This window comes from Nonomuraea sp. B10E15, assembly GCF_039871615.1.
Lineage (GTDB): Bacteria > Actinomycetota > Actinomycetes > Streptosporangiales > Streptosporangiaceae > Nonomuraea.
The window spans coordinates 340562-568261 of the sequence record NZ_JBDPMB010000001.1 but is presented as its reverse complement, the minus strand read 5'-3'; the positions used below and the strand labels follow the sequence as shown (position 1 = coordinate 568261).

General features: G+C 70.4%; 209 protein-coding genes, 1 tRNA gene and 1 pseudogene (2 of these 211 only partly in view). 120 read left to right on the top strand and 91 right to left on the bottom strand.

Translation table 11 applies throughout. The features are described 5' to 3' along the window. The 3 genes in view from ABGB14_RS02660 to ABGB14_RS02650 are tightly spaced (each overlapping or abutting the next) and all read left to right on the top strand, a layout consistent with a single transcriptional unit that may run on beyond the window. Positions 1 to 1395: the 3' portion of an amidohydrolase family protein gene (locus ABGB14_RS02660; protein ID WP_347641888.1), read on the top strand. It extends 78 nt beyond the left edge of the window; 1395 of the gene's 1473 nt are visible here — the last part of the coding sequence; its start codon lies off the left edge, out of view; it ends in the stop codon at positions 1393 to 1395. Beyond that, positions 1392 to 2372, top strand: coding sequence for a threonine/serine dehydratase (locus ABGB14_RS02655; protein WP_347641887.1), 981 nt, complete (start codon positions 1392 to 1394; stop codon positions 2370 to 2372). The genes ABGB14_RS02660 and ABGB14_RS02655 overlap by 4 nt, the downstream gene beginning before the upstream one ends. Continuing rightward, a complete protein-coding gene (locus ABGB14_RS02650; RefSeq protein ID WP_347641886.1) occupies positions 2362 to 2712 on the top strand; it encodes a RidA family protein in 351 nt (116 codons plus the stop codon). The genes ABGB14_RS02655 and ABGB14_RS02650 overlap by 11 nt, the downstream gene beginning before the upstream one ends. A 23-nt stretch (positions 2713 to 2735) precedes the next feature. Here ABGB14_RS02650 and asnB read toward each other — a convergent pair whose 3' ends face one another. Then, positions 2736 to 4268, bottom strand: a complete 1533-nt coding sequence (gene asnB / locus ABGB14_RS02645; protein WP_347641885.1) for an asparagine synthase (glutamine-hydrolyzing) — start codon at positions 4266 to 4268, stop codon at positions 2736 to 2738. Between the two features lie 630 nt (positions 4269 to 4898). Here asnB and ABGB14_RS02640 point away from each other — a divergent pair. Then, positions 4899 to 6557, top strand: coding sequence for a hypothetical protein (locus tag ABGB14_RS02640; RefSeq protein WP_347641884.1), 1659 nt, complete (start codon positions 4899 to 4901; stop codon positions 6555 to 6557). On the opposite strand, the gene ABGB14_RS02635 is transcribed toward ABGB14_RS02640, so the two are convergent. The 3 genes from ABGB14_RS02635 to ABGB14_RS02625 all read right to left on the bottom strand — a co-directional run bounded on the left by ABGB14_RS02635 (position 6539) and on the right by ABGB14_RS02625 (position 9123). Then, positions 6539 to 7375 (bottom strand): ABC transporter permease, encoded by an 837-nt coding sequence (locus ABGB14_RS02635; protein ID WP_347641883.1) that lies wholly within the window; start codon positions 7373 to 7375, stop codon positions 6539 to 6541. The genes ABGB14_RS02640 and ABGB14_RS02635 overlap by 19 nt on opposite strands. Continuing rightward, positions 7372 to 8373, bottom strand: a complete 1002-nt coding sequence (locus ABGB14_RS02630; protein WP_347641882.1) for an ATP-binding cassette domain-containing protein — start codon at positions 8371 to 8373, stop codon at positions 7372 to 7374. The genes ABGB14_RS02635 and ABGB14_RS02630 overlap by 4 nt, the downstream gene beginning before the upstream one ends. 81 nt (positions 8374 to 8454) lie before the next feature. Then, positions 8455 to 9123 carry a nucleoside monophosphate kinase gene (locus ABGB14_RS02625; RefSeq protein WP_347641881.1) on the bottom strand — a complete coding sequence of 223 codons (669 nt, stop codon included), beginning with the start codon at positions 9121 to 9123 and terminating at the stop codon, positions 8455 to 8457. Between the two features lie 185 nt (positions 9124 to 9308). Between ABGB14_RS02625 and ABGB14_RS02620 the strand changes: the two genes are divergently transcribed. The 8 genes from ABGB14_RS02620 to ABGB14_RS02585 all read left to right on the top strand — a co-directional run bounded on the left by ABGB14_RS02620 (position 9309) and on the right by ABGB14_RS02585 (position 19276). After that, positions 9309 to 10568, top strand: coding sequence for a C39 family peptidase (locus ABGB14_RS02620; protein WP_347641880.1), 1260 nt, complete (start codon positions 9309 to 9311; stop codon positions 10566 to 10568). A gap of 179 nt (positions 10569 to 10747) precedes the next feature. Further along, entirely contained in the window at positions 10748 to 11893 is a 1146-nt protein-coding gene (locus tag ABGB14_RS02615; protein WP_347641879.1) for a hypothetical protein, read from the top strand. Continuing rightward, on the top strand, positions 11851 to 15261 hold the full coding sequence (locus tag ABGB14_RS02610) for a WD40 repeat domain-containing protein (RefSeq protein WP_347641878.1): 3411 nt from the start codon (positions 11851 to 11853) through the stop codon (positions 15259 to 15261). Before ABGB14_RS02615 ends, ABGB14_RS02610 begins: the two co-directional genes overlap by 43 nt. A 92-nt stretch (positions 15262 to 15353) precedes the next feature. Further along, positions 15354 to 16229 (top strand): helix-turn-helix transcriptional regulator, encoded by an 876-nt coding sequence (locus tag ABGB14_RS02605; protein ID WP_347641877.1) that lies wholly within the window; start codon positions 15354 to 15356, stop codon positions 16227 to 16229. 238 nt (positions 16230 to 16467) lie between these two features. Next, a complete protein-coding gene (locus tag ABGB14_RS02600; RefSeq protein ID WP_347641876.1) occupies positions 16468 to 17313 on the top strand; it encodes an oxidoreductase in 846 nt (281 codons plus the stop codon). Positions 17314 to 17361: 48 nt separating this feature from the next. Continuing rightward, positions 17362 to 18093: an SDR family oxidoreductase gene (locus ABGB14_RS02595; protein ID WP_347641875.1), complete on the top strand. Its 732-nt coding sequence runs from the start codon at positions 17362 to 17364 to the stop codon at positions 18091 to 18093. Positions 18094 to 18172: 79 nt separating this feature from the next. Next, positions 18173 to 18400 carry a zeta toxin family protein gene (locus ABGB14_RS02590; protein WP_347641874.1) on the top strand — a complete coding sequence of 76 codons (228 nt, stop codon included), beginning with the start codon at positions 18173 to 18175 and terminating at the stop codon, positions 18398 to 18400. 123 nt (positions 18401 to 18523) lie between these two features. Beyond that, positions 18524 to 19276 (top strand): intradiol ring-cleavage dioxygenase, encoded by a 753-nt coding sequence (locus ABGB14_RS02585; RefSeq protein ID WP_347641873.1) that lies wholly within the window; start codon positions 18524 to 18526, stop codon positions 19274 to 19276. On the opposite strand, the gene ABGB14_RS02580 is transcribed toward ABGB14_RS02585, so the two are convergent. Beyond that, entirely contained in the window at positions 19273 to 21261 is a 1989-nt protein-coding gene (locus tag ABGB14_RS02580; protein WP_347641872.1) for a translation factor GTPase family protein, read from the bottom strand. The two genes, ABGB14_RS02585 and ABGB14_RS02580, sit on opposite strands and share 4 nt — an antisense overlap. A gap of 190 nt (positions 21262 to 21451) precedes the next feature. On the opposite strand from ABGB14_RS02580, the gene ABGB14_RS02575 reads away from it, so the two are divergent. Both ABGB14_RS02575 and ABGB14_RS02570 read left to right on the top strand, forming a co-directional pair. Beyond that, entirely contained in the window at positions 21452 to 22039 is a 588-nt protein-coding gene (locus ABGB14_RS02575; RefSeq protein WP_347641871.1) for a TetR family transcriptional regulator, read from the top strand. Next, complete coding sequence (locus ABGB14_RS02570; protein WP_347641870.1) at positions 22036 to 23211, top strand: FAD-dependent monooxygenase; 1176 nt, start codon at positions 22036 to 22038, stop codon at positions 23209 to 23211. The genes ABGB14_RS02575 and ABGB14_RS02570 overlap by 4 nt, the downstream gene beginning before the upstream one ends. Positions 23212 to 23274: 63 nt before the next feature. On the opposite strand, the gene ABGB14_RS02565 is transcribed toward ABGB14_RS02570, so the two are convergent. From ABGB14_RS02565 to ABGB14_RS02550, 4 genes are all read right to left on the bottom strand, one after another. Next, positions 23275 to 23418, bottom strand: a complete 144-nt coding sequence (locus ABGB14_RS02565; RefSeq protein ID WP_347641869.1) for a hypothetical protein — start codon at positions 23416 to 23418, stop codon at positions 23275 to 23277. 14 nt (positions 23419 to 23432) lie between these two features. Further along, on the bottom strand, positions 23433 to 25964 hold the full coding sequence (locus ABGB14_RS02560; protein ID WP_347641868.1) for a PEP/pyruvate-binding domain-containing protein: 2532 nt from the start codon (positions 25962 to 25964) through the stop codon (positions 23433 to 23435). Further along, entirely contained in the window at positions 25961 to 26695 is a 735-nt protein-coding gene (locus ABGB14_RS02555) for a TetR/AcrR family transcriptional regulator (RefSeq protein ID WP_347641867.1), read from the bottom strand. Before ABGB14_RS02555 ends, ABGB14_RS02560 begins: the two co-directional genes overlap by 4 nt. Before the next feature lie 71 nt (positions 26696 to 26766). Beyond that, positions 26767 to 31701 carry a tetratricopeptide repeat protein gene (locus ABGB14_RS02550; RefSeq protein ID WP_347641866.1) on the bottom strand — a complete coding sequence of 1645 codons (4935 nt, stop codon included), beginning with the start codon at positions 31699 to 31701 and terminating at the stop codon, positions 26767 to 26769. A gap of 122 nt (positions 31702 to 31823) precedes the next feature. Here ABGB14_RS02550 and ABGB14_RS02545 point away from each other — a divergent pair, with 122 nt between their 5' ends. From ABGB14_RS02545 to ABGB14_RS02535, 3 genes are all read left to right on the top strand, one after another. After that, entirely contained in the window at positions 31824 to 32369 is a 546-nt protein-coding gene (locus ABGB14_RS02545) for a hypothetical protein (protein ID WP_347641865.1), read from the top strand. Positions 32370 to 32423: 54 nt separating this feature from the next. Then, complete coding sequence (locus ABGB14_RS02540) at positions 32424 to 32807, top strand: hypothetical protein (protein WP_347641864.1); 384 nt, start codon at positions 32424 to 32426, stop codon at positions 32805 to 32807. 79 nt (positions 32808 to 32886) lie between these two features. Continuing rightward, complete coding sequence (locus ABGB14_RS02535; RefSeq protein ID WP_347641863.1) at positions 32887 to 33558, top strand: DUF6766 family protein; 672 nt, start codon at positions 32887 to 32889, stop codon at positions 33556 to 33558. On the opposite strand, the gene ABGB14_RS02530 is transcribed toward ABGB14_RS02535, so the two are convergent. Continuing rightward, positions 33483 to 34331 carry a pyridoxal-phosphate dependent enzyme gene (locus ABGB14_RS02530; protein ID WP_347641862.1) on the bottom strand — a complete coding sequence of 283 codons (849 nt, stop codon included), beginning with the start codon at positions 34329 to 34331 and terminating at the stop codon, positions 33483 to 33485. The genes ABGB14_RS02535 and ABGB14_RS02530 overlap by 76 nt on opposite strands. A 43-nt stretch (positions 34332 to 34374) precedes the next feature. Here ABGB14_RS02530 and galK point away from each other — a divergent pair, with 43 nt between their 5' ends. Beyond that, a complete protein-coding gene (gene galK / locus ABGB14_RS02525) occupies positions 34375 to 35484 on the top strand; it encodes a galactokinase (RefSeq protein ID WP_347641861.1) in 1110 nt (369 codons plus the stop codon). A gap of 83 nt (positions 35485 to 35567) precedes the next feature. Here the strand turns inward: galK and ABGB14_RS02520 are convergent, their stop codons facing one another. After that, complete coding sequence (locus ABGB14_RS02520; protein WP_347641860.1) at positions 35568 to 36341, bottom strand: enoyl-CoA hydratase-related protein; 774 nt, start codon at positions 36339 to 36341, stop codon at positions 35568 to 35570. 39 nt (positions 36342 to 36380) lie between these two features. Then, positions 36381 to 37520 carry a nitric oxide synthase oxygenase gene (locus tag ABGB14_RS02515; protein WP_347641859.1) on the bottom strand — a complete coding sequence of 380 codons (1140 nt, stop codon included), beginning with the start codon at positions 37518 to 37520 and terminating at the stop codon, positions 36381 to 36383. Positions 37521 to 37954: 434 nt separating this feature from the next. Here ABGB14_RS02515 and ABGB14_RS02510 point away from each other — a divergent pair, with 434 nt between their 5' ends. From ABGB14_RS02510 to ABGB14_RS02495, 4 genes are all read left to right on the top strand, one after another. Further along, entirely contained in the window at positions 37955 to 38266 is a 312-nt protein-coding gene (locus tag ABGB14_RS02510; protein ID WP_347641858.1) for a hypothetical protein, read from the top strand. Continuing rightward, positions 38263 to 39534 (top strand): hypothetical protein, encoded by a 1272-nt coding sequence (locus tag ABGB14_RS02505; RefSeq protein WP_347641857.1) that lies wholly within the window; start codon positions 38263 to 38265, stop codon positions 39532 to 39534. The genes ABGB14_RS02510 and ABGB14_RS02505 overlap by 4 nt, the downstream gene beginning before the upstream one ends. Next, complete coding sequence (locus ABGB14_RS02500) at positions 39531 to 39881, top strand: hypothetical protein (RefSeq protein WP_347641856.1); 351 nt, start codon at positions 39531 to 39533, stop codon at positions 39879 to 39881. Before ABGB14_RS02505 ends, ABGB14_RS02500 begins: the two co-directional genes overlap by 4 nt. A 461-nt stretch (positions 39882 to 40342) precedes the next feature. Continuing rightward, a complete protein-coding gene (locus tag ABGB14_RS02495) occupies positions 40343 to 40840 on the top strand; it encodes a hypothetical protein (protein WP_347641855.1) in 498 nt (165 codons plus the stop codon). An 823-nt stretch (positions 40841 to 41663) separates the two neighbouring features. Here ABGB14_RS02495 and ABGB14_RS02490 read toward each other — a convergent pair. Next, positions 41664 to 41735, bottom strand: a tRNA-Asn gene (locus ABGB14_RS02490). Between the two features lie 125 nt (positions 41736 to 41860). On the opposite strand from ABGB14_RS02490, the gene ABGB14_RS02485 reads away from it, so the two are divergent. Next, entirely contained in the window at positions 41861 to 42175 is a 315-nt protein-coding gene (locus ABGB14_RS02485; protein ID WP_347641854.1) for a YtxH domain-containing protein, read from the top strand. A 27-nt stretch (positions 42176 to 42202) separates the two neighbouring features. On the opposite strand, the gene ABGB14_RS02480 is transcribed toward ABGB14_RS02485, so the two are convergent. The 3 genes from ABGB14_RS02480 to ABGB14_RS02470 are packed head-to-tail and all read right to left on the bottom strand — an operon-like array spanning position 42203 to position 44163. After that, positions 42203 to 42676 (bottom strand): hypothetical protein, encoded by a 474-nt coding sequence (locus ABGB14_RS02480; protein ID WP_347641853.1) that lies wholly within the window; start codon positions 42674 to 42676, stop codon positions 42203 to 42205. Beyond that, complete coding sequence (locus ABGB14_RS02475) at positions 42673 to 43947, bottom strand: hypothetical protein (protein ID WP_347641852.1); 1275 nt, start codon at positions 43945 to 43947, stop codon at positions 42673 to 42675. Before ABGB14_RS02475 ends, ABGB14_RS02480 begins: the two co-directional genes overlap by 4 nt. A 57-nt stretch (positions 43948 to 44004) precedes the next feature. Next, positions 44005 to 44163: a hypothetical protein gene (locus ABGB14_RS02470; RefSeq protein WP_347620031.1), complete on the bottom strand. Its 159-nt coding sequence runs from the start codon at positions 44161 to 44163 to the stop codon at positions 44005 to 44007. 180 nt (positions 44164 to 44343) lie between these two features. Here ABGB14_RS02470 and ABGB14_RS02465 point away from each other — a divergent pair, with 180 nt between their 5' ends. After that, positions 44344 to 45507 (top strand): hypothetical protein, encoded by a 1164-nt coding sequence (locus ABGB14_RS02465; protein WP_347641851.1) that lies wholly within the window; start codon positions 44344 to 44346, stop codon positions 45505 to 45507. Positions 45508 to 45553: 46 nt separating this feature from the next. Here the strand turns inward: ABGB14_RS02465 and ABGB14_RS02460 are convergent, their stop codons facing one another. After that, complete coding sequence (locus ABGB14_RS02460; RefSeq protein WP_347641850.1) at positions 45554 to 45751, bottom strand: hypothetical protein; 198 nt, start codon at positions 45749 to 45751, stop codon at positions 45554 to 45556. Between ABGB14_RS02460 and ABGB14_RS02455 the strand changes: the two genes are divergently transcribed. Genes ABGB14_RS02455 through ABGB14_RS02430 form a run of 6 tightly spaced genes read left to right on the top strand, consistent with a single transcriptional unit; the run spans position 45738 to position 52646 of the window. Further along, positions 45738 to 47678 (top strand): tetratricopeptide repeat protein, encoded by a 1941-nt coding sequence (locus ABGB14_RS02455; RefSeq protein WP_347641849.1) that lies wholly within the window; start codon positions 45738 to 45740, stop codon positions 47676 to 47678. The genes ABGB14_RS02460 and ABGB14_RS02455 overlap by 14 nt on opposite strands. After that, the gene (locus ABGB14_RS02450; protein ID WP_347641848.1) at positions 47675 to 48532 is read left to right on the top strand and encodes a protein phosphatase 2C domain-containing protein; all 858 of its coding nucleotides are present in this window, start codon (positions 47675 to 47677) and stop codon (positions 48530 to 48532) included. The genes ABGB14_RS02455 and ABGB14_RS02450 overlap by 4 nt, the downstream gene beginning before the upstream one ends. Then, on the top strand, positions 48525 to 49814 hold the full coding sequence (locus tag ABGB14_RS02445) for a VWA domain-containing protein (RefSeq protein ID WP_347641847.1): 1290 nt from the start codon (positions 48525 to 48527) through the stop codon (positions 49812 to 49814). The genes ABGB14_RS02450 and ABGB14_RS02445 overlap by 8 nt, the downstream gene beginning before the upstream one ends. After that, a complete protein-coding gene (locus tag ABGB14_RS02440; protein ID WP_347641846.1) occupies positions 49814 to 50485 on the top strand; it encodes an FHA domain-containing protein in 672 nt (223 codons plus the stop codon). Before ABGB14_RS02445 ends, ABGB14_RS02440 begins: the two co-directional genes overlap by 1 nt. Further along, positions 50482 to 51843, top strand: coding sequence for a hypothetical protein (locus ABGB14_RS02435; RefSeq protein ID WP_347641845.1), 1362 nt, complete (start codon positions 50482 to 50484; stop codon positions 51841 to 51843). Before ABGB14_RS02440 ends, ABGB14_RS02435 begins: the two co-directional genes overlap by 4 nt. Beyond that, positions 51840 to 52646 carry a transporter substrate-binding domain-containing protein gene (locus tag ABGB14_RS02430; RefSeq protein ID WP_347641844.1) on the top strand — a complete coding sequence of 269 codons (807 nt, stop codon included), beginning with the start codon at positions 51840 to 51842 and terminating at the stop codon, positions 52644 to 52646. Before ABGB14_RS02435 ends, ABGB14_RS02430 begins: the two co-directional genes overlap by 4 nt. Before the next feature lie 64 nt (positions 52647 to 52710). Here the strand turns inward: ABGB14_RS02430 and rpoD are convergent, their stop codons facing one another. Beyond that, positions 52711 to 53847, bottom strand: coding sequence for an RNA polymerase sigma factor RpoD (gene rpoD, locus ABGB14_RS02425; protein WP_132337254.1), 1137 nt, complete (start codon positions 53845 to 53847; stop codon positions 52711 to 52713). A 380-nt stretch (positions 53848 to 54227) separates the two neighbouring features. Beyond that, on the bottom strand, positions 54228 to 57029 hold the full coding sequence (gene dnaG / locus ABGB14_RS02420; RefSeq protein WP_347641843.1) for a DNA primase: 2802 nt from the start codon (positions 57027 to 57029) through the stop codon (positions 54228 to 54230). 182 nt (positions 57030 to 57211) lie between these two features. Between dnaG and ABGB14_RS02415 the strand changes: the two genes are divergently transcribed. Continuing rightward, positions 57212 to 58114, top strand: a complete 903-nt coding sequence (locus tag ABGB14_RS02415) for a M23 family metallopeptidase (RefSeq protein WP_347641842.1) — start codon at positions 57212 to 57214, stop codon at positions 58112 to 58114. Here ABGB14_RS02415 and ABGB14_RS02410 read toward each other — a convergent pair. Together ABGB14_RS02410 and ABGB14_RS02405 are read right to left on the bottom strand one after the other, a co-directional pair. Beyond that, complete coding sequence (locus ABGB14_RS02410; protein ID WP_347641841.1) at positions 58104 to 59261, bottom strand: FAD-dependent oxidoreductase; 1158 nt, start codon at positions 59259 to 59261, stop codon at positions 58104 to 58106. The two genes, ABGB14_RS02415 and ABGB14_RS02410, sit on opposite strands and share 11 nt — an antisense overlap. Before the next feature lie 77 nt (positions 59262 to 59338). After that, on the bottom strand, positions 59339 to 60559 hold the full coding sequence (locus ABGB14_RS02405; protein ID WP_347641840.1) for a deoxyguanosinetriphosphate triphosphohydrolase: 1221 nt from the start codon (positions 60557 to 60559) through the stop codon (positions 59339 to 59341). An 80-nt stretch (positions 60560 to 60639) separates the two neighbouring features. Here ABGB14_RS02405 and ABGB14_RS02400 point away from each other — a divergent pair, with 80 nt between their 5' ends. From ABGB14_RS02400 to ABGB14_RS02390, 3 genes are all read left to right on the top strand, one after another. Then, a complete protein-coding gene (locus ABGB14_RS02400) occupies positions 60640 to 62697 on the top strand; it encodes a M48 family metalloprotease (RefSeq protein WP_347641839.1) in 2058 nt (685 codons plus the stop codon). A 92-nt stretch (positions 62698 to 62789) separates the two neighbouring features. Further along, positions 62790 to 63803, top strand: coding sequence for a sigma-70 family RNA polymerase sigma factor (locus ABGB14_RS02395; RefSeq protein ID WP_347641838.1), 1014 nt, complete (start codon positions 62790 to 62792; stop codon positions 63801 to 63803). Positions 63804 to 63864: 61 nt separating this feature from the next. Next, positions 63865 to 64680, top strand: coding sequence for an SgcJ/EcaC family oxidoreductase (locus ABGB14_RS02390; protein WP_347641837.1), 816 nt, complete (start codon positions 63865 to 63867; stop codon positions 64678 to 64680). Positions 64681 to 64808: 128 nt separating this feature from the next. Here ABGB14_RS02390 and ABGB14_RS02385 read toward each other — a convergent pair whose 3' ends face one another. Beyond that, positions 64809 to 65537, bottom strand: coding sequence for a phosphotransferase (locus tag ABGB14_RS02385; protein WP_347641836.1), 729 nt, complete (start codon positions 65535 to 65537; stop codon positions 64809 to 64811). A 337-nt stretch (positions 65538 to 65874) separates the two neighbouring features. Here ABGB14_RS02385 and ABGB14_RS02380 point away from each other — a divergent pair, with 337 nt between their 5' ends. Then, complete coding sequence (locus tag ABGB14_RS02380) at positions 65875 to 66327, top strand: DUF4874 domain-containing protein (protein WP_347641835.1); 453 nt, start codon at positions 65875 to 65877, stop codon at positions 66325 to 66327. Here the strand turns inward: ABGB14_RS02380 and ABGB14_RS02375 are convergent. Then, the gene (locus ABGB14_RS02375) at positions 66296 to 66724 is read right to left on the bottom strand and encodes a nuclear transport factor 2 family protein (RefSeq protein ID WP_347641834.1); all 429 of its coding nucleotides are present in this window, start codon (positions 66722 to 66724) and stop codon (positions 66296 to 66298) included. The genes ABGB14_RS02380 and ABGB14_RS02375 overlap by 32 nt on opposite strands. Positions 66725 to 66997: 273 nt before the next feature. On the opposite strand from ABGB14_RS02375, the gene ABGB14_RS02370 reads away from it, so the two are divergent. The 4 genes from ABGB14_RS02370 to ABGB14_RS02355 all read left to right on the top strand — a co-directional run bounded on the left by ABGB14_RS02370 (position 66998) and on the right by ABGB14_RS02355 (position 69479). Next, positions 66998 to 67882 carry a sulfotransferase gene (locus tag ABGB14_RS02370; protein WP_347641833.1) on the top strand — a complete coding sequence of 295 codons (885 nt, stop codon included), beginning with the start codon at positions 66998 to 67000 and terminating at the stop codon, positions 67880 to 67882. A 52-nt stretch (positions 67883 to 67934) separates the two neighbouring features. After that, a complete protein-coding gene (locus tag ABGB14_RS02365; protein ID WP_347641832.1) occupies positions 67935 to 68501 on the top strand; it encodes a GNAT family protein in 567 nt (188 codons plus the stop codon). 65 nt (positions 68502 to 68566) lie between these two features. Continuing rightward, positions 68567 to 68965 (top strand): hypothetical protein, encoded by a 399-nt coding sequence (locus tag ABGB14_RS02360; protein WP_347641831.1) that lies wholly within the window; start codon positions 68567 to 68569, stop codon positions 68963 to 68965. A gap of 94 nt (positions 68966 to 69059) precedes the next feature. Then, a complete protein-coding gene (locus ABGB14_RS02355) occupies positions 69060 to 69479 on the top strand; it encodes an ester cyclase (RefSeq protein WP_347641830.1) in 420 nt (139 codons plus the stop codon). Here the strand turns inward: ABGB14_RS02355 and ABGB14_RS02350 are convergent. The 4 genes from ABGB14_RS02350 to ABGB14_RS02335 form a co-directional block, all read right to left on the bottom strand. Continuing rightward, positions 69476 to 70954 carry a condensation domain-containing protein gene (locus ABGB14_RS02350; RefSeq protein WP_347641829.1) on the bottom strand — a complete coding sequence of 493 codons (1479 nt, stop codon included), beginning with the start codon at positions 70952 to 70954 and terminating at the stop codon, positions 69476 to 69478. The genes ABGB14_RS02355 and ABGB14_RS02350 overlap by 4 nt on opposite strands. Positions 70955 to 71141: 187 nt before the next feature. Beyond that, positions 71142 to 71954: an ABC-2 family transporter protein gene (locus tag ABGB14_RS02345; RefSeq protein ID WP_347641828.1), complete on the bottom strand. Its 813-nt coding sequence runs from the start codon at positions 71952 to 71954 to the stop codon at positions 71142 to 71144. Continuing rightward, positions 71951 to 72712, bottom strand: a complete 762-nt coding sequence (locus ABGB14_RS02340; RefSeq protein ID WP_347641827.1) for an ABC-2 family transporter protein — start codon at positions 72710 to 72712, stop codon at positions 71951 to 71953. The genes ABGB14_RS02345 and ABGB14_RS02340 overlap by 4 nt, the downstream gene beginning before the upstream one ends. Positions 72713 to 72751: 39 nt before the next feature. Continuing rightward, positions 72752 to 73732: an ATP-binding cassette domain-containing protein gene (locus tag ABGB14_RS02335; RefSeq protein ID WP_347641826.1), complete on the bottom strand. Its 981-nt coding sequence runs from the start codon at positions 73730 to 73732 to the stop codon at positions 72752 to 72754. Between the two features lie 440 nt (positions 73733 to 74172). On the opposite strand from ABGB14_RS02335, the gene ABGB14_RS02330 reads away from it, so the two are divergent. The 6 genes from ABGB14_RS02330 (at position 74173) to ABGB14_RS02305 (ending at position 81965) form a co-directional block, all read left to right on the top strand. Then, positions 74173 to 75120: a PHP domain-containing protein gene (locus ABGB14_RS02330; RefSeq protein ID WP_347641825.1), complete on the top strand. Its 948-nt coding sequence runs from the start codon at positions 74173 to 74175 to the stop codon at positions 75118 to 75120. Beyond that, entirely contained in the window at positions 75117 to 76772 is a 1656-nt protein-coding gene (locus tag ABGB14_RS02325) for a carbamoyltransferase N-terminal domain-containing protein (RefSeq protein ID WP_347641824.1), read from the top strand. Before ABGB14_RS02330 ends, ABGB14_RS02325 begins: the two co-directional genes overlap by 4 nt. Continuing rightward, positions 76747 to 77973: a PLP-dependent aminotransferase family protein gene (locus tag ABGB14_RS02320; RefSeq protein WP_347641823.1), complete on the top strand. Its 1227-nt coding sequence runs from the start codon at positions 76747 to 76749 to the stop codon at positions 77971 to 77973. Before ABGB14_RS02325 ends, ABGB14_RS02320 begins: the two co-directional genes overlap by 26 nt. 322 nt (positions 77974 to 78295) lie before the next feature. Beyond that, positions 78296 to 79435, top strand: coding sequence for a radical SAM protein (locus ABGB14_RS02315; protein WP_347641822.1), 1140 nt, complete (start codon positions 78296 to 78298; stop codon positions 79433 to 79435). Further along, positions 79432 to 80499: a Gfo/Idh/MocA family oxidoreductase gene (locus ABGB14_RS02310; RefSeq protein WP_347641821.1), complete on the top strand. Its 1068-nt coding sequence runs from the start codon at positions 79432 to 79434 to the stop codon at positions 80497 to 80499. The genes ABGB14_RS02315 and ABGB14_RS02310 overlap by 4 nt, the downstream gene beginning before the upstream one ends. Before the next feature lie 119 nt (positions 80500 to 80618). Continuing rightward, positions 80619 to 81965 carry an HAD-IA family hydrolase gene (locus tag ABGB14_RS02305; RefSeq protein ID WP_347641820.1) on the top strand — a complete coding sequence of 449 codons (1347 nt, stop codon included), beginning with the start codon at positions 80619 to 80621 and terminating at the stop codon, positions 81963 to 81965. A 57-nt stretch (positions 81966 to 82022) separates the two neighbouring features. Here ABGB14_RS02305 and ABGB14_RS02300 read toward each other — a convergent pair whose 3' ends face one another. After that, positions 82023 to 82865, bottom strand: a complete 843-nt coding sequence (locus tag ABGB14_RS02300; RefSeq protein ID WP_347641819.1) for an LLM class flavin-dependent oxidoreductase — start codon at positions 82863 to 82865, stop codon at positions 82023 to 82025. A gap of 86 nt (positions 82866 to 82951) precedes the next feature. Between ABGB14_RS02300 and ABGB14_RS02295 the strand changes: the two genes are divergently transcribed. Continuing rightward, on the top strand, positions 82952 to 83830 hold the full coding sequence (locus tag ABGB14_RS02295; RefSeq protein ID WP_347641818.1) for a sugar phosphate isomerase/epimerase family protein: 879 nt from the start codon (positions 82952 to 82954) through the stop codon (positions 83828 to 83830). Further along, entirely contained in the window at positions 83713 to 85059 is a 1347-nt protein-coding gene (gene tyrS / locus ABGB14_RS02290; RefSeq protein ID WP_347641817.1) for a tyrosine--tRNA ligase, read from the top strand. Before ABGB14_RS02295 ends, tyrS begins: the two co-directional genes overlap by 118 nt. On the opposite strand, the gene ABGB14_RS02285 is transcribed toward tyrS, so the two are convergent. Then, positions 85004 to 86059: an aminotransferase class I/II-fold pyridoxal phosphate-dependent enzyme gene (locus tag ABGB14_RS02285; protein ID WP_347641816.1), complete on the bottom strand. Its 1056-nt coding sequence runs from the start codon at positions 86057 to 86059 to the stop codon at positions 85004 to 85006. The genes tyrS and ABGB14_RS02285 overlap by 56 nt on opposite strands. 5 nt (positions 86060 to 86064) lie before the next feature. Next, positions 86065 to 87411: a nucleotidyltransferase family protein gene (locus tag ABGB14_RS02280; protein WP_347641815.1), complete on the bottom strand. Its 1347-nt coding sequence runs from the start codon at positions 87409 to 87411 to the stop codon at positions 86065 to 86067. A 35-nt stretch (positions 87412 to 87446) separates the two neighbouring features. On the opposite strand from ABGB14_RS02280, the gene ABGB14_RS02275 reads away from it, so the two are divergent. After that, a complete protein-coding gene (locus tag ABGB14_RS02275; RefSeq protein WP_347641814.1) occupies positions 87447 to 88139 on the top strand; it encodes a nucleoside monophosphate kinase in 693 nt (230 codons plus the stop codon). 52 nt (positions 88140 to 88191) lie between these two features. On the opposite strand, the gene ABGB14_RS02270 is transcribed toward ABGB14_RS02275, so the two are convergent. Together ABGB14_RS02270 and ABGB14_RS02265 are read right to left on the bottom strand one after the other, a co-directional pair. Continuing rightward, positions 88192 to 89463, bottom strand: coding sequence for a hypothetical protein (locus ABGB14_RS02270; protein ID WP_347641813.1), 1272 nt, complete (start codon positions 89461 to 89463; stop codon positions 88192 to 88194). A gap of 120 nt (positions 89464 to 89583) precedes the next feature. Further along, positions 89584 to 89874, bottom strand: coding sequence for an acyl carrier protein (locus ABGB14_RS02265; RefSeq protein ID WP_347641812.1), 291 nt, complete (start codon positions 89872 to 89874; stop codon positions 89584 to 89586). A 392-nt stretch (positions 89875 to 90266) separates the two neighbouring features. On the opposite strand from ABGB14_RS02265, the gene ABGB14_RS02260 reads away from it, so the two are divergent. Then, positions 90267 to 91700: a condensation domain-containing protein gene (locus tag ABGB14_RS02260; protein ID WP_347641811.1), complete on the top strand. Its 1434-nt coding sequence runs from the start codon at positions 90267 to 90269 to the stop codon at positions 91698 to 91700. A gap of 99 nt (positions 91701 to 91799) precedes the next feature. On the opposite strand, the gene gltX is transcribed toward ABGB14_RS02260, so the two are convergent. Continuing rightward, positions 91800 to 93215, bottom strand: coding sequence for a glutamate--tRNA ligase (gltX, locus tag ABGB14_RS02255; RefSeq protein ID WP_347641810.1), 1416 nt, complete (start codon positions 93213 to 93215; stop codon positions 91800 to 91802). Between the two features lie 288 nt (positions 93216 to 93503). On the opposite strand from gltX, the gene ABGB14_RS02250 reads away from it, so the two are divergent. The 6 genes from ABGB14_RS02250 to ABGB14_RS02225 all read left to right on the top strand — a co-directional run bounded on the left by ABGB14_RS02250 (position 93504) and on the right by ABGB14_RS02225 (position 99841). After that, positions 93504 to 94361: an LLM class flavin-dependent oxidoreductase gene (locus tag ABGB14_RS02250; protein ID WP_347641809.1), complete on the top strand. Its 858-nt coding sequence runs from the start codon at positions 93504 to 93506 to the stop codon at positions 94359 to 94361. Continuing rightward, positions 94358 to 95020, top strand: a complete 663-nt coding sequence (locus ABGB14_RS02245) for a nucleoside monophosphate kinase (protein ID WP_347641808.1) — start codon at positions 94358 to 94360, stop codon at positions 95018 to 95020. Before ABGB14_RS02250 ends, ABGB14_RS02245 begins: the two co-directional genes overlap by 4 nt. A 320-nt stretch (positions 95021 to 95340) precedes the next feature. Beyond that, positions 95341 to 96546 carry a phytanoyl-CoA dioxygenase family protein gene (locus tag ABGB14_RS02240; protein ID WP_347641807.1) on the top strand — a complete coding sequence of 402 codons (1206 nt, stop codon included), beginning with the start codon at positions 95341 to 95343 and terminating at the stop codon, positions 96544 to 96546. Positions 96547 to 96624: 78 nt separating this feature from the next. After that, on the top strand, positions 96625 to 97641 hold the full coding sequence (locus ABGB14_RS02235) for a hypothetical protein (protein ID WP_347641806.1): 1017 nt from the start codon (positions 96625 to 96627) through the stop codon (positions 97639 to 97641). Next, positions 97631 to 98194, top strand: coding sequence for a hypothetical protein (locus tag ABGB14_RS02230; protein WP_347641805.1), 564 nt, complete (start codon positions 97631 to 97633; stop codon positions 98192 to 98194). Before ABGB14_RS02235 ends, ABGB14_RS02230 begins: the two co-directional genes overlap by 11 nt. Positions 98195 to 98266: 72 nt before the next feature. After that, positions 98267 to 99841, top strand: coding sequence for a class I SAM-dependent methyltransferase (locus tag ABGB14_RS02225; RefSeq protein WP_347641804.1), 1575 nt, complete (start codon positions 98267 to 98269; stop codon positions 99839 to 99841). 83 nt (positions 99842 to 99924) lie between these two features. On the opposite strand, the gene ABGB14_RS02220 is transcribed toward ABGB14_RS02225, so the two are convergent. Beyond that, the gene (locus ABGB14_RS02220) at positions 99925 to 100530 is read right to left on the bottom strand and encodes a hypothetical protein (RefSeq protein WP_347641803.1); all 606 of its coding nucleotides are present in this window, start codon (positions 100528 to 100530) and stop codon (positions 99925 to 99927) included. Positions 100531 to 100730: 200 nt separating this feature from the next. Between ABGB14_RS02220 and ABGB14_RS02215 the strand changes: the two genes are divergently transcribed. Then, entirely contained in the window at positions 100731 to 101420 is a 690-nt protein-coding gene (locus ABGB14_RS02215; protein WP_347641802.1) for a hypothetical protein, read from the top strand. Positions 101421 to 101470: 50 nt separating this feature from the next. Here ABGB14_RS02215 and ABGB14_RS02210 read toward each other — a convergent pair whose 3' ends face one another. The 4 genes from ABGB14_RS02210 to ABGB14_RS02195 are packed head-to-tail and all read right to left on the bottom strand — an operon-like array spanning position 101471 to position 105417. Then, positions 101471 to 102778 (bottom strand): M20/M25/M40 family metallo-hydrolase, encoded by a 1308-nt coding sequence (locus ABGB14_RS02210; protein ID WP_347641801.1) that lies wholly within the window; start codon positions 102776 to 102778, stop codon positions 101471 to 101473. After that, the gene (locus ABGB14_RS02205; protein ID WP_347641800.1) at positions 102775 to 103533 is read right to left on the bottom strand and encodes a hypothetical protein; all 759 of its coding nucleotides are present in this window, start codon (positions 103531 to 103533) and stop codon (positions 102775 to 102777) included. The genes ABGB14_RS02210 and ABGB14_RS02205 overlap by 4 nt, the downstream gene beginning before the upstream one ends. Then, complete coding sequence (locus ABGB14_RS02200; protein WP_347641799.1) at positions 103514 to 104434, bottom strand: PfkB family carbohydrate kinase; 921 nt, start codon at positions 104432 to 104434, stop codon at positions 103514 to 103516. Before ABGB14_RS02200 ends, ABGB14_RS02205 begins: the two co-directional genes overlap by 20 nt. Next, a complete protein-coding gene (locus ABGB14_RS02195) occupies positions 104431 to 105417 on the bottom strand; it encodes a Gfo/Idh/MocA family oxidoreductase (RefSeq protein WP_347641798.1) in 987 nt (328 codons plus the stop codon). The genes ABGB14_RS02200 and ABGB14_RS02195 overlap by 4 nt, the downstream gene beginning before the upstream one ends. 1385 nt (positions 105418 to 106802) lie before the next feature. On the opposite strand from ABGB14_RS02195, the gene ABGB14_RS02190 reads away from it, so the two are divergent. After that, complete coding sequence (locus ABGB14_RS02190) at positions 106803 to 107783, top strand: ParB N-terminal domain-containing protein (protein ID WP_347641797.1); 981 nt, start codon at positions 106803 to 106805, stop codon at positions 107781 to 107783. 38 nt (positions 107784 to 107821) lie between these two features. Here ABGB14_RS02190 and ppdK read toward each other — a convergent pair whose 3' ends face one another. The 8 genes from ppdK to ABGB14_RS02150 all read right to left on the bottom strand — a co-directional run bounded on the left by ppdK (position 107822) and on the right by ABGB14_RS02150 (position 116598). Beyond that, the gene (gene ppdK / locus ABGB14_RS02185) at positions 107822 to 110458 is read right to left on the bottom strand and encodes a pyruvate, phosphate dikinase (protein WP_347641796.1); all 2637 of its coding nucleotides are present in this window, start codon (positions 110456 to 110458) and stop codon (positions 107822 to 107824) included. Positions 110459 to 110752: 294 nt separating this feature from the next. Next, positions 110753 to 111922 (bottom strand): HAMP domain-containing sensor histidine kinase, encoded by a 1170-nt coding sequence (locus tag ABGB14_RS02180; protein ID WP_347641795.1) that lies wholly within the window; start codon positions 111920 to 111922, stop codon positions 110753 to 110755. Then, on the bottom strand, positions 111919 to 112581 hold the full coding sequence (locus ABGB14_RS02175) for a response regulator transcription factor (protein WP_347641794.1): 663 nt from the start codon (positions 112579 to 112581) through the stop codon (positions 111919 to 111921). The genes ABGB14_RS02180 and ABGB14_RS02175 overlap by 4 nt, the downstream gene beginning before the upstream one ends. A 10-nt stretch (positions 112582 to 112591) precedes the next feature. Continuing rightward, a complete protein-coding gene (locus ABGB14_RS02170) occupies positions 112592 to 113530 on the bottom strand; it encodes a trypsin-like peptidase domain-containing protein (protein WP_347641793.1) in 939 nt (312 codons plus the stop codon). A gap of 5 nt (positions 113531 to 113535) precedes the next feature. Then, on the bottom strand, positions 113536 to 114477 hold the full coding sequence (locus ABGB14_RS02165) for a VWA domain-containing protein (protein WP_347641792.1): 942 nt from the start codon (positions 114475 to 114477) through the stop codon (positions 113536 to 113538). Beyond that, positions 114474 to 115448: a DUF58 domain-containing protein gene (locus ABGB14_RS02160; RefSeq protein WP_347641791.1), complete on the bottom strand. Its 975-nt coding sequence runs from the start codon at positions 115446 to 115448 to the stop codon at positions 114474 to 114476. The genes ABGB14_RS02165 and ABGB14_RS02160 overlap by 4 nt, the downstream gene beginning before the upstream one ends. Further along, on the bottom strand, positions 115445 to 116455 hold the full coding sequence (locus ABGB14_RS02155; protein WP_347641790.1) for an AAA family ATPase: 1011 nt from the start codon (positions 116453 to 116455) through the stop codon (positions 115445 to 115447). The genes ABGB14_RS02160 and ABGB14_RS02155 overlap by 4 nt, the downstream gene beginning before the upstream one ends. Beyond that, positions 116452 to 116598, bottom strand: coding sequence for a hypothetical protein (locus ABGB14_RS02150; RefSeq protein WP_347641789.1), 147 nt, complete (start codon positions 116596 to 116598; stop codon positions 116452 to 116454). Before ABGB14_RS02150 ends, ABGB14_RS02155 begins: the two co-directional genes overlap by 4 nt. A 201-nt stretch (positions 116599 to 116799) precedes the next feature. Here ABGB14_RS02150 and ABGB14_RS02145 point away from each other — a divergent pair, with 201 nt between their 5' ends. After that, positions 116800 to 117477, top strand: a complete 678-nt coding sequence (locus tag ABGB14_RS02145) for a DUF4143 domain-containing protein (protein ID WP_347643113.1) — start codon at positions 116800 to 116802, stop codon at positions 117475 to 117477. 115 nt (positions 117478 to 117592) lie between these two features. Here the strand turns inward: ABGB14_RS02145 and ABGB14_RS02140 are convergent, their stop codons facing one another. Together ABGB14_RS02140 and ABGB14_RS02135 are read right to left on the bottom strand one after the other, a co-directional pair. After that, a complete protein-coding gene (locus ABGB14_RS02140; protein WP_347641788.1) occupies positions 117593 to 118978 on the bottom strand; it encodes a glycine--tRNA ligase in 1386 nt (461 codons plus the stop codon). A 93-nt stretch (positions 118979 to 119071) separates the two neighbouring features. Then, positions 119072 to 119359: an antibiotic biosynthesis monooxygenase gene (locus tag ABGB14_RS02135; protein ID WP_347620091.1), complete on the bottom strand. Its 288-nt coding sequence runs from the start codon at positions 119357 to 119359 to the stop codon at positions 119072 to 119074. Positions 119360 to 119421: 62 nt separating this feature from the next. Here ABGB14_RS02135 and ABGB14_RS02130 point away from each other — a divergent pair, with 62 nt between their 5' ends. Then, entirely contained in the window at positions 119422 to 119862 is a 441-nt protein-coding gene (locus tag ABGB14_RS02130) for a DUF6703 family protein (protein ID WP_347641787.1), read from the top strand. Between the two features lie 46 nt (positions 119863 to 119908). Here the strand turns inward: ABGB14_RS02130 and ABGB14_RS02125 are convergent, their stop codons facing one another. From ABGB14_RS02125 to sucC, 6 genes are read right to left on the bottom strand one after another with little or no spacing between them, the layout of a single operon-like run. Beyond that, positions 119909 to 121438 carry an aldehyde dehydrogenase family protein gene (locus tag ABGB14_RS02125; RefSeq protein ID WP_347641786.1) on the bottom strand — a complete coding sequence of 510 codons (1530 nt, stop codon included), beginning with the start codon at positions 121436 to 121438 and terminating at the stop codon, positions 119909 to 119911. 11 nt (positions 121439 to 121449) lie between these two features. Continuing rightward, the gene (gcl, locus tag ABGB14_RS02120) at positions 121450 to 123153 is read right to left on the bottom strand and encodes a glyoxylate carboligase (RefSeq protein WP_347641785.1); all 1704 of its coding nucleotides are present in this window, start codon (positions 123151 to 123153) and stop codon (positions 121450 to 121452) included. A 14-nt stretch (positions 123154 to 123167) separates the two neighbouring features. Then, the gene (locus tag ABGB14_RS02115; protein WP_347641784.1) at positions 123168 to 124028 is read right to left on the bottom strand and encodes an NAD(P)-dependent oxidoreductase; all 861 of its coding nucleotides are present in this window, start codon (positions 124026 to 124028) and stop codon (positions 123168 to 123170) included. Continuing rightward, positions 124025 to 124789: a TIM barrel protein gene (locus ABGB14_RS02110; protein ID WP_347641783.1), complete on the bottom strand. Its 765-nt coding sequence runs from the start codon at positions 124787 to 124789 to the stop codon at positions 124025 to 124027. The genes ABGB14_RS02115 and ABGB14_RS02110 overlap by 4 nt, the downstream gene beginning before the upstream one ends. Further along, the gene (gene sucD / locus ABGB14_RS02105; protein ID WP_347641782.1) at positions 124786 to 125670 is read right to left on the bottom strand and encodes a succinate--CoA ligase subunit alpha; all 885 of its coding nucleotides are present in this window, start codon (positions 125668 to 125670) and stop codon (positions 124786 to 124788) included. The genes ABGB14_RS02110 and sucD overlap by 4 nt, the downstream gene beginning before the upstream one ends. Further along, positions 125670 to 126800 carry an ADP-forming succinate--CoA ligase subunit beta gene (gene sucC, locus ABGB14_RS02100; protein ID WP_347641781.1) on the bottom strand — a complete coding sequence of 377 codons (1131 nt, stop codon included), beginning with the start codon at positions 126798 to 126800 and terminating at the stop codon, positions 125670 to 125672. The genes sucD and sucC overlap by 1 nt, the downstream gene beginning before the upstream one ends. Before the next feature lie 89 nt (positions 126801 to 126889). Here sucC and ABGB14_RS02095 point away from each other — a divergent pair, with 89 nt between their 5' ends. The 4 genes from ABGB14_RS02095 (at position 126890) to ABGB14_RS02080 (ending at position 131381) form a co-directional block, all read left to right on the top strand. Continuing rightward, positions 126890 to 128203 (top strand): hypothetical protein, encoded by a 1314-nt coding sequence (locus tag ABGB14_RS02095; RefSeq protein ID WP_347641780.1) that lies wholly within the window; start codon positions 126890 to 126892, stop codon positions 128201 to 128203. Between the two features lie 86 nt (positions 128204 to 128289). Further along, the gene (locus ABGB14_RS02090) at positions 128290 to 129033 is read left to right on the top strand and encodes a GntR family transcriptional regulator (protein WP_347641779.1); all 744 of its coding nucleotides are present in this window, start codon (positions 128290 to 128292) and stop codon (positions 129031 to 129033) included. 232 nt (positions 129034 to 129265) lie between these two features. After that, positions 129266 to 129442, top strand: a complete 177-nt coding sequence (locus ABGB14_RS02085) for a hypothetical protein (protein WP_347641778.1) — start codon at positions 129266 to 129268, stop codon at positions 129440 to 129442. 634 nt (positions 129443 to 130076) lie between these two features. Further along, positions 130077 to 131381 carry an SGNH/GDSL hydrolase family protein gene (locus ABGB14_RS02080; protein ID WP_347641777.1) on the top strand — a complete coding sequence of 435 codons (1305 nt, stop codon included), beginning with the start codon at positions 130077 to 130079 and terminating at the stop codon, positions 131379 to 131381. 72 nt (positions 131382 to 131453) lie between these two features. On the opposite strand, the gene ABGB14_RS02075 is transcribed toward ABGB14_RS02080, so the two are convergent. Beyond that, complete coding sequence (locus ABGB14_RS02075; protein WP_347641776.1) at positions 131454 to 132353, bottom strand: LysR family transcriptional regulator; 900 nt, start codon at positions 132351 to 132353, stop codon at positions 131454 to 131456. A 101-nt stretch (positions 132354 to 132454) separates the two neighbouring features. On the opposite strand from ABGB14_RS02075, the gene ABGB14_RS02070 reads away from it, so the two are divergent. The 6 genes from ABGB14_RS02070 (at position 132455) to ABGB14_RS02045 (ending at position 137936) form a co-directional block, all read left to right on the top strand. Then, positions 132455 to 132880 carry a hypothetical protein gene (locus ABGB14_RS02070; RefSeq protein WP_347641775.1) on the top strand — a complete coding sequence of 142 codons (426 nt, stop codon included), beginning with the start codon at positions 132455 to 132457 and terminating at the stop codon, positions 132878 to 132880. A gap of 29 nt (positions 132881 to 132909) precedes the next feature. Continuing rightward, positions 132910 to 134247, top strand: coding sequence for an MFS transporter (locus ABGB14_RS02065; RefSeq protein WP_347641774.1), 1338 nt, complete (start codon positions 132910 to 132912; stop codon positions 134245 to 134247). Positions 134248 to 134331: 84 nt separating this feature from the next. After that, positions 134332 to 135186, top strand: a complete 855-nt coding sequence (locus ABGB14_RS02060) for an alpha/beta hydrolase (RefSeq protein ID WP_347641773.1) — start codon at positions 134332 to 134334, stop codon at positions 135184 to 135186. A gap of 34 nt (positions 135187 to 135220) precedes the next feature. Continuing rightward, positions 135221 to 136279 carry an SDR family oxidoreductase gene (locus ABGB14_RS02055; RefSeq protein ID WP_347641772.1) on the top strand — a complete coding sequence of 353 codons (1059 nt, stop codon included), beginning with the start codon at positions 135221 to 135223 and terminating at the stop codon, positions 136277 to 136279. Positions 136280 to 136415: 136 nt separating this feature from the next. After that, the gene (locus ABGB14_RS02050) at positions 136416 to 137036 is read left to right on the top strand and encodes a TetR/AcrR family transcriptional regulator (RefSeq protein WP_347641771.1); all 621 of its coding nucleotides are present in this window, start codon (positions 136416 to 136418) and stop codon (positions 137034 to 137036) included. Between the two features lie 111 nt (positions 137037 to 137147). Further along, complete coding sequence (locus ABGB14_RS02045; protein ID WP_347641770.1) at positions 137148 to 137936, top strand: SDR family oxidoreductase; 789 nt, start codon at positions 137148 to 137150, stop codon at positions 137934 to 137936. Positions 137937 to 138073: 137 nt separating this feature from the next. Here ABGB14_RS02045 and ABGB14_RS02040 read toward each other — a convergent pair whose 3' ends face one another. The 7 genes from ABGB14_RS02040 to ABGB14_RS02010 form a co-directional block, all read right to left on the bottom strand. Next, positions 138074 to 139048 carry a TerC family protein gene (locus ABGB14_RS02040; RefSeq protein WP_347641769.1) on the bottom strand — a complete coding sequence of 325 codons (975 nt, stop codon included), beginning with the start codon at positions 139046 to 139048 and terminating at the stop codon, positions 138074 to 138076. After that, entirely contained in the window at positions 139045 to 139536 is a 492-nt protein-coding gene (locus ABGB14_RS02035; RefSeq protein ID WP_347641768.1) for a hypothetical protein, read from the bottom strand. Before ABGB14_RS02035 ends, ABGB14_RS02040 begins: the two co-directional genes overlap by 4 nt. Continuing rightward, a complete protein-coding gene (locus tag ABGB14_RS02030; protein WP_347641767.1) occupies positions 139536 to 141029 on the bottom strand; it encodes an Nramp family divalent metal transporter in 1494 nt (497 codons plus the stop codon). The genes ABGB14_RS02035 and ABGB14_RS02030 overlap by 1 nt, the downstream gene beginning before the upstream one ends. A 76-nt stretch (positions 141030 to 141105) precedes the next feature. Then, complete coding sequence (locus ABGB14_RS02025; protein WP_347643112.1) at positions 141106 to 143253, bottom strand: acetate--CoA ligase family protein; 2148 nt, start codon at positions 143251 to 143253, stop codon at positions 141106 to 141108. 57 nt (positions 143254 to 143310) lie between these two features. Beyond that, complete coding sequence (gene frc / locus ABGB14_RS02020) at positions 143311 to 144534, bottom strand: formyl-CoA transferase (protein WP_347641766.1); 1224 nt, start codon at positions 144532 to 144534, stop codon at positions 143311 to 143313. 12 nt (positions 144535 to 144546) lie between these two features. Further along, the gene (locus ABGB14_RS02015) at positions 144547 to 146217 is read right to left on the bottom strand and encodes a thiamine pyrophosphate-binding protein (RefSeq protein ID WP_347641765.1); all 1671 of its coding nucleotides are present in this window, start codon (positions 146215 to 146217) and stop codon (positions 144547 to 144549) included. Positions 146218 to 146306: 89 nt separating this feature from the next. After that, entirely contained in the window at positions 146307 to 147578 is a 1272-nt protein-coding gene (locus ABGB14_RS02010) for a molybdopterin-binding protein (RefSeq protein ID WP_347641764.1), read from the bottom strand. 258 nt (positions 147579 to 147836) lie between these two features. Between ABGB14_RS02010 and ABGB14_RS02005 the strand changes: the two genes are divergently transcribed. From ABGB14_RS02005 to ABGB14_RS01965, 9 genes are all read left to right on the top strand, one after another. Further along, entirely contained in the window at positions 147837 to 148814 is a 978-nt protein-coding gene (locus ABGB14_RS02005) for a 2-dehydropantoate 2-reductase (protein ID WP_347641763.1), read from the top strand. Between the two features lie 37 nt (positions 148815 to 148851). After that, a complete protein-coding gene (locus ABGB14_RS02000) occupies positions 148852 to 150753 on the top strand; it encodes a molybdopterin-dependent oxidoreductase (RefSeq protein WP_347641762.1) in 1902 nt (633 codons plus the stop codon). Between the two features lie 4 nt (positions 150754 to 150757). Next, on the top strand, positions 150758 to 152563 hold the full coding sequence (locus ABGB14_RS01995) for an NAD(P)H-dependent oxidoreductase subunit E (protein ID WP_347641761.1): 1806 nt from the start codon (positions 150758 to 150760) through the stop codon (positions 152561 to 152563). Continuing rightward, positions 152560 to 153402: a 2Fe-2S iron-sulfur cluster-binding protein gene (locus ABGB14_RS01990; RefSeq protein WP_347641760.1), complete on the top strand. Its 843-nt coding sequence runs from the start codon at positions 152560 to 152562 to the stop codon at positions 153400 to 153402. The genes ABGB14_RS01995 and ABGB14_RS01990 overlap by 4 nt, the downstream gene beginning before the upstream one ends. Continuing rightward, complete coding sequence (gene fdhD, locus ABGB14_RS01985; protein ID WP_347641759.1) at positions 153395 to 154228, top strand: formate dehydrogenase accessory sulfurtransferase FdhD; 834 nt, start codon at positions 153395 to 153397, stop codon at positions 154226 to 154228. The genes ABGB14_RS01990 and fdhD overlap by 8 nt, the downstream gene beginning before the upstream one ends. Positions 154229 to 154674: 446 nt before the next feature. Continuing rightward, positions 154675 to 155565 (top strand): metal ABC transporter substrate-binding protein, encoded by an 891-nt coding sequence (locus tag ABGB14_RS01980; protein ID WP_347641758.1) that lies wholly within the window; start codon positions 154675 to 154677, stop codon positions 155563 to 155565. Further along, the gene (locus tag ABGB14_RS01975; RefSeq protein ID WP_347641757.1) at positions 155562 to 156344 is read left to right on the top strand and encodes a metal ABC transporter ATP-binding protein; all 783 of its coding nucleotides are present in this window, start codon (positions 155562 to 155564) and stop codon (positions 156342 to 156344) included. Before ABGB14_RS01980 ends, ABGB14_RS01975 begins: the two co-directional genes overlap by 4 nt. Continuing rightward, positions 156344 to 157216 carry a metal ABC transporter permease gene (locus tag ABGB14_RS01970; protein WP_347643111.1) on the top strand — a complete coding sequence of 291 codons (873 nt, stop codon included), beginning with the start codon at positions 156344 to 156346 and terminating at the stop codon, positions 157214 to 157216. Before ABGB14_RS01975 ends, ABGB14_RS01970 begins: the two co-directional genes overlap by 1 nt. Then, positions 157213 to 157602, top strand: a complete 390-nt coding sequence (locus ABGB14_RS01965) for a transcriptional repressor (protein WP_347641756.1) — start codon at positions 157213 to 157215, stop codon at positions 157600 to 157602. The genes ABGB14_RS01970 and ABGB14_RS01965 overlap by 4 nt, the downstream gene beginning before the upstream one ends. Here the strand turns inward: ABGB14_RS01965 and ABGB14_RS01960 are convergent. Continuing rightward, the gene (locus tag ABGB14_RS01960) at positions 157542 to 158459 is read right to left on the bottom strand and encodes a DMT family transporter (protein WP_347641755.1); all 918 of its coding nucleotides are present in this window, start codon (positions 158457 to 158459) and stop codon (positions 157542 to 157544) included. The genes ABGB14_RS01965 and ABGB14_RS01960 overlap by 61 nt on opposite strands. A 71-nt stretch (positions 158460 to 158530) precedes the next feature. On the opposite strand from ABGB14_RS01960, the gene ABGB14_RS01955 reads away from it, so the two are divergent. Continuing rightward, on the top strand, positions 158531 to 159079 hold the full coding sequence (locus ABGB14_RS01955; protein ID WP_347641754.1) for a CGNR zinc finger domain-containing protein: 549 nt from the start codon (positions 158531 to 158533) through the stop codon (positions 159077 to 159079). Between the two features lie 4 nt (positions 159080 to 159083). Here the strand turns inward: ABGB14_RS01955 and ABGB14_RS01950 are convergent, their stop codons facing one another. Next, the gene (locus ABGB14_RS01950; protein ID WP_347620120.1) at positions 159084 to 159857 is read right to left on the bottom strand and encodes an isoprenyl transferase; all 774 of its coding nucleotides are present in this window, start codon (positions 159855 to 159857) and stop codon (positions 159084 to 159086) included. Then, a complete protein-coding gene (gene recO, locus ABGB14_RS01945) occupies positions 159854 to 160588 on the bottom strand; it encodes a DNA repair protein RecO (protein WP_347641753.1) in 735 nt (244 codons plus the stop codon). Before recO ends, ABGB14_RS01950 begins: the two co-directional genes overlap by 4 nt. A gap of 150 nt (positions 160589 to 160738) precedes the next feature. Between recO and ABGB14_RS01940 the strand changes: the two genes are divergently transcribed. From ABGB14_RS01940 to ABGB14_RS01930, 3 genes are all read left to right on the top strand, one after another. After that, on the top strand, positions 160739 to 162307 hold the full coding sequence (locus ABGB14_RS01940) for a CDP-alcohol phosphatidyltransferase family protein (RefSeq protein ID WP_347641752.1): 1569 nt from the start codon (positions 160739 to 160741) through the stop codon (positions 162305 to 162307). Continuing rightward, on the top strand, positions 162304 to 163026 hold the full coding sequence (locus ABGB14_RS01935) for a DUF5941 domain-containing protein (RefSeq protein ID WP_347641751.1): 723 nt from the start codon (positions 162304 to 162306) through the stop codon (positions 163024 to 163026). Before ABGB14_RS01940 ends, ABGB14_RS01935 begins: the two co-directional genes overlap by 4 nt. A 240-nt stretch (positions 163027 to 163266) precedes the next feature. Continuing rightward, positions 163267 to 164670, top strand: a complete 1404-nt coding sequence (locus tag ABGB14_RS01930; protein WP_347641750.1) for a glycoside hydrolase family 16 protein — start codon at positions 163267 to 163269, stop codon at positions 164668 to 164670. Between the two features lie 118 nt (positions 164671 to 164788). On the opposite strand, the gene ABGB14_RS01925 is transcribed toward ABGB14_RS01930, so the two are convergent. Further along, positions 164789 to 167140: a GH1 family beta-glucosidase gene (locus ABGB14_RS01925; protein ID WP_347641749.1), complete on the bottom strand. Its 2352-nt coding sequence runs from the start codon at positions 167138 to 167140 to the stop codon at positions 164789 to 164791. A gap of 91 nt (positions 167141 to 167231) precedes the next feature. On the opposite strand from ABGB14_RS01925, the gene ABGB14_RS01920 reads away from it, so the two are divergent. From ABGB14_RS01920 to rocD, 3 genes are all read left to right on the top strand, one after another. Further along, positions 167232 to 167717 carry an Lrp/AsnC family transcriptional regulator gene (locus ABGB14_RS01920; protein ID WP_347641748.1) on the top strand — a complete coding sequence of 162 codons (486 nt, stop codon included), beginning with the start codon at positions 167232 to 167234 and terminating at the stop codon, positions 167715 to 167717. A gap of 124 nt (positions 167718 to 167841) precedes the next feature. After that, a complete protein-coding gene (gene ddaH / locus ABGB14_RS01915; RefSeq protein WP_347641747.1) occupies positions 167842 to 168639 on the top strand; it encodes a dimethylargininase in 798 nt (265 codons plus the stop codon). Positions 168640 to 168641: 2 nt separating this feature from the next. Further along, on the top strand, positions 168642 to 169856 hold the full coding sequence (gene rocD / locus ABGB14_RS01910; protein WP_347641746.1) for an ornithine--oxo-acid transaminase: 1215 nt from the start codon (positions 168642 to 168644) through the stop codon (positions 169854 to 169856). A 4-nt stretch (positions 169857 to 169860) separates the two neighbouring features. Here rocD and ABGB14_RS01905 read toward each other — a convergent pair whose 3' ends face one another. After that, positions 169861 to 171414 carry an alkaline phosphatase D family protein gene (locus ABGB14_RS01905; RefSeq protein WP_347641745.1) on the bottom strand — a complete coding sequence of 518 codons (1554 nt, stop codon included), beginning with the start codon at positions 171412 to 171414 and terminating at the stop codon, positions 169861 to 169863. A 217-nt stretch (positions 171415 to 171631) separates the two neighbouring features. Between ABGB14_RS01905 and ABGB14_RS01900 the strand changes: the two genes are divergently transcribed. Beyond that, on the top strand, positions 171632 to 172909 hold the full coding sequence (locus tag ABGB14_RS01900) for a Glu/Leu/Phe/Val dehydrogenase (protein ID WP_347641744.1): 1278 nt from the start codon (positions 171632 to 171634) through the stop codon (positions 172907 to 172909). Positions 172910 to 173167: 258 nt separating this feature from the next. Here ABGB14_RS01900 and ABGB14_RS01895 read toward each other — a convergent pair whose 3' ends face one another. Further along, positions 173168 to 173614, bottom strand: coding sequence for a MarR family transcriptional regulator (locus tag ABGB14_RS01895; RefSeq protein ID WP_347641743.1), 447 nt, complete (start codon positions 173612 to 173614; stop codon positions 173168 to 173170). Positions 173615 to 173663: 49 nt separating this feature from the next. On the opposite strand from ABGB14_RS01895, the gene ABGB14_RS01890 reads away from it, so the two are divergent. The 4 genes from ABGB14_RS01890 to ABGB14_RS01875 all read left to right on the top strand — a co-directional run bounded on the left by ABGB14_RS01890 (position 173664) and on the right by ABGB14_RS01875 (position 178134). Next, on the top strand, positions 173664 to 174743 hold the full coding sequence (locus ABGB14_RS01890) for a substrate-binding domain-containing protein (protein WP_347641742.1): 1080 nt from the start codon (positions 173664 to 173666) through the stop codon (positions 174741 to 174743). An 86-nt stretch (positions 174744 to 174829) separates the two neighbouring features. Then, entirely contained in the window at positions 174830 to 176197 is a 1368-nt protein-coding gene (locus ABGB14_RS01885; RefSeq protein ID WP_347641741.1) for an APC family permease, read from the top strand. After that, the gene (locus ABGB14_RS01880) at positions 176194 to 177201 is read left to right on the top strand and encodes an acetamidase/formamidase family protein (protein WP_347641740.1); all 1008 of its coding nucleotides are present in this window, start codon (positions 176194 to 176196) and stop codon (positions 177199 to 177201) included. The genes ABGB14_RS01885 and ABGB14_RS01880 overlap by 4 nt, the downstream gene beginning before the upstream one ends. A gap of 105 nt (positions 177202 to 177306) precedes the next feature. Continuing rightward, on the top strand, positions 177307 to 178134 hold the full coding sequence (locus ABGB14_RS01875) for a hypothetical protein (protein ID WP_347641739.1): 828 nt from the start codon (positions 177307 to 177309) through the stop codon (positions 178132 to 178134). A 72-nt stretch (positions 178135 to 178206) separates the two neighbouring features. Here the strand turns inward: ABGB14_RS01875 and ABGB14_RS01870 are convergent, their stop codons facing one another. Genes ABGB14_RS01870 through ABGB14_RS01860 form a run of 3 tightly spaced genes read right to left on the bottom strand, consistent with a single transcriptional unit; the run spans position 178207 to position 180358 of the window. Then, on the bottom strand, positions 178207 to 179094 hold the full coding sequence (locus ABGB14_RS01870) for a Gfo/Idh/MocA family oxidoreductase (protein WP_347641738.1): 888 nt from the start codon (positions 179092 to 179094) through the stop codon (positions 178207 to 178209). Continuing rightward, positions 179091 to 180002 carry an NAD-dependent epimerase/dehydratase family protein gene (locus tag ABGB14_RS01865; protein WP_347641737.1) on the bottom strand — a complete coding sequence of 304 codons (912 nt, stop codon included), beginning with the start codon at positions 180000 to 180002 and terminating at the stop codon, positions 179091 to 179093. The genes ABGB14_RS01870 and ABGB14_RS01865 overlap by 4 nt, the downstream gene beginning before the upstream one ends. 2 nt (positions 180003 to 180004) lie before the next feature. Next, the gene (locus ABGB14_RS01860) at positions 180005 to 180358 is read right to left on the bottom strand and encodes a YrdB family protein (protein ID WP_347641736.1); all 354 of its coding nucleotides are present in this window, start codon (positions 180356 to 180358) and stop codon (positions 180005 to 180007) included. Positions 180359 to 180472: 114 nt separating this feature from the next. Between ABGB14_RS01860 and ABGB14_RS01855 the strand changes: the two genes are divergently transcribed. Genes ABGB14_RS01855 through ABGB14_RS01845 form a run of 3 tightly spaced genes read left to right on the top strand, consistent with a single transcriptional unit; the run spans position 180473 to position 182400 of the window. After that, entirely contained in the window at positions 180473 to 181165 is a 693-nt protein-coding gene (locus ABGB14_RS01855) for a TetR/AcrR family transcriptional regulator (RefSeq protein WP_347641735.1), read from the top strand. A 24-nt stretch (positions 181166 to 181189) separates the two neighbouring features. Beyond that, the gene (locus ABGB14_RS01850) at positions 181190 to 181519 is read left to right on the top strand and encodes a helix-turn-helix transcriptional regulator (protein WP_347641734.1); all 330 of its coding nucleotides are present in this window, start codon (positions 181190 to 181192) and stop codon (positions 181517 to 181519) included. Further along, complete coding sequence (locus ABGB14_RS01845; protein ID WP_347641733.1) at positions 181516 to 182400, top strand: hypothetical protein; 885 nt, start codon at positions 181516 to 181518, stop codon at positions 182398 to 182400. Before ABGB14_RS01850 ends, ABGB14_RS01845 begins: the two co-directional genes overlap by 4 nt. A gap of 21 nt (positions 182401 to 182421) precedes the next feature. On the opposite strand, the gene ABGB14_RS01840 is transcribed toward ABGB14_RS01845, so the two are convergent. The 3 genes from ABGB14_RS01840 to ABGB14_RS01830 all read right to left on the bottom strand — a co-directional run bounded on the left by ABGB14_RS01840 (position 182422) and on the right by ABGB14_RS01830 (position 186989). After that, on the bottom strand, positions 182422 to 183021 hold the full coding sequence (locus tag ABGB14_RS01840) for a TetR/AcrR family transcriptional regulator (protein WP_347641732.1): 600 nt from the start codon (positions 183019 to 183021) through the stop codon (positions 182422 to 182424). 1 nt (position 183022) lies between these two features. After that, positions 183023 to 185386, bottom strand: coding sequence for a PEP/pyruvate-binding domain-containing protein (locus ABGB14_RS01835; RefSeq protein WP_347641731.1), 2364 nt, complete (start codon positions 185384 to 185386; stop codon positions 183023 to 183025). A 202-nt stretch (positions 185387 to 185588) separates the two neighbouring features. After that, positions 185589 to 186989: an MDR family MFS transporter gene (locus tag ABGB14_RS01830; RefSeq protein WP_347641730.1), complete on the bottom strand. Its 1401-nt coding sequence runs from the start codon at positions 186987 to 186989 to the stop codon at positions 185589 to 185591. Positions 186990 to 187115: 126 nt separating this feature from the next. On the opposite strand from ABGB14_RS01830, the gene ABGB14_RS01825 reads away from it, so the two are divergent. After that, on the top strand, positions 187116 to 187601 hold the full coding sequence (locus ABGB14_RS01825; RefSeq protein ID WP_347643110.1) for a Uma2 family endonuclease: 486 nt from the start codon (positions 187116 to 187118) through the stop codon (positions 187599 to 187601). Positions 187602 to 187656: 55 nt separating this feature from the next. On the opposite strand, the gene ABGB14_RS01820 is transcribed toward ABGB14_RS01825, so the two are convergent. Then, a complete protein-coding gene (locus tag ABGB14_RS01820; RefSeq protein WP_347641729.1) occupies positions 187657 to 188073 on the bottom strand; it encodes an ATP-binding protein in 417 nt (138 codons plus the stop codon). 395 nt (positions 188074 to 188468) lie between these two features. Here ABGB14_RS01820 and ABGB14_RS01815 point away from each other — a divergent pair, with 395 nt between their 5' ends. The 5 genes from ABGB14_RS01815 (at position 188469) to ABGB14_RS01795 (ending at position 192595) form a co-directional block, all read left to right on the top strand. Then, the gene (locus ABGB14_RS01815; protein ID WP_347641728.1) at positions 188469 to 188681 is read left to right on the top strand and encodes a DUF397 domain-containing protein; all 213 of its coding nucleotides are present in this window, start codon (positions 188469 to 188471) and stop codon (positions 188679 to 188681) included. Between the two features lie 182 nt (positions 188682 to 188863). Then, positions 188864 to 189118 (top strand): hypothetical protein, encoded by a 255-nt coding sequence (locus ABGB14_RS01810; RefSeq protein ID WP_347641727.1) that lies wholly within the window; start codon positions 188864 to 188866, stop codon positions 189116 to 189118. 446 nt (positions 189119 to 189564) lie between these two features. Further along, positions 189565 to 189807: a hypothetical protein gene (locus ABGB14_RS01805; protein WP_347641726.1), complete on the top strand. Its 243-nt coding sequence runs from the start codon at positions 189565 to 189567 to the stop codon at positions 189805 to 189807. Further along, positions 189804 to 191993 (top strand): hypothetical protein, encoded by a 2190-nt coding sequence (locus ABGB14_RS01800; protein WP_347641725.1) that lies wholly within the window; start codon positions 189804 to 189806, stop codon positions 191991 to 191993. The genes ABGB14_RS01805 and ABGB14_RS01800 overlap by 4 nt, the downstream gene beginning before the upstream one ends. Positions 191994 to 192082: 89 nt before the next feature. Further along, entirely contained in the window at positions 192083 to 192595 is a 513-nt protein-coding gene (locus tag ABGB14_RS01795; RefSeq protein ID WP_347641724.1) for a hypothetical protein, read from the top strand. A 130-nt stretch (positions 192596 to 192725) separates the two neighbouring features. On the opposite strand, the gene leuA is transcribed toward ABGB14_RS01795, so the two are convergent. Both leuA and ddaH (ABGB14_RS01785) read right to left on the bottom strand, forming a co-directional pair. Continuing rightward, a complete protein-coding gene (gene leuA, locus ABGB14_RS01790; RefSeq protein WP_347641723.1) occupies positions 192726 to 194429 on the bottom strand; it encodes a 2-isopropylmalate synthase in 1704 nt (567 codons plus the stop codon). Between the two features lie 220 nt (positions 194430 to 194649). After that, positions 194650 to 195396 (bottom strand): dimethylargininase, encoded by a 747-nt coding sequence (gene ddaH, locus ABGB14_RS01785; RefSeq protein ID WP_347641722.1) that lies wholly within the window; start codon positions 195394 to 195396, stop codon positions 194650 to 194652. A gap of 38 nt (positions 195397 to 195434) precedes the next feature. Between ddaH (ABGB14_RS01785) and ABGB14_RS01780 the strand changes: the two genes are divergently transcribed. The 5 genes from ABGB14_RS01780 (at position 195435) to ABGB14_RS01760 (ending at position 202459) form a co-directional block, all read left to right on the top strand. Next, positions 195435 to 195680 carry a DUF2630 family protein gene (locus tag ABGB14_RS01780; RefSeq protein WP_347641721.1) on the top strand — a complete coding sequence of 82 codons (246 nt, stop codon included), beginning with the start codon at positions 195435 to 195437 and terminating at the stop codon, positions 195678 to 195680. A 51-nt stretch (positions 195681 to 195731) separates the two neighbouring features. Further along, positions 195732 to 196712: a GNAT family N-acetyltransferase gene (locus tag ABGB14_RS01775; RefSeq protein ID WP_347641720.1), complete on the top strand. Its 981-nt coding sequence runs from the start codon at positions 195732 to 195734 to the stop codon at positions 196710 to 196712. A gap of 44 nt (positions 196713 to 196756) precedes the next feature. After that, positions 196757 to 199054, top strand: coding sequence for a glycoside hydrolase family 6 protein (locus tag ABGB14_RS01770; RefSeq protein WP_347641719.1), 2298 nt, complete (start codon positions 196757 to 196759; stop codon positions 199052 to 199054). A gap of 50 nt (positions 199055 to 199104) precedes the next feature. After that, a complete protein-coding gene (locus ABGB14_RS01765) occupies positions 199105 to 199824 on the top strand; it encodes a Mut7-C RNAse domain-containing protein (RefSeq protein ID WP_347641718.1) in 720 nt (239 codons plus the stop codon). Positions 199825 to 199885: 61 nt separating this feature from the next. After that, a complete protein-coding gene (locus ABGB14_RS01760; protein WP_347641717.1) occupies positions 199886 to 202459 on the top strand; it encodes a BTAD domain-containing putative transcriptional regulator in 2574 nt (857 codons plus the stop codon). Positions 202460 to 202704: 245 nt separating this feature from the next. Here the strand turns inward: ABGB14_RS01760 and ABGB14_RS01755 are convergent. Then, positions 202705 to 202884, bottom strand: a pseudogene (locus ABGB14_RS01755) (ATP-binding cassette domain-containing protein); the annotation flags it as partial. A 232-nt stretch (positions 202885 to 203116) separates the two neighbouring features. Here ABGB14_RS01755 and ABGB14_RS01750 point away from each other — a divergent pair. From ABGB14_RS01750 to ABGB14_RS01710, 9 genes are read left to right on the top strand one after another with little or no spacing between them, the layout of a single operon-like run. Next, positions 203117 to 203419: an urease subunit gamma gene (locus tag ABGB14_RS01750; protein WP_347641716.1), complete on the top strand. Its 303-nt coding sequence runs from the start codon at positions 203117 to 203119 to the stop codon at positions 203417 to 203419. Beyond that, positions 203416 to 203727 carry an urease subunit beta gene (locus ABGB14_RS01745; protein ID WP_347641714.1) on the top strand — a complete coding sequence of 104 codons (312 nt, stop codon included), beginning with the start codon at positions 203416 to 203418 and terminating at the stop codon, positions 203725 to 203727. Before ABGB14_RS01750 ends, ABGB14_RS01745 begins: the two co-directional genes overlap by 4 nt. Further along, complete coding sequence (locus ABGB14_RS01740) at positions 203720 to 205429, top strand: urease subunit alpha (RefSeq protein ID WP_347641712.1); 1710 nt, start codon at positions 203720 to 203722, stop codon at positions 205427 to 205429. Before ABGB14_RS01745 ends, ABGB14_RS01740 begins: the two co-directional genes overlap by 8 nt. Beyond that, positions 205429 to 206250 (top strand): urease accessory UreF family protein, encoded by an 822-nt coding sequence (locus ABGB14_RS01735; RefSeq protein ID WP_347641711.1) that lies wholly within the window; start codon positions 205429 to 205431, stop codon positions 206248 to 206250. The genes ABGB14_RS01740 and ABGB14_RS01735 overlap by 1 nt, the downstream gene beginning before the upstream one ends. Positions 206251 to 206265: 15 nt before the next feature. Then, on the top strand, positions 206266 to 206940 hold the full coding sequence (gene ureG / locus ABGB14_RS01730) for an urease accessory protein UreG (RefSeq protein ID WP_347641710.1): 675 nt from the start codon (positions 206266 to 206268) through the stop codon (positions 206938 to 206940). Next, positions 206940 to 207734: an urease accessory protein UreD gene (locus ABGB14_RS01725; RefSeq protein WP_347641709.1), complete on the top strand. Its 795-nt coding sequence runs from the start codon at positions 206940 to 206942 to the stop codon at positions 207732 to 207734. The genes ureG and ABGB14_RS01725 overlap by 1 nt, the downstream gene beginning before the upstream one ends. 42 nt (positions 207735 to 207776) lie before the next feature. Continuing rightward, complete coding sequence (locus ABGB14_RS01720) at positions 207777 to 208283, top strand: hypothetical protein (protein ID WP_347641708.1); 507 nt, start codon at positions 207777 to 207779, stop codon at positions 208281 to 208283. A gap of 50 nt (positions 208284 to 208333) precedes the next feature. Next, positions 208334 to 209158: a cyclase family protein gene (locus ABGB14_RS01715; protein WP_347641707.1), complete on the top strand. Its 825-nt coding sequence runs from the start codon at positions 208334 to 208336 to the stop codon at positions 209156 to 209158. Continuing rightward, the gene (locus ABGB14_RS01710) at positions 209155 to 210609 is read left to right on the top strand and encodes an MmgE/PrpD family protein (RefSeq protein WP_347641706.1); all 1455 of its coding nucleotides are present in this window, start codon (positions 209155 to 209157) and stop codon (positions 210607 to 210609) included. Before ABGB14_RS01715 ends, ABGB14_RS01710 begins: the two co-directional genes overlap by 4 nt. Positions 210610 to 210642: 33 nt before the next feature. Here ABGB14_RS01710 and era read toward each other — a convergent pair whose 3' ends face one another. The 8 genes from era to ABGB14_RS01670 all read right to left on the bottom strand — a co-directional run bounded on the left by era (position 210643) and on the right by ABGB14_RS01670 (position 216690). Further along, entirely contained in the window at positions 210643 to 211551 is a 909-nt protein-coding gene (gene era / locus ABGB14_RS01705; protein ID WP_347641705.1) for a GTPase Era, read from the bottom strand. Positions 211552 to 211569: 18 nt separating this feature from the next. Next, positions 211570 to 212046: an NUDIX domain-containing protein gene (locus ABGB14_RS01700; RefSeq protein ID WP_347641704.1), complete on the bottom strand. Its 477-nt coding sequence runs from the start codon at positions 212044 to 212046 to the stop codon at positions 211570 to 211572. A gap of 1 nt (position 212047) precedes the next feature. Continuing rightward, positions 212048 to 212365 (bottom strand): cytidine deaminase, encoded by a 318-nt coding sequence (locus ABGB14_RS01695; RefSeq protein WP_347641703.1) that lies wholly within the window; start codon positions 212363 to 212365, stop codon positions 212048 to 212050. A 101-nt stretch (positions 212366 to 212466) separates the two neighbouring features. Continuing rightward, on the bottom strand, positions 212467 to 213102 hold the full coding sequence (locus ABGB14_RS01690) for a hypothetical protein (RefSeq protein ID WP_347641702.1): 636 nt from the start codon (positions 213100 to 213102) through the stop codon (positions 212467 to 212469). A gap of 312 nt (positions 213103 to 213414) precedes the next feature. Continuing rightward, positions 213415 to 214710 (bottom strand): hemolysin family protein, encoded by a 1296-nt coding sequence (locus ABGB14_RS01685; protein WP_347641701.1) that lies wholly within the window; start codon positions 214708 to 214710, stop codon positions 213415 to 213417. Next, positions 214707 to 215183: an rRNA maturation RNase YbeY gene (gene ybeY / locus ABGB14_RS01680; RefSeq protein WP_347641700.1), complete on the bottom strand. Its 477-nt coding sequence runs from the start codon at positions 215181 to 215183 to the stop codon at positions 214707 to 214709. The genes ABGB14_RS01685 and ybeY overlap by 4 nt, the downstream gene beginning before the upstream one ends. Then, positions 215173 to 216228, bottom strand: a complete 1056-nt coding sequence (locus tag ABGB14_RS01675) for a PhoH family protein (RefSeq protein WP_347641699.1) — start codon at positions 216226 to 216228, stop codon at positions 215173 to 215175. Before ABGB14_RS01675 ends, ybeY begins: the two co-directional genes overlap by 11 nt. Before the next feature lie 117 nt (positions 216229 to 216345). Beyond that, positions 216346 to 216690 carry a histidine triad nucleotide-binding protein gene (locus ABGB14_RS01670; protein ID WP_132517572.1) on the bottom strand — a complete coding sequence of 115 codons (345 nt, stop codon included), beginning with the start codon at positions 216688 to 216690 and terminating at the stop codon, positions 216346 to 216348. A 281-nt stretch (positions 216691 to 216971) separates the two neighbouring features. On the opposite strand from ABGB14_RS01670, the gene ABGB14_RS01665 reads away from it, so the two are divergent. Beyond that, complete coding sequence (locus ABGB14_RS01665; protein WP_049573205.1) at positions 216972 to 217484, top strand: SigE family RNA polymerase sigma factor; 513 nt, start codon at positions 216972 to 216974, stop codon at positions 217482 to 217484. Continuing rightward, positions 217481 to 218128 (top strand): hypothetical protein, encoded by a 648-nt coding sequence (locus ABGB14_RS01660; protein WP_347641698.1) that lies wholly within the window; start codon positions 217481 to 217483, stop codon positions 218126 to 218128. The genes ABGB14_RS01665 and ABGB14_RS01660 overlap by 4 nt, the downstream gene beginning before the upstream one ends. Before the next feature lie 15 nt (positions 218129 to 218143). On the opposite strand, the gene ABGB14_RS01655 is transcribed toward ABGB14_RS01660, so the two are convergent. The 3 genes from ABGB14_RS01655 to hrcA are packed head-to-tail and all read right to left on the bottom strand — an operon-like array spanning position 218144 to position 221041. Further along, positions 218144 to 218869: a 16S rRNA (uracil(1498)-N(3))-methyltransferase gene (locus ABGB14_RS01655; protein ID WP_347641697.1), complete on the bottom strand. Its 726-nt coding sequence runs from the start codon at positions 218867 to 218869 to the stop codon at positions 218144 to 218146. Between the two features lies 1 nt (position 218870). Continuing rightward, positions 218871 to 220016 carry a molecular chaperone DnaJ gene (dnaJ, locus tag ABGB14_RS01650; protein WP_347641696.1) on the bottom strand — a complete coding sequence of 382 codons (1146 nt, stop codon included), beginning with the start codon at positions 220014 to 220016 and terminating at the stop codon, positions 218871 to 218873. Positions 220017 to 220027: 11 nt separating this feature from the next. After that, the gene (gene hrcA, locus ABGB14_RS01645) at positions 220028 to 221041 is read right to left on the bottom strand and encodes a heat-inducible transcriptional repressor HrcA (protein WP_347641695.1); all 1014 of its coding nucleotides are present in this window, start codon (positions 221039 to 221041) and stop codon (positions 220028 to 220030) included. Positions 221042 to 221199: 158 nt separating this feature from the next. Between hrcA and ABGB14_RS01640 the strand changes: the two genes are divergently transcribed. Both ABGB14_RS01640 and ABGB14_RS01635 read left to right on the top strand, forming a co-directional pair. Continuing rightward, positions 221200 to 222195 carry a hypothetical protein gene (locus ABGB14_RS01640; protein ID WP_347641694.1) on the top strand — a complete coding sequence of 332 codons (996 nt, stop codon included), beginning with the start codon at positions 221200 to 221202 and terminating at the stop codon, positions 222193 to 222195. Between the two features lie 17 nt (positions 222196 to 222212). Further along, positions 222213 to 223019, top strand: a complete 807-nt coding sequence (locus ABGB14_RS01635; RefSeq protein WP_347641693.1) for a DUF3097 domain-containing protein — start codon at positions 222213 to 222215, stop codon at positions 223017 to 223019. 14 nt (positions 223020 to 223033) lie between these two features. On the opposite strand, the gene ABGB14_RS01630 is transcribed toward ABGB14_RS01635, so the two are convergent. Then, positions 223034 to 224233, bottom strand: coding sequence for an RNA-guided endonuclease TnpB family protein (locus ABGB14_RS01630; RefSeq protein WP_347641692.1), 1200 nt, complete (start codon positions 224231 to 224233; stop codon positions 223034 to 223036). 143 nt (positions 224234 to 224376) lie between these two features. Between ABGB14_RS01630 and ABGB14_RS01625 the strand changes: the two genes are divergently transcribed. Next, complete coding sequence (locus ABGB14_RS01625) at positions 224377 to 225279, top strand: DUF4870 domain-containing protein (RefSeq protein WP_347641691.1); 903 nt, start codon at positions 224377 to 224379, stop codon at positions 225277 to 225279. Here ABGB14_RS01625 and hemW read toward each other — a convergent pair. Beyond that, positions 225276 to 226496, bottom strand: coding sequence for a radical SAM family heme chaperone HemW (hemW, locus tag ABGB14_RS01620; protein WP_347641690.1), 1221 nt, complete (start codon positions 226494 to 226496; stop codon positions 225276 to 225278). The two genes, ABGB14_RS01625 and hemW, sit on opposite strands and share 4 nt — an antisense overlap. A 298-nt stretch (positions 226497 to 226794) precedes the next feature. Between hemW and ABGB14_RS01615 the strand changes: the two genes are divergently transcribed. After that, positions 226795 to 227481 carry a transcriptional regulator gene (locus tag ABGB14_RS01615; protein WP_347641689.1) on the top strand — a complete coding sequence of 229 codons (687 nt, stop codon included), beginning with the start codon at positions 226795 to 226797 and terminating at the stop codon, positions 227479 to 227481. After that, positions 227478 to 227700: the 5' portion of a pyruvate, phosphate dikinase gene (locus ABGB14_RS01610; protein WP_347641688.1), read on the top strand. 1433 nt of this gene lie beyond the right edge of the window; 223 of the gene's 1656 nt are visible here — the first part of the coding sequence; it begins with the start codon at positions 227478 to 227480; the stop codon falls past the right edge of the window. Before ABGB14_RS01615 ends, ABGB14_RS01610 begins: the two co-directional genes overlap by 4 nt.

Genomic DNA, 227700 nt, shown 5'->3' with positions numbered 1-227700 from the left:
ACGGGCGACAAGATCACGTCAGTGTCCGAGGTGCCGGTGCCCGCCCGGCGCGAACTCGACGTGTCCGGCCGCGTGCTCGCGCCCGGCTTCATCGACCTGCACAGCCATGCGCAGACCGTGGGCTCGTTGCGGATGCAGGCCCTGGACGGGGTGACCACGGCCCTGGAGCTGGAGTCGGGCGCGGCACCGGTACGGACGGCGTACCGGCGGGCGAGCGACGAGGGCCGCCCCGTCAACTTCGGCTACTCCGCCTCCTGGGCCATGGCGAGGATGAAGGTGTTCGACGGCGCCGAGCCGGACGGCGGGTGGGAGAGCTTCGCCGCCCTGTGCGCGGGCCCGCACTGGCGCGACCGGGCCACCGCCGCCCAGCTCGACCTGACGCTGGCCGAGCTGGAAGCGCAGTTGCACGAAGGCGCGCTGGGCATCGGGGTGCTGCTGGGCTACGCCCCTCAGACCGGGCGGATGGAGTACGTTCGCGTCGCGCGCCTGGCCGAGCGCTACGACGTGCCGACGTTCACCCATGCCAGGTTCAAGAACCCGGACGACCCGGGAACCGCGCTGGAGGGGATCGCCGAGGTGGTCGCCGCGGCGGCGGGCACGGGTGCGCACATGCATCTGTGCCACATCAACAGCACCTCGTTGCGCGCGATCGACGAGATCGGCGCGGTGGTCGCCGGGGCGCGCCGGCACGGGCTGAAGGTGTCCACCGAGGCATACCCCTACGGCGCGGGGATGACCACCATCGGCGTGCCGTTCCTGTATCCGGAGAATCTGCCCAGGCTCGGCATCACGCCGAGCGATCTCGTCGTCGCCGCCACCGGCGAGCGGCCGAAGGACGCCGAGCGCCTGCGCGAGATCCAGCGCACCGACCCGGGCGCGATGGCCGTCATCCACTACCTGAACGAGGACGACCCGGCGGACTGGTCGGTGCTGGAGCGCGCGCTGCTGCTGCCCGACACCGCGGTCGCCTCCGACGCGATCCCGTTCGCGGCCCCCGACGGCCGGCTGATCACCGACACGTGGCCGTTGCCGCCCGGAGCGGCCGGTCACCCGCGCACGAGCGGGACGTTCTCCCGGTTCCTCGCGACGATGGTGCGGGGCACCGGCCACCTGTCGCTGCTTGAGGCGGTACGGCGCTGCACCCTGCAGCCCGCCGAGGTGCTGTCCTCGGTGGCGCCGCAGTTCCGGCGCAAGGGCCGGGTGCAGGCGGGCGCGGATGCCGACCTCGTGGTGTTCGACCTCGACGGGGTGTCCGACCGGTCGACCTACGCCGAGCCCGGGCGCCCCTCGACCGGTGTCGACCATCTGCTCGTCGGCGGCGAGTTCGTCGTGCGCGACGGCGAGCTGCTGCCGGACGCGATGCCCGGCAAGGCTGTGAAGGGAAGGCTGGCATGACAGGGCCGGTGACGCTGGCGGACATCCGCGCCGCCGCCGAACGGATCTCCGACACGGCGGTGCGCACCCCGCTGGTGCCGTTCGCCCCGGCGGTTCCAGGACGGCCGCTGTGGATCAAGCCGGAGTCGTTGCAGCCGACGGCGGCCTTCAAGCTGCGCGGCGCCTACAACAAGATCAAGCAGTCGCTGTCCGAGGCCCGCGAGCGGGGCGTGGTGGCGCACTCCAGCGGCAACCACGCGCGCTCCGTGGCCTGGCTGGCGCAGCGGCTCGAGCTGCGCGCGGTGATCGTGATGCCGGACACCGCGCCCCCGAACAAGGTCGACGCGGTACGGGCGCTGGGCGCCGAGGTCGTGCTGGTGCCGCCGAGCGAGCGCGACACCCATGGGTTCGTGCTCGCCGAGAAGTACGGTTACCTGCCGGTGCCGCCGTTCGACGATCCGGCGGTCGTGGCCGGCCAGGGCACGGTGGGCCTGGAGATCATGGAGGACCTTCCCGGCGCTGACGTGGTGCTGGTGCCGGTCAGCGGGGGCGGGCTGGCCGCCGGGGTGGCGACCGCCGTCAAGGCGCTGCGGCCGGAAACCCTGGTGGTCGGCGTGGAACCGGACCTGGCCTCGGATGCGGCGCAGAGCCTGCGCGAGGGCCGGCGCGTCGCGTGGGAACCCGAGCGGACGTACCGGACCGTGGCCGACGGCCTGCGTACCACCGGCCTCGGCGTGGTGCCGTGGGAGCAGATCCGCCGCCATCTGGACGAGATCGTGACCGTCAGCGAGGAGCAGATCCTGGACGCCGTACGGCGCCTGGCGGTGGACGCCAGGCTCGTCGCCGAACCCAGCGGCGCGGTGACCTTCGCCGCCTACCTCGCCGGGCACACGACCGGCAGGCACGTGGCCATCCTCAGCGGCGGTTCGGTGAATCCCGAGCTGCTCGCGCGCGTACTGACCAGGCCCGACCGCCAGGAGGCTCCTCATGACCGCTGATCCGAACCACCCGTACAGCCCGGCCACGGTCGCCTGCGGGCTGGTCTTCGTCTCCGGCTCGCTGCCGCTGCGGGAGGACGGCACCGTGGTGGCCGGCGGCCGGGCGGCGCTGGACGCGGCCGCGGACACCATGCGGCGGCGGATGGCCACGGTGGGGGCACGGGTGGAGGACGTGGTGAAGCTGACCTATTTCGTCACCGACATGGCCCTGCGCGACGTGGCCAACCAGCAGTTCCTCGACCTCTGGCCCGAGCCGAGGCCCGCCCGCACCGTCGTCGGGGTGTCCGAACTGCCCTACGGCAGCCAGGTGGAGATCGACGCGGTGGCGAAGGCGCCCTGACCGGCGCTCACGCCATGGCCGGTTCAGGCGGTGGCGAAGCGGGTGAGCACCGCCTCGGGACGGACGAGGGGCAGCGCCCGCCGGAACATCCGGTAGTAGGCCAGTTCCTCCTTGGTCCGCAGCTCGATGCCGGACTCCTGGACCGCCGCGGCCAGCTCGCCGTCGCCCACGCGCCCCTCGAAGTGCGGCGTCAGCAGGTCCTTGGCGCCGCTGCCGGTGCCGAACTGCACCTTGCGCCGCCACAGCAGCCGTTCGGGCAGCCAACCGGTGAACGCGCGGCGCAGGTGTCCCTTCTCCATGCCGCCGGGCTCCAGCGACTTGAGCTCGGGCGGCAGGGACATGGCGTGCGCGATGACGTCCGCGTCGAGGAAGGGGACACGGGCCTCCAGGCCGTGCGCCATCGTGACGCGGTCGCAGCGCTGGAGGTTGAGCCCGTGCAACTGGCCGAGGGTGCGCTCCAGCTCGGCCTCCAGCCGGCCGGGCGCCGCGTGGCCGCGGTGGTAGTAGTCGTAGCCGGCGAACAGCTCGTCGGCCCCTTCCCCGGTCAGCACCGCCTTGACGTGCCGGGAGGCCAGCTCGGACAGGAACCAGTTGGGTACGGCGCTGCGGATCAGGCTGGCGTCGAACGACTCCACCGAGGTCACCACCCGGTCCACGACGGAGACGGCCCGGTCGGCGTCGAGAAGGGTCTCGTGGTGCTCGGTGCCGAGGAACTCCGCCACCTCGCGGGCCGCCAGCAGGTCGGGCGAGCCGGGGGTCCCGACGGCGAACGTCTTCAGCCGTTCGCCCTTCGAGCCGTACTCGGCGGCGGCGACGGCCGCGACGATGCTGGAGTCGAGGCCGCCCGAGAGGAACACGCCGACGTCCACGTCCGCCATCAGGTGCCGGACGATCGAGCCGGCCAGCACCTCGCGGGTGGCCGACTCGGCGTCGGCGGCGGGGACGCCGTCCCACCGGCGCGTGCGGCCCCGTGGCACGGCCCCGGCGAAGCGCACCAGGCCGGTCTCCGGCGTCCAGTGACACCCGGGCGGGAACGCCTCGGCGGCGGCCTGCGCCTCGGGCGGGATGGCCCGCAGCTCGGAGGCGAAGTGCACGCGGCCGGCGGTACGCGCCCAGTACAGCGGCTTGATGCCGAGCGGGTCCCGGGCGGCGACGAACCGGCCGTCGGGCGCGGCGGCGCACAAGGCCCACATCCCCTGGAGGCGCTCCAGCGCGTCCGGCCCGTGCATCCGCAGCAGCACGAGCGCCGGCTCGCTGTCGGAGGCGGTGGCGAACCACTCCTGCCCGAGGCTCTTGCGGAGGTCGGTGTGGTTGTAGATCTCCCCGTTGCAGACCAGCGACCAGCCGTCCGGCGCGGCCATCGGCTGCCTTCCCCCCGCGAGGTCGACGATGGACAGCCGGGTGTGCCCTAGCCACGCCCGCTCGCCGACGAGCCGGTCGTCGATGTCGTCCGGGCCGCGGTGCGTGATGCGGGAGAGCATCCATTCGCCCGCGGCGCGGGTATGGAGGGGGTCGGTTCCGGTCTGTTCGCTGTAGAGAGCCGCGATGCCACACATAACATTCGAACGTAGTCCCGGCCGGCCGTCATCGACAAACCCTCGCGCGAGGAGCTCCCCCGGCCCGGCTTCCGTAAGCTGAGGGTGTGTCCCCCGCACTGATCCTGCTCGACGGCGTCCGCTGGCGGGGTGCCCGCGTGGTCGGTGATCGCGCGCACACCCTGCTGGCCGTGCTCGCCCTGCACGGGCGGGCAGGGGCCAGTGACGAGCGCCTGGTCGAGGAGTTGTGGCCCGACGAGGCGCCGGCCAACCCGACGAAGGCCCTGCAGGTGGTCGTCTCGCGGACCAGGGCGGCGACCCGCGCCGACGTCGTGGTGCGGGTCCGGCGCGGTTACCGGCTCGGGCTGGCCGCCGACCAGGTGGACGCGCTGCTGCTCGGCACGCTGGTGGAGCAGGCACGGGCCGCGCTGGCCCAGGACGACATGGCGCTCGCGGTCCGCCGCGCGGAGGAGGCCATGAGTCTGGCGGCCGGCGGCGTGGACGGCGCCACGGGCGCGGTGGGAGCGCCGCCTGGCGGACCGGTTCGCCCTGCTGCGTGGCGGGAACCGTACGGCCCCCGACCGGCACCGGACGCTGCTCGCGGTCATCGACTGGTCGTGGAACCTGCTGGGCGAGCAGGAACGGCGCGCGTTGCGGTGGTTGTCGCTCTTCGGCGACGGCTTCACGCTGGCCGCGGCGGAGCACGTCCTCGGCCAGGACGCCCTGGGCGCCGTGGACGCGCTGACCCAGCAGTCGATGCTGAGCGTCCGCGAGACGGCGTACGGCCTGCGCTACCGGATGCTGGAGACCGTCAGGGAGTTCGGGCGGATGCGGCTCAAAGAGGCCGGCGAGGAGGCGTCCGCACGGGCGGCGCAACTGGCCTGGGCGACGGCATACTCCGAGGAACACGCCTCCGCCCTGTTCGGCCCGGCGCAGTTCGCGGCGGCGGACGCGTTGCGGGCCGAGGAGAGCAACCTCGCCGATCTGCTCAGGAGGGCCCTCGGCGAGCCCGATCCCGCCACGGCGGTCCGGTTGCTGGTCGGCGCCGGTGCGCTGTGGTCGATCCGCGGCGATCACGTCAGGATCCTCGTGCACCTGGACGCGATCACCGACGTGGTCGGCGGCTGGGCGCCGCCGCCGGACCTCGTCGAGGCGACCAGGGTCGCCGTTCTGATCACGCTGATGAACTCCATGATCATCACCGACCGCCGCGGCGACCCGCTGCGCGACCTCCTGCGCAGGCTGCCCGCCAGCGACGCGACCGATCCCCGCGTGGCGGCGATGGCAGCGGTGGTGCTGGCGAGCGCCGACGGCGACGACGTACGCCCCCGGCTGGAGGAGTTGCGCGGGAGCGCCGACCGTGACGTGGCCCTGGCGGCGGCGCAGGCGAGCGTGCACGTCCTGGAGAACGCGGGGGACCTGACCGGGGCGACCGAGGCCGCGGAACAGACCCTGGCGATGCTCCACGACGACGAAGGCCCGTGGATCGCCGCGACCATGCATGCCGTGCTGGCTCACCTGGCCACGCACCTCGGCGACCACCGGCGGGCTGTCGGGCACGCGCGCACCGCCATCCCGGCGCTGAGCCGGCTGGGCGCCGTCGACGACGAGACCCAGCTCCGCGCGGTGCTGCTGACCTCGGCGCTGGCCGACGGCGAGGTCGGCGCCGCGGAGGCCGAGCTCGCCAGGATCGTCCGGATCAACGACAACGAGGCGGTGCTGGGCGGGGTCGCGCTCGTGTCGCTGTGCGCGGCCGAGCTCGCCCTCGCCCGGGGCGAGACGGCCGCCGCGCTCGCGGAATACCGCCGGGCCGTCCAGCGGGCGCGCGACCTGCGGCCGCCCGGGGTGCCGCGCACGGACACCACTCCTTGGACGATCGTCGCGGAATCGGTCGCCCTGACGGCGTACGCGTACCACGCCGGGCCGGACGACGTCCGCTACGGCGAGGAGCTGTTCGCCGCCGTGCGGGGCCACGACCCGCTGGCCGGGTCCTCCCCCGTGCTCGACTTCCCGCTGTGCGGCTCGATGCTCTTCGCGCTCGGCGCGTGGGGGCTGCTGCGGGAGGTGACGTCCCCCCGCGACGCGATCAGGCTGCTGGTGCTGGCCGAGCGTTTCTCGTTCAACAGCGGCATGCCGACCATGGCCTTCGAGCGGATCGAGCCGCACGCGGAGCGGGCCGCGCCGGGCGTGATCGCCGCCGTGCGGGCCGGATACGGCGGCCGGCGCGGCTCCGACCTGCTCGACGAGGCCCGCAGGCAGGTCGAGCAGGTGTCCGGCCGCGACGGCGGCGGTCACATGTGCCGCTTGTAGCTCCGCACCGACAACGGCGCGAAGATCGCGATGACGATCAGGCAGGCCAGGAGCGTCCAGGCCACCTCTCCGCTGACCAGGGCGCTGTTGGCGAGGTCGCGGGCGGCCGTGACCAGGTGGGAGACCGGGTTGACCCGGACGAACGCGGCCAGCCAGCCGGGCAGGGTCTCGACGGGGACGAACGCGTTCGACAGGAACGTCAGCGGGAACAAGATCATCATGGAGATGCCCTGCACGGCCTGGGCGCTCCTCGCGATCGTGCCGATCCACGTGAACACCCACGCCAGCGACCAGCCCGTGAAGATCGCCAGCAGGATCGCGGCGAGCACGCCGCCCGCGCCGCCGCCCGGACGGTAGCCCATCACCAGGCCCATGCCGAAGGTCAGCGTGGCCGCGATCGTGTAGCGCAGGAGGTCGGCCACCATCGGCCCGGCGAGCGGCGCGATCCGGGCGATCGGCAGCGACTTGAACCGGTCGAAGACGCCCTTCTCCATGTCCTCGCGCAGTTGCGTGCCGGTGGCCATGCACGTCGTCAGCACGGTCTGGGCGAGGATGCCGGGGATCATGAGGGGGAGGTAGCTTCCCACGTCGCCGGAGATGGCGCCGCCGAAGATGTAGGCGAACATCGCGGTGAACAGGATGGGCTGCAGCGCCACGTCGAAGAACTGCTCCGGGTTGCGCACCATCTTCTTGAGCGCCCGCCACGCCATCGTCATGGTCTGGCCGATCGTCTCCCCCATGGTGACGCGCCGCCGGGCGGCCGCCACGCGGTCGGCGGCGCGGACCATCTCGTGGGCGGGAGCCAGCGTGGTGGTCATCGGGTCTCCTCCGTTCCGTGGCCGGTGAGGGCGAGGAACACCTCGTCCAGGCTGGGCTTGGCCACGCTCACCGAGGAGATCGACACCCCCGCGGTACGCAGCGCGATCAGCACGTCGCCGGCCAGGTCGGCCTGGCCGAGTGCGACGTTGAGGCGGCCCCGCTCCGGGCTGAGCACCGGATCGGAGCCGAGGACGCGCCGCACCACCTCCACGGCGGCGGGCACCTCGTCCGGCTCGGCGAGCAGCAGCTGGAGTGCGGAGTCGCCCACCGCGCTCTTCAACTCGTCGGGAGTGCCCTCGGCGACCTTGCGGCCGTGGTCGATGACGGCGACGCGATCGGCCAGCTGGTCGGCCTCGTCCAGATACTGCGTGGTCAGCAGCACCGTGCACCCTTGGGCGACCAAACCGCGGATGGTGTCCCACATCTGGCCGCGCGTACGCGGATCCAGCCCCGTGGTCGGCTCGTCGAGGAAGATCAGCGGTGGCCTGGTGATCAGGCTGGCCGCCAGGTCGAGGCGCCGGCGCATGCCGCCGGAGAACTGCGCGATGGCCTTGTCGGCGGCCTCCTCCAAGCCGAAGCGTTCCAGCAGTTCGGCGGCGACGCGCCGGGCGCGTGGCGCCGCGACGCCCTGCAGGCGGCTGAACAGCCAGAGATTCTCGCGGGCCGTCAGGTTCTCGTCGACCGACGCGTACTGTCCGGTGACGCCGATCAGCTGGCGGATCACGTGCGGGTTGCCGCCCACGTCGACGCCGAAGATCTCGGCGCGGCCCGCGTCGATCGTCAGCAGGGTGGCCAGCATCCGGAGCATGGTGGTCTTGCCGGCGCCGTTCGGGCCGAGGACGCCGAAGATCTCACCGGCGCGTACGTGCAGGTCGATCCCGTCGACGGCACGGTGCTCGCCAAACGCCTTGACCAGCCCTTCCGTGCGTACGGCCGGTTCCGTGCCCCCGCCGGGGGCCGGGCCGCCGCCGGTGCGGCCGAGTTCTGTGATGCTCATGGCCTCACTCTGGGCGGCGGCGGTTTCACGGCGCCCTCGACCGGGTTTCACCGGTTGCGGGAGGACCCTCCGGGAGTGCGGTCAGGCGGTCTCACCGGGGCGGGACGGTGTGTGGGGCGGGAGGCCGAGGCTGGCGCGGATGGCCTGCTGGACCGTGGTCTTGCCGGCGCGGGCGTCGACCGTCATGACGTACTCCTTGCGCCGGAACAGCTCCAGCACCGGATCGATCTTGGTGTGGTAGTCGCGCAGCCGTCTGGCCAGGGCGTCGGGGGTGTCGTCGGTCCGGGTGACGAGTTCCCCGCCGCACACGTCGCACCGCCCCTCGGTCGAGGGCCGGTGCGCGATCAGGTTGTAGTCCATCCCGCAGCGCGAGCACAGCCGCCGGGCGAGGACGCGCCGGCGTACCTCCTCGTCCGGCAGGTCGAGATGGATCACACCGTCGATGTCGTAACTCTCCAGGAAGAACTCCGCCTGGCGGCGGTTGCGCGGGAATCCGTCGATGATGAACCCGTAATTCCAGTCGTGCAGATGGAGCCGGTCGCTGACGACGTCCTCCACCAGGTCGTCCCCCACCAGTTCCCCCGCCGCGACGAGGCGGCGCACCTGGGCGCCGAGCTTGGTGTGGTTCTTGACGTGCCAGCGGAAGATGTCGCCCACGCTGATGTGCACCAGGTCGAGGTCGCCGGCGAGCAGGGCGCTCTGGGTGCCCTTGCCGCTCCCCTGCACGCCCATGATCACATATTTCCGCATGTCACACTTCCCGGGGGTCATTTCTTATCTCTTGCGCATCGTCACCATCCCAACTGTATTCATGCGGACCGGGCCGGGAATTCCCGTCATGAACGAGGGATGGCGATACGTAGATTTCCCGATGCTTTACGGACCGGTTGCGCCTATTGTCAGCAAGATCGAGCGCCTTCGGAGAAGGTGGGTCCATGCGTACGCTGCCCGTGTTCCTGTCGTTGTTGTCAGGCCTGCTCATGACCGCGACGTCCGCCGCTCCGGCAGGCGCGGCGGCGAGGCCGGCGAAGGTCGTCCCCGACGTCGTCTTCCAGCGGGCCGACTTCGCCACCGGCACGCCCGAGGGCACCGCGGCGGGCGACGGGCTGACGTTCGGCTCGGCCGCGGGCACCGTCTCCTACACCGACGCGCTCGGCACCAGGACCTGGGAGTACACGCGCTGGACGGGCCCCGAGCGGGCCGTCGGGTTCCCCGCCACCGAACTGATCGCCTCCTGGACGGCGGTCGTCCCGGCGGGCTCGTGGATGCAGGTCGAGACCCGCGCCAGGAACGCCGAGGGCCTCACGAAGTGGTATTCGCTGGGCAGGTGGGCGTACGCGGACGGCGACATCCGCCGCACGTCGGTGCGCGGGCAGGGCGACGACGACGCGTCGGTGGCCGTGGACACCCTGGTCGCGGCCGCGGGCAAACCCGTGACCGCCTACCAGCTGCGGCTGACCCTCTACCGCGCGCCCGGCTCCTCGGCGACGCCGCGGGTGCGCACGTCCGGCGTCATGGCCTCCAACGTGCCCGACCGCGCGACGGTGCCGGTCAGCCCCGGCGGCGGCGCGTGGGGCACCGAGCTGGACGTGCCGCGCCGCTCCCAGAACGTGCACCAGGGCCACTACCCGGAGTGGGACGGCGGCGGCGAGGCATGGTGCAGCCCGACCTCGACCACCATGGTCCTCGGCTACTGGGACAGGTGGCCCAGCGCCCAGGACACCTCCTGGGTCGACCCCTCCGATCCCGACCCCGAGGTCGACTACGCCGCCCGCCACACCTACGACCACGCGTACGAGGGCGCGGGCAACTGGCCGTTCAACACCGCCTACGCGGGGCGGTACGGGATGGACGGGTTCGTCACCCGGCTGCGCTCGCTGACCGAGCTGGAACTCCTGATCAAGGCGGGCATCCCGGTCGTCACCTCGCAGTCGTTCAAGGCGAGCGAGCTGCCCGGTGCCGGCTACGGCACCAACGGTCACCTCATGGCGATCGTCGGCTTCACCTCCGGCGGCGACGTGATCGCCAACGACCCGGCCTCCTCCTCCAACTCCGCCGTACGCCGCGTCTATCCGCGCGCGAACTTCGAGAACGTGTGGCTCCGCGGTTCGAGCAGCGGCGGCGTGGCGTACGTCATCCACCCGCCCGGCCACACCCTGCCCGCCACGACTCCCGGGCTGCCCGCCAACTGGTGACGACCGACTCGACGGCGGGCGGAGACCTGCGTACCCTGTCACCCGGGGAAGGCGGGCCAGCCCGTTCGATTCCCTGCGTACAACGCCGATCGGGGGGTCGTCCGGTGAGCTGATGTCGCTGCGCACGGCGCCCTCGACGCCCGTGCCTGACCCATCTCCCCAATGCCGTGGAGCGCCGGATGACCGAGGACGATGCTGCGACGCTCGAGAAGACCCGGCTGGTGTGGCCTCCACGGCGAAGCGGGCCTTCCCTGCTGCTGGCGGACGAAGGCGCCCGCGTGCTGGTCGCGGGCACGGGCGCGCACCGCGCGCCGTCGCGGCTGCCGCAGGTGCCCGCCGTGCCGCCGACCGTCAACGACGTCGCCCAGTGCCTGGTGGAGCGGGCGGGCCTGGCCGCGTCCGGCCTGAACGTGCTGCTCGACCCGGCGACGCCGGCCGCGCTGGGCGAGGCGCTCGATCGGGCGGCGCGCGAGGCCACGTCCGTGCTGATGTTCCACTACGTCGGCCACGTCGTGTCCGGGCCTGACGACGAGCCGCACCTGGCTACGCAGGCCACCGTCGACCTCGGCGACGGGGTGCCCGGCTACCAGGCGCTCCCCTGGTCCGCGGTGCGCGACATCCTGGCGTCCTCGCGGGCCGGGCTGACCGTCGTGGTCCTCGACTGCTGCTTCACCGGCGCCGGCCGGCCCGTGCCGGCCACGGCGATGGAGAAGGTGATCGACGCGTCCTGGCCGGGCGCTCACGTGCTCGCGTCGTCCGCGAAGGACGAGAACTCGTGGGCGCTGCCCGGCGTCCGCCACACGGCGCTCAGCGGGGCGCTGCTGCGGCTGCTGAACGAGGGGGACCCCGCGGGACCTCACGACTTAACCCTCGACCACGTCCATCACCACCTGGCCCGCGTGCTCCCCGAAGGAGGGTTCCCCCGCCCGCGCAGCCAGGCCGCCGGCCGGCCGGCCACCCTGGCCGAACACCCGCCGCTCGCGCCCAACCCCGCCCAGACGAGCCGCCGCCCCCAGGCGGGCCCGCCGATCGCCTCGCCGGGCGACCTGTCCAGCCCCTACCGCGGCCTGGTCCCCTACACGGCCGAGCAGGCCGAGCTGTTCTTCGGCCGGGAGAGCGCGACGAGGTCCCTGGCCACGCGGGTGCGGCAGGCCCTGCGGGAGGACCCTCCGCCCGTCGTCGTCGGCTCGCAGGCGTTCGAGGCCGGCGGGCCGCTCATCGTCACCGGCGCCTCGGGCTGCGGGACGTCGTCGCGTGCTCGCGGGCCGGGCTGGTGCCCGCCGTGCGGCGCGACCTCGGTGACGAGCTGTCGTGCCTCGTGCTGACCCCCGGCGCGGAGCCGACGGCGGCGCTGGCGCGCGAGCTGGCGGCGCTGGGCGGCAGCGCGCCCGACCGGCTGCGCGCGGCCATCGATTCCGATCCGGGCGCGGCGCGGCGGGCGCTCACGGGCGTCAGGGGACGCACGCTGCTGGTGGTCGACCAGTTCGAGGAGCTGTTCATCGCCTGCACCGACGAGCGGGCCCGGCGCCGGTTCGTCGAGGCGCTCTCCGGGCTGTCCAGGAACGTGGCCGTCGTGCTCGCCGTGCGCGCCGACTTCTTCGGGCGCTGCGCGGCCTACCCCGGCCTCCTGGAGGCCATGAAGCGGCCCGAGATCGTCTCGCCCATGACCGGGGCCGAACTGCGCGCGGTGATCGAACAGCCCGCCCTGCGCTCCGGCCTCTCGCTCGAGCCCGGGCTCACCGACCTGCTGCTGGAGGATCTCCAGGCGAACGCCGACGCGCTCGAACGGTCGGGCGGCCCGCTGCCGCTGCTCTCCCACGCCCTGCTGGCCACCTGGCAGCGGCGTTCCGGCGGCACGCTCACCATGGCCGGCTACCGGTCGGCCGGCGGCGTCACGGGGGCGCTGGCGTCGAGCGCCGAGGACACCCTGCGAGGGCTCGGCGCGGAGTTCGAGCCGATGGCGCGCGACCTGCTGATCCGGCTGGTCCAGGTGGACGACCAGATCGGCGGTACGAAACGCCGGGTCGCGCTCGCCGAACTGCTGCCGGGCAACCCGTCGGTGGCCGGGCAGGTGCTGGCCGAGTTCGTCCGCACCCGGCTCGTCACCGTGCAGAACGACGAGGCGGAGATCACCCACGAGGCGCTCATCCGAGCCTGGCCCAGGCTCGGCGGCTGGATCGACGCCGGCCGCGCCGGGCTGCTCGTCCAGCGCCGCCTGACCGAGGACGCCCGGCTCTGGCAGCAGCAGGAGCAGGACCCCGCCTACCTGTACGACGCGGGCCGTCTCGCGGCCGCGCTGGCGGCGGTGGGCGGCCGCCCCGCCTCCCACGGCGACGTGCCAGGTCCTGCGGGCACCGGCGGCGCCGCGCCCCCCGGCCCGGCGCCCGCCGAGGACGTGATCGCCCGGACGGAGCGGGAGTTCCTCGACGCGTCGGAGCGGCGGCAGAACCGCCGCGTGCAGATCGCCCGCGGGGTGATCGCCGCCCTCTCTGTGCTCCTGCTCGTGGCCGCGGTCGGCGCCGTGGTGGCGCTGGTGCAGCGAGGCCAGGCGAGCAGCCGGGCCACGACGGCGGCCACGCAGCGCGACCAGGCCCTGTCGCGCCAGGTCGCCGCGACCGCCGGCCGCATGCCCGACACGTCGCTCGCGGCGCAGCTCGCGCTCAGCGCCTTCCAGGTCTCGCCCACGGCGGAGGCCCGCGGGGCGCTGCTGAGCACGCTCTCGCGCCCGATCGGCGCGCGGCTCGTCGGGCACACCGCGCCCGTCGAGCGGGTGGTCTACCGCCCCGACGGCCGGGTGGCCGCGACCGCGTCCAGTGACCAGACCGCCCGGCTCTGGAACGTCGCCGACCCCCTCCGCCCGAAGGCTCTGGGCGTTGTGCAGGGCCACACGGGCGGCGTGGAGGCGGTGGCGTTCAGCACGGACGGGAAGATCCTCGCCACCGGGTCCGCCGACAAGACCGCCCGGCTGTGGGACGTCTCCGGCACCGCCAGGCCCGGAGCCATGGCCACGCTCAAGGGGCACAAGGAGCGCGTGCTCTCCGTGGCGTTCAGCCCCAAGGGCAGCATCATGGCCACCGCGTCCGCCGACCGGACCGTCCTGCTGTGGGATCTCGCCGACCCGCGCAAGCCCAAGCGGGTCGCCGTGCTGCAGCAGAGCTCCGACATCTCCGAGGTGGCCTTCAGCCCCGACGGCAGCCTGATCGCCGTGACGTCGTCCACCGGCGGCGTCGCGCTGCTCGACGTGCGCACCCCCGCCAAGCCGACCAGCCTGGCGACCCTGCCCGCGCAGGACGGCGCGGTCAGGAGCGTGGCGTTCTCCTCCGACGGCGTCTACCTCGCCACCGGCTCCGACACCGGCAAGGTGCACGTGTGGAACGTCACCGCCACCAAGCTCGTCGGCACGGCGAGCGGGCACGGCTCGGCGGTCGGTGACGTGGCGTTCAGCCCCGACGGCAAGATCCTGGCCAGCTCCTCCACCGACGGCACCGCCCGCGTGTGGGATCTGTCCAGCCCGAGCTCGCCGCAGGCCGTCGCCACGCTGGCGGGCGCCGGCGGCACGGTCACCGGCGTGGCGTTCAGCCCGAACGGCCAGAACCTCGCCACCTCCGGCGTGGACGGCACGACCCGCCTGTGGAACGTCGCCAACGCCGCCCGTGTCTCGCCGCGCGCCAGGCTCACCGGCCACACGTCCGCCGTCGGCGGGCTGGCCATGTCGAAGGACGGCGACACCCTCGCCACCGTCTCCGACGACGAGAGCGTGAAGTTGTGGAACGTCTCCGACCCCGCGGTGTCCACGCCGCTGTCGACGCTGTCGGGTCACACCGCCGCCGTCGTCGCGGCCTCGTTCGCCCCTGACGGCAAGCACCTGCTCACGGCCTCGCTCGACAGGACCGCGCGGTTGTGGGACGTCTCCGAGCCCGCCACGCCCAAGCTCGTGGCCACGCTCAAGGGGCACACGGACGGCGTGCGGTCGGCGGCGTACAGCCCTGACGGCAAGAAGGTCGTGACGGCGGGCAAGGACGGCAAGCTCTACCTGTGGGACGTGTCCACGCCCGCCGCCCCCAAGCGGGTGGCGGCGCCGGGCGTGGCCGACGAGATGCTCGACACGGTGGCGTTCCGGCCGGACAGCCGCGTCATCGCGACCGGCTCGCGCTCCTCCCACCTGCGGCTGTGGGACGTGTCCACGCCCGCCGAGCCGCGCCGGCTGGCCGACGTCCCCGCCCACACCGGCGGCGTGCTCGACGTTCGGTTCAGCCCGGACGGCAAGACGCTCGCGACGACGGCCACCGACGGCACGACCCGTCTCTGGGACGTCGCTCAGCCTGAACGGCCGCGACGGTTGTCGATCCTGCCCGGGCACTCCGCCGACGTGACCGCCGCCGCGTTCGCCGCGAACGGGAGGACGCTCGCCACGGCGTCACGCGACGACACCATCCGGGTGTGGAACGTCGCCGACCGCGCCCGGCCGGTGTTGTGGGCGGTGCTCACGGGGTCGGGCTCGGTCAACGACGTCGAGTTCGGCCCGGAGGGCACGGTTCTGGCGGGCACCTCCGGCGTCGCGGCCCAGCTGTGGGGGCTGGACGTGGAGCAGGCGCGGGCGAACGTCTGCGAGACCTCGGGGATGACGATCACCAAGGCCGAGTGGGCCCACTACCTTCCCGGCATCCCGTACAAAACACCCTGCGCGGCCTGACCCGCTGCCGCTCACCCCTGAAGGGATCCTGGGAGTAGCCCACCCACCCTCCGGGCTCCTGCTCGGGCGGCTCCTGTCCTAGCCTCGAAGGTATGAACAGGGACAACCTGCTCGGCCAGTTCCTGCGAGCCCGCCGCGAGCTGCTCCAGCCGGAGGATCTGGGCCTGCCGCCGGGCACGCGCCGCCGGGTGGCGGGGCTGCGCCGCGACGAGGTGGCCCAGCTGGCGGGCGTGAGCACCGACTATTACGTACGGCTGGAGCAGGGCCGCGAGCGCCACCCGTCCGCGCAGGTGGTCGACGCGCTGGCCCGCGCCCTCGCCCTGGAGGAGGACGCGGCCGCCCACCTGCTCCGGCTGGCCGGTGCGTCCACCGGGCGGCGGCGGGCGGCTCCCGGACGCGAGCAGGTCAGCCCGTACCTGCTGCGCATGATGCGGGCCTGGCCGCACACGCCGGCGGTCGTGCTGGGCCCCCGCCTGACCGTGCTGGCGGGCAACGCCCTGGGCAAGGCCCTGTTCGCCGGCCACGCCCACAGCGACGACCTGGTGCGGCTGGTGTTCCTCGACGAGGACGCGCGGGACTTCTATCCCGACTGGGACCGGGTGGCCGTCAACACCGTCGCCGGGCTGCGCGCGGCGGCCGGCACCGACCCCGACGACCCGCGGCTGATCGAGGTGGTGGGCGAGCTGTCGCTCAGGAGCGAGGCCTTCCGCACGTTGTGGGCCCGCCACGACATCCGCCAGAAGACCCACGAGACCAAGCGGTTCCGGCACCCGCTGGTGGGCGAGCTGACGCTCCACTACGAGTCGCTGACCGTGAACGGCGCCCCCGGCCAGCAACTGGTCGTCTACCAGGCCGACCCGGGCAGCCCTTCCGAGGAGGCACTGGCCCTGCTGGGCAGCCTGACGGCCGAGCAGGAGGTACGGCGCCCGGCGCACGCCGCCGAACGACCGCCCGCCACCGAGGACTGATCCCCCACACCAGCCACGCGCCCGCCCCGATGGCCGGCGCGCCGATTTGTCATGCCAGAAAACGCCCGACAACACCCACACCGACCACGCCGACCACGCCCGCACACGACCGACAAGCACCGGCCACCGGCCACCGGTTACGACCACGCCCACTGACACGCCCGCTCACACGCACGACGACCACGCACGACGACCACCACGTGAACACGTGGAACACCACTCTGGAGTGACTCCTCGTATGACCACCAATGACACGCCCGTCTGGTTCATCACCGGCTGCTCCACCGGTCTCGGCCGGGCGCTGGCCGACGCCGTCCTGGCGGGCGGCGGGCGCGCGGCCGTCACCGCCCGCGACCCGGCGCAGGTCGCGGACCTGGCCGCGCGCCACGGAGACCGGGCCCTGGCTCTGCCGCTCGACGTCACCGACCAGGACCAGATCAAGGAGGCCGTCACCCGGGCGGAGTCCGTCTTCGGCCGCATCGACGTCCTGGTCAACAACGCCGGGTACGGCTATCTGGCCGCCGTCGAGGAGGGCGAGGACGACGAGGTCCGCGCGCTGTTCGACACGAACGTCTTCGGCCTGCTCGACGTCACCAAGGCCGTGCTCCCCGGCATGCGCGCCCGCCGCGCCGGCCACGTCGTGAACGTCTCCTCGCTCGGCGGGCTGGCGGCCTTCGGCGCGACCGGCTACTACCACGCCACCAAGTTCGCCGTGGAGGGAGTGTCGGAGTCGCTGGCCGCGGAGGTGGCTCCCCTGGGCATCAAGGTCACGATCGTGGAGCCCGGCGCCTTCCGTACCAACTGGTCCGGCCCTTCCATGCGCCAGTCCCCCGTGCGGATCGACGACTACGCGCAGACGGCGGGCGCGCGCCGCGCCGCCACGCTGGCGACCTACGGCAAACAGCCCGGCGACCCCGAGCGGGCGGCTCAGGCGATCATCGCCGCGGTCGGAGCCGATGCGCCGCCGCTCCGCCTGTTGCTGGGCAGGGCGGCGTACGACGTGGCCTCGGCCCGGCTGGACACCCTCAGAACCGGCTTCGACACCTGGCGTGACCTCACGCTCAGCGCCGACTTCCCGGCGTAGGGCGGCAGCCCGGAACCAGCCGGCGTACCGAAACGAAGGAACGATGACATGACCACCACTGAGAAGATCGTCCTGATCACCGGTGCCAGCAGCGGCATCGGCCAGGCCACCGCGCTGCGGCTGGCAGCCGACGGGAACCACGTCGTCATCGGCGCCCGCCGCACGGACCGTCTCGATGAGCTCGCCGGCCGGATCGAGGAGGCCGGCGGCACGGTCGACGTGCGGCGCCTCGACGTGACCGACCGCGAGGACGTCGCCGCGTTCACCGACGCCGCCGCCGAACGGCACGGCCGGATCGACGTGATCGTGAACAACGCGGGCGTGATGCCGCTGTCCCGGCTCGACTCCCTGCTGGTGGAGGAGTGGAACCGGATGATCGACGTGAACGTGCGCGGCCTGCTGCACGGCATCGCCGCCGCGCTCCCGCACTTCCAGCGCCAGGGCGGCGGCCATTTCGTCACCGTCGCCTCCATCGGCGCCCACCAGGTGGTGCCGACGGGCGCGGTCTACTGCGCCACGAAGTACGCCGCCTGGGCGATCACCGAGGGCCTGCGCCTGGAGCTCGACCCGAGCATCCGCGTCACCACCGTCTCGCCAGGCGTGGTGGAGTCCGAGCTCGCGGACACCATCACCGAGGCCGGCGCCCGGGAGGCGATGCGCACCTACCGGGCGGACTCCATCCCGCCCTCCGCGATCGCCGACGCCATCGCGTACGCGGTCGGCCAGCCGCCGGAGGTGGACGTCAACGAGCTGATCATCCGCCCGGCACGGCAGCGCTGACCGGCAGCGCTGACCGGCAGCGCTGACTGGCAGCGCTGACTGGCAGGGGGGCGCGGCCCGCGTGGGAGGCTGGTGGATCGTGTTCACTTCCGAGGCGTCTGCGCACCAGCCCGCCGCCCGCCGCCTGGTCCTCGTCGCGGGGCAGGAGGGCGCGGGCAAGACCACGATCATCCGCGCGCTGCTGCCGCACACGCCGTACGGGGCTCGGGTCGACGGCGAGGACCTGGGCCAGGTCAATCCATGCCACTACGACGAGGCGTTCTGGCACCTGCTCCGGTCCAACGTCGCGGTCCTCGTCCGCAATTGAGGCGCCGTAAAGGATCGGTCGGCGTGCAGGCGAGAACGCCTGGTCACCGCCGCGCCTTCGGGGGATTTCCGTCGTTCCGTGAGAAGTTCGTGCCAGGGGACGGAACGCCCAGAAGGAACTCAAATGCGACACGATCATGAGGGCCGGCGGGTCAGCCGGCGGCGGCTGATCGCCGGTGTCAGCTCGCTCGGGCTCGGCGGCCTGCTGTCGGCCTCCGGTGCCAGGGCCGGCACGGTCAACACGGATCTCTCCTCGCTGCTCGCCGACGCCGGCACGTGCACGCTGACGCCCAGCGCGACGCAGGGACCCTTCTACTTCGACGCCGGAAAGATCCGCAGCGACATCCGCGAGGGCAAGCCGGGCGTGCGGCTGCGGCTGGGCATCAGGATCCAGGACAGCGCGACGTGCCGGCCGGTGCGCGACGCCGTGGTGGAGATCTGGCACTGCGACGCCGCCGGTCTGTACTCGGGGGCCGAGCACGAGTCGAAGAGCGGCAGCCTCGGCATGCCGCTCATGACCGATATGACGCCCACGGACGACAAGCGTTACCTGCGGGGCGCCCAGGTCACCAACTCCGACGGCATCGTGCAGTTCACCACGATCTGGCCGGGCTGGTACCCCGGCCGCACCGTGCACATCCACGTCATGGTCCACGTCAGCGACCGGCGCGTTCTGTGCACGCAGCTGATGTTCGACGAGTCGCTCAACGCCGCGGTCCTGGCGAGGCCCCCGTACTCCGCGAACCCCGGGCGCGACACGGTCAACGAGAAGGACGAGGACTACCGCGACGGCATGCTCATGACGGTCGTGGAGGACGGCGACGGCTACCTGGGCGCGATCGCCCTGTCGGCCGACCCCGGCCGGGACGGCCGCTAGACCCGCCGGACGACGCGCAGCAGGTATTCCCTCCTGTTGAGCGGGTTGTGATCGGTGCGCGGGCGCTCGGGAACCGGCCCGCGTACGGGCTGGTAGCGGTCGAAGTCGCACTCCAGCACGCCCTCGCCCCGCGTCAGCCCCGGCAGCTGCTGCTCCAGGGCGTGCACCCCGGCCACCGGGATGTCGCCCGCCAGCATGCCGGGGAACTGGGCGCGCGGCACGGCGCCCAGCCGGGCCAGCACGGGCAGCACCTGACCGGCGGTGTCCGCGGGCAGGTCGATGCGGAAGCTCTGCATCGGCTCCTCCACCATGGTGCCGGCCTGCGCCAGCGCGCTCATCAGGACCAGCGGCGTCAGGTTGCGGAAGTCTCCCGCGGTGCTCGACATGCTCTTGTCGAACCCTCCTCCCATGTGGCTCTGCCTGGCCCAGTAGCCGGTGTGGGTCAGCGTGACCACGCAGTCGACGACCTGCCAGCCGTGCAGGCCCTCACGGAGCGTCTCGTGCACGGTCTCCTCGATCGTCTTCATGAACGCGTACGGCAGCGAGCCCAGCTCCACCTCCAGCCGGAACTCCACCCCGCCGCCGCGCGGGCCCCGCTCGACGCGCAGCCCGACGGTGGCGAGGAACGGGTTGGGATCCTTGGCGATCACCTCGACCGCGGCTCCCGTGCCGATCGGCCGCTCGACGCAGATCGTGGTCGTCTCACGGAAGGCGACGTCGATGCCGTAGTCGTCGCGCAGCGTGGCCTCGATGACCTCCTTCTGCACCTCGCCGTAGAGGGAGACCGACACCTCCTGGCGCACGTCGTCCTGGCGCAGGGAGATCAGCGGGTCCTGCTCGGCGAGCTGGGCGAGGGCCACGTGGAGCGCGCCACGGTCGCCGGGCCGGACCGGCGTCACCACCGACTCCAGCGCCGGCGGCGGGAAATGGCCCTGCGCCTCGGCCTTGCGCGGCAGGCCGATCGTGTCGCCGATGCGGACGTCGGCCAGGCCCCACAACCGGGCGATGCGGCCCGCGCCCACCCCGGGGCCCGGCGCCGCGCCGCCCCGGTCGAAGACGCTGATCGCGGTGACCTTCCCCTCGCGGGGCGCGCCGGGCTCCCCCTCACGGGCGAAGCTCAGCCGGTCGCGGGTGCGGATCGTGCCGGAGAACATGCGCACGTAGGCGATCTTCTCCCCCGCCGGGCCGCGTTCGACCTTGAAGACCGTACCGGACAGCGGGCCCCCGAGATCGCCCTCGGCGGCCGGGAGCAGCTCCTCGATGCCGGCGATCAGCGCGTCGACGCCGGCGCCGGTGATCGCCGAGCCCGAGAACACCGGGTGCGCCAGCGCCTCCCCCGTCTGGGCGGCGAGCTCGGCGCGGAGCCTTGCGTACGAGACGGAGCTCTCGTCGTGCACGTACGCGGCCAGCAGCGCCTCGCTCTGGTCCGCGAGCACGTCGAGCAGACGGCCGGCGAAGGCGGGCTCGTCGCCGAACGGCGTGAAGGACGCGCGGGCCGTGCCGTGACCGGCGGCCGAACCCATGGAGACGACGGCCGGGCAGAGCTTCTCGGCGAGCTCGCCCAGCACCCGGCCGGAGTCCGCGCCCCGGCGGTCGATCTTGTTGATGAAGATCAGCGTGGGGATGCCCAGCCGGCGCAGCGTGCGCATGAGCACGCGGGTCTGCGGCTGCACGCCCTCCACGGCCGAGACGACCAGGACCGCGCCGTCGAGCACGCTCAGCACGCGCTCCACCTCGGCGATGAAGTCGGGGTGGCCGGGCGTGTCGATGAGGTTGACCGTGGTGTCTCCGACGACGAACGAGACCACCGCGGACTTGATCGTGATGCCGCGCTGCCGCTCCAGGGCCAGGGAGTCGGTCTGGGTGTTTCCGTCATCGACGCGGCCGGGCTCGTCGATGACGCCGGCGGCGTGCAGCAGCCGCTCGGTCAGGCTGGTCTTACCGGCGTCTACGTGCGCGAGGATCCCGAGATTGAGGATGGGCACCGAACGTCATGTCCTTCACTGAGATGGGGCTTCCTTCCTGGGTGGACATGACAGGTGCTCGCATGGTGGTGCTCCTTCTGATCGTTGGGCTGAGGTCAGCACACCAGAGCCGCGACCGGCTGGCAAACGAATTTTTCGTACGCTATGATTTGGGCACATGCCCAAGTCAAACGTCCAGAAAGCACGGAAGATGCCCCCAACCTCCGCGGTACGCGGCAGAGCCACCCGGCAGCGGCTGCTCGACGCGGCCGTCAGCCTCGTGCCCGAGGTGGGGTGGGGCGGCGTCACCACCCGGCTGGTCGCCGAGCGGGCCGGGGTGGCGCCCGGCGTCGTCCACTACCACTTCGCCTCCGTGACCGACCTGCTCGTCGAGGCCGGGATCGCCTTCACCGGAGGGCTGCTCGACAGCCTCGCCGACGAGCTCTGCGCCCGCCCCCGCATCGGCGAGGGCGTCGACTGGCTGCTGGGTGAGCTGTCGCGCTACGGCGGCACGGATCCCGCCTCCCTGCTGGTCGTGGAGATGTTCCTGGCCTCGACACGGCTGCCCGAGCTGCGCGGGCGGCTGGGCGGGCAGATAGCCGCGTTCCGCTCCCACGTCGCGGCGTGGCTGGCGGAGTCGGGCTACCAGGGCGACGCGACGACCGCGGCCGCGATGCTGGCCGCGGCGCTCGACGGCGTCGTCCTCCACCGTTCGCTCGACCCGGACCTCGACGTGGCGGCGATGGCAGTGCCGCTGCGGACCATGCTGGGCATCCCGCCCGGAGAGGAGACGACGTGAAAGCCCTCATCTGCGGGGCCGGCATCGCCGGGGTGACGCTGGCCTGGCACCTCGAACGCGTCGGCTGGGAGGTGGAGCTGGTCGAGCGCGCGGCGGCGTTCCGCGACGGCGGCTACATGATCGACTTCTACGGTCCCGGCCAGCAGGTCGCCCGGCGGATGGGGCTGATGCCCCGGCTGCTCGACGTCCGCCACCCGGTGCGTGAGATCCGCTACGTCGACCGGCACGGCCGCCGGACCAGCGGCCTGACGTTGCCCTCCGGCCTGGACGACGTGCTGAGCCTGCTCCGCGGCGACCTGGCGCGGGCGATCTCCGCCGAGGTGCGCGCACCCATCACGTACGGCACCAGCGTCGAGTCGTTCGACCAGCACGCCGACGGCGTGTCGGTGCGGCTGACGGACGGCACGTCACGTGCGGCCGACCTGCTCGTGGGGGCCGACGGCGCCCGTTCACGGGTGCGCGAGCTCGCCTTCGGCGACGTGGCGCCGCGTTTCCTCGGTCACCACGTGGCCGCCTTCACCCTCCGGGACGCGCGGCTCAGCGCGCAGATCGGCACGCGCTACCAGATGCTCACCGAGCCCGGTGTGATGGCCGGCGCGTACGCGCTGGGCGACGACCGGCTGTCCCTGCTGTTCCTGCGCCGCGACCCCGACCCGGCGCTGCCGGAGGACCCCGCGGCGGCGCTGCGCCGCGGTTTCGGTGAACGCGGCTGGATCCTGCCGGACGTGCTGGCCCGCTGTCCCGGCCCGCCCGAGCTCTACTACGACCTGGTGACGCAGGTCGAGATGGAGCGCTGGCACGAGGGGCGGGTCGTGCTCGTGGGCGACGCCTGCCAGGCGGTGTCGCTGTTCGCCGGGCAGGGGGCGTCGATGGCCATGGCCGGGGCGTGGGTCCTGGTCGACGAGCTCACCGCGGGCGGCGACCTGCCCGGCGCGCTCGGCCGCTACCAGGAGCGCATGGCGCCGGGCATCGCCGAGGTCCAGGACTCAGGGCGGCGGTTCATCGCGTGGATGGCCCCGTCGCACCGGTGGCGGATCGCCGTACGCGACCTGATGCTCCGGCTGGCCGCCCTGCCGGGAGCCGGTCGCCTGTTCGTCAACTCGCTCAGTCCGGGCGGCCACCGCCTGATCAGCGGCCGCTCGCACGTCCTCGAAAGCGTGCGTGAGGACTGACCCGTCCTCACGCACGACGTGCTTCTGCCGCGCGCGACGCCGGCCGCCGCGCTCGGGACACCTTCACGCCGCGGAGCCGGCCTCGTCCTCCTCGCCCCTGTCGCCGTGCCGCCGCCCGGCCCGGTCGAGTTCCTGCTTGGCGATCCTGAAGCGGGCGCAGCGCGCTTCCAGCTCGCGTTCGTCGTCTGCGTTCGGTTGGTCGATCATGTCGAACGACGTGATCACACCTCACCCGCGGAAGCGCCCGCCTTGGCGGAGTCTTGTGACTCCAGCGACTCGACCGTGCCCCGCTCGCCGTCGACCCTGATGCGGTCGCCGTCGCGCAGCCGCATGGTGGCGTTGCCGGTGCCGACCACGGCCGGGATGCCGAGCTCGCGGGCGACGATCGAGGCGTGCGACAGCGGCGCCCCCAGGTCGGTCACCACGGCGGCGGCCCGCGGGAACATCGGCGTCCAGCCGACGTTCGTCAGCGTCGTGACCAGGATCTCGCCCGGCTTGAGCCGCTCGCTCTCCTCGGGACCCGAGAGCACGCGGGCGACGCCCTCGACCACGCCGGGCGCGCCGGGGAAGCCGGTCACGGTGTCGCTCACCGTGACGGAGGACCCGCGCGCGTCGTGGAGGTCGGCCCGGCGGCCGGGGTCGGCGGCCCAGCGCACCGGGTCGAAGTGGCCGACGATCAGCGCCGGGTAGGGCGGCAGCGCGGCGTACCGCTCGTAGGTGGCCCGCCGCACGGGCACCCGCTCCAGCGCCGCCTGGTCGCCGCGCAGGAGGGCGAGCAGCTCCTCCAGGTACAGGAAGAACACGTCGTCGCCGTGTCCGGTCAACTCCCCCGCGCGTACGGCGAAGGCCCGCAGCACCCAGAAGGCCCTGATGTTCTCGGAACGGGTCGACTCGCGGTCGCGCACCACGGCGCTCCACCGCTGGACCCGGGCGCGCATCCCGGCCTCCTTGCGGGGATAACGCTCGGCGAACCGCGCCCACGCCTCCTCCCTGGCCCTGGCCTGCCGGGTGAGCAGCGCCTCCGTGTCGTCCCGCAGGTCGCCCAGTCCCGCGAGCTGGGCGTCGATCCAGCCGGGGTCCTCGCCGGGGCGCGGAATCGACACCTCGAACTCGTGGGCTCCGCGGTGGCCGTACGTGCGGGCGAACTCGGCTCTGGTGATCTCTCCTCTGGCCAGTCTGGACAACCCCATCACCGGGCCCAGGCTGGCCAGCTCGCCGTCGCTGTTGACCCCGGTCAGCATGGCTTCCGCGTCGAGCTCGCCCATCAGCCGGCGCAGGCGGTCGCGGGTGAAGACCAGGGTCGTGCCGCCCTGGCGGCCGGCCGCCTCCAGCATGCTGCAGGCGGTGACCGTGTGCTCGCGGATCCCCGCGTCCCACAGGGCGGCCAGCTCGGCGGCGGAGCCGGTGGCGGCGATCCTCTCCCGCAGGTCCTCGCAGCGCTGCTGGGAGGTGGCCAGGAACGCGTGCATGCCCTTGAGGTTCTTCCGCACGCGGCGGCGGATGCGCACGGCCATGGGCAGCACGCGCTTGAGGATCTCCCACCGGGAGACCTCCACCAGCGGCACGTCGAGGCCGGGCGGGACCTTGCCGAAGACCTGCTCGACCGCGCTGAGCCGGCTCTTCATGCCGAGAGCCGTGGCGATGGAGTGGACGACGCTCAGGTTCATGTAGAAGCGGCCGCCGATGTTGCCGACCAGGTCGAAGCCGGGCAGGGTCGAGGCGGACATCGCCTCGGCGATGAACAGCCGCACGAACGACCACGTCAGCGGCGTCATCACATCAGGGATGGCCTCGCCCAGGTTGCCGCCGGTCCACAGGTAGTCGCCCTTGAGGCTGTCGTTCCACTCCTCGACCTCGGAGGCGATGCCGGTGATCGGGCGGGCCTGCACGATGGCGAACGCGCCGTCGCGCGAGGCCCACTCGACGTCCATCGGCGTGCCGTAGAGCGCCTGGATCCGCGCGCCGATCCCGGCCAGCTCCACGGCCCGCGCGTCGTCGAGCACGGCAGCGCCGCGCAGGTCGCCGGGCACGGGCCGCTCCTCGGTGCCCGTGGTGGTGCGGACGGTCATCACCGTCTTGTCGGCGGTGCGCGACTGGACGACCGCTCCGCCGGACACCACCACCGTGTCGGGGGTGACCTGCCCGCCGACGACCGCCTCGCCCAGCCCCCACGAGGCGTTGATCACGATCTCGCCGCGGGCGCCGGTGACCGGGTTGGCGGTGAACATGACGCCGGCCGCGTCCGCGTCGACCAGCTCCTGCACCACCACGGCCAGTGCCACGTCGTCGTGGGGGACGCCGTTCTGGTCGCGGTAGGCGATGGCTCGCGGGTTCCACAGCGAGGCCCAGCAGCGCTTGACCGCGTCGAGCAGGGCGTCGCCCCTGATGTTGAGGTAGGTGTCCTGCTGCCCGGCGAACGACATGCCGGGCAGGTCCTCGGCCGTGGCCGAGGAGCGTACGGCGACGGGCACGTCGCCGCCGAGCGCCGCGTACGCGTGGCGGATCTCCTCGGCGATCCCGGCGGGCATGTCGTGCTCGGCGAACATGCGGGCGATCACGGCGGGGTCGGCCGAGGACGCCCTGAGGATCTCGTCGCGGAAGTCCGCCACGAACGCGCGGTAGGCGTCGGTCGTGACGTGGAACCCGCCGGGGACGGGCAGCCCGGCCCTGGCCAGCCGGGCCAGTGAGGAGCCCTTGCCACCTGCGGTCGCCAGGTCGGCGGCGGCGTCGTCGAGGGGGATCACTGCCTTCATCGCACGCTCCCTGCGGTGCTGGAGTAGTCGTTCATCGAGGCCGCCAGCTTCGTCTGCGCGATCTCCGTGACGGCGTCGAGGTAGTCGAGCGTGGCCCGTGCCACGGCGTCCGCGTCGTCGCCGGAGAGCGGGCGGCCGGTGCTCATGGTGCGCTCGATGGTGTCGGCCACGAGGGCCGCGACTTTGTCGTGGGAGGGCCGGGTGACCCCTTGCACGCCCTCGGGCATGAACAGGAACCCGTAAAGGATGGCGCCGGCCACCATGGCGTGGTCGCCCGGTTCCTCGCGCACGGCGCCGCGCTTGATCAGCTCGGCCAGGTAGGAGCCCAGAGCCGGGAGCAGCTCCTGCGCGCTCGTGCCGCGCAGCTTCTGGCGGGTCAGCTTGCCGAGCATCTCGAAGTCCTCGCCCAGCAGCGCGTGGAGCAGGGGCCGGCGCAGCAGCTCGCGGGCGAACGCGCCGTAGAGCGCGCTGAGCGTGGCGGGCCCGCCGCGGCGCACGCCGTCCAGCATGAGCACCCGCTCGCGGCGCAGCAGCGCCGTGAACAGCTCGTCGCGGGTCTTCCAGTGCAGGTAGATGGTGCCCTTGGCGACGCCGGCGTGCTTGGCCACGTCGTCGATCGTGGTCTTGTCGTAGCCCCACCGCAAAACCAGCTCGGTTGCGGCGTCGAGGATCCGGTGCGCCCGCTCGCGCTGGCGCGCCGGATCCTGTGGCGGTCGTCCTGGCTTGACCATGCATCTCACCCCGTTTGTTTGACTAGATGAGATTAAACGGTCATTAAATTATGCGCAAGCTCGTGCCGCAGTCAGCCGATCTTCGCGAGCAGCGCCTCGGCCTCGGTGGCGAACGACGCGTCGCCGGTGTCCACCGCCCTGCGCAACATCCGCCTGGCCTGCTCCAGGTCGCCCCGCTCGTACCGGATCTCGCCCAGCCGGCAGGCCGCCTCGGCCACCAGGTCCGGCTGCTCGGTCAGGCCCAGGGTCTGCTCGTAGTACCGCAGCGCCCCGTCACGGTCCCCCAGCCAGTAGCAGAGCTCGCCGAGATGCGCGGCGGCCAGCCCCGACTCGGAGTCGCCCGCGTCGATGACCCGCTGGTACCAGGTGAGCGCCTCGCCGAAGTCCCGCTCGCGCTTGGCCAGCGCGCCCAGGTACATGGCCGCCACGGCGCCGTGGTGCCCGTCTCCGGCGTCGACGGCCCTGCGGTACCACTCGCGCGCCCGCGTCCCGTCCTCGTCGTGGTAGGTCCGCCCGATCCCGATCATGGCTCGCACGGCCCGGTCGGCGTCGCCGGCGTCGACCACCCGGCGGTAGACCTCGCGGCCCTCGTCGACCTCGCCCGCCTCGACCAGCGCCTGGGCGAACGTGGTGAGCACGGTCGGGTCCCCGCCCTCCGCCGCCTCCCGCAGCGTGTGCAGCGACTGCTCGGTGTCGCCCTGGTCGCTCTGCAGCATGCCGAGCAGGCTGGCGAACACGCCTCTCGCCGGGCTGTCGGCGTCGCCCGCCTGGCGCTCGGTCAGGTCGTAGAGGGCCTCGGAGTCGCCCTCCGCGTCGAGCAGCTCGAGCAGCCTGCCGCCGGCCACGAAGCGCACGTCGGGGTTGTCGTGCTCGTGCAACCGCTCGTAGATCGCGCGGGCCTCGTCCGTACACCCGAGCTCGGCCAGCCGCTCGGCCACCCGCAGGTCGGTGAAGGGCCCGGCGCCGTCCAGCTCGTAGTACCCGCGTACGGCCTCCGGGTCCTCGCAGCGGTCGCCCAGCCCGCGGGCCGCCTCGGCGGCGCTCTCCCCCATGAGCGCGAGCACCTGCATGGCCAGCGGGTGATCGCCGCTCCCGCAGGCCTGATGGGCGAGGGTTTCGAGGTTGTTCATAGCGGTCCCGGCCAGGTCGGTGCCGGTGCCCGCGGCCACCTCGAACGCCCGCGCGGCGGCGAGATCGTCGCCCTCCTCGTGCAGCCAGACGCCGAGCTGCACGCCGCCCCTGGCCATCGCGTCCGGGTCGCCGGACTCGACGGCCAGCCGGACCTCGCGGGCCGCCCCTTCCGCGTCGCCCAGCTCGCGCAGCGCCCTGGCCAGGTCCACCCGCATGCTCGACGTGGTGGCGGGGAAGCCGGCGTCGACGCCCATGCCGTAGGCGCGCGCCGCGGCCTCCATGTCGCCCCTGGCCTTGCAGGCGTCTCCGCGCGTCCAGTAGGCCATGGCGACGGTCTCCGGGTCGCCGGTGGCCACGGCCTGCTCGGCCTCCCGCTCCAGGGCGTCGTGGTCCTGCTCCTGGAGCAGATGGACGAGCAGGTGGCGGCGGCATTCGAGATCGCCTGCCGCCGCCCCCTCGGCCAGCGCCGCGCGCACGCCGCCGGCGTCGCCCTGCTCGCCCAGCAGGTCGGCCAGGACCAGGGCGGTGGCGGGCAGCGCGGCCCTGGCCGCCTCCACGGCTCCATCGAGGTCGCCGCGGCGCCGGCGTACGACCGCGATGTCGCGCCAGGCCGTCGCGGCCGTCTCCGCCCGCTCGGTGGCCGGCAGTAAGCTCAGCTCGGCCCGGCAGTGATGGCCCTCGTTCGCGAGGACGGCGCCGAGGTCGATCCTGGCCTCCGCCGCGAGCGCCGGCTCGCCCAGCTCGGCCACCAGCTGGTAGAACGGGCCCGCCACGCCGTCGTCCATGCCCCGCGCGCTGGACATGACCTCCCGCAGGGCCTCCTGCAGGCCGGCCGGGTCCGTGCCGGCCAGCAGGTCGCGGACGCCGGGCAGGTCCTCGGCGTCGAGCGCGAGCAGCAACCCGGCCGCCGGCTCCGAGCCGGTCTGCTCCGCCAGCGCCGCCAGCGCGCCCTGCCGGTCGCCCTCCGCCGCCAGCACCCAGGGCAGCTCCTCGGGGGTGGCCCGGCCGAGGAGGTGGCGGGAGACGGCGGCGGCGTACGCGTCGTCCTCCTGTGCGGCGGCCCGCTCCAGGGCGAAGCGCGCGGACTCGCTGTCACCGGCCGCCATGAGGCAGCGGCCCGCCTCCAGCATGGTCCGCGGCTCCGAGGCCGGGTCCATGGCCGCCGCCCGCTCGAACGCCGCCCGCGCGGACTCCAGATCGCCGGTCCTGGCCAGCAGCGTGCCGCGCAGCCGTTCCGACTCCCCGGTCACCTCGGGCGGCGCGGCCGTCATGGCCGCGAGCGCGCCCTCCGCGTCGCCGTGGTCGAGCAGGAACCGGGCGAGGCGCAGCGACGCGTCCCCGCCCAGCGCCGCGGCCAGCCGCTCGCCGGCCTCGTCCACGCGCCCGCAGGCCACCAGCGCCTCGCCGAGCCCCAGGGCCACCGGGGCCCGCAGGCCCTCGTCGCCGGTCTCCGGCACCCCGGCGAAGGCCTCGGCGGCCTCGGCGTGCTCGCCGAGCTCCATCAGCGTCCGTCCCGCGGAGTGCAGCGCCACCGCGGTCAGGTGGTCGTCGCCGCCGGCAGCGGCCTGCCGCCACGCGTCGACGGCGCCGCGCTTGTCACCGGAGTCGCCACGCAGGGCGCCCAGGTAGCAGCCGGCCCGCTGCCGCAGGTCCGGATCCCCCGCCGCGACCAGCAGGGAGAGCGCCCGGTCGGCGGCGCCGGCCTGGCGGGTGCGCTGCCAGGCGTGCGCGCACTCCATCGCGAGCGCGCCGGCCATCCCCTGCGCGTCTCCCGAGGGGAACGCCGCCGCGGCGGCCTCGAAGTCCTGGCCGAGCAGCGCGTGCCCGAACCTGCTGACCTCGTCGGAGCCCAGCGCGAAGGCCGCGCGGGCGGCGTCGAGGTCGTCGAGCCTGATCCTGGTGTACCCCAGCAGCAGCGCGCTGCGCTCCCCCTCCCCCTGGGCGATCAACCGCTCGTGCAGGCGGCAGGCGGCCAGCAGGTCGCCCTGCTTCTCGTACAGGCCCGCCAGGTCGGCGGCGGCCTCCAGGCGCAGGCCCCGGTGCTCCGCCGCCGTGGCCCGCTCGTACGCGGCCCGCGCCAGGAGCGGGTCGTCCCCGGCGACGAGCCCGCCCAGCGCGTACGCCACCCAGGCCGCCAGCGCGGGATGGCCGTCCGACCAGGCCCGGCGCAGCAGCGCGGCCGCCTCGTCCGTGTCCGGCAGCACGTCCTTGCTGATCAGGGCGGTGTACGACAACGCCAGCGGGTCGCCGGAGCCCACCGCCCGCTCGAACAGCTCGGCCGCGCGGGACAGGTCGAACCCGATGGAGACCAGCACCTGGGCGAACACGGCGGTCCCGATCGCGGCCACGGCGGGGTCCGGGTGGTCCATGGTCGCGCGGTAGCGGGCCAGCCCCTCCTCCCTGCCCAGCCGCTGGTGGTCGAGCATCGCCGCGAGCACGGGGTGCGGCTCCTCGCCCGGCTCCCTCAGCAGGTGCAGCAGGAACGTCGCGCTGAACCCCTGGAGCAGGTCATAGCTCTCGGCCACGTACGCCAGCAGCTCGTCGGCCTGCTCCCGGTCGCCCTCGCCCAGCTCCAGCTCGGCCAGCGCCACCATGGCCCGCAGCGACTGCGCCGGCGCCTCCGAGTCGGCGGCCCTGCGCAGCAGCCGTCTGGCCTCGGCCAGGTCGCCGTCGCGCAGCCGGGCGAGACCGTTGTCGGTGTCCTGCAGCGCCTGCTCCTCGACGGGGTCGGGCAGCGGCTGCTGCATGGCGTCGTGGTCGAGCAGCAGCCCGGCCTTGTACGCGGCGTCGGCGTCGGCGTGCCCGGCCGCGAACGCCGTCAGCTCCATGATCTCGTCGTGGGCGCCGGGGTGCTGTTCGAGCAGGATGCCGAGCAGGGTGACGCTGACCGATGCCCACTCGCTCTCGCCGGCCTCCAGCACCGCCCGCAGCGCGGCCAGCGCCTCGGGCACCTCACCCGCCTCGGTGTGCATCTGGGCCAGGCACGCCTGGGCCTCGACGGCGTGCTCGCGCTGGCCGCTGGCGATCACCCTGTGGAAGATCACCTTGGTCTCGTCCTCGTCGCCGAGCTGCGCGGTCACCTTGGCCAGCTCGATCAGCGACGGCAACCGGATGTCGGGCCTGGGGTCCTCGGCGGCCACCCGGTAGGCGTCCGCGGAGTCGGCGTACTCGCCGAGGTCCACCAGGACGGCTCCGAGCAGCTTGTGCGCCATGGCCAGGTGGTCGGGGTGCCCGACGGCGATGGCGTGCTCGCACACCTCGCGGGCGGCGTCGAACTCCTCCGCCTCGGCGTACAGCTGGTAGAGCCGGAACGCCGACAGCGACACGATCTCGGGGTCGCCGCAGGTCAGCAGCGCCTGGTAGTCGTCCTCGCCGTCGGCCGCCTCGTACAGGTCGTGGGCCGAGGCGGGATCCTGCTCGAACTCCGGCAGTTCGAGCCGCGCGGCCAGCTCGGCCACGGCGGGGCTGTCACACCTGCGGGCACGTTCGAGCGCCTCCTGGGCGCCCTGGGCGTCGCCCAGCTGGGTGCACACCAGGACCATGGCCGTCTCGGCGAGCGCGGCCACCTCGAAGTCGGCGCCGTCGGAGGCGATCGTCAGCACGCGGTGGGCCGCCGGCCACTCCTTGGCGTTGACCAGCATCATGCCCATGGCCATGGCCGAGCGCTGCCCGAACACCGGATCCCCCGACTGGATCACCGATCGGTGCGCCGCCTCGGCGCCGTCCAGGTCTCCCTGCTCCTGCAGCACCCCCGCCAGCAGGTGGGACGCCTCCGGGTCACCCGTGGCCGCGACCTGCCTGAACAGCGCGGCGGCCTCGTCGAGATCTCCCGCCTCCCAGTGCTTCATGGCCGCGTCGAGCTGTTCTGACGCCATCGTCTCTCCAAGGTCATCCAATAATGTGAAAAAGCTACACATACGCCACGCTTGGTCACAGCCATTCCGGGATCTCGGAGCCGACGCACCGAGATGTGGAGCCGCACCGTAGCGTGGTGCCCATGGGCAACGCGTTCTGGATCGACCAGGAGTTCGACAGGGACCGTGACGGGCGCTATGCCGTACACGTGCGCAAGAACCTCGAGGAGTTCGACTGGGGTGACATCGCGCCCGTCAGGTTCGCGTGCGCGGCCTGGCGGCTGGCCACGCCGCCGTCGCTGACCCCCGGCTACGTACGGTGGGACCGCCGCGTCCTCGAGGCGACCTGCCACCGCAACACCTGGGACGGCACCCTCTACGCCCGCGTCAGGGTCGTCTCGCCGCTGCCGGAGGAGCTGACCCGGTCGCGGGCCTGGTGGCGCGACCGGGGATGGCTGGGCTGGCAGGAGACCTTCGGCCAGTACGTCGAGCCGACCCAGCAGGATCTCGCCAGGATCCCGTTCCTGCGGGCCACGCTGCTGGTCGAGGCGCCGGTGCCGCTCGACGACCTGCCGCCGGAGCCCGAGGGCCCGCACGACGAGGTCGAGCAGAGCGCCCACCGGGCGGTGGTGGTCCTGGTCCGCGAGCTCAACGCTCTGGTGTCGCCGGTGCTCGACCAGCTGGGCTGACGGGCGACCAGCCGCTCCGGCATGCCCGGCGTACGGACGGGTAGCAGGAGGCGCATGAGGTTCCCGTTCGCCGTGCCTGCGCTGGCCGTCCTCGCCGTCGCCGGCTGCTCCGTGGACACCGCCTCCCCCGCGCGGGCCGCGGAGCGTTTCCACGCCGCGATCGCCGGGCGGCAAGAGGCGAGCGCGTGCTCCATGCTCGCCCGCAGGACGGCCGAGAAGCTGCCCGGCCCCGGCCAGACCTGCGCCGACGCGCTGCGCGAGGTGCGGCTGGGCCCCGGCGGCCGGCCCACCGCGGTGAGCGTGTGGGGCGAGGAGGCCCAGGTGCGCCTGACCGGCGACACGGTCTTCCTGCACCGGTTCAGCGACGGCTGGCGGGTGAGGGCCGCGGGCTGCCGGCCGGTTCGCGACCTTCCCTACGAGTGCGAGGTGGAGGACTGATGCGAGTGATGTTCGCGCTCACCACGCTCGTCATCGTCGCGGGGCTGGCGTGGTTCTTCGCGATCGGATGGTCGCGGCTGTGAGGCGGTTCAGGGACAACGCCCTCTCCGTGACGTTCCTCGTCCTGTTCGTGCTGGCGGTGTGCGGGCAGGCCGTGGCGGGGCTGCTCGACTACAACGACCGGCAGATGGCCGCGGGCGCGGAGCCGGTCTCGCTGCCGGACTACGTGGCCTCGTCGTCCTTCGCGGTCGACGTGGCCGAGAACTGGCAGTCGGAGTACCTGCAGTTCTTCCTGTTCATCGTGGTGACCGTCTGGCTCGTCCAGCGCGGCTCGCCCGAGTCGAAGGAGCCGGGCGAGGAGGGGGCGGAGTCCGACGAGCAGCAGCGGATCGGCCGCTACGCCGAGGCCGGCTCGCCCGCCTGGGCGCGGGCCAGAGGGCTGCGGTTGTGGCTGTTCAGCAACTCGCTGGGGCTGGTGATGGGCGCCGTCTTCCTGCTGTCGTGGCTGGCCCAGTCGGTGGCCGGGCAGGCGGCCTACAACGCCGACCGGCTGACCGACCTGCGCGATCCGGTCTCGTGGAGCGCGTACGTCACCTCGCCGGAGTTCTGGAACCGGAGCCTGCAGAACTGGCAGTCGGAACTGCTCGCCGTGCTGTCGATGGTGGTGCTCTCGATCTATCTGCGGCAGCGCGGCTCGCCCGAGTCGAAGCCGGTCGGGGCGCCGCACGCCTCGACCGGGGTGGAGGGCTGACCGGTGACCACGGCGACGACGCGGGTGCCGGGCTCGAAGGCGCCCTGGCGGGCGAGGTCGAAGATGCCGTAGAGCATTTTCGCCACGTAGATCCGTTCGACTCGATATTTCGTGATGAATCGCTCTAGGGTCGGGGTCGACTTGGCGTATCCGCCGAAGTGGTAGTCCAGGTTGATCTCCCAGTTCGGCCACGTACGGCCGTACGCCTCCCGCTGCAACCTGGCCACCTCACCGGCGAGGAACCCCGCCCCCTTGAGCACCGCGAACCCGATCGCCCGCTTCCCCTCGGGCAGCCCCGCCGAGATCCCGGCCAGGGTGCCCCCGGTGCCGACCGGGCAGCAGATGACGTCGTAGTCGCCGGCGATCTCCCCCGGCAGCTCCGCGCACCCGCGCACGGCCGCGGCGTTGCTCCCGCCCTCCGGCAGGATCACCACGTCGTCACCCCACCGCTCCCGCAGCCGGGCCTGCACCTCGTCGGTGTGCTTGAGCCGGTAGGAGGCCCGGTCGAGGTAGGCGAGCGTCATGCCGCAGGCGGCGGCGTGCGCGAGTGCCGGGTTGAGCGGCCGGTGCTCCTCGCCCCTGATGACGCCGATCGTCTCGATCCCGTGCCGCCGGCCGGCCTCGGCGACGGCCCTGATGTGGTTGGAGTAGGGGCCGCCGAACGTCAGCAGCCGGGAGCGCCCCAGGTTGTACTTCAGCTTGCGCGGTTTGTTGTCGTCGTGCGCCAGGAACACCCGGACCTGGCCGAGCCCTGGGTCCAGGAGTTCCTCCATGGCGCTAGTCTACGGTCGGGCCTATGTTGAGGAGTGTTCGATAATGCGCGTTGTTGAAGCTTTTCGTGCCGCCTACGGCGCGTCCCCCGAAACCGTCTGGCACGCGCCCGGGCGGGTCAACCTGATCGGCGAGCACACCGACTACAACGACGGCTTCGTCCTGCCCTTCGCGGTGCCGTGGGGCGTCACCGCGGCGATCACACCGCGCGCCGACGCGACCATCCGCCTGCTGTCACTCCAGGCCGACGGCGGCCCCCTCACCCTGGCCGGCCACGAGGAGTCGACGGGCTGGACCCGCTACGTCGTGGGCGTCCTCGCCATGCTCGGCGACCGCGTCTCCGGCGCGGACATCGCGATCGACGGCGACGTCCCCCAGGGCGCGGGGCTGAGCTCCAGCGCCGCCCTCGAGGTGGCCGTCGCCTCCGCGCTCAACGACCTGCACGGCCTCGGCCTGACCCCCATGGAGATCGCCCTGCTCGGGCAGAAGGCCGAGAACGACTTCGTCGGCATGCCGTGCGGCATCATGGACCAGGCGGCCTCGGCGCTGTGCGAGGAGGGGCACGCGCTGTTCCTCGACTGCCGCTCCCTCGCCTCCAGGACCATCCCGCTCGACCTGGCCTCCCACGGCCTCGCCATGCTCATCATCGACACCCAGGTGCACCACGAGCACGCGGGCGGCGAATACGCCAAGCGCCGCGCCGAGTGCGAGTCGGCGGCCCGCAAGCTCGGCGTCCCCGCGCTACGCGACGTCACCGACCTGCCCGCGGCGCTCGGGCTCCTCCAGGGTGACGAGCGCAGGCGCACGATGCACGTCGTCACGGAGAACCACCGCGTGGAGGCGCTGATCGGGCTGCTGCGCGCGGGCGCGGTCACGGAGATCGGCGCGCTGCTGAACGCCTCGCACCTCTCGCTCAGGGACCAGTACGAAGTGTCGTCACCCGAGCTGGACGTCGCCGTGGAGGCGGCGGTCAGGGGCGGGGCCAGGGGCGCGCGCATGACGGGCGGGGGCTTCGGCGGCTCGGCCATCGCCCTGGTGCCGGTCGATCGGCTCGACCGCGTCCAGGAGTCGGTGGCCGCCGCGTACGCCGAGCGCGGCTTCCAGGCCCCCCGGTTCCTGCCCGCCACCCCGGCCCGCGGCGCCCACCGCATCTGAAGGGCCGCTGACCCGCGCGTGCCGTTCCGCCCGCTGGACCTGCCCCTGCGGTCCGCCCCCTGACCTGCCCGCGCCGGCAGCGGTCAGAGGGCGGGGAAGTCCGGCGCGCGGCGTTCGAGGAAACTGGCGACGCCCTCCGCGAAGTCCGGCCGCTCGAAGGAGGCCAGCATCTCCCGGACGGCCGTTTGCGCGGACTCCTCCAGCGTCGCCTCCCAGTCGTGCCAGAGCTGCCGTTTGATCACCGCCATCGACGCGGGCGAGCTGTGCGCCGCCAGCTCGAGCGCGTACGCCCGTGCACGCGCCACCAGTTCCTCCCCCGGCACCGCCCGGTTGACCAGCCCCAGCTCGTACGCCTCCTGCCCCGTGAACACCCGGCCCGACAGCAGCAGGTCCATGGCCCGCTGCTGTCCCACGAGGCGCGGCAGCACCCAGGAGAGCCCGTACTCGGCGATGAGCCCGCGCCGCGCGAAGGCCGTCGTCCACTTGGCCTCCTCGGCCGTCATGACGAGGTCGCAGACGAGCGCGTGGACCATGCCCAGCCCCGCGCACGCCCCGTTGACCGCGGCGATGATCGGCTTGCCGATGGTCGTGGGAAAGGTGTGGGGCCGGGGGTCGGGCCGCTCGTCGTAGGTGCCGGTCCTGAGCGCGTCGAGCGTCTTGAAGTCGGCGCCCGAGCAGAACCCCTTGCCCGCGCCGGTGACCACGACGGCCCGGACCGCGGGGTCCTTCTCCGCCTCCGCCAGCAGGTCGAAGTAGCGCCGCCCCATGGCGTCCGTCCACGCGTTGAGGGTGTCGGGACGGTTGAAGGTCAGGGTGAGCACGCCCTGGTCGACCGTTGAGAGCACGAGTTCCGCCATGACTCCAACCGAACCATGTTCTAGCCCCGGGTGGCAAGGCTAGCGGTGGTGGACGAAGGCCGGGGTGAGGACACGGGTGTCGTAGTAGCGGTGGAAGACGGGGGTGGCGGCGCCCGAGAGCGGTGGCACGATCCACGACCAGTCGGCCGGGCAGGCGCGCCCCGCCTTCTCCTCCTTCGACAGGTGCGTCAGGAAGCGGCGCGACTCCGTGTGGTGGTCGGTCATCGTGACTCCGGCCCGCTCGAACGAGTGCAGCACCGCCACGTTCAGCTCCACCAGCGCGTGGTCGCGCCACAGCGTCCGCTCGGTGGAGGTGTCCAGGCCGAGCCGCTCGGCGGTCATCCCGAGCAGGTCGTACCTGTCCTCGTCGGCCAGGTTTCGGGCGCCGATCTCGGTGCCCATGTACCAGCCGTTGAAGGGCGCGCACGGGTAGCAGATGCCGCCGATCTCCAGGCACATATCCGAAATAGCCGGAACGGCGTGCCAGCGCAGACCGAGGTCGGCGAACCACGGATATTCGGGGTGCGTCAGCGGCACCTCCAGAACGGCGTCCCCGGGCAGGTGGCACAGCAGCGCCTCGCCCAGGCCCGGCTGGACGATCAGCGGGAGCACGTCGAACCGGCCGGAGCCGCCACGCCACCCCATGGCCTGGGCCCGCTCGGTCAGGCCGGCGTTGCGCGGATCGCCGACGACGCCGCCGGGCGTGCGGTAGCCGGCGTACCGGATGAGCTGGTCGTTGAGCACGCGCGGCCCGCGCATCGCCGGGGTGTCGGGGGGCAGCACGGTGATCGTGGGCCTGATCTTGCCGTTGCCGGTCGCCTCGCGCAGGTGGGCGACGCATTCGAGGGCCACCCCCTCGGCCGTGGTCACCTGCCGGCGGTCGCGTACCCGCAAGGACCGCCAGTAGAGGCGGCCGATGCACCGGTTGCTGTTGCGCCAGGCCACCCGGGCGCCGAACTCGAGCTCCTCGTACGTGTGCGTGTAGGTCCCGGTGCGGGCCACCTCCCTGGTGACGTCCCGCAGCCGTGCGTTGAGTCCGCCCGCGGCGGGGTTCTCAGCGTGGAAGAGCCTGAGGAAACGCTCCGCCGCGCGCAGGTCGGCGGTTCGCGCGAGCACGGCGTTCATGGCCTGCACGGCGGGCGTGTCGAAGGTGCGCAATGACTTGATCCAGGTGGGCACGCGGCAACCCGTTCCTCCGTCGTCGGATCGCCCCGCCGATTCCGGGTCGGCGGCACGTCCTGGTGGCGGGCGCCCTCTCCTCGCCCCCGGCATGATGTCCCGCGGCTCCGGTCCACCGGACCGGATGCACCATCTTTCCCCGCCGGGCCCCGCTTTGTCCGGCCAACCTGAAAATACGTAATGATCTCGCTACAAAGCGTGAAACAACACCGCAGCGAGCGGCTCGGGCCACATGAGGTGTGCCCGGCGGCAAGCGCTTCACGAACTGGATCTTGCGGGTAGTACAGTGTCCACCTGATGTGGGAGGTGATGGGTGACTCCCCGACGCGCCCCGGACGCCCTGCGAGGTCTCGGAGCAGCGGCAGCAGGGCCGGTCAGCGCTGCTGCCGGCCGGCTCTGCCGCTCACGCCCATACCGCGGCGAGTGGAGCAGACGTGACCGCACCCGACTTTGATGTCCTGGCCATCGACGCCGACGGCCGGCGCACCTCCGGACGAGAGTTCCAGGCACTGGCCGATCAGCACGAGCAACTGACGGCCGCACTGCGCGGCAGCCTGCGGGCCGGCAGCGGCCTGCCCTTCGAGGAGATCGAGGGCCCGTTCAACCAACTGGCCGAACACCTGCTGCACCACCACGTCGCGGCCGGCGACGGCCTGCGCGTCGCCGGGGACGGACAGATCGTCATGGCCGACCGGAATCTCGCCGTCGAGCAGCTCAACACCGCCAACGTCCAGGCCAGGCTGTGACCACCGTCACCGACGACCCCGCGGTCGCCGCCGACTTCGGCATCCTGGGCCTCCCTTCCATTCCCGACCCCTCCCCGGCCTACTGGCGAGCCGACACCCTGCGGGCCTTCGCGGACCACCACACCCGGCTCGCCGGCGACGGCGCCCTGGCCTCCCGCCGCGCCGCCCACAACCAGGGCCCCGCCGCGAACGCCGCGGACCAGCACATCAGCGGCCCAGGTGGCACCCTGCCCCAGACCAGCAGCCTCGCCGGTCACTTCAGCCTCGCCGCCGGCATCCACAACAGCGCCGCGCGGTTCGTCCAGCACGGGAAGGCCAGGATCGCGGCATACGCGGCCGCCGCCGCCGCGCTCGCCCTGGCCGTCCCCCAAGTCCGCGCCTGGGTCAGAGCCAGAGCCCAGCGCCTGTATCGACAGTTCCGCAGCATCCTGGCCAAGTTCGGAGAGATCTACCGCAAGCTCCTCACCAGGATCGCGTCGAGAACGAGCCGGGTCCCCAGTGGCGCCAACCCCGGGGTGGTTCGCGCCGGAACCGGGCGTACGACCGCGATCTCCGCTCGAGAGCGTCAGGCCGTCCACCGCCCGCAGCCGTCCGGGCCGCTCGAACGTGACATGCCGCTGCCCAGGCCCGCGGACCTGCGCTTCGAACGCAACGACGAAGGCCTCATCACCGCCGTGAACGGCAAACCGGCACGGGAATTCGTGGAGGACATGACGTCGGTCAGGTCATCGGAATATCTGGCCCGTCGCGAGCAGGCGACCGACCTCGCCTACTCCCGCGCCAAGGCCGGTCCGGTGTACACGCTGCTCATGGATCGGCGCACGGGCAAGTTGTACGAAGGCCTGAACGACATGTTGCGGCACGTGCCCGACGACCTGCACCCTCTCCTTCGCGAGCGTTACGAGAACTTCGCCCGCTGGGCCCGCGCCAACGGCCCTTTCAAGCATGACGAGGGCTGGCCGGCGGGCGGATTTCCGCACTGGAGCGAGCCGGGCACGCATTCGGAGGTCACCGCGACCAGCCGGGCCCTCTGGGATCGCACGCGCAACGGCGAGACGGTGACGCCCGAGACGCTGCGCGAACTCTATTTCGACAACCGGTTACTGTCCGACCATTATCAGGGCATCGCCGCCCGGCAACGCATACCGTGCTGCGCCAACTGCACGAACTTCTTGTACGACACGCCGAACTCCGCCGGTTACTTCACCCGATATCCCTCCCTGGGCGACAGCCCGCTGGCCGAGTTCACACCACCCTGGGCAATATGACGGTCGGGAACACCATGCGCATCACGATGAACGATCTGGAATACGACCTGGACCAGCGGGTCCGCCATCAAGGCACGCTCTACAGCGGCACCGCGTGCGAGTTCTACGCCGACGGCACGGTCATGACCGAGCAGACCTTCGAGCAGGGCATCCCGCACGGCATCTCGCGCGCCTTCTACCCGGACGGCAGCATCGAGTCGGAGTGGCGACTCGACCACGGCCGCCGGCACGGCTCGCATCTGCGGTGGCACCAGAACGGACAGCTGGCCGAGGATCAGAACTACGATCACGGCAAGCTCATCTCGAGCCAGGCCTGGCACCCGGACGGGACCCCGGACACCCTGTAGGGCCGGGCGATGAGCCCGCGCGCTGGATGCGGGCTCCGGTGGCACGCGGGTGGTGCCGCCTCCAGGGACGGCTCAAGTCCTCTGTCCTGATCCAGGAAGAGGGCCTGACGTGACTACCGAAGCTCCCGCGATTGGACTCGAACCAGACTCTCCCGGTGTCGATCAGTTCACGCTGATTCGGATGCTGGGTCCGGCCAGTGAACTGAGTTCGGACCCGTTCATACTGGTCGCCGCGTGTGGCTCCCGACTTGGCTCCCCTTTAGACGCCCAGCCAATCACGCTCCTGGAAACGCCCCTCCTCAACCTTGCCCGGATTGTCCCCAGCGGTCACTGAAGGCTTGTGGACTTGTTGTCGCGGGCGCGTGCGGCATCCATTGACCGCGCGGGTGGCTGCAGGAACAATCTTGCTCGGACAGCTACCCGAGTCGACCGCATCGGGCGATCACGCTGAGGGACGGTATGTGGACGAGCATCGGAAAACCAGGCAGGAACTTGTCCTGAGGGTGCTCGGCTGGGGCACTGTCGTCTACTTCTTGATCACCGGCTTCGCGCTGGATCAGCATGCGTTGTTCGAGTTGAACCCTCCGCCGTTAGCGGCCCGGCTGTATGAGAAGAAGATCGCCTATGCGGACGCTCTTGAAGGCAAGAGCCGTCAACTGGGTAAGACCGATACGGTCGAGGCCGCGAACCTCGCCATGCAGGCTGCCCAGGTCAGGGCCGAGGTCGACTCTGCCATCCGGGAAGAATCAGACAGCCGTGGCCGGGCTATCGCCCTGATCGCCGGCGGCGTGGCGTTCTCTACCCTGTATCCCTTATTGATCGTGGTCACATACCGCCGAACTGACCCTGACGGCACCTTGGCGGCCGACGACCTTGTTCCGTTGAGGGCGGCTCTGCTATATGGCATTGTGATGAGCGTCGTGACGGCGGCAGCGGCGATTATGACAGCTTACGAGTGAACAGGCCGAATTCGCAGGACGGCGCATGGGTAGGCATAGGCCGCGCCACTCGGTGTTGCTCGCGCAGAACGCACTCTGAGCGCGCGTCGCGTCGGGTAATGACCTCTTTGGTGTGAAGCAGACATACCGATTTTGTCAGAGGGCGTTTGCCTGGTGGAGCCCATGTTCGTCACTCGCTTCGTGATAGGGCACGAACCAGACGAGATGGCCGTCCATACCAGCCACCTCCACTGGCACGGACATGCGACGCCATCCCGGAGCCGAAGCGCCCCCGCCGGAGGCACGCAGTAAGGCAGCCCCGTGACTGCCTCTGTGTGCGCTGACCAGCTCGACCCGTGAGCAGAACCGTGCGCCCTGCGAAAGCGGCCCTGTCCTCGTCCGCGCCAGCCGACCGGCGTTTTGCGGGTCGGGCACCGAAGCCCGACAGGTGCGAACTCGTCGGACGTAACGTCTCGGCCCTGTGCGAGACACCACCTGGGCAGGAGGGACGCCCAAGCAGGTCCCTCACGCTGGACCAGGCCGTCACGCTCCTCAAGGCATGCGAGGGGGAGACGTTCGGCTCATACGTCATCACCTCGCTCCTCACCGGCATCCGGCCCGAGGAAGCACATCTCGTCGGGCACTCGACACCCAGCACCGCGCAGACCGTCTGCCGGCACCAGATCAGGCCGGTCATCGTCCATGGCGCCGAGGCCATGGAGCCGTCTTCGGGAACGGTGACCAACCTGGGTAGGGCTCCCTTGTTGGCTCCCGGAACGACTCAGACCCCCAGTCCTTGATCAAGGATGGGGGCCTGAGCTTTGCGTCTTCGACGCTACCGAAGCTCCCGCGATTGGACTCGAACCAATAACCTGCCGGTTAACAGCCGGCTGCTCTGCCGTTGAGCTACGCGGGATCGGGCTTTGCCCACGTCATCGGGGCTTTCGGGCCCCTCCGCCGTGCGCACGACTAGATTAGCGCACTCTGGGAGTGCGTGTCGCATCATAAGCAGGGTAGGCCCGGAGGCAGCGGAGGTGCGAAATGCGTTATCGAATGACATTCGCTGTTGGACTGGCGGTCGGCTACGTGCTGGGCAGCCGGGCAGGACGCGAGCGGTACGAGCAGATCAAGCGGACGGCGCAGCGTGTCGCGGACAACCCCAGGTTCCAGGAGGCGGCCGGAGTGGTCGGCGCGCAGGCGTCGAAGTTCGCCGGGATGGCCAGGACGAGGGTGGGTGACACGCTGCAGCAGCGGATCCCGTTCCTGCACGACAACCACAGGCCCGACACGGGCACCGGCTGGCCGGACGACGGCGTCGAGGGCAGGAACGCGAAGGAGACCGGCATCCCCTACTAAGCGGCGCGTGGGCGTGGGGGCCACGGCTCACACGCCCATGCTGCGCCGCACCCCCTCCAGGGCCTGCTCGGCCTGCGCGCGCAGGCCGGGGTCCTCGGGGTCGAGGCCGTCGTCGAAGACGAAGGTCCAGCCCAGCACCTCGCCTCCCGGCCGGCGCCGGGCCACCAGCCGCACGCCGCCCTTGCCCGGCAGGTTGACGTGCTTGTTCACCACGATCGTCGCGTTGACGCGCTCGCGCAGCGTCTCGGGCACCATGCGCGGCTCGGCGATCCGCCCGGCGTGCCATCGGCCGTCGGTGGTGAGCACCCGCACCCCTTCGTCGTCCCACGACGCCCTGTCGATCTCCTCGTACGGCAGGCGCGTGCCGTCGGCCAGGTGCAGGGCGAGGTTCGTGGCCACCACGTGGCCGTCCTCGGAGGGGGTGAAGGTCAGCACCCGCTCTCCCGGCTCCATCGTCAGGGACCTGCGCACGTCGGCGGGCAACCGGCGGAAAATGCTCATTCCATAACGGTATCGGCGAGCAGATCCAGGGTGAGCGCCGCGCTCCAGGAGAAGTCCCGGCACCCGCGCCCGCTGCCGTCGAAGGGGTCGAAGCACTCGCGGAAGCCGGCCTGCCGCACCAGGCGCAGGGTGCCGTGGGTGAGCTGCCGGGCGAGCGGGTCGAGCGAGTGCACGGCGGCGGCCCTGCGCAGCAGCCAGTTGGTGTTCACCCAGGAGGGGCCGCGCCAGTAGCGGGTGCGGTCGAACTGGGCGGCGCGGATCTCGCAACTCGGCACCGGGTAGCCGGTGGCGCCCATGAACCTGGCCGACTCCAGCACCTCGACGGTGGCGCGCACGTGCTCGCCGGGCAGCCACGGGTCGAGCAGCGGCCCGAACCCGCCCACCGTGCACACCTTGATCAGCCGGTCGGTACGCAGGTCCCTGGCGTAGAAGCAGCCGTCCCAGAGGCGCTCGATCATGGCCTGCCGGATGCGCTCGGCCTGCTCGGCGTGGGGCGCGGGATCGGCTCGGGCCAGCGGCGCCAGCTCCGCCAGCGCCTGGCAGGAGGCCAGCCAGATCCCGTTGAACATCGGGTCCTCGATCGCGAACGGATGCTCGTCGCGCAGGTAGCCGGCGCTGTATCCGGCGTCGCGGTAGCGCATGGCCAGCCAGACGTAGCGGTCGTGGGCGCTGTCGGGGTGGCGCTCCTCCATGTCGACGTTGCGGTAGCCGTACCTGATCACGGGGAGGGCGGCGAGCGCGTCGTCCCAGGCCGGGCTGTCGTCCATGCCCGACTCCCACGGATGCACGATCGCGGCCAGCCCGGCCCCGCCCAGGTCGCGGGCCGAGGCGAGGTAGTCGTGCTGGGCCACCAGCGCGGGGAACGCCTTCCTGACGAAGGCGACGTCGCCGGTGTGCCGGTAGAGCCACCACAGGGCGAGTCCCTGCAGCGGCGGCGAGGTGAGCCCGGAGGTGAGCACGCGCGGCGCGGCGTCGTGCTCCTGGGAGCGCCAGACGGAGGGTCCTGGGAAGTACGCCTCCCGCGTGTGGAAGACGATGTGCGGCACCATCCCGGTCGCCCACTGCCCGCGCAGCAGGCTGAGCAGCTCTTCGCGGGCCCGGTCGGGCCGGTGCCTGGCCAGGCCGATGACGACGAACGCGGAGTCCCAGCTCCATTGGTGCGGGTAGAGGCCAGGCGCGGGCACGGTGCCCGTGCCTGTCCAGTTCGCCTCGAGCACGGCCATTGCCTCGCGCCCGAGCGCGGCGTCGTCGACCGCCGGCCGCGCCTCCATCACCCAACTATGCCTGGGGATCCCGCGGGAAGCTACTGCGCGGGAACCCGCCGCTTGTCAGGCCCTCTTCGCCCACTTCGCCAGGAACATGACGCCCAGCGCCACGCCACCGATGATCAGGCCCCACTTGAGCAGCGTGAGGGCGAAGCTCACGAGGGGGCCGAGGAGCACGAGCGCGGCGACGACCGCCGCGATGATCAGAAGAATACGTCCCATGTTCGAAACGGTACGAGATCTTTTAAGTCGTTTGCAGGTGACACAGGGTTGAATCAGGGGCAAGTCAGGGGTTCCCCCCACCCCGGAACCAACCGGCACGACCTTCGCGTTGAGTCGGTAAGGAGCACCGGGGCATCGGGGGCCCGCTTCACGGGGAGCGTGATGAGCCTGGGACCGCCCATGAGCAGGGAAGCCGCGGAATACGCACTGCGTGCCCGCGCGGACGAACGCGACCGGATCTCCGGCGACCTGCTCGATCTCGAATCCCACACCACCTACCAGGTGCTCAGAGGCGCCTCCTTACGTGGGACCACCGAACGACGATGGACGGCGACGCAGGACTCCCTGACCACCCTGTGGCGGCTCAACGACGCCTACCGCGCCGTGCTGCGCCGCGCCGAGCAGATCAGGGCCTCGCGCGCCCGGCCCGGCGCCGAGCAGCTCGCCGCGCTCACCGAGCTGCTCGCGGGCTCCTCCGTCGTGCTGCGGGCCGCCGCCAGGCCGGTCGAGCAGCGTTCCCTCATCCCCCAGGCGGACCTGCGGCTGACCCTCGACGAGGCCGTGACCCGGATGGACGCCGCCTTCCGCGAGGTCACCTCCGCGCTCAACGACGTCGACGCCGTGTGGAACGGCGTGCTGCCTCGGCTCGACGGCGCCGACGCGGACCTGCGCGAGATCCACGATCTCGAGAACGAGCTGGGCGAGAGCGCCGGCCTGACCGTCGAGGCGGGCGAGCTGGCGCGGTTGAGGACCGCGGTGCTGGAGGACCCGCTCGGCGCGACCGTCGAGCCGCACCTCGACCGGCTGGCGCGCCTGCTCGCCTCCTCCCGCGCGGAGCTCGACCTGGCGATCACCGTGAAACGGGAGTTCGCCGCGCGGCGCGAGAACCTGGTGGCCGCCCTCGACCTGGTACGCGCGGCCGAGAGCGAGGCCCGGCTGGCCCACGGCGCGGTCGTCGTCAAGATCGCCCTGCCACCACAGGCCCAGCCGCGCAGCCGCGTCGGCGCGCTGGCCGGCGAGCTCGACGCGCTCGACGTCTCGGCCGACCCCTGGGTGGTGAGGGCCAAGCGCCTCGCCCGTCTCGAAGACGACACCCGTGAGGCCGCCGAGCAGGCGCGGACCACGGCGAAGGCGCTCTACGGCCTGATCAGCAGGCGCGACGAGTTGCGCGGGCGCCTCGGCGCCTGCGAGGCGATGGCCGCCCGCAAGGGCCTGGCGGAGGACCAGGCGGTGTTCGAGTCGTTCGCGCGCGCCCACAGGTTGTTGTGGAACGCCCCCTGCGACCTGACGAAGGCGGCTGCGGCCGTCGAGAACTACCAGCGCGCGATCCACGGAGGCAAATGATGACCCGCTGCGCGCAGCCCGGCTGCACGGGAACGATCGATGAGGGCTACTGCGACCTGTGCGGCACCGCCGAGAGCCCGCCGCGGGCCGCGCCGGCGCCGGCTTCGGCGTCCCCTGCCGGGCCGGCGCCGGGATCGGCTTCCGGGCCCGCGTCCGCTCCGGTGGTGACCCAGCCGGTGAGCAGGTCGATGAGCGGGCCGACGGGCAGCAGCGGCAGGTCGCGGGCCGGCGTGCTGGCCACCATCGCGGACCTGCCGTCGGTGCCCTACCGCGACCCGGCCACGGCCGTGATGGCCGACCCCGAGGTGCCGGAGAACAAGAGGCGCTGCGCCAACACGGCGTGCGGGAAACCCGTGGGCCGCTCCAGGAACGGCCGGCCGGGCCTGACGGACGGGTTCTGCCCGCACTGCCGCACGGCGTTCTCGTTCACCCCCAAGCTGGGCAAGGACGACCTGGTGGCCGGCCAGTACCGCGTGCTCGGCTGCCTGGCGCACGGCGGGCTCGGCTGGATCTACCTCGCCTCCGACGAGAACCTCGACGGCCGGTGGGTCGTGCTCAAGGGCCTGCTCAACAGCAACGACGCCGAGGCGCTGGCGGCGGCCGAGGCCGAGCGGAAGTTCCTCACCACGGTCGACCACCCCAACATCGTCAAGATCTTCAACTTCCAGCGCTCGGCCGGCCTCGGCTACATCGTCATGGAGTACGTGGGCGGCCAGTCCCTGCACGAGCTGCGCCGCCAGGGCCCCCTGCCGCTGCGCGAGACCCTCATGTACGGCAGGGAGATCCTGCACGCGTTCGGCTACCTGCACGAGCACGGCCTGGCCTACTGCGATCTCAAGCCGGCCAACGTGATCAGGGTCGGCAAGCGGCTCAAGCTCATCGACCTGGGCGCGGTGCAGCCCATCGGCTCGCCGCCCGGCTCGTCGTGGGCCACGGTCGGCTACCACGCCCCCGAGCTGGAGACCCGGCCGACGTCGGTCGCCTCCGACCTCTACACCGTGGCCAGGACCCTGGCCGTCCTGGCGATTCCCGGGTTCAGCCCGGCCAGGGACGACATGGAGGTCCCGCTGCCGGTGGACTGCGGGCATCCGTCGTTCACCCGGCTGCTGCGCAAGGCGACCGCCGCCGATCCCGCCGACCGGTTCCGGAGCGCGTGGGAGATGGAGGAGCAGCTCGTCGGGGTGCTGCGGGAGATCAGCGCCATGGAGGAGGGGACGCCGTACCCGGCGCTCTCGACGTTGTTCGGGCCGGAGCGTACGGCGGTGGGGACGGCGCTGTCGGACACGTACGACGAGGTGTTCGAGCCGCTCGATCCCGCGGCGGTCGCGACGGCCTTACCCGTGCCGCTGGTCGATCCGGCCGACCCGGCCGCCGGAGCGCTGGCCGGGCTGCTCGGCCGCGACGGCGGGACGCTGATCGACCAGCTCGCCGCGATGCCGCAGACGCCCGAGACGAAGCTGATGCGCGCCAGGCTGCTGGCCGAGCGCGGAGCGGACGAGGCGCGCGACGTGCTCGACGAGCTGGCCGCGGAGCTGCCAGGCGACTGGCGGCCCACCTGGTACCGCGGAGTGCTGGCGCTGGCCCTGCGCCAGGAGCAGGTGGCCGTGTCCATGTTCGACGCCTGCCTGTCGGCGCTCCCGGGAGAGCCGGCGCCGAAGCTGGCGCTGGCCTTCGCGCTGGAATACGCGGGCAAGCCGGCCGCCACCTGGTACGAGTGCGTCTGGCGGACCGACCACGCCTACGTGAGCGCGGCGTTCGGGCTGGCCAGGACGGGCCGGATGAGCGTGCTGGACGAGGTGCCCGCCACGTCGTTCTACCGGGTCCCCGCGCAGGTGGCGCTGGCCGCGTCGGTGGTGCGGCGGGCCGACCTGAGCGGGCTCACGGCCGCCGACCTGACGGGCGCGGTCGAGCGGGTGGCCGCCCAGGCCGACCTCGATCCGCGCCGCCGCGACCTGCTCACCGCCGAGCTGCTCGGCGCGGCGCTGACCTGGCTGGAGACGAACAAGCCGCCGGCGAACGGGCAGCTCGCGGGCGCGCCGTTCACCGCGCCGGGGTTGCGCAGGCGCATCGAGTCCATCTTCCGCAGGCTCGCCGCGGCCGCCGACTCCCGCCAGGAGCGCCACGCGCTCATCGACCAGGCCAACGCCGTACGACCGAGGACGTGGGTGTGACGGATCCCCAGGCCAACCAGCACGACACGCCGGGCGCCGCCTGCCCGGTGTGCCAGGCCTCCGTGGTCGAAGGCGACGTCTACTGCGAGGCGTGCGGCCACGCGCTCGGCTCCCCGGCGTGCGCGTTCTGCGACGCCGCGGCGGTCGACTCCGACGGATACTGCGAGCGGTGCGGCCTGCGCCAGCCCACCGAGCGGGACCACGCCGAGATCGTGCTCGTCGGCGGCGCCGCGGGCGTCACCGACAGGGGACTGCGCCGCAGCCGCAACGAGGACGCGATGGCCCTGCTGACCGCCGGCCGCTCGACCGTGACCGTGGTCTGCGACGGCGTGGGCAGCTCGCCCAGGGCCGACGAGGCGTCCGCGGTCGCCGTCGAGACCGCGGCGGCCGCGCTGGCCAGGGGCTTGTCATCGGAGGAGGCGTTCGACCTGGCCGGGCGGGCGGTGAGCAAGCTCGCCACCTCCGTGCACGACGCCCCCGCCTGCACGTACGTCTCCGCCGTGGTCGAGCCGGGCCGCGTGACGCTCGGCTGGGCGGGCGACAGCCGCGCGTACTGGATCCCCGACGGGACCCCGCTGACCACGGACGACGCCGTGCCGACCGGCGAGATCACCGCCTGGCTGGGCGCCGACGCCGTCGGCGTCCGGCTCAACGTGCGAACGCTCGCCTCGCGCCGGCCAGGACACCTGCTCGTCTGCAGCGACGGCCTCTGGCGCTATCTGGACGGCTACGCCTTCCCCCGCGCGGGCACCCCGCGTGACCTGGCACGCGAGATGTTGCGCCACGCGCTGGACTCCGGCGGCCAGGACAACGTGACCATTGTCGTGATCCCCTTAGGAGAAGCACATGAGTGATCAGGCCGCTTTCACGTTGACCATCGACCAGAACAAGTACCTTCCGCTTGACGGGCGCGAGGTGCACGCCATCCTCACGGTGAGCTCGACCGGCGGCCTGACCACGCAGGCCGTCCCCGCGGAGGCCGCCGAAGTGATCATCGTGGACACGTCGGGCTCGATGAGCGGCTCCAAGATCCGCGAGGCCAGGCAGGCCGCCGCCACGGCCGTGCAGACCCTGCGCGACGGCGTCCACTTCGCGGTGGTCTCCGGCACGGGGAGCGCCAAGGTCGTCTATCCGAGTGGCGGAACGCCGAGCCTGGTCCAGGCGAACCCGGCCACCAGGGCCGAGGCGGCCAAGGCCGTCGACAGGTTGCTCTCGTACGGCGGCACCGCCATGGGCGAGTGGCTGAAGCTGGCCGGGCACCTGCTGTCCACCCGCCCCCAGGCGATCAAACACGCGCTGCTCATGACCGACGGCCAGAACAACGAGCGCGCCGACGTGTTCGCCTCGGTGTTGTCGGCGTGGAGCGGCACGTTCGTGTGCGACTGCCTCGGGATCGGCGCCGACTGGGCGCCCGCCGAGCTGCGCAAGGTGGCCGAGGCGATGCTCGGCACGTTCGACTACGTGCGCGACCAGGCGGACCTGCCGGAGTATTTCCGCCGGCTCACGCAGGCGTCGATGAGCAAGACCGTGGCCGACCTGTCGCTGCGCGTGTGGGTGCCGCAGGCCGCCCGGCTGATGTTCGTCAAGCAGGTCGACCCGGTGCTGCTCGACCTCACCGGCAAGCGCGCCGACGTCAACCCGCTGACCGGCGACTACCCGACGGGCTCCTGGGGCGCTGAGGAGCGCAAATACCATATCTGCGTCGAGGTGCCCCCCGGGCGGATCGGCCAGGAGATCAGGGCGGGCTGGGTCAAGCTCGTGCACCCCGACACCCAGGACGTCCTGGCCAGCGGCAACGTGCTCGCCCAGTGGACCGACGACCTGGCCCTGTCCACCCAGATCAACGGCAACGTCGCCCACTACACCGGCCAGGCCGAGCTGCACGACCTCATCCAGGACGGGCTCAGCGCCCGTGCGATGGGCGACATCGAAACCGCGACGGCCCGCCTGGCCAAGGCCAGAGACCTGGCCGGCGCGTCCGGACGCGAGGACACCGCCAAGCTGCTCGACCGGGTGGTCGAGGTCGATCCGGCCACCGGTACGGCCCGGCTGCGTAAGAACGTGGACAAGGAGGACACGATCGAGCTGGACACCGGCTCCGTCCGCACCAGCCGCCTGCGCAGGGAAGGAAGCTGATGGCGACCTGTCCGCAAGGGCACCCGTCGGGCGCCGACGACTACTGCGACGTGTGCGGCACGCAGATGGCGGGAGCCTCCTCGGCTTCCCCCGCCCCCGCCGCGCCCCAGCCGTCCGCACAGCCGTCCGCACAGCCGCCGGCCCAGGGGAGCCCAGGCGCCGAGACCTGCCCGATCTGCCGGACGCCGCGGGCCGGACAGTTCTGCGAGGTGTGCGGCCACGACTACAGCGGCGCCTCCGGCGCCCTCCCGCTCCCCGTGACCGGGACCCGCTGGGAGGCCGTCACCGCGGCCGACCGCACCTACTACGAGAAGGTCATCGCCGAGGGCGGCCCCGACGCCGACGCGGTGGCGTTCCCGCCGTACTGTCCTGAACGCTCGTTCGGGCTGCACGGCGAGCAGGTCCGCATCGGGCGGCGCAGCAAGGCCAGGAACCTGGCGCCCGAGATCGACCTCACCGGCCCGCCGGAGGACCCGGGCGTCTCGCACCTGCACGCCGTGCTGCTGGCCCAGCCGGACGGCTCCTGGATGCTGGTCGATCCTGGCTCGTCCAACGGCACCCAGGTGAACGGCAGGCCGCTCCAGGTCAACGTGCCGGTCAGGATCGGCCCGGGCGACCGCGTCCACCTGGGCGCCTGGACCGTGATCACCCTCAGGGAGGGCACGCCGTGACCCTGGTGCAGGCCCGGCCGGGCACCCCGTTACCCGTGGAGCGCGGCGTACCCGGCCGCATCCGGGTCATCTCCGGCATCACCGTCGCCTCGCTGGCGCTGCTGTTCGCGGCGCTCGCCGTCGGCAGCTCGGCGGCCCGCGACGGGCTGCAGGTCATCGGCCGCGACGCCGGCCCGCAGGTCGTCGCCACCGCCGGGCTCTACCTGGCGCTGAGCGACATGGACGCGCAGGTGGCCAACGTCCTGGTGATGGGCGACGGCTATCCCCGGGAGCGCGAGGCCGCGGTCACCCGCTACGAGCAGCAACGTTCCGTCGCCAACCAGGCGCTGCTGAAGGCGTTCGAGCTGTCCGGCGACAACCCGGCGGAGCGGCGGACCGTGCAGTCGGTGCTCGACGCGCTCGGCCGCTACGAGCGGCTCGCCGGGCAGGCGCTGCTGCTCGACGAGCGGTCCGGGCACGCGCCAGGACCGCCGCCGGGCGAGGTGGTGCGGGCCTACCGCGACGCCACCGACCTGATGCGCCAGGTGCTGCTGCCGCAGGCGTACAACCTGACCCTGGAGAACGGCACGATCGTCCGGCGCACCTATGACGAGAAGGCGTTCACGGTGCCTCTGGTGCGCGACGCGGTGGTGGTCGCGGGGGTGATCGCGATCGGCTGCCTGATCTGGCTGCAGATCTTCCTGGCCCGGCGGTTCCGCCGGATCCTCGGGCCCGCGCTGATGGCCGCCACGGTCATCACGGCTGTCGCGCTGGTGTCCGGGGTGAGCGTGCTCGGCCAGGACCTGCGGGCGCTGCGCACCGCCAAGTCGGACGGCTTCGACTCGGTGCTGACCCTGGCCAAGGCGCGCGCGATCAGCAACAGCATGCAGGGCGACCAGAGCCGCTACCTGCTCGACGAGGAGCGGGCCGACACCTACGAGCACACCTACCTCGACAAGTCGATGTCGGTCATCTACTTCGAGGCGGGCAACCTGGACACCTACCACCGCAAGGTGACCACCGGCGCGAAGGACTTCCTCGGGCTGCTCGGCCCCGAACTCGTCGGCAAGCAGGGCAATGACGCGCTGGAGGCCTACCGCGACTTCCAGGCCGCCGATGTGAAGTTCCGCCGGCTGGTGCTGGGCGGCCAGGCCAACGAGGCGGTCGCCGAACGGCTCGGGCCGGTCACCACCACGTTCACCGCCTACGACGAGGCGCTGCTCGAACTCGCCGAGACGCACCAGGGCGTCTTCAAACGCGCGATCGACAGGGGCGAGGGCGCGCTGAACACCCTGTGGTTGCTGCTTCCCTTCGCCATCGGCGCGATCGGCCTGCTGGTGATCGCCGGAGTGTGGCCCCGACTCAAGGAGTATCGGTGAAACGGGCGCTGGCAGTGGTGCTCGCCGTGGCCGCGGTCCTCGTGACCGGCTGCGGCATGAGCGACCAGGAGTCGATCCTGGACAAGGACGAGATCGTCATCGGGGTACGCCCCGACCTGCCGCTGGTCGGGTTCCGCGGGCCCGACGGCCGGTTCGACGGCTTCGACGTCGACGTGGCCCGCTACGTCGCCGGCAAGCTGGACAAGGAGTTCACCTTCCTGCCCACGCTGGCGGCCGCCCGCGACGACGTGCTGGTCGACGGGCGGGCCGACATGGTGGTGGCGACGTACACGATCAGCCAGGACCGCAAGGCGAAGGTGTCGTTCGCCGGGCCGTACCACATCTCGTACCAGGACATCCTGACCCGGGCCGACGAGACGATCAAGAACGTGCGCGACCTGGAGGGCCGCCGGATCTGCGAGGTCACGGGCGCGAACGCGGCCCAGCGCGTCGTGGAGGAGCGGAAGGTGGCGGCGCGGGTCGTGCCGTTCCCCGACTACCGGCAGTGCCTGGCGGCGCTGAAGAGCAACCAGGTGGACGCGGTCACCACCAACGACGTCATCCTGGCGGGGCTGGCCGCGCAGGACGGCTCGGGGCTGCGGCTGGCCAACGCGCAGTTCAACGAGCAGCGCTCGGGCATCGGCCTGCCCAAGGGCGACGTGCCCGCCTGCGAGGCGGTCAACCGGGCGATCACCGACATGTACCAGGACGGCACTGCCGCGAAGCTGCTGAAGAAGTGGTTCGGCACGTCGGGGCTGGACCTCGACACGATCGCCGTGCCGCAGTTCGAGGGCTGCTCCTGACCAGAGGGCTGCTCCTGGACATGGGACGGGCCCGGGCGCGCTCGCCCGGGCCCGTTCCCTTGGATCAGTCCAGGTAGTCGCGCAACATCTGGGCCCGCGTCGGATGGCGGAGCTTGGCCAGGGTCTTCGACTCGATCTGCCGGATGCGCTCCCGCGTGACGCCGAACTCCCTGCCCACCTCCTCCAGCGTGCGCGGATGCCCGTCGGCCAGGCCGAACCGGAGCTGGATGATGCGCTGCTCGCGGTCGGACAACGTGGCCAGGATGTCGTCGAGCTGGTCCTGCAGCATGATGAAGGCCGCGGCCTCCATCGGCACGACCGCGTCGGCGTCCTCGATGAAGTCACCGAGGTCGGAATCCTCCTCGCCGATCGGCGACTGCAGCGACACGGGCTCCTGGGCGATGCGCTGGATCTCCACCACACGATCGACAGGGAGGTCCATCTCCTTGGCGATCTCCTCGGGGATCGGCTCGCGGCCGAGGTCCTGGTGGAGCTGGCGCTGCACGCGGACGAGCTTGTTGATCGTCTCCACCATGTGCACCGGAATGCGGATGGTGCGTGCCTGGTCGGCGATGGCCCGCGTGATCGCCTGCCGGATCCACCAGGTCGCGTAGGTGGAGAACTTGTAACCCTTCGTGTAGTCGAACTTCTCGACCGCTCGAATGAGCCCGAGGTTGCCCTCCTGGATCAGGTCCAGGAACAACATGCCGCGGCCCACGTACCGCTTGGCGATCGACACCACGAGCCTGAGGTTGGCTTCGATGAGCCGCTGTTTGGCCCGGGTGCCCTGCCAGACGAGCTCCCTGAGCTCCGGGAAGGCCAGACGCGAGACCCCGTTGGCCAGCCTGTCCTCGGCGAACAGACCGGCTTCGATCGACTTGGCGAGCTCCACCTCCTCCTCGGCGGTCAGCAACGGGACGCGGCCGATCTCCCGCAGATAGATACGGACGAGATCGCTGGTCGGCGCCCGCTTGCCTACGTCTTCCTCATCGGCGCGGGCAGGCTCCTCGTCGCCCTGGGGCTCGAGGACCTCCACGCCATTCTCGGCGAGCATCCGCACGACGCGTTCCAGCGCGTCGGACGGCAACTCGGATCGGTCAAGCGCGGCTGCGACGTCATCGACGGTTACGCTCCCGCGCTCCCTTCCTTTCGCGACGAGGTCCGCCACCTGATCTACCGATGGCGGTCCGCTTGGCAGCACCGATGCACCCACGGGAGACAGTCTGCAGTATTGGTTCCATCAAATGGCAGACCCATTTTTGTCACCGAAGGTAAGGCCGCCGTCCTTACCGAATTGAGATCGCCTAAAGGTTTAGGCCGAGTTTGATCAGGAAAGTAAAGTCAATTACGCGCTCTGGATTCACGCGCCCGGCGACGCCGCCAGCCGGACGCACCTCTTCCGCTGCCCCGAAACGCCGCCCGCCGCGGATTGGACCGCGCCACATTCCCCTGTCAACCGCCCGGTATTCCAGCCGGCGATCGCAGCCGAACCGTTATCTACCCCAGCCGTCCCGTGACGGGAGCGAGGCGTTCCCCGCTCTCCCGCGCGCTCAACAGGCCGCCGCCGTTCAGGTGGCCTGGTCAGCTGCCCGCGAGCCGGTCGCGCAGGACCCTGCGCTGCTGCTCCAGCGCCACCAGCTCCCCGAACAGCTTGTTGTACTCCTGCTGCTCCTCCACCGGGTTGAGCCGCTGGATCCGGGACTTCACCTGCGCGATGGCCCGATCGACCGGCATGGCCTCGACCGCCGCCATGATGTCGCCGGCATAGCGCTCCTCGGTGTGCGCGTCCGTCTGGATCGCCTCCACCGCGAACCGGGTCACGAGCGCCCTGGCGCCCTCCTCGTGAGCGTGCTCGAGCAGCAGGTCGACCCACTCCCGCCCGCCGTGCCCCGCCGCGGCGACGCCTCCGGCGGCGGCGATCACCTTGTGCACCATCGCGTGGTCGGGAGTGGTGAACGCCCGCGCGTCGAGCGCGTCGAAGCGCGGCCCCAGCAACGCCGGCCGCTGCACGGCCAGCTTGAGCAGCTCGCCCTCGACCCGCACGCTGGGATCGGCGGGCGCCGCCCTGGGCATCCGCCGGCCGCGGCCCTGCTGCGCGCCCGACACCTCGGAGATGCGCTGCATGACGAACCGCTCGTCCATGAAACCCAGCCACCGGTCGAGGTCGATGGCGTAGCGCTTGCGCAGCCCCACGTCCTTGATGCCGGCCACGATCGGGGCGGCCGCGTCGAGAGCGGCGATCTTGCCCTCGTTGCTGCGCAGGTCATAGCGCGAGATCGTGCTCCTGATCGCGAACTGGAACAGCGGCTCCCTGCTCGCGATCAGATCGCGCACGGCCGCGTCGCCCTGCTTGACCCGCAGGTCGCACGGGTCGAGCCCGTCGGCCTGCACCGCCACGTAGGTCTGGGTGACGAACTTCTGCTCGTCGGCGAACGCCCGCAGCGCCGCCTTCTGCCCCGCCGCGTCACCGTCGAAGGTGAAGATGACCTCACCCCGGAACTCGGCCTGGTCGAGCAGGAACCGGCGCAGGATCTTGATGTGCTCCTCGCCGAACGAGGTGCCGCAGGTGGCCACGGCGGTCGGCACGCCGGCCAGATGGCAGGCCATCACGTCGGTGTAGCCCTCGACGATCACCGCTTGGGACCGCTTGGAGATCTCCCGTTTCGCGAGATCGATGCCGTAAAGCACCTGGCTCTTCTTGTAAAGCGGCGAGTCAGGCGTATTCAGATATTTCGGGCCATCGTCGGAATCGAGCAGCTTCCGCGCGCCGAAACCGATCACGTCGCCCGTGGCGTCCCTGATGGGCCAGATCAGCCGCCCGCGGAACCGGTCGATCGGCCCCCGCCGCCCCTCCTTGGCCAGCCCGCCCTTGACCAGCTCGTCGGCCGAGAACCCGCGCCCCATGAGATGGCGGACGAGCGCCTCCCACTCGGCCGGCGCGTATCCCACCCCGAAGGTCTCGGCGTCGGCCCGCTCGAACCCCCGCTCCGACAGGAACCGCCGCCCGGCCGCCGCGTCGGGGCTCAGCAGCTTGTCGGCGTAGAACTCGGCCGCCGCCCGGTGCGCCTCGACCAGCCTGGCCCGCTCGCCGTGGTCGCGCCTCGGGACGTAGCCGCCCTGCTCGTACTGCAGCTGGATGCCGGCCCGCTGCGCCAGCCGCTCGACCGCCTCGCCGAAGGGCAGGTGCTCGATCTTCTCGACGAACGTGATCACGTCGCCGCCCTCGCTGCAGCCGAAGCAGTTCCCGGTCAGAATATTGTCTTCCAGGACAAACGCATGCCCATGGTCGACAGTGGCGCAGAAGACTTCCTCGACCCGATCGGTCTCCTCGACGGACTGCACCACCCAACCGCGCCGCGCAAACGCCTTCGTTGTTCCGGTGAACCGCAACCGGTGCTCGTCGATCAGGAAAAAGTCTTCGGTGAGATCATCATTGATGAAGTGCACACGGAAGATCGAACTGGGCTCCCTTCCCGGGAAGCCCTCTCTGACCTGCTCGGTGACGCCGTACGTGCCGATCCCGAGCTTGGTGCACGCAGCTCGGACGAACTCCAGGGTCGCCTTGTCCGCGCAGTGCAACATGACCGTGCCGTCTTTGGCGACATGTCCGTCAGCGGCCACGTAGCCCGCGAGCCAGCCGTACAGATAGGGTACGGACTCGTCGAGCGAGGGAAGCTCCTTGAAGAACGTCGGCAGGTGATGGACCAGGAGCTGCCTGCTCTTTCCCGACGGCCCTCCCACGCTTTCCGTCACGTAGCTGAGGGGGAACCACTTGAGCAGCTGGGCATCCTTGACGGCGTCGAGCGTTGCTCTGCTCCCCGTGGCCGCTCGTGTACCGTCACCGAAGGTGATCCCGTGCGCTATGCCGAAGGGCGACGGCGTCGTGCGCTTGATGCGGGTGCCCGGGAACACCGAGACCAGCCGATGACGCCGCTTCAAGTCTTTGGTGATGACCTCGGCGCGTTTGTCCTGATGCCGTCCAGATCGTACGAACCAACGGTGCTCGGGGGTGGCGAAGATCTCCTTTCGCTGCCCGTTGCGGCTCAAGACGATCTTCATGAGCGGCTGGACGCCGAATGACATGAAGGGCGCGTCCACCCACGTGCCGTCGGACGCGAGCACCCGATGCGTCCCGCCCGCGAGCTCAGCGATCGGACGCACACCCTCCCAGGTCATGACCCTGGTCTCCGCCGCCAGACAGTAGAACATCCCCCGCTCGGGGGTGACGTTGAACGACGGGCTCTTCTCGTCGTGGAACGGGCACAGCCCCTTGAGGTTGCCGCCTCCGGCGTTGCGCAACTGGATGTGCTCGCCGATCACGTCGGCGATGGGGGAGCGCTCGCGAACGAGCGCGATGTCGACATCACGGATCCGGCCAGCCACGCCCGTGAGTCTATTCCGCCCCGCCGACGGTTCCCTCCCCCGCGGTGCGAACCCTGGCGCGTGCGGCTGGGGGAAGAGGGGCATTACCTGTGGGTTGCTAAAGCAGGAAAGCCGCTGTACGCGGACCCCTGGTCGGCTACAAAGGTAAAGGTCGTAGGGAAACGGTGACACGGGTGGAGACCATGCAATCGGGTCATATCGCGCGATGGGCGGCCGTCATGGGCGCCGTGCTGCTGACCGGCGCCTGCAGCCAGGCGACCGGGCTGGCCGGCGTCGGCGCCACCCTGCGCTCCGCCGTACCCTCCGGCCCGGCGACCGGAGCGGGCACGGCCGCCTCACCCGCGGACCCGACGCCGACCCCGACCGCCGGGAAGCAGGGCGGCAAGCAGGCCGGCGTGGAGCCGCCCGAGGGCGACGACCCGGTCAGGGTGCCGCCGCCGAAGTTGTCGAAATACACCTACACGTTCCCTGTCAAGGGCTGCGAGGTCACCTACTCGCGCAAGCTGCTCGTGCTGCCCAAGACGACGATCTGGGCGCAGGAGGGGTGCGCGTTCGTGGCGCCCGTCGCCGGCGTCGTGGACGAGGTCAACACCAGGAACCGGTGGCGCCCGTCCACGGACGCGGGCGCCGACCGCGAGGGCAGGTTCGTCACGATCATCGGCGACGACGGCGTGCGCTACCTCGGCGGGCACCTCGACACGGTGGCCGACGGCATCAGGCCGGGCGTCCGCGTCAAGGCCGGCCGGCTGCTCGGCCGGGTGGGCAGGTCGGGCAACGCCCGGGACACCGCCACCAACCTCTATTTCGCGATCTCGTGGAAGACCGGCTCGACGTTCTGGTGGGTGCGCAGGGGCATGGTCAAGCCGTGGGACTACCTCGACGCCTGGCGTACGGGCAACCGCACGCTCTCCCCCAGGGAGGAGACGCTGAAACTGCGCGCGAAGCTCGGGGAGACGCCGCGCTGCACCGTGTTGTGCGCGTCGAAGCAGCCGAAGAAGCCGAAGACGACGCCGCAGGCGGCCAGGAGCGAGCCGCCGTCCGCCGACGACGACGGTGACGGCGGCGTGGTCAGCGTCACCCCGTAGGCAGCTCCTTCTGGTCGACGACGGCGCCCGACCTGATGAGGGCCTGGATGTCGTCCACGACGTCCCAGACGTTGACGTTCATCCCGGCGATCACGCGTCCGCCGCGCAACCAGTAGGCGATGAACTCCAGCTTGTCCGGGTCGCCGCGGTAGACGATCTCGTCGTAGCCCTCGATGTCGCCGGAGAACTCCATGCCGAGCTCGTACTGGTCGGTGTAGAAGTACGGGATCGGGTCGTAGGTGACGTCCTGGCCGAGCATCGACCGCGCGGCGGCGGGGCCGCCGTGCAGGGCGTTGGCCCAGTGTTCGACGCGCACGCGGCGGCCGTACACGGGATGGAAGTGCTCGGCCACGTCGCCGGCGGCGAACACGTCCGGGTGCGAGGTGCGCAGGGCGGCGTCCGTGAGGATGCCCTGCCCGACCTCGAGACCGGCGTCGCGGGCGAGCCAGACCTCGGGGGCGGCGCCGATGCCGACGACGACGAGGTCGGCCGCGAGCCGCTCGCCCGAGCTGAGCCGCACGCCGGTGTCGGTGATCTCCGCGGCGGCGGTGCCGAAGCGCAGATGCACCCCCTTGCGGGCGTGCAGGCGGGCGAACAGGTCACCCAGCTCGGGGCCGAGCGCCCGGTTGAGAGCGGTGGGCTCGGGCTCGACGACGGTGACCTCGCAGCCGGCCGTGCGGGCCGCCGCCGCGGTCTCGAGCCCGATCCAGGACGCGCCGACGACGAGCACCTTGGCGCCGGCGGCGAAACGTTCCCTGAGCGCGTCGCTGTCCTGGACGGTGCGCAGGTAGTAGCCGGGTCCCGGCAGGCGCCTGGGCACGGAGCCGGTCGCGAGGAGCAGCTTGTCGTACGGCTGCCGCGACCCGTCACTGAGCCTGACCAGGTGGTGGCCGGGCTCGATGCGGGTGACCCGCCGGCCCAGCCGCAGGTCGACGTCGTTGTCGGCGTACCACTCCGGCGGGTGGACGTAGATCTGGTCTCGTTCGCTCCTGCCGCTCAGGTAGTCCTTGGACAGGGGCGGTCTCTCGTAGGGCCGCTCGGCCTCCGCGCCGATCAGCACGATCTCGCCGTCGAAGCCCTCCTCGCGCAGGGCCTGCGCGGCCTTGGCTCCTGCCAGCCCGGCGCCGGCGATCACAAATGTGGCCATGAGCGCAGTATCCGCCCGCCGGGGTCACCGGGGGAAGCGGGTCGGGTCAGGTGGCCCGGCTCATCGGCGAAGCCCGGTCACCGGGCGAGCCTCCTGTGCCAGGCCACCGCCGAGGTGTCGGTGAGCGAGGCGATCTGGTCGATCACGACCCTGACGCGGGCCGCGCCGTCCGCGGCCTCCTGGTACGCGGGCCGGAAGGCGGGCTCCAGCGTGCCGGGCGCGCCGCTGGTGATCAGCGCGGCCAGTTCGGCGATGAGGTCGCGCTGCCTGGCCTGGTTGGCGTGGTGGTCCTTCGTGGTCATGACGTAGTGGGCGACGACGCCCTTGAGCAGCGCGCACTCCAGTCGCGTGGCGGGCGGCACGACGAGGTCGGCGCGGTGGCGGCTGCCGTACACCTCCTTGGTGGCGGCCTGCGCGGAGCGGCAGAAGCGGCCGATGAGACCGCTGGTGAGGGCTTTGAGGCCGGCCAGGTCGGCGAGCGTGCCCGTGAAGCTGCGGGGCCAGAGCGGATCCGTGATCAGCCTGGCGAAGACGGCCTCCAGCTCGTTCAGGTCGGCGCCGGGGGCGTACCAGGTGCGGGTGATCTCGCACACCTGCCTGCGCTCCTCGGCGGACAGGAGCGCTTCTGGCGTGACATGGCCGAGGTGCAGGGCGTCCTCGAGGTCGTGGACGGAGTAGGCGACGTCGTCGGCCCAGTCCATGATCTGCGCCTCGAAGCTCACCCGCCCGTCCGGCGCGCCCTCCCTGATCCACTCGAACACGGGAAGGTCGTCGTCGTAGACGCCGAATTTGGGAGACTTGTCACACGTCCATGGGTACTTGATCGAGGCGTCCAGTGCCGCCCGGGTCAGGTTGAGACCGGCGCTCCTGCCGTCCTCGGTGAGCACCTTGGCCTCGAGCCTGGTGAGCAGGCGCAGGCTCTGCGCGTTGCCCTCGAAGCCGCCGCACGACTCCGCCAGCGCGTTGAGCGCCACCTCCCCGTTGTGCCCGAACGGCGGATGCCCCAGGTCGTGCGCCAGGCAGGCGGTCTCCACAAGGTCGGGGTCGACGCCGAGGGTGGCGCCCATCTCCCTGCCCACCTGGGCGCATTCGAGCGAGTGGGTCAGCCGGGTGCGCGGGATGTGCTGGCCGCCGCCGAACGTCTCGCCGGGCCCGACGACCTGCGTCTTCGCGGCGAGCCTGCGCAGCGCCGCGCTGTGCAGCACACGGGCCCTGTCACGCTCGAACGCGGAGCGATCCGGATTGCCGGGAGGTTCCGGAACCCATCGGTCCTGGTCGTGTTGGTCGTAGTACGACATCGGTGCAGCGATTTTATCCAGTTTCCCGTCTCCGCTAGTGTCGAGCCTCGCGAGTACCCCTTCCCCGGGAGCCCTCCCCCATGACGACAGCGTTCCGAGCGGTGCTGGCTTTCACCCTGCTCGCCGGCTTCTACGTTCTGGTCGGTCTGATCCTCGCCGCGGCGGTCTTCTTCGACGTCCTCTTAGTGGTCGACTTCCACGTCAACCTCATCAAGTTCGCCGCCGTGCTGACCCTGGCCGCGCTCGCGCTGGTCCGGGCCCTGATCATGGTGAGCCGCCGCCGGAGCGGCGAGCAGCCCGGCGTCCCGGTCACGCGCGAGGACGAGCCGGTGTTGTGGCAGACGGTCGAGGAGCTCGCCCAGCGCGTACGCACCGCGCCCCCCGACGAGATCCGGCTGGTGGCCGAGGTGAACGCGGCAGTCTCGGAGGACACGCGGTTCCTGGGCATGAAGGCGACGCGGCGGCGCATGTTCGTCGGGCTGCCGCTGCTGCAGACGCTCACCGTGGACGAGCTGCGCGCGGTGCTCGGGCACGAGCTCGGCCACTACAGCGGCGCCCACACGCGGCTGGGCGCGCCCGTCTACCGCGGGCGCGTCTCGCTGATCGCCACCGTGCAGGGCCTGCGCAACCACCCGTTCGTCCAGCGCCTGTTCACCTGGTACGCCAAGCTCTACCTGCGGGTGTCGCAGGCCGTCTCGCGCAGGCAGGAGCTGGAGGCCGACCAGTTCGCCGTCGCGATCGGCGGCCGGCAGTCCATGGCGGGCGCCCTGCACAAGATCCACACCACCGCGATCGGCTGGGACCTGTACGTCAACGCGTACCTGTCGATGACGGGCGCGGGCGGCACCAGGCCCGCGTCGGTGTTCGGCGGCTTCCACGCCTTCATGAGCGACGCCGAGCGGCAGGCCGAGCTGGCCAGGCTGAGCGATCAGCCCGAGGAGGTCTCCCCGTACGACTCCCACCCGAGCCTGGCCGACCGCCTGGCCGCCATCGAGCGCCTGCCGGAGCCGCAGCAGGTGCCCGACCCGCGCTCGGCCCTGACCCTGCTGCGCGACCCGAACGTGGCCGTGCAGGCGGTCGAGCAGTCCATGTGGTCGTCCGAGGCGCTGCTGACGCTGCGGGCGGTCTCGTGGGAGGAGCTCGTCGCGCACGGCATGTACGCCACCCGCAACGCCGACGCCCTGCGCGACCTGGCCCTGGCCGGGCAGCAGGTGATGGGGGCGTCACGGCCGTACCTGGACGCCGCCTTCGAGGCGATCGCGCGGGGGCGGCAGGCGGAGCTCGAGTACAAGCTGCGCGAGCTGGGCTGGAACCCGTCGGACACCCTGCTGGCCGGGGTGCTCGGGCAGGCGCTGGAAGCCGTCATGATCCAGCTCGGCGAGGCCAAGTGGACGCTGTCCTGGTCGGGGCCCGCGCGGCTGCTCTTCGACGACGGGGAGGAGGTGGCGTTGGCGGAGTACGCGGCCCGGGTGGCGGCCGATCCGGCGGCGGTGGGCGGGCTGCGGCAATGGCTGGGCGACCACGGCATGCGCCACGACTACGTCCCCGTCGAGCAACCGCCCCCGCCGGGCGCCCTGCCCGCCCCGGGACCCCCCTCCGGCCCCACCGCGGGATCCGCCCCCGGCGCCACCGCGGGACCCATTCCGGGACCTGTCGCGGGACCCCCTCCCGGCCCCACCGCGGGACCCACCCCCGGCCCGACGGCGGAACCTCCCTCCGGTGCGGGGCCCGCCGCGGGACCCGGTGCGGGACCCGGTGCGGGACCCGGTGCGGGACCCGCTCCTGGGATCCCGGGCCCGCACGCTCCGGGGCCGCTCGCGCCGCCCTTCCCGGGACCATCGGCTCCCCCCGGCCCGGAGGACCAGTCCCCTCACTTCTCAGGACCCGTCCCCCCGCCCGCCTCGGACCCCGCCGTCCCCCACCCCCCGGAACCCGCGACCCCGAGCGCCTGGGGACCGGCCGCCCCGCACACCTCGGAACCCGCGACCCCGGACGCCTGGGGACCTGCCACCCCGGAACCCGCGGCTCACAAGCCCGGCCCCGCAGTCACGGACACCTCCGGAGACTCCTGGTTGTTCTCGGAGGAAGAGCCGGTGCCGCACACGTTGGGCGACCCGAACCCGGACGCCCCCCGTTAAGGTCTTGGCCGTTTCCCGTACGGGCGATCGGCCTTGGCCACGTCAGAGGTAGCGTGACTGGAGACGGGCCGGCGATGAACCATGGACGGCAGATGGCAGGGACCCCGGCGGAGCGGCACGGCGAGGCGGTGGCGCTGCTGGCTGCGGCCCGGGCGGGCGACCACGAAGCGTTCGGCGTCCTGGTGGGGCCGTTCCAGGACGAGCTGCGCGCGCACTGCTACCGGATGCTGGGATCGCTGCACGACGCCGAGGACGCGGTTCAGGACACTTTGGACCGGGCCTGGCGGAGTTTGGGCCGGTTCGAGGACCGGGGATCGTTCAGGGCGTGGCTGTACAAGATCGCAACGAATCGGGCGCTGACGCTGATCGAGCGGCGGGGGCGGCGCGAGCTGCCCGCCGACCTGACCCCCGGGGGCGCGCCGGTGGCCGAGGTGGCATGGCTGGAACCGTATCCTGACCGGCTGATGGGCTGGACGGAGGAGCTGGGCCCCGAGGCGCGCGCGGTGGCGCGGGAAAGCGTGGAGCTGGCCTTCGTCGCGGTCCTGCAGCACCTGTCGCCCCGGCAGCGGGCCGTTTTGCTGCTGCGCGACGTCCTCGGGTACGCCGCCGCCGAGGCCGCCGGCCAGCTGGACACCACGGTCGCCGCGGTCAACAGCGCCCTGCAGCGGGCCCGCAAGATGCTCGCCGAGCTGCTTCCTGAAGCCGGTCGGCGAGGGACGTTCGACGCGCTCGGCGAGCCCGGGCAGCGACAGCTGGCCCGCCGTTACGCCGACGCGTGGGAGGCCGGCGACGCCGACGTCATCGTGGCTCTGCTGACCGAGGACGCGAAATACTCGATGCCGCCGCTCCCGCACTGGTACCAGGGCCGCGACGAGATCCGCCGCTTCCTGACGGAGGGTCCGCTGACCGGCCGCTGGCGCTTCCTGCCGGCGCGGGCGAACGGGCAGCTCGCGTTCGGCACGTACATGTGGGACGACGAGCGGGCCGCGTACGTCCCGGCCGGCCTGGATCTGCTGGCCGTCCGGGGCACGCGGATCGCCGAGGTCGTCTCGTTCCTCCAGGCCGATTTCGCGGCCTTCGGCCTGCCCGCGGAGCTGCCGCGATGATTTCCGGGCCCGGCGCGGGTTGTAGTTCCGAAGGGACCATCGACCTGGAAGGACCACGACCATGGCCACCGACGAGGAGCAGATCCGCGCGCTGATCCGGCACTGGGCCGAGGCCGTGCATGCCGGCGACATGGACGCCGTGCTCGCGGATCACGCCGATGACGTCGTGATGTTCGACGTGCCCCCGCCGTACGAGGGCGTCCGCGGCATCGCGGCCTACCGTGAGACGTGGCCGGGCTTCTTCGCCTGGCAGGAGCAGGGGGCCGTGTTCGAGATCGAGAGCCTGGAGGTCACCGCCGGCTCCGGCGTCGCCTTCGCCTTCGCGCTGCTGCGCTGCGGCACTCCCGGGGCGCTGGCGGCCGACCCCGGACACCGGCTGCGGCTGACGCTCGGCCTGCGCAAGGAGCGCGGCCGCTGGGTCGTCGCCCACGAGCACCACTCGTTCCCGATCGCGGATCGCGGTGCGAGGGAGGAGGAGGTGCGCCGGGTGCACGAACGCTGGTACGCGAGCACCGCCGCCAAGGACTTGGACGGCATGATGGCCTTCGTCGCCGACGACGTCGTCTCCTACGAGCACGAGGCGCCTTTCGAGTACGCCGGCGCCGAAGCGGTGCGCGAGGTGTGCGCGCGGGGCCTGGACACCGCCGGCGAGGCGGACGTCACCCTGGACGTGCCCGGTCTGAGGATTCTGGTGAACGAGGATCTCGCCGTGGCCTGGGGCTTCAACCACGTCCGCGTCACCGGCAGGGACGGGCAGGCGTCCGACATGTGGTCGCGCGGCACCCGCGTGTTCGAGCGGCGTGACGGCGCGTGGCTGATGGTGCACCAGCACCTGTCGTTCCCGCTGGATGACGACACCGGCGAACGCCGTACGTGATCGTCTGACGCCGGTGACGGTGCCGGCGGGCGCCCGGCCCCGCGCCCCGCCCTCCGGAGCAGGTCGGGGCGATCGACGTCATCACCGAGCCCTGGTTGCGACAGCCCAGGAACGGCCGGGCGCCGCCGTCAGCGCAGCGGGCGTTCCAGCTCGGCCCGGTGCGCGGCGACCCAGTCGTGGCAGGCGCGGATCCGGGCCACCACCCCGTCGTCACGCAGTCTGATCGCGTGCGGCATCCCGGCGGCCGCGTCCGTCTCGATGCCGCGCGCGCAGCGGTCCTGCCACCACAGGATCGCCGCCACCAGGCCACCCCGCTCACGCAGCCCGTACGCGTCGCAGATGAGCCGGATCCGCCTGCCGGCGTCGACGGCTCCCGGACCGAGGCCGAGGTACTGCCAGCAGACGTGCGCCACGTCGTGGATCCGCCGTCCCGGCGCCGCGATGTCCCAGTCGATGAACGCCACCGGCCGCAGGCCCGCGCCCTCGTCGCGGTAGACGGTGTTCTTCGGGGACAGGTCGTTGTGGCACACGACCTCGTCGTCGCCGGCCAGGGGTGTCCCCGCGGTCAGGTCGTGGAACGCGCGTACGAGCTCCGCCACCCGCGCCAGGCTCTCGTCGGAGGTGACGCCGTCGGGCTGGACGTCCTCCCAGGCCACGTGGCCGTCCACGAAGCTGAGGATCTCGCGGCCGCGCTCGTCCGTCCCCAGGAATCTCGGCGCGCCCGGCCATCCGCCGCGTTCCAGCAGGAGCAGCAGGTCGTGCACGTACGCGGCCCGGTGCGCGGGCGGGCGGCGGACGGTGTCGCCGACCCGGACGACGGCGTTCACGTACCCGCCGGGCAGGTGTGTTTCGGACATGCGTCCCAGCCTGCCCGATCAGGCCGGGGGACGCCGCTCCATCGGCCGGGCCACGGCTTCGAGGACCGGTATCCGGGTCCTGCCGGCGTGCGGGGTCACCGAGGCGGGCCCCGCACCGGCGCCGCGTGGGCAGCGCCGGCACCTTGTTACCAAGGAGACCCTGATTATCTGGCGAGCGTCATGCCAGAAGGCCACATTGAAGACCTCTTGATAGTTTCAGGCTTGACGTTATTTTCATGGATTCCACAATTAATAAGGAGACTGCGACAAGCAGGACTTCTCCGCGGCCACCCTGCGGAGTCACCGCACCGGCGACCACATCTCGCTGGTGATGTGCGTGTTCCACCTGGCCGAGTTCCGCACGGGCCCGATCAGCCAGGCCGCGCTGGCCCACCTCGACCGGCTCGACACCTACCTGCGCGCGAACGAGGACGTCATCTACCTCATGCAGGCCGGGTTCATCGGCGCGTGGAGCGAGCAGAACTTCGGCGACCAGGGCGTGGTGAGCGCCGCCGACCGGGCCGGCAGGAAGGCCGTGGTCGACAAGATCCTCGCCGTCCTGCCCTCACCGCGGATGGCGCAGCGCGAGATCTCCCGCCGCCTCGGCTACCGCTCCGCCCTGCGGACCGGCGCGTACCCGGACAGGGCCGCCCGGGGCGGGGCGCTTCCGGTCACCTTCACCGTCAGGAACGACGGCTACGCCGCCCCCGTCAATCCCTCCGCGACCGGCAGCGAGCTCGAGAGCGGGCTCGCGGCGGTCAGGCGGCGCCCATGGCGCGGGCGATCGTGAGGCTGTCCTCGAAGATGTGGTAGCGGGTGATGAGGCCGTCCTCGACGGTGATGTGCAGCGCGACCGGGGAGGTGTAGGCGACACCGCTTTCCCGCACGGTCTGCACGATCTCCGCGATCACCACGGCGTCCGCCCCGTCGACCAGGATCCGGGTGACCGACGTGCCGTTCAGCTCGGGCACGTGGTACGTGTCCAGCGCGCGGAAGTGGTCCGCCGCCTCGGCCCTGGTCGATCGCGGCCGGATCCAGGGCACCACGGGCTGCCCTTCGGATGGCCAGCTGAACCGCCAGTCGATGTGCTCGGCGAACATCGCGGCCGCGCCGTCGTGGTCGCCCCCGGCGATGCGCCGCAGCAGCTCCTGCACGATGTCACGGGTGTTCTTCATCTCGTACGTCATGCCGCGCAGCCTGCCCGGCCCGGGGTCAGCCCGTCGGTTACCCGCGAGGTAACCGTCAGCCATGGGCGGCGCCGGGACGCCGCGCCGATCGCCCGCTGGCCGGCTCGCCGCCGCCGTCCCTGAGAATGCGCTGTGAACCTGCGCCAACGCCTTCCTGACCCCGCACCCTTACGTTACTTTTGTCCGACTACGGCGGCCGTTACCCCTGGTTTCGGCTGCCCATTCCCGGGGGGAATGAGGTAACGCGCGGTAACGAAAGGGCTGCAGGCGCGCATGGGCGTTGTGAGAACCGGCATCAAGCGAAGAATTCGGCTGCTGAACGAGGCGCTGCGCCCGCCGCGCCAGCTGTCGGCACCAGAGCCGGCACCGCTGCTCAAGGCCTCCCGCCCGCGTCCCCCGAAGCGGACGCACGTCGTCGACTACTCCATCCCGATCCTGCCGCGGCAGGTGGACTCCCCGGTCTTCGTGATCGCCTCGGTGCGCTCCGGCTCCACGCTGCTGCGCATGCTGCTCAACAGTCACTCCCGCATCCGCGCCCCGCACGAGCTGCACCTGCGCACCGTCGAGGTCCACCTGACCCCCGACTTCTCCGAGCAGTCCATGCAGGAACTCGGGCTGGACAAGGTGGAGCTCGAACACGCCTTGTGGGACCGCATCCTGCGCCTGGAACTGGAGCGCAGCGGCAAGGAGATCATCGTCGACAAGACGCCGGGCAACGTCTTCCTCTGGGAGCGGCTGCACTACGCCTGGCCGAAGGCGAAGTTCCTCTTCCTGCTGCGCCATCCGGAGGGCGTGGTGTCCTCCCTGGAGAACCGCAAGACGAACACCTCCACCCGCGAAGCGCTCGAGGCGAACGCGCTGAAATACTTCAAGCCCCTGGAACAGGCCCGCCGCACCCTCGACGGTCTCACGCTGCGCTACGAAGAGCTGACCGCCGAGCCGGAACGGGTCACCCGCGAGGTCTGCGAATATCTGGGCGTGGCGTGGGAGCCGGAGATGCTCGAATACAGCAAGCACGACCAGGGCCGGTTCGTCCCCAACCTGGGCGACCGCAGCGACACCATCAAGTCCGGACGGATCCAGCCCGCCCGCACCTTCGACAACACCGCGCTCCCACCCGAGCTCGCCGAGTACGCCGAGGCCTGGGGCTACCGCTGACCTGGCGGAAAACCGGTGTGACCGGCGGGCTGCCGTGTGGGAAGATCCGGCAATGCACATCGAGTTCTCCCCGTTCTCGTCCGACGACATCGACCTGTTGGCGGACTTCCTGGCGGGAAACGGCTGGCCCTTCCACGCGGGCACGCAGGACGCGGAGACGGTCAGGCGGCGGGCCGCCGACGGGCTCTACTGGAACGACGAGAGCCGCACGTTCTGGGTGCTGGCCGACGGCGAGCGCGCGGGCCTGGTGCGGCTGCAGGATCTCGCCGACGACACCGCCATGTTCGACCTGCGGATCCGTGAGGCCCGGCGCGGTCAGGGGCTCGGCACGGCCGCGGTCGCCTGGCTGACACCGTACGTCTTCACCGAGTTCCCCCACATCATGCGGATCGAGGCCACGACCCGCCAGGACAACCACGCCATGCGCGCGATCCTGCGCGGCAGCGGGTACGCCAAGGAGGCGCACTACCGGGAGGCCTGGCCGAGCCCGGACGGCGGCGCCCTCCACGACTCGGTCGGCTACGCCGTGCTCCGGCGCGACTGGCTCTCCGGCACGGTGACGCTCCCCGACTGGCACGACGAGCCCGCGACCCGGTCGAGCGGGGAACGTCCGAGCTGAGCGCGACCCCGGTCGGCCGGAGATCGTCCGAGCCGACCGCGGTCCGGCACGGAAGGAGAGCGCTGTTGCGCTGGTTCTGGTGGCTGGGGGCGCCGGTCCTCGCCGGGATGTTGCTGGTCCTGGCGGCGCGCGACATCGTGCCCGCGTACACCGCCCAGTTCGGTTCCGGCGTCCCAGGCGTCTTCACCGCCACCAAGCGAGATTGCGGCGGCCGGACGTGTACGTGGGTGGGCTACTTCGTCGCCGACGACTCGCCGGTCCGGCGACGCGTCACGCTGGCGACGGGCGACGGCCTGAAGCGGGTGGGCGACAGCGTTCCGGCCGAGGACACCGGCAACCCGTACACCGTCTATCCGGCGACCGGCTCCTCGGACTGGCTGCTGATCACCATCCTCGGCACGGCGAGCGTCGTGGTGCTCGGCTTCTGGATCAGGGGCGTGATCCGCGCGCTCCGCCGGACGTGACGGCGCCGCCCGTCACATTCCGCGGCGGTGCTTCGTCGGACCGGTGGAGTACAGTCCAGTCGCCACCGGCGGCCCGTCGATCCGAGGAAAGCCCATGTCCAGCAACAGAGCGACGTTCCAGCGCTTCCACGAGGCCGTCAACAGCGGCGACGCGGAGCTCATCGCGACGACCATCGACGAGGTCGTCGCCCCTGACCTGATCTTCCATGCACCGGTGCCGACGGAGCTGCCGGGGCCGCAGGCGCTCAAGCGGGTGTGGGCGGTGCTTCTTCGCGGATTCCCCGACATTCGCGTCGAGGTCGAGGACGTGATCGCCGAAGGCGACAGGATCGTCTCCAGGAACACGGTCACCGGCACCCAGCAGGGCGAGTTCAGGGGCCTTCCGCCGACCGGCCGGTCCGTCACGTACAACGAGATCTTCATCTTCCGTTTCGCCGGCGGCCGGATCGCCGAGATCTGGGGCGTCGTCGACCTCCTGACGCAGCTGAGGCAGCTCGGCGCCGTTCCGTCCTAGCCCGGCCGCAGGGGATCGGAATCCCGCTCGGCCTCATCCACCAGAGTCGCCTCGATGAGCCGGGCGGTGGCCTCTATCTGCTCGGGCGGAAAGTAGCAGGTGTCGCCGATCACCTGGTACGAGACGCCGCGGAACACGCTCAGGAACAGCCTGATCCGTTCGTTGTCGAATTTGCGGCGCCAGGTGAAAGAGCTGTCCTGGAGTAGGTCTCGCGGCTTTGCTCCATCGGGCCGTTCCGGCCGTCCCCGGTCGCCGGCGATGGTCGCACCGTGGGAGACCAGGTTCAAGGTGACCAGATCGGGGATGATGTCCGGCTGGTGGATCTCGTCCAACACGCTTCTGACGTCGTCCGGGTCGTACTGACTGCATTGGTAGGCCCTCAACGCCGCCTGGTGCGCCGAGCGGACCAGGCGAGGGAACGGCGCTCCCCCGTTCTCCAGCAGCACCGGGGTGTTCTGGCACAGGTACACGAGCGACCGTTTGACTTCGGGGGCGAACCGGTTGGTCACCCGGAGCAAGACCGGAAGCGTGTCACGACCCGCGTACACGGTCAGGACGCGCGCCGCCGCGGCCAGGAACACCGACGTCTGGCTCACCCCGTGCCGGGCCGCCAGCATCCGCGACGCGCACGAGGACGCCTCGGACAGGTAGGAGCCCTGCCAGAACCGTGGCGTCGCCGGCTCACCGCGCAGGGTGAACGTTTCATCCCCCAGCTGGCATGTGCTCAGCACCTTGCGCCAGTGGGCCGGCACACGCTTGCCCAGGCGAGGTGCGAGCACTTCCCGCTCGTAACGGGCTTGCTCGATGGGCTGCCTGGTCACCGGCGGCAACGCACGCGTGCCGGCCAGCAGCGCCGCGAGCTCTTCCAGCAGCAGCTGTGTGGCCCAGCCGTCCACGACCAGATGCGACAGGCAGAGGACGACGCTCTGCACCCTGCCGCCTGCCATGGCCAGACCCACGCGCCAGGGCAGATCCACTTCCAGGTCGAAACGCCTGGCGGCAAGACCGGACTGCGCGTCGGACAACCGGCGCACCGCATCGGGCCCCGTGGCCAGGGCGACCGGTACGGCGCCCTGGCCCGCCACGGTCTGGACTGGCTGGTCATCGTCGCCGCGGCGGAATGTGGTGCGCAGGGCGTCGTGCCTGGCGACCAGGGTGCGGAGCGCGGCCAGCACCCGGTCGACGGAAGACCCGCCGTCAGGCGCCTCCAAGGTCAGCATCACGTTGAGATGCTGGTCATCGGGGGCGAGGGCACGGATGTTGTTCCACATGCCCTTCTGTGCCCAGGCGAGCGGGCCGCTGCCGGCCCGGCACTCCGAGAATTCCAGTGGCGGCGCGTCCATGTGCTCCGATACGTCCACCGACATCAGCCATATCTCCGTTCTGTCGTGCTGTCGCAGCGTGAGGTCGCCGTGCTCGGGCGGGTGCAGGGCTCCTACGGGGCCGGGTGCCGGCCCCGTGAAGGCGTCGTTCACCCGGGCGATCGGTCATCGCCTTCGACGGGGAGGGGACGCTCGGGATGGATGCCGGCGTGAGACCCGCGCCAGAGCACCTGCTGGGGAAGGCGGCCAGCCGACCAGGGCGGCGTCGAGGGTGCCGCTGACCTTCCAGGCCAGTGTAGAGGTGGCGTATATCGGGCGGAAGGCACAAGTTACGGATGAATCAGTTTCCGCTGGACGAATAGTAGCGAGTTTGTGATTGCCAGAAGAGGTATGCCAAACCAGCTAATATAACCCCTACGGCAGGCGCGGCCGCCGCGATCCACGGAAGGACCCACAGCTCACCGGTCCGGCCGAGGAGAACGGCCGCCGGAAAGTAGGCGGCGAAAGCCAGCGGAAACACGGTGGTCAGGCTCCACCGCGCCACCGGTCCGAAAATCTTGATCGGGTAATTGCCGAAGCTGTTGAAGACGCTGTCGAGTGTGAGCATCATCTCGGTGGCGCCGTGCAGCCGGAACGCCAGGCTCGCCAGCACCAGTTGGAACGACATCTCGGTGAGCGCTCCGCCGACGAGCGCGGCGATCAGCAGGAGGACGTTCGCCGGAGTCCAGTCGACCCCCGAGCTCACCATGCCGGCCGCCAGGATCGCCACACCGCCGACGAGATGGCCGATCGTCACGATGGTCATGCGACGCGTCATGAGTTGAATCAGCGGATTGAGCGGCCGGATAAGATATCGGTCGAATTCCGCCGAGCGCACCACGTGGGTGATCTGGAACAGCGAGGCGAACGGAATCACCCACAGGGCATGGGCCGTCAGGCGCATGCCATAGAGCAGCAGGATCTCGCGAAAGGTCCAGCCGCCGAGATCCCCGAACCGGCTGAGAATCGTCGCGATGAACACGAGACCCAGACCCTGCACCGCGAGCCCACCGAGCATTCCGAAAAAGAAGTGCACGCGATGCTGCATCTCCGCCCGTAACGCGGCACGGGCCAGAATCGCCCACATGCGCAGCGCCCGTATCAACGTGGTCACCCTCCCTGCACGACCATCCGGCGGATCGCCCGAGACCACACCAGGCGCGCGGCGAACCACAGGACCACGACCCACAACGCCTGCACGACCATCGCGACCACCACGTCGCCGCCGTGCGTCCTGCCGAGATAGATCGCCGTCGGCGTGTGCATCACCGCTTGGAGCGGCAGGATCTCCACCACGATGCGCAGGGCGTCCGGCATGAACCACAGAGGCACCAGCGCGCCGGACAGGAACTGCACCGCCATGCGGTAGATCAAGAAGAGCCCGTCGAGCTCCAGCGTCCAGAAGGTGATCAGTCCGACCAGGACGGAGAGAATGGTGATGACACAGTAGCCGAGCGCCAGGCTGACAACGTAGGCGATGATCGCCCCCGGCGACGGAGCCGGCCGCGCTCCACCGACGAAACCAGCGAAGGGCAGCGCCACCACCGCGAACGGCACCATCGCCGCAGTGCGGCCGAGCTGGCTTGCGACCACGTGGCCGAGAAAGTTCACCGGCCGCGTCATATCGATCGCGACGAGCCCGTCCCTGACCCGTTCGGGAATCAGCGAGAAGATCCATGGGCTGAACAACCAGTTCTGCAGGTTGCCCAGTGTCAGATACGTGATGGTCACCGAGAACGGCACCCCGTCGACCATGGCCCGTCCGGAGTAGATCGCTTCCCAGACAACCCGCAGGAGCAGGATCTGGAACAGCAGCCGCACGAGTCCCGCCACGTAATCGACGCGATACCGCATGACGGTGCGCGCCTGCATCCTGCCGATGGCCGCATAGCCCGCGAGACTCGTCCGCATCTAGGAGGACCGTTCGCCGTAGATGTCGGCGACCACGTCTTCGAGCTTCGGTCTGACGATGGACAGGTCCGTCACCTGGTGGACGGCGAGCACGTTGCCGATGAGGTCAGCGGCCGCGATGCGGGACGGGTCGAACGTCAGGGTGACGAAACCGTCCTCCCATCGTGTTCGCCGCACGCCGGGGATTTCGACGTCGAACCTCGGCTCCGCCACATGCACGATCAGTTCGTGACAGGGCGCATGCTGCCTCTTCAGCTCGGCGACGTCACCGTCATAGAGCACCTTTCCACGGTCGATCAGGATGACGCGCGTGCACAGCTCCTCGACATCGTCAAGGTCATGAGTGGTGAGGATGACGGTCGTCCCGGCATCACGATTGAGCTCACCCAGGAATGCACGGATGCGCCTCTTGGCGACGATGTCCAAACCGACGGTCGGCTCGTCGAGATAGAGAATCCGCGGCTCATAGAGCATCGCCGCCGCAAGGTCTCCGCGCATGCGCTGGCCCAGGGAGAGCTGCCGCACCGGAACGTCGATGAACTCGTCGAGGCCGAGCATGCCGGCAAAGGTCTCGAGATTCGCCAGATATCTCTGACGAGGGACGTCGTAGAGCGTACGAACGAGTTCCAGGGAGTCGCGCAGCGGGAGGTCCCACCACAGCCCGGTGCGCTGCCCGAACACCACCCCGATCTGACGAGCATTACGCTCGCGCTGGCGCCACGGCACCACACCGGCGACTTCGACGGTTCCGGAGGTGGGCACCAGAATGCCGGTCAGCATCTTTATCGTCGTCGATTTGCCGGCGCCATTGGGCCCAATGTAGCCGATGAGTTCCCCGGGTTCTATGCTGAAGTCGACGCCATCAACCGCCCTGGTCGGCACATAATCGGTGCTGAACAGCGTGCGGAGTGCGGTGAAGCGCCCAGATTTCCGCTCGGACCGGCGAAACTCCTTCACCAACTCCCGCACTTTGATCGTCATGGCGCGCCATCATACAGGTGAGATCACCGGCAAAGGAGCCCGCACCCGAAGCCCACGGATATCGTGGACCCCGTCCCGCGATTGACGGACGCAGCGGAATCGTCACGCCATGTCCCTGTGCACGCTGTGTCGAAGAAGCCGGACGCAGGAGGCCGATTCCCGGGCCTACCGGAACAGCGTGCAAGTGAGGACAATCATCAGTTGCACGCTCGCCCGGAGCGGCCGATGCCGGCCGCGGAAAACCACGAGAGTCCCTTCCCGACGATGGAACCCATTGGCTCGGTCCAAAAGTCGGGCCGGTCATCACTAGTATATTCTCGTTCGAAGTCTCGACACCCTCCGTCACATGTGCTCCGGCCGGCAGGGGCATTTCTCGGGCCATCACAAGAACAGGCCGACTGCACGCTTCAGACAACATCCGGAGTTCTTGAGGTGCTCCAATGACTCGTTCCCCATGCGACGGCACCGCAGGCCAGGCATTCTGCGACCTCCACCTGCACACCACCAACTCCGACGGCCTGATGTCACCAGAGGAGGTCATCGAACGGGCAGGGCGAGCAGCGCTGCGGGTGATGAGCATCAGCGACCATTCGCGCACGACCTACGATGCCGGACTGGAGGCCCTGGCGGCGGCGCACGGCACCATCCTGCTTCCCGGGCTCGAGATCAGCACGATGCACCACGACCGCAAATATCACGTGCTGGGCTACGGCCACGGCGTGCTCGACGCCAAGGTGCAGGAGTTCGCCTTCCGGCCGACCGCGGTCAAGAACGACGTCTACGGCCGGGTGCTGGCCGGCCTGCGCGCCGCCGGCACGCCCCTCCCTGCCACCGAAGACATCCTCGCCGGCGTCCAGGAGGACGGACCTCCGCTGCACCCGCGCAAATGGATGCTCAGTGCGACGCTCATCGGCCGATATCTGGCACGCCCGCTCGACGTGGATCCGGTTCGGGCGGCGGCCGTCGTCAGGGAACGGTACAACGCCATGAAGAGCTCCGAACGGGATCGGTACGTGCCCACCGAACGCGCCATCGCGATGGTCCGCGACGCCGGCGGGATCCCGGTGATAGCGCACCCCTTCTGGGAGTGCCATTCGGGCAGGAACTCATGGGGCGGCGTGGTCGGCGACCTTGGCAGGTTCACGGCCGCAGGGCTCGCGGGCGTAGAGGTGAGCTCGCGACACGACTCGCCCGCGGATGAGGACCGCCGAAGGGAGGCAGCACATCGGCTGCGCCTGGTTCCTTTCCGCAGCTCGGACTTCCACGGGAACGGCAAGACCGCGGTCGGACAGTTCCCGATGCCCGTTGAGCACCTGATCGAGGCGGCGGACCGCTGCGGTGTGGACATTCCCCTGCACGGGTCAGGAAAGGCGGATGACGGCGCATGAGGTTGTGCGGCATCAAGATCACCCACGACGGGGCCGTGGCGGTCATCGAGGACGGCCGTCTCGTGATGTCCTGCGAGAGCGAGAAGATCGCCAACCGGCCTCGCTATTCGCGTATCGACGAACTCGGCGACGTGGAGGTTCTGCTCGACGAATTCGGTTACTCGCTGGACGACATGGATCTCGTCGCCTTCGACGGCTGGCATGAGCCCTACAAGACCCGGCGGTGGCGCGGGATAGACGTCGAGGTCCGGCTGGGGCCGTACGTGGAAGGCATCAGGTCGAAGACCCTCATCAACCCCGTCCGGGAAAGGACCCTCGACCTCGAGTACGTGACGTTCCCTCACTACGCGGGCCATGTCGCCGCCGCGTACTGTACGAGCCCGTTCGCGGTTGCGGCTGAGCCTGCGCTCATCCTGAGCTGGGACGGCCTGATGTATCCGTACCTGTACGACTGCCGTGGCGATCTCACGAAGCTGCGGACGGTCGGAGCTCTGTTCCCGCTCGTGGGCAACGCGTATGCGGTGCTTGCCGGGTCGTTCCCGCCGTTCGATCAACGGGCCTCGGGGTTCGAGAATCTCGGGCTGGCGGGCAAGATCATGGCGTACGCGGCGCTGGGCACGCCGGACCGTGCCGCGATGGCCGCGCTGGACTCCGCTCTCAAGGAACGTCATGCCGCGTGTCGCCGCGAGTCGCCGTTCGGAACGGACGACGCCTTCCGGTTCGAGGCGGGGGTGGCGCAGCTGGAGGCGCTGGCACCGGCCATGCACCTCGCCGACGTCTCACCGGTCGACATGATCGCCTCCATCAGCCGCTATCTGGGCGACCGGCTGGTGGAGAGCCTCGACCGAGCGCTCCGGACGATTCCCGACCCGCCGCGCAACCTGTGCCTGACGGGCGGCACCGCGTTGAACATCAATTGGAACAGTCAGATTCGTGAAAGCGGGTTGTTCGACAACGTCTGGGTCCCGCCCTTCCCCAATGACTCAGGTGTCGCGCTCGGCGTGGCCTGCTGTGCCATGGCCGTGGCCGAGGGACGCTCCCAGGTGGAGTGGGACGTCTACAGCGGGCAGCGGCTGGGTGCGTCGCCGGTCGATCCGGCGTGGAGACAATCTCCGTGTTCCCTGCCGGAGCTCGCCCGGCTTCTGCACGAGACCGGCGAACCTGTCGTCTTTCTCACCGGAAGGGCGGAGCTCGGGCCGCGCGCTCTCGGCCACCGGAGCATCCTCGCGCCGGCCACGGACAGAGCCATGCACGATCGTCTGAATGAGATGAAGGATCGCGAGGCTTACCGTCCCGTCGCACCCGTCTGCCTGGAGAACGCCGCACCTGAGATCTTCGATCCGGGAACTCCTGATCCTTACATGCTCTTCAGCCACCACGTCCGGGATGTGTGGCGCGACCGTCTGCCTGCCATCTGCCACGTCGATGGAACCGCACGGCTGCAGACCGTCAACGAGGAGCAGTGCCCAGAGCTGGTTGAGCTTCTCACGGCATATCGCGAAATCAGCGGCATGCCGGCACTGTGCAACACCAGCGCGAATTTCAAGAACTGTGGCTTCTTCCCGGACGTTGCAAGCGCGATGAACTGGGGGAAGGCTCCTTATATCTGGTCAGACGGGACGATCTATGAACACCCAGAAGTATCAGCGTGAATCCCTGGAATCCACCTCACGCGCCGCTGTCAACCCGTCGACCGGTCAGGAGCCTGGCATGTCACCTGGGAAGGTAAGGTGGCCCCTCGACCTGGGGCTGCCCGACGCGACGACCTTTCCGCGCTCGGAGTTTCTGGAGCTCACCGAGCACACGCTGGCGGAGGCCGAGCCGTCCCTGTTCTACGGCGGACCCGGCCGTGCCGGAATCGCACGGGGACACGCCGGGCTGCGGGCCGCCCTGGCCGAGCGCATCGGCGCGGCTCCATCGAGTGCCTCCGGTATCGACGGCATCATGCTGACGTCGGGAGCCGCGCACGCCATCGAGCTCGTGTGGCGGGCGTTACTCCGCGACGGTGACGTGTTCGTGGTGGAGGCTCCCACGTGGGGCGCCTCGATCCGGATCGGCCGCGCCCTCGGCGCCGAACCTCTCGCCATCCCGATGGACCGCGACGGAATGCGCGTCGACGTCCTCGAACGCAGGCTCGGCGAACTGAAGGCCGCGGGCCGCCGGTGCAAGCTGGTGTACGTCATCGCGGACTACAACACCCCTACGGGATGGTCGCTCTCGCTCTCCCGCCGCCGGCAGTTGTTGCGGCTCGCGGTCGAGTACGACTTCCTCGTCATCGAGGACCGCGTCTATGCCGAACTGCGCTACGACGGACCGCAGCTGCCGCCGATGTCGACGCTGGAAGGCGGCGACCGGCTGATCACCGTCGGAAGTTTCAGCAAGACGCTGGCCCCCGGGCTGCGCTGCGGATGGCTCAGCGCGAGCCCCGATCTCGTCGATGTCGTGGCGGCCCCGCGAGAAGATCTCGGCTCAAGCCAGCTCACCGCCCGCATCCTTGAACACTTCGTGCGCAGCGGTCGGTATGACGAGCACCTGTCTCGAGTCACGCGAATGTACCGAAGCAAGCGCGACACCGTCGTCGCGAGCCTGCGCGAGCACTGCGGCGACACCGTTCGCTTCGACGTGCCACACGGCGGCATGTTTGTCTGGATCGAGCTCGCCGGCCACGTCAAGGGAGACCTGGTCATGCACCACAGCGCTCAGGAAGGTGTGCTCTGCAGACCGGGCGATTCGTTCTTCGGTGACGGTGGAAACTACCAGCAGTGGTTCCGCATGGCCTTCACGATGGTGTCCGAGCCTGAACTGGTGCGCGGAGTGCGCGTGCTCGGCGAAGCCATCCAGCGAAGCACGTAGCGGCCGCCCGCGCTCCCGGCAGGGGGGCCGCGCCCGCGTGGACGCCGGCGGCGACTCGTCTCGCGAGACGGCGGTAGGCGCCTGCACGCGACGGACACGGTGCCGGCACCCTGAAGGAGCCGGTCCGCCGCTTCTCCCATTGGGCCGGACGTCGAGCGGAATGCCGCCCCGCAAATGTATCTGAATATCATCACACACATTCCTGGGAATTATCCCGCGCGCGCCGCGGCGCCACCTTGCCTTGCTGATCGGACACCGTTGTCACCATACTGGCCCATGGATAGAGTCGAATTGACCACCCATTGAGGAGGGCCGGATCGGAATGACCGAAAGCGGGGCCCGGGCGGACGAAGCTGTTGCCACCGGCGCAGCGAACCGAGATGAAAGCTGTCCACACAACGGCGAGGTGATCCGCACCATCGGCGAGCGGCCCGAGCTGTTCGAGGGGGAGGAATTCTGGAACAGCAATATCGTGAGGTTCGACGCCGAGACGTATGTGGTCAGCCACCGCGCCATTCTGACGCTGGTGGTCGTGGCGAAATGCAATGCCGCATGCAAGTTCTGCTCCAACGAGATCACATTCACCCCCGCCGGACCATACCTGAGCTGGGGACCTCAGCTGCGGCGCGTGAAAAGCTTCGCGTTGACCGCCGGCGTGCGGAAGGTCGCCTACACCGGCGGCGAGCCCACGCTCAGCCCGCAGAGACTCCTTGACCTGACCCGGTCCGTGAATCCCGGCTTCGACAAGTCGCGGCTGCACACCAACGGCATCGGCCTGGGCAAGAGCGTCCAGACGCCCACCGGCCAGGCCACCCTTCTCGATGGCCTCATCAGCGCGGGTTTGTCCGGTGCGTCGGTCAGCGTGGCACATTTCGATCCAGACCTGAATGCCGCGATCATGAGGTTCGGGCCATCGTGGAACGGCATGACCGACGCCGATCACCGGAATGTCACCCAACGCAGCTCAACGCATTTCACCCCACGGCTCAGTTGCGTCATGACGCCCGAGGGCGTCTCCACCGTTCCGGACATGTTCAGCTACATGGAGTGGGGCCGCGAGCTCGGATACCGCCGCTTCATCTTTCGGTCCTGCTCGGAGATTCCCGAAGCGTTCCGCAAGTCCACCGATTACTCGGTCTACAACGCGGAGGGCCATATTCCGATCGACTCGCTCGTGGCCGAGCTCGATCAGATGCCCGAGCTCGAGAAGACTTTCGTGCAGCGCAAAAGCGACTCAAAGGTGGACTGTTACCGCTGGGGCGATATCGACTTCGACGTCGACGAATCAAGCGAAGAGCCCAATCCTGACCGCAAGGTAAGACGCCTCAACGTCATGCCCAACGGTGTCTCGTACGTGTGCTGGATAGACCCGCTGGCGGTCCTGTTCGAGGACGAGAGGTCCATCGCCGCCGAATCGATGAAGCGCGAGTTCGGCGGTCTCAAGATCCTTGATCAATCGTGAGCCGCCGGGTGCGCGTGGGCGTGATCGGCCTCGGGAGGGTCGCCCAGCTCCACCATCTTCCCAACCTCGCCCAGTCCCGGCGGGCGGAGATCTCCGCCGTCTGCGACCTGTCCCCCGGCCTCGCTGCCGCCGTCGCGCACGAGTACGGTCTGCCCACCCGAGCCGTCGCGCCGTCCGCCGACGACCTGATGTCCCGCGACCTCGATGCGGTGCTGATCGCCAACCGGCATCACGCTCCCTTGGTCCAGCGTGCTCTCGAGGCGCGGTTGCACGTCATGGTCGAGAAGCCGGTGTGCTGGGGGATCGACGAGGCGACCGCGCTGGAGAAGCTGGAGCGATCCTCCCCGTCGTCGGTGGTGGTCGGATACATGAAGCGGTACGACCCGTCATTCGCGCGGCTCCTGGGCAGCGAGGCGCCACCCATGTTCGTGCGCCTCCACGTCTTCGCCGGAGCGCGGCACAAACAGGAGAGACTCCATCCGCGTGTCAAGGGTCACGACCTCACGGTCCAGGACGCCGAAGCCGAAAGTGCGGCGGTCGACCTACAGATCGCCACGACGCTCGGTGGCGGTGCCGCCGTTCGTGTAAAGGACGTGCGGACCCTGACGGAGCTGGCCGTACACGACCTCAACCTCGGGCGCACGCTGATCGGGCCGATCGGGGTCCGCGAGGCCTTCCGGTTCGGCACGCCCTTCGGTCCCGGTTTCCTCGCCGTCATGAACGGGAGCGGCGTTCCGGTGCACCTGGAAGTCGTCCCCGACTTCCAGACCGCGAGCGCCTGGGACGAAACCCTCACCGCCTTCTACCCCGGGGCGTCAACGGAGCTGCGGTTCGGCTCCCCGTTCCTCCGTTTCGCGCCCACCGTCACCCACGAGCGGTGCACGGTCGGAACCGATGTGGTGAGGCGTGAGGTGATCACCTCGTACGACAGCGCTTACCGGCTTGAAGTCGAGCATTTCCTCGACTGCGCGCTGGAGCTCGCGGCGTCACGTACCCCCATCTCCGACGCCGTGGCCGACCTGGCCCTCATCTATGAGATCGCGGCTATGCTGCGCGATCTCTGAACGTTCGACTCGTTCCTTGGCGAGCATGAAGTGATACGACGGCGGGCTGCGCGGAAACGCGGCGCAGACCTGACACGCCGCACCATCGCCTGGCCGCAGCACGTGAGGATGAGCACCTGATGACGCCTGCACCACCGGAGACGACGGCCTCCGCAGGAGAAGACGCCCCATGGCTCGTCCTCGACGTCGACGACACCTTGGTCGACACGTACACGACAGGGTGGGCGAAGTGCCAGGAGGTCGCGCGGGTTCTCGGGCTGGAGCCGCCCGACGAGACGGTGTTCGCCGACCACTACGGGCACGTGGGTTTCGCGGAGTGCGTGCGGCGTCTCCACGCGGGAGTGGATCTCGCTCGCTACTCGTCGGCATACGACGCTCTCTCCGCCCGGTTTCCGCCCGTGCCCTTGTGCGACGCGCGCCGGCTCGTACGGGCCGCGACCTCAGCCGGAATGCGCCGCGGCATCCTCACCAACGGCCCGGGCGTCAAGACCTGGCGTAAGCTCCGCGCGTGCGGGCTCGACGTGACCGCATTCGATTTTGTGGTGCACGGCGACAACGCGGCCGAGCCGAAGCCCAGCGTGCGCTCCTTCACCGCGTTGCGGGCCAGGGGGGTCGACCCGGGCAGGGCATGGTACGTGAGCGATTCGGCGGCGGAGTGGCGGGCGGCCGAAGCCGCCGGATTCCGGACCGTGGGCGTGTTCACCGGCCGGTCCGTCAGCCACGGACATCTGCCCACGCTGCTCCTGCCGAGCAGCGCCGCTCTGCCGGACCTCGCCCCTCTCCTCGCCACGGTGACGGGATCCCCCCGCCCCGGACCGCCGGCCGCCGTCACGTTCGATGCGGGATTCACGCTGATCGAGCACGTCCGCGACCCCGCCAGCGTGATACGTGACCATCTTGCTCGCTCGGGCGCCGCCCTCCCGATGTCCGAGGTGCGTACGGCCATGGCGAACGCGACCGGCGTTCTCAGGTCTCCGGACTCGTGGTGGGCGGATCCGTTCACCGCCGAGACGACGCTACGGCGCTTCTATGGGGAGGTCCTGGCCGGGCTCGGCCACGCCTCGCCATCCGGAGCGGCGACCGTGCTCGACGCGTACACCGCCCCCGGCAACTGGCGCCCCGCGCCGGGGGCGCGAGAACTGCTCGCCGCGGTGCGAGCAGCCGGGCAGCGCATCGGGGTTCTGTCCAACTGGCAGCCCTCTCTCGTGGACGTCCTGGCCTCGGCAGGGCTCGACCGGTATGCGGACGTCGTCATCCCCTCGACGACCGCCGGCGTAGCCAAACCCTCTCCCGCGGCGTTCGTCAAGGCGGCGAACGCTCTCGGGGTGGGCGCGGAACGCCTGCTCCACGTCGGTGACCAGCTCGTTGACGACGTCTCGGGTGCACTGTGCGCCGGCTGCCGGGCCGCCCTCGCACCACAGCCGCTGCGCGCGCTCTCCGCGGCGTTCCGCGTCACGGCCGGATGACCTGCCGCCGTGCGCCCTCGCCGGCCGGCGACGCCTCCGCCGACGCCTGTTCCGGCGTCAGCGGAGCGGCTCCAGCACGGTCGCCAGCCGCTCAAGCCTCGCCGCCTCGTGAGGTGGCCGAATCCGGAGAATGACAAGGTCAGCACCTGCCTCCCCAAGCTGGGCGACTTCCTTGACCATGCTTTCCGGCGCGGAGTCCTCTCCGTGAATGGTCGCCGAGGTGATGATCTCCGAGGGGTCGCGGCCGAGCTGCGCGCAGCACCGGAGCAGGAGCAGGCGCTTGCGGGAGAAGTCCTCGGCACGTCCGCCCGGATGGTTCCAGTGCTGCGCCCACCGAGCGGCGGTCGGCAGAGTCCGCCGCTCGCCACCGCCGCCGATGCAGAGAGGCGGGTGCGGTCGCTGTACGGGAGGAATGTCGCATCGCGCCTCCGCCAGCGTGAAGAAGCCTCCGTGCGCGGAGACCGTGTGGCCCGAAAGAAGACGAACCAGCGCCTCGCATCCTTCGTCGAGCCGGTCCGCGCGGGACGCGGGCGTGCCGAAGGGAATGCCCTGCGGAAGGTGATCCAGCTCGCGCCATCCCGCGCCGATGCCGAGTTCGAGCCGGCCCTCGGAAATCGTGTCCAACGTCAGAGCCATCTGTGCGAGCAGCGCCGGATGCCGGCGCGCGACCGCGAGGACCATGGTTCCCAGGCGGAGACGGCTCGTCGCATGGGCCAGGGCCGTCATGACCGTCCATGTTTCGTAGCACGGGCCTGACGTGTTGACAGCGGCTGACGAAGAATGATCGAACAGCCAGCCGGATTCAAAGAATTCCATCTCGTCAGCGGCCTGGAACATTGCCAGCAGCCGCGGCCAGGACGACGGTTCATCAGAAAGGACGGGCATGAATGCGAATCGCATCGGCACATTGTATCCGGAGCTCGACCACCGCCGGGCGCCACGTGTTTTCATTTACATATCCCGGCCCGTCTTGCAGAATCACGAGCATGTCCATACCAGGCGGGCCCGCGGTGGCCGAGGATTTGCGCATATCATTCAACCAGCTGACCGCGCGGGACCTTCCCCTGGCGACGGCCGCTCGTGCCGCGCGCGAATCCGGGTTCGACGGCTTCGGGGTTCTCCCGTCGGCGATCGCCGAGCACGGCGTGAATGGCGTACGGTCCGTGCTGGACGGAGAAGGGCTGCAGCCGACCAGTGTCTGCGCGTTCATAGGCCTCATAGATCCGAGCCCTGCGGTCCGTGCGGAGCGGATGGCGAAAGCCGAACGATGCCTGGCCCATGCCGCCGAACTCGGCGTGCCACTCGTCGTGGTGGTCGGCGGCCCATGCGCGGCTCTTGGGCGAAGGGACGCGTGGAACCAGGCCGCCACCGCGGTCGGCATGCTGCTGCAGCGGGCCGCACGAGAGGGAGCCGACCTGCTCATCGAGCCGCTGCATCCCGTTCTGGTCAACGAGTCGGTCGCGACATCCGTGGCGGACGCCCTCACGCTGATCGAGCAGGGACAGACCGGCGGCATCGTCGTCGACACCTGGCACGTCTGGTGGGATTCGGGGCTCCGCGAACGTCTGCTGGAGGCAGGCAGCAGAACCCGGATCGTGCACCTGTCGGATTGGGCGGCCGGCCCTGCGGGAAACCTGGACCGCGCGCTTCCGGGCGAAGGGTGCGCCGACGTGCCGGCGATCTGCGCGGATCTGCTCACCGCCGGTTTCGATGGGTGGTGGGAGCTCGAGATCCTGTCCGAAAGGTTGTGGGCAGGGGATCAGATCTCTCTGGTTCGCGCATCGTACGCATCGGCGCTCAGAACCCTGGAGAAAGCGTTTTCAATGGCGGCGAAAACGAACGACCATGTGGAGTCCATGCAGTGAATTCGCAACAGGCGATAGACGAGGCGGACAACATCCTGCAAGGCGCGGAGTTCACCCAGAAATCATTCGCGCAGACGATGCGGCGCGAACTCATCGAACGGTTGGCCGAGTCCCATCGCACCGGGGTGCCGCTGCGCGTATTCGCCGGCTACGACGCAAGCCGGCCAAACCTCCATCTGGGACACACCATCACGATGCGAAAGCTCCGCTTCTTCCAGGAGCTCGGGCACGAGGTCATATTCCTGGTGGGCACGGTCACCGCTCAGATCGGAGATCCTTCGGACCGGCTGTACGAGCGGCCCCGGATCCCTCTCGACAAGGTCGTGAGCGCCGCCTCGACCTTCGTCGAGCAGATGTCGCTCGTTCTCGACCCGGATCGCACGACGGTCATGTACAACGGCGACTGGCTGAGCGACCTGCCCCTCTCCGACGTCCTGGCCGTCGCGTCGGCGTTCACCGTCCAGCAGGTGACCAGCCCGGCGGCCGTCAGAGACCGGATGAAGTCCAGCAAGCCGGTCGGCCTGCATGAGCTGCTCTACCCGCTCATGCAGGGCTACGACGCGCTGCACCTGCGGGCGGACGTCCAGCTCGGCACGGTCGGCCCGATCTTCAACATCCTGGCAGGCCGCCGGCTGCAGCGACTGTACGGGCAGCGGCCCTGCGTCGGCGTCACCTACCCGACCCTCTGGGGGACGAAGGGCCACCGGCGGATGTCCAAGCGTGAAGGCACTCACATCGCCCTGGCCGAGAAGCCGAGCGAACAGTTCGCGAAGGTGATGAGCATCGACGACGAGACGATGCGGCAATGGATCACTCTTGTCTCGTCGTGGCCACCGGAGGAAGTGCGCGCGCGGCTCGAAGGCTGGAGATCGGGAGAGCTGCATCCCATGGCGTTGAAGCAGGACCTCGCCTTCGACATCGTACGCGTTTACCACGGCGAGGAGGCGGCGGCCAAGGCGAAGGAGGGCTTCCTTCCCGGGCATCGCGGCGATCCCGACCCGTCGATGGCCGTACCCCTGATCGCGGACCCCGGCGGAATACTGGACGTTCTCCACGCCACAGGCACGGTCCCGTCCAGGCAGCAGGCGCGTCGCCTCCTCCTGTCCGGAGCCGTCCGGGTCAACGGCGGCAAGGTGTTCGAGGAGGATCACCGGGTTTCCAGCGGAGACCTGATCAGTGTCGGACCCCGCCGTCTGTACGTTCTGCAGCCGGGTGAGACCCGGCCCTGAACGGGGCGTCGGCGAGTAGGCGCATCCCGATGGTTCGAGCCGCGTGGCGCGCGCCGGCGCCGGAGACGCCGGCGAAACACACGCGGACACTGGGCGACGGTGCGAGGAAGTCATCGCCCGGGCCCACCCGGACGCCGTCCGCGGCGAGGCGGCCGACGAAATCTTCCGTGGTCGTATGCGGGACGGGCAGGAGGAAGAACGGGGATCCGGCGACCGCGCCGGGACAGCGCTCCGCGCCGGCAACGCGTACCAGCTCGTCGAGGAAGGCGCGGGAAGCCTCGGCCGTGGGCCGGACCGTGTGGTCGATGAGCAGTTCCAGGCCGCCATGTGCCAAGAAGTAGGCCCAGCACCGTTGCCAGAACAGGCTGGGCCTGGCGTGCTGCCGCCGTGCCAGGTCGTCCATGCCCGTGCCGCGGATCCATCCCAGCCCTGCCCCGCTACCGGCCAGCTTGGACAGTGAACCGGTCATCCAGACCCGGGCGGGCCGGCTCCTCCCCTTCCCGAACCAGCGGTATACCTCGTTGACCACGACCTGACGCGTCCGGGCGACCGCTTCGACGCGGCGCCAGCCGTCCGGGGTCAGGGTGGCGCCGTCCGGGTTCCGCCACGGATCGGTCAGCCAGACGACGCCGGCGGCCCCCGTCCGGCCCGCATGCCGGTGCTCCAGGAGTTCGGCCCAGGGATGGAGATTCACGTCCCGGCGACAAGCACGGAGCACCGTGACCGTGCCGGTGAACGAGGGCTGCTCATGCGAGAAGCTCTCGCCGAACTGCGCGATGACCGACGCGCCGGCGCGTACGCCGCTGGTGATCAGCACGTCGTCCGGGTCCTCGCGCAGTATGGCGCCGAGCACCTCACGAAGGCCGCGATCTCCCTGTGGCGGCGGCGGGTGCCACGCGTCAGGCAGGCCGAGTACATGGTCGGTGGCCGCACGCCAGAGTCGCAGCCCGGCGGACGGCCACGTCGCCTGCGGCCCTGTGAGGTCGACAGGGTGCCCCATCCCGCTCATTTCGTGCCCTCGTTCAAGCGCTGCCAGGGATCGTCGACGTGATAGACGGCAGGCACGAAATCGCCCAGGCGCGTACGGATGATGTCGCCGACCGGGGAACGGATGGCGGTGAGCTCCTCCGACAGTGACCGCTGGGGCCCGCGCACCGGAAGGAAGGAGGCACCGGCCGCCGTGCCGTCGTCCCCGCTGCGCAGGCGTTTCACCAACGCCGCGGGAATCAGGCGCACACACGTCCAGTTGACCAGTCTCGGCAACCGCGGCCCTGGGCGGATCGCCCGTGATCTGACCTTGACCACGCGATGGCCCCAGTAATAGCGAGCTGCCGAAAGCGTGGTCACCGTGGCACGGGCGTAGGAGTGGCGCGCGCCGAGAGCGTAGGCGTGCCTGACGGTCGCCGCCCACCGCCGTTGCCACATCAGGGAAACCCGCGGCGCCGGCGTCTCCGCCCGTACGCGCTTCAGCCGCGGCGGCAGGACACTGTCACGGTAGAGGGGCCGTAGCGGGGTCGCGTCGAGTTCCTCGGCCAGACGCTTGAAGAAGCCAAGGAGCTTGATGGCCTCCAGCTCGCGCAGCAGTTGATCCCAGTCCATCGATGGATCCTGAAGCGCCAGGCCGAAATCGTTGAGGTCCTTGGTCGTGATGTCGTGGTCACCGGCCGCGTTCGCGACGAGGAGCGGCATGTTCTGCTGAATTTCGTAGTAGCTGAGCCCGGGTTTCCGTTCCCCCGTTCCCAGCGGATGAAAACCGCAGTGCCGCACCGAATAGCCACCGAAATGCAGATCGATGGTCGGACGGTTTTCGAGGGCGCCGTCATTGAGGTTGAACTGTCCGTAGATCACGCCGGACTCCAAGGACCTCTTCACCCACGGCCATTCAAGGTTGTCGAAGTCGTAGCCGGCCTCCCGCAGGCGTGCGGTGAGTCTGACGGCGTCGTCCACGGTCGCGACCATCAGATCCAGATCTCCGAGGTCCCGCACCGCGCGCTCGGGATACGCGCCCTCGGCCGCCAGTCCCTTGATGGCCCAGACGCTGATCCCCAGTTCTCTGGCCTGCCGGTCCACCATCGGCAGAACGTCGTCCTTATGACGTGCGACCGCCTCGATCCGTGCTCGGGCCTCGGCGAAGCGCGCCTGGCCATGGAGTCCGCCGGCGAGCTCGGCTCCGCCTCCCTTCAGGCGTTCCAGCACCAGCGAGGAGACCTTCTCGTCGATGAGCGCGTCCGCCAGGAGCGCGACCGGCACTGCGCCGAGGCGGGCCAATGCCTCGTCTTCCACGATCGAATCACCATAGACACCGGCGCTGCGAACGGCTGCTCTCGCGGCATGCATGGAATGCTTGCGCATGGAGGTCTCCAATTGACGCGTGCTAATATGCCGACGTGGCGCAGTCATCGACGGAAACGGCGGAAGCAGATCTGCCGTTCGTTATTGTGCTAGGTCCACCGGCTTCCGGCAAGAGCACCCTGGTCAGGGAAATACTGGCCGATCACGCTTCCTTCCGACGCTTTGTGGTCCGCCACCAGCTCGCTCGAGAAAAAAGCAACGGAACACCCCTTTGGGAGTCGATAAGAAAGTCCGTGAAAAAGGGCAGATGGATTCCCGACTCCCTTGTCGTCGAATTATTCGCCCGGCAACTCCGGGCATATCCGTCGGCGAGAATGGTGTTGCAGGGCCTTCCCGCCAACGGCGCTCAGGCGGTGATGGTCCGGGACCTGATCCACGCCCATGGCGTCCGGACCAAGCTGGTGCTCTATCTCGACGCCTCCGACGACGTCTGCGCCATGCGCATGCGCCATCGGGTGGTCTGCACGACCTGCGACGACGGCAGGGCGCCGGCCGGCGCCGCTCCGCAGGCTCCGGATCGCTGCATCACGTGTGGCGGGTTGCTCGAGCGCCGTCCGGACGACAACGAGTCGGTCTTCGCACAGCGGCTGCGCACCCACCGTCGCAACATCCCGGCCATCTTCGCCGCTTTCCGGCCGGAGGAGATCACGGTCCTCGACGCGAAAGCCACCCCGGAGGCTGTCGCGGCCTCCGCGCGCGTGGCGCTGTGGACCTCGCGGGGCGGCTAGAAAGCTCGTCGCTCACGTGTGACCAGGTCCTTCGCCCTCCCGCGCGGTCGCCCTACCTGGCCAGGTGAGTGCCGCTCGCCCCGGCGCGCTGGATCTGCCGCAGCAGTCGCTGCGCGATCGCTCGGGCGGACGAAGCCGGTATGTGATCCACACGGTAGTTGACCGACAACTCGTGCCGGTTCGAGAAGTCGCAGGTGAGCCTGAGGTCGGGCTGGCCGGGCCACGACGGCGGCGTGAGGGTGACGATGGCGTCCTCGTCCGGACGCTCGATGTCCTCCTCGCCCGCGTCCTCGAAGAGCTCGATCCGCCCCGTGCGGGGGACCGGCCCGCCGCGTCGGGGCCTGATCTGGACGTCAGCCGCCAGCCGGGGCACGCTCTGCAGCACTTCGCGTGCTCCCGGCAGGGCCTGGATGAGCGCGGCCGGCGGTGGCGTGCCGGTGAGAGTCTCCTTGAGGCTCGTCGAGACCTCGCGGACCGCGGCCGCGAAACCCGACTCGACCGACGCGAAGATGTACTGTGCGTCGGCGAACAGGCCGACGGACCCCCGTGCCTTCAACGAGCGGTTCGCGTGCGGCGTGAGCAGCGCGAGCCGGCGCCAGCCGAACTCTGCCGCCACGGCATGGGCGAACAACGCGATGGCCACCCCCAGCCGGCTGCTTCCGGCCTGTGCGTTGAGGGCCTCGAAACGACGCGTCGATTCTGAGCTCAAGGCGACGACGAAGGACTCGACGGAAGCCGGTTTGCACAGACTGCCGGAAATCTCGGATAAGGGACTCATATCGAGTGCCGTGATCTTCTCGCCGAGAGCCTTGGTCCTGTCCTTCAACACGCCGGAGGTCCACATCGAATAGAGCTCACGCGCGAACGTGCTGAACGGATAGGTCTCCCCCGTGCTTGCCGGCGCCCCTGCCATGATCCGCCGGTATGAACGCTCGATGTCGCGTTGCAGCACGAACAGTGACCATCGGTCGCAGAGGGCGTGATCGGTGAGGATTCTGAGTTTCCGCCGCACAGGCCCTTCGATGAGTTGAAAGCGGAAGACCGGGAGGCGCCCGGGATCCGCCCGTAGTCCAGGAAGCCATCCTGGCTCCCCGTGGTCGGACTGCAAGGTGTGCCCTGGAGCGATCACGTCCAGTGCTTCCACCGGCCGTTCGGCGACGACGTTCCGGTAGCCGAGCCATAGGGACTCAAGCGGCGAGGAAGGCGATCCGGGCTCCCCGTCGACGATCACCGTCCGCAGGACCTCATGCCTCTGATACACCTCGGCAACCGCCTGGCGCAGCAGCTCGGAGCTCGCCTGGGAGGCGAGCGGCCGCTCGTACACGATGGTCGTCAGTCCCGGATCGGCGCGGTCGATGGCCCTGAACGCCGACTGCGATGGGATGGCCGGATATGTAAAGGATGACGACACCCTGACCTCTTCCAGATCGTCCCCGGTCAGCAGTCACGAGGCAGGCGTTTCGGCCTCCCGGCCACTGACGGTGAGCCCCCGGGCCTTGTGAACGCAGTCCTCGACGATGCGGATGATGTCGAGGGCGCTCGGCGCCTCCCATACGGACTCCAGCGGCACTTCGATCTCGAATCCCTCTTCAATCTGCGTGCATATTTCCAGCAAGGTCAGGGAGTCTGCACCGACATCGAAGAGATTGTCCTTCATATCCACGGATTCCACGAGCAGGGTGGCTTTGATGATCTTCAGTACGTCGTCGGCGATGTTTTGTTCTTCGTGCACCATAAGACGATTCTCCCTTGCTGAGCAAAATATGCTTCGCGCGATCATATGACAAGTCGGATCAGGCCCGGAGAAAGGCATCGTACGAGAGCCCTGGGATAGGAAAGCACCCTTTGGCGCGGCGAAAGACAAGCGTGAGGACCGACGGGCGGTGAAAGTTATCGATCCAGCGTGACGGACGAATCGTCTATCGTCCATACGTGCTACGTCGCACGCCTTGTGCGGTATCCGCGTGCGTGCCAACCTGAAGAAAATGGCCGCCGGCAGCCCTCCGGCAGAGGCGGGTCACCGCTCGGTGGCGGATCAGGCCCCCGTATCCGCCCGTCGCCCGGCTTGTCCCGTTCGCAAGAGTCTCCGCCAGAGGCACGGCACCACCGGGCGCGATCCGCCGGCGCGTGCGGCTGGAACCGCGCACCTGGACGCGAGGAGCGGAAGTGCCTGTGATCGATGGCTCGACGTCCTGCCTCCTTGAGTTTCGCGGGACGCGTTCATGTTCATCCGCGATGACCTGGGGCCAGCAATGGATGTGGCGAGAGGCCGTCTGGTTCGACGGTGATCACGCCCACCTCAATGTGCCGTTCACGGTGGAGCTACCGCACGGCACGACCTTGCCCACCGCCCTGACAGCGGTACGCGTGCTCGTCGAGCAACACGAGTCCCTGCGGACGACGTTCGCGGAGACGGCGGGCGATCAGCCGCGACAGGTCGTCGCCTCGACCGGATCGTTGCGGGTGAGTGTCTGCGAGGCGTCACCCCATCCGGCGGATCACTGGCGCGACCAGGTCGAGGACGCGCTCATGCGTACGGCGTTCCGGCTGGACGAGTGGCCGATACGCGTCGCGATCGTCACCCAGGACGGCGAGCCGCGGCATGTCGTGGTCGTCCTGTTCCATCTGGCGGTTGACGGCTGGGCCGTCGCACAGCTGCGCGACCATCTCGTCCACCTGCTGCGCGCTGAGCGATCTCCGGGAGTGGAGACCGGGCTTCAGCCCCATGACCAGGCGACGTACGAGGCGAGTGAGCGTGGGAGGCGGGTCGCGGCGTCGTCGCTCGCCTACTGGAAGCAGCAGGTGGCGGGTCTGCGTGCCGAGTGTCCTCCCCCGGCCTCCGGTGGTGGCGGGCCGGCCACCTATCGCGAGATGTACATGGAGTCACGCGCCCTTGCCGAAGCCATTTGCCGGCTGAGCGAGGTGTACCGGGTGGGTGCGCCGACGCTGATGTTGACTATCTGGTCGGCGCTGCTCGGCCTGCGGTCGCCGGCCCGGAAGTGCGAGTCGATGATCTACTGCAGCAACCGCGTCGGTCCCAGGCGCAGGGCAGCCGCCGGGACCTTCGTCCAGGACACCCCGTTCAGCGTCGACGTGCGCGGCCTGAGTTTCCCCGAGCTCCTCAGCGCGACGGTGAGGTCCGCGCTGCTGGCGTACCGGCACGGGCAGTACGACCCGCGTGCGGTGGCCCGGCTCGTGTACGGCCACTCCGGCGAAGCCCGCCATTGCGTGGGACTGCCCTTCTCGATCAATCTGAACCTCTCGGGCGAGGTGCCCTGCAGGGCTGCGGCCGGTGGCACACCCGCCAGTTCGCCGGGCGACACCATCCTGCGGTGGACCCGCGACCTGTCTCAGGATCGTATGGGGCGGCGGGTCTACCTCGTGACCTTCGCCCGCCCGCCGGCCCTTGGTTGTCTCCTGCGGGCCGACACGTCGTTCCTGACACCGGCGGAGATCGACGTCTTTCTCCGCGCGATGGAGTCCCTCGCTCTGGCGGCCGCGAAAAGGCCGCGTCTGACCGCCCAGGACATGTCCGGTGTGGTGCGGGACCTCACAGCTTGACCGCCGACGCGGGCCACGACCGAGCTGCTCCAGCCTTCCTCCGGCGGTCCGCGGGCCGGCCTGGACGAGCATGAGGCGCATCCCCGTCGTCGCGCAGCCTCACGCCCCGGTCAAGCGCGCGAGCGCGGCGTCGAGACGTCGCACCGTCCGGTCACGGCCGAGGACTTCCAGTGATTCGAACAGGGGCAGACCGACCGTCCGCCCCGACACCGCCACCCGGACCGGGGCCTGCGCCTTGCCCAGCTTCAGCCCGTGGCGCTCGCCCACCTCGGTCAGCACGTTCTTCAGCGTCTCCGCCCGCCATGCCGCGGCGGCGTACGCCGTCCGCGCATCGCGCAGCAGCCGAGCGGCGCCCGGCTTCATGGCTTTGGTCCACGACGCCTCGTCGAAGACGGGCTCGTCGAGGAACAGGAAATCCACATAACCCGTGATCTCCGACAACAACGTCAGCCGGGTCTGCGCCAGCGGCGCCACCGCCGCGAACACGCCCGGGTCGAACGCGTCCGCTCGCCACGGCACATGGGGCCCGGTGAGCCACGGCGCGCATGCGGCGGCGAACGCCTCTTCGGACAGCGCCCGGATGTATTCGCCGTTGAACGCGCTCAGCTTCTTCACATCGAAGAACGCCGGCGAGGTGTTGACGTCCTCGATTCTGAACAGCCGCTCCATCTCCGGGTATGGCATGATCTCCCGATCGCCGCCCGGCCCCCAGCCCAGCAACATCAGGTAGTTGACCAGGGCGTCCGGCAGGAACCCATCTGCCAGATATTCCTCCAGCGCCAGCTTGTCCCGCCGCTTGGACAGTTTCTGCCGCTTCTCGTTGACGAGGACGGGCAGATGGGCCCACATCGGCGGCGCCGAGCCCAGGGCCTCCCACAGGAGCTGCTGCTTGGGCGTGTTGGAGAGATGCTCCTCGCCCCGGATCACGTGCGTGATGCCCTGGTCCAGGTCGTCGACGACATTGGCCAGGAGAAAGACCGGCGACCCATCGCCCCTGGCGATGACGAAATCCTCGATCGCGCTGTTGGGGAAGGCGGGCTTGCCGCGGATCAGATCCACGATCAGGGTTTCGCCGTCATCCGGCGTCCGAAAGCGCAACGCGCGTCCCTGCGCGGGCTCCAGCCCGCGCTCGCGGCAGAATCCGTCATATCCCAGGTGCTCGGACTCTCGCCGCTCCGTGAGCTGCTCACGCGTGCAGTCGCAGAAGTATGCCCGGCCCTTCGTATACAGCTGGAGCGCCGCCTGCCGGTGCCGATCGGCACTCTGCGACTGCATGTAGGGACCCTCGAAAGCGGGATCCGAGGAATCGATGCCGATCGCGGCCAGAGCTTGGATAATGCCTTCCGTCCACTCTGGGCGATTTCGCGCAGTGTCGGTGTCTTCCACCCGCAGCACGAACTTTCCCCCTGATTGTCGCGCTACCGCCCAATTATAGAGAGCCGAGCGCGCGCCTCCAACGTGGAACATTCCTGTGGGGGAAGGCGCGAAACGTGCGCGAACCGGGACTACTGACACGCCGAGCAGTCTACCCGCGGAAACCACAGGCCGTTCACAGGCTCAGCTGCATGCAGGAAATTGACGGTGAAGGCCGGATTTGAGGGTGCGCTCAGGATGGTGACGTGCACGAACCGGCTGTTCATCTCGTGCCGGCCGCCCGTGTGGAAAGACGTCGAGTGGCCCTGCGCAGACGAGGATGCTTAGCATGTGCGGCGCGGGACAGGCGATGAAGTCACCCGGTCCAACGGAGGAGATGTGGAAAGACCTGTAGTCGGTCTGAGCGTGTCCATGCACCCTATCGGCGACGTGCACCCCGTAGACGAAGCAATCGAGGCGGAAAGGCTGGGGTTCGATTTCGTTTCGGTCGCGGACCATCCGTTCGGGGGCAGCCCCACCAACGAGCCATTGGTGACACTGGCCTCCATCGGCGCCGCGACGCGGCAGATCGGGCTCGTCACCCGCGTTCTCGGAGCGCCGTTCCGCAACCCGGCGCTCGTGGCGAAGATGGCCGAGACCATCAACCGTCTCGCCGACGGCCGTCTCGTGCTCGGGATCGGCGGTGGCGGCGCGGACAACAAGATGCGCTCCGTGGGCGTGAACCCGCCGTCCGCCCGGGGGAAGATCGATGCCCTCGCCGAGGCGACGGCGATCATCAAAGGCCTGTGGTGCGACGGTAAGTTCACCTTCTCCGGCCGGCACCACGGCGTCGTCGACGCGGAGATCAGCCCACGGCCGGCGAGCCGGATACCTGTCTGGCTGGGCGTCCTCGGCCCGCGCGGAGCCGAAGTGGCCGGCAGCATGGCGGACGGCTGGATCCCGTACCTGCGTTACACCTCGGTGGAGCGGCTGACCGCGTGCAGGTCCCGCCTCATCGCCGCGGCGGACGGCGCGGGGCGCGATCCCTCGACGATCACCTGCGTCCTCAGTCTCGAGGCTCATGTCGGTCCGCTGGCCGAAGCGCCGCCGAATGCCATCACCGGTCCGCCGGAAGCCGTCGCCGACCAGCTTGCGAAGCTGCGAGACCTCGGCTTCGACGGCTTCAACGTCAGCGTCCCCGGCCCTGACCGCGCCGAGCAGCCCGCGCGTTTCGCGGAAGAGGTGCTTCCGCTGCTCGGGGAGGCCCTTCCGCCGGCCGGCGCCACGGTTTCCGGAGGCGCACGATGAGCGCGCGAACGCTCTCCAAGACGTCCTTGCTGGTATTGCTCGGGCCTCCGGGGTCCGGCAAGAGCACCCTGGTCACGAGCATTCTGGACGCGACCCCCGGCCTCGGGCACTTCGCCGTCCGGCGTCAGTTCGTCGAGGAGAAGAGCAAGCAGACAGATCTGTGGCTCGCGGCCGCCGAGTCACAGGAGAAGGGGCAATGGCTCCCGGACGAGGTCGTCATCGAGGCGTTCTCCCGCCGGCTGGACGCGCAGTTGCCGGGAGGAATGCTCATCGAGGGCCTGCCCGCCAACGCCGAACAGGCACGGCTCATGATCGAGGTCGTGGCCGGCCGCGGCCGGCAGGTCGACCGCGTTCTCTATCTGGACGCCCCGGACGAGGTATGCATGGCACGCATGCGCAAGCGGTCGGTGTGCGTCACCTGTGACGGCGGAATATCGCAGGCAGCCGTCTCGGAGGCGGATCCCGGCCGGTGTGCGCGGTGCGGGTCCGCGCTCGGCCGAAGGCGGGATGACCACGACGGGCCGTTCGCGGAACGCCTTCGCCTGCACCGGCACCACATCCGCGGAATCCTCGACGAACTCTGTCACGAGGTGACCGTTCTGGACGGAACAGCAGATCGAGGCGAGATAGTACGGGCTGCGTTCCGGCAGCTTTCCTAGCCGGGACCAGCCGGAATTTCGCAGGCATCGGTACGAACAACGCGGCCACGGCGTGCCCGTGTGCAAGTGCGGATGGTCCTCACTTGCACGCCGCCCGCCTCCAGGCATCACGGCCGTCATCCACAGCCGAACGCGCCACGACCGAAAGTCCGCGGGCGAAGTGCCACCGGTGCGCACGTTTTTATGTGTTCATTCGTGTTGTTGCGATCCTGGTGAATCCCGGCCAACATCGGTGAGGAACTCGAACGACTTTTCCGGACACACAGATATGGCAGCCATATCGAAATAATTGCGTCGCCAGCTCCCGAGGAGGTGCTCGAATGACAATCGACATGCGCACACGCACCAACAGCGGCGTCCGGACGATAGATCCTCGCTCGTTCTTCGAGGAACTGCCGGATCTGCTCAGGACGACCGGACCGCAGGCCGCTCGGGCCGCGGCGCGGCTCGGGCTTGGCCGCCTTTCGCTTCGGGTCGGCGACACCATGCGGACTCTGGTCCCGGAAGCGGACACCGTCACCGTCGTCGACGACGCCACGAGCGGAGAGCTGGTCGTCGACATCGGCGAAGCCGCGTTCTCCGAGTGGGTCCAGGAAGTGCGCACCATGCTGGCCCTGCTGGTCTCAGGCGACGCCCAGGTGAGCAGTGGCGATTCCAACGCGGCACTTGCGTGGGACGTGGTGCTCCGGGCGATGGTCGACGGCCGCCCGATGTACGAGCCGGGATCCATATCGCTGACGAATCTGGACGGCTCGCCGCTCGACGTGGACCGGTCGTTCACGCCCGATGACGATGACGCCGAAATGGGAAGGTTTCTCGAGCAGGCCGGCTTCCTCGTGCTGCGCGGCTGGATCGGCGCCGATGCCGTCGCCGCCATCTCGGCCGACATCGACCGCGGTCTCACATCCGCCCGAAGGGACGACCCCCACCGATGGTGGGCGAAACTCGAGAACGGGCAGGAGGCGTGTGTGCGCCTCAAGCACTTCGACCGGATATCGGAAGCCGGCAAGCGCGTGGCGGAAAGTGATCCGCTCCGGCGCCTGTGCAACCTGACCGGAGACTCCTTCGCGTTTCCTCCGTCCTGGGTGGAGTCCCTCGTCAAACCCACCGGTGTGGTGGAAGGGCCGTCGGAGATTCGCTGGCACAAGGACTGCTGGCAGGGGAAGCACTCGTACTTCTGCAACGGCGTGACGATCGGGGTCCTGCTGGCGCCTTCCAACGAGGTGACCGGGGGCATCCGGGTCATGGCGGGCTCTCATCGTACGAACTTCCCGGCAGTCGATCACAATATCGACGAGGTGGACCTGCCGGTCCGGGCTCTCTACGGCGAAGCGGGAGATCTCACGGTTCACCTGTCGTGCGCGATGCACGAGACCGTCGCCCCCCAGCGTGGTGAGCGACGCCTGATGTACGCCGGCTTCTCGCTCGTCGACCCCGTGTCCGGCACCGGTGTCGACAATCGGTACAGCATCAAACACGCGGACTGGTCGAATGCCGTCTCGTCGGCCTGGGACGTCTACGCGTAGCGCGCGAACGTCGCCGACCCCGACCGCCGCCATCGATTCCGACCGCCGACAGCGCAAGCCTGGGATGGGACCGGTTCCTTGGATGATCGCACTGCGATAGAGCTGATCTGCCGCAAAGCAGGATACGACGCGTGGGCACGGTTGTCCGACTCGATCGCCGAGGAAGAGGTCCTCGTGGTCTCGGGCTCCCTGTTCGAGGGCATCGGCAACGTACGGTCCGACCTCGACTTCTTCGTGGTGAGCGACAACCGCCCGCGCGACGTGCCCGTGCGCATGGCGTTCGCCGGAGCAAGCTGGTTGGACATCGAATATGTCCGGGCACGGGAGCTGGAGGACCTCACCAGGAAGCTGGCGACGACCGATCCGAAGGCCATTGCCCAGGTCCTGCGGCTGTCGCGGCCGGAGCTCGATCGTTATTACCGGCTCGCCATCGGCGCGACCGTCAAGGGCGCGTACCCCCCGAGCATGGTCTTCTCGCTGGAGGCGTATCGTCCCGTGCTCAGGTCGTGGGCGATTCTGCACGCCGGCGCCTTCTCCGCGCGGGCGACGATCGCTCTGAACAGCGGTGACGTCACCGCCGCCACCCTCTACGCCGGTTATGCCGCCCACCTCTGCACGATGGGGACCCTGACCGACGTGGGGGAGCTCTATCCGTCGCCGAAGTACACCCTCGAGAAGGCGATCCGGGCCTTCGGCCCGGACTCCGCCGAGGTCGCCACGATCGCGGCGCTGCTTCATCCCTCGGATGACCCGGTGCGTCATGTCCGCGCGGCGGTCGAGCACATCGACACCGTGCTGGCCGAATCCCTGTCCGGAATGAACGCCGATGACCTCGTGACCGAGGCGGCGGCGCCGATCGAGCACGATCGCCGTCACAACGTCTCGACCCTCATGACCCGCAAGGCGGCGTACGACGTGCTGCCGGAGGACACGGCGGCGATCACCGCGCTCCTGCCGGCTCTGGGTCCGCAGGAAGCGGACGACGGCCGGAAGCAGGCGCCCAGCGTCTGGCAAGCCCAGGCACACCGCCTCGTCCTTCGGGAGGCACTGATCGATGCCGGACTGCTGAGGGAGGTGAAGGGCCATGCGCGGTGAGATCGCGAAGGCGGTGCCCATGCCGGTCGCGCTCCGGCGATCCCACGACGAATCCTCCGGCCGCCTCGAGATCATGGCGCTGATGTACGACCTCGACGGCGCCCTCCAGGCCGGCCAGCTGGGGTTGGCGCGGTATACCGCCGCCAGCCTGATCGACGCGTCGGTCGCCGTGTGGCTCCGTGAGCGCTGCACCGTGTTTCCGCCCTTCGAGCACGCCACGGCGAGAGCCAGAGTCGCGCTGTCGGTGCTCAGGGCCGTCAATCCCGATCTGGCGGACAGAGTCTCCGCCCTCTACTGTGCGGCCCTCCCGCTGGACGTGGACGCGGTCACCGCACACTGCCGGGCGGTTCTCGCCCTGGTGGGTGACTTGACGGGCCATGGAGACGACGGGCTGGCCTCGGCGGTGCGCGCCTGGGCGGAGAGCGCGCGGGCGACCCGTGACCTGTGTGAGCGGCTTGGCGTGCCGGTGGGTGACTTCTATTGGGCGCCTCCGGACGCCGACACGTGGCACAGCGATGTTCTGAAGCACGCCGCCAGGGAGGCCTCCTCCTGACCGTACCGGCCGATCGAACGAGGATGCGGTGCCGGTGGCACTCGACGACGCGGAGCGGAGACCGATGATGTTGTGGGCAACGCCGGCCGAAGCAAGGGCCAGGAGAAGGCCGGCATCGAGCATCTCGTACCGGTATGCGTCATGAAGGTGGCGGAGCGGCGGGCGAGCGGCTGGAACGGCGAACTCCTGCGACGCGTGTTCCTCCATCAGAACGGCCTGGCGGCCATCACCGCGCTGGCGACCTTGGAGGCCTCAGGAAGCCTCGATCGGCTCAGCAGGGAACGCCTCAGCTGCACGGACGTGGTGAACGATTCGCCTTCCCCTGGCGCGGTGGCGGCCTCGATCGTGGCGGCGTGCGATGCCGGCTGGCTGACCGTGCATGACGACCGCGGCGGCGGCTCCGTGGTGTCGCTGTCCGCGTCGGATGACGTGGCCTTCGCACTCGACATCCTCCTCGACGCTCACCGCGCGATCCGCGAGCGCGATCGTGACCGTCCGTGGTCCGTGGAGAGCACCGTGGCGCGTCTCCTCGGCTGCGTCGACATCCTGACCTCGGCCAAGGCATCGGTCAGCAGGCGCACCTCCCTGCCGGACGCGGCGGCGGACCTTCTCCTCCGCCTGCTGGAAGGCCTGCTCGCCGTGCCGCTGCTGCCTCGGATCGAGCGCGACCATGATCGGGCGGACCTCGCGCCGCTGTTCGCCGCGCTCGATCTGGGAACGTCGGAAGCCGGCATCAAGCGGGTGCTGTCCTTCTTCGCCCCCATGTACGGACTGGCTGGTTCCTACGCGCAAACGCTGATCCGGCTCCCGGATCGAGTGGCGGCCGGAGAGACGATCGCACCCTTGGACGTCACGCGGCAGATCGACCGCAGTATCAACGTGAGGGCGAGCGCGACCGCGCATCGTGGCTACTTCCACGCGGCGACCAGGCTCGTCGCCAGGCACTTCGACCAGGCGCCGCTCGCGGAGCAACCTCGCGCCATCCTCGACATCGGCTGCGGCGACGGCTCGTGGCTGCGCGAGCTGTACGCGTTCATCCGCGGCTCGACGTCACGCGGCCGGTCCCTCGCGGAGCACCCCCTGGTCGTCCTCGGTGTCGACATGGACCCGGTGGCGCTGGAGATCAGCGAGCGCAACCTGTCGAACCTGCCGGCGATCTGTCTGCTCGGAGACGTCGGGCAGCCGTCGGAGGTCGCGCAGGCGGTGGCGTCGGCCAGTGGCATCGGCATGGACGACATCATGTCCGTCCGGGCTTTCGTCGACCACAACCGGTCGCTGGGGCACATGGAAGGCGAGAACGGAAACGTGCGCCTCGCCGACGGCGTGTACGCCACGCCGTCGGGATCGATCATCTCCGCTGAGGCGGTGCGGGAGGACTGGGCGGAGCACTACGCACAGTGGCGACAGGTATGCGGACGTCACGGCCTGGTGGTCATCGAGGCCCACACTCCCGGCATCGCGACGGTGCGAGACCGGCTCGAAAGCAGCCACACGCTCGCTCTGCGCTTCTACCACGCGCTGTCCGGGCAGTCCCCCATCCCGTACGAGGCCTTCCGCGGAGCGGTGTCCTTCGCGGGATTCTCCTCGCGGCGCTCGGTTCTTTATCCGGAAACGTCGCCGACCACCAGCATCAGCTGGCTCGCTTGAACGCCGGCGGGGAGGGGTGCGCGGCCCACCGGTGTTCGCGGCACGGAACGTGAAACCGCCCGGCTGCGAGCGCGTCGCGCCGGTCAGGCGTACCGGGCGAACAGCAGGTCCAGCGCCTCGCGTACCAAGGGCTCGATCTCCCGGTCCCGGTTCTCGGAGATCCGCGCGAGCCGCGCCCGCTCGCCTTCGGACGACGCGAATGCCCTGGGCGTCAAGGTGAGTCCGTCCTGTGCCCCTGCGCCGCCGTGGCCGGACAAGCCGGTCCTGGCGGCGGCCAGCCGGAGCAGATCGACGGGATCGCCGGTTTCGCTGCCATGGGCCGCGCCATGGAGGAGCGGAATGTCACGCACATGGCTGGGCGCGGCGATCGTCCCGGCGGCACGGCGCACCGATGCCGGCGTGGGGGCGTCCATCACCCAGACGAAATTAGCCAGCCCGTGCCAGTGGGGAGCGGCTCCTTCCGCGCGGAGCAGTTCATCGATCTGCGCCATCCGGCGCAGTGGCGCGGCGAGATCGTCTCCCGCGCCCGCGAACCCCTGCGGGTCGGCACCGAACCAGGCGACCCCGAGGCGATCGCGGGCCGTGCGGAATCGCTCGGAGACATAAGCGATCGAGGCGACGACCGTGTGCTCGAGCACCTCGTGCACGGCAGCGCTGGAATCAATGTCCAAGGCGCCCCATCGAGTCATGTCCCATGCTCCTCACGGGTACGGCCGGCCCGCGGATCGAATTGCGGAAAAGAGGAATGACGATCAGCGGGAAAGCAGCCTCAATATTGACGACAATATACCGGCTTTTCTGGCTGTACATGGTCATGGCCGCGGAGTGAAATAAGACGGGATAACGCGCTTCAACTTCCCTGACGGGCACGACAGAGGAGATTGCCGGCATGTCGTTCAACGGAGAGCCCCGGGCCGCATTCCCGGCCGGGAAAAGCCGCCGTCCGGCGATCCACGGGATGAAGCGGCGCTGGGCGGCGGCCACCGTCGAGCGCGGCCTGGTCCGTGACAGCGCCGCGTGGTTCGTCCTTCCGGAGCAGGCCGATCGCGCCGAGCTCGAAAGGACGTTCGCGGCGGCGGTCTTCCTCGCGCTGGCTCCGGCCACTCGTGCCACGCTGGCCGCCATGACCGGCCCGGGCGCCTACAGTTCCTTCTTCGCATCGGCGGCGGAACTCATGCCGGCGTTGCTCTTCTTCTGGGACGAACCGACAGGGCGTGAGAAGTGGCACCGATACCTCTGGCCCGGCCCTCCGGCGCCTGGCCTCACGTGTCCGTACACGAAGGTGGCCCGGGCCGCGCGCTCCATACCGTGCCACCGGGAGTTCTCCCTGCTCGAACCCGCCCACGCCGCCGTCCAGCGAGCCGAGAGCAGCGTCGATGCCCACCCGTCCAGCGCCACCCCTCCTGCTCATCTCCCAAGATTCGCCGCGAACACCCCCTTCCACAGAGGTGCCCCCATCGCGAACGGCGACAAGCTGACGCGCTTCTGCGCGCGACTCGCCACTGATCTTTTCGTCACCGCCGGGGAACGGATCGACGCTGTCGCCGATCACGGGAGCGGCATGAACGGCGGATGCTGACGGCGCGCCTCACCGGCCGGTCCGGCGATCAGCGACCGGCGGATGAGACGTCATCCCTGCCCATCGCATGCGCTGCTGCCGATGGAGGTGATGACATGGCGGTAGAAATCAACCTGAAGGCCCAGGTCTGACAGGGGCATCCGCTCGTCCGGCCCGTGGACGGTCCTGGCCGCCTCGGAGGTCGTCATCTCGCGCATGGGAAAGAATCCGTACGCGACCGTACCGTACCGCTCGCGCAGCCAGTGGGAGTCGGTGAAGCCGGCGTCGCACAGCGGCAGCAGCAGCGATCCGGCATCGACGCGCCGGACGAAACTCTCGATCGCTCCCCAGAGCGGAGTGGCCGTCGGCGACCGGCTGCCCCCTCGGATCGGCCGCCAGGCTACGCGGTAAGGCAGCTCCACCGCCGCCGCTTCGAGAACGGTTTCGATCTCTTCACGGCCGCAGCCGGGCAGCAGCCAGCAGGAGAAGTGGATCTCGCAGACCGACGGGCGTCCGGCGAGGGAGGTCGAAACGATCTTCAACGGGACGAGCGTGGTTCCCGTCAAGGGCGTCAGCAGGGTGCGCAGAGCAGGGTGGATGCTTCCCGCCGCAGCGGCGACCTCCCCCGGAGGTCGTCCGGTCCCGGCGAGCGCATCCATCACGACCGTGGCCTCTTCGGCCGGCGTGTCGCCGATGTGCTGGCCGGCGACCTTGCTCACGAACCGGCCGGCCTCAGCGATGGCGTTCGGCTGCTCTGCCAGCATGGGCAGCCCAGCGGGTGCGGTGATGGTGACGGTGAGCTCGGCGGTGACCCGCTCAGCGGTCGCGCAGAAGTAGACGGCGCGGTCGTCCAGGACCATGCGATCCCCGGCACCGTGGGTGAGGGCGTAGTCGGTGCGCAGTGCCTCAGGGTGCCGGTCCAGCAGCCATCGGGTGCCGAGCTCCGAGCCGAGCTCCTCATCGGCGGTGGCGGCGAGGACGACGTCGCCGCGGAAAGGGACACCGGAGCGCAGCAGCGAGGCGACCGCGACGGCCTGAGCCGCGGCCTGTCCCTTGAGATCCAGCGCGCCACGCCCCCAGACGCTGCCGTCGCGCACGATCCCACCCCACGGATCCGACGACCACTCGGCGGGGTCGGCGTCGACCGTGTCCAGGTGCGAGAGCAGGAGCAACGATGGACCGTCGCCGGCTCCGCGGATGCGGGTGACCAGGCTCGCGCGTCCGGGCTCGGCTTCGTACACGGTCGGGTCGATGCCCGAACGGCGCAGATAAGCGGCCAGGACCGCCACAGCGGCAGCCGTGTCACCCGGCGGGTTGCACGAGCGGGCACGGATGAGCTCGGACAGGAGGCGCTGCGCCTCCGTTACCAGCTCGTTCACTCGAACTCGGCTCCGCGACGCGCCGGCCCACCGGGTGTCGGGCCGCGTTTGTCGACGATCCAATGCCACCGTGGCGCGTGGTTCTCGAGCAGGAGTTGCAACGCCTCGTGGAACAGTGAGTCGTCCGGGCGGCCCGTCCGCCGGCGCAGTGCGGCGAGCTGACGCTGCTGCTCGACGGTTATCCGGAATGTCTGCGGCTCCACCGCAACGGGCGCGTCGGCCACGTACACCGCATCGCGGGTCAGCTTGGCCTGCCACAGGGCCTCGCCCACCGCCCAGAGAAGGTCCTGCCCGGTGCTGCCGTGGAGGGGGGAGCGGGCGACGCCGAAGCTTGCCGTCAGCCGCACCTCCTCGCCGTCGATCAGGCGGAAGACGTGGCCGCCGATCAGCTGGTGCAGCCGCTCGGCCAGCCGGGTGGGCTCATGGGGATCGTCAGGGGTGAGGACGATCCATCCCTCGTCGCGTGACCCGGAATCCAGGAACGTCGCCTGCTCCGGGAGCGCGGAACGCAGCAGCTCATGAAGTTGCACGACAAGGTGACGCTTCTCTTTCACGCCGCGGCGGCGTACGACCGCGGACCGGTCGAGGTCGACGGCGATGATGAAGACGTCGGTTCCCTTCCTCAGGACGTCATCGACGAAATGCCGGGCGAGGTCCACCCGCTTCATGTCGGCGAACATCCGCTGCAGATTGTGCTGGGGCTCGTCCCCCATCGGATAGGCGCTGAGGCCAGCGTCAATGGTCATCCTGATCACCTGCCGTTGCGAGTAGGGTGCGAACGCCATGGACGGTCGCGGGCCGGGACAGTGTCGCGATCTTCGCTGCGGCTACGGCCTGAGCGAAGAGGCATGCCTCCCGCAGGGGGCGCCCATCGCTCAGGGCCGCCAGCAAACCTGCGACCAGCGAGTCGCCGGCGCCCAGGGTGTTGACGGGATGGGTGGCGAATCCGGCCTGATGCGTGCTGCTGTCCGCGTCGCTCACCAGGCATCCCCGCGACCCGAGTGACGTGACGACCCCTGCGGCGCCCCCGGCGATGCAGGCCTGCGCCAACGCCCGGTTGTCGCCTTCCGAGAAGGAGGCGCCGCTGCATATCGCGATCGCGACGCCATCGACGCGGGGCACGATGTTGTCGCGCGCCGTCGCGGCGTCGGTCAGCCATGGACGGAACCCGAAGTCGCACACCACGCGTGCGCCTTGCTCGACCAGGGCCACGCGCAGTGGGTCATAGCTGGGAAAGCCGGGCACATAACACAGGGCGTCGCCCCGCACGCGGAGCTCGCGAAGCAGCGGGGTCAGCGCCTCGCCGGGCCGGGTCACGCCCTCCTGGTTCACGATGACGCGATGGTCACCGCCTGATTCGACGAGGATGGCGACCCTCGCGGTGCCGCCCGCCACGGACGCCCACCGCGAACAGTCGACGCCGGACGCGATCAGGCTCTCGCGCAGATGCTCGGCCAGATCGTCCTCCCCCGCCACACCCACCATCGCGACCCGCCGTTCCAGCGCGGCCAGTTGCAGCGCCACCATCGCGGCGCTACCGCCAGGGTCCAGCTTCACATCGCCGGCGCAGAAATCACCCGTGCCGGACGATCGGACGGTGACGTGCAGGCACACGTCTCCGAAGACGACTATGGGCACGCCGGCGACGCCCGTCACAACGTCACCCGGACGCCGTTCGTGGCGGCCCGCTGGAGTGCGTCCGCGAACGCCACGGTGCGCAGGTTGTCGGCACCGGTCGGGCCCCTTGGATCCTGGCCGTCGAGCCAGCCGAGATACCACCGTACGAGCCGGGTGTTCAGGTCGGCCAGCGGCGTCGGCTGGGCGGACGGCTCGAACACCACTTCGCCGTTGACCGTGACGCTCTCGTCGACGACGCGCACGACCCCGTGGTCGAACTCGAGCTCCCAGCCGGAGTTGAGCGGCACCACAGCGCTTCCACGCGGCGCCCAGTTCGCCAGGTAGCGTACGACCGTCCCGCCGCGCAACTCGGCGCACATCGTCAGGCCGGCCGGGCCGCGAAACTCACTCCATGGCGGGCTGAAGGCATGCGCGACGACGGCCGCCGGCTCGTCGTCGATGACCCAGCGCACGAGGTCCAGCACGTGCACGCTGCCCTCCCACAGGACGGGCTGGTCCATCGCCAGCCGCCAGGCGAGGCCAGGTCGCCAGAAGGTGCCCTCGACGTTGAACGTGATGGTCACGACTCCCAGCCGGCCCAGGGAACCCTCGCCGATGAGGTCACGCACTTTGAGAAACGCCGGCAGATAGCGCATCTGCTGGATGATGGCCAGGCGCCGGCCGGCCGCGGTGGCGAGATCCATGATCCGTGACGCGTCCCCCAGGTTGAGGGCCATCGGTTTGGCGACCAGAAGATCCTTGCCAGTCCGGAACGCCGCCTCCGCGTGGCGAAGATGATGGCCGGGTGGTGTGCAATCGACCACGAGGTGCGCGTCGGTGTCCCACCACTGGCTCTCGTCGTTGTCAAAGACCGCCGACGGCGTCACCTCGTAGGTGTGCGCGGCGTCGGCCAGGGCGCCGGTGTCGTGATCGACCACGGCGGCGATCTCGATCCCGTTGGCCGCCAGGGCAGGGAGCACTTCGCGCCCGAATCCGCCGACGCCGAGCACGATGCTACGCATGGCTGTGGACGCCATGCGGGCGACGAGCGATGTGGATCGGGGAAATGATCATGTTCTACTCCTCGTCGGGTGGACCTGCGTGTCCAGGAGTTGATCCGTCGAACTCGCCATCCGGGTGACCGCTCCGTACGGCCCCTCCTGGCTCCACGGCGCGAGCGCGCTGGATCCGGCGCGGTCGCGGAGCTTCGCAGCAGACAAGAGACCGGGTCGAGCGGGGATAGGCCTCCGCACCCATCGCATGCCGTTACGGGGGATGCCGATGGTGATGTTCAATCCGCCGAGCCGGAATTGGCTATAACCGTAATAAGGATCAGTGAACCGTTCTGTCAAGGCACCCGACCGGGCCGCCGCCGATCTCGCACGCGGTGCGTGCCGCCGCTCCGGCGCCGGCCACGAGGCGGAGGCGGCACCTCTCCCGGCGGCCGGCGCACCGGATGAGCCCGCCCAGGACAACACCGTTGACCTGGGCAACGTCCGTGCCCACCGGGCCGGGCGCGACCCTTCCGGCCATCGCGGAGATCAGAAGTTTGTTCATCGTCTCAACGAACCTCCGACTGAAGATGCTTCCAACTTTTGGCCGCACGGGAGTTGACAGTCGCAGTTCTTGCAGCCCTCCGACAAAGAAACGAAGCTTTTTCCGGCAGGAGGCCCTCAGAAAAAGATAACTCCCAGGTTGCCGCACGGCGGTTCTAACGGTTGACCGGGATGACTTCCTATGTTTGCATCATTTCGTGCCTGCAGTCATAAGCACTTGGTCAAGTCGGACCGCACACATCTCTCACGAAGATCCCAGGGGCCCTCCATCTGACAAGTAAGGCCGAGCAGGCCACCGCTATTATCACGTCGTCGTTGCTTCATCGAAGTATGCGCTGCGTTTCTGCTGTGCACCAGGCCCACACGTCGGTACGTGATCGTGGGCTACCGCTGGCGCAGGAACGGCAGCGGCGCCCGGACGAGGCGGCGAAGCCGCAAAGGCCAACTCCCGCACGATTCATTGAGGTTCAGCCGATCTTCGCCTCACTTGAGTGCGCACTGAACCGACTGTCAGGCGTTCGCCTGACACGTTCTTATTCTCTCATATATATGCTGCACACAGCGGCGCCGCAGGCCGGACATCCTCGAAGTAGCCGGCGCCCTCCGACCGGGACCCGTATCGAGACCACTCACGCGTCGCCCCCCGAGAGGTCTCCGGAGGCCTCGGGCAGCATTGCCGTCATGCGACGAGAGGGCGAGATCACCATACCGCGGAGACCACGCCCAGCCGGCGGTCCTTGAGCAGCGGCCACCGATCACGGGCGGGCGACGTCACCACAGCGCTCACAGGAAAGGGTGGTGCAATGTCTCAACGACTTCGCTCAGTAACATCTGGCCGAGCTCATGAGACGATGGCACGCGACTTCTCCCCCACTTCCGGCGACAACGAACCCGGAATCTCCCAAGAGATCGTAAGAATAAGCACGAGCAAGCTCTGCATTTCCGACTCACCGCGTCTCAACGGCATTGACCGCGACCACGTGCGCACCTTGGCGGAAGTCGATGATCCACTTCCTGCTATTATAGTTCACTACCCGACCATGCAAGTCATCGACGGCATGCACCGGCTTGAGGCAGCACTTCTCAAGGGCTTGACAGAAATCGATGCGCACTATTTCCACGGCAATGATGCTGAGGCTTTCCGGCTTGCGGTCGCCGCCAACATCAGGCATGGTCTGCCGCTCACGCAAGCAGAACGCCAGAGCGCGGCAACGCGCATCATACGTTCCCATCCGCAACTCTCCGACCGGTCGATCGCGCACACCACGGGACTGTCCGCGAAGACCGTTGCCCGCATTCGTCACGGATCTCACAGCGGAATAACCGACCAGCGGATCGGTCGTGACGGAAAGGTGCGGCCGTTGAACACCGCGGAGGGCCGGCGAATCGCTTCCCGCACGATCATCGACCGGCCGGGCGCCTCTTTACGTGAGATCGCGCGGGAAGCGGGTGTCTCGGTCGGGACCGTGCGGGATGTGCGCGCGCGCCTGGCGTCGGGCAAGGATCCGGTGCCCTCCCGGCATCGCACACCGTACGAACGGAGCTCACCGATCGCCGGCGGGCCGGACGCGCAGCAAGCCGTGCGCACCCTGGACCCGGGGGTGATGTTGGATGGCCTGCGCCGTGATCCCGCGCTGCGTTACAGCGAGTCCGGCCGGCACCTGTTGCGCTGGCTGGGGACGCACGTCATCAACATCGCACAGGCTCGGACGGCCCTTTGCAACGTACCGCCGCACTGCGCCGTCGTCGTCGCCAGGATCGCTCGCGGGTACGCGGATGTCTGGAGTTCCCTCGCCATCGAGCTGGAGCGACAGGACGACAACGACAGGTGACGTCAGCGGGCACCTCTTTCGTGGCACCCGTTTCGTGTTCAGCGGGTGTCGGAGTCGGTGTCCTTCAGCGCGGCGCGGCCGGCTTCCAGGCGGGCCACCGGGATGCGGAACGGGCTGCACGAGACGTAGTCCAGGCCCACGTCGTGGCAGAAGTGCACGGAGTCCGGGTCGCCTCCGTGCTCGCCGCAGATTCCCAGGTGCAGGCCGGGCCGGGTGGCCCTGCCCTCCTCGACCGCGATCTCGATCAGGCGGCCGACGCCCTCCCTGTCGAGGGTCTCGAAGGGAGAGACGCCGAAGATGCCGAGGTCGAGATAGCGCGAGAAGAACGACGCCTCCACGTCGTCCCTGGAGAAGCCCCAGGACATCTGGGTGAGGTCGTTGGTGCCGAAGGAGAAGAACTCCGCGGCCTCGGCGATCCTGCCCGCCGTCAGCGCCGCTCTGGGCACTTCGATCATGGTGCCGATCAGGGCCTCGACGCCGGCCTCCGCGAGGATCCTGACGGCCTCCTCACGTACGGACTCCAGCTCCTGTACGGCGGCCACCAGCGGGATCATGATCTCCGGCCGGGCGCCCGGCACCTCCTTCGCCGCGTGGGCGATGGCGCGCACCTGCATGGCGAACAGGCCGGGGATGACCAGGCCGAGGCGCACGCCGCGCAGCCCGAGCATCGGGTTCTGCTCGTGCAGGCGCTTGACGGCGGCCAGGAGCTCTCGGTCCTTGCCGGTGACGTCCGATGAGGTGGCGACCCTGACGGACAGGTCCACGATGTCGGGAAGGAACTCGTGCAGGGGCGGGTCGATGAGGCGGATGGTGACGGGATCGCCATCCATAGCCTGAAATATCGCTACAAAGTCTGCTTTCTGGAGCGGTTCCAGGGCATCCAGCGCGGCCTGGCGTTCGTCGTCCGTCGACGCCAGGACCAGGTCCTCCACCAGCCGCCTGCGCTCCCCCAGGAACATGTGCTCGGTGCGGCACAGCCCGATCCCCTGCGCGCCGAACCGGCGGGCCCGCGCCGCGTCGTCCGGGCTGTCCGCGTTGGCCCGCACGCCGAGCCGGCGGGCGGCGTCCGCGCGGCGCATGATCCGGTCGACGGCCCTGACCAGCTCGTCGTCCGGCTCCGCGCCCTCGAAGTATTCGACGACCGCCGAGTCCACCACCGGCACCTCCCCGAGGAACACCTCCCCCGTGGTCCCGTCGATGGAGATGAGGTCACCCTCGGAGACGACCACGCCACCCGGCGCGGTGAACCTGCGCTCCTCCGTGGACACCTCCAGCTCCTCGGCCCCGCACACGCACGTCTTGCCCATGCCGCGGGCGACCACGGCCGCGTGGGAGGTCTTGCCGCCGCGGCTGGTCAGGATGCCCCTGGCGGCGATCATGCCGGCCAGGTCGTCGGGGTTGGTCTCGCGCCGGACCAGGATGACGTCCTCGCCCTGCTCCGACAGCTCGATGGCCCGCTCGGAGCAGAAGACGGCCCTGCCGACGGCGGCGCCGGGCGAGGCGTTCATGCCTTTGGCGATCGTCTTCCTGTCGGCGTCCGCGTCGAAGCGCGGGAACATGAGCTGGGCCAGCTGGTCGCCGGTGACCCGGGTGACGGCCTCGTCGAGCGTGATCAGGCCCTGGTCGACGAGCTGGGTGGCGATGCAGAACGCGGCCGCCGCCGTGCGCTTGCCGACGCGCGTCTGCAACATCCAGAGCTTGCCGCGCTCGATCGTGAACTCGATGTCGCACAGGTCCTTGTAGTGGTTCTCCAGGGTCTCCATGATGGCGAGCAGCTCGTCGTACGAGTGCTTGTCGAGGCGTTCGAGCTCCTGGAGCGGGATCGTGTTGCGGATGCCGGCCACCACGTCCTCGCCCTGGGCGTTCTGCAGGTAGTCGCCGTAGATGCCCTGCAGGCCCGAGCCGGGGTCGCGGGTGAAGGCGACGCCGGTGCCGGAGTCGTCACCGTAGTTGCCGAAGACCATGGCCATGATGTTGACGGCGGTGCCGAGGTCGGCGGGGATACGTTCCTGGCGGCGGTAGAGGACGGCGCGTGGCGCGTTCCACGAGTCGAAGACGGCGGTGACGGCCAGGCGCATCTGCTCGCGCGGGTCGGCGGGGAAGTCGCCGCCCGTCTGCTCGCGGACGATGCCCTTGTACGTCTCCACGAGCCGCTGCAGCTCGCCCGCGTCGAGGTCGGTGTCGTTGCGCCTGCCCTTGACGGCGTCGAGCGCCCGCTCGAACAGGTCCCCGTCGATCCCGAGCACCGTCTTGCCGAACATCTGGACGAGCCGGCGGTAAGAGTCCCAGGCGAAACGTTCGTTGCCGCCCGCCTGCTTGGCCAGGCCGTGCACCGACTCGTCGTTGAGCCCGATGTTGAGCACCGTCTCCATCATGCCCGGCATGGAGAATTTCGCCCCGGAGCGTACGCTGACGAGCAGCGGGTCGTCGGCCTGGCCGAGTTTCCTGCCCATCCGGCCCTCGAGCGCGCCCAGATGCTCCGCGACCTCCTGCTCCAGGCCTCCCGGTGTCGAGCCTTCCGCCAGGTAGTGGCGGCAGGCCTCGCTGGTGATCGTGAATCCGGGAGGAACGGGCAGCCCGAGGTTGGTCATTTCGGCGAGGTTGGCTCCCTTACCGCCGAGAAGATCTTTGAGATTCCTGTTGCCCTCGGTGAAATCGTAAACGTACTTCCCCACCACAACTCCAATCCGACGCCTCTGAACCGGACTCTACCGGCGAAATTGATGACGAAACTTCACCCCTTCCCTAAGACAACATTTATGCAGGTGAACACCTGTGGACAGGTCTAATCCAATTATACGACCGCACGTCAGGAAATTGGATTAGACCAATTGGTTTAAACCAATTCTTGGGAAAGGAGAACGGCCAGGCGGGCCCGGATCTCGGTCAGCGATCACGCCATCCGGGGCCCTCTCCCCACGCATGCCTGAGGCGCCCCCGCCCACCGGCGGAGGCGCCTCCGTACGACGCTAGGCGAGCGGATTGTCCTCCGGCGGCGAGCCCGGCGCCCCGTCACGCGGCGGCAGCCAGAGCACGAACGTCGCACCCTCCCCCAGCTGCGAGTACACCGCCACCCGCCCTCCGTGCGACTCCACGATCTGGCGCACGATGGCCAGGCCGAGCCCTGTGTGGCGGTCGCGGCGGCTGGCCTCGCCCCGCCAGAAGCGGTCGAAGACCCGCTGCTGGTCCGCCTCCCCCAGCCCGGGCCCGTCGTCGCGGACCGCCACCCACAGCCAGTCCTCCGCGCGGCCCGCCACCACGCGGATCGTGGCGCCGGGCGGCGAGAGGCGCACGGCGTTGGACAGCAGGTTGGCCACGGCCCGCCGCAGCGCGTCGGAGTCGCCGGTCATGTCCAGGCCGGAGCCCAGGTCGCGGGTGATCCGCACGTGCCGGGCAGCGGCCGGGGTGGCGTGTTCCTCGCACGCCTCGGCCGCCACCCTGGCCAGGTCGAGATCGGCGTCGGCGAACGCGGTGCCCTGGCGCCTGGCGCTGGCGAGCAGGTCCTCGACGAGCCGTGTCATGCGGGTGGTCGCGCGGTCCACGATGGCCACGGCCCTGGCGCGCTCCTCGTCGCTGGCGTCGGGGGCGGACAACACGGCGTCCACGTTCGCCCGGATGATCGTCAGCGGGCTGCGCAGCTCGTGCGAGGCGTCGTCGATGAGCTGGCGCTGCGCGCTGAACGCCTCCTCCAGCCGGTCGAGCATGGTGTCGATGGTGTCGGCCAGGTCCTTGAGCTCGTCGCGCGGCCCGTCCAGCCTGATGCGCCGGGCCAGGTCCGTGGCCTGGATCTCCTCCGTGGTGCGGGTGATCGACCTGACGGGACGCAGCACGCGCCCGGCCAGCACCCAGCCGATGCCCAGGCTGGCGACATAGAGGCCGACCAGCGTGACGAGCGAATAGTCGCGCAGCGTGGCCAGCGTCTTGACGTTGACCGCGTTCTCGACCTCCGCGACGACGACGACCTCGCGCTTGCCCAGATACTGGTTGCCCAGGTAGGCCTTGGCGTACTCGGTGGTGTAGGGGCGCTGTTCGGTGGATTTGGAGACGGCGAAATAGATGCCGCCGAGCACGAGCGCGGCCAGCACGAACAGCAGGCTCGAGTAGAGCACGGTGAGCCGGAAGCGGATGGTGTAGATCATGTCGGCTCCTTGAGCCGGTAGCCCCGGCTGATCACCGTCTCGATCAGGCCGTCCTCCTGGAGCTTGCGCCGCAGGTTGCCGACCGTGACGCGCACGGTGTTGGTGAACGGGTCGGCGTGCTCGTCCCAGACGTGCTCCAGCAGCTCCTCGCTGGACACCACGTGACCCGGCCTGGTCATCAGGTAGTGCAGCACGCCGTATTCCTTGGGGGTGAGCGCCAGCGACCTGCCGTCCAGCGACACCTCCAGCCTGGCCGTGTCGATGCGCAGCCCGCCCACCTCGAGCACGGAGGTGCCGCCGCTCTCCCTGCGCAGCAGCGCCCGCACCCGGGCCAGCAGCTCGGGGAACGCGAACGGCTTGACCAGGTAGTCGTCCGCCCCCTCGTCGAGCCCGCGGACGCGGTCGTCGAGCCGGTCGCGCGCGGTCACCATGATGATCCGCACGCCCTGGCCGGCCGCGCGCACGGTGCGGCAGAGCTGGAAGCCGTCGCCGCCGGGCAGGTTCAGGTCGAGCAGGACCAGGTCGTACGCGTTGACCTGCAGCTTCTCGTGCGCGGACGGCGCGTCATAGGCCACGTCCACCGCGTAGCCCGCGCGGGCGAGGCCCACCCGCAACGCGTCGACCAGGTCCTCCTCGTCCTCCACCACCAGCAGTCGCATGCTTGTGACCCTAATTTCGCATGATGCGTTCCGCGACGGGCGCGGCACGGTCGATGGGGATGGCGAAGCCGATGCCGATGTTCCCGCCCCCTCGGCCGGCGGCGATGGCGGTGTTCACCCCCACGACCTCGCCCCTGTCGTTCACCAGCGGCCCACCCGAGTTGCCCGGGTTGATGGACGCGTCCGTCTGCACGGCCGTGCGCCGCGCCCCGCCCAGCCGCACCTCCCGGTCCAGGGCGCTGACGATGCCCGCGGTGACCGTGCCGGAAAGACCCAGCGGCGAGCCGATGGCCAGCACCTGGTCGCCGACGGACAGGTCGGACGACCGGCCGAGGGTGGCGGGGGGCAGGTCGCCGGGGTGGTCGACCGCCAGCACGGCCAGATCCTCGTCGTCGTCCGCGCCGAGCACGCGGGCGCTCAGCCTGCGGCCGTCGTTCAGCACCACGGTCGCCAGGCCGCCGTCACTGACCACGTGCGCGTTGGTGAGGATGTGGCCGCGCCCGTCCACCACGAAGCCGGACCCGCCCCGGCTGCCGGCCTCCACGGAGACCACGCTGGGCAGCACCCGCGCCGCCGTCGCGCTCAGCCCGGTCAGGCCGGACGACGGCGCGGGCGCGACCCTCGGCAGGGCCGCGGCGGGGGCCGGCTCGGACACCCCGGAGAGCCTGGCCCCCGCCGCTCCCGCCGCCCCGCCGGCGACCGCCGCGACGAGCGCGGCGACCACCAGCAGGCGTCCTCTCCGCACCGCCGCCCGCGCGGGCCGCGAACCCTGCGCGGGCGGCGGTGGCGCGGGGGACGGCGGTCCCGGTACGGGCGGCGGCTGCGCCGGAGGTGGGAGGGCGAGCATGGGCGGCGGCACCGTCCCGGGCACGGGAGGCGGCCCCTGGGCGGGGTCGCGGCGGGCACCGGGCGGCACCGTACGGAAATCCGGCCCGCTCGGCCGGCCCATGCCTCTCACGGCAGCCTCGAGAACCACATCATCGACGTCACCGCCGCGATCAGCCCGAAGATCAGTCCCGCCGCCACGAACCACTGCCATACCTCCTGCTGCTCGGTGCGGTAGCCGACCGACGTGCCGATGTCCTCGTAGACCGCCTGCAGTTCGCTGCCGCTGGCCGCCTCGTAGAACCCGCCTCCCGCCGCCTCGGCCAGCCCGCGCAGCGCGGGACCGTCCACCGGCACCGGGACCTCCTGGCCGGAGAGGCTGATGGTGCCGCCCGCGGTGCCGTAGGCGATGGTGGTGACCGGGACGCCCTTCGAGGACGCCTCGGCCGCCGCGTCGTTCAGCGTGCGGCCGGTCGTGTTGGAGCCGTCCGACAGCAACACGATGTGCGCGGGCGGCGCTTCCTCCTCCGAGTCGAGCGAGGCGATGGCCTCCAGCGAGGAGTAGACGGCCTCGCCGATGGCGGTGCCCGACGCCGTGCTCAGCCGGCCGAGCGCGTTCAGCACCGCCTGCCGGTCCGTGGTCGGCGGCACCGCCACGGAGGCCGACGACGAGAACGACACCAGGCCCAGGTTGAACCGCTCGGGCAGCCCTTCCACGAACTGCCTGGCCGCCTGCCGGGCCGCGGAGAACCGGTCGGGGCTGACGTCGGTGGCGCTCATGGACGCCGACACGTCGAACGCCACCATGATCGTGGCCCGTTCCCTCGGCACCCGCACCTCGGCCGTCGGCCTGGCGAAGCCCACGACCACCAGCGCGAACATGAGCAGCAGCGCCGCCGCCGGCAGGTGCCTGCGCCACCCGGGGCTCCTCGGAGCCACCTTGTCGAGCAAGTCGAGGTTGGTGAACCGGACGGCGTACGCGCTGCGGCGCAGCGACACGAGCACGTAGGCGACGGCGAGCAGCGCCACGGGGACGAGCAGCAGCAACCAGACGGGCGAGATCAGGCTCACGCCACATCACCTCCTGTGCCAGGCGTGCCGCCACCCCGGACGGCTCCCCGGACGGGCAACATCGGGCTCGGGGCCAGGGCCGCCAGGCGGCGCTGCCGTACGACGTGCTGGACCAGGTCCCGCACCCAGTCCCGGTCCGTACGCAGCCGCAGGTGGGTCGCGCCGGCCCGGCGCAGCGCCCGCGTGATGGCGTCGCGCTGCCCGGCAGCCGCCTCCGCGTACCGGCGGCGCAGCCGGGCGTTGCCGGTGGCGACCTCCCGCCGCCGCCCCGTCTCCGGGTCGATCAGCGTGAGGAGCCCCACGTCCGGCAGCGTCAGCTCGCGCGGGTCGACCACCTCCACGGCCAGCACCTGGTGCCGGGCGGCCAGCCTGCGCAGCGGCGGCTCCCAGGTCTGCGGCTCGTCCAGGTAGTCGGACACGACCACGACGAGACCGCGCCGCCGTACGGCCCGGCTGAGCTGTTCGGCCGCCACGCCGAGCAGCGGCTCGGCCACGCCGGGCGGGGTCCGCGGCAGCGCGAACGCCGCCTGCAGCAGCGCCATCAGGTGTGGCCTGCCCGTCCTGGCGGGCAGCGTCCTGACGCCGCCGCCGTGCAGCAGGTGGGCGCCGATCCGGTTGCCGGTCCGCTGCGTGAGGAAGCCGACCGCCGCCAGCGCGGCCAGGGCGAGCTCCCGCTTCTCCAGCGCGGCGGTCCCGAAGTCCATGCTCGCGGTGGCGTCGAGCAGGGCCCAGATCTCCAGCTCGCGGTCGGCGACCAGATCCCGCACGTGGGGCTCGTTCGTGCGGGCGGTGACGTTCCAGTCCATCCGCCGCACGTCGTCCCCCGGCTGGTACGGCCGCGACTCCGCGGGCTCGCTCCCGGGACCTGGCACCAGCCCGAGGTGTTCGCCCTGGAGCAGTCCATCCAGCCTCCTGGTGATCGTCAGCTCGAGCCTGCGCAGCGCGGGCTCCGCGATCAGGTACGGCTTCATGCCACCGCGTCCTGTCGCACCGTTTCCTGCTGCATCGCCTCCTGTTGGGGCGCGATGAGGGGCAGCGGCACGGCGGCCAGCACCCGGTCCACGATCTGCCGGGGCGCGACCCCGTCGGCCAGCGCGTCGAAGGAGAGCACCAGCCGGTGCGCCATCACGTCGTGCGCCAGGTCGCGTACGTCCTCCGGCAGCACGTAGTCGCGCCCGCGCAGGAGCGCCAGCGCCCGGGCGGCCGACAGCAGGCCGAGCGTGGCCCTGGGGCTGGCCCCGAACGCCAGCAGCCGCCGCACGTCCTGCACCCCGTACCGGTCGGGGTCGCGGGTGGCGTAGACGAGGCGGACGGCGTACTCGGCGACGGCGTGGTGCACGAAGACCTCCTCGGCCCGCCGCTGGAGCGCGAGGACCTGGGCCGGGTCGAGGACGGCGTGCGGCGCGGGCGGGTCCACGCTCATGCGGTAGACGATCGCCAGCTCCTCCGATTCGCTGGGATAGCCCACGTCGATCTTCATGAGGAACCGGTCGCGCTGCGCCTCGGGCAGGTGGTAGACGCCTTCGGACTCGATGGGGTTCTGGGTGGCCAGCACCAGGAACGGCCTGGGCACCTCGTGGGTGACGCCGCCGATGCTGACCTGCCGCTCGGCCATGATCTCCAGCAGGGCCGACTGCACCTTGGCGGGCGCCCGGTTGATCTCGTCGGCGAGCAGCAGGTTGACCATGACGGGACCGAGCTCGATGTCGAACGACTCGGTCGACGGCCGGTAGATCCGCGTGCCGATGATGTCGGACGGCACCAGGTCCGGCGTGAACTGGATGCGGGCGAACGTCCCCCCGACCACGCTCGCCGTGGTCTCGGCGGCCAGCGTCTTGGCGATGCCCGGCACGCCTTCGAGCAGGCAGTGCCCCTTGGCGACGACCGCCACGATCAACCGCTCGACCATGTGGTCCTGGCCGACGATCACCCGCTTGACCTCGAACAGCGCCCGTTCGAGCAGCGCCGGGTCGGTCATGGCTGCACGACCTTGTCGGGGCAGTCGTCCACGACCAGCCGCAGCTCCAGCGCGGTCGGCTCAGGTTCGGCGAACGCGGCGCTCCCCGTCATGAGCGCCGCGCCCGCGGCGAGCAGCACAAGAGCGAAACGTGATGTACGCATGATGACCCTCGTCCCTCGTATGGCCTTTATCGGCTTAGAGGGCATGTCATCAGGCAATCGCGAAAGCCCGCGTAACTCCCGTCTTTATACGATTTTTCGGTCTCCAGTGTCTCCGCCCCGCCTCCTCAACGCGACACAGACACCGCGATCCAGCCGAAGCCTCCAGGGACACCGCTGACACGGTTCAGGGATTTCGTGGACATGGTGATCGACCGGGACGTGCTGGAGATCAGGAAGGTCAGGCAGCGCCACGTTCTGCCACTCATCCTGCGCCATCTCGCGGCGCGCACGGCAAGCGTCGTCAATGCCGCGGACATCGCGCAGCACGTGGGGGTCGATCAGCGACTGGTCGGCGACTACATCACGCTGCTGGAGTCGGTTTTCCTGGCACATCGGCTCGACTCCTATGGTCGCACCCTGAGCAGCAAAGCAGGCAGATCACCAAAGATTCACCTGGTTGACAGCGGGCTGGCCGCACATCTGCTCGGCATCAGCCAGCGCAAGTTGAATAGACGCGACCCGGCCACGCTGACCGGGTTCGGCAAGGTGGTGGAGACCTTCGTGGTCAACGAGTTGCTCAAGCAAGCGGGCTGGGCCGAGTCGGTGGTGGAGTTCAACCACTTCCGCACCCGTGACCAGCTAGAGGTGGACCTGGTCATCGAGTCAGGTGAAGGCGAGGTCATCGGTGTCGAAGTCAAGGCGAAATCTTCGGTCGAAGAAGCCGACTTCCGCGGTCTCCGCCTGCTCAGAGACCGGCTTGGCGCCACCTTCGTAGGAGGGGTCCTGATCAATCTCGGCCGGCAGTCCTTCAGACACGACGACAGGCTTTTCGTGATGCCCGCCGATCGGCTGTGGACCCCGTTGCCGACCTCGTGGTAGGCGCCCATCCAAAGATCAGCAAATGCCGCGCCCACCAACCGTTCGACCACTCGTGCGGGAACGCCGAGGGCCGCCCACCGGACGGCGGCGGGCGGCCCTGACGGAAGCGGCGAGATCAGTCGTTGAGGTGCTGGCGCAGGTAGGCGTCGACGCCGTCGATGGAGATGCGCTCCTGGGCCATGGAGTCACGCTCGCGGATCGTCACCGCGTTGTCCTCGAGGGTGTCGAAGTCGACGGTGATGCAGAACGGCGTGCCGATCTCGTCCTGGCGGCGGTAGCGGCGGCCGATCGCGCCCGCGTCGTCGAACTCGACGTTCCACCGGCGGCGCAGCTGCGCGGCCAGGTCGCGCGCCTTCGGCGACAGGTCGGCGTTGCGCGAGAGCGGCAGCACCGCGGCCTTGACCGGGGCGAGCCGGTGGTCGAGCCGCATGACCGTGCGCTTCTCCATGACGCCCTTGGCGTTGGGCGCTTCGTCCTCGGTGTAGGCGTCGATCAGGAACGTCAGCGTGGCGCGGTCGACACCGGCGGCCGGCTCGATGACGTAGGGGACGTAGCGCTCCCCGCTGTCCTGCTCGAAGAAGCTGAGGTCGGCGCCGGACGCCTTGCCGTGGGCGGTGAGGTCGAAGTCGGTGCGGTTGGCGATGCCCTCGAGCTCACCCCACTCGGAGCCGACGAAGTTGAAGCGGTATTCGACGTCGACGGTGCGCTTGGCGTAGTGGGACAGCTTCTCCTGCGGGTGCTCGTAGAGGCGCAGGTTGTCCTTGTTGATGCCGAGGTCGGAATACCACCGGAAGCGCTCGTCGATCCAGTATTGGTGCCACTCCTCGTCGGTGCCGGGCTTGACGAAGAACTCCATCTCCATCTGCTCGAACTCGCGGGTGCGGAAGATGAAGTTGCCCGGCGTGATCTCGTTGCGGAACGACTTGCCGATCTGGCCGATGCCGAACGGGATCTTCTTGCGCGCCGACTGCTGCACGTTGAGGTAGTTGATGAAGATGCCCTGCGCGGTCTCGGGGCGCAGCCAGGCCAGGCCCGACTCGTCCTCGACCGGACCGAGGTAGGTCTTGAGCAGGCCGCTGAACTGCCGGGGCTCGGTGAAGGTGCCCTTGTTGCCGCAGTTGGAGCAGGTGATGTCGACCAGACCGCCCTCGGGCGCCTTGCCGTTCTTCTCCTCATATGCCTCGACGAGGTGGTCGGCCCTGAAACGCTTGTGGCAGGACAGGCACTCCGTCAGCGGGTCGGTGAAGGTGTCGACGTGGCCGCTGGCCCGCCACACCTCGGGCGCCAGGATGACGCAGGAGTCGAGGCCCACCACGTCGTCGCGCGACTGGACCATCGACAGCCACCACTGCCGCTTGACGTTGTTCTTCAGCTCGACGCCCAGTGGACCGTAGTCCCACGACGCGCGCAGTCCGCCGTAGATCTCGCTCGACGGGTAGACGAGCCCGCGGCGCTTGGCGAGGCTGACGATGGTGTCCATGACGTCGGTGCGTCGTGCCATGTCGATGAATCTCTTTCCGGCTGGAGGTCGGCGAGTGAAATTGGTGAGATCCCAGCTTAGGGGACTCTCGAACGCTCTCGCGCGCGAGTATTGTTACGCACCGTCCCGGACGTGGACGTCCTCATATGCGCTGGGTTCGTTGACCATGAGAATCATCAGTGGATACATCGCCATCCGGGCGGCGGAGAGCGCTCTGCGGTAGAAACCGGCGCCCTCCCACTCGCTGACCAGGGCCCACAGGTTGGGCTCGTCGACCGAGCGGGCCAGCCGGCCGCGCTGATAGCCCGGCTGGGTGGCGAGCAGGTCGAGGATGGCGTGGCCCTGTTTGACGAAGTCTTGTGACTGGGACTCTGGAACGGAGTATCGGATCACGGCGAGCACGCGACCAGCCTAGAGGCCCCTTCAGGAACACCGCGCCCGCGCGACACGCGTAGGCTCTTCCCGTGGCCCCTGACAGCAAGCCCGGCGGCAGGCACGACAGCAAGCCCGGCAGCAAGCGCGGCGACCGGCGCAACGACCGGCCCGGCGACCGGCCCCGGGACCGGCGCAGCGGCAAGCGCCCGCTCCCGCAGGGCGAGCAGTTCTTCACGCCGGGCGCGACCGGCCTGCGCAAGTCCGTCGAGCAGCGCAGCGCCGTGCCGATGACGTTCCTGTTCACGCAGGTGCCCCGGTGGGTGGCGCCGGTGGTGCTGGTGGTCCTGCTGCTGGCCGGGTTCGCCGTGGCCAATCCGCTGGGCGGCGTCGCCGTCCTGCCCGTGATCGCGTTCATCGGGTGGCTGGCCTATCTGTCGTGGCCTTCTCTGGGGGCCGGCGGGAAGCTGCTGCGGGTCGCCATGCTGACGTTTCTCGTCCTGCTCGCGGCGACCCGCTTCGGCGCCTTCTGAGTGACCCGCTGAGGCGCCTGCTGGGTGGCCTTCGTGAGGGATCGCCTCAGGGCAGGAGCGTGTAGTGCGGGAAGTTGCCCGGCAGGCGTTCGCCGTCGGGGCCGCTCGTGGCGGCGCGCACCAGCAGCTCGCCCCCGACGAACGCGCCGCGCCACGACGCGCCGAGCCCGCCGAACAGTTCCTCGCGGTCGCCGCGCGAGCGGGGTCTGTTGTGGCCCACCTTGAACGCCCGCACCTGGGGCGCGAGGCGGTGGAAGGTCTCCTCCTCGCCGCAGGAGAGGGTGGCGACGAGGGCGCCGTTGCTGGCGTTCATGGCGGCCAGCAGCTCGGCCTCCGTGTCCACCAGGACGATCGTGTCGACGGGGCCGAACGGCTCGGCGTGGTGCAGGGGTGAGGACGGGGGCGGGTTGAGGATCGCGGTCGGAGCGAAGTACGCCGAAATATCCTGCCCCGGCAGGAAATGTCCGGACTCGATGGCCGCGCGGTGGACCGGCACGCCGCCCCGCGCCACGGCCTCGTCCACCTGGTCGGCCAGCTCCTTGGCCTTCGAGGCGTTGATCAGCGGGCCGAAGGCCAGCTCCGGCAGCGGGTCGTCCGGCTCGGCCACCGCGAGCGGATGGCCGAAGCGCAGCGACCCCACGGCCGACAGGTACGCCCCCAGGAACTCGGGGAACGCCGACCGCTGCACCACGAACCGCGGATAGGCCGTGCACCGCTGCTTGGCGTAGTCGAACGACGCCCGGATCTGCCTCGTGAGCAGGTCCCAGTCACCGTACTCCCACACCCCCCAGCAGTTCAGCCCCTCCTGCTCCAGCACGTGCCGGCGCCCGAGGTCGGCCAGCGAGGTCGCCACCTTGGCCCCCGCGTCCCTGCCGCCCACGAACGACACGCAGCCCAGCGCGCGCCCGGCCACCAGCACCGGCGACAGCTCGGCCCCTCCCCCGCTGACCAGCGTGAACGGCAGCCCTTCCCGCACGGCCAGCGCGCAGGCCAGCGTGAGGCAGCACAAACCGCCGTCCGTGGGCGTCTTGGCGATCACCGCGTTGCCGGCCAGCGCCTGCACCAGCATGGCGTGCATGAGCACGCTCATCGGATAGTTCCAGCTCGCGATGTTGCTGACCGGGCCGGGCAGCGGCGTGCGTCCCGCGACCATGCGGTCGATCTCGTCGAGGTACCAGCGCACGCCGTCCAGGCAGCGGTCCACGTCGGCGCAGGCCGTCTTCCACGGCTTGCCGATCTCCCAGACCAGCAGCAGGGCCAGCAGGTCGCGGTGGGCGGCCATGGACTCCACGGCCGCCGCGACCATCGCCTTGCGCTCGGCCATCGGCAGGTACCGCCACCGGTTGTGCTCCTCGACGGCGCCGGCCACCGCCCGCGCGGCCCCGGCCCGGTCGAGCCGGGGCAGCCCGGCGATGGCCGTGCCGTCCAGCGGCGAGAACCCCGGCACGGGGCGCCCGTCGCGGCGCCACATGCCACCCCAGTGGTTCAGCACGCGGTCGTCGTGGAAGGCCTCGGGAGCCGCCGTGTGGCATCGGTCGTAGGCGTCCCGCCAGGCCGTACCCGGCTTGAGCTGCATGAGCGCTCCTCTCAGTCGGACCAGTCGGCGGTGATGAGCTCGGGCAGCGGCTCGAACTCCTTGACCGCGTCGAGCGAGGGACCCATGGCGGCGTTGGCCTCGCGTTCGACCATCACCTCCACCAGCACCGGCAGCCGCTCGCGCGCCGACTCGGCCGACGCCCACGCCAGCGCGCCGGGCAGGTCACCCGGCAGCTCCACGCGGCGCGCCGGGCAGCCGAACGCCTCCATGGCCTTGACATGGTCGATACCGCCTTCCCCGTAGTGCAGGTCCACGGCGAAGTTCATGTCGTACGGGATCTCCGCCTGCCGGATGAGCCCGAGGTACTCGTTGTTGATCATCACGATGACGAACGGGATGCGGTACTGGGCGGCAACCGCGACCTCCTCCATCAGGAACTGGAAGGAGTAGTCGCCGACCACGGCCACCACCTGCCGCTCGGGATGCGCGCACTTGACGCCCATGGCCGCGGGCACCTCCCAGCCCAGCGGCCCCGCCTGCCCGCAGACCAGGTAGCGCCGCGGCAGGTAGGTCGTCTGGAACTGGCCCGACCAGATCTGGTAGAGCCCGATGGCGGTGACGAACGTGGTGTCCCTGCCGAAATACTCGTTGATCTCCTTGAACACCCTGGGCGGCTTGATCGGCACGTCGTCGAAGTCGTCGCGGCGGGGCATCGTACGGCGCAGGTCGGACACCTTGCGCACCCACTTGCCCGGCTCCTTCGGCCCGCTCCGCCCGCGCGCCTCTGCCAGCAGGTCGGCGAGCACCGGCTTGGCGTGGCCGACGATCCCCAGGTCGGGCTCGAAGACCCGGCCGATCTGCATGGGCTCGATGTCGACGTGCACGAACTTGCGTCCCCGGCGGTAGACGTCGAGGTCGCCGGTGTGCCGGTCGCCGAAGCGGGCGCCGACGGCCAGCACCAGGTCGCTGTCCAGGAACGCGGCGTTGCCCCACCGCGTCTGCGTCTGGATGCCCGGCATCCCGGCGAACAGCGGGTGGTCCTCGGGGAAGGCGCCCTTGCCCATGAGCGTCACCTGCACCGGCACCTGGAGGTGCTCGGCCAGCGCGCGCAGCTCGCCGCAGGCGTCGGCGATGATCACGCCGCCGCCGGCCAGGATGACGGGTCGCCTGGCCTCCGCCAGGAGGTCCATGGCCTTGCGCACGGCCTTCGGCAGCGGGCGCGGCGCCTCGACGGGCAGCGGCGCGTCCACGTCGCGGTCGTACAGGCAGGTGCCGCGCTGGACGTCGATCGGCAGGTCGATGAGCACCGGCCCCGGCCGGCCCGACCTGGCGATCCTGAACGCCTCGCGGAACACCCACGGCGCCTGGGCGGGCTCCTTGAGCTGCACCGCCCACTTGGTCACCGGACGGGCGATCTCCACGATGTCGACCGCCTGGAACGCCTCCTGATGCAGCTTCGACGTGGCGGCCTGGCCGGTGACGCAGATCATCGGGATCGAGTCGGCCATCGCCGTGTAGAGACCGGTGATCATGTTGGTGCCGGCGGGGCCGGACGTGCCGATGCAGACGCCGGCGTTCCCCGTCACCCTGGCCCAGCCGTCGGCCGCGTGGGTGCCGCCCTCCTCGTGGCGTACCGTGATGTGCCGGATCGAGCTGTTCTGGAGCGCCGCGTAGAGCGGCAGGATGGCCGCGCCGGGGATGCCGAAGACGGTGTCCACACCCTCCGACTCCAGCACCGCGACCACGGCCTCCATGCACGGAATTCGATTCACCCGTTCAGCCTTTCGATCACTTTGAGCAGGGCGGAGTGGTCGAGCGAGCCGTGGCCCTGCGCCCTGGCCGCCGCCATGAGCTGGGCGACCTGCCCGGTGAGCGGCAGGCTGACCCCGGCCTCGCGGGCCGCGGCGACGGCGATGCCCATGTCCTTGTGGTGCAGGTCGATGCGGAACCCCGGGGCGAACTCCCGCCTGACCATGGTGTGGCGCTTGAGCTCGAGGATCCTGGAGCCCGCCAGGCCGGCCGCGAGCACGTCCAGGCCGGCGGCCGGGTCGACGCCCGAGGCCTCCAGCAGCACGATGGCCTCCGACACGAGCCCGTACACGCCGCCGACGACGAGCTGGTTGGCCGCCTTGACGGTCTGGCCCGCGCCCGCGGCGCCGACGTGCACCACGGTCGTGCCGAGGCTGCCCAGCACCGGCCCGGCCGCCGCGACGTCCTCGGCTTCGCCGCCCACCATGATCGACAGGGTGCCGTCGATCGCGCCGCGCTCGCCGCCGCTGACCGGGGCGTCCAGCGCCCGTACCCCGGCGGCCGCCGCCTGGCGCGCCACCCGGCGGGAGGTCTCCGGCTTGATGGTGCTCATGTCGACGTAGAGCAGGTTCGGCTTGCCGTACTCGACGACCAGCGGCGCGACCTCCTCCACCTGCGGCGAGTCGGGCAGCATGGTGATCACGACGTCCGCGCCGGCGACCGCGTCGACCACGCCGGTCGCGCCCTTGCCGCCCAGCCCGGCGAGCTGCTCGACCCGCTCGGCGCTGATGTCGTACCCGCTCACGGCGTGCCCGGCCTTGACGAGGTTGGCGGCCATGGGGCTGCCCATGATCCCCAAGCCGATGAAGCCGATGTTCATGTGCGCCTCCAGTCGAATGCGCCCGGCCCCTCGTGCCGGTACTCCAGGCCGACGTGGCCGCGGTAGCCGGCGGCCTCCAGCCGCGCGAAGATCTCCCGGTACGGCATGCGCCCGCTGCCCGGACGTCCCCTTCCCGGGTCGTCGGCGATCTGCACGTGGCCGAAGCGTTCCGCGTGCCCGTCGATGAGCGCGAGCACGTCCTCGCCCATCCGGTGCAGGTGGTAGAGGTCGGCCAGGAAGGCCACATTGTCCCTGCCGACCTCGTCGATCAGCTCGAACGCCGCCTGCGACGACGTGATCGGATAGTTCGGGTTCTCGTGGGAGTTGAGGGCTTCGACGACCACGGTCGCGCCGATGCCCGCCGCCGCGTCCGCGGCCCTCCTCAGGTTCGCCACGGCCAGGTCCCTGTCGGTGCCGGGGCCGTTGCCGTACAGGGCGTTGAGCACCCCGCAGCCCAGCTCGCCCGCCAGCCGGACCGTGACGTCGACGTTCGCCTGGAACCTCGCCGAGTCGCCGGGCCTGGCCAGCAGGCCGCGATCGCCCGCCGCCATGTTCCCGGCGTCGAAGTTGAGCCCCGTGAGGCGCACCCCCGCGTCCTCGACGGCCTGCCGCAGCGAAGCCAGTTCCGCGCCCGCGGGGTCGGGGCCGTCGAACGGCCACCACATCTCCACGGCGTCGAACCCCGCCTTGGCCGCCGCGGCCGGACGCTCCAGCAGCGGCAGGTCCGTGAACAGGATGGACAGGTTGACGGTGAATCTCACGAGGACCCTCCCTCGCGCGTGGCGCGGAGGAGGCGGGCCGTCTCCGAGGGGGTGCGGCCGACGCGGACGCCGACGGCCTCCAGGGCCTCCTTCTTGGCCTGGGCCGTGCCGGACGAGCCGGACACGATCGCGCCCGCGTGCCCCATGGTCTTGCCCTCCGGCGCGGTGAAGCCGGCGACGTAGGCGACCACGGGTTTGGTGACGTTCGCGGCGATGTATGCGGCGGCCCGCTCCTCGGCGTCGCCGCCGATCTCGCCGATCATGACGATGGCGTCGGTGCCCGGGTCCTCCTCGAACGCCTGGAGGCAGTCGATGTGGGTGGTGCCGATGACCGGGTCGCCGCCGATGCCGACAGCGGTGGAGAAGCCGAGGTCGCGCAGCTCGTACATCAGCTGGTACGTCAGCGTGCCCGACTTGGAGACCAGCCCGATGCGCCCGGCGGAGGTGATGTCGGCGGGGATGATGCCGGCGGAGGACTGGCCGGGGCTGATCAGGCCGGGGCAGTTGGGCCCGATGATCCTGGTGCGGCCGCTCGCCAGCGCGCGGAAGCGTACGGCGTCGTGCACGGGGACGCCTTCGGTGATGACCACGCAGAGCGGGATGCCCGCCTCGACGGCCTCCTCCACGGCCGAGCCGGTGAACCGGGGCGGCACGAAGACCACGGAGACGTCGGCCCCCGTCTCGGCCATCGCCTCGCCCACGGAGCCGAACACGGGCACCGTCCGCTCGCCGAAGTCCACCGAGCGCCCGCCCTTGCCGGGTGTCACCCCGGCCACGATGTCGGTGCCCGCGGCGAGCATGCGGGCCGTGTGCCTGCTGCCCTCGGCGCCCGTCATGCCCTGCACGAGCACCCGGCTGTCCTTGGTCAGAAAGATCGCCATCATGCACCTGCCGCGAGTCTGGCCGCCGTCTCGGCGGCGCCGTCCATGGTCGAGACCTGGCGGACGGCCGGGTGCCTGGCGTCGCTCAGGATGCGCCGGCCCACCTCGGCGTTGTTGCCGTCCAGCCGTACGACGATGGGCCTGCCGTGGCCGCGTTCGCCGAGAAGTTCGAGTGCGGTGACGATGCCGTTCGCCACCGCGTCGCAGGCGGTGATGCCGCCGAAGACGTTGACCAGCACCGAGCGCACGCCGGGGTCGTCGAGGATGATCTCCAGCCCGTCGGCCATGACCTTGGCGGACGCGCCGCCGCCGATGTCCAGGAAGTTGGCGGGGGCGGCTCCCGCTCCGGCGACCACGTCGAGCGTGCTCATGACCAGGCCGGCGCCGTTGCCGATCACGCCGACCTCGCCGTCGAGCTTGACGTAGTTCAGTCCCTTGGCCCGGGCGCGGGCCTCCAGGCCGTCCGCGTGTTCCTCCTGCTCCCAGGAGTGCCGGAAGGCGGAGTTGTCGTCCAGGGTCACCTTGCCGTCGAGCGCCACGATCCGCTGGTCGGTGGTGCAGATCAGCGGGTTCACCTCGACCAGCAGGGCGTCCTCCGCGACCAGCACCCGCCACAGCTTCTCCAGCGTCTCGGCCGCCTGCTCGGGCAGCCCCGCCTTGGCGGCGAGCGCCCGCGCGGTCTCGGCGTCCACTCCGGACACCGGGTCGACGGGGAGCTTCACCAGCGCGTCGGGGTCGGTGGCGGCGAGCTCTTCGATCTCCATGCCGCCCTGGCTCGACACCATGGCCAGGAACCCTCCCTCGGCCCGGTCGACCAGGAAGGCCGCGTAGTACTCCTCGAACGGCACGGTCGCGGTCTCGACCAGCACGCTGCGCGCGACGTGCCCCTTGATGTCCATGCCGAGGACGCGGTCGGCCTCCACTTCCGCGGTGACCGGCCCCGCCGCGGTCCTGATGCCGCCCGCCTTGCCGCGTCCGCCGGTCTTGACCTGGGCCTTGATGACAACGGGCGCGTTCAGCTCGGCCGCGATCGCGCCGGCCTGCGCGGGGGTGGTGGCGACCCTGCCGGCGGGGACCGGGATCCCGTGACGCCCGAAGAGCTCCTTCGCCTGGTATTCGTACAGGTCCATTCGAGCCTCCTTTGTAGACGGTATACCGTATGGAATATCCCTCGTCTAGGGTCTCGACAGGGCTCCGTCGACTGGATATTCCATACAGTATGGAGAATGCAGTTCGAGACTGGCGTGGCCGCTCGTACCTTCCCGGGCCCGTCCCCGCCGACCGCAAGCGCATGTTCTGGCTGTCCTGGGCCGCCATGGCCGCGATCAGCCCGCTGCAGTACGGCTACGCCGCGCTGCTCGCCCAGAAGGAGCTGACCCTGCTGGCCGTCTGGATCGCCTGCCAGGCGGCGGGCGCGCTGCCCGCCCTTCACCTGGTGCGGCGCGGGCGCCTCAGCGTACGCGCGAGCCTGGCGCTCGGAGCCGCGCTGAGCGGGCTCGGCCTCGTCGCGGCGGCCCTCACGGTCGCGGCGCCGCCGGCCGAAGGCGCCGCCGCCGCGCTCGCGGGCGGCGCCCCGGGCTCCGTGAGCCTGGCCGCTCTCACCGGCTACGGACTGCTCGGCGGGCTGGGCGCGGGCCTGGTCTACGGCGTCTGCGGCGAGGTCGTCTCCTCCTGGTTCCCGGAACGGCCCGCCGCCCGCGTCGGCCTGATCACCGGCGCCTTCGGGTACGGGGCTGTGCCCCTGCTGCTCTGGGCCGGCATCGCTCCCGGCGCCACGCAGGCCGCCTTCATCACCGCCGCGGCCGTCGCGGTGGCGGTCATCGGGGCGGCCGCCCGCCACCTGCGGCTCCCCCCGGCCCTGTGGTGGCCCGGCGACGTCGACCCGCGCACGCACGCCCTCGACGCGGCACGGTTGCGCGTCACCCCGGAGGCGGCCAAGCAGTTCCTGCTCGCCCAGGCTCTGCGCACGCGGACGCTGCCCGCTCTCGCCCTGATCCTGACCTGCGCGGGCGCCGTGTCGGTCTTCGACGTGATCGTGGTCGCGGGCACGGGGACGTGGGGCGCCGTGGCCCTCATGGTGGCGCTGAACGGGGCCAGCAGGTCGGTGGCCATGCGCTGCTCGGAGCTGTTCGGCCGCAGGCGGGTGCTGGCCGCCGTGCTGGGCGCGCTCGCGGTCGGCCAGGTGCTGCTGGCCGCCGGCGGCGCGCACGTCGGCGGCTCGCCGGCGCAGGCGACCGTCAGCGCCGGCCTGCTCTGGCTCGGCGCGATCGCGGCCGGGCTGGGCGGTGGCGCCTTCTACCCGCTGCTCGCCAGCCTGGTGCGCGAGTTCTTCGGCACCGAGCGCGCCGGCGAGATCCACGCCGTCATCTACAGCGCCAAGGCGCTGGCGGGCGTCGGCGCCGTGGCCCTGGCCATGGCGGCCCTGACCGCTCCGGGCGCCGCGCTGCTGACCGCCGCCACCCTGGCCGCGCTGCCCGCGCTGGCCGCGCCCCGCCTGCGCATCCCCGGCCTGCCCGCGACGATACCGCTGTGATGAGACTCACGACCATGGACAATCGTTGGCCGGTATGCTGTAGGCAGTCGACCAAAAACTTTTAGCTCAGCCCTGGAGACGTGCCCATGTTGCTGTCGGATCAGGCCGGTCAGACGGCGGCCGCGAAGATTCCCCGTCCCGCCACGCTCCGGGAGAGCGTGATAGAGGCTATCCAAGAGCTCATCGTCTCCGGCCAGCTCAAGCCCGGCCAGCACCTCGTCGAGAGCGAGCTGGCCGAGCTGCTCGGGGTGTCCCGGCAGCCGGTCCGCGAGGCGCTGCAGCAGCTCAGCGGCGAGGGCTGGGTCGACCTGCATCCCGGCCAGGGGGCGTTCGTGCACGTCCCGACGCTTGAGGAGGCCGACCAGTTGCTGGCCGTCCGCACGCTGCTCGAGACCGAGTCGGCCCGGCTGGCCGCCGTGCACGCCGGCGAGGACGGCGTGAAACGGCTGCGCGCGCTGTGCTCCCGCGGCATCGCCGCGGTGCAGTCGGACGACGTCGACGCGGCCGTCGCCACCAACTCCGAGCTGCACGCCCTGGTGACCGATCTGTCGGGCAACAAGGTCCTCGCGGAGCTGGCCGCCCAGGTGGCCAGGCGCGTGCGGTGGTATCACACGCCGGTGGCCCGCCAGCGCGGCATGGCCTCGTGGGACGAGCACACCTCGCTGATCGACGCCATCGAGGCGGGCGACGAGGACCGCGCCGCCAAGATCATGCGTGACCACACGGAGCACACCCGCGCCTCCTACATGGAGCAGCGGGAGAACGAGCCCGTGGAGCCCGCGCCCAAGCCGGTGCGGCGGCGGCGCCCGCGCACGCCGGCCGCGAGCTGACGGCGCGCGAAGATCCGCGCGGGGTGGCCCGCGCGCAGGCCCGCGCGGGCTGACCGCGCGCCAGAACCCGCGCGGGTCTGACCCGCGCGGAGCGTCCAGAACGACCTGCTCGGACCCGCCGCGGGCTGACCTGCGGGGATGGCCCGCGGGGTGATCTGACGTTCACAGAAGACGACATGCTGCGTAACACCTCGGGCAGAGGATGCGTAGCAAAGATGGGAGGTGCATGACCGTGAAGGCGCTGATCCGCTTTCTCCTGGGTGATCCCGCGGGCCATTCCGCCGATGGCCGGGTGATCGGCCTCGGCCTCAGCACGGCGCTCAGGAAGCACTACTCCGCCGACGACGCGGAGCGCTACCTGCGCCAGTGGACCGCAGAGCACGACGTACGCAAGAGCCCTCGATGCTGAGTGCGTCGCCTGAACGTCGGTGAGTCGCCGGGGCGGTTGAGCTCCACACCCAGCTCGGCGAAGTGACGCGCAGGCACCTTTCGCCGCGGACATGCCGCTGAGCCGGCAGGGCCGTCGCCCCCCGCGCGCTTTCGGCCTCAGGTCCGGGCTCCAGCAACGTACGACGACCCGTCGGCGTCCGGCCACAGGGAACCACGGGTCTCGGCTGTTCCGAAACCAGTCTCCCGCCGGACATAGCCGACGCCGGCCGCGCTAGGGGACGAGGGAGACGCGGCCGGCCAGGGCGCCCGGTCGCGCGCCCTCCCACCCAGCACCGTCTCCACCCGCTCCGGCTCGTCCAACCGGAGGGCGATCCCGCCGGGAACCTCGCCGACCAGAATCACGCGAAGGCCGCCACCATTGGCGACGCCACACCTGTGGCCAGATCAAGCCTGTGCGCCGTCCCCGTGAACACCACCCGGCAGCGGCCGACGGTGATGACGGAGCACGTTTCCCATGGCCAGGACCCTCTTGCCCGTGTCGAGCGTCGTCACTCGTGGCTGACATCACCCAGCTAACGGTCCTTTCGTTCCATTAAGCCTGCTACAGTTGGTCTCGCCTTAACGGAACAAATGAACCGTTAGCTTGTGATGGGATGATCATGACCTCCTTCAAGCGAAGTCCTCGTACCAGGCTGCTGGTCCCGCTTGCGGCGACAGCGGTGCTGTCGACCGGCGCGGGATGCGCAAGCGCACCGCCCTCCGCATCGGCCGCCACCTCAGCTTGGGCCGCCGGCTGGATCGCCTCGCCGCAACGACCGAGTATCGGCTTCGAGCCGAACTGGTCCGAGGAAGGCTTCTCCAACCAGAGCGTTCGGCAGGTCGTCAGAACAACCGCCGGCGGCAGGAGCGTTCGCATCCGCCTGTCGAACCTCTACGGCACCTCACCACTGCGCGTCACCGGTGCCACCGTCGCACGAGCAGAAGAAGGCGCGTCCGTCAAGGCCGGCTCCGTACGGCATCTCAGGTTCGGGCGATCGACGTCGCTGACCATCCCCGCGCGCGGCCAGGCAGCCAGCGATCCGCTGCCTTTCGACGTCAGCGCCATGGATTCGCTGACCGTCACGTTGTACTTCGCGGGGACCACCGGTCCCGCCAGTTTCCACTCCCAGGCATATGCCACCAGTTACCGCGCCGCTGGCGACCACCGCACCGATCCGTCCGGGTCCGCGTTCACGCAGAGCACGCATTCGTGGTACTACCTCTCCGGACTCGATGTGACCGGCGGCGAACAGGGACGCGGCTCCGTCGTCACATTCGGCGACTCCATCACCGATGGTTTCGGCTCCACCAACGACGCCAACAACCGCTTCTCGGACGAACTGGCCGAGGTCTTCGACGCCTCAGGCAAGCCGCGGCCCGTACTCAACGCAGGCATCGGCGGAAACCTGGTGCTCAACGACTCCTCCTGGTATGGAGAGAAGTCGTCGGCTCGGTTCGATCGTGACGTGCTCGATCAGCCTGGAGTGGACACGGTCGTCATTCTGGAGGGCATCAACGACATCGGCTTCAGCGAGTCGGACACGCCTACCTACAAGCCGAACCCTGTCATTCCGGCACGCGAGCTGATCGCGGGACACCAGCGCCTCATCAAGAAGGCACACGCCAGGGGCATCAAGGTGATCGGCGCGACCCTGCTGCCCTTCAAGGGCTCGGATCACTGGGGAGATCACGCGGCGACCGCCAGCAACGAGCTCAACCGGTGGATCCGCACGTCCGGCGAGTACGACGCCGTGGTCGACCTCGACCGGACGATGGCCTCGCCGTCCGACCCGGATCTGCTCGATCCCGCCTACGACAGCGGTGACAAGCTGCATCCCAACGATGCCGGCTACCGTGCCATGGCTCAGGCAGTGGCCGCGGTGCTGCGGCCCTCGAAAGGCGCTGACGACCAGGGCTGACCGGCTGGCGGAACCCCGTCCCGCGACGACGGGACGAACGGCGACCACCGCGGCCCACGGCCGAAGGCCAGGTCATGACGCGGGGCGGGACAGACGCTCGCGCGCGCTTTCCTTCAGTATGACGAGGAAGGCGCTGACGAGCGCATCGGGGACGGTACGCGCGTAGGCGGTGAGCTCCCGGCGCACACCCGGTGACGGCCTGAGGGCGTAGCCCTCGTACCCGTCCGGCACGATGTTGGCGGGAACCAGGGCGGGCCCGAGGCCGGCGGCCGCGAGGATGGGCGCGGACGCGGTTTGTTCGGTCCGTACGGCGATGCTGGGCTGGAACGCGGCTCTCGCGCACGCCAGGTTCAGGACATCGGCAAGGCCGTTGTCGGGCGCGTAGTGCACCCAGCGGCGCTCACGTAGCTCCGCGAGATCCACCTCTGTGGCGTGACGGACGGCGAGGGGATCGTCACGCGAGACCGCGATGACGAAATCTTCGATGCCCAGCGTGTGTATCGGCCCCGTCCAGTCTGGCGGACGAGGCCCGATGGCCAAGTCTGCCTGCCCTCCCGTCATGGCCTTCGTCAGCTCATCCGAATGCCGGTGCTCGTAGAGGCGGACATCGACGTCCGGGTGGCGCCGGCTCCACAGGCGCAGGGCAGCAGGCAGCAGGCCGAGACTGATCGAATAGGTGGTCGCGAGCCTGAGCTCTCCGCCGGCCAGCCCCACCGATTGCCTGGCGGCGGAGAGAGCGTTGGCCGCGTCCGTGAGGACCGCCCGGGCGTGCGGCAGGAAAGCGCGTCCGGCCGGGGTGAGGTGCGCACCGCGTGATGCTCGTTCCAGCAGCGCGGCTCCGACGGATCGCTCAAGTGCCTGTATCTGATGGGACAGCGCGGGCTGTGTGACGTGCAGCAGCGCGGCTGCGCGCGTGAAGGAGCCCTCGTCCACGACGGTGACCAGGTATTCGATCTGACGCAGGCTTACCATGAACAGATTTTATCGGATCTATGAAAGATATGAGTTCGACTTATAGGCGTGGCTGCAACGAGACTCGTTCAACAGCCGACTCTCTCGGAAGGAGACCCACTGTGACATTCCTGGATAACCTCCCACTCGCGGGAGCCGTCGTAGGGACGGACTTCAGCGACTGGCCGGCGAGCCTCCGAGACGAGTTCCAGGCCAACGCTCACAACGGCCATGTCGGTGGGCTGCTGCTTCACGAATCCGAGCGAGTGCGCGTCTGGCAGATCAGGCTCGCCCCCGGCGAGCGGCTGCCGGCGCACCGGCACGTACTCGACTACTTCTGGACGGCGCTGACCGATGGACGCAGCCGCCAGCACACCCACGACGGCACCACGCGCGAAGTCTCCTACCGCCGCGGCGAAACCCGGGAGTACGTCTTCGGCGCCGGCGAATACCTGCTGCACGACCTGGAGAACATCGGCGGCGACGACCTGGCCTTCATCACAGTAGAACAAGTCCGCGGCGCGAACCCCCCGCTCCCGCTCAGCTGACGACGGCACCACGGCAAAGGCACGGCCCCATGGCAATCACCGACCCAGACGCGACCACCTACGTACGGCCACGCAATGCCCTGACGCCCCGCCAGGTCGGCTTCGCGGCCATGATCGGGAACGCGATAGAACTCTACGACTTCATCCTGTACTCCTTCATCGCGGCCAGTGTGTTCGGCCCGCTGTTCTTTCCCAGCTTCGAGCCGTGGCTCGGCACCCTGGCCGCGTTCTCGGGGCACGCTGTGGCCTTCCTCATCCGGCCGCTGGGCGCGACGGTGTTCGGCCGCATGGGCGACCGGCTCGGCCGCAGACCCGCGCTGCTGGCGTCACTGGCCATCATGGGCGTGGCGACGGTCGGCATCGGGCTTCTCCCGACCTATGCCGCGATCGGCGTGGCTGCCCCCATCATCCTGGTAGCGCTCCGGATGCTCCAAGGACTGGCCGTGGGCGGCGAGTATCCCGGCGCGGTCGTCGTCGCCGTTGAGCACGCGCCTCCCAGGCTCGCCACGCTCTACGGCGCCTTCCCCCAGATCGGAAACATGATCGGCATCCTCTCCGCCGGCGCATCGATGCTGATCGTCAACCTGGTGGTCGGACAGGCCACCTGGCAGGCCTGGGGCTGGCGAGTGCCGTTCCTGCTCAGCGGAGTCCTGGTCGTCTTCGGGCTTCTCCTGCGCAGCCGGCTTTCCGAGACACCGGAATTCGTCGAGGCGTCGAGCAAAGTGGCCACGCAACGCCGCGCCGCCTCCGGACAGTTCAGCACGCTCCTGCGCCGGGCACGGCGGCCGTTGCTGATCTGCGTGCTGATGTGGATCGGACCGGTCACCTTCGGCTACGCGTTCCTCACCAGCCTGCTGGCATACGTCGGAAAGTACCAACCGGAACTGTCCGCCGCGGACGTGCAGCTCGGACTGGTGCTGACCGGCTTGGCCCTGGTCGTTCTCGTGGCGATCAGCGGCAGATACGGCGACGCATGGGGCCGCGAGCGCATCGTGATCATCTCAGGCGTGCTGACGATGGCGTGGGCCATACCGTCCTACCTGCTGATCGGCACAGGCGACCGATACGCGCTGTGGCTGGCCATGATCGTGGGCGCCGTCTCATACGGGATCTTCGGTGGGGTGGTGCCGACCATGATGTCGCACCTGTTCCCGGTAGAGGTGCGCTACGTCGGCGTTGCGACCGTGATCGCGATCAGCGCGCTGGTAGGCGGCGGCTTGTTGCCGCTGCCCACCCTGGCCGCCGTAGGCGGTCTGGGCGGATCGCCCGTGCCGATGATGACGATGATGGGCCTGTCCGGTCTCGCCACCACGATCGGCGGCGTTCTGCTGCACCGCAATCGCGTCGCCCTTCGTGCGACGCGCTGAGCCCGTCGAGACACCATGCCTCTGGATCCGCAAGCTGCCGCTCTCCTGGACAGCACAACCAGGAACCGGGCCCCCACCGGCCGCATGACAGTCGCCGGCGCCCGCACCGGCATCTTGAAGTACCTCGAGTTGCAGGGCGAGCCGGAGCCCGTGGCCCACGTCCGAGACGTGACCATCCCCGGGCCGGCTTCCGCGCTGCCGGCCCGGGTCCACTATCCGCACGGCAAGCCCCCGTACCCGTGCCTCGTCCACTTCCACGGGGGCGGCTGGGTCAGCGGCGACCCCGAGATATACGACCGGCCTTCGCGCAGGCTGGCGAACGCCACAGGCTGCGCCGTCATCACTGTCGGCTACCGCAAGGCTCCGGAGAACCGCTTTCCCGCGGCGCTCGACGACTGCCACGCGGCCGTGTCGTGGATCGCCGAGAACGCCACCGACCTGCAGATCGACTCGAAGCGGATCGGTGTCTCCGGCGACAGCGCCGGCGGCAACCTGGCCACCGCGACATGCCTGCGCGTCCGCGACGCAGGCGGACCCGCCATCAGCCTGCAGATCCTCATCTATCCAGCCACCGACGCGGCCTGCGCGACCGCCTCCCACCAGACGTACGCGCAAGGCTACGGGCTGGAAAGCCGCACCATGCGATGGAACTGGGCCCAGTACCTGGGACCCCACGACCCGGCGGACCCCTACGCCTCACCGCTGCGGGCCCGCCTCGACGGGCTGCCGCCGGCACTCGTGATGACCGCCGAGTACGACCCGCTGCGCGACGAAGGCGAACTGTACGCCGCACGCCTGGCCATAGCCGGGACGACGGTCACGCACACCCGCTACGACGGAATGATCCACGCCTTCTACCTGGCCGGTCGTGCTGTCCAGCGCACCGACACCCTCTACACCCGGATCGGCGACGTGACGCGCAGGCACCTTCTGCCGTGACCAGCCATCACCATTGGAACAGGAGAACACCCGAATGAGCACCCAGCGCAAGGTCGCCCTCGTCGTCGGCGCCCAGGGCGTGATCGGCCGTAACCTGGTCGACCACCTGGCCACCTTCGACGACTGGGAGGTGATCGGCCTATCCCGCCGTTCCGCGCCGGACAGCGGCCGCCTCCGCAACATCTCCGTCGACCTGCTCGACCCGGAGGACTGCACCAAGAAGCTCTCCGGCCTGAACGAGGTCACCCACATCTTCTACACCGCCTACCAGGAACGGCCGACCTGGGCCGAACTCGTCCCGCCGAACCTCGCGATGCTCGTCAACGTCGTCGACGCCGTCGAGCCCTTCGCACAAGACCTCGCTCACATCAGCCTGATGCAGGGCTACAAGGTGTACGGTGCTCACCTCGGACCGTTCAAGACGCCGGCCCGCGAATCGGACCCGCACCACATGCCGCCGGAGTTCAACGTCGACCAGCAGGAATTCCTGGAGCGGCGGCAGCGGGGCAAGTCCTGGACATGGTCGGCGATCCGCCCGTCCGTCGTGTGCGGCTTCGCCCTCGGCAATCCCATGAATCTGGCCATGGTGATCGCCGTCTACGGCTCCATCGCCAAGGAGCTCGGCGTGCCCATGCGCTTCCCCGGCAAGCCGGGGGCCTACCACAGCCTCCTTGAGATGACCGACGCCGGGCTGCTCGCCAAGGCAACCGTCTGGGCAGCGACCGATCCCCGATGCGCGAACCAGGCGTTCAACATCAACAACGGCGATCTGTTCCGCTGGGACGACATGTGGCCGAAGATCGCCCAATTCTTCGATCTGGAAGTCGCCAGCCCGCTTCCCATGTCACTGGCCACCGTCATGGCCGACAAGGCGCCGCTCTGGGAGGAGATGACGCGCAAGTACGGCCTGGAGCCGCACACCTACGAAGAGCTGTCATCGTGGGGGTTCGGCGACTTCGTGTTCTCCTGGGACTACGACATGTTCGCCGACGGCACCAAGGCCCGGCGCTTCGGCTTCCACGACTTCGTCGACACCGAGGAGATGTTCCTCAACATCCTGTCCGGCATGCGCGAACGCCGCATCATCCCCTGAGCCGATGGAGCCGCTCCACCGAACTGTGCGTTCGGTGGAGCGAGACGGTGTTCAGGGCATGTCGCGGCGACACCAGCAAGCCACGTCCTTAACGGGTCATTGGTGCCGATAGCATCGGCGTGATGCAGGAGCCTCCATGAATCAGGATTCCCGCTCGGCAGGGACGGTGCGTCCTGGCGGTCGCACAGCCCGAGTGCGTGCCGCGGTGCTCGAGGCAACCCAGGACGAGCTGATGGAACGCGGCTTCCATGGATTGGTCATGGATCACGTGGCGTCACGAGCAGGCGTGGGCAAAACCACCTTGTACCGTCGCTGGGGAACAACCGCAGGTCTCGTGACTGATCTGATGAGGGAACTCGCCGAGCAGTCGGCTCCGCACGCCGACACGGGAACCATCGAAGGAGACCTTCGCGCTCATGCTGCCAATGTTCTCCACGGCATCACCGACGAGCGCCTGGGCCCGACACTCGAAGCCATGATCACAGCTGCCACCTGCGACGGAGGCGCGGCCGACGCTCTTCGAGCGTTCTATGTCCGTCGCATCCACGAGTGGGAAGAGTGCGTCGACCTGGCCATCGCGCGCGGCGAGCTTCCGCCGGGCACCGACGGCGAGGAAGTCATCCGGGCCGTCTCCGCGCCCATCTACTATCGCCTGCTGGTCACCCGGGAGGTCATCGATGCGGCTGTCGCCGAGCGGGCGGCTCTGCGCACTCTGGCCGCCGCCCGCGCGGGGGCGTTCGTCGGACCAAACACGTGAGATGGATGTCCCGAGCTGCCGGTACGGCCTGCGCGCACGCGCCCCGCCCCGCAAGCCCAGTGCCCCGCAACCCAGCCCATTCCCTCGTCTCCGGCTTCCAAGGAGCCCGCCATGGACCTTCACCTCTCCGGCAAGGTCATTCTCGTCACCGGTGCGACCAGCGGCATCGGCCTGGCTACCGCCCATCTGCTCGCCGGGGAAGGAGCTCAGGTCGTGGCGATCGCCCGCGGCACCTCCCCTCAGCCCGCGCTGCCGTCCGCCACACAGCTCATCCGCGCCGACCTCACCGATCCGGCGGTCGCGACGCAGGTCGTCGCACAGATCATGGACCGCCACGGCAAGCTCGACGGACTGGTCAACAACGCGGCCGCCCTGATCTCCCGCGACTCGTTCGCCGACATCGACGACGACCAGTGGCACGCCACCTTCGAGCTCAACCTGCATTCAGCTGTCCGGCTCACGCGAGCTGCGCTGCCGATCCTGACGCAGAACCCCGGGGGAGGCAGCATCGTCCACGTCGCCAGCGAGGCGGCCCGCATGCCCGACGCGTCCATCGCCGACTACGCCGCGTCCAAGGCGGCACTGCTGTCGGTGTCGAAATCCCTGGCCGCGGCCCTCGGCCCGGCCGGGGTGCGCTCCAACATCGTTTCTCCGGGCCCTACGCGCACCGCGCTCTTCGACGCTCCTGGCGGCTTCGCCGAGCAACTGGCCCAGCGTTTCGACCTGCCGCCGGCAGACGCCGTCGACCACTTCATCCGCGTCGAGCGGCGCCTGCCCACCGGGCGCATCGGCACCCCGGAGGAGGTGGCCGGCGTCATCGCCTACCTGCTGTCCCCCCGCGCCGCCCAGGTCACCGGCGCCGAATGGGCCATCGACGGAGGAGCCCTGCGCCAACTGTGAGACGGCAGCACGACGTGCACAAGAGTCCCCGTCCCTGGGCAGGCGCCCTTGGGCACGTCGTTGTGAGCATGCCGCCGAGCCGCGGCAGGGGCGGTGCCGCCCCCGCGCGCGGCCTCGGCCTCGGGTCCCGAGGCGCGTCAGCGGTCGGCAGGCTCCGGCTCCACCTCCTTCGCCCTGGCGTCGCGGGACGACTTCATCAGGCTCAGCACCGTGGTCACCGCCAGGGTGCCGAGGATGACGCCGAGAGAGACCATGATCGGGATCTCCGGCGCCCACGACACGCCGTCGTGGTGCAGGGCCTCGAGGATCAGCTTCACCCCGATGAACGCCAGCACCACCGACAGCCCCTTGCTCAGGTAGACGAGCCGGTCCAGCAGCCCGCCGATGAGGAAGAAGAGCTGCCGCAGCCCCATGAGGGCGAAGGCGTTGGCGGTGAACACCAGATAGGGCTCCTTGGTGAGCCCGAAGATGGCCGGGATGGAGTCGAGTGCGAACAGCAGGTCGGTCGTCCCGATGGCGACCATCACGATCAGCATCGGGGTGACCATCCTGCGGCCCAGATGCACGGTGAGCCGGGCGCCGTGATAGGTGTCCGTGGTCGGGAGCACCCGGCGCACCGTGCGCAGGGCGAGGTTCTCGGAGAACTCCGCGTCGTCGTCCTCGTGGCCGATCAGCTTCCACGCGGTGTAGACGAGGAACGCGCCGAAGACGTAGAAGAGCCAGTCGAACCTGGAGACCGCCTCGGCGCCGGCCGCGATGAAGGCGCCGCGCATCATCAGCGCCAGGATGATGCCGATGAGCAGCACCTTCTGGCGATACTGACGCGGCACCTGGAATCGGCTCATGATCAGCAGGAAGACGAAGAGGTTGTCCACGCTGAGCGAATACTCGGTGATCCACCCCGCGAAGAACTCCCCGCCGTGCGCGGGGCCCGACAACAGGAGCAGGCCGGCGCCGAAGGCCACGGCCAGACCCACGTAGAACGACACCCACCCCACACATTCCCTGAAGGAGGGTTCGTGCGGGTTGCGGGCGACGAGGTAGAAGTCGAACGCGAGCACGATGCAGAATCCGCCGATCGTGGCCAGCCAGACCCAGACGGGCAGGTTCATCGACGCGACCCCTTCCTGGTCGCCTGCAGCGCCTGGGCGTGCCTGATGTACTGGCCGAGCAGCGCCTTGGCCTCAGGGTTCGCGCCGGCCCTGCGCATCAGCCAGTGCGGCATGAGCCGCTCGTGCAGCCAGACGAAGCCGATCGCGAAGCCGAGCGCCACCATCGCCTGGTACGCCAGGAACGGCAGCACGCCGTCGGCCATGCCGACCCCGGCCACGCTCTCCTGCATGAGCCGGGACACGGGGAAGGCCGCCATCCAGAACAGTCCGACGGGCCCGAAGGTGCCGGGCCGGAACACGCCGTGGCCCAGGAGCACGCCGTACAGCCCGCCGAAGAGGCCGAGCGGCACGGCGAGCGCGAGGGCCGACAGCGCGGCCATCCCGGTGGGCTGCCCCGCGAGCAGGGTCAGCCCACCGGCCATGGCACCGGCGGCGGCTCCGATCGACGCCCCTGGCAGGGCGAGTTCGAGGCTGTGCCGTCCGATCATCAGCCCACGACCACGCCATAGGCGAACAGGCTGTAGAACAACATCCCCAGGTAGAACACCGCGCCGAACCCGATGATCACGTTGGTCCACCACTTGGGCCTGATCGGTTTGGGCAACATGCGGTTGTTCACCAGGAGCAGGGTCACGCAGTACGCGCCCATCGCGAACGTCGACAGGAACGCCAGCGTGTCCAGGATCCCGCTGGGTCCGTCGGCCGGGCCGAACAGCAGGATCAGGATGCCGAAGATGATCACACCCCAGAGGAAGATCGCGTACAGGTGCGACATGCGGATCTTCTTCGCGCCGGGCACGAAGTTGTACGTCATGTCGGCCTGGCCTCTGGAGAAGGAGTCGAACAACCCCAGCGTCGCGTTCAGGCCGATGAGCGCGATGAACCCGAGGAAAACCACCCCGAGTACCGAGCTGCCCGCGGAGGAGACCGCGTCCGCCATCGCGGTGAGCGCCACCTCCCGGTCATCGCCTGCGATCACGTCGCGCACGCCCGGGTTCTGCCGCACCGCCGACTGGGCGATCACCGTGAAGGAGATCGTGACCAGCATGGTGATGCCCCAGAACAGAAGGAGGGCGTCGAAGGTGACCCAGCGCCGCCAGCCCTTCCACTTGGCCATCTCAGCCGGGTCGTCGGTGTCGAACATGAACCCGCGCGAGGGCATCTCCTCCTGCTCGCCCGCGTGCCGCAGCCCGCGGACCTTCGGCATGTGCGCGCCCATGCCGGCGCCGGAGTCACGCAGGTGCAGCGTGTACCACATCTGCTGCATACCCGACGGGCCGGCGAACGCGCACGCCCCGACGATCACCGGGAACCAGGCCGCGGTCATGGCCTCCGGCGGCAGGTAGCCGAAGGAGAACATGCCGGTGATCGTGGTGACCACGTCGTTGAAGGTGCCGACCATGGCGGCGACCACGGCCGTGCCGAGCACGAGCGCGCCGATGAGCAGCGACAGCACGTTCTCCAGCACGTTGTAGATCACCTTCGCCAGGCTGAAGATCACGCCCACGAGGATCAACCCGGCGACCGCGGTCACCACCCAGGGTATTCCGCTGATCTCCTCGAACGCCGCCGCTCCCGCCGACAGGTGCCCCGGCCAGATGTAGACGGCGATGGCGACGATGAAGAAGAACCACATCAGCGGCTTGAACACCCTGGCCGCGCCGGAGAAGATGCTCTCCCCCGTGGCCATGGCGTACCGCGCCATCTCCAGCATCACCACGGCCTGCAGGGTGACGCCGATCAGGAACAACCACCGGATCTCCGGCCCGAACAGCAGCACCAGCCGGGGCCACATGTACGACTCTCCCATGCCCACGCCCAGGGCGACGAGGAAGACCGTCGGCCCGAGAATGTGCACCGAGGGAGGCGCGTCGGGGAGTTTCCTGATGGGCATCGGCTCGAGCCGGCCCGCTTTCCATACTCGTTCGTCCTCCACCGGTGGCGCGGCCTGCGCCGCCGGTGGTGTGTTCGATGTGTCCACCTACGGACCTCCTGGGGGGTTGTTGCCTTTCTGCGCTGCTGCCCCGAATGGCCCCCTCGCCTGGCTGCTGTGCGATCTATCGGCTCTGGCCCAGCAGCCCGGCCGCCCTGGCCCAGCGGTACTTCGCACCGAGGACCGCCACGGGCTTCTCAGTCGTGTACGGGTACGCGACCACGCCATGCTCGAACAGGTATTCGCTGGCCTCCTCAACTTCGGTGTCCCCGGCGAGCGACGCCACGACCGGCTTGACGTTGCCCTTCTGCCGCTCCTCGGCCACGACGCGGGCGATGAGCTCGGCGAAGACCATCGGCGGCGTCACGATCGTGTGCCAGTAGCCCAGGACGAGCGCGTGGATGCGCTCGTCGGCCAGGCCGAGGCGGACCGTGTTCTCGTACGTCGATGGCGGTTCGCCGCCGGTGATGTCGATGGGATTGCCCGCCGCCCCGAAGGGCGGGATGTAGGCGCGGAAGGCCTCGTCCAGGTCGGGCGGGATGTCCATGAGCGTCAGCCCGGCGTCGACGATGGCGTCGGAGAGCAGCACGCCCGAGCCGCCCGCCCCGGTGATGATGACGACGTTCTCGCCCTTGGGCGCGGGCAGGATCGGCAGCGCGCGGGCGTACTCCAGCATGTCGTTGAGGCCCGGCGCGCGCACCACCCCGGCCTGCCGGAGGATGTCGTCGTAGACCTTGTCGTCGCCTGCCAGGGCCCCGGTGTGCGAGCCGGCCGCCCGCGCGCCCATCGCGGTGCGTCCCGCCTTGAGCACGATGACCGGCTTCTCCTTGACCACGCGGCGGGCGGCGTCGACGAAGCCGCGCCCGTCCTTGAGGTCCTCCAGGTGCATGGCCACGGCCTTGGTGTTGTCGTCCTGCTCGAAGAAGGTGAGCAGGTCGTCCTCGTCCACGTCGGCCTTGTTGCCGACGCCGACGATGGCGGAGACGCCCATCTTGGTGGTGCGGCTGAAGCCCAGGATGGCCATGCCGATGCCGCCGCTCTGCGAGGTCAGCGCCACGCTGCCCTTGACGTCGTACGGCGTGCAGAACGTCGCGCAGAGGTTCTCCGGCGTGTAGTAGTAGCCGTAGATGTTGGGGCCCAGCATGCGCACGCCGTGCCTGCGCGCGATCTCGACGATCTCCTGCTGGCCCTCGACGTTGCCCGTCTCGGCGAACCCCGACGGGATCATGACGGCGCCCGCCACGCCCTTCTTCCCGGTCTCCTCCAGCGCCGCCGCGACGAACTTGGCGGGGATGGCGAACACGGCCACGTCCACGTCGCCGGGGACGTCGGAGATGCTCTTGTACGCGGGCAGCCCCATGATCTCGTCGGCCTTGGGGTTGATCGGCAGGATCTGCCCCTGGTAGCCGCCGTTGATGAGGTTGCGCATGACGGAGTTGCCGATCTTGCCGTTCTCCGCGGAGGCGCCGATCACCGCGACCGAGCGCGGCTTGAAGATCCGCGTCATCTGCCGGAGGATCTCCTCGCGCGGCAGCCGGGTGACCTCCGCGGGCTTGTCCCCGATGAGGATGCGCACGTCGGCGGCGACCGCGCCGTTCGCGTCGGCGAAGACGGGGTTGAGGTCGACCTCGATGATCTCGGGGAAGTCGGTGACCAGCCGGCCGACCCGCTCGATCAGGCCCGCGAGCGCCTCCCGGTTGGCGGGTTCGGCGCCGCGAGCACCACGGAGGACTTCTGCCGCCCTGATGTTGTCCAGCATCCCAAAGGCATCTTCGCCCGAAAGCGGGGCAAGCCTAAAGGTAACGTCCTGCAAAACTTCGACCAGGACACCACCAAGCCCGAAGGCGACGACCTTGCCGAACGTGGGGTCGGTGACGGCGCCCACGATGACCTCGTGGCCGCCGCCGACCAGCTGCTGCACCTGGATGCCGTCGATCTTCGCGTCGGGGTTGTAGGCGCGGGCGTTGGCCAGGATCGTGTCGTAGCCCTCCCGCACCTCGTCGGCGCTCTTCAGGCCGACCAGCACGCCGCCGGCGTCCGTCTTGTGCAGGATGTCGGGCGAGACGATCTTGAGGACGACCGGGAGCCCGATCTTCTCGGCGATCTCCGCCGCCTCCGCGGCCGACGTGGCCAGCCCCTCGCCCGGGGTCGCGATGCCGTACTCCTCGCACAGCCTGCGTCCTTCGGGTGCTGTCAGGGCGGTGCGCCCTTCGGCGAGCGCCTTGTCGATGACTTCCCTGACCGTGCCTATGGTCGCGCTCCCTACGGGCACTCGCTGGGTGCGCTGGTCATGAGCGCCGCCGCTGTCGGGCCCTACTCGCCGCTCCACTTAGATGACTCCGTTCGTCTTGAGTTCGGCAAGCTCGTCCGCGCTGACGCCGAGCTCGCCGTAGATGTCCTGGTTGTGCTCGCCGAGCAGGGGCGGTGTGACGACGTCCACCGGAGAGTCCGACAGCTGCAGCGGGCTGCCGACCGTCACGAACTCACCGCGCTCCGGGTGGTCGACCTTGACGACGATGCCCTCCTCGCGCAGGCTCTCGTCCTCCACCAGCTCCTTGGTGGACAGGATCGGCCCGCAAGGGACGTTGGCGCCGTTGAGCCGGTCGAGCACCGTCCACTTGTCGTGGCGGATCGTCCACTCCTCGATGAGCTGGAACATCTTGTCCAGCTTGGTCAGCCGCGCCTCCGGCGTCGCCCACTCGGGGTCGTCCGCCAGCTCGGGACGGCCGATGATGTTCGCGATCGGCTCCCAGCCGACCGGCTGCACGATCACGTAGATGTAGTCGTTGGGGCCTCCGGGAGCGCAGCGCACCGCCCAGCCCGGCTGGCCGCCGCCGCTGGCGTTGCCCGAGCGCGGCACCTCGTCGCCGAACGTCTTGTTGGGATACTCGCGAAGCGGGCCGTGCGCCAGCCGCTGCTGGTCGCGCAGCTTGACCCGGCACAGGTTCAGCACGGCGTGCTGCATGGCCACCTGTACGCGCTGGCCGCGCTGGGTCTGCTCGCGCTGGTAGAGGGCCGCCAGGATGCCGGCGACCGCGTGGATGCCGGTGCCCGAGTCGCCGATCTGCGCCCCGGTGGCCAGCGGCGGGCCCTCCTCGAAGCCCGTGGTGCTCATCGAGCCGCCCATCGCCTGCGCGATCACCTCGTACGCCTTGAACTTGGCGTACCGGCCGGAGCCGAAGCCCTTGATCGAGGCGTAGATGAGGCGGGGGTTGAGCTCCTGGAGGCGTTCCCAGGTGAAGCCCATGCGGTCGACCGCGCCCGGCCCGAAGTTCTCCACCAGGACGTCCGCGTTCTTCACGAGCTCGGTGAAGAGCTCCTTGCCGCGCTCGCTCTTCATGTTGAGGGTGATGCTGCGCTTGTTGCAGTTGAGCATCGTGAAATAGAGGCTGTCGACGTCTGGCACGTCACGGAGCTGCTGCCGGGTGATGTCGCCTTTGGGTGCTTCCAGCTTGACCACGTCCGCGCCCAGCCACGCGAGCATCTGGGTGGCGGACGGGCCGGACTGGACATGGGTCATGTCGAGGACGCGGACACCTTCGAGAGCCTTCATGTCGCTTTTCCCCTACTTGTACATGGTCTGGTTCATCGTTCCGGGGGCGTAGACCTCCGGATCGACCCATACGTTGATCAGTGAGGGCTTGCCCGACTCCCTGGCCCGCTCCAGCGCGGGACGGATGTCGGCCGGGTCCCGGACCTCCTCGCCGTGGCCGCCGAGGAGCTTGGCGAACTCGCCGTAGCGGATGTCGCCTAGGGTGTTGCCGACGCGCGCGCGGTCCTCGCCGTACTTGGCGGCCTGGCCGTACCTGATCTGGTTCATCGAGGAGTTGTTGCCGATGACCCCGATGAACGGCAGGTCGAAGCGGACCATCGTCTCGAAGTCCCAGCCGGTCAGGCTGAAGGCGCCGTCGCCGAACAGGCACAGCACCTCCTTGTCGCGCCGCGCCTGCTTGGCCGCCATCGCGAAGGCGGTGCCGACGCCGAGCGTGCCGAGCGGCCCCGGGTCCATCCAGTGGCCGGGCGACTTCGGCTGCACGACCTGGCCGGAGAAGGTGACGATGTCGCCGCCGTCGCCGATGTAGATGGTGTCCTCGGTGAGGAACTCGTTGATCTCGTGGACGAGGCGGTAGGGGTCGATGGGCTGGGCATCGGAGTGCTGGCGGGGCAGGCGCTTCTCGTACGCCTGGGTCTCGACCGTGCGCAGCTCCTCGAGCCACGCCTTGCGCTTGGCGGCGGCGTCCCCGATACGGCCGCTCGCCGCCTGGGCCGCGGCGGAGAGGATGAGGCCGGCGTCGCCGACGATGCCGAGGTCGATGTCCCGGTTCTTGCCGACGGTGCGGTAGTCGAGGTCGATCTGGACGACGGTCGCGGTCGGCGACAGGCGCTTGCCGTACCCCATCCTGAAGTCGAACGGGGTGCCGACGATGATGATCAGGTCGGCCTCGGTGAAGGCGTACCTGCGGCTGAGCTGGAAGTGGTGCGGGTCGCCCGGCGCGAGCGTGCCGCGGCCCGAGCCGTTCATGTACGCGGGCACGTTGAGCGCCCTGACGAAGTCGATCGCCGCGTCGGTCGCCCGGCACGTCCAGACCTGGCTCCCGAGCAGGATGGCCGGCTTCTCGGCGTGCGCCAGCAGGTCGGCGAGCCGCTCGATCGCCTCGGGGTCGCCTGCCTGGCGGGTGGAGGCCCGGTAGCGCCCGGTCTCCGGGATCCGCGCCTTCTCGAGCGGGACCTTCGCGTCGAGCACGTCGCGCGGGATCTCCAGGAACGACGGGCCGGGAGCGCCGTGGTAGCACTCGCGGAAGGCCATGGACACGATGTCGGCCACCCGTTCCGTGCTCGGCACCGTGGCCGCGAACTTGGTGATGGGGGCCATCATGTCCACGTGCGGCAGGTCCTGGAGCGAGCCCATCTTGTGCTGGCTCAGAGCCCCCTGGCCGCCGATGAGCAACATGGGGCTCTCGGCGCGGAAGGCGTTGGCCACGCCGGTGACCGCGTCGGTCGTGCCCGGTCCGGCGGTGACCACCGCGCAGCCGGGCTTGCCGGTGATGCGCGCGTATCCGTCCGCGGCGTGCGCGGCTACCTGTTCGTGGCGTACGTCTATGACCTCGATGCCCTCATCGACGCAGCCGTCATAGATATCGATGATGTGGCCGCCGCAGAGCGTGTAGATCACTTCTACGCCCTCGGCCTTGAGCGCCTTGGCTACGAGATGACCGCCAGAGATCGTTTCCGACATCCTTCAACCCTTTCCGGGGGACGGAGCGCTGTCTTCCGCATACTGCATACCGTATGAACGCAATGGTTACTCCCTCCTGAACGGCCTGTCTAGCCCCCCGGGGGCAACTCGATCAGCTCGACCTGCTCACCGGACCACCCCGCAGGCACCACGGCCAGGGCATCCGCGAGCGCGGCGCCCCACAACGAACCGGGCCGGTCATGTCCCACAGGCACGGCCCCGCGGCCGGACCTCCTGACCGGCACCAGCCGCGTGTCCCTCGGGTGCACCCTGACCGGGCCGGCGAGCGCGCTCGTCTCCCTGCCGATTGATGTGCCGATTGATGTGCCGATTGATGTGCCGGCCGATGCGCCGGCCGATGCGCCCGCCGCCTCGCGCACGATCGGGGCCAGCAGGGTGAGCGCCGCGGCGAGGGCCGCGAACGGGTTGCCCGGCAGCCCCACGACGAGCCCGCCGCCCGGCAGCCGGGCCAGCATCTGCGGGTGCCCCGGGCGCACGGCCACGCCGTCGACGAGAAGCTCCGCCCCGAGCTCGGCCAGCACCCCCCGGAGGTGGTCGGCCGGCCCTTTCGACGACGCCCCGCACACGACGGCCACGTCGCCGCCCTTCCCCGTCGTGAAGGGCGGCCCGGCGAGGGCCTCGCGGAGGGCGCCGGGACCGTCGGGCAGGCGGGTCGTGCCGACGACGCGGCCGCCCGCCCACTCCACGAGGCCGGGCAGGAACGGCCCGATGGCGTCGCGGACCCGGCCTGGCGCGGGGAGTCCTTCGTGCACCACCTCGTCGCCGGTGACCAGGACCGTCACCCGGATCCGGGGCCGCACCCGCAGGGTGTCGTGGCCGAGCGAGGCGGCCAGCCCGAGCACGGCGGGAGTGACCGTGGAGCCCGCCCCGAGCACGACCGCGCCCTCGGCGACGTCCTCGCCCCGCCGCCGGATGTGCCGCCCGGCCTCGACCGCGCCGCCCACCCACAGGGGATCCGTCCCCGGACGTCGCTGCGGCCCCGGGACCGCGCGGGCGTCCGGACGTCCGGGAGACGGTGCCGCGATCGCGTGCTCGTAGGGCAGCACCGCCTCCGCCCCCGCCGGGGCGGGTGCGCCGGTGGCGATCTCCACCGCCTCACCCGCCCGCAGCACTCCCCCGTACGGCGCTCCCCCGGCCAGGACGCCGCCCACCACCAGCCACGGCCCGGGGCCCGCCACGGCGTAGCCGTCCATCGCCGCGACGTCGACCCCCGGCACCGGCACCAGGGCCGTCACGGGGGCGGCCAGGCGGCGGCCCAGCGCCTCCTGGAGCGGGACCCGCGCCGGCTCCAACCGCCCCACCGACCGTGCCGCGAGGGCCCGCGCGGCGGCCCATGACATCGCTTCCACCACTGGTTCATGCCGAACAACGGTCACAGGTACGCTCCTTGACCCGACTTTTTCCATACTGTATACCGAATGCACGGTGGGTCTCGTCCAGCGATCCACCGCAGGCGGCGGAGAATTCGCGCCTACAGTTCCCCGCGTCCAGCGAGCTACTGCAGGCAGCGGAGATCCGCGCCTCCGGTGGGGTCGCGACGGCGGCCCACCGCTGTACGGGGGCCGTACAGACAGTCCGACGCGAGAACGGAGCGGATGATGAAGGTCGCTGTTCTTGGCGCCGGCGCCATCGGCGCATACGTGGGGGCCGCCCTCCACAGAGCGGGAGTCGAGGTGCACCTCATCGCCAGAGGCGAGCACCTGCAGGCGATACGCGCCGCCGGTGTGCGGGTGCTCACCCCCAGGGGCGATTTCGTCGCCCATCCCCATGCCACCGACGACCCCACCGAGGTCGGCCCGGTGGACCACATCTTCCTGGGCCTCAAGGCGAACAGTTACGCCTCCGCAGGCCCCATGATCCGGCCGCTTCTGCACGAGGCCACGAGCGTCATCGCCGCGCAGAACGGCATCCCGTGGTGGTATTTCCACGGACTCAAGGGCCCGTACGAGGGCTACCGCATCGAGAGCGTCGACCCGGGCGGCGCGGTGACGGCCGCGCTGCCGCTGCACCGGGCGATCGGCTGCGTGGTCTACGCCGCCACCGAGATCGAGGCTCCGGGCGTGATCCGCCACCTCGAGGGCACCAGGTTCTCCATCGGCGAGCCGAACGGCGAGCTGACCGAGCGGTGCGCCGCCTTCAGCCAGGCAGCGGTGGAGGGCGGGCTGAAGTGCCCGGTGGAGCGTGATCTCCGCCGGGATGTCTGGATCAAACTCATGGGCAACATCGCCTTCAACCCGATCAGCGCGCTCGCCAGGGCGACGATGGCCGGGATCTGCCGCCACGACGGCACCAGGGAACTGGTCGTGGCGATGATGCGGGAGACGGTCGAGGTGGCGCAGCGGGTGGGCTGCGATCCCGGCATCTCGATCGAGCGCCGGCTGCGGGGGGCCGAGAAGGCCGGCGAGCACAAGACGTCCACGCTCCAGGATCTGGAGAAGGGTAAACCGCTGGAGCTCGACGTGCTGCTGGCGGCGGTGGTCGAGCTGGCCGACCTCACCGGAGCGGAGGTGCCGACCCTGCGCGCGATCCACGCTGTGAGCGATCTGCTGAACGCGAACCTTGTCCGCGCGGTCTAGCTGGGAATACCGTGATTGTATACAGAATGGAGGGATCATGAGCTATGACCGCCTGACCCATCCACTGGTGCGCGAGAACGGCGTGCTGCGCAGGGCGAGCTGGGAGGAAGCGCTGGAGCGCGCGGCGGAGGGATTCCGCCGCAACGTCGCCAAGCACGGCCCCAACTGCTTCGCCATGCTGTCGTGCGCCCGTTCCACCAACGAGATGAACTACGTCGGGCAGAAATTCACCCGCGTGGTAATAGGCACCAACAACGTGGACTCCTGCAACCGCACGTGCCACGCGCCGAGCGTGGCCGGTTTGTCGGCGGTGTTCGGCAGTGGCGGCGGCACCTCCTCCTACCAGGAGGTCGAGGACACCGACGTGATCGTCATGTGGGGTTCGGCGGCCAGGAACGCCCACCCCATCTTCTTCCAGCACGTCCTCAAGGGCATCCGCAAGGGCGCGCGGATGTTCGCGGTCGACCCCCGCCGCACCGGCACAGCCCAGTGGGCCGACCTGTGGCTGGGGCTCAACGTCGGCACGGACATCCCGCTCGCCCACGCGGTGGCCCGCGAGATCATCCACTCCGGCCTGCACAACGAGGCGTTCATCGAGCGGGCCACGATCGGCTTCGAGGAGTTCAAGGAGTCGGTCGAGCCGTGGACGCTCAGCGCGGCCGAGCAGGTCACCGGCGTGCCCGCGGCCGCCATCCGCGAGCTGGCCCACGCCTACGCCCGCGCCGACCGCGCCCAGCTGTGCTGGACGCTCGGCATCACCGAGCACCACAACGCCACCGACAACGTACGGGCACTGATCAACCTGTCCCTGCTGACCGGCCACGTCGGCCGCTACGGGTCGGGCCTGTCGCCGCTGCGCGGGCAGAACAACGTGCAGGGCGGCGGCGACATGGGCGCCATCCCCAACCGCCTGCCCGGCTTCCAGGACATCCTCGACCCGGACATCAGGGCCAGGTTCGAGAGCGCGTGGGGCCGGCCGATCCAGCCTTCGTACGGGCACAACCTCACCGAGATGCTCGAGGCGATGGCCGAGGGCGAGGTCACCACCTGCTATCTGATCGGTGAGAATCCCGTGCAGTCGGAGGCCGACTCGCTGGCCTGCGTCAAGCGCCTGTCCATGCTCGACCACCTCGTCGTGCAGGACATCTTCCTCACCAAGACCGCCCAGATGGCCGACGTCGTGCTGCCGGCCAGCGCCGCCTGGTGCGAGGCGGACGGCACGTTCACCAACAGCGAGCGCCGCGTCCAGCGGGTGCGCAAGGCCCTGGAGCCGCCGGGCGAGGCCCGCGACGACATCTGGATCATGTGCGAGATCGCCCGCAGGCTGGGCCACGACTGGCATTACGACGGCGCGGAGGAGGTCTGGAACGAGCTGCGCGCCCTGTCCCCGCAGCACACGGGCATGACCTACCAGCGGCTGGCCGACCTGCAGGGCATCCAGTGGCCCTGCCCGTCGGAGGACGAGCTGGAGCCCCCGTACCTGCACGGCAGGCTCTGGGAGAACGACCCGTCGAAGCGGGGCACGCCGGCGCCGTTCGCGGTGTTGCGGCACTCGCCGCCGGTGGACCTGCTGGACGACGAGTATCCGCTGCGGCTGACCACGGGCCGCCGGCTCGACTCCTACAACACGGGCGTGCAGTCGTCCGGTTTCGCCTCGCCGCTGCGCCGCGGGGAGACCATCGAGCTCTGCCCCGAGGACGCCGAGCGGCTCGGGCTGACCGAGGGCGAGGAGGTGCGGATCACCTCGCGGCGCGGCTCGGTGACCGCCCCGGTGTACATCGACCCCGCCCTGCGGCCGGGGCTCGTGTTCATGACGTTCCACTTCCCCGACGAGGTGGACACCAACTCCTTGACCATCGAGGCCACCGACCCGATCTCGGGCACGGCCGAGTTCAAGGCCGCCGCCGTACGCGTCGAGAAGCTCGTCAAGGCTGGGTGATCAGATGGATCTGAGATTTCGTGGTGCGGAGCCGTCCGAGGAGGAGCGCGCGGCGGTCGACGCCCTGCTCGGGCCGCCCGCCTCCGCCTGGGACGGCGGCTCGCGGACCGCGGCCGACCTGCGCTTCGCTGCCCGCGCCGAGGCCGCCCGCGACCAGCTGCTGCCGGCGCTGCACGCGGTCAACGACCGGGTCGGGTGGATCAGTGAGGGGGCGCTGGAGTACATCTGCCGCCGCCTGACGATCCCGCCGGCCGAGGCGTACGGCGTGGCGACGTTCTACGCGCTGTTCTCCGTGAAGCCCAGGTCGACGCGGATGTTGCACGTCTGCACCGACCTGGCCTGCCAGGCGAAGGGCGCGGAGTCCGTGCGCCGGCGCGTCGAGGACCACTTCGGCCCGGCGGGCACGTCGTGGCAGGAGAGCCCCTGTCTGGGGATGTGCGAGCGGGCCCCGGCCGCGCTCGCCCTTGAGGCGGGCACGCCGCCTGTGGCGCAGGTGTACGCCCCCGCCACCCCCGACACGATCACCACCATGGCCGAGGCGCCGCCGAGCTCCAACGGGAGCACGCCGAGCGTCAAGGTCACCGGTGAGACCCCAGAACGGGCGGCGGTGCCGCAGGCCGGGCAGGACGGGTTGCTCCTGCTCAGGAGAATCGGCGCCGTCGACCCGGCCAGCCTGGACGACTACCGGGCGGCCGGCGGCTACACCGCGCTCAGGCGGGCGTTCGACCTCGGCCCCGCGGGAGTGATCCGCGAGGTGCTGGAGTCGGGCCTGGTCGGCAGGGGTGGCGCGGCGTTCCCGACGGGACGCAAGTGGGACGCCACGGCCCGCCAGCCGGACCACCCCCACTACCTGGTCTGCAACGCCGACGAGAGCGAGCCGGGCACGTTCAAGGACCGGGTCATCATGGAGGGCGACCCGTACGCGCTGGTCGAGGCCATGACGATCGCCGCCTACGCCACCGGCTGCGCCAAGGGATACCTCTACATCAGGGGCGAATATCCCCGGGCGGTCGCGCGGCTCCAGCACGCGATCGCGACCGCCCGCGCGCGGGGCCTGCTCGGCGACGACATCCTCGGCAAGGGCCTGTCCTTCGACATCGAGCTGCGGAGGGGCGCGGGCGCCTACATCTGCGGCGAGGAGACCGCGATCTTCAACTCGATCGAGGGGCAGCGGGGCGAGCCGCGCAGCAAACCGCCGTTCCCGGTGGAGAAGGGGCTGTTCGGCAAGCCGACCGTGGTCAACAACGTCGAGACGCTGGTCAACGTGCTGCCGATCCTGGAGAACGGGGCGCAGGCGTACGCGGCGGCCGAGCCGAAGCTGTTCTGCGTCTCGGGCGCGGTGGAACGCCCCGGCGTGTACGAGCTGACGTTCGGCGCCACGCTGCGCGAGCTGCTCGACCTGTCCGGCACCACCGGGACGACCAGGGCGGTGCTGCTCGGCGGCGCGGCCGGCGCGTTCGTCACCGACCTGGACATCCCGCTCACCTTCGAGGGCACCAGGGCCGCCGGCGCGACGCTCGGCTCCGGCGTGGTGCTCGTCATCGACGACGGCGTCGACCTCAAGAGCCTGCTGCTGCGCATCGCGGAGTTCTTCCGCGACGAGTCGTGCGGCCAGTGCGTGCCCTGCCGGGTGGGTACGGTACGCCAGGAGGAGGCTCTGCACCGGCTGTCGAGCCGGGTGGACGACGACGATCTCGTGCTGCTGCGCGAGGTCGGCCAGACCATGCGTGACGCCTCCATCTGCGGCCTCGGACAGACCGCCTGGAACGCCGTCGAATCAGCAATCGACCGCCTGGGAGTTTTCAGATGATCCCGCTCCAGCCGCCCCGCCGGCTCATCGACGTCGAGATCGACGGCGAGCCCGTACGGGTGCCAGAGGGCTCGACGATCCTCGACGCGTGCGCCGCGGCGGGCAAGGACATCCCGACGCTCTGCTACGGCGACACGCTCACCCCGAAGAACGCCTGCCGGGTCTGCGTCGTGGAGGTGGAGGGCGCGCGGACGCTGGCGCCCGCCTGCTCCAGGAAGGCCGAGAAGGGCATGAAGGTCGGCACCGACACCGAGCGCGCCCGGCAGAGCCGCAAGGTCGTGCTGGAGCTGCTCGGCTCCTCGGTGGACATGTCGACCACCCCGAGGGCGGCCGAGTGGACGGAGGAATATGCCGCCGACCCGGCCAGGTTCGGCGACGACGCCGCCACCGTCGAGCAGCCCGCCAAGGTCGACAACGAGCTCTACGTACGCGACTACAGCAAGTGCATCATGTGCTACAAGTGCGTGGACGCCTGCGGTGACCAGTGGCAGAACACCTTCGCCATCGGCGTCGCGGGCCGGGGCTTCGACACGACGATCTCCACGGAGTTCGACGCCCCGCTCACCGACTCGGCCTGCGTCTACTGCGGCAACTGCGTCGAGGTGTGCCCCACGGGCGCGCTGTCGTTCAAGACCGAGTTCGACATGCGGGCCGAGGGCACCTGGGACGAGACGAAGCAGACGGAGACGACGACGATCTGCAGCTACTGCGGGGTCGGGTGCAACCTGACCCTGCACGTGCAGGACAACAAGATCGTCAAGGTGACCTCGCCGCACGACAACCCGGTCACCAAGGGCAACCTCTGCGTCAAGGGCCGTTTCGGGTACGGCTATGTCTAGGGTCTCCGTCAAACGCCGCATCCTGCGGGTGAAGGACACCGCCCGCACGCGCAAGATCGACTCGCTGGCCGCCGAGGAGCCGCTGGAGATCCGGCTCAACGGCACGCCGCTGACGGTCACCATGCGCACGCCCGGCGACGACTTCGACCTGGCCGCCGGCTTCCTCGTCAGCGAGGGGGCCGTGGGCTCGCCGGACGACATCGCCACGATCCGCTACTGCGCGGGCGCGACGGTGGACGGCGGGAACACGTACAACGTGCTCGACGTGCGGCTCGCACCAGGCGTCCCGGCGCCGGAGCCGCGCAACTTCTACACCACCTCCTCCTGCGGCGTCTGCGGCAAGGCGTCGCTGGAGGCGGTGCGCACCGTGGCCCGCTGGAGCGCCGGCGACGACCCCGTCGAGCTGACGCAGCCGGTGATCACGTCCCTGCCGCTGCGGCTGCGGGCGGCCCAGCGGGTCTTCGACAGGACCGGAGGGCTGCACGCGGCCGGCCTGTTCACGGCCGGCGGCGAGGCGCTGTGCGTGCGCGAGGACGTGGGCCGCCACAACGCCGTCGACAAGCTGCTCGGCTGGGCGCTCAGGAACGGGCGGCTGCCGCTGCGCGGCACCGTGCTGATGGTGTCGGGCAGGGCGTCGTTCGAGCTGGTGCAGAAGGCGGTCATGGGGGGCGTCCCCGCGCTCGCCGCGGTGTCCGCGCCCTCCTCGCTCGCGGTCGAGCTGGCCGCGGAGGAGGGGCTGACGCTCATCGGTTTCCTCCGCGGCGACTCGATGAACGTCTACGCGGGCGAGCACCGGCTGGCCGAGGAGGCCCTGCTCCCCGACTGAACCCCGTTTCGCGAGGCGCCGGGCGAACGCGCGCCTCGCGGAACGGGGCCGCGAACGTCGCTCAGGGCGCCGGCAACGGCTCTGCCGGCGCACGACCACCGGGGCGACCGCGGGATGCCGAGCGGCGTGCCTGGGCCCCCAGCCGCCGTCCGGCATCCTGTGTTCATGGCCCTGTTCATGGCCTCCACTCCGTGGAGGCGGGCTCGGTCGCCAGACGCCGCCGCCTTCCCCCGCTCTGGTCGCCCTGCTCAGGGCCTCACTCCTTGAGGCGGGCTCCCCTCGCAGCTCCCGACGCTCCTCCAGGTGACGGCACTCCCTCGCGAACCCGCTCCCTCCGGGGCGCTGGGTCGCAGATTTTGACAATCATTTTCATTCTGCCGCATACTGGATGCATGATTTCAGGATTTTCCCGGTCTTGTGCTGCGCGTTTGCTGGCGGGAGCCGCGTTGATCACCACCGCCGCGTGCGGCGCCGGCTCGGCCACCACCGCGGCGGAGGGCGGCAAGCCCGAGGTGGTCGCCGCCATCTACCCGCTCCAGTGGCTGGCCGAGCAGGTCGGGGGATCCGACGTCCAGGTGACGAGCCTGACCGCGCCCGGCGTCGAGCCGCACGACCTCGAGCTGGGCATCCAGCAGGTCACGGCGATCAGGAACGCCGCGCTCACCGTCTATGTCAAGGGCGTGCAACCGGCCGTGGACGACGCCGTGGAGCCCGACACGAGCTTCGACGCCGCCACCGCCGTCAAGACGATCCCTTCCGGCGAGCACGCCGAGGAGCACGCCGAGGAGGGCGCGGAGGAGCACGCCGAGGAGCACGGCCACGAGGTCGCCTACGACCCGCACCTCTGGCTCGACCCGTCCCGCCTGGCCACCGTCGCCACGACGCTGGGCGAGCGGCTGGCCGCCGCCGACGCCCCGCACGCCGAGGCGTACCAGGACCGCGCCGCCAAGACGGCCGCCGCGCTGGGCACTCTCGACCAGGAGCTCGCCGAGGGCCTGCGCACGTGCGAGACCAGGACGCTGGTCACCGCGCACTCGGCGTTCGGCTACCTCGCGGACCGCTACAAGCTCAAGCAGGTCGGCATCACGCTCGACCCCGAGACCGAGCCGTCGCCCACCCGCATCTCCGAGGTGGCCAAGCTCGCCAAGGCCGAAGGCGTGCGCACGATCTTCACCGAGACCCTGGTCAGCCCGAAGGTGGCCGAGGTGCTCGCGAGCCAGGTCGGCGCGGAGACGGCCGTGCTCGACCCGCTGGAGAGCAAGCCCTCGGGCGACTACCTGTCCGCCATGCGCGATAACCTCAAAACCCTACAAACAGCACTGGGGTGTACGGCATGAGCGAAACGGCCTTCGCGATGACCGGCGGCCGGGTCTCCTTCGAGGGCAAGCCCGTCCTGCGGGGGATCGACCTGACCGTCCGTCCCGGGGAGGTCGTCGCCCTTCTGGGCGCCAACGGCTCGGGCAAGTCCACGCTGGTCCGCGCGCTGCTCGGCCTCACGCCGCTGTCCGGCGGCACGACCCTGGTGTACGGTTCGCCACCGGCCAGGTTCCGCGACTGGTGGCGCATCGGCTACGTGCCGCAGCGGCTGCACGTCGGAGGCGGCGTGCCCGCCAGCGTACGCGAGGTCGTGGCCTCGGGCCGGATCGCCAGGCAGAGCCGGTTCCGCAGGACGAGCGCGGCCGACAGGGCCGCCGTGGCGAGCGCGCTGGAGGCCGTCAGGCTGGCCGACCGCGAAGGTGACCCCGTCCAGTCGTTGTCCGGCGGCCAGCAACAGCGGGTGCTCATCGCCCGCGCGCTGGCCGGGGAGCCGGACACGTACGTGATGGACGAGCCGACCGCGGGCGTGGACGCCGAGACCCAGAAACTGCTCGCCGACACGCTTTCCGCGCTGGTGCTGGAGGGCAGGACGGTGGTGCTGGTCGCGCACGAGCTCGGCCCGCTGGAGCCGATCATCACGCGCGGCGTCGTGATCCGCGAGGGCCGGATCGCTCACGACGGCAGGCCGCCGCGGCCCGAGGGCGACTGCGCGCGGCCGGGGCACGAGCACCAGCACCCGCACGCGGCCGTCGAGCCGGGCGCGGGGCCGCTCACGGGGTGGCAGGGGGACCCACGATGATCATTGAGCTGCTTCAGGAGGAGCTCTTCCAGCTCGCGCTCGTCGCGGCGCTGCTGGTGGGGCTCTGCGCGCCCGCGGTCGGCACGTTCATCGTGCAGCGCCGGCTGTCGCTGCTCGGCGACGGCATCGGCCACGTGGCCCTGACGGGCGTGGCGCTGGGGTTCCTGACCGGCACCGCTCCGGTGCTGACCGCGGTGATCGTGTCCGTGCTCGGCGCCGTGGCCATCGAACTGGTCAGGGCACGCGGCCGCACCAGCGGCGACGTGGCGCTGGCGCTGCTGTTCTACGGCGGGATCGCGGGCGGTGTCATGCTCATGGGCATCGCGCCGGGCGGCAGCACCACCAAGCTCAACTCCTACCTGTTCGGCGCCATCGCCAGCGTCACGCCCGAGGACATCTGGATCATCGCCGCGCTGGCCGCCGCCGTGATCGCGGTCGTGGTGATCTTCGGCAGGGAGCTGTTCGTGCTCTGCCAGGACGAGGAGATGGCCAGGGCCAGCGGCCTGCCCGTGCGCTTCCTCAGCCTGCTGATCGCCGTCACGGCGGCGCTCACCGTCGTCATCGCCATGCGCGTGGTCGGCCTGCTGCTGGTCAGCGCGCTGATGGTGATCCCGGTGGCGACCAGCCAGCAGCTGACGCGGGGATTCCGCACGACGATGCTGCTGGCCATGCTGTTCGGGGTGCTCGCCTCCGTGGGCGGCCTGCTCGCCTCCACCTACTCGGCCAAGGTCCCTCCAGGAGCCGCGATCGTGCTTCTTGCGCTCGCCGGCTTCGTCCTGGCCCTCGGTGTCGGTAGATTCGTACGGCGAGGCCGGACCCAGGAGTCACCATTGAGCGAGCGACCGAAGTTGCGCGTCGAGGAGGTCGCATGACGACGAGACGCGATGCCGTCCACGACACCCTCCGCAGGAGCGAGGGGTTCCGCAGCGCGCAGGACGTCTATGCCGAGATGCGCCTCCACGGCGCCAAGATCGGCCTGACCACGGTCTACCGCGCGCTGCAGGCGCTGGCCGACGGCGGTCAGGTCGACGTGCTGCGCACCGACGACGGCGAGTCGGTCTACCGCGCCTGCGCGAGCGACACCCATCACCACCACCTGGTGTGCCGCCGCTGCGGCCGCACCGTGGAGGTCGACGGCCCCGCGGTCGAGCGCTGGGCCGAGATGGTCGGCTCGGAGCACGGCTTCACCGACATCACTCACACGGTCGAGGTCTTCGGCACCTGCTCGTCCTGCTCCACCTCGGTCAGGACGGGCTGAGCGCGGCGAGAGCCGTAGAGGACCCCGAGCACGATCACCGCGCAGCCCGTGAGCTGCATGACCGACGGGCGCTCCCCCAGCGCCAGCGCGGAGATCCCCACGGTCGTCATGGGCTGGATCAGCAGCAGCAGCGCCGTGAGCGCGGCGGGCTGGCGCGGCAGCGAGAACGTGATCAGCGACCACCCGAGCACCTGCGGCCCGAGCGCGAGCAGCAGCAGCCATCCGTGCGCGGGCCAGTCCGGCGTGAAGTCAGCGCCCCCGAACACCGGGCTGAGCAGCGCGATCGTCGCGGCGGTCACCACGGTCGCGTGCGCCAGCGGGCCCGCGCCACGATCCGGCCCGGCCTTCATCAGCAGCAGGAACACCGCGTACGACAGCGACGTGGCCACCCCCGCGAGCACACCCATCATGGGGTCGCTGCCGTAGGCCGCGCTGTCGAACACCCCGGAGATCAGCACCACGCCGCCGAACACCACCGGCGTCCCGACCATCAGCCGGGGGGACGGCCGCTCCCCGAACACCGCCCAGGCGGCGAACGCCACGATGAACACCTGCAGGTTGCCCAGCACGGTCGCCAGCCCCGCGCCCACGTACTCGATCGCGTGGTGCCAGAACAGCAGGTCGAGCGCGAACACAGCCCCCGCGGAATAGGCCAGCAGGAGCGCCTTGCGCGGCATCGGCCCCAGCCTGCGCCGCTCCAGCCAGGCCAGCACGAGCATCGGCGGCACGGCGTACGCGCAGCGGAAGAACGCGGAGGTCGCGGGTGACACGTCCGCCATGCGGACCATGGGACCGGAGGTGGAGATGATGAGCGCTCCGGCGATCGCGACCATGACGATACGCCGATGTGCACTCACGGAAACCCCCGGGACCCCGAGCAAGAGATACGCTGCGACAACGCTAGATCCCGGCGCGTACAGGAGTCAACATGCCGTTTGGCCATGACATGGTGCATTCGCTGGCCACCGTTGTCGAGCTGGTCAACACCTCGCCCTCCACCGGCGGCGAGGAGGGCCTGGCCGGCCTGGCCGAACTGCAGGCGTTCGTGGAGTCCCGCCAGATCAGCGGCGTGAGCCGGCTCACGGCCCGCGACCTCGGCCAGGTGCGGATGGTGCGGGAGGCGTTCCACCGCGTCTTCACCGCCACCGACCAGCCGACCGCGGTCCGCACGTTGAACGCGCTGCTGTCGGAGACGCGCATCACGCCCAGGCTCACGGAGCACGACGGGCACCCGCTGCACGTGCACTATTTCGCCGCCGACGCGGCGCTGGCCGAGCACGTGGCGGCCGACTGCGGGGTGGCGCTGGCCCACCTGCTGGTCGAGGGCGAGGCCGAACGCCTGCGCACGTGCGCGGCACCCGACTGCGACCGGGTGTTCGTCGACGAGTCCCGCAACCGCTCGCGCGTCTACTGCGACAGCCGCACGTGCGGCAACCGTATGCACGTCGCCGCCTATCGCGCCCGCCGCCGCGCCTGAGCCGCTAGACCTGGTTGGGCAGCGCCCCGCCGTAGCGGCGGTCGCGCTTGGCGTAGATCTCGCACGCCTCCCACAGGTCCCTGCGGTCGAAGTCGGGCCAGAGCCGGTCGAGGAACACCATCTCGGCGTAGGCCGACTGCCACAGCAGGAAGTTGGAGAACCGCTGCTCGCCCGACGACCGTACGAACAGGTCGACCTCGGGGATCTCCGGCTCGTCGAGATAGCGGGCGAAGACCTTCTCGTTGACCTTGGACGGCTTCACCCGCCCGGCCGCGATGTCCTCGGCCATCCGGACCGCCGCATCGACGATCTCGGCCTGACCGCCGTAGTTGACGCAGAACTGCAGTGTCAGCGTACGGTTGGCGACGGTCATCTCCTCAGCCGTCTGCAGCTCGGAGATGACGCTCTTCCACAGCCGCCCGGGCCGGCCGGCCCAGCGCACGCGCACGCCCATGGCGTTGAGCTCGTCGCGACGGCGCCGGATGACGTCGCGGTTGAAGCCCATGAGGAAACGCACCTCGTCGGGCGAGCGCTTCCAGTTCTCCGTCGAGAACGCGTACGCGCTCAGATAGGGGATGCCCAGCTCGAGAGCTCCCTCGATGACATCGAACAGCGAGGATTCGCCTGCTTTGTGCCCCTCGGTGCGCGGCAACCCCCGCGCCTTGGCCCAGCGGCCGTTGCCGTCCATGACGATCGCGACGTGCCGGGGCACCAGCTCCCGCGGGATCGGCGGCGGTGTCGCGCCTGACGGATGGGGGGACGGTGGTCGGACGTTCACACGGGCTCCCTTTCGACGTGTCGGAGAGAGCGTATGCCGTGTTCGAGGTGCCACTGCAGATAGGCGGCGACAAGGCCGCTGCACTCGCTGCGATGGCGTGACTCGGAGGCGTCGGCCAGGGCCCAGTCACCGCGCAGCAGCGCGGCCATGAGCCCGATCGTCTCTCCGGCGGGCACGACGGACCCGGACGGCTTGCACGCCCCGCACACCACGCCGCCGGCGACGATGGCGAACGCCCTGATCGCCGGGGCCCGGCACCGGGCGCACGCGTCGAGCACGGGGGCGTAGCCGGCCACGGCCAGGGAACGCAGGAAATAGGCGTCCAGCACCAGTCTGGCCTCGTGATCCCGGTCGGCGAGCGTGCGCAGCCCGCCCACCAGGAGCAGGAACTGCCGCAGCGCCGGCTCCTTCTCCCCGTGCGTCAGCCGGTCGGCGGTCTCCAGCATCGCGGTGCCCGCGGTGTAGCGCGGGTAGTCGGCGGCCAGCGCCTCTCCGTAGGGCCTCAGCGTCTCCGCCTGGGTGACGACGTCGAGGGTGCGCCCGGTGTGCAGCTGCAGGTCGACATGGGTGAACGGCTCGAGTCTCGCCCCGAAACGCGACGTCGTGCGGCGCACGCCCTTGGCCACCGCGCGGATTTTGCCGGTGCGCTTGGCCAGAATGGTGACGATGCGGTCGGCCTCACCGAGTTTCTGTGTACGCAGGACCACGCCTTCGTCACGGTAGAGACTCACTCGGACATCTTACGGCCACTCTCGGTACCGACGGGCGAACGTTACGGGCATGCTCTGTTGACGCGACTTTGCGTAACCCTCACTAGACTTTGACGCCTGTCCCCGCATCACCCGTTGTTCAACCCCCCGCAATCGCCTCGAAAGGGAGACATGACCCGCGTGGTCCTGCTGGGCGCCTCGCCCGGCCCCGAAACCTCTCCGACCGGCCTGAGGCTGGCCGCGCTTACCGGCAACCCCACCGTGGCCGAACGACTACGCAGCCAGGTCACCTCCATGGATCCGCGGCCCGCCACCATCGAGTCAGGCGATGTGGCCGCCGCCCTGCGAGCCCTGGCCGATGTCGCCGCATCAGCAACGGAAAACCTCTTCATCATCCCGACCAACTCCGTCGTCCACGACGAGCTGATCTACCAGATCACCAAGTCCAAGCGCGGGGCGCTGGCGCTCGTCGCGAAGGAGCCGCGCTACGGGATCACCGAGGAGGCGCAGGAGGACACCGGTCAGGAGGACAACGGCCAGGAAGACAGCGACGACGAGCCCGCTACGGAGGGGCGCGTCCCGATCGCGGAGGCGGAGCCGGAGATCGGCTACGAACGCCTCGAAGGCCTGCCCGTGCGCGCCCGCATCGGCAAGTCCAACCGCATCGTCTCGGTGGGCACCGCCCACCACGCTGTCACCAGGCCCAACGCGGCGCTGCTCGGCCCGCTGCACGTGAGCGCGCGCAACGCGCCCGTGCTGGCCGAGACCTGCCGCGAGCTGGCCGAGATCGCCCACCGCTTCGGCGATGACGACGACCTGGTGCAGCTCATCGTGTTCGGCCTGGTGCGCAACGGCGTGTCGGTCGGCATCCGCGGCCGCCGCGATCTGTTCTACCGCCGGGTCACCACCCAGGAGGAGGTCAACGAGGCGGGCGCCGAGATGACCGGCATGGACGAAGACCGCTCCAGGCTCAACAACGCGGTCAAGGGCGCCGACGGCTTCTTCACCACCTACTTCGTCTCCACCTACTCCCGCTTCATCGCCCGCTGGGCGGCCAGGCGCGGGCTGACGCCCAACCAGGTCACGCTGATCTCGATCGCGCTCGGCGTGGCCGCGGCCGCGTGCTTCGCCACGGGCGATCGCCCGTGGATGGTGGCGGGCGGGATCCTGATCTACTTCGCGTTCGTCTTCGACTGCGTCGACGGGCAGGTGGCCCGCTACGCCCGCAAGTTCGGCGTGCTCGGTGCATGGCTGGACGCCACGTTCGACCGGTTCAAGGAATACGTGGTCTTCGCCGGGCTGGCCATCGGCTGGGTGGTCTCCGGCAACAGCGAGGACATCTGGATCCTGGCGCTGGCCGCCCTCGGCCTGCAGTCGGTGCGCCACCTGCTCGACTTCTCCTTCGGCATCTCCAACCGCCGCAAGCCACCGGCCAAGCTGCCCACCCTGGCGCTCGACGCGCCCGACGACCGCGATCTGCGCGAGGCGCTGACGCGTCGCAAGGTCGAGCGCAACCAGGGCGTGCGGGGCGTGCTCAAGCTGTGGAGCAAGGCGGGCAAGAACCGCGCCGTCCACTGGGCGCGTAAGATGATCGTCTTCCCCATCGGCGAGCGGTTCGCGGCCATCGCGATCACCGCCGCCCTCTTCGACGCCCGGATCACCTTCCTCACCTTGGTGATCTGGGGCTCCGTCGCCGCCATCTACACCCTCACCGGACGCCTCATGAGGTCGCTCGTATGATCACCCAACCGCAGGCCATGGCCACCCCCACGCCGGACCCCGACGAGGAACGCCGCCGCATCCAGACCGCCCGTCTGCTCGCCTACCGCGACGACGGCCCGCTCGCCCACGCGCTGGCCGGCAAGATCGGCAGGGGCCTGCCGCCCGTGCCCGCCACGCTCGTCGCCCTGCTGGCGATCGTCGGCCTCGTCGTCGCCGGCGTGCTGGAGGCGGGCCCGATCCTGCTCCTGCCCGTGGCGATCATGCTGCTGCTGGTGCTGCCCACCGCGCCGCGCGACCACCTGGGCCGCTTCGACTGGCTGACCCCGCCGCTGCTGCGGGGCACCGAGTTCCTCACCATGATCGCCATCGGTCTCGCGGCCGACGCGCCGAGGTGGCTGCTGTTCGTGCTGGTGTACGTCGTGGGCTACCACACCTACGACACCGTCTACCGCACCCGCCAGAGCATCTGGCCGCCCGCCTGGGTGTTCCACGCGGGACTCGGATGGGAGCTGCGCCTGATCATCATCGGCGCCGGAGCCGCGCTAGGAGCGCTGACCCCGGTGCTGGCGGTGCTGACGGCCTACCTGTTCGTCCTGTTCGCGGTGGAGAGCGTGACGAGCTGGGTCCGCCTCGACAAGTCCACCGCCCAGTCCGCCGACGCCGAGCAGGACCTTGAGGCCTCCCCGGAAGAGGCGATGGAGCAGGCACAGGCCAACGGCGAGACCGCCAAGGGCTGACCCGGTGAGATCCGCGGCACCGCCGTGCGCGCGGTGCCGCGGATCTCACCGGCGCGACCGCCGTGGACCTGCTGCACGGCGTACGGCACGAGTCGCAACGAGAGCGCTCTCTAGAAGCTCTCCGGTCGGCGCCTACCCGAGGGTGGGGTGCCCGTGCCCTGATCGTTGACAGTTCTCAGGTGCTGTGTTCACATCGTTGAGAGAGCGCTCTCTCGCATCCAACCCCCCTACGGAGCGATGATGACAACAGCAAACAGGCACCGGCGCCGCCTGGCGGCCGTGGCCGTGGTGCTCACCGCACTCACCGGGCTGCTCGTCCAGATGACCGCCGGCGCCTCGGCCTCCGTGCCGTCCACGCCGTCCGGCTGGTCACTGGTCTGGTCGGACGACTTCGACGGCCCCGCCAACACCCTGCCCTCATCGAACAACTGGATCATCGACACGGGGCACGCGTACCCCGGCGGCCCGGCCAACTGGGGCACCGGCGAGATCCAGAACTACACCTCCAGCACCTCCAACCTCAGCCTCGACGGCTCGGGCAACCTGCGCATCACCCCGCTCCGCAGCGGCTCCGGCGAGTGGACCTCGGCCCGCATCGAGACCAGGCGATCCGACTTCAAGCCCGCCGACGGGCGCATCCTGCGCATCGAGGGCCGCATCCAGATGCCGAACGTGACCGGCAACGCCGCCCTCGGCTATTGGCCGGCGTTCTGGGCGCTCGGGTCGCCGTACCGGGGGAACTACTGGAACTGGCCGGGGATCGGCGAGTTCGACATCATGGAGAACGTCAACGGCCTCAACTCCGTCTGGGCCGTGCTCCACTGCGGCGTCGCCCCCGGCGGGCCGTGCGAGGAGAACAACGGCCTCGGCGCCAGCCGCGCCTGCCCCGGCTCGTCGTGCCAGTCGGGCTACCACACCTACCGCTTCGAGTGGGACCGCAGCGTCAGCCCCAACCAACTGCGCTGGTACGTGGACGGCCAGCTGTTCCACAGCCTCAGCCAGTCCCGGTTCGACGCCACGACCTGGAACAACATGACCGGTCACGCCGGCTACTTCCTGCTGCTCAACGTGGCGATGGGCGGTGCGTTCCCCAACGGCGTGGCCGGCTTCGGGACCCCCACGGGTGACACCGTGCCCGGCAGGCCGATGATGGTGGACTACGTCGCGGTCTGGCAGAGCGGCACGGGCGGCGGCGACCCCGACCCCGACCCGACCGACCCGCCCGGCGACGTCGACGCCCGCTCCACCATCCAGGCCGAACGCTACAACGCCCAGTCGGGCACCATGGTCGAGACGACCACCGACTCGGGCGGCGGCCAGAACGTCGGCGGCATCTCCAACGGCGACTGGCTCCGCTTCGACGGGGTGCGGTTCGGCTCGCAGGCCGCCCGCCAGTTCAAGGCCAGGGTGGCGTCCGGGGCGGGCGCCGGGGTCAGCGGGCTGGTGCAGGTGCGGCTCGACAGCCCCACGGCCACGCCCATCGGTGACTTCGCCGTGGGGAACACCGGCGGATGGCAGAGCTGGCGCACCATCCCGGCCAACATCTCCGGGGTGACCGGGACGCACACGGTCTACCTCACCTTCAGCAGCGGCCAGCCGGCCGACTTCGTCAACGTCAACTGGTTCACCTTCTCCACCTCCTGACCGCCCTGCGGGCCCGTACGCGGGTGAACCCCGTGCGTACGGGCCCGCCCCGGCCGGCAGGCCCACCGCTTCGACGTACGGCGATATGGGCGCGGCACGCGCCCGAAGAGGGCAGGCGTCAGGTGGAGTCCCTGACCACGAGCCGGGCCGGGAGCACGACGGACGTGACGTGGCGGCCCTCCAGGCGCGACAGCAGGAGCCGGGCGAGCGCGAGGGCCTGGTCGGCGACGGGGACGCGCACGGTGGTGAGCGGCGGGGTGGTGGCCGAGGCGGCGTCGACGTCGTCGAAGCCCGCGATCGCCAGGTCGTCCGGCACCCGCCGCCCGGTCTCCTGCGCCGCCCGCAACGCCCCGATGGCGAGCTGGTCGCCGGCCGCGAAGATCGCGTCCAGTGACGGGTTGTCGCCGATGAGCCGGCGCGCGGCCGCCGCGCCGGACGCGCGGGTGAGGTCGCCGGCCGGGGCCAGGATCGGACTCATGCCGGCGCGGTGGAGAGCCGCCCGGTGACCGGCGAGGCGGTCCTGGACGGAGGTCAGGTCCATGGGGCCGCAGATCATGCCGATGTGGCGGCGCCCGCGCGCGATGAGGTGCTCGGTGGCGGCCGCCGCTCCCCCGGCGTTGTCGACGTCCACGTACGGCACCAGCGACGTGACCGCGGGTTTCCCGAGCAGCACGATCGGCACGCCGGTCCGCGAGAGCCGCTCGGCCAGGGTGTCGGCCCGGTCGGGCGGCAGGAGCACGACGCCGTCCGCCAGCCGCGCCTCCACGTGGGAGGCGATGCGGCGGTGGCTCTCGGCGGTGTCGGCCAGCATGAGCGTGATCTGCTTGCCCGCGCCCTCCAGCATGCTGGTGACGTACTGGACGACGGCCGCGGTCAGCGGATCGCCGCCCTGCCTGGGCACCGACAGGACGAGGGCGACCGTGTTGGTGCGCCTGGTGACCAGGCTGCGGGCGGCGGCGTTGGGCACGTAGCCGAGCTCTCTGACGACCCGCATCACCGTCGCGCGCACCTCGGAGCTCACCGAGCTCTCTCCGTTGACGACGCGCGAGACCGTGGCTCTGGAGACGCGGGCACGGGCGGCCACGGTCTCCAGGGTGGGCCGCCTGGGGCGGGTCTCGGTCAGGCCGTTGCGCGCGATGACGTCCTTATACCACCGGGCGCTGTCCTTCGGACGGCGTTTCTGGGTGGCGAAGTCCACGTGCACGAGGCCGAACTTGCGCTGGTAACCGTCGGCCCATTCGAGGTTGTCGAGCAGCGTCCAGACGAAGTATCCGCGGACCCTGGCGCCGTTCTCGATCGCGGATCTCAGGGCGCGCAGGTGCTCCTCGATGAAGCTGATCCTGTCGACGTCGTGAATGCCGTCGCCGGTCACCACGTCGACGAAGTCGGCGCCGTTCTCGGTGATCATCAGGTCGGTTTCCGGATATTCCCGCGAAAGGCGGCCGAGCAGCTGGGAGAGGCAACCGGGCACGATGGGCCAGCCCATGGCGGTGACCGCCGTGGGCACCGTGCAGAAGAGCACGCCCTCGCTTCCCGGGAAAGCCGGATCGGCGGGTTCGCTGGGCTGCGCCTGCACCACCAGCGGCGCGTAGTAATTGACGCCGATCAGATCGATGGGCCGGGCGATGACGTCGAGGTCGCCGTCGCGGACGTGGCCGAGCCCCGCGTGGCGCTCGATGAGCGGGATCAGGTCGGCGGGGTAGGCGCCGCGCAGCATCGGGTCGAGGAACTGCCGGTTCGCCAGGGCGTCGATCCTGGCCACGGCCTCGGCGTCCTCCTCGCTCAACTCCCTGCCGGCGTCGCTCACCTGGGCGGGCGTCAGCACGGGTGAGATGTTGACGACGGCGCCCACCTTGGCGGCTCCGGCGGCGCGCAGCGCCTGAACGGCCAGCCCGTGGGCGAGCAGCAGATGGTGGGCGCTGCGGAAGGCGTCGGCCGCCGACGTCCTGCCGGGCGCGTGAACGCCGGAGCCATATCCGAGAAAGGCCGCCACCCACGGTTCGTTCACCGTGAACCACGTGTCGACCCGGTCACCGAGCCGCTCGTGAACGGCCGCGGCGTAATCCGCGAAATGGCGGGCGGTGTCGCGGACCGGCCAGCCGCCCTGGTCCTCCAGCACCTGCGGCAGGTCCCAGTGATAAAGGGTCGCATAGGGCGTGATGCCCGCGGCGAGCAACTCGTCGAGCAGTCGATCGTAGAAGTCGAGCCCGGCCGTGTTCACCTTTCCGCAGCCGTCGGGAATCACCCTCGCCCAGCTCACCGAGAAACGGTAGGCGGCTATTCCGAGGTCTTTCATCAACCGCACGTCCTCGGTATGGCGGTGGTAATGGTCGCACGCCTCGGCACGGTCGGCGGAGAAGCCGTCCCAGATGGACGGGCCGCGGCCGCCGGCGGTCGTGGCCCCCTCGATCTGGAAAGCGGAGGTCGACACTCCCCAGACGAAACCCTCGGGGAAACTCGCTGCGCTCATCGTGGTGAAACCCTCCGGACACGGTTCGGGCGCCCAGTGTCCCGCGCGCCGCACGTCGCGCGCCAGCCTGGCCAGGCTGTATACAGAGCGCGTGGAACTGGACCGGCTTGATCGTGACATCATCGCGGCGCTCGTCGACGACGCCCGTGCGACGTACGCGGACATCGGTGATCACGTGGGGCTGAGCGCGTCGGCGGTCAAGCGCCGGGTCGACCGGCTGCGCGCTACGGGGGCGATCACCGGGTTCAGCGCGCGGGTGGCGCCCCAGGCGCTGGGCTGGACGACCGAGGCCTACGTGGAGCTGTTCTGCCAGGGCAAGACCAAGCCGTCGGACATCGCGCTGGCCGTGGCCAAGTTCCCCGAGGTGGTGGGCGCCGCCACGATCACCGGCGAGGCCGACGCGCTGCTGCACATCCGGGCGACGGACGTCCGCCACGTGGAGCGGGTGATCGAGCGCATCGCGGCGGAGACGTTCGTGGTGCGGACCAAGAGCGTCATCGTGCTCTCCAGGCTGGTCGACGCACCGCCTGGCACCACCGTGCCCCAACCGCGCAACGGACCGTCCACCGACGCCTGAAAGACGCAACAGACCTGCGCATATACGCAATGTCGACCTCTTGGCCGCCATGACGGGCGGTTCCTAGGCTGGCTGCGTCCCTCCAGAGTGGGATTTTCCCTGGTCAACGATGATGGAGCGCTGCATGCCCAAACACTTCCTCATGTGCCGCCCTGAGTTCTTCGCCGTCGAATACAGCATCAATCCGTGGATGCGCCCCGAAGCCGGCGCGTCCCGCGACATCGCGGTTCGGCAGTGGGAAGGCCTCAAAGCCGCATACGAGGAACTCGGCCATCGCGTCAGCCTGATCGACCCGATCGACGGGCTGCCCGACATGGTGTTCGCCGCCAACGGCGCGCTGGTCGTCGACGGGCGCGTCTACGGCGCCAGGTTCGCCTACCCGCAGCGCGGTCCCGAGGGCCCGGCCTATCTGCGCTGGTTCGCCGAACGCGGATATCCGGCGCACGAGCCGCAACACGTCAACGAGGGCGAGGGCGACTTCCTCGCGCTCGACGAGATCATCCTCGCCGGCACGGGCTTCCGCACGGACGTGCGCGCCCACCAGGAGGCACAGGAGATCCTGGGCCGGCCGGTGATCTCGCTGACCCTGGTCGACCCGCGCTTCTACCACCTGGACACGGCGCTGTTCCCGCTGGACGGCCGGAACGTCGCCTACTACCCGCAGGCCTTCTCGCGGGGAAGCCGGGAGGTGCTGCGCCACCTGTTCCCCGACGCCGTCCTGGCGACCGCCCTGGACGCCGAGGTGCTCGGCCTGAACGCGGTCAGCGACGGCACCCACGTGGTGATCAACGCCGAGGCCTCCAACCTGCAGTTGGAGCTCAAGCGCCGAGGGTATGAGGTGCTCCCGGTCGACCTGTCGGAGCTGCGTAAGGCGGGTGGGGGCCCCAAGTGCTGCACACTGGAGATCAGGGGGGAGAACTGACCATGACCACCAGCGCAGAGCTGATCGAGATCAGCGAAAGCCGTAGTGCGCACAACTACCACCCACTGCCCGTGGTGATCCACGAGGCGCACGGAGCGTGGGTCACCGACGTCGAGGGCAAACGTTATCTGGACTGCCTGTCCGGCTATTCCTCGCTCAACTTCGGCCACGGCCACCCGAAGATCGTCGAGGCGGCGAGGGACCAGCTCGAACGGCTGACCCTGACCAGCCGCGCCTTCTACCACGACCAGTTCGCGCACTTCTGCGCCGGACTGGGCGACCTCACGGGCAAGGACATGGTCCTGCCCATGAACACCGGCGCCGAGGCCGTCGAGACCGCCATCAAGGTGGCGCGCAAGTGGGGCTACGAGGTCAAGGGCGTCGAGCCCGGCCAGGCCAACATCATCGTGATGGAGAACAACTTCCACGGCCGCACCACCACGATCATCAGCTTCTCGACCGACGCCGGCGCGCACGACGACTTCGGCCCCTACACGCCGGGCTTCAGGATCGTGCCCTACGGCTCGGCCGAGGCGATCAGGCAGGCCGTCGACGCCAACACGGTCGCCGTGCTCGTCGAGCCCATCCAGGGCGAGGCCGGGGTGCTGGTCCCGCCGGACGGCTACCTGACCGAGGTCAGGGAGTTGTGCTCGGCCGGCGGGATCCTGATGATCGCCGACGAGATCCAGTCAGGGCTGGGCCGCACCGGGCGGACGTTCGCGTGCGACGTCGAAGGGGTCGTGCCCGACATCTACGTCCTGGGCAAGGCCCTCGGCGGCGGCGTCGTACCGGTGTCGGCCATCGCGGCCGACCGCGACGTGCTCGGCGTCATCCACCCCGGCCAGCACGGGTCCACGTTCGGCGGCAACCCGCTGGCGTGCGCGGTGGGCATCGCGGTCATCGAGCTGTTGAACACCGGCGAGTTCCAGGCCAGGGCCACCAAGCTCGGCGAAACTCTGCACGCCCGGCTGCGCGGCCTGCTCGGCAAGGGTGTCTCCGAGATCCGCGGGCGTGGGCTGTGGGCGGGTGTGGACATCGAGCCGTCGCTGGCCACCGGGCGCGAGGTGTCGAAGGCGATGCTGAGGCGCGGCGTGCTGGTCAAGGACACGCAAGGATCCACGATCCGGCTGGCTCCGCCGATCGTCGTCTCCGAGGACGACCTGATCTGGGGGATCGACCAGCTCACCGATGCTCTCTACGCCTTGAAGGAGCGGTAGGGACTCAGCCCACGCGTACGGATTCGATCGGCTTTATGGCGTCGTCGCGCGACTCGTACCAGGTCAGCGTGCCGGGGAGGGTCAGGGTGGCCACCGCGTTCTGGAACCAGGGGCCCTTGACGATCCGCCATCGGAAGGGCGCTCTCGGGATGCCCGCCGACCGCGCCAGCAGGCCGCCCACCAGCGTGGCCAGACCGAACTGGGTCAGCACGTTGGCCCAGCGCAGCACCCGGCTGAGCGGGTTGCGGATCGGCGAGCACACGACCTGGTAGATCGGCCCGGTGTTGGCCTTGGCGAGGTAGGAGTAGTGCACGTCGCCGGAGAGGATCAGCACGGGCTTGCCGAGTTTGATCAGCATCCCGGCCAGGTCTTCGAACGAGCGGCGGAACGCCGCCCAGTGCTCCAGGTCGACGGCCTGCCGGAGCATCTCGGACCACCTGGCCACCAGGCGGCCCCACTTGCCGTCGCACAGGGCCTCGTTCCAGTTCTGTACGCCGTGGACGCCCTCGGGCAACAGGAACGGGATCGACGAGCCGATGATCAGCCGCTCGGCCGGGCGGGTGACCTGCTCCTCCAGCCAGGCCCACTCGTCGGGGTCGAGCATGCGGCGGTCGCCGGGCGTGAGCTGCCTGGCGCACCGCGTGTCGACCATGATCAGGCGGGTGTCGCCGAGGTCGCGGGCGTAGCTCCAGCGGTTGCTGCTCGGCTCGGTGTCGGCCCTGTCGGCGAACGCGTCGAGCGCGTCCCCGGTGTCGCCGTCGCCGCTCAGCAGCTTCTGCAGGAGCGGGTCCGCCGCGCGCTCGGCCGGTGAGAGATTGCCGAGGTGCTGGTAGACGTAGTAGGCCCCGAGCCCTGCGACGACCCGGCGGCGCCACCACGGTGTCCTGGCCATCTGCTCGCGCCAGGTCTTCGAGGTGTTCCAGTCGTCGCGCACGTCGTGGTCGTCGAAGATCATCGCGGTCGGCACGGTGGACAACACCCAGCGGATGTCGGGGTCGGTCCACGCCTGGCGGTAGAGCTCGGCGTATTCCTCGAAGTCGGCGATCTCCCCCTGCGGTTCGGTGTCCCTTCGCGACCTGATGTAGTCCAGGACCTCGGGCGACGGGCTGTCGGCGTAGACCTGGTCGCCGAGGAACAGCAGCAGGTCGGGCCACTCCTCGTCGCCGGCCTGCGCGAGGTGGGTGCCGAGCTCGCTCAGCATGTCGTAGCCGTGCGTGATCACGTGTGTGGCGTCGTGGGGCACGCTGGTGCGGCACGAGCCGAACATCAGCTTGCGCACCCCTTCGGCGGGCAGCAGCCTGATCCGGCTGGGCGGGCGACCCGCCAGGGGCCATACGGCCTCCCCGTCGAGTGTGACGGAATAGGACCCGATATCCTGGGAGAGTCCAACGAGATCCACGATCGCGTAGTGGTGTCCGTGCACGGTGAAGGTAGGCGACCGGTAAGCCCTGCCGTCCGCTTCGACGGTGACCGTGCAGGGGTCGGCGGTCTCCACCCAGATCGAGGCGCTGTCACGATCGACATAACGCAGCATCGGCCCCACCACGAGTGCGGGCATTCCACTCCTTCAGATCGACGATTCGGCATACATCCGCTCGTAAGCCTGCCAGAGTGGCGCCGCTCGTGGCACCTCGGTCACCGGCTTGGACTTCTTCCAAGTCCTAGGCAAGTCCAAACCCCTCGCCTATAGGATGATCGTAACAACATCGCCCAAAGTGGAAGGCAATGGCGCCTTTCCTGCAAAAAGGGCGTAAATACCAGGAGGAAACTCTTCAATGAGCATCATGGTGCCGTCAACGACGCCGGCCCTGATCACACCGGGCCGCCAAGCGCTCGACTCCGCTCTCCACCAGCTCGACCAGGCCGCCGAGCAGCTCGGGCTCGACGACGGGCTCCGCACGATGCTGGCCACGCCCCGCCGCTCCCTGACCGTCTCGGTCCCGGTGCGGCGCGAGGACGGACGGCTCGACGTCGTCCAGGGATACCGGGTCCAGCACAACGTCTCACGCGGCCCCGCCAAGGGCGGGCTCCGGTTTCATCCCAGCACCGACATCCACGAGGTCACCGCGCTCGCGATGTGGATGACGTGGAAGTGCGCGCTGGTCGGCATCCCGTACGGCGGCGCCAAAGGCGGCGTGGCCGTGGACCCGGCCGGGCTCACCACCCGCGAGCTCGAACGGCTGACCCGTCGCTACGTCAACGAGATCCTGCCGCTGATCGGCCCGGAGAAGGACATCCCCGCGCCCGACGTCGGCACCGACGAGCAGACGATGGCGTGGGTCATGGACACCTACAGCGTCAACGCCGGCTACTCCGTGCCCGGCGTGGTCACCGGCAAGCCGATGACGCTGGGCGGCTCGCTCGGCCGTGCGGGCGCGACCTCGCGCGGCGTGCAGATCGCGGCGCTGGCCGCGCTGGGCGGCTCGCCCGAGGGCGTGACCGTGGCCGTGCAGGGCTTCGGCAAGGTGGGCGCGCTGGCCGCACAATACCTGTCCGACGCCGGCTGCAAGGTCGTGGCCGTCTCCGACGTCACGGGCGCCGTCTACGCGAGCAGCGGCCTCGACATCGCCCGGCTGCGCGCCTGGGCCGCCGAGGAGGGCGGCGTGCACGGCTACCGCCACGCCGACGCCCTGGCCCGCGACGACCTGTTCGAGCTGGACGTCGACGTGCTGGTCCCGGCCGCGCTGGAAGGCGCGATCACCGAGGCCAACGCGCCGAGGGTCCGGGCCAGGCTGATCGTCGAGGGCGCCAACGGGCCCACCACGCCGCAGGCCGACGAGATCCTCGCCGCCTCCGGCACCACGGTCGTGCCCGACATCCTGGCCAACGCGGGCGGGGTGATCGTGTCCTACCTGGAGTGGGTCCAGAACATGCAGGCCTACTCCTGGAGTTCCGGCGAGGTCGAGCTCAAGCTGCGCGACCTCATGCAGGGCGCCTACTCCGAGGTGAAGTCGCTGGCCGCCGAACGCGGGCTGACGCTCAGGCAGGCGGCGCACGTCATCGGCGTGGGCCGGGTGGCCGACGCGCACCGGATGCGCGGGCTCTACCCGTGACGACCGGCAGCCGGCACGGCTGAGGACCGCCTCAGCGCGCCGGCACCACCGGAGGTCAAGGACGACCGCCGGCCAGAACGACCGGGGCCCGCAGTCCGGGGCGGGCCCCGGCTCCTGTGCTCACTTCCCTGGGCTCACTTCCCTGGGCTCACTTCCCTGGGCTCACTTCCCTGGGCTCACTTCCCTGGGCTCACTTCCCTGGGCTCACTTCCCTGGGCTCACTTCCCTGGGCTCACTCCCCGGACCTACGTCCCCGGCTCACTTCCTGAGCTCGGCGTAGTCGAGCGCGGCCACCAGGCCCTCGAGATCGCTCATGAGCCGTTCGGTGCGCTCGGCGCCGAACGCGACCGCGACGAGCCCGTGGTGCTCGGCCACCGCGCCGTCCACCCGCGCGAGCAGCTCGGCCCCCCGGTCCGAGACGAACACCGCCACCCGCCGCCGGTCGCCCTTCGACGGCCCGCGGTAGACCAGCGCCCGCTCGATCAGCCGGTCGATCGCCTTGGTCAGGGTCGGGTGGGGCATCAGCACGGCCGCGGCGAGCTCGCCCATCGAGTCGCCCCGCCCGTCGGCCAGCGCGCGCATGATGCGCCACTGCTCGACGGTGACGTCCTCGCCCGCCAGCGCGGCCGCCAGCCCCCGGTTGACGCTGCGCTCCGCGCGGCTCAGCAGATAGGCGAGCGAGGACCCGAGCCCGGAGGAGGTCATTGGAGGAGGTCCTTTCATCGGAGAGCTTGAAGGGAGGATACTCGTCGGCGTGGCGGCGACCGTCGATCCTCTCGAAGCGCGGCTCCTCCCGTCAGGTTCGATCAGGATCGGCCTGGTCGTGCCCGTGTCCGGGGTCCTCGGCCTGATGGGCCCCTGCGCGATCAACTGCGCCGTCCTGGCGGCGGAGGAGCTCAACGCCGCGGGCGGCATGCTGGGCAGGCCGGTCGAGCTGGTCCTCGTCGACGGCGGGCGGCCCGCGCGCCAGGTGGCGGCCGAGGTGTCCGAGCTGGTCAGGACCGGCACCGTGCAGGCCGTGGCGGGCGCCCACGCCAGTGACGTGCGGGTCGAGGTGGTGGCCGCGATCGCCGGGCGAGTGCCGTTCGTCTACGGGCCGCCGTACGAAGGCGGCGGGCACGCGCCGGGCGTCTACTTCCTCGGCGAGACCCCCGACCGGCAGCTCGCTCCGGGGATCGAGTGGCTGGTCGGGGCGCGCCGGGCACGCCGGTGGTTCCTGCTGGGCAACGACTACATCTGGCCGCGCCTGGTGCACGCGAGCGCCCGCCCGCTGTTGCGCGCGTCCGGCGCCACCGTGGTGGGCGAGAGCCTCGTGCCGTACGGCGACGCGGTGCGGCGGCTCGACCGGGTGGCGGCCGCCCGCCCCGACGCCATCCTGCTGACGCTGATCGGCAGCGACCTCGTGGACTTCAACCGCGCGTACGCGGCCGGCGGGCTCGGCGCGGCCCGGCTCTGCGGCGCGCTGGAGGAGCACGGGCTGCTGGGCATCGGCGGGGACGCCACGGGAGGGCTGTACGCGTCGATGGGCTACTTCCGCGACCTGCCGACCGAGGCCAGCCTCGGCTTCGCGCAGCGGTACGCCGCCCGCTTCGGCCCTGACGCTCCCATGCTGAACGCCCACGGCCAAGGCTGCTACGAGGCCGTCGCCATGCTGGCCGCCCTGTGCGCGCGGGCGGGGTCGCTGGCCGTGCCGGCGCTCGACGCGGTGGCCGACGGCACCACGATCACCAGCGCGCGCGGGACGCTCACCCTGCTCGGACGGCAGGTACGCCATCCCGTTCACCTCGGGAGGGCGGACGGCCTGGATTTCTTTCTAGAGAAACCTTTTCAATAGAAAGCTTTAGCTCTAAGGTGCGAAACGCCCCCGCTGCACCCCCACTGCACCCCCCGATGCACCCCCCGATGCAGAAGGAGCCGTCCATGAGCACGATCGAGCAGTTCGGCTACCGCCAGGAGCTCCAGCGCTCGCTGGGCTTCACCGACCTGATGATCTACGGCCTGATCTTCATGGTGCCGATCGCGCCGTTCGGGATCTTCGGCAACGTCTTCTCCGTGTCCCACGGCATGGTGGCACTGGCGTACGTGATCGGCCTGGTGGCGATGGCGTTCACGGCGCTGTCGTACGCGCAGATGGCCAGGGCGTTCCCGATGGCCGGATCCGTCTACACGTACGCGGGCCGCGGCATCGGCGCCCCCGTCGGGTTCATGGCCGGCTGGGCCATCCTGCTCGACTACGTGCTCGTGCCGTCGCTGCTCTACCTGGTGGCCAGCGTCGCCATGAACTCGTTCGTGCCCGTGATCCCCGTCTGGGCCTGGCTGGCGGCGTTCGTGGTGCTCAACACCGTCGTCAACTACCTCGGCATCCGGATGACGGCCAGGATCACCCGGATCATGCTGGCGGCCGAGCTGGTCGTGCTGGCGATCTTCCTGGTGGTCGCGGGCGTCGCGCTGGCCCAGGGCAAGGCGCAGACCGGCGCGTTCACGCCGATCTTCGACTCGTCCGGGTTCACCTTCAGCGTGGTGTTCGCCGCCGCGTCGGTGGCCGTCCTGTCGTTCCTCGGCTTCGACGGCATCTCCACGCTGGCGGAGGAGAACCGCGAGGACGCCCGCAGGCTCGGCAGGTCCATGCTGGCCGCCCTCGGCCTGGCGGCCGTGCTGTTCGTGACGCAGACCTGGGTCGCGGCGCTCCTCACGCCCGGCCGCGACGCCCTGATCGCGAACGGGGACCCCGCGGGCAACGCCTTCTACGACACCGCCGCGTACGCCGGCGGGCCGTGGCTGGCGGTGCTCACCGCCGTGGCCACCGCCGTCGCGTGGGGCTTCGCCAACTCGCTGGTCGCGCAGGCGGCGACGTCGCGGCTGCTGTTCGCCATGGCCCGCGACCGCCAGCTGCCCGCCTTCCTGTCACGGGTGAACGCCAGGCACAAGGTGCCGGTCAACGCGACCCTCGCGGTGGCCGCCGTCTCGCTCGTCCTCGGCGTCTTCATGAGCACCAGGGCGAACGGCGTCGGCGAGCTGGCCTCGCTGGTGAACTTCGGCGCCATGACCGCGTTCCTGGTGCTGCACGTCTCCGTCGTCGTGCACTACGTGATCAGGCGGCGCAGCACCAACTGGTGGGCCCACCTCGTCGCCCCCGTGATCGGCTTCGCCGTCCTGGTGGCCGTCGTGTACAACCAGAACGTCGCGGCCCAGTGGGTCGGCGGCGTCTGGCTGGCGATCGGCCTGGCGGTTCTGGGCATCACCTATCTGATCGGCCGTAAGCCCACACTTCCCACGGAGGTCTCGTGAACGTCGTCTCCTACCGCCCCGCGCCGGAGGAACTGAGCTACACCTTCGGCGGGCGCTCCCCCGTCGGCAAGGTACGGCCGGGCACGATCGTGGAGCTCTACACGGAAGACTGCTTCGGCGGCCTCGTCCGGGGCGTGGACGACCTGCCGTCCCAGGTGTGCGAGTTCCCCTACCTCAACCCCGTGACCGGCCCCTTCCACGTGGAGGGCGCCGAGCCCGGCGACACGCTGGCCCTGCACTTCATCAGCATCACCCCGGCCAGGGACTGGGCGGTCTCCACGACGTTCCCCCACTTCGGCGCGCTGACCGGCACCCACACCACGGCCATGCTGCAGCCGCCGCTGGAGGAACGCGTCTGGCGCTACGACATCGACCTCGCCAAGGGCGTGGCCGTCTACCACGCCCGCACCAGCGACTTCAGCGTGGAGCTGCCGCTCGACCCGATGCACGGCACCGTCGGCGTCGCCCCGGCCGCGAACGAGGCCCGCATGACGATCACCCCCGACGCGCACGGCGGCAACATGGACACCCCCGAACTGCGCGCCGGCGTCACCGTCTACCTCGGGGTCAACGTCGAGGGCGGGATGTTCTCCATCGGCGACGGCCACGGGCTGCAGGGCCACGGAGAGGTGTGCGGCACCGCGGTCGAGTCGGCCATGAACACGGTGGTCGCGGTCGAGCTGATCAAGGGAGTGGCCACGCCGTGGCCCCGGCTGGAGGACGACCTGCACCTGATGTCCACCGGGTCGGCCAGGCCGCTGGAGGACGCGTACCGGATCAGCCAGCACGACCTGGTCACCTGGACGTCGCAGCTGACCGGGCTGGACACGCTCGACGCCTACCAGCTCGTCAGCCAGGCCGGGCAGGCGCCGGTCGGCAACGTGTGCGACACCAACTACACGATGGTCGCCAAGCTGCCCAAGGCTTACGCGGGAGACACGGCGGTCTACGAGTCGGCCCACACCCGCCTGCGCGCGCTCGCCTCCCGGTACACGGCACAGTGACCTGCTCCCCGCGCCGAACCCGAAGGGCGCGGCTTTCTGCGAACCTTCGGTAAAGACGGATGTCGCAGGTGAGAGGGCTGATCATCAGCCCCGTAGGCTGGCCGGGTGCTCAGGCTGGTGTTGTCCCTCGCCCTGCTCGACCCGTCCGCCGTCACCGAGGTGTCCCAGCGCAACGTGCCCGCCCCGCGCGTCCTGACTCCTGACGGAGACCGCCTCGGCTACGCGCCGGTCCCGCGCCCCTACACGGGGGCGCGGCGGCTCACCGGCGTGCTGCTCGGTCACGACCCCGTCTCGCGGCGGGACGTGTTGTGCGGGGGCACGGTGATCGGCTCGCGCAGCCGCAGCCTGGTGCTGACGGCCGCGCACTGCCTCTACCACCGTGGCCGGGTGCTCGAGAATCTGGCCTTCCTGCCCGGCTACGACGGCGGGCGGCCGGGGCTGGGCGTCTGGCCGGCCGTACGCACGTGGGTGCCGGCGAGATGGCGCAACCGGCCGTACTCGCCCGGGCTTCTCCCGTACGACATCGGGCTGGTGGGGGTCGGGCGCGGCAAGCGCCCGCTGGAGGCCGTGACCGGCCGGGGGCTGCGGCCGATGGCCACGGACAGGGGCACCACGCTGCAGGGTCTGGAGCTGCTGGGCTACCCGGCGGGCAAGGGCTATCCGGGGGGCACCAGGCTGTACCGGTGCCTGGGTGACGCGGCCGAGGCGGTCTCCGAGGGGCCGGGGCTGATGGTCACCCGTAACTGCCACGCCGCCGCCGGCGGCAGCGGCGGGCCCGCGTTGTACGGCGGCTCGGTGGCCGGAGTCGTGTCGTCCTCCAGCCCGCTGAGCGACACGAAGGGCTACACCGTGCTCGCCCGGCTCGGGGACAAGCCGTTCAAGCGCATGTTCGCCAGGGCCGACAGGACGATGCGGCTCAGGCAGCGCGGCTGACACCTCCGGGCACGGGTCGGCGGCGCGGGCGGGCCGGAGCGGTCAGGCCGGTGCTCCGGCGACAGGCGCGGGTCAGGCGGCGCGCGCGACGATCTCCTCGCAGAGGGCGTGGGTGGCCAGGGCGTCGCCGGCGTCGATCACCCGGCCCTCGCGTACGGCGGAGAGGAACTCCAGGCAGATCTGCTCGATGCCGCGCTGCCTGGCCACCGGCACCCAGTCGGGCCGCCTGGCGAGGGTCTCGCCGCCCTGGTGGTCGATGACGTCGCCGAGGTTGACCACGCGCCGCTTCGCGCCGTCGCCCATGGCCTCGCAGGACTCCTCGGAGACCCCGCCGGCCCGGTTCATGACGCCGATGGCGGTGCAGCCGTCGCCGGACAGCTCCAGGACGATGTGCTCGACCAGGCCGTTGCGGACGCGGGTCCTGATCGTGGTGTCGGTGACGGGGCCGGGGGCGAGGAAGCGGAGGGTGTCCACCACATGGATGAAGTCATCAAATATCACCCGCCGGGGTTTGTCGGGGTGATTAGCCCTGTTCTTCTCCATGAGGATGAGATGACGGGGGTGAGCGGCAAGTCCGACATATCCGGGCGCGTACCGGCGGTTGAAGCCCACCATCAGGGACCTCCCCTCGGCCCTGGCCAGCCGCACGAGACGCTCGGACTCGGCGAGGGTGTAGGCGATCGGCTTGTCGACGTAGACGTGGACGCCCGCCCTGAGCAGCGGCTCGACGATCTCGGGATGGGCGTCGGTGGCGGCGTGCACGAACGCCGCCTCGACGCCGTCCTTGATCACCTCGTCCACGCTCGACGACCGGGCGGCGATCCGGTAGGCATCGCCGAGCCGGTCCAGCCGAGCCGTGTTGCGCGTGCAGAGGTGCAGATCGAGGGCGGGCTGCGCGGAGAGCACGGGAAGGTAGGCCTTCTCCGCGATGTCGCCCAGGCCGATCATGGCTGTCTTCACACGTCGAGCGTAGCCTTGAGCGCCGCCTCGATCGGGGTGGGCGCCACGCCGAACGTACGCTCGAACGCCGACGAGTCGAGCACGTAGGGCGCGACGAACTGGTAGCGCGTGTGCTTCAGCTCGCCGATGAAGGGCGAGAACAGCCCGGCCGCCCACATCAGCGGCCACGGCAGCTGCCTCATCCGGGGGGCGGGCCGCCCCAGCAGCGCGGCCATCTTCTCCCCCAGCTGGCGGAAGGTCAGCGGCGCGCCGGTGGGCACGTGCCACGGCCTGCCCCAGGCCCGCTCGTCACCGCCCGCCGTGATCAGCGCGTCGGCCACGTCCGGCAGGTACGTCCAGCTGTGCGGGACGTCGGCCGGCCAGACGAGCGGGATGGCCCGGCCCGCCCTGAGCGGCGCGATGAACCGATCGCCCAGGTAGGACTGGTCGGTGGCGCCGGGACCGAAGTAGTCGGAGCCACGCACCTCGGTCACCCTGATGCGGCCCGCCCGGTGCGCGGCCAGGGCGTCGGTCCACATCTTCGCGCGTACCCGCATCTTGGGGGTGGTGGAGGCGAGCGGCAGATCCTCCGTCATCGGGACGGAGACCGGCCCGTACGGGTAGAGGTTGCCCAGGATCACCAGCACGGCCCCGCTCGACTCCGCGGCGGCCAGGAACGACGCGGCCATCGGCGGCCAGTCGGTGAGCCAGCGGTGGTATTGGGGGTTGACGCAGTTGTAGAGGACGTCGGCGCCCCTGGCGATCTCGATGAGCCTGGCCTGGTCGGCGATGTCGGCGGCCACCCTGACCGCCCCTTCGGGGCCGCGGCCCGAGCGCGTCACGACGACGACCTCGTGCCCCTGCGCGACGAGCTTGGCGGCGAGGTGCGAGCCGACCTGGCCGGAGCCCACGACGACGTGCTTACCCATGATCAGACCTGCTTCCAGATGATGCGGAGAACCGCGTTGACGACGAAGAGCGCGGCGAAGGCGGCCGCGGAGGTGGTCAGCCCGGAGGCGTGGAGCGCCGCCGCGCCACCACCGAACCACACGATCTCGAGCGCGACGCGTGCCGGACCGGTGAGCGGGAAGGTGGCGTTGGCGCCGCCTCCCGCGCCGAACAGCGCCCACGCCGCGACGAACAGCGCCGGAGCACCGAGCCCGGCCAGCAGTTTGATCGCCCAGCTGGGGGAGAGCGTGAAGCCCCAGTAACCGGCCGACGCCAGCACGCCCAGCTCCAGCAGGAACATCAGCGCCCTGTTGGCATGGTTGGCGAGACTGAGCATCGGGACCTCCAGAGACCACCCGTTCGCTTGCGAGAGCAATGCTCGCTTAAGAGAGCAATGTTCGTCAAGAGCAGTGCTCTCGAATTTTGACACCGCTCTGATAGCCTGCTGTGCATGACTGCCAGCCGTACCGCAAGAGAACGCGTCAGGGCCGAGCTCACCAGGGAGATCACCGACATCGCGCGGCGCCAGCTCGCCACGGAGGGGGCGGGCGGCCTGTCGCTGCGGGCCGTCGCGCGGGAGATGGGCATGGTCTCATCCGCCATCTACCGCTATTTCCCGAGCCGCGATGACCTGCTCACCACATTGATCGTCGACGGCTACAACGCCCTGGGCGAGGCCGTGGAGCAGGCCGAGTCCGCCTGCCCCCGCGACGACTTCCCCGGACGGTGGCTGGCCGCCTGCCACGCGGTGCGCGAGTGGGCCGTCGCGCACCCGCACGAATACGCCCTGATCTACGGCTCCCCCGTGCCCGGCTACCAGGCGCCCCAGGACACGATCGCGGCCAGGGTGCGCGACGTGGCCGCGTACGGCCGGATCGTCTCCGACGCCTGGGAGGCCGGCGCGATCGCCCCGCCGCCGGACGAGGGCCCCGAAGAGCTCGAACCCGACGCCGGTTCGTTCCGCGAGCTCATGCCGGGCGTGCCCGACGCGGTGATCTGGCAGGCCGTCTCCGCGTGGACCGCGCTGTACGGATGGGTCAACTTCGAGGTGTTCGGCCAGTTCAACAACGTGATCGAGAACCGCAGGACGGCGTTCGAGCACGCGATGCGCCTCGCGGCGGCCACGATGGGGCTTGCTCAGTGACACTTACTAAGTTTTACTGAATACATGGCACGGAAGACATCCGAGCTCGGCCGCTTCACCGACGTGGCGCTGCTGGTGCTCATCAGCCTGGCCGAGGGGCAGAAACACGGCTACCGGATGATCCACGACATCGAGCAGTTCTCGGGGACCGCCCTGGAGCCCGGCACGCTCTACGGCGCGCTGATGCGGCTGGAGGAGCGCGGATGGATCGAGCCCGTCGAGACCGCCGAGCGGCGCAAGCCGTACCGGATCACCGAGAGCGGGCGTGACGCGCTGCGCGAGCAACTCGCCACGCTGCGGCGCATCGAGCAGGCGGGCGTGCGGCGCACCGCGGTCTCCTGGGGGTTGTCGTGATCCTGCGCATCATCGCCGAGTCGGTGCTGAGCCTCTATCCGGACGCGTGGCGGCAGCGCTACGGCGAGGAGGTCGCCGACCTGGTCGCCTCCCGGCCGGTGCGCGTGCGCACGGTGCTCGACCTGGTCGGGGGCGCCGCCGACGCGTGGCTCCACCACCGGCTCATCCCAGGAGGGCGACCGTTCCGCATTCCCGCGGCCGCCGTCCTGTGCATGCTGGGAACCGCTCTGCTGCTCCTGTGGAATCCGGGGGTGCGCGACCCGCAGAGCCTCCACCGCCTCTGGGCCGAGGCCACGCACATGGGGGCACTCGCCCACACGCTGCAGGGGACGGCGATGTCGTTGTTCGTCACGGCGGGGCTCATGGGGGCGCTGGCGGTGACGCCGGTCGTGCTCGCCGCCTCCAGCGCCCTGGGCAGCCCAGGGCAGGGGCTCATGACGCAGGTGACGGCCCGGCAAGTGGTCAGAACAGCGGTCGCCGTCGCCGTCCCCATCACGCTGCTGGGCTCCATCTACTATGCGGTGGCCTTCGCCGACGCCGGTTACCCCGCCGGACCGCTGGGCAACGCGATGACGGGCGGCTTCCTCATCCCGCCCGTCCTGGCGTTCTCGTTGCCCGTGATCGCCGTGGCGGCGCAGGCACCCCCGCTGACGTCCGAAGTCAGGACCGGCGCCACCGTGCTCGCGGTGGCGGCCATCATCAACACGCTGGCCTGGCTGCCTGTGGCTGCCCTGATGCTGCTCGGACTGACGCGGGCGCCGTGGACGTTCGTGGCGGCGGTCACCGCCGGCGCGCTGGTCAGCGTCTGCATGGCCGGGCTGGCCGCGCGGCTCGCGCTCAGGCAGGGCCGGGCCGCGACGGACCGGCTCACCGCCGCTTGAGCAAGGGTCGCGGCGAGCCGGCTACCCCCGCTTGAGCAGCGGCACCAGCACCTCGTCAACGATCTCCACCACGAGGCTGTCCGGGATGGGCGTGCCCTCGAAGAGGAAGTGTTGCCGCAGCAGCGCCTGCCCGGCGTCGAGCCGCCGGGCGGTGACGTCGCCGGGATCGACCTCGCCGCGCTCGACGGCCCGGCGGACGATCTCCTCCATCATCCTCCTCCCGGCGCCCTGGCTGCTCCTCCGCATGGCGTTCAGCGGCGACTCGTTGCGCAGCGCCTCGCCGAGCAGCCCGCGCATCGCCTCGCCGGCCGGACCCGACAACGCCTGTGCCGTACGGCGGAGCATCGCCACCAGGTCGTCGCGGAAGTTGCCGGTGTCGGGCGAGGACTCCGGGGTGGGCAGCGAGCTGTAGACCGCCTCCATCACCAGCTCGATGCGGGAGGGCCAGCGCCGGTAGAGCGAGGCCTTGCTGGCCCTGGCCCGCTCGGCGACCCGCTCCATGGTCAGCCCGGCGTAGCCGACCTCGGCCAGCTCGTCGAGCGTCGCCTTGTGGATGGCCGCGTTGAGCGCCTCGCCCCGGCGCCGCGGACGCTTGCGGTGGTCGGTGACCATGACCTGCATCCTAGGTAGCGCGGGCGACCGTGCCCGCACCGCCGTCGACCGTGACGATCTCCCCGTCCTGGAGCACCGACGTACCCGTGCCCGTGCCCATGACGGCGGGAATGCCGTACTCCCTGGCCACGATCGCCGCGTGCGAGCCGGCGCCGCCGGTGTCGACGACCACGGCCGCCGCCTGCTGGAAGAGCGGCGTCCACGACGGGTTCGTGTAGGGGCAGACGAGCACGTCGCCGCCGTTGAGCTTGCCGAAGTCGGCCGGCTCCCTGATCAGCTTCACCGGCCCGGTCGCGACGCCGCCGCTCGCGGGCGCCCCGCTGAGCAGCGCGTCGCCCGTTTCACGGGGAGGGAAGACCGCGGCGGGGTCGATGAGCCGCACGCCGGACAGCTCCTCCCGCTTGGCCGCCCGCTCTGTGACCGTCCCGCGCAGCCGCTCCCGGCTCTCAGGAGGCAACGCGGTCACGTCCCCGATCGCTTCGAGCTCCTCCAGCCGCAGGTGGAAGACGTCCTCAGGACGGTCGAGCACCCCCACGCCGACCAGGCGGCGACCGATCTCCACCAGCGACCTGCGCAGGACGGGCTGCGGCAGGGTGAAGGAGAAGTGGCTGTCCTCGCGGAAGGCGACGCCCGCGCGAGCCGCCGCCACCCGCCGCCGCACCCTGGCGCGGCGGCGCTCCGAACGCAGGCGAGGGTGGCGGAGCAGGAGGTCGAGCGCGTCGTCGCCCTCCTTCCTCTCGGGTGGGGCGCCGGCCAGGGCCTTGACCAGGCCGAGCACGGCCTCCGGAGCGTCCGCCCAGGTCGGCGGGGTGACGAGGATGGGGCTCGACGTCTCGCGGTGGCCGTACTCGGCGAGGAACGCCCGCAACTCGGCCTCGAACTCGGCGGGCAGCGGGTCGGCGTCGAGCGCGCCGGTGCGTTTGGCCACCTCCGCGAGCCGTTCCAGCGCTTCGTTGGCGTCGGTGGTGCGGGTGCGCGCCCCGGCCAGCAGGTCACCGAACGCCTCGCGGCGACCCAGCCGCCGGACCGTCACCAGCAACCGCAGCAGCGCCAGCCCCGAGCCCGGCAGGTAGTCCATGCGCAGGCCGGCCACCGGCTGCACGACGTCGAGCGTCTCCCTGGGCACGCGGATCAGCCGCTCCCACGGCATCGACGCGAGATCGCGCGCGGCCAGCTCCCTGGCCTGCGCGAGGAAGGTGCGGTAGCGCGGGTCCTCGGTCCAGCGGGCGGGGTCGTACCGTCTGGCCCTGGCCAGAAGCCGGAACGGGGTGAGCAACATCCTCGGCGACGGATGCGGCTTCGGCGGCACGAGCCGGTAGACGACCCCGTCCTCCTCGCTCAGGAAGTTCTCGAAAGCGCCCTTGATCCCGAACGAGGACGTGACCTTGCGCATGAGCCCGGCCGGGCCGTACGGCAGCCAGGTCGTCACGTCGATCGGATAGGGCCGCTCAGGGAGATATTCGAGCAGGACGGTCACCAGCCGGCGCTGGATCGGGTTGAGCTTCCCGACCGGTGGCGGCGGCAGCGCGGTCATCGGGCGGGCCTGCAGCAGGTGCACCCGGCCGCCCGCGTACGCCCACTCCATGTCCTGGGGGCGGCCGAAGTGGTCGGCGACCTCCCTGCCGAGCCGGGTCAGCTCCGCGATCACCGCGTCGGGCAGCCGCTCGGCGGTGGCCGCCGCGCCGGTCTCGCGGGCGACGCCGCCGCCGGAGGTGCCGCGGATGACCACCTCGCGGCGGCCCGGAGTGAAGTCGGCGTGTCCCGAAGCGTCGACCACATAGTGGTCAGGCGTGACGAGGCCGGAGACGACGGCCTCCCCGAGACCGCTGCTGGCGTCGATGACGAGCTGCGCGCGGTCGCCGGTGACGGGGTTCGCGGTGAACATGACCCCGGCCATCTCCGCCTCGACCATGCTCTGGACGACCACCGCGATCCGCACCCCTGAGCCGTCGATCGCGAGCTTCGCGCGGTACGCGATCGCGCGCTCGGTCCAGAGCGAACCCCAGCAGCGGCGCACCGCGTCGAACAGCGCCTCCTCCCCGACGACGTTGAGGTAGGTGTCCTGCTGGCCGGCGAACGCGGCGCCCGGGAGGTCCTCGGCGGTGGCACTGGAGCGCACGGCCACGGGCCCGCCGCCGAGCCCGGCGTAGGCGTCGGCGATCGCCTGCCGCAGGCCGGGGGGCAACTCCACCCGCTCGAAGTGCTCGCGCGTGTCGTGGCCCTGCGCGACCTGCTCGTACGCGTGAGTCGTGACCACGAAGCCACCCGGCACGGGCAGGCCCTTCCTGACCAGCTCGCCCAGGTTGGCGGCCTTGCCACCGGCCACGGCCAGATCGTCATGGCCGAAGGCGTCCAGGGGTGCGACGAGCTTCATGGCATCTTCCTGATTCTCATGGCTTCTCTCCGCTTTCACGGCATCTCCTCGGCTCGTACTCACGACTTGTCCACCGTTTGCGTCCACCGGCCCACCGCCGGCACCCACAACTCGTCCACCGCCCGCACCCGCGGCTTGTCCCCGGCTTTCCTGCACGGCCGTCCCCTCGCTTCCAGCCGCGGCCTCTTCTCGGCACCGGCTTTCACTCACGGCCTCTTCTCGGCTTCACGGCCTCTTCCTCGGCGTGAGCGGTGGTGCGCAGCGGGCGCGCCGGCAGCGCCAGCGCGAGCACGAACGCCACCGCGAGCAGCGGCGCCATGGCCGCGAACACCGGCGGCGCGGCGGCGGCGAAGGCCTCACGCACGCCGGCGGGCAGGACGGCCGGGTCGGTGGCCGCGATGCCGGATCTCATGGTGATCAGCGCCCCCACCAGCGCGACCCCCGCCGAGGCGCCGATCTGGCGCAGGAACGTCACCGACGACGTGGCGGTGCCGAGGTCGGCGTACTCGACGGCGTTCTGCGCGGCCAGCACCATGGTCTGCATGACGAGCCCGACGCCCAGCCCGGTCAGCAACATGGCCAGGGCGAGCGCGAGCGGCGAGGCGCCGGCCAGGCCGATCAGCCCCAGCCCTGCCGCGGCCACCGCCGTGCCGGCGACGGGATAGGGCTTGTACTTCCCGGTCCGCGTGATCAGCCGGCCGGACACGACGGTCGTGGCGAGCACGCCGCCCATGAGCGCGGTCACCAGCAGGCCCGCCTGCGTGGCGCTGGTGCCCGCCGCGATCTGCAGGTAGGCCGGCATGTACGTGATCGTCCCGAACAGCGCGAACCCGATGAGCAGGCTGATCGCCACGGGGATCGCGAAGGCCCGGTCGCGGAAGAGGCGCAGCGGCAGGATCGGGTCCTTGGCGTACCGGGCGCTGACCAGCCAGGCGACCAGCCCGGCGGTGGCCACGACCAGGTAGACGGGGTCGCGGGTCTGCCCCACCATGACCATGCCGACCACGGCGACGGCCAGGGCGAGCGCGCCCGCGACGTCCAGCGGAGCCCGCGCGCGGGGCTTCGGCAGCCGCAGCGTCACGCTCAGCACGACCAGCGCGATCAGGCCGAGCGGCGGATAGATGGCGAAGATCCACCGCCAGCTCAGCCGGTCGATGAACAGCCCGCCGATCAGCGGCCCTCCCACGGCGGCCACGACGTAGGCGGCCCCGATGAAACCGAGATAGCGGCCCCGCTCGCGCGGGCTGACGATCTCGCCGATGATGGCCTGGGCGCCGATCATCAGCCCGCCGCCACCCAGCCCCTGCACGGCCCGGAAGGCGATGAACTGCGGCATCGAGGTGGCCAGCGCGCACAGCACCGCCCCGAACACGAACACCACGATGGCCACCTGCATGACGGGCTTGCGACCGTACCTGTCGCCGAGCTTGCCGTAGACGGGCATGACCACGGTGGCCGCGACGAGATAGGCGGTGACGACGACCGGCATCTGGTCGAGCCCGCCCAGGTCACCCGCGACGGCGGGGAGCGCGGGCGCCATGATCGTCTGGTCGAGCGCACCCAGCAACATCGTCAGGATCAGGCCCGAGAGCACGAAGCCCATGACATCGCTCCTTAGAGAACGAACCGTTCTCTAAGGAGAGTAAACGTCCTTCCATAGAAACGCAACGTTCACTAACCGGGTGTTGCCCAGGTCACCGTGAGCCGTCGGCGATGATTTCTCCGTAAGCTGACGTCACCACCTGCGACTGAGGAGCGCCGATGGCAGCCCTGCCGGAAGACAGCTGGATCCACAGCATCCGCCCTCAGCCCAGTCGCATCTCCGCCGAGGACTACGAGCAGTTCCCAGAGGAGATCTCACGGGCCATCGAGATCGTGGACGGATACGTGGTCTATCGCGAATCTCCGTCCCCTGGGCACCAGATCGCCGGCCGACGACTGGCTTCACGCGCTGCTGGTCGTCGAGATCGTCTCACCCGGCTCCATAACCCAGGACACCGTCGACAAGGTCGCCGAATACGCCAAGGCAGGGATCCCTCATTACTGGATCGTCCACCTGGACCAGACCGGCGTGTCCACCATCGAGCGCTACCGGCTCGACCCTGCCTCGATGCTCTACAAGAGCGTAGGAACGTTGATGACCGAAGCCGATCCCGCCCCCACGATCACCAATCCGCTCCCCCTCACCATCGACTGGGAGGATCTGCGCTTCTGACCCTGGCGTACGGACGGTCACGAAGGTGATCGACGGCCTTCCGGCAGTCGACCAGCTAACGGATCTCCACTGCCACATCCCCAGCCGAACCCTCGGCCGGTGCGGGCGCCGACGCGGCGAGAGGAGGGACGGCTCGGATGGCGCACCACACGGTGCGGCCAAGCCCGTGGCCGTGCTCCCGCACACCCCATTCCTGGGCGATCTGATTGATGATCAGCAGCCCGCGGCCATCCTCCGCCTCCGGCTCCTGCCGTATATGGGGTGCGGAGAACGTGGAGCCGGGATCCCGCACGCCGACGTAGACCGCCCCACCGGCCGCCGCGACCGTGAGGCCGATCAGGGTGTACGGCTTGGCGTTGGAGTGCCGAAGGGCGTTCGTCACGAGCTCGGACAAGGCCAGCACGGCCTCGTCGACCACGGGGTGGTCATCTCCCAGCCATCTGCGTGCGACAGCAGAGGAAATGAAGAGCACCTGACCGCGCGCATGGAACGGCAATCGATCCTACGGCGGCCCAGACCACCCCTCCTCTGGGTAGTACTTGACGAGGGTGTCCTCCACCGACCGATCGGCAGTCGCGCCGTGATGGCCGCGCAACTCACTCGCCTTCTCGAAGCATCCCAGGCGCCCCGGATCACCATCCAGGTTCTCCCTCTCGACGCCTACTGCACGACCGGACTTCTTGGGGGATTCGCTGTCACACAAGCTCACGGAACCCCGGACACGGCATACGTCGAAGCCGCCTCCAACGCTCAGGTAACAGACTGGACAGAGAGTGTCAAAACTCTAGCATTGCGCTATGAAGGGATCCGTTCCGAAGCACTGTCCCAGCGCGATTCCGTAAACCTGATCAAGGAGACAACGCAGCGATGGACAAGCTGACCCAGGAGCTACGGGCAGCCACTTGGATCAAGTCCTCCTACTCGGGCAGCAACGGTGGAAACTGCGTTGAAGTCGCCGAACTGTCCCATGGACACCGAGCCGTCCGTGACAGCAAGAACCCCACCTACCCTGCCCTCATCTTCACCCCAGGCGAATGGAACGCCTTCATCAGTGGCGTGAAGAGCGGCGAATTCGACTGACTACCGCTGGCCCGACGAGGGATGTTCCCGATGCGTCCTGCATTCGTGTCGAACGTCCCTCGCCGGCCTGAGCAAGCCGTCCAGAAAACCGGTTGTTTTCAGGACGGCTAATTGATCTCGGGCGGGGGCGCACCGAGCCTGGGGATGAGTTCGGAGCGGATGACAGCGAAGCAGCTGTCCATATGGCGGCGGAGGCCGGCGAGTTCGTCGCAGAGAGCCGCGAGGTGGTGTCTCATCTCGGCCCGCATGTCGGCGATATCCGCCTGCATCTGGGCGATGTCGGTCATCATGGAAGTGCCGTCTCCGGCATGCGTGCTCGCCTCGAGCGCCCGGAGACGCGTGATCAAGGCGAGGATCCGTACCTCTTCGTTCACCGCATTCCTGCCTTTGCGAAGCTGGGAATGGCAACCCGCACCGGTGGCGGGCGCAAGGTTTGACGGTGAGCATAGTGACACACAGTTGACGTTCATGCTGGTCACCGCCAGCGCCCGGGTGTGGTTCTTTCTCCCGGCGTCTGGCGTGTTTCTCACTCAGATGTAATTGAGCGCGGATGACTGGGGAGGTCCGTCCCTGGTGGACAGGGTCGCAGCCTCCGCCGCTCAGGGGATATCCCGGTGAAGGCTAGTCGGGCGTCTAGCAGCACGTCGTGGTATGTCGCACATCAGCAGAATCGTACGATGACTCTGCACTTCGCCACACCCGGAGCGAAACTGTCATCAGCCAGGCTGATATCCCTATCTGCGGGCAAACTTCGAACGCGCCATACCTTTCACCGGGGTTCAACTTGTTTTGTTGATGCGCTGTTGATTACCGTGCGAATGATGTGGGCGACGTGCCGCCTCCTGACCTGTTCCGGCGCAGCGAACCGTGCGAGGGGATCATCGTGGCTGACCTCGATCGCGAGGCGATGCGTGCCGTGGCGCAGCGGATCCAGCGGCTGTCCGACGAGCACTGGTGGTCGCTCGATCCGTCCTGCCGCCTGATGGAGAGGGACGCGTGGGTGGGTCCGACGGGCGGCCGGTTCGACGCCCAGCTCCACGCCGACCAGCGCGAGCTGCGCGACCTGCTCAGGCAGGCCGTCCACAGCGCGGACCAGAAGCTGGCGTCCATCCCGGACAAGCCATGACCGAGTTCACCGGGGTCAAGCAGCCCGATTTCGACACGATGACGAGCAAGCACACCGAGGCGGCCAGGCGGCTGGAAGAACTGGCCCAGGCTCTGCACAGTGAACTTCGCAGCGCAGGGCTCGACACCTCACCGGCGACGCGACTGCGGCAGCTGGCCGGGCGAGTCACCACACAGGCCGAAGATCTACGGCGGCGGCAGAAACTCGTACACGAGCTCCAACGGCAGCGGATCACTTTGGGCCGGAGCACGCCCGCCGGAAGCTTTCTCGAGATGCCCGACGGTTTGGAGGCTGCCGCAGGCTTGCTGGACGGCACGCTCGCCGGCCGCGCGGCGCTGAAGGCCACAGGCGGTGACTCCACGGCGCTGGCCGAGCTAGAGAAATACGCCTCAAGAGGAGGAGATGCGGAGTTCGTCAAGGCGTTCCTCGGCACGCTGGGCGCCCAGGGCCTGACGCGGCTCCCCGGCTCGCTCGCCGCCCAGCTGCGCGACGCCAGGGCCCACGGCGACGCCGGACGCGTCGCTCAGCTCGCCAGCGGAGGCAGCAAGGCGCTGCGCATGCTGAGCGCCGCCCTGGCCAGAGGAACGGATCCCAAGAATCCGGCGTATGCGGGCGCCGGATTCCTCAAGCAACTCGTGCAGCAGGGCCGGGCCCAGCACAAGACGGGCGGCACGACGTACTCCGGCTACCAGGCGCAGGCGCTCATCTGGCGAGCCCACGACGGTAAGCCACCGTACTCGAAGGGGTTCATGGAGACCGTCGGACGCGACGTGATCGTCTATGAGCACGAGGAACGTAAGGACGAATGGGCGGCGAGCAGAGATTCTCTGGGCCGCTTCTTCGCAGGAACCCAAATCCCCATCATCGACCTGGCCGGCGCACTCGGCCTCGGCACCCTGCTGAGACCCGAAACCCATGCGGGGGCTCCGGGCGCCAAGGCACGGTCGTCCGTGATCGACGACCTGTTCCACGCGGCCAAGTCCAGCCGGGAAGCGTCCCATGCCCTGCTGAACCACACTCCGCCCGGGTGGAAGGAATCCGTCCTGGACTACCTGCTGACGACCCGCTGGGAAGCCGCCCTCCACACGAAGGACCACGCGCCGTTCAACGACCTGCTGGTGACCGCGACCACCGGCCAGGACGCCACGTCTCGGAAGCTGGCCGCCGACATGACGAAGATCCTCTCCAACGAGGTACGCGGCGCCTTCGGCAAGGCCGACAGCGGCAACCTGGAAATCCGGAACCGGGAGGTGTTCGACCGGTACGCCGCGCTGAGTTACCCACTCGCCCGGGCGATCTCGGCCAACATCGACGAGCTATCACGGCTCTACCTGAACCACGCGACCTTCGGCCCAGTCGCGGCGCAGGACATGTCCTACGCGTTGCTGCTCGCCACCTCCAACGACGCGGGGTTCGAGGCACTGATACGCGCACAGACCGAACACATGCGAGCGGCGCTCGCCACAGTGCCTCCCGTCGGCCTCAACGCCTCCAACGTCGAACGACTCGGTTTCACCAAGGCGGACGTCAAGGAGTATGACTTCGACGGGGATGGACGGGTCGACAAGGCCGACATCAAGCAGTTCCTGACGGACCGAACCGTGGCGGAGGCCCGGCCCTTCAATCACATCGTGGAGACCCGTCGCCAAGTGCTGATCGCTCAGGGACTGGGCGACAAGAAGGCGGACGAGGCACTGAAGACCATGGTGGCCAATGCGCTGGGACTACTCCCCGTACCTGGAGCCCGGCAGGTGGGCGAAATCGCCTCTGGAGCCTTCGGCGAACTGGTAGGCAAGGGATACGACAAGCTCGCCGGAGCCGCATATGACGAGATCGCCAAGCAGGTTGCTCAGCAGACGCCCGAACGCAGTCCTAACTTGGACGAGACGCACCGGACACTTGCGGACAATCGCCTGGGGGTCGAGAGGTTGGCCGAGCAGATGCTCGCCTCAGCGATGCTGAACAGAGGCCTGCTTGACGACACCAGAATGCAGGGTCGGCTATTCGCCACAGGAAATCCTCCTACGATCAAACCTTTTGCCCAGATGAGCCCGCAGGAATATAGCGATTTTCTGGACTGGGCTCGCAGGAAGGGCGGGGGAAGCGATCTTCTCGATCGTTTCAATGCCTCCTTCCGGCGGACTAGCGAGGTGGACGACTATCTCGATCTAGAGATCCCACCCTGAGGAAGTGAAAAATGAGGAAATTTCGCGTCCTAACCGCCCTGACTACTCTCCCATTGCTCGCCGCATCCTGCACTACGAAGAGCGACATCGTGCACACACCGGCGCCACTCACCCAGCCGATCGTGGATTCTTCTCCCTATGTCTGTAGATTGATCCCCGAGCAGGCGTTTCGCCTAGTGAGCGGTGCGACAAAAGTTCTCGCGGAGAAAGCGGCCGGCGACGAGAAGAGTGGTGAGTGCTGGGCTCCTGATATGACCCCTCACCCGCTTGAGGTGGGCTGGCTACAAGTTGGCGGCGGAACGAGCCAGGAGCATCTGGATTTCGTGATGAACGACAGGCGTCAAATCTATAGCAGGCACGGCGGCCACACCCTTCCCGAAGATCTCGGCAGCGGCATGGCCGTATACATGCCAAAATCTGTTTTCGCTGAGCAGCCATATCAGGTGAGCGCCAAGTTCCGGTGTGGTGGGAAGGATCGAATGATCGACATCTACCTGGCCCGAGTCGCCAAGGGCAGGGATGGGATCAAGGACCTGGTTGAGCTCATGCGAATCGCCCAGAAACGTTACGGCGAGCTGTACGACTGCACTCCCGGCACGTAAGACCGGAGGCTCCTCGACCGCGACCCCTGTTCTGGAGCGCGGTCGAGGAGGGTGGCCAGCCTCGTGGGTGCGTACCGAATGAGCCGGAAGCCCCGCCGGTCCGTTCGGGGGTCGGCGGTGGAGGCTGCGGTCAGCGGAAGGCGCGGTTGACGGCGGAGATGATGGCCTTGAGGGCGGCGGTTGTGGCGTTGGCGTCGACGCCCACGCCCCACAGCACCTGGCCGTCCACGTCGCACTCCAGGTAGGAGGCGGCCTTGGCGTCGGCGCCCGCGCTCATCGCGTGCTCCACGTAGTCGAGGACGCGCGCCCGGATGCCGACCTGGGTGAGGGCGTCGATGAAGGCGGAGATGGGGCCGTTGCCCGTGCCGGTCACCTCGCGGATCTCGCCGTCGAGGCGGACGTCGGCGCTGATGCGGTCGTGTTCTTCCGTGGACTCGTGGCGGTGGGCCATGAGGCTGAGCCGGCCCCACCGGTTGGTGGGGTTGGGCAGGTATTCGTCGCGGAAGACGTCGTACATCGCGGCCGGGCTGATCTCGCCGCCCTGGGTGTCGGTGCGGGCCTGTACGACCTTGGAGAACTCGATCTGCAGCCGGCGCGGCAGGTCGAGCTGGTGGTCGGCCTTCATGATGTAGGCGACCCCGCCCTTGCCCGACTGGCTGTTGACCCGGATGACCGCTTCGTAGGTGCGGCCGATGTCCTTCGGGTCGATCGGGAGGTAGGGGACGGCCCAGGTGAAGTCGTCGACCGGCACGCCCGCCGCCACGGCGTCCTTCTCGAGGTGTTCGAAGCCCTTCTTGATGGCGTCCTGGTGGGAGCCGGAGAAGGCGGTGTAGACGAGCTCGCCGCCCCACGGGTGGCGCGGGTGGACGGGCAGCTGGTTGCAGTATTCGGTGACGCGGCGGACCTCGTCGATGTCGCTGAAGTCGATCTCGGGGTCGACGCCCTGGGAGAACAGGTTCATGCCCAGCGTGACCAGGCAGACGTTGCCGGTGCGCTCGCCGTTGCCGAACAGGCAGCCTTCGATGCGGTCGGCGCCCGCCATGTAGCCCAGTTCGGCGGCGGCCACGGCGCTGCCGCGGTCGTTGTGCGGGTGGAGCGACAGGATGATCGAGTCGCGGCGCTTGAGGTTGCGGTGCATCCACTCGATCTGGTCGGCGTAGATGTTGGGCGTGGCCATCTCGACGGTGGCCGGCAGGTTGAGGATGGTCTTACGGTCGGGGGTGGGCTGCCACACCTCGGTGACCGCGTCGCACACCTCGACGGCGTATTCGAGCTCGGTGCCGGTGAACGACTCCGGGGAATACTGGAAACGCACGTCGACGTCGGTCGCGTCGGCGAGCTTCTTCACCAGCTTGGCGCCCTCGACCGCGATGGTGGTGATGCCGTCTTTGTCCTGGCCGAAGACCACGCGGCGCTGGAGGGTGGAGGTGGAGTTGTACAGGTGGACGATGGCCTGCTTGGCGCCCTCGATCGACTCGAAGGTGCGCTCGATCAGCTCGGGCCTGGCCTGGGTCAGCACCTGGATGACCACGTCGTCGGGGACGCGGCCCTCTTCGATGATCTGCCGGATGAAGTCGAAGTCGGTCTGCGAGGCGGCGGGGAAGCCCACCTCGATCTCCTTGTAGCCCATGCGTACCAGCAGCTCGAACATCTGGAGCTTGCGGTGGGGGTCCATCGGGTCGATCAGGGCCTGGTTGCCGTCGCGCAGGTCAACCGCGCACCAGCGGGGGGCCTTGGTGATGACCTGGTCAGGCCAGGTGCGGTCGCGCAGGCGTACGGGCTCGAACGGCTGATGGCGATGGATGGGCATAGGGCTGGGTTGCTGGGCGGTCATGGCTGCTGCTCCTGATTCGGACGGAAGGAAGCGGCCGACGCGCACGACAGGCTCCGCGGCGAGGGAGCCGGCCTTAGAGGCCCCCGCCGCGGCAGCTAAGCAGGAGGCCGCGCAGCATGCCAACGACGGTACCAGACGTCTCGCCATGCGCCGTCCCGGGTCTCGGATGGTGAGAAGCGGTCGGGCGAGGCGTCGCCTGTCCGGGGAAGGGTCGTAGGTGTCAGTCCGGGATGAGGACGCTGAGGCAGGTCACGCAGCCTTCGAGTTTCTCGTACTCGGAGATGTCGACGGTTGTCACGGCGAGTCCGCGCCGTTCGAGCATGGCGGCGGTCCGGGGCGCCGAGGCGGCCATCAGGACGCGGTCGCCGCCGAGCGGCACCACGTGGGCACCCGGCTCCTCCTCCGGCACGAGCAGGTCGGGCAGGTCCACGTGCCGGGGATCTCCGATGAGCGTCCCGTCGGGCAGCGCGGTCACCGCCGACTTCAGGTGCAGCACGCCCCGCATCTTCACGGGCACGACTTCGCGTTCGGGGAGGAGGGCCGCCAGCTGCTCGATCCCCTGGTCGTTGGTGCGCGCCGACCTGCCGGCGTACAGGGTGGCGCCGGTCTGCAGCACGTCGCCGCCGTCGAGCGTGCCGGGGGCCGCGATCCTGACGGCCGTCAGCCCGAGCTCGTGTACGGCCGCCGCCACGGAGTCCACCTCCGGCCGCCGCTCCTGCGCGCCGGGCCTGGTCAGCACCGCCAGCCGCCCCGACACGACCACCGCGTCCTCCACGAACGGAGAGTCGGGCAGCTCGTCGGCGGGCGGCACGTACACGGGCCGCCATCCGCCGGCCGCCAGGGCCTCGACGTAGGCGTCATGTTGCGCGAGGGCCCGCCGGTGATCCACGGGTTCGCGTTCGATGTGGGTGACGATGCCTTCGGCGATTCGGGGACCGGGCTTCCTTACCAGCGCAATACCAGCCATAGTGCGTCTTCTATCACGGGGTGATTAGAGTCTTGAGCATGCGGGACGACGAGATTCTCACCAGGATCAGCGCCCTGGTCAGCGAGGAGCACAAGCTGCGCGACAAGCTGACGGCGGGCGAGGTGACCACGGACGAGGAACACGCGCGCATCAAGGAGCTGGAGATGGCCCTCGACCAGTGCTGGGACCTGCTCAGGCAGCGCCGGGCCAGGCGCAACGCGGGCGACGACCCCGACGACGCCGCGGCCAGGCCCGCCGGCGAGGTGGAGAACTACCGCCAGTAGGCGGCGGGAAAACCTGTCGCCGGACCGCCGCTGGTGCGCTTTGCTGGCCTCATGCGGATCCAGCCGATCGACCTCGACGACCCGCCGGAGGAGATGGTCGCGGGCCTGTACGACGCCTATGTGGCCGCCGCCTCCGCGGACGACCCTGGTCCCCAGCCGCCGCTCCCCCGCTTCCGCAGGGACTTCTGCGCGCACAGGCCCGGCGGGCGGGCCGAGGTCTGGGTGGCCGTGGAGGACGGCAGGGTCGTCGGCGGCTACGGCATGTCGCTCCCGCTGCTCGACAACACCCACCTCGGCACGATCTTCCCTTTCGCCGTACGACCCGAACACCAGCGGCGCGGGCTCGGGACGGAGTTGTTCGGGCACGTGCTCGGCCGCCTGCGCCATCACGGCAGGCGACTGCTGCTGGCGGAGACACCCGTCACCGGCGCCGGCGCCCGTTTCGCGCGCGCCCGCGGCATGGAGGTGGCGCTCGTCGAGGCCCGCCGCATGCTCGACCTGCGCAAGGTGGACTGGGCGGCGCTCGAACGGATGATCCCCGAGGTCGCCGGCTACCACGTCGAACGGTTCTCCGGGCCGGCGGGCCCCGAGCTGGTAACCGACCTCGTCACGCTGATGGGCGGCATGAACGACGCCCCGCGCGACAGCGGCGTCGAGGACTCGAATTTCAGCCCGGAGCGCCTGCTGCACCGCGAGGAGGGCATCGTCCCCGGGGGCCGGACCTGCTACACCTCGATCGCCCGCCGCGACTCCGACGGCGCCCCGGCGGGCTACACGCGCATCTACCTCGACGCCGACCGCTCTGACGGCTGGGCGGAGCAGGCCGACACGACGGTGCTCGGCGCGCACCGCGGCCACCGCCTCGGCCTGCTGCTCAAGCTGGGCAACCTGCTGTGGTTGCGCGAGCGCGAGCCGCACCTCGAACGCGTCATCACCTGGAACGCCACCAGCAACAGCCACATGCTCGCCATCAACGAGGCCATGGGATTCGAGCTCTTCGACGAATGGACCGAGTGGCGCATGGAGGTGTAGCGCGCATGGATCATCCGGCGCGCGGGGAGCTAACCTGACCCACTATGACCATGGAGGCGCTGAGAGACGGAGACCCCAGGCAGGTGGGCCCGTACACCCTCCTGGGCCGGCTGGGCGAAGGCGGCATGGGCGTCGTCTACCTGGGCCGCTCCCCCGACGGCACGCAGGTGGCCGTCAAGCTGATCCACGCCAGGCTGGACGCGGACGCCGGATTCAGGCGCCGCTTCGCCCGCGAGGTGGCCGCCGCCAAGCGGGTCGCCAGGTTCTGCACCGCTCCCGTCCTCGACGCCGACGTCCAGGGTGACCTGGCCTATCTGGTCACCGAATATGTCGAGGGTCCCAGCCTCGACGACGTCGTCCGCTCCTCGGGGCCGCTCAGGGGCTCGGCTCTCGACGGGCTGGCCGTCTCGATGGCCATGGCGCTGCGCGCCATCCACGGGGCGGGGGTGGTGCATCGTGACCTGAAGCCGTCGAACGTGCTGCTGTCGCAGGTGGGACCCAAGGTCATCGACTTCGGCATCGCGCAGCTCGCGGGCGCGGAGATGAGCAGCACGATCGTGGGGACGCCGTCGTACATGTCGCCCGAGCAGGTGTCGGGCGTCACGATCGGGCCGCCGTCGGACATCTTCTCCTGGGGCTGTACGGTCGCCTTCGCCGCCGGGGGCGTGCCGCCGTTCGGGTCGGGCTCGGTGCCGACGGTTCTGCTGCGCATCGTCAACGAACCCCCCGACCTGCGCGGGCTCACGGGGCCGCTGCGGGACCTGGTGGTGGCGTCGCTGGCCAAGAACCCCGCTGAACGCCCCACGGCGCAGGACCTGATGGACCGCCTCAGCACCTCGGGCTCCGGGGTGAGCACCACCACCGGCCCTGGCACGCCGATCCCAGGAAGGGATGCCGCAGGCACAGGCGGCAGTGCGGGGTCAGGAGACGGGCGACCCGCCGTCGCAGATGACACCGCCGGGCCGGCCCAGGGTCCAGGAAGTTCCGTGGGTCCCGAAGGGAGTCGCGACGGTTTCGGAGGGCCGGCAGGCTCGGGTGAGGACGGGCACAACGGTCTGGGGGATCGGAGCGGTCCGGAAGCGGCGAATGGTGGCGGGCCGGGGGACGTCCCGAGGCGCGGGCTGTCGCGGCTCGCGGCGGCGGGCGGGCGGCGCAAGCTGATGGCGGCCGCCGCGGCCGTGGCCGTGGCGGTGGCCGGGGTGTCGGCGGCGCTCGTGTGGCGTGACGAAGGCACCTCGGGCAGCACGACGGCGTACGAAGCCACCGCCACCGCCGGGCAGAACGGCACCGCAGGTCAGGACGCGACCCGGCCGGCGGGCGCGGCCCGCAACCCGCTGATGGCCCAGGGGAAGGTGCCGTTCTACTCCCCGCCCGAGCCGGGCGCGAGCAGGCAGGCGGCGCTGTGGCAGAAGGATCGCCCCGAGGACGCGGAGCTGATGAGCAGGCTGGCCGCGGTCCCCCACGCCATCCGGCTCAACCAGCCCGAGGTCAGGTCGAAGGTGGACGACACGATCAGGGCGGCCGAGAAGGAGGGCGGTGTCCCGGTGTTCCTGATCAACTACATGCCGGGAAGCGACTGCCTGCCGATCGAGCCCGAGGAGATGGCGGCGTACCAGGAGTGGATCAAGGGCATCGCCCGCCAGATCGGCCGGGCCGGGGCGGTGGTCATCCTGGAGCCGTCCAGCCTCGTCAAGCTGCCGGGGACGGAGAAGTGCGACGCGGACGGCTCTCCCGAGCAGCGCTACCGGGACCTCAGGCAGGCCGTGCGGAGCCTCAGGTCCGGCCCTCGCACGGCGGTCTATCTCGACGGCAGCCAGAACTACTGGCCGGGCACCGACATCATGGCGCGGCGGCTGATCGGGGCGGGGATCGAGGAGGCGGACGGGTTCTTCGTCAACACCGCCGGCTACCAGCGTACGGAGGGAAGCGTCGAGTACGGCGAGGCGCTGTCGGCGTGCGTCAGCGTCCAGCTGGCGACGGGCCGCGACGAGTGCCCGCAGGACGCGCCGCTGGACCGGTCGAGGATGCCGCACTTCGTGATCGACACCGCCAGGAACGGGCAGGGCTCGTGGAGGCCGAAGGAGAAGAAGTACGAGGATCCGCAGGTGTGGTGCAACCCTCCGGGCAGGGGCGTCGGACCGCGGCCCACCACGGAGACGGGCGAGGAGCTGGTCGACGCGTACCTGTGGATCGCGCGGCCGGGCGAGTCGGGCGGCCGGTGCAGGCGCGGCACCGGCGGCGAGGAGGATCCCGAGCGCGGTGTCGTGTCGCCGGAGGGCGGCCAGTGGTGGGGCGACCTGGCGCTGGAGCGGGCGAAGAACGCGAATCCGCCGCTGAGGTGAGCGCGCACCAGGAGATATCAGCATGAATTCCCGCGGTCCGGTCCACCAGAATGGGGATTGTGACTGCACGCCTGCGCATCGCCTCTGAGCTGAGGATGTTCCTGCCGGTGAGCCGGCGACGCGAGTGGCAGGAGGTCGCCCCCGACGGCACCTCCACACTGGGGCACCACGTCGAGTCGATCGGCATCCCGTTGACGGAGGTCGGCCCGATGATCGTGGCCGGCGCCCAGGGCGTGCCGCCGTCCTACCAGCCCGCGCCCGGCGACGTGGTGGAGGTGCACCCGGTGCCGCGCCCGCAGCAGTTGCCCGAAGAGCCGCGGTTCCTGCTGGACGTGCATCTGGGCACGCTGGCGCGGCGGCTGCGGCTGCTCGGCATCGACACCGCCTACCACAACGACATGGACGATCCGGCGCTGGTGGCGCAGGCGAACGAGGAGCGGCGGGTGCTGCTCACGCAGGACCGCGGCCTGCTGCGCCGCCGCGCGCTGTGGCTGGGCGCGTACGTCCGCGGCTCGCGGCCCACCGACCAGCTCCGCGACCTGCTGGAGCGCTTCGCGCCGCCGCTGCGCCCGTGGACCCGCTGCACGGCGTGCAACGGCGAGCTGGAGCAGGTGGCCAAGGTCGAGATCGAGCCGCTGCTGGCGGCCGGCACGCGGCGCAGCTACGACGCCTACGGCCGGTGCGGGAAGTGCGGCCAGGTCTACTGGCACGGCGCGCACAGCGGCCATCTGGAGGAGATCGTGCGCACGGCCCGAGCCTGGGCGCCCTGACACCGCCGCGGTGTGCCATCCTGATCGACATCTCTCCTCGGAAGCTCGAAGGAAGGGTCGTGTGGACTTTCGCATCATGGGGCCGCTCGAGGTGGCCGACGGCGACCGGGATCTGACGCCCACGACGCCCAAGCTCCGTGATCTGCTGGCCATGTTCCTGCTCAACGCCGGCCGGCCGCTGACCGTCGAGCGGCTGCGGCGGCTGTTGTGGCCGCGCGAGGGAGGTGACCGCTCCGACTCTCTCATCCGCGGCTACGTCGGCCGGCTCAGGCAGCTGCTCGGGAAAGACGTGATCGGCACCGTGTCGGGGTCGTACGTGCTGGCCGTCGGCGACGGCGGGCTCGACGTCGACCGGTTCCGGTTACTGGTCGACAAGGGCGCCTACGAGGAGGCGCTGGAGTTGTGGCGGGGCGAGGTCCTGGAGGACGTCGACCCCGAGGGCGAGCGGTGGTCGGAGACGCGCCGGCTGCGCGAGGAGCTCGGCGAGCTGCGGCTGCTCGCCCTGGAGCGCAGGCTGCAGGCCGATCTGGACGCGGGCCGCCATCGCGAGCTGCTGGCCGAGCTGCGCCGGCTGACCCGGCAACATCCGACGTGGCAGCGTTTCCGCGGCCAGTACATGCTGGCCCTCTACCGCAGCGGCCGGCGGGTGGACGCGCTGGCCGCCTACGCGGTGCTGCGCGACCAGCTCGACGGCGGCCACGCGATCGAGCCCGACCCGGAGTTGCAGCTGCTCTACCACCGCATGTTGTACGACGACGCGTCGCTGCACGTGTCGGCGGGCCCGCCGGTGCTGCTGCCGCCCGACGTGGCGGGTTTCACGGGACGGGCCGCCCTGCTCGACCGGGTGATCGGCGGCCAGGTCGTGGTGCACGGCCAGGCGGGTGCGGGCAAGTCGGCGCTGGCCGTGCACGCGGCCTGGCGGGGGCGCGAGAATTTCCCCGACGGCATCCTGTACGCCGACCTGCGCGAGACGACAGCGCCGGCGGCGGTGCTGGAGGACTTCCTGCGCTGGCTGGGCTGCCCGGCCCAGGCGATCCCCGCGTCGCTGGAGCAGCGTGAACGGCTCTTCCGCACGTACGCGGCCGGCCGCGGGCTGCTGGTGCTGCTGGACAACGCCGCGGCCGAGGCCCAGGTGCGGCCGCTGCTGACGTCCTGCCCGACGGTCGTGACCAGCCGTTCCTCGCTCGGCGGGCTGACCGGGGCGCGGCGGTTGTCCGTCGGCGTGCTGGACGACGGGGAGGCGCTCGACCTGCTCGCGAGGTGTTCCGGGCGCGCGTCGAGCGACGCCATGCGCAGCCTGGCGCGGTTCTGCGGCGGCCTGCCGATCGCGCTGCGCATCGCCGGCTCCCGGCTGGCGGCCAGGCCCGAGTGGACCGTCGACTATCTGGTGCGCCTGCTGGAGGACGAGCACGAGCGGCTCGACCGGCTGCACGCGGGCGACCAGACGGTCCGCAGCGTGCTCGCGATCGGCTTCGACGGGCTGCCGGAGCCGGCCCGGCTGACGTTGCGCGGGCTCGGCGCGCTGTCGGCGCCCGACTTCGCCGACTGGGTGACCGAGCAGCTCGGCGGGCAGGCCGAGACGCTGGTGGACGCGGGCCTGCTGGAGACGTACGGGGTCGACGTGGCGGGCCAGGTTCGCTACCGGATGCACGATCTGACCAGGTTGTTCGCCCGCGAGCAGCCCGTCCCCGGGGTGCTCGCGAGGCTGGCGGCGGTGGTGCTGGACCGGGTGCGGGCGTCGCGGTTCTCCCTGGTGTCGGGCGACCCGGCGACGGCCGTGGCCACCAGGGACATCAGGGAGTCGGTCGAGTGGCTGGCAGCCGAACGGGCGTTCCTGGTGAGCCTGGTCGCCGACCTGCACGCGGCAGGGCTCGACGACGCGTGCTGGCGGCTGGCGCACCTGCTGGGGCCCTTCCTCGAACGCCACCGCTACCTCGACGACTGGCGGTCCGTGACCGGGCCGGCGCTGGAGTCGGCGCGGCGGTCGGCCGACGACGAGGGCGAGGCGCTGATCCTGCTGGATCTGGGCGACCTGCATCTGGCCGAGCGGGAGTGGGAGCGCGCGTACGAGCGGCTGGAGCTCGCGCTGGACATGGTCAGGCGGCAGGGCCGCGCGCGCGACGTCAACCACGCCGTACGCCGGCTGGCCCGCGTCCACCTGGAGCTGGGCCGGCTGGATGAGGCCGAGCGGGCGCTGCGCGCCTGCCTGAAGGAGGCCGGCAACGAGCGCGACACGGCCGACGCCGAGCGGGTGCTCGGCGCGGTGCTGCGCCGCGCCGGCCGGCTGGACGAGGCCGGCGGGTTGCTGGCGGCCGCCGTCGGGCGCCTGGCTGAGCTGGGCGACCGGCACCGGCAGGCCGACACCCTGCTCGACCTGTCGGCGGTACGCCTGGCGCAGGCCGCCAGACCGGCCGCCAGGGCCGCCGCCGAGCAGGCGAGGGGCATCGCCGTACGCCTCGGCGACCGGCTGCTCGACGCGCACGCGCTGCTGGCCCTGGCCCGGGTCAACCGGGCGGAGGGCGCGACCGGGCGGGCGCGCGAGCTGGCCGGGGCGGCGCTGGAGGTCTTCGAGGCGACCGGCGACCGGCAGGCCGCCGCGAACACGCGGGCCTTCCTGGCGCAGGCTCCGCGGTGACGCCCCCGTCGACCCGCAGCGGGCTTGGGCCTCACACGGCCGGCAGGCGGCGCACGTCCGCGCGGTGCAGGTCCTCGGCCCGGTGACGAGGGCACGGGCCATGGCGAGCTGCTGCTGGCCTCCCGGCAGGTGGCCCGCGCTCCGCCTGAGCAGCGGTTCGAGCGCGGGGAAGAGGTCGAGGGCCTCGTCGACGCCTGCTTGGGCTGCTTGGCGGCCTCCAGGGTCACCAGCGGGTTGCCCTGGACGGACAGCTTGGGGAAACACTGGTGGCCCTGCGGTACGTACCCCATGCCGAGCCGCACCCGCCCGTGCGGCTTGAGCCCGGTGACGTCGCGGCCGTCGAACGTGACCGTGCCGGCCGCCGCGGGCAGCACCCCCATGACGGTGTCGAGCAGCGTGGGCTTGCCGACGCCGTTGCGTCCCATGACGCACACGAGTTGCCCCAGCCCGACCTCCAGCGAGACGCCGAACAACACGCGCGCCCTTCCGTACCCCGGCTCAAGGCCGGTTACCGCCAACATCGCCCGCGTGTAAAAGGCGATTACCCGACGTTCATAGGCGCACTTATCCCGACATACGGCGGTTCAGCGCGAGAGCGAAACCGACCCGACATAGCGCGGCAACACCCAGGAAACGGCCGGTTCCTATGGTCCGGCCATGCGGCTAACCTCACACGAGCAGGAACGGCTGCTCATCCACGTCGCCGCCGGGGTGGCGCGCGAGCGGCAGGCCAGGGGCCTGCGGCTCAACCACCCCGAGGCCACCGCCGTCATCGCGTCGTTCCTCATGGAGGGCGCCAGGGACGGGCGCAGCGTCGCCGACCTGATGGAGGCCGGGCGGTCGGTGCTCGAGCGCGCCGACGTCATGGACGGCGTGCCGGAGATGCTGGAGAGCGTGCAGATCGAGGCCACGTTCCCCGACGGCACGAAGCTGGTCACCGTGCACAGGCCGATCCCGTGATCCCGGGCGAGTACGCCCATCCCGAGGGCGCGATCGAGCTCAACCCGGGGCGGGAGCGGGTGACGGTGCGGGTGGTCAACATGGCTGACCGGCCGGTGCAGGTGGGTTCCCACTATCATTTCGCGGCCGCCAACCCGGGGCTGGAGTTCGACAGGAAGGCGGCCTGGGGGATGCGGCTCGACGTGCCGTCGGGGACGGCGACGAGGTTCGAGCCCGGCGTCGAGCGCGATGTGACGCTGGTGCCGATCGCGGGCGGCCGGGTCGTGCCGGGCCTGCGGCAGGAGTGGGCGGGGCCGCTCGATGGGTGACATCGCGCGTGCCCGCTACGCGGCACTCTACGGACCCACCACCGGCGACCGGATCCGGCTGGCCGACACCGACCTGTTCATCGAGGTCACCGAGGACCGCGCGATGGGCCCGGCGGGGGCCGGCGAGGAGGCCGTCTTCGGCGGCGGCAAGGTCATCCGCGAGTCGATGGGCCAGGCGCGGACCACCCGCGTGGAGGGCGCGGCCGACCTGGTCATCACCGGGGCGGTCATCCTCGACCACTGGGGCGTGGTGAAGGCCGACGTCGGCGTCCGCGACGGCCGCGTGTACGCCATCGGCAAGGCCGGCAACCCCGACACGATGGACGGCGTCGACCTGGTCATCGGGCCGTCCACGGAGGTGCTCGCGGGCAACGGCAGGATCCTCACCGCCGGGGCCGTCGACTCCCACGTCCACCTCATCTGCCCGCAACTCCTCGACGAGGCCATCGCGTCGGGGGTCACCACGATCGTCGGAGGCGGCACGGGGCCCGTCGAGGGCACCAAGGCCACGACCGTCACCGGGGCCTGGTATCTCGGCCGGATGCTGGAGTCGCTCGACGCGTACCCGCTGAACTTCGCGCTGCTCGGCAAGGGGAACACGGTCAGCGCCGAAGGGCTGCGCGAGCAGCTCGCGGCCGGGGCCTCCGGCTTCAAGCTGCACGAGGACTGGGGCTCCACGCCCGCCGCCATCGACGCCTGCCTGAGCGTGGCCGACGCGGCGGGCGTGCAGGTGACGCTGCACACCGACACGCTGAACGAGGCCGGGTTCGTCGAGTCGACGCTCGAGGCCATCGGCGACCGCACGGTCCACGCGTACCACACGGAAGGGGCGGGCGGCGGGCACGCGCCCGACATCATCCGGGTGGCCGGTCAGGCCAACATCCTGCCGTCCTCCACCAACCCCACCCGGCCGCACACCGCCAACACGCTCGACGAGCACCTCGACATGCTGATGGTCTGCCACCATCTCAACCCGTCGATCCCCGAGGACCTGGCCTTCGCCGAGTCGCGCATCAGGCCCGCGACGATGGCGGCCGAGGACGTGCTGCACGACCTCGGGGCGATCTCGATGATCGGTTCCGACTCGCAGGCGATGGGCCGGATCGGGGAGACGATCATCCGTACGTGGCAGACGGCCCACGTGATGAAGGCGCGGCGGGGGGCGCTCGGCGGAGGGCCGGCGGACAACCTGCGGGCACAGCGCTATATCGCGAAATACACGATATGTCCGGCCATCGCCCATGGGCTGGACGACGAGCTCGGCTCCGTCGAGCCCGGCAAGCTCGCCGATCTCGTGCTGTGGAGCCCCGCGTTCTTCGGGGTCAAGCCCGACCTGGTGCTGAAGGGCGGCGTCGTCGCGTGGGCCCAGATGGGCGACGCCAACGCCTCCATCCCCACGCCCCAGCCGGTGCTGCCCCGTCCCATGTTCGGCGCGTCGCCGGTCACGGCCGCCGCCACCTCGCTCCACTTCGTCGCGCCCGCGGCCCTGGACGCGGGCCTCGCCGACCGTCTCGCGGTGCGCCGCCGCCTGGCGCCCGTCCAGGACGTACGCCGGCGCGGCAAGTCCGCGATGCCCCTCAACGACGCCCTGCCGAGGATCGAGGTCGCGCCCGACACGTTCGAGGTCCGCGTCGACGGCGAGCTCATCGAGCCCGCCCCGGCCGCCCGCCTGCCCATGGCCCAGCGGTACTTCCTCTTCTGATGCACCCCGCCCTGCTCCTCCTCACCGACTCCCGCCTCCCGGCCGGCGGCCACGCCCACTCGGGGGGCGCCGAACAGGCCATCGCCTCGGGGGCGGTGCACGATGTGCCCTCACTCGCGCGCTTCCTGCGCGGCCGCCTCCACACGGCGGGCGCGCTCGCGGCCGCCCTCACCGCCGCCGCCTGCGCCTGCGCCGCCGCTACGCCTCCCGCCGCCGCCCCACCACCCGGGCTCCCGGCCGGGGGCGACGCGGGCCCCTGGGCGGTGCTCGACAGGGAGGTCGACGCCAGGACCGCGTCACCCGCCCAGCGGGACGCCTCCAGGACGCAGGGCAGGCTGCTGCTCAGGGTCGCCCGGCGGGTGTGGCCGTCGCCGGTGCTCGACGAGCTGGCGCGGGCCGTACCGCAGCCGCATCATCCGGTCGCGCTCGGGGTGGCGGCGCACGCGGCGGGAGCGGCACCGGGGGACGCGGCGCTGGCGGCGGCGTACCACGCGGTCAGCGGCCCGGCCACGGCGGCGGTCCGCCTGCTGGGCCTGGATCCGGTCGCCGTGCACGGCCTGCTGGCCGGCCTCACGACCGAGTTGTCCGCCGTGGCCGCCGACGCCCGGACGGCCGTCATGACCGGGCACCCCGGCCCCACCACCCCGCGCGCCCGTCCCGATGGCGCGCACGCGCCCCCGCGTCCCGGCCGCCCGGACGCGGGCGAGCGCCCCGGCGGCGCCCAGGTGCGCTGGGCGGCGTTGCCCGCGCACTCGGCGCCCGCCCTCGATCTCCTGGCCGAGCGGCATGCCCGGGCCGGGATCAGGTTGTTCGTCTCCTAGGAAAGGACCTCGACGATGGGCATCCATCACGACGATCACCACCACGCACCCGACGGCCGGGGCAGGGCGCTGCGGCTCGGGGTCGGCGGCCCCGTGGGCAGCGGCAAGACGGCCCTGGTCGCCGCGCTGTGCCGGACGCTGGGCCCGTCGTTGTCGCTGGGTGTGGTGACGAACGACATCTACACCACCGAGGACGCCGACTTCCTGCGCGGTGCGGGCGTGCTCGACGAGGAGCGCATCCTGGCCGTGGAGACCGGCTGCTGCCCCCACACCGCCATCCGCGACGACATCGCCGCCAACCTCGACGCCGTGGAGACGCTGGAATGCCGGTTCGGCCCGCTGGACCTGGTGATCGTGGAGAGCGGTGGCGACAACCTGACGGCGACGTTCAGCCGAGGGCTGGCCGACCGGCAGATCTTCGTGCTGGACGTGTCGGGCGGCGACAAGGTGCCGCGCAAGGGCGGACCGGGGGTCACGGCGGCGGACCTGCTGGTGGTCAACAAGACCGACCTGGCGTCGATGGTGGGCGCCGACCTGGGCGTGATGGCGCGTGACGCGGCGGCCGTGCGGGGCGAGCGGCCGGTCATGTTCACCTCGATCAGGCGGGACCCTGCGGCCGGCGACGTGGCGGGCTGGGTCGCGGAGCAGGTGCGCGCCTGGTCGCACGCCCACCCGGCGCCCATCGCCTGATGCCCGGGGACACGGCCCCCGCGCGCGCCTGCTCGGGACGCCGAGCCATGCGGGCGCACGCCGCCGTGGCGACGGCGCAGGCGCGGGACGGCACGACCGTCGTGCGGCGGCTGGCCTCGGCCCCGCCGCTCACGTTGCGCCAGACCGGCCCGTGTGCCGTCCACCTCGTCTCCACCGCGGCCGGTCCGCTCGGCGGCGACCGGCTCGCTTTGGACCTCGACGTCGCCCCGCGCACCACGCTGGAGCTGGGCTCGGTCGCGAGCACCCTGGTCCTGCCAGGCGAGGGCGTGTCGGAGCTGATGGTCACCGCCCGGGTGGGCGCGGGAGCCTCGCTCCGGTTCGCGCCGGAGCCGACGGTGCTCGCCGCCGGGTGCGAACACCGCCTGCTGGTACGGCTGGCGCTGGAGCCGGGCGCGAGCGTGTCGTGGCGGGAGGAGATCGTCTTCGGGCGGCACGGTGAGGCGCCGGGCCGCTGCCATGCTCGCTTCGACGCCACCTGCGACGGCCTGCCGCTGCTCCGGCAGGAGTTCACCGTCGGCGACCCGGACCTCGACGCCTCCCCCGCCGTCTATGGTGCGGCCCGCTGCGTCGGCACCACGTTCCTGACGGCTTGCGCAGGGGAGACGATCGTGGCCGACGGGGTCGCCGTGCTGCCGCTGGCGGTGTCGGGCACGCTGGTGTCCGCTCTGGCCGCCGACGCGGTGCAGCTGCGCTCGCGGCTGGAGTGGGGAGAACGGGCGGCTCACGAATCGGCGGCGGCTCGCGGGGCGGTGAGGGCTTCGTCGCGTGAGTAGCGGCCGCTGGTGGCGCGGCGGGGCCCGGCTTACCCTGATCGTGTGGCCGACTTTCCGCAGCCCGAGCCCACCAGCCCGACCACCCGCTCACTCGCCCGCTCACCCACCGGGCCGCGCGCCCGCCGCGGCGCCCCGCTGGGCGTCGTGATCGCGGGCGCCCTGCTGATGTCCTGCGCGGTCCTGCCGTGGGCCGGGGTGGAGGCGCGCAGCGAGCTCATCGGCGGTGCGATCGCCGATGACGTCCGCGGCGTCGACGCGGCGGCCGGGGTCTACAGCCTGGTGGCCGGGCTGGCGGCGCTGGCGTGCGGGTTCGCCGGGGTGCTCGGGCGGCCGCGGCTGGCCGCGCTGGCCGCCGTCCCGGGAGGCGCGGCCGTGGTGGTGCTGGTGTCGTTCGTGACCGGCGACCGTGGCCTGCGCGACCGGGTCTCCGTCGACCTCGGCGACCTGCTGTCGATCGAGCCGGTGATCAGGTTCGGCTGGTTCGCGGCGCTGGCGTCGGCCGTCGCGGTGATCCTGCTGGCCGTCGTGGCCCTGGTGCGCCGCGGCTGACGGCCCCGGCAAGGCGCGGACGATGATCGGGTTGCTGCGACAATCTTCGCATGCAGGTTGAACAGACAGGGACGACGCTCTGGCAGCGGCTCGACGGCTCCGAGATCGTGGACCTCGCCCAGCCCATGCGGACGGGCATGCCCCAGTCGCCGAACCATCCCAGGTTCCGGATGGTCATCGAGCGCCGCCACGGCGACATGGTGCGCGAGGACGGCGGGTCGGCCGCCAACGAGCTGATCGTCACCGGCGGGCACGTGGGCACCCACGTCGACGCGCTCGGCCACGTCTCCCACGACGGGCACGCGTACGGCGGGGTCGAGGTCGCGGGCATCCAGTCGCACAAGGGGCTGTCCCGGCTCGGCATCGAGACCTTCCCCCCGTACGTGGGGCGCGGCGTGCTGCTCGACGTGACCGCCGTGCACGGCGTGGACGTGCTGCCCCCCGGATACGAGGTGACCCGCGACGACCTGGAGACGGCGCTGAAAAGGACGGGCGTGGCCATCCGGCCCGGCGACGCGGTGCTGATCGGCACCGGCTGGTCGCTCGAATGGGAAAGACCGTCCCGGTTCGTCGGCGAGGAGGGCGGCGTGCCGGGGCCCGGCGCCGACGCCGCCCGCTGGCTGGTCGAGCGGGGCGTCAAGGTGGCCGGCGGGGAGACCATCGCGTTCGAGCACATCGCGGCGGGACGCGGCCACGCCACGCTGCCGGTGCACCGCATCCTCCTGGTGGAGGCCGGGGTGAACATCGTGGAGACCATGCGGCTGACCCGGCTGCGCGAGGTCGGCGCGACCGAGTTCCTGCTGGTGATCAACCCGCTGCACGTCGTCGGCGCCACCGGCGCCCCCGTACGGCCGCTCGCGGTGCTCGCGTCATGACCGGCCTGCCCGGCGTGACCATCGTCTCCGCCCTCGCCGAGTTCGCCGCGCACGCCCGCACGGGGCTGCCCGCGCCCGTCATGGACGACGTCACGGGTCGCGTGCTCGACATGTTCGGCAACGGCCTGGCCGCCCTGGAGCTCACCGGTCACGACGAGCCGCACGAGGCGGTCAGGCGGCTGGCCGACCGGTGGGGCGGAGCCGGCGAGTCCTCCGTGCTCGGCCACCCGCTCGCGCTCCCCGCGCCGTCGGCCGCCCTGGTCAACGGCACGCTCGCGCACGCACTCGACTTCGACGACACCCACCTGCCCTCGGTGCTCCACCCGTCCGCCTCCGTCGTGCCCGCCGCGCTGGCGGTCGCGGAGTCGGCACGCGCGCCCGGGGCGGCGCTGTGCCAGGCCATCGCCGTGGGCAACGAGATCACCAACCGGCTCGGCATGGCCTCCTACCTGCCCGAGCTGCGCAACTCGCTGTTCTTCGAGAAGGGCTGGCACGCCACGTCCATCTGCGGCACCGTCGGCGCCGCCGCCGCGTCGGCCTTACTCATGAACCTGGACGCCGGCGGCATCGCGGCGGCCATGGGCATCGCCGGGAGCATGGGAGCCGGGGTCATCGAGGCCAACCGCACCGGCGGCACCGTCAAGCGCGTCCACTGTGGCTGGGCGGCCCACGCGGGCGTCGTCGCCGCCATGATGGCCGCCGAAGGGGTGACCGGGCCGCCGACGGTCTTCGAGGGGCGTTTCGGCTTCTTCCAGGCGTTCCTCGACGGGCGTTACGACGCGGCCGCGATCACCGACGGTCTCGGCGAGCGGTGGGAGCTCCTGCGTACGGTCTACAAGCCGTACCCGTCCAACCACTTCACCCATCCCGGCATCGACGCGGCGCTCGCGCTGCGGGCCCAGGGGCAGCGGGCCGAGGACGTGGCGGAGATCGAGCTGGGCGTGGCGGCCGCGCCGCTGCGCACGATCGGCGAGCCGTACGAGGAGAAGGTGCGGCCCCGGACTCCGTACCACGCCAAGTTCTCCGGGCCGTACACGGTGGCCAGCGCGCTGGTCGGCGGCGGTGGGCTCGGCCTGCACCTCGACGACTTCACCGAGGCCGCCTTCCGCGACGAGAAGCGGCTCGCCCTGGCCGCCCGGGTGCGGGTGGTGGCCGACGAGGTGTGCACGGAGGAGTTCCCGCTGGCGTTCTCGGCCGTGCTGCGCGTACGGGCCAGGGACGGGCGGCGGCTGGAGCATCGGGTGCACAGCTCGCGGGGCGGGCCCGAGCATCCGCTGAGCATGGACGAGCTGGAGGAGAAGTACCGGCTGAACGCCTCGCGCGTGCTCCCGCCGGAGGCCGTCGCGGCGCTCGCCCGGCAGGTCCGCGGGCTGGCGGCCCGCGACGACGTCACCGGCCTGCTCCAGCCGGCCCTCGCCGCCGCCCGCCCGCCGTCGCCCGCACAGGACTGAACGGCGCCCCGGCACGCCTGCCAGGTCCGCCCGTCAGTCGTAGAAGCCCAGGCGGCGCAGCTGCTTCGGGTCGCGCTGCCAGTCTTTGGCCACGCTGATGCGCAGGTCGAGATAGACCCGCGTGCCCAGCAGCCCTTCGATCTGCTGGCGGGCCTTGGTGCCGACCTCGCGCAGCCGCCCGCCCTTGTGCCCGATGACGATCGCCTTCTGGGACGGCCGCTCCACGAACAGGTGCGCGTAGATGTCGAGCAGGTCGTCGCGGCCCTCCCTGGGCAACATCTCGTCGACGACGACGGCGATCGAGTGGGGCAGCTCGTCACGCACGCCCTCCAGCGCCGCCTCCCTGATCAGCTCGCCGACCAGGATCTGCTCGGGCTCGTCGGTGAGCCGGCCGTCCTCATAAAGCGGCGGCGACTCGGGCATGTGCTCGATCAGCACGTCGGCCAGCACGCCGAGCTGGTCACCCGACTGCGCCGACACGGGCACGATGGCGGCGAACTCCCCCACCTCCGAGACCGCCAGCAGCTGCTCGGCGATCTGCTCCTTGCTCGCCAGGTCGCACTTGGTCACCACCGCGACGACCGGGGTCTTCTTCACCCCCGCAAGCTTGTCGGCGATGAACCGGTCGCCCTTGCCGATCGGCTCGTTGGCCGGCACGCAGAAGCCGATCGCGTCGACCTCGGTCAGCGTGGACAACACCAGGCTGTCGAGCCGCTCGCCGAGCAGCGTGCGCGGGCGGTGCAGCCCCGGCGTGTCGACGATGACGAGCTGGGCGTCGGGACGGTGCACGATGCCCCTGATGACGCGCCTGGTGGTCTGCGGCTTGGACGAGGTGATCGCCACCTTGCTGCCGACGAGGGCGTTCATCAGCGTGGACTTGCCGACGTTCGGCCTCCCCACAAAGCAGGCGAATCCGGCGCGATGGCTGTCTGGCGAAGTCACACTGTGCATTGTGGCCTATCAACCGACGTGTTCACGCCACCAGGCGAACGCCTCCGGCGCCACGAGCGGGGTCCACGGGGTCGTCTTCATCCCGGCGAGCTCCTGCTCCGCCACCCAGCGGAAGTCGTCGATCTCCACGCCGTCGGGCTGGGGACGCCCGGCGACGACCGCGCAGGCGTACGCCGCGATGACGTAGCCGACCTGGTGGCCGTTGGGGTAGACGGTGCGGAACTCGGGGCCGCCGTACACGCCGATCAGGCCCAGCGCCTCGACCTCGAGGCCGAGCTCCTCGTGCAGCTCCCTGACCACGGCGTCCGCCGGCCGCTCGTCCGGGTCGATGCCACCGCCCGGCGCCGCCCAGAGCCCCACGTCGCCGTGCCGGGCCACCAGGAGCCTGCCCTCGTCGTCGAACACGAATCCGGAGGCCGACGGCAGCATCATCAGGTCGGTGCCGACCTTCTCCCGCAGTCGCGCCAGAAAGGGCGACATCGGCATGTCAGCCCCGCACCGTGCCGTCGGGGCCGGCCACGAGCAGCGCCTTCACGCCCAGCTCGGCGGCCACGGCCTCGTCGGCGGCGCTCGGCCCGCCCTCGCTCACCAGCGCGGCGGCCTCCAGCGACCGTGCCCCGCTGGAGATCGCCATGGCCACCGCGACCTGCACGGCCGACAGCGTCAGCGCCTCCAGCGCCACGTTCGTCGCCGCGTAGGTGCGTCCGGTCTCGTCGCGCACGGCGGCTCCTTCCGCGGAGCCGTTGCGGGCCCTGACGGACCGGGCCAGAACGATGATCTTGCTGTCTTCCGGATCGAGAGTCACGGGACCAGGCTAACGAGTGCCCAGCCGTACGGGTGACGGCGAGGGGCCGGCCTCGCCGGTCCCCGCCATGCCCCGCCGCGGCGGTCGCCGCCATGCCCGCCTCAGCGGTCCTCCGCCATGGTGATGACCGCGTCCACCATCGCACGCGTGCGGTCGGCGTCCACATCCTCAAGGCCGGTGTGCACCACCGACACCAGCGTGTCGCCGGCCCGCGACAGCACCACGTCCATCGCGTACGGGTAGCCGTTCAGCCGGCCGGCCAGCCGCGCGCCCACGGCCTCGTCCCCCACGTCCTCGATCGGCAGCTCGCTCGAGCGCAGGTCGGTGCCGGAAGGGGAGCTGACGCGCCGGCACGACTCCAGCGCGTCGGCCAGTTCGTCGAGGTGGTCGGCCGCCTCGCCGCCGGTGTACCTGGCGAGCGCGACCCCGGCCTGCTCGCCCAGGTCGTCCCCGGCGTAGCTGACCGCCACCTGGGCGGTCAGCGCCTGGCTCGGGGCCCGCCCCTCGGCGGGGCGCAGCATAAGGCGGCAGTTCTTGCCCGCCTTGTCGAACGGTATCCGCCAGGCCTCCCCCGGCCTGGGCGTGAACCCGTCGGGCAGCCGAGGCTCCTCGCTGAGCACCGCGCGCAGCTGCGCCATGACCCCCGGATCAAGGTGGCTCCCCGCTGCCCCGCCGCCGCAGCCGGCCAGGACGCAGGCCAGCAGCCCGCAGCCGACGATCCCTCGTTCGCGCCTCATGATTCCCCCTGGTCGCAGCCTCCCCAACCGGCGAAGCAGCAATCCACCGAAGTTCCCACCAACCCGCAAAAAGGGTGTTCTCATCCGGTTTCCTGGACGAGAACACCCTTGCGCCGACCGACGCCACAGCCCCCTAGCAGGCCGTGACGCCGTCGCCCCCCGGAGCGCCGGCCTGCCGCGAACCCCATCCGGCTCCCGACGCTCCCCGACACCCACCGCACTGGATGTCTTGGTGAGAAGACTGCCGTGCGGAGCTTGCAGACCACTTGTAGAACGCTTGCGGCATCCGTCCGCACAGGTCCCGCTCGCGGGTCACTCCCGCTCGACGGCGGCCGGAACGGCCTCGTCCTCGGGAGGCACCACCCGGCGCACCACCACGGTGCTGATGCGGTTGCGGCGTCCCGCGAGGCTCTCGGCGGTCAGCGAGAGCCCGGCCACCTGCGCGTGCGAGCCGGCGATCGGCACCCGACCGAGCGCGTGGGCCAGCAGGCCGCCGACCGTCTCCACGTCGTCGACCTCGATCTCCGTGTCGAAAAGCTCGCCGAGCTCGTCGACCGGCATGCGCGCGGTCACCCGCATGCCACCGTCGGGCATGGGTTCGACGCGCGGCGCCTCCTGGTCGTACTCGTCGGTGATCTCCCCGACGATCTCCTCCAGGACGTCCTCGATCGTGACCAGCCCGGCCGTGCCGCCGTATTCGTCGATGACGATGGCGATGTGGATCTGCCTGGCCTGCATCTCCCGCATGAGCTGGTCGATGGGCTTGCTCTCGGGCACGTACGCGGCCGGACGCATGATCGACTCGACGGTGTCCTTGCCGCCGCCCTCGCCCGACTCGTGGATCTTGCGGGCGATGTCCTTCAGATAGGCGATGCCGACGACGTCGTCCTCGTTCTCGCCCACGACCGGGATGCGGGAGAACCCGCTCCGCAGCGCCAGCGACAGGGCCTGGCTGATCGTCTTGGCGCGCTCGATGTAGACCATGTCGGTGCGGGGCACCATGACCTCGCGCACCAGCGTGTCGCCCAGCTCGAAGACCGAGTGGATCATCTCGCGCTCGTCGGGCTCGATCACCCTGCGCTCCTCGGCCAGGTCGACCAGGTCACGCAGCTCGGCCTCCGAGGTGAACGGCCCGTCACGGAACCCCTTGCCGGGGGTCAGCGCGTTGCCGAGCAGGATGAGCAGCTTGGGCAGGGGGCCGAAGATGCGGGTCAGGCCGTACACGATCGGGGCGCTGGCCAGCGCGACCGGCTCGGCGTGCTGGCGGCCCAGCGTACGCGGCATGACGCCGACCACCACATAGCTGATCACGATCATCACGACGGCGGCCCAGACGTAGGCCCAGCCCTGGTCGTGCATGAGGTCGATGAACAGCAGGGTGGCGATGACCGTCGCGACCAGCTCGCAGCTCAGCCTGAGCAGCAGCAGCAGGTTGAGGTAGCGCGGCGGGTCGTTGACGATGGCCTGCAGCCGCCCCGCACCCCGCCGGCTCTCGCGCGCGTATTCCTCGGCGCGCACCCTGGAGATGCGCGTCAGTGCCGTTTCCGCACTGGCGATCAGGCCACCGATGATCACGAGGGCGATGACCAGCAACAACCAGGCGTTCACCGCGAGTTGCGCACCTCCTGCCACGACTCGAGGAGCCGGGCCTGCAAGCCGAACATCTCCTTGTGCTCCTCAGGCTCGGCGTGGTCGTAGCCGAGCAGGTGGAGGATGCCGTGGGTGCACAGCAGCTCCAGCTCGTCGGCGGCGCCGTGACCCGCCTCGGCCGCCTGCCTGGCGGCCACGTGCGGGCAGAGCACGACGTCGCCCAGGAGCGCGGGATCGGCGGCGCCGTCGGCCTCGCCGCGCGCGCCGCCGCCGGGACGCAGCTCGTCCATCGGGAAGGCCAGCACGTCGGTCGGGCCCGGCTCACCCATCCACTTCTCGTGCAGCTCGGCCATGGTGTCCTCGTCGACCATCACGATGGACAGCTCGGCGAGCGGGTTGATGCCCATCTCGCCGAGCACGTGGGCGGCCAGGGCGCCGAGAGACTCCTCGTCGACCTCGACGCCGGACTCGTTGTTCAGCTCAATGCTCACGGTCGCTCACCCGCCGCTTCCCCCGCTGCTGGACGGGCTTCAGCTCCTGGGCGGCCCGGGTGGCGTCGTAGCGCCCGTAGGCGTCGACGATGTCGCTCACCAGCTTGTGGCGTACGACGTCGGAGCTGCTCAGCCGGGAGAAGTGGATGTCGGGGATGCCGTCGAGGATCTCCTGCACCACCCTCAGCCCGCTCACCGTGCCCGAGGGCAGGTCGACCTGCGTCACGTCGCCCGTCACCACGATCTTGGAGTTGAACCCGAGCCGGGTGAGGAACATCTTCATCTGCTCGGCCGAGGAGTTCTGTGCCTCGTCGAGGATGATGAACGCGTCATTGAGGGTACGGCCACGCATATATGCCAGCGGCGCGACCTCGATCGTGCCCGCGGCCATCAGCTTGGGGATCGAGTCGGGATCGATCATGTCGTGCAGCGCGTCGTAGAGCGGCCGCAGGTAGGGGTCGATCTTCTCGTAGAGGGTGCCGGGCAGGAAGCCGAGCCGCTCTCCCGCCTCGACCGCGGGCCGGGTCAGGATGATCCGGTTGACCCGCTTCTCCTGCAGTGCCCGCACGGCCTTGGCCATCGCGAGATAGGTCTTGCCGGTGCCCGCGGGGCCGATGCCGAACACGACCGTGTGCTTGTCGATCGCGTCGACGTAGCGCTTCTGGTTGACCGTCTTCGGCCTGATCGTGCGGCCACGGGAGGAGAGGATGTCGAGGGAGAGCACCTCGGCGGGGCGGTCGGAGGTCATGCGGAGCATGGCGATGCTGCGCTCGACCGCGTCGGGCGTGAGCTCACCGCCGCTGCGCAGCACCTCCACGAGCTCCTCGAAGAGCCGCACCACGGTGCCGCTCTCGTCGGGAGAGCCCGTGACGGTGATCTCGTTGCCGCGTACGTGGATGTCGGCCTTGAAGGCGCCCTCGATGACGCGAAGCAGCTCGTCACCGGAGCCGAGGAGGCTGACCATCGGGTATTCGTCCGGAATCAGCACCTTGGCTTGTGTGCGCGAGGGAGGTGCCGTGCGTCGGGATTCGTGTAGTTCGGACATGGGCAGGCCAGCGGCCTGATGCCTCCCGGTCTCTTTCGGTGTCTTCTGAGCCCATCGTATCCGGGACGACGCCGAATGCTCGCGTCAATATCACCGGGTTGGGCAGCAGAGGTCCGGCTAACCCGGCGGCCACGTCAGCGCACGCCCGCCCAGGACGTGGGCGTGCACGTGGAAGACGGTCTGCCCGGCGCCCGGCCCGGTGTTGAACACCACGCGGTAGCCCTCCTCGGCCACGCCCTCCATGACGGCCACGGCGTGGGCGGCCTTGAGCACCTCGTCGGCCAGCCCGTCGTCGGCGTCGGCGAGCGCCGCCGCGTCGGAGTAGTGGCCCTTCGTGATGACCAGCACGTGGGTGGGGGCCTGCGGGTTGATGTCGCGGAACGCCAGTGCCCTGCCGGTCTCGTAGACGATCTCGGCCGGGATCTCCTTGGCCACGATTTTGCAGAAGAGGCAGTCGTTCACACCGGTACCCTATCGACAGCCTCGCCGTCAGGAGTCCGTTGCGAATCGGTAATCAGCTGTGTCGTGCGCAGGAAGATCCACGCGGTTAGGGTGAGTGTGCGACACTTCAGCAAAAAAGAACACGATTCAGGGTCGGGCGAGCGCCACCTGGCGAGGAACACGACTGGGTAATGCACCCTAAGGAACCGGGGAAACCTCAAGAACCGGAAGAGCGTAAACCCTCTGGGAAGGCCGCGCGTCCCACTGATGTGACCACCGAAACCCTTCTGGCCGACAGGTCGATGGGGGCGGTGCCGGTCGGGTGGGATGCCGACATGGCCGTTACCGCGCTCTACAGCGCGCATTTCCGGTCGTTGGTGCGTCTCGCTGTGTTGCTGGTGCGCGACATGGCAACCGCCGAGGAAGTCGTGCAGGATGCGTTCGTCGCCATTCATGGCGCGTGGCGTAGGCTGCGTGATCCCGACAAAGCACTCGCCTACCTGCGTCAATCCGTCGTCAACCGGTCCCGCTCCGTGCTGCGTCACCGCGCGGTCGTCGAGAAATACGCCCCCAAGGGCCTGCCTGACGCCCCGAGCGCCGAGAACGGCGCGATCGGCGAGCTGGAACGCTCCGCCGTCATCGAGGCGTTACGAGCCCTGCCGACCCGACAGAGAGAAGCACTGGTCCTACGCTATTACGGTGATCTGTCCGAAGCTGAGATCGCTCACGCCATGGGCATCAGCAAGGGGGCGGTCAAGAGCCACACCGCTCGTGGCATGGCCGCGTTGCGATCCGTTCTGGAGAAAATGTCATGACCCAGCCCCCCGACGAGTACGGCGACGCGCTGCGTCGTGCGCTCCGTGCGGAGGCGGATGCGGTCGTGCCCTCGCCGGAAGGACTGGAGATCATCCGTGCCCGCATCGAGCGGCGCGGCGTTCGTAACCTGTTCTGGTGGCGCGCGGGGGCGGCCGCCGCCAGTGCCCTGCTCGTGGCGGGGACGATCGTGATGATGGTTCCCGGGCTGCGCTCCCAGATCACCGAGGAGAGCTCCGTCCAGCCCGCCGGTGTCGAGTCCTCCGAGGTCCCGTCCAACTCCTCCACCACCCGCTCGCACGAGCCCCCGCCGAAGAAACCCGTCCCCTCGCGCTCCGAGGTCGTCTTCGTGCCGCCCGAGTCGAAGTCCCCGACGCCGCGGGCCTCGAAGACGGCCGACTCGACCAGGGCGCCGTCGCCCTCGTCCAGCCCCACGCCCACCCCGTGCCCTTCGGCGACCGTCGTGCCGGCCGAGCCGGCGCCCGACTGCCCCACGAGCACCCCCAGCCCGACGCCCGCCCCGGAAGAGACGTCCATGGAGCCCACGGCGTGCCCGATGGAGGAGTGCCCGCCTGGCGACGTCGTGGAGGAGACGCCCACCGGCGGCAGCAGCCCGCTCCTCGACGCCTCCCAGCCGGCGCCCTGACGGCCCTCAGAGGCCCTACCAGCGCCCCGTACGCGTCATCAGCACGGCCGCCGCCGCCACGCCCGCCGTGGACGTACGCAGGACCGTGGGCCCCAGCAGCACCGGCACAGCCCGCGCCGCGCGGAACCTGTCGAGCTCGTCCGCTGAGACACCGCCCTCAGGCCCCACGACCACCACGATGTCGCCGCCCTCCGGCAACTCCACGCCCGACAGCGGCTCGGCCGCCTCCTCGTGCAGCACCAGCCCCAGCGCCGCCTCCGACAGCAGCCGCTCGACCTGGGAGGTGGAGGCGAGGTCGGCGACCTCGGGCAGGCGGAACCTGCGGGCCTGCTTGCCCGCCTCACGAGCCGTGGACCGCCAGCGCCCCAGCGCCTTGGCGACCTTGTCGCCCTTCCACTGCGTGACGCTCCGGGCGGCCGACCACGGCACGATCACGTCGACGCCCGCCTCGGTCATCATCTCGACCGCCAGCTCGCCCCTGTCGCCCTTGGGCAGCCCCTGGACGACGACCAGCCGCCGGCCGGGCGGCTCGACGGTGTGCCGGCCGATCACGTCGAGCCGGAGCGCGTCCTTCAGCACCTCGCGTACGACGCACTCGGCGACGGAGCCGGCGCCGTCGGTCAGGTCGACCCGCTCGCCGGCCCGCAGGCGCCTGACCGAGGCCGCGTGGCGCCCCTCCGGGCCGTCGAGCGTCAGCTCCGTGCCGTCCAGCTCCCGCGACAGGAAGACGGGGACGGTCACGTCACCTGCCGTTGAAGGCGTCGCGCAGCCGGGAGAAGAAGCTCTGCTGCCCGGGGGCGAACTTGCCGGGAGGCCGCTCCTCGCCGCGCTGCCTGGACAGCTCGCGCAGCAGCTCCTCCTGCGCCGTGTCGAGGCGGGTCGGCGTCTCGACGTTGACGTGGATCAGCAGGTCGCCCCTGCCGGACTCGTTGAGCCGCTGCACGCCGCGCCCGTACATCGTGATGACCTGACCTGACTGGGTGCCCGGGCGGACGTCGATCTCCTCGGCGCCGTCGAGCGTCTCCACCGTCAGCACCGTGCCCAGCGCGGCGGCCGTCATCGGGATCTGCACGGTGCAGTGGAGGTCGTCGCCGCGCCGTTCGAAGATCTCGTGAGGCCGCTCGGCGATCTCGAGGAACAGGTCTCCGGGCGGGCCGCCTCCGGGACCGACCTCGCCCTCGCCGGCGAGCTGGATGTGGGTGCCGTCCTCGACGCCCGCGGGGATGCGGACCTTGATCGTCCGCCGGGTGCGCACCCGGCCGTCGCCCGAGCACTCCTGGCAGGGGTTGCGGATGATGGTGCCGAACCCGCCGCACTGCGGGCACGGCCGCGAGGTCATGACCTGGCCCAGGAACGAGCGGGTGACCTGGGAGATCTCGCCGCGCCCGTTGCACATGTCGCACGTGTCGGGGTGGGTGCCGGCCGCCGCGCCCGCGCCCTGGCACACCTCGCAGATCACGGCCGTGTCGACGACCAGCTCGCGGGTGGTGCCGAAAGCGGTCTCGCGCAGGTCGAGCTCGACCCTGATGGTGGCGTTGCGGCCCCTGCGGGCACGCGAACGGGGGCCCCTGGCGCCGGCCGCGGTGCCGAAGAAGGCGTCCATGATGTCGCTGAAGGGGAAACCCGCGCCGAACCCGCCGGCTCCGGCGCCCGCACCCGCTCCGGCGCCGCCGAAGGGGTCGCCGCCCAGGTCGTACATCTGGCGCTTGTTCGGGTCGGACAGCACCTCGTAGGCCTGCGTGATCTCCTTGAACCTGTCCTGAGTCTCAGGATCGGGGTTCATGTCGGGATGCAGCTCGCGGGCGAGCCGGCGGTAGGCCTTCTTGATCTCGTCCTGACTGGCGTCAGGGCGCACCCCGAGGGTGGCGTAATAGTCGCTGTTTGCCACTTATCGACCTCTTAAGATGCAGCCAGGATCTGGCTGACGTAGCGTGCCACCGCGCGCACGGCGCCCATCGTCACTGGATAATCCATCCTCGTGGGTCCCAGCACCCCGAGCCGGGCCAGTTGGTTGTCGCCAGAACCGTATCCGGTCGCGACGATGGATGTGCCCCGCAGGTAGGGGTTTTCCGAGCCGATGCGCACGGTGAGCGCGGACGGGGTGTCGGACGTGGTCTCGCCGAGCAGCCGCATGAGCACCACCTGCTCTTCCAGCGCCTCCAGCACGTCGCGGAGGCCGGTGGAGAAGTCGGCGCCGGCGAGGTTGGCCGCCCCGGCGAACACGATCTTCTCGTCGTGCCGCTCCACGAGGGTCTCGAGCAGCACCGACAGGATCGTCGCCACGGCGGGCCGGTCTTCGGCGGGCAACCGCTCAGGCAGGTCGGCCACCAGGTCGGGCACGCTGGTCAGGCCGCAGCCGTCGAGGCAGGAGTTGAGCACGGCGCGCAGGTGCGCGATCCGCGCCTCCTCCACCACCTCGGGCAGCTCGATCACGCGCTGCTCGACGCGGCCGGTGTTGGTGATCAGCACGAGCATGACCCGCCGGTCGTTCAGCGGGACGAGCTCGACGTGCCGCACCGTCGAACGGGTCAGCGTCGGGTATTGCACCACCGCCACCTGCCTGGTCAGCTGCGCGAGCAGGCGAACCGTGCGGGTCACCACGTCGTCGAGGTCGACCGCGCCGGCCAGGAACGTCTCGATCGCCCGGCGCTCGGCCCCCGACAGCGGCTTGACCTGCGAGAGCCGATCGACGAACAGGCGATAGCCCTTGTCCGTCGGCACCCGGCCCGCGCTGGTGTGCGGCTGCGTGATGTATCCCTCCTCCTCCAGCGCCGCCATGTCGTTCCTGACCGTCGCCGGGGAGACCTTCAGATTGTGGCGATCGGCCAGCGCCTTGGAGCCCACCGGTTCGTTGGTCGACACGTAGTCTTCGACAATGGCGCGGAGCACCGCCAGCTTCCGTTCGTCAAGCACGCGCTCACCTCCTGCCCTCGTGCCATGGGGAAGACACAGGCTCTAGCACTCTGTGTTCCCGAGTGCCAAGTGTACGGCTCTCGCCCACAAGGTGCGATAACACCGTGTCCCGTCCTGCTTCTAGCTTCCGGGAAGGGACAGGCCTCACACTTGCGCACATGACCGACGATTCCCAGCCCCCGTCGTCCGACCAGCCGCCAGGGCAGGATCCCGACCAAGGTCAGTCCCAACCCCCGCAGCACGGCCCGCGACCGGGCTCCCAGCCGGGCTACGGCCCTCAGCCGGGCTCCCAACCCGGCTACGAGCCCCAACCCGGTTCGCAACCCGGCTACGAGCCTCAGGCGGGCTCACAGCCTGGTTACAGTCCGCCGCCTCAGTTCGGGCATCCATCGCCACCCTATGATCAGCCCTCGGGCTACGGTCAGCCTTCGCCCCACGGGCAACCGCCGTACCACAGCGGGCCGTACGCGCGACAACCGCACCACAGCCAGCCCGGGCCGTACGCGCAGCAACCCCAGTACGGCCCGCAACCCCAGTACGGCCCGCAGCCGCAGTACGGCCCGCAGCCGCAGTACGGACCTCATGGCGGGCAACCCCAGTTCCCGCCCCGCATCGACCCGAAGGCCGTGACGCCGCCCCTGTGGTGGCTCGGAGCCGTCTGGGGCGTGGCCGTCGTGTGCCTGATCACCGCCGCCGTCATGTTCGGCGGCGGGGCCGACGCGTCCGGCCTGGCGCCGACCAAGGCGTTCGCGGCCGGTGAAAGCGTCACGGTGCCGATCGACCCCGCGGACAGGCCGGCCGTCTACATCGCCAGCGACACGGCCGTCCACTACGCGTGCGAGATCTCCGGACCGGCCAGGCTGGCCAAGACCACGGGCCTCCCGAGGGTCACGGAGGGCGGCACGGTCTGGCAGCAGTTCCTCGTCATCAACGCGCCCGCCAGGGGCGACTACCAGCTGATCTGCACCCACCAGGAGCAGGCCACCGTACGGTACGGCGTCGGGAAGGACGCCTCCTCCACGGGCGCGGTGACGACCGCCCCGTTGCTGGTCGGCGGCGCGGGACTGCTCGCCGCGGTCATCGGCACGGCCGTCGTCCTGGCGGGCCGGGGTGCGTCGCGCAGGCGCCTTGCGGTCGGCGCGGTCGGCGGGTGATTTGCTACCGTCCCCGTGTGTACGAGGGCGATGTACTGGCGGGGAATTGGCGTCGGCCGGGCAAGGGGAAGATCCCGAAAGTGCCCGCCGAGCTGGAGCTCGTCGTGGAAGATGCCGACAGCGGCTTCTGCGGCGCGGTGGTGGCCTGTGACAAGGAGGCCGTCACGCTCGAAGACCGGTTCGGCAAGCGCCGGTTGTTCCCGCTCGCGCCCGCGGCGTTCCTGCTCGAGGGCAAGCCCGTGACACTCGTGCGCCCGGCGGCGGCCCCCGCGGGCACCAGACGCAGCGCGTCGGGCTCGATCGCCGTCCAGGGGCTGCGGGCCAGGGTGGCCAGGGAGAGCCGGATCTACGTGGAAGGTGTGCACGACGCCGCCCTCGTGGAGAAGATCTGGGGTCACGACCTGCGGGTCGAAGGGGTCGTGGTCGAATACCTGGAGGGCGTGGACGATCTTCCCGCCATCGTGGCGGAGTTCGGTCCCGAGCCTGGCCGCCGGCTCGGGGTGCTGGTCGACCACCTCGTGCCCGGTTCCAAGGAGAGCCGGATCGCCGCCGAGATCACCTCACCGGACGTGCTCGTCGTGGGGCACCCCTACGTCGACATCTGGCAGGCGGTCAAACCGTCCGTGCTGCGCATCCCCGGCTGGCCCGACGTGCCGCGCGGCGTGCCGTGGAAGGAAGGCGTGATCGCGGCCCTGGGCTGGCGCATGGAGCCCGCGCAGGCATGGCGGCGCATCCTCGGCGCCGTCTCGAGCTACACCGACCTGGAGCCGGAGCTGCTCGGCCGGGTCGAAGAACTGATCGACTTCGTGACGGAGGCATCTTGACTTCCTCCCCACGCCTAAAGGCGGGGGATTCCAACCTTCACAGGTTGGGTTTCCTGCTTCGTGGGCGACTGCACCCGGGCGGACCCGGAGTGTCTGACATCACCTCCACAGGCAGACACGGCAAGACCTGCCGCCAGGATGTTCTTCGCGGCGTTGACGTCCCTGTCATGCAGGGTGCCGCAGCCCGGACAGGTCCACGTCCGGGTGGAGAGCGAGAGCGTTGCGAGCAGGTGTCCGCAGTCGGAGCATGTCTTCGAGCTGGGGAACCAGCGGTCCACGACGATCAGGTGGCGTCCGTACTTGGCCGTCTTGTATTCGAGCATGCGGCGGAAGGTGCCCCAGCCGCAGTCGGAGATGGCCTTGGCCAGGCTCCGGTTGCGGACCATGTTCTTCACGGCCAGGTCTTCGATCACGATCACGTCGTGGTCGCGGACCAGCCGCGTCGAGGTGCGGTGCAGGAAGTCCGCCCGGGACGCGCGGACCTTGCGGTGGGCGCGGGCGACCTTGGCTTTCGCCTTGGCCCGGTTGTTCGAGCCGCGCTGTTTTCGGGCCATCCGGCGTTGGTAGCGGGCCAGGTTGCGTTCTCGTTCGGCCAGGCTGCGAGGGTTGGCGATCTTCTCGCCGCCGGAGGTGACCGCGAAGTCCTTGACCCCCAGGTCCACGCCGAGCACGGCGCCGGCAGGGGCGGCCTGATCCGGGTCGTCGGCCTCGGCGGCGAAGCTGACGTACCAGCGTCCGCACGGGTCGCGGGAGACGGTCACCGTGGACGGGTTGATCGTGGCCGGGTCGATGTCCGGCCACGACCACACGAACGCCAGTCGCGTGTTCATCTTGGCCAGGAACAGTTGCCCGTCGCGGTAGCGGAACCCGGAGCGGGTGTATTCGGCGCCCTGGCGGCCGGTGCGGGACTTGTAGCGCGGATATCGGGCGCGTCCGGCGAAGAAGTTGGCGAACGCCTTCTGCTGAGTGCGCAGCACCTGCTGAAGCGGGACCGAGGACACCTCGTTCAGCCAGGCGAACTCCTCGGTCCGCTTGAGCTGGGTGAGGAAGGCGTTGGCCTGCGGCACGTTCGTGGATGCCCGTTCGGTGTGCCAGCGGCGGTGCCGCCAGGCGAGCGTCTGATTCCACACCACGCGCACACAGCCGAACGTGCGGTTGAGCACCGCTGCCTGTTCGGGGGTCGGGTAGGCCCGGCACTTGTACGCCGTCCGCACACTCAAGATCTTAGCAGGCCACCCCGCGCCTGCTTAACGCCATTCCGCCTTGACGGCGGACTGACGTCCTGTGCGCCGCTACGCGGCAGGTTCGCTTTCCTCCCCAGGGCTGAAGCCCGGGGTCTCCAGCGAAGGAACGAGAGATGAGCCAGGATCCCCAGCCGCCACCTGACGACGAACGCACCCGCAAGGTGTCAGCGTCAGACCTCCAGCCGGACCACTGCTCCGGCCCTCAACCCCCGGCCTCCGGCGAGCAGCCGGACTACCGCGGCCAACCCGGCTCCCAACCCGGCTACGGCCCTCAACCAGGATCTCAGCCCGCCTACGGCGACCAACCCGGATACGGATCCCAACCGCAATCCCATCCCGCATACGGCGGCCGGCCCGGCTACGGCGGGCAGTTCGGCCAGACGAGCCAGCCGGGCTACACCGGCCAGCCCGGGTACGGCAGCCAGCCCGGGTACGGCCCGCAGCCCGGGTCCGAGCCCGCCTACGGCGAGCAGTCCTACGGCCGGATGCCCGACTCCGAGCCCATCTACGGACCCCAGCCGCCCCGTTACGGCGGGCAACCAGGTTACGGCGGGCAGCCCGGCTACGGTCCGCCTCCCGGTTACGCACCACCGCCCGGCCAGGGCCAGGCCCCGGGATACGGCGCTCCCCCGCCCGGCTACGCCTACCCCCGGGGCCCGCACGAGCCGTACGTCCCCGGCCGTTTCGGCCCTCGCCCGGGCACCGACGACACCTCGCTGGCGATGATCGCGCACCTGCTGGGCCTGCTGGCCTCCTGGATCGGTCCGCTGGTCATCTACCTCATGAAGAAGGACGAGTCGCCGTACGTGCGGGACCAGGCGGCCGAGGCGCTCAACTTCCAGATCACGATGTTCATCGGCTATCTCGTCTCGAGCATCCTGATGATCGTCTTCGTCGGCATCCTGCTGCTGCCGGTGGTCTGGATCGTGTCGTTGATCTTCCACATCCAGGCGGCGATGGCCACGAACAAGGGGCAGATGTACCGCTATCCGTTCGCCATCCGCATGATCACCTAGACGAGCAGATCCCTGATGAGGGCGTCGGCCAGCAGCCGGCCCTGGAGGGTGAGCACCATCAGCCCCGACCTGAACGGCCCGGGCTCGAGCAGCCCCCGCGCCAGCGCGCTCGCCACAGCGGGACGCGCGGCGGGCGCGACCTCGGCGAGCGGGTAGCCGGACGCCAGCCGCAGCTCCAGCATCAGGCGCTCGGCGTCGCGGTCATCGGTGTCCAGCACCTCGCGGGCATGGGCGGGCGAGGCGCCGCCGGCCAGCCGCTGGGCGTAGGCGGCCGGGTGTTTGACGTTCCACCAGCGGGTGCCGCCGACGTGGCTGTGCGCGCCCGGACCGGCGGCCCACCAGTCGCCGCCGGTCCAGTAGAGCAGGTTGTGCCGGCAGCGCGCCGCGTCGGAGGTGGCCCAGTTGGACACCTCGTACCAGTGGAGACCTGCCTGCGACAACATCTCGTCGGCGATCAGGTAGCGGTCGGCGGCCACGTCGTCGTCGGGCATCGGCAGCTCGCCCCTCCGGATCCTGGCCGCCAGCCTGGTGCCGTCCTCGACGATCAGCGAGTACGCCGACACGTGGTCGGGCCCGGCCTCGATCGCCGCGTCCAGCGAGGCCCTCCAGTCGTCGTCGGACTCGCCGGGCGTGCTGTAGATCAGGTCGAGGTTGACGTGCTCGAACCCGGCCGCCCGCGCCTCCTTCACGGCCGCGGCGGCCCGCCCCGGCGTGTGCCCGCGGTCGAGCACCTGGAGCACGTGCTCGCGGACGCTCTGCATGCCGAAGCTGACCCGGTTGAACCCGCCGTGGCGGAGTTTGTCGAGGGAGGACGGGGTGACGGACTCCGGGTTGGCCTCGGTCGTCACCTCGGCCCCCGGCCGCAGCCCGAACTCCGAGCCGATGGCGCCAAGGATCCTGGCCAGGTCTTCCGGAGGAAGCAGAGTGGGGGTGCCCCCGCCGAAGAACACCGTCTCCACCGGCAGCTCGGCCGTGCCCAGGACGCGGCGCGCGAGCCGGATCTCCTCGACGACCGTGTCGGCGTAGTCGCGGTGGGAGGCACCGGGGCCGAGCTCGGCGGCGGTGTAGGTGTTGAAGTCGCAGTAGCCGCAGCGGGTGACGCAGAACGGCACGTGCACGTAGAAGCCGAACGGACGCTCGCCGAGCCCGCTCAGGGCGCTCGCGGGCAGCTCGCCCGTGGCGGGCGCGGGATCGCCGTCAGGCGGGGTGGATGGCACGCCTTCCAGTCTGCCCGCCCGGCGGGAGTGCTCCGGCTCCGGACGTTGACGAAGCGCTTGTCACGACGCCCTTCAAATGACAATAACATCCAGATTGTGAGAGCATCCCAATCATGTTCTGGTGGGAAGAAGTGGTGGAGACACGGCCGGCACGGGTCCGGCAGGCGCGCGGACGCGCATCGGCCGCGAGGCGGGAGCCCGTCGAGCGGGGCTCACGGGCGCGGACCCGGGTCGCGGTGGACGGAGCCGCGACGGCAGCCGACGCCGCACACGGCGCGCGGTCGCGATGGGCCGCGCCATGAGCCGGCCCGCACCCGGCGACCCGGCACGGCGCCCGGTCGCGAAGAGCGATGACGCGAACCGGCCCGCACCTCGCCGCACCGACGCCGGGCTGCTGGTGCTCCATGCACTGCGCTGTGTCGGCCATGCCGGCCTCACCCGTGTGGCCGCGGCCACGGGCATGGACGAGTCCGAGGTCGAGTCCGAGCTGATCGATCTCGCGGTCGCCGGTCTCGTCACGCATCTGTCCGGCGGGTTCGACGTGTGGGGCCTGACGGATGCCGGCCGGGTCGCCGACGCCGAGTGGATCACCGACGAGCTCGAATCAGGTGGCGCGCGTCCCGCTGTCACCGCGGCCTACGAGCGCTTTCTCGTACTGAACCCGGAACTGCTCGATCTCTGCACGGCCTGGCAGCTGAGGCCCGTCGACGGTGTGATGATCGTCAACGACCACAGCGACCCCGCGTACGACACTCGCGTGCTCGACCGGTTCTCCGCCCTGGACCAGCGGGCCGCGGTCGTCTGCGCCGAACTGGCCGCGGCGTTGCCGCGCTTAGGCCGTTATCGAACCCGCCTGACCGAAGCCCTCGACCGTGCCCACTCGGGCGAGCTCGAGTACGTGGCCGACCACGTCGCCGCCTCGTACCACACCGTGTGGGCCCAGCTTCACGAGGACCTGCTCGCGACGCTCGGGATCCCCCGGTGAGGTGGATCCGGCCGCTCTCCGCGCGGGCCGAGGAGCCTGCGGAGGTTCTGGGCGCCAAGGCGCACGGCCTCGTGGTCCTGCACCGTCTGGGGTTGCCGGTGCCCGCCGGGTTCGTCGTCACCGTCGAGGCATGCCGGGCGTTCATGCGCGAGGGCCGTCTTCCCGCCGGACTGGACGAGGAGCTCGCGATCGCCATGACCGGCCTGGAGGCCGCGACCG

What these genes read in the sequence shown, in the direction of transcription:
- ABGB14_RS01860 (WP_347641736.1), bottom strand. Translation starts at nt 180,358, where the DNA reads ATGCTCAGTCTCGCCAACCATGCCAACAGGGCGCTGATGTTCCTGCTG.
- ABGB14_RS02150 (WP_347641789.1), bottom strand. Translation starts at nt 116,598, where the DNA reads ATGCGTACATCACGTTTCGCTCTTGTGCTGCTCGCCGCGGGCGCGGCG.
- ABGB14_RS02180 (WP_347641795.1), bottom strand. Translation starts at nt 111,922, where the DNA reads ATGATCTACACCATCCGCTTCCGGCTCACCGTGCTCTACTCGAGCCTG.
- ABGB14_RS01715 (WP_347641707.1), top strand. Translation starts at nt 208,334, where the DNA reads ATGCAGGTTGAACAGACAGGGACGACGCTCTGGCAGCGGCTCGACGGC.
- ABGB14_RS02400 (WP_347641839.1), top strand. Translation starts at nt 60,640, where the DNA reads ATGACGACAGCGTTCCGAGCGGTGCTGGCTTTCACCCTGCTCGCCGGC.
- ABGB14_RS02050 (WP_347641771.1), top strand. Translation starts at nt 136,416, where the DNA reads ATGAATCAGGATTCCCGCTCGGCAGGGACGGTGCGTCCTGGCGGTCGC.
- ABGB14_RS01725 (WP_347641709.1), top strand. Translation starts at nt 206,940, where the DNA reads ATGCCCGGGGACACGGCCCCCGCGCGCGCCTGCTCGGGACGCCGAGCC.
- ABGB14_RS02340 (WP_347641827.1), bottom strand. Translation starts at nt 72,712, where the DNA reads ATGCAGGCGCGCACCGTCATGCGGTATCGCGTCGATTACGTGGCGGGA.
- ABGB14_RS02385 (WP_347641836.1), bottom strand. Translation starts at nt 65,537, where the DNA reads ATGTCCGAAACACACCTGCCCGGCGGGTACGTGAACGCCGTCGTCCGG.
- ABGB14_RS02240 (WP_347641807.1), top strand. Translation starts at nt 95,341, where the DNA reads ATGACAATCGACATGCGCACACGCACCAACAGCGGCGTCCGGACGATA.
- ABGB14_RS02265 (WP_347641812.1), bottom strand. Translation starts at nt 89,874, where the DNA reads ATGGTGCACGAAGAACAAAACATCGCCGACGACGTACTGAAGATCATC.
- gcl (WP_347641785.1), bottom strand. Translation starts at nt 123,153, where the DNA reads ATGGAGGCCGTGGTCGCGGTGCTGGAGTCGGAGGGTGTGGACACCGTC.
- ABGB14_RS01735 (WP_347641711.1), top strand. Translation starts at nt 205,429, where the DNA reads ATGCACCCCGCCCTGCTCCTCCTCACCGACTCCCGCCTCCCGGCCGGC.
- ABGB14_RS02245 (WP_347641808.1), top strand. Translation starts at nt 94,358, where the DNA reads ATGAGCGCGCGAACGCTCTCCAAGACGTCCTTGCTGGTATTGCTCGGG.
- ABGB14_RS01965 (WP_347641756.1), top strand. Translation starts at nt 157,213, where the DNA reads ATGACGACGAGACGCGATGCCGTCCACGACACCCTCCGCAGGAGCGAG.
- ABGB14_RS02170 (WP_347641793.1), bottom strand. Translation starts at nt 113,530, where the DNA reads ATGGGCCGGCCGAGCGGGCCGGATTTCCGTACGGTGCCGCCCGGTGCC.
- ABGB14_RS02415 (WP_347641842.1), top strand. Translation starts at nt 57,212, where the DNA reads ATGCAATCGGGTCATATCGCGCGATGGGCGGCCGTCATGGGCGCCGTG.
- ABGB14_RS02325 (WP_347641824.1), top strand. Translation starts at nt 75,117, where the DNA reads ATGAGGTTGTGCGGCATCAAGATCACCCACGACGGGGCCGTGGCGGTC.
- ABGB14_RS02540 (WP_347641864.1), top strand. Translation starts at nt 32,424, where the DNA reads ATGAGGTTCCCGTTCGCCGTGCCTGCGCTGGCCGTCCTCGCCGTCGCC.
- sucC (WP_347641781.1), bottom strand. Translation starts at nt 126,800, where the DNA reads ATGGACCTGTACGAATACCAGGCGAAGGAGCTCTTCGGGCGTCACGGG.
- ABGB14_RS01615 (WP_347641689.1), top strand. Translation starts at nt 226,795, where the DNA reads ATGAGCCGGCCCGCACCCGGCGACCCGGCACGGCGCCCGGTCGCGAAG.
- ABGB14_RS01955 (WP_347641754.1), top strand. Translation starts at nt 158,531, where the DNA reads ATGCCGTTTGGCCATGACATGGTGCATTCGCTGGCCACCGTTGTCGAG.
- ABGB14_RS02520 (WP_347641860.1), bottom strand. Translation starts at nt 36,341, where the DNA reads ATGGCGGAACTCGTGCTCTCAACGGTCGACCAGGGCGTGCTCACCCTG.
- ABGB14_RS02160 (WP_347641791.1), bottom strand. Translation starts at nt 115,448, where the DNA reads ATGAAGCCGTACCTGATCGCGGAGCCCGCGCTGCGCAGGCTCGAGCTG.
- ABGB14_RS01930 (WP_347641750.1), top strand. Translation starts at nt 163,267, where the DNA reads ATGACAACAGCAAACAGGCACCGGCGCCGCCTGGCGGCCGTGGCCGTG.
- ABGB14_RS02080 (WP_347641777.1), top strand. Translation starts at nt 130,077, where the DNA reads ATGATCATGACCTCCTTCAAGCGAAGTCCTCGTACCAGGCTGCTGGTC.
- ABGB14_RS01780 (WP_347641721.1), top strand. Translation starts at nt 195,435, where the DNA reads ATGCGGGACGACGAGATTCTCACCAGGATCAGCGCCCTGGTCAGCGAG.
- ABGB14_RS01855 (WP_347641735.1), top strand. Translation starts at nt 180,473, where the DNA reads ATGACTGCCAGCCGTACCGCAAGAGAACGCGTCAGGGCCGAGCTCACC.
- ABGB14_RS02405 (WP_347641840.1), bottom strand. Translation starts at nt 60,559, where the DNA reads ATGTCGTACTACGACCAACACGACCAGGACCGATGGGTTCCGGAACCT.
- ABGB14_RS02555 (WP_347641867.1), bottom strand. Translation starts at nt 26,695, where the DNA reads ATGGTCAAGCCAGGACGACCGCCACAGGATCCGGCGCGCCAGCGCGAG.
- ABGB14_RS02115 (WP_347641784.1), bottom strand. Translation starts at nt 124,028, where the DNA reads ATGAACATCGGCTTCATCGGCTTGGGGATCATGGGCAGCCCCATGGCC.
- ABGB14_RS02295 (WP_347641818.1), top strand. Translation starts at nt 82,952, where the DNA reads ATGTCCATACCAGGCGGGCCCGCGGTGGCCGAGGATTTGCGCATATCA.
- ABGB14_RS01940 (WP_347641752.1), top strand. Translation starts at nt 160,739, where the DNA reads ATGACCCGCGTGGTCCTGCTGGGCGCCTCGCCCGGCCCCGAAACCTCT.
- ABGB14_RS02480 (WP_347641853.1), bottom strand. Translation starts at nt 42,676, where the DNA reads ATGAGCATTTTCCGCCGGTTGCCCGCCGACGTGCGCAGGTCCCTGACG.
- ABGB14_RS02315 (WP_347641822.1), top strand. Translation starts at nt 78,296, where the DNA reads ATGACCGAAAGCGGGGCCCGGGCGGACGAAGCTGTTGCCACCGGCGCA.
- ABGB14_RS02620 (WP_347641880.1), top strand. Translation starts at nt 9,309, where the DNA reads ATGCGTACGCTGCCCGTGTTCCTGTCGTTGTTGTCAGGCCTGCTCATG.
- ABGB14_RS02125 (WP_347641786.1), bottom strand. Translation starts at nt 121,438, where the DNA reads ATGCAGCTCAAGCCGGGTACGGCCTGGCGGGACGCCTACGACCGATGC.
- ABGB14_RS02485 (WP_347641854.1), top strand. Translation starts at nt 41,861, where the DNA reads ATGCGTTATCGAATGACATTCGCTGTTGGACTGGCGGTCGGCTACGTG.
- ABGB14_RS01905 (WP_347641745.1), bottom strand. Translation starts at nt 171,414, where the DNA reads ATGCCCGCACTCGTGGTGGGGCCGATGCTGCGTTATGTCGATCGTGAC.
- ABGB14_RS02615 (WP_347641879.1), top strand. Translation starts at nt 10,748, where the DNA reads ATGACCGAGGACGATGCTGCGACGCTCGAGAAGACCCGGCTGGTGTGG.
- ABGB14_RS01750 (WP_347641716.1), top strand. Translation starts at nt 203,117, where the DNA reads ATGCGGCTAACCTCACACGAGCAGGAACGGCTGCTCATCCACGTCGCC.
- ABGB14_RS01800 (WP_347641725.1), top strand. Translation starts at nt 189,804, where the DNA reads ATGACCGAGTTCACCGGGGTCAAGCAGCCCGATTTCGACACGATGACG.
- ABGB14_RS01765 (WP_347641718.1), top strand. Translation starts at nt 199,105, where the DNA reads ATGGGGATTGTGACTGCACGCCTGCGCATCGCCTCTGAGCTGAGGATG.
- fdhD (WP_347641759.1), top strand. Translation starts at nt 153,395, where the DNA reads ATGTCTAGGGTCTCCGTCAAACGCCGCATCCTGCGGGTGAAGGACACC.
- ABGB14_RS02005 (WP_347641763.1), top strand. Translation starts at nt 147,837, where the DNA reads ATGAAGGTCGCTGTTCTTGGCGCCGGCGCCATCGGCGCATACGTGGGG.
- ABGB14_RS02465 (WP_347641851.1), top strand. Translation starts at nt 44,344, where the DNA reads ATGAGCAGGGAAGCCGCGGAATACGCACTGCGTGCCCGCGCGGACGAA.
- ABGB14_RS02330 (WP_347641825.1), top strand. Translation starts at nt 74,173, where the DNA reads ATGACTCGTTCCCCATGCGACGGCACCGCAGGCCAGGCATTCTGCGAC.
- ABGB14_RS01815 (WP_347641728.1), top strand. Translation starts at nt 188,469, where the DNA reads ATGGACAAGCTGACCCAGGAGCTACGGGCAGCCACTTGGATCAAGTCC.
- ABGB14_RS01935 (WP_347641751.1), top strand. Translation starts at nt 162,304, where the DNA reads ATGATCACCCAACCGCAGGCCATGGCCACCCCCACGCCGGACCCCGAC.
- ABGB14_RS02595 (WP_347641875.1), top strand. Translation starts at nt 17,362, where the DNA reads ATGACCACCACTGAGAAGATCGTCCTGATCACCGGTGCCAGCAGCGGC.
- ABGB14_RS02635 (WP_347641883.1), bottom strand. Translation starts at nt 7,375, where the DNA reads ATGACCACCACGCTGGCTCCCGCCCACGAGATGGTCCGCGCCGCCGAC.
- ABGB14_RS02300 (WP_347641819.1), bottom strand. Translation starts at nt 82,865, where the DNA reads ATGCGATTCGCATTCATGCCCGTCCTTTCTGATGAACCGTCGTCCTGG.
- ABGB14_RS01660 (WP_347641698.1), top strand. Translation starts at nt 217,481, where the DNA reads ATGACCCAGCCCCCCGACGAGTACGGCGACGCGCTGCGTCGTGCGCTC.
- ABGB14_RS02010 (WP_347641764.1), bottom strand. Translation starts at nt 147,578, where the DNA reads ATGTCATGGGCCGCCGCGCGGGCCCTCGCGGCACGGTCGGTGGGGCGG.
- ABGB14_RS02500 (WP_347641856.1), top strand. Translation starts at nt 39,531, where the DNA reads ATGACGGTCGGGAACACCATGCGCATCACGATGAACGATCTGGAATAC.
- sucD (WP_347641782.1), bottom strand. Translation starts at nt 125,670, where the DNA reads ATGGCGATCTTTCTGACCAAGGACAGCCGGGTGCTCGTGCAGGGCATG.
- ddaH (WP_347641722.1), bottom strand. Translation starts at nt 195,396, where the DNA reads ATGGCTGGTATTGCGCTGGTAAGGAAGCCCGGTCCCCGAATCGCCGAA.
- ABGB14_RS02395 (WP_347641838.1), top strand. Translation starts at nt 62,790, where the DNA reads ATGGCAGGGACCCCGGCGGAGCGGCACGGCGAGGCGGTGGCGCTGCTG.
- galK (WP_347641861.1), top strand. Translation starts at nt 34,375, where the DNA reads ATGCGCGTTGTTGAAGCTTTTCGTGCCGCCTACGGCGCGTCCCCCGAA.
- ABGB14_RS02655 (WP_347641887.1), top strand. Translation starts at nt 1,392, where the DNA reads ATGACAGGGCCGGTGACGCTGGCGGACATCCGCGCCGCCGCCGAACGG.
- ABGB14_RS02365 (WP_347641832.1), top strand. Translation starts at nt 67,935, where the DNA reads ATGCACATCGAGTTCTCCCCGTTCTCGTCCGACGACATCGACCTGTTG.
- ABGB14_RS02090 (WP_347641779.1), top strand. Translation starts at nt 128,290, where the DNA reads ATGTTGCTGTCGGATCAGGCCGGTCAGACGGCGGCCGCGAAGATTCCC.
- ABGB14_RS02190 (WP_347641797.1), top strand. Translation starts at nt 106,803, where the DNA reads ATGGCACGCGACTTCTCCCCCACTTCCGGCGACAACGAACCCGGAATC.
- ABGB14_RS02545 (WP_347641865.1), top strand. Translation starts at nt 31,824, where the DNA reads ATGGGCAACGCGTTCTGGATCGACCAGGAGTTCGACAGGGACCGTGAC.
- ABGB14_RS02215 (WP_347641802.1), top strand. Translation starts at nt 100,731, where the DNA reads ATGTCGTTCAACGGAGAGCCCCGGGCCGCATTCCCGGCCGGGAAAAGC.
- ABGB14_RS02650 (WP_347641886.1), top strand. Translation starts at nt 2,362, where the DNA reads ATGACCGCTGATCCGAACCACCCGTACAGCCCGGCCACGGTCGCCTGC.
- ABGB14_RS02140 (WP_347641788.1), bottom strand. Translation starts at nt 118,978, where the DNA reads ATGGCACGACGCACCGACGTCATGGACACCATCGTCAGCCTCGCCAAG.
- asnB (WP_347641885.1), bottom strand. Translation starts at nt 4,268, where the DNA reads ATGTGTGGCATCGCGGCTCTCTACAGCGAACAGACCGGAACCGACCCC.
- ABGB14_RS01775 (WP_347641720.1), top strand. Translation starts at nt 195,732, where the DNA reads ATGCGGATCCAGCCGATCGACCTCGACGACCCGCCGGAGGAGATGGTC.
- ABGB14_RS01625 (WP_347641691.1), top strand. Translation starts at nt 224,377, where the DNA reads ATGAGCCAGGATCCCCAGCCGCCACCTGACGACGAACGCACCCGCAAG.
- ABGB14_RS02230 (WP_347641805.1), top strand. Translation starts at nt 97,631, where the DNA reads ATGCGCGGTGAGATCGCGAAGGCGGTGCCCATGCCGGTCGCGCTCCGG.
- ABGB14_RS02035 (WP_347641768.1), bottom strand. Translation starts at nt 139,536, where the DNA reads ATGATCGGACGGCACAGCCTCGAACTCGCCCTGCCAGGGGCGTCGATC.
- ABGB14_RS01995 (WP_347641761.1), top strand. Translation starts at nt 150,758, where the DNA reads ATGGATCTGAGATTTCGTGGTGCGGAGCCGTCCGAGGAGGAGCGCGCG.
- ABGB14_RS02625 (WP_347641881.1), bottom strand. Translation starts at nt 9,123, where the DNA reads ATGCGGAAATATGTGATCATGGGCGTGCAGGGGAGCGGCAAGGGCACC.
- ABGB14_RS02145 (WP_347643113.1), top strand. Translation starts at nt 116,800, where the DNA reads ATGGTGATCGACCGGGACGTGCTGGAGATCAGGAAGGTCAGGCAGCGC.
- ABGB14_RS01770 (WP_347641719.1), top strand. Translation starts at nt 196,757, where the DNA reads ATGACCATGGAGGCGCTGAGAGACGGAGACCCCAGGCAGGTGGGCCCG.
- ABGB14_RS01675 (WP_347641699.1), bottom strand. Translation starts at nt 216,228, where the DNA reads ATGTCCGAACTACACGAATCCCGACGCACGGCACCTCCCTCGCGCACA.
- ABGB14_RS01740 (WP_347641712.1), top strand. Translation starts at nt 203,720, where the DNA reads ATGGGTGACATCGCGCGTGCCCGCTACGCGGCACTCTACGGACCCACC.
- ABGB14_RS01840 (WP_347641732.1), bottom strand. Translation starts at nt 183,021, where the DNA reads ATGCAGGTCATGGTCACCGACCACCGCAAGCGTCCGCGGCGCCGGGGC.
- ABGB14_RS02075 (WP_347641776.1), bottom strand. Translation starts at nt 132,353, where the DNA reads ATGGTAAGCCTGCGTCAGATCGAATACCTGGTCACCGTCGTGGACGAG.
- frc (WP_347641766.1), bottom strand. Translation starts at nt 144,534, where the DNA reads ATGAAGGCTCTCGAAGGTGTCCGCGTCCTCGACATGACCCATGTCCAG.
- ABGB14_RS02475 (WP_347641852.1), bottom strand. Translation starts at nt 43,947, where the DNA reads ATGGAGGCGCGGCCGGCGGTCGACGACGCCGCGCTCGGGCGCGAGGCA.
- ABGB14_RS01690 (WP_347641702.1), bottom strand. Translation starts at nt 213,102, where the DNA reads ATGAGGCGCGAACGAGGGATCGTCGGCTGCGGGCTGCTGGCCTGCGTC.
- ABGB14_RS01640 (WP_347641694.1), top strand. Translation starts at nt 221,200, where the DNA reads ATGACCGACGATTCCCAGCCCCCGTCGTCCGACCAGCCGCCAGGGCAG.
- ABGB14_RS01665 (WP_049573205.1), top strand. Translation starts at nt 216,972, where the DNA reads ATGGGGGCGGTGCCGGTCGGGTGGGATGCCGACATGGCCGTTACCGCG.
- ABGB14_RS01895 (WP_347641743.1), bottom strand. Translation starts at nt 173,614, where the DNA reads ATGACCTCCTCCGGGCTCGGGTCCTCGCTCGCCTATCTGCTGAGCCGC.
- ureG (WP_347641710.1), top strand. Translation starts at nt 206,266, where the DNA reads ATGGGCATCCATCACGACGATCACCACCACGCACCCGACGGCCGGGGC.
- ABGB14_RS02375 (WP_347641834.1), bottom strand. Translation starts at nt 66,724, where the DNA reads ATGACGTACGAGATGAAGAACACCCGTGACATCGTGCAGGAGCTGCTG.
- ABGB14_RS02410 (WP_347641841.1), bottom strand. Translation starts at nt 59,261, where the DNA reads ATGGCCACATTTGTGATCGCCGGCGCCGGGCTGGCAGGAGCCAAGGCC.
- ABGB14_RS02585 (WP_347641873.1), top strand. Translation starts at nt 18,524, where the DNA reads ATGCGACACGATCATGAGGGCCGGCGGGTCAGCCGGCGGCGGCTGATC.
- ABGB14_RS01835 (WP_347641731.1), bottom strand. Translation starts at nt 185,386, where the DNA reads ATGAAGCTCGTCGCACCCCTGGACGCCTTCGGCCATGACGATCTGGCC.
- leuA (WP_347641723.1), bottom strand. Translation starts at nt 194,429, where the DNA reads ATGACCGCCCAGCAACCCAGCCCTATGCCCATCCATCGCCATCAGCCG.
- ABGB14_RS02335 (WP_347641826.1), bottom strand. Translation starts at nt 73,732, where the DNA reads ATGACGATCAAAGTGCGGGAGTTGGTGAAGGAGTTTCGCCGGTCCGAG.
- ABGB14_RS01865 (WP_347641737.1), bottom strand. Translation starts at nt 180,002, where the DNA reads ATGGGTAAGCACGTCGTCGTGGGCTCCGGCCAGGTCGGCTCGCACCTC.
- ABGB14_RS01830 (WP_347641730.1), bottom strand. Translation starts at nt 186,989, where the DNA reads ATGGGCTTCGTGCTCTCGGGCCTGATCCTGACGATGTTGCTGGGTGCG.
- ABGB14_RS02530 (WP_347641862.1), bottom strand. Translation starts at nt 34,331, where the DNA reads ATGGAGGAACTCCTGGACCCAGGGCTCGGCCAGGTCCGGGTGTTCCTG.
- ABGB14_RS01975 (WP_347641757.1), top strand. Translation starts at nt 155,562, where the DNA reads ATGAGCGAAACGGCCTTCGCGATGACCGGCGGCCGGGTCTCCTTCGAG.
- ABGB14_RS01810 (WP_347641727.1), top strand. Translation starts at nt 188,864, where the DNA reads ATGGCGGCGGAGGCCGGCGAGTTCGTCGCAGAGAGCCGCGAGGTGGTG.
- ABGB14_RS02060 (WP_347641773.1), top strand. Translation starts at nt 134,332, where the DNA reads ATGACAGTCGCCGGCGCCCGCACCGGCATCTTGAAGTACCTCGAGTTG.
- ABGB14_RS02175 (WP_347641794.1), bottom strand. Translation starts at nt 112,581, where the DNA reads ATGCGACTGCTGGTGGTGGAGGACGAGGAGGACCTGGTCGACGCGTTG.
- ABGB14_RS02220 (WP_347641803.1), bottom strand. Translation starts at nt 100,530, where the DNA reads ATGACTCGATGGGGCGCCTTGGACATTGATTCCAGCGCTGCCGTGCAC.
- ABGB14_RS02285 (WP_347641816.1), bottom strand. Translation starts at nt 86,059, where the DNA reads ATGGGGCACCCTGTCGACCTCACAGGGCCGCAGGCGACGTGGCCGTCC.
- ABGB14_RS02390 (WP_347641837.1), top strand. Translation starts at nt 63,865, where the DNA reads ATGGCCACCGACGAGGAGCAGATCCGCGCGCTGATCCGGCACTGGGCC.
- ABGB14_RS02320 (WP_347641823.1), top strand. Translation starts at nt 76,747, where the DNA reads ATGAACACCCAGAAGTATCAGCGTGAATCCCTGGAATCCACCTCACGC.
- ABGB14_RS02470 (WP_347620031.1), bottom strand. Translation starts at nt 44,163, where the DNA reads ATGGGACGTATTCTTCTGATCATCGCGGCGGTCGTCGCCGCGCTCGTG.
- ABGB14_RS01710 (WP_347641706.1), top strand. Translation starts at nt 209,155, where the DNA reads ATGACCGGCCTGCCCGGCGTGACCATCGTCTCCGCCCTCGCCGAGTTC.
- ABGB14_RS02195 (WP_347641798.1), bottom strand. Translation starts at nt 105,417, where the DNA reads ATGCGTAGCATCGTGCTCGGCGTCGGCGGATTCGGGCGCGAAGTGCTC.
- ABGB14_RS02575 (WP_347641871.1), top strand. Translation starts at nt 21,452, where the DNA reads ATGCCCCCAACCTCCGCGGTACGCGGCAGAGCCACCCGGCAGCGGCTG.
- ABGB14_RS02445 (WP_347641847.1), top strand. Translation starts at nt 48,525, where the DNA reads ATGAGTGATCAGGCCGCTTTCACGTTGACCATCGACCAGAACAAGTAC.
- ABGB14_RS02440 (WP_347641846.1), top strand. Translation starts at nt 49,814, where the DNA reads ATGGCGACCTGTCCGCAAGGGCACCCGTCGGGCGCCGACGACTACTGC.
- rocD (WP_347641746.1), top strand. Translation starts at nt 168,642, where the DNA reads ATGACCACCAGCGCAGAGCTGATCGAGATCAGCGAAAGCCGTAGTGCG.
- ddaH (WP_347641747.1), top strand. Translation starts at nt 167,842, where the DNA reads ATGCCCAAACACTTCCTCATGTGCCGCCCTGAGTTCTTCGCCGTCGAA.
- ABGB14_RS01700 (WP_347641704.1), bottom strand. Translation starts at nt 212,046, where the DNA reads ATGCCGATGTCGCCCTTTCTGGCGCGACTGCGGGAGAAGGTCGGCACC.
- ABGB14_RS02045 (WP_347641770.1), top strand. Translation starts at nt 137,148, where the DNA reads ATGGACCTTCACCTCTCCGGCAAGGTCATTCTCGTCACCGGTGCGACC.
- ABGB14_RS01990 (WP_347641760.1), top strand. Translation starts at nt 152,560, where the DNA reads ATGATCCCGCTCCAGCCGCCCCGCCGGCTCATCGACGTCGAGATCGAC.
- ABGB14_RS02560 (WP_347641868.1), bottom strand. Translation starts at nt 25,964, where the DNA reads ATGAAGGCAGTGATCCCCCTCGACGACGCCGCCGCCGACCTGGCGACC.
- ABGB14_RS02015 (WP_347641765.1), bottom strand. Translation starts at nt 146,217, where the DNA reads ATGTCGGAAACGATCTCTGGCGGTCATCTCGTAGCCAAGGCGCTCAAG.
- ABGB14_RS02155 (WP_347641790.1), bottom strand. Translation starts at nt 116,455, where the DNA reads ATGACCGACCCGGCGCTGCTCGAACGGGCGCTGTTCGAGGTCAAGCGG.
- ABGB14_RS01850 (WP_347641734.1), top strand. Translation starts at nt 181,190, where the DNA reads ATGGCACGGAAGACATCCGAGCTCGGCCGCTTCACCGACGTGGCGCTG.
- ABGB14_RS02055 (WP_347641772.1), top strand. Translation starts at nt 135,221, where the DNA reads ATGAGCACCCAGCGCAAGGTCGCCCTCGTCGTCGGCGCCCAGGGCGTG.
- ABGB14_RS02370 (WP_347641833.1), top strand. Translation starts at nt 66,998, where the DNA reads ATGGGCGTTGTGAGAACCGGCATCAAGCGAAGAATTCGGCTGCTGAAC.
- ABGB14_RS02630 (WP_347641882.1), bottom strand. Translation starts at nt 8,373, where the DNA reads ATGAGCATCACAGAACTCGGCCGCACCGGCGGCGGCCCGGCCCCCGGC.
- ABGB14_RS02565 (WP_347641869.1), bottom strand. Translation starts at nt 23,418, where the DNA reads ATGATCGACCAACCGAACGCAGACGACGAACGCGAGCTGGAAGCGCGC.
- ABGB14_RS02550 (WP_347641866.1), bottom strand. Translation starts at nt 31,701, where the DNA reads ATGGCGTCAGAACAGCTCGACGCGGCCATGAAGCACTGGGAGGCGGGA.
- ABGB14_RS02460 (WP_347641850.1), bottom strand. Translation starts at nt 45,751, where the DNA reads ATGGTGGCCAGCACGCCGGCCCGCGACCTGCCGCTGCTGCCCGTCGGC.
- ABGB14_RS02040 (WP_347641769.1), bottom strand. Translation starts at nt 139,048, where the DNA reads ATGAACCTGCCCGTCTGGGTCTGGCTGGCCACGATCGGCGGATTCTGC.
- ABGB14_RS01925 (WP_347641749.1), bottom strand. Translation starts at nt 167,140, where the DNA reads ATGAGCGCAGCGAGTTTCCCCGAGGGTTTCGTCTGGGGAGTGTCGACC.
- ABGB14_RS02600 (WP_347641876.1), top strand. Translation starts at nt 16,468, where the DNA reads ATGACCACCAATGACACGCCCGTCTGGTTCATCACCGGCTGCTCCACC.
- ABGB14_RS02280 (WP_347641815.1), bottom strand. Translation starts at nt 87,411, where the DNA reads ATGCGCAAGCATTCCATGCATGCCGCGAGAGCAGCCGTTCGCAGCGCC.
- ABGB14_RS02000 (WP_347641762.1), top strand. Translation starts at nt 148,852, where the DNA reads ATGAGCTATGACCGCCTGACCCATCCACTGGTGCGCGAGAACGGCGTG.
- ABGB14_RS01900 (WP_347641744.1), top strand. Translation starts at nt 171,632, where the DNA reads ATGAGCATCATGGTGCCGTCAACGACGCCGGCCCTGATCACACCGGGC.
- ABGB14_RS02065 (WP_347641774.1), top strand. Translation starts at nt 132,910, where the DNA reads ATGGCAATCACCGACCCAGACGCGACCACCTACGTACGGCCACGCAAT.
- ABGB14_RS01885 (WP_347641741.1), top strand. Translation starts at nt 174,830, where the DNA reads ATGAGCACGATCGAGCAGTTCGGCTACCGCCAGGAGCTCCAGCGCTCG.
- ABGB14_RS02305 (WP_347641820.1), top strand. Translation starts at nt 80,619, where the DNA reads ATGACGCCTGCACCACCGGAGACGACGGCCTCCGCAGGAGAAGACGCC.
- ABGB14_RS02095 (WP_347641780.1), top strand. Translation starts at nt 126,890, where the DNA reads ATGGAGAATGCAGTTCGAGACTGGCGTGGCCGCTCGTACCTTCCCGGG.
- ABGB14_RS02355 (WP_347641830.1), top strand. Translation starts at nt 69,060, where the DNA reads ATGTCCAGCAACAGAGCGACGTTCCAGCGCTTCCACGAGGCCGTCAAC.
- ABGB14_RS02605 (WP_347641877.1), top strand. Translation starts at nt 15,354, where the DNA reads ATGAACAGGGACAACCTGCTCGGCCAGTTCCTGCGAGCCCGCCGCGAG.